This is a genomic window from Actinokineospora alba (assembly GCF_004362515.1).
Taxonomy (GTDB): domain Bacteria; phylum Actinomycetota; class Actinomycetes; order Mycobacteriales; family Pseudonocardiaceae; genus Actinokineospora; species Actinokineospora alba.
Window position 1 is genome coordinate 1540688 of sequence record NZ_SNXU01000001.1, and the last position, 230686, is coordinate 1771373.

Annotated in this window: 216 protein-coding genes, 5 tRNA genes and 1 pseudogene (2 of these 222 cut by a window edge); 120 read left to right on the forward strand and 102 right to left on the reverse strand. The window is 69.0% G+C overall.

All coding sequences use genetic code 11. The features are described from left to right. The 6 genes from grpE (C8E96_RS07370) to C8E96_RS07395 form a co-directional block, all read right to left on the reverse strand. On the reverse strand, positions 1-77 hold the 5' portion of the coding sequence (gene grpE, locus C8E96_RS07370) for a nucleotide exchange factor GrpE (protein ID WP_091376546.1). The gene continues 577 nt to the left of window position 1, outside the view; 77 of the gene's 654 nt are visible here — the first part of the coding sequence; it begins with the start codon at positions 75-77; its stop codon lies off the left edge, out of view. Continuing rightward, on the reverse strand, positions 74-1933 hold the full coding sequence (dnaK, locus tag C8E96_RS07375; protein WP_091376549.1) for a molecular chaperone DnaK: 1860 nt from the start codon (positions 1931-1933) through the stop codon (positions 74-76). Before dnaK ends, grpE (C8E96_RS07370) begins: the two co-directional genes overlap by 4 nt. 222 nt (positions 1934-2155) lie before the next feature. Continuing rightward, positions 2156-2929 carry a DUF4097 family beta strand repeat-containing protein gene (locus C8E96_RS07380; RefSeq protein ID WP_091376552.1) on the reverse strand — a complete coding sequence of 258 codons (774 nt, stop codon included), beginning with the start codon at positions 2927-2929 and terminating at the stop codon, positions 2156-2158. 101 nt (positions 2930-3030) lie between these two features. Next, a complete protein-coding gene (locus C8E96_RS07385; protein WP_228769954.1) occupies positions 3031-4101 on the reverse strand; it encodes an alpha/beta hydrolase family protein in 1071 nt (356 codons plus the stop codon). A 107-nt stretch (positions 4102-4208) separates the two neighbouring features. Then, complete coding sequence (locus tag C8E96_RS07390) at positions 4209-4781, reverse strand: TetR/AcrR family transcriptional regulator (protein ID WP_091377049.1); 573 nt, start codon at positions 4779-4781, stop codon at positions 4209-4211. Beyond that, positions 4778-5104: a DMT family transporter gene (locus tag C8E96_RS07395; RefSeq protein ID WP_091376555.1), complete on the reverse strand. Its 327-nt coding sequence runs from the start codon at positions 5102-5104 to the stop codon at positions 4778-4780. Before C8E96_RS07395 ends, C8E96_RS07390 begins: the two co-directional genes overlap by 4 nt. Positions 5105-5250: 146 nt before the next feature. Between C8E96_RS07395 and C8E96_RS07400 the strand changes: the two genes are divergently transcribed. Further along, the gene (locus C8E96_RS07400; protein WP_091376558.1) at positions 5251-7494 is read left to right on the forward strand and encodes a (Fe-S)-binding protein; all 2244 of its coding nucleotides are present in this window, start codon (positions 5251-5253) and stop codon (positions 7492-7494) included. 99 nt (positions 7495-7593) lie between these two features. Further along, the gene (locus tag C8E96_RS07405) at positions 7594-8787 is read left to right on the forward strand and encodes an MFS transporter (protein ID WP_228769955.1); all 1194 of its coding nucleotides are present in this window, start codon (positions 7594-7596) and stop codon (positions 8785-8787) included. Between the two features lie 13 nt (positions 8788-8800). On the opposite strand, the gene dcd is transcribed toward C8E96_RS07405, so the two are convergent. Next, positions 8801-9463 carry a dCTP deaminase gene (gene dcd, locus C8E96_RS07410; protein ID WP_324187123.1) on the reverse strand — a complete coding sequence of 221 codons (663 nt, stop codon included), beginning with the start codon at positions 9461-9463 and terminating at the stop codon, positions 8801-8803. A gap of 39 nt (positions 9464-9502) precedes the next feature. Here dcd and C8E96_RS07415 point away from each other — a divergent pair. Further along, positions 9503-9576: transfer RNA gene (locus C8E96_RS07415), tRNA-Gly, on the forward strand. A gap of 72 nt (positions 9577-9648) precedes the next feature. Here C8E96_RS07415 and C8E96_RS07420 read toward each other — a convergent pair. Continuing rightward, a complete protein-coding gene (locus C8E96_RS07420; protein ID WP_091376570.1) occupies positions 9649-10146 on the reverse strand; it encodes a winged helix-turn-helix transcriptional regulator in 498 nt (165 codons plus the stop codon). 55 nt (positions 10147-10201) lie between these two features. Between C8E96_RS07420 and C8E96_RS07425 the strand changes: the two genes are divergently transcribed. The 3 genes from C8E96_RS07425 to C8E96_RS07435 are packed head-to-tail and all read left to right on the forward strand — an operon-like array spanning position 10202 to position 12284. After that, entirely contained in the window at positions 10202-10699 is a 498-nt protein-coding gene (locus C8E96_RS07425) for a PaaI family thioesterase (RefSeq protein ID WP_091376573.1), read from the forward strand. 16 nt (positions 10700-10715) lie between these two features. Further along, positions 10716-11651, forward strand: a complete 936-nt coding sequence (locus C8E96_RS34590) for an O-acetyl-ADP-ribose deacetylase (RefSeq protein ID WP_091376576.1) — start codon at positions 10716-10718, stop codon at positions 11649-11651. A gap of 45 nt (positions 11652-11696) precedes the next feature. After that, positions 11697-12284 (forward strand): DinB family protein, encoded by a 588-nt coding sequence (locus C8E96_RS07435; RefSeq protein ID WP_091376580.1) that lies wholly within the window; start codon positions 11697-11699, stop codon positions 12282-12284. Between the two features lie 33 nt (positions 12285-12317). Here the strand turns inward: C8E96_RS07435 and C8E96_RS07440 are convergent, their stop codons facing one another. After that, entirely contained in the window at positions 12318-12512 is a 195-nt protein-coding gene (locus C8E96_RS07440) for a hypothetical protein (protein WP_091376584.1), read from the reverse strand. 41 nt (positions 12513-12553) lie between these two features. Next, positions 12554-13009: a hypothetical protein gene (locus tag C8E96_RS07445; RefSeq protein ID WP_091574894.1), complete on the reverse strand. Its 456-nt coding sequence runs from the start codon at positions 13007-13009 to the stop codon at positions 12554-12556. 307 nt (positions 13010-13316) lie between these two features. Here C8E96_RS07445 and C8E96_RS07450 point away from each other — a divergent pair, with 307 nt between their 5' ends. The 3 genes from C8E96_RS07450 (at position 13317) to C8E96_RS07460 (ending at position 16525) form a co-directional block, all read left to right on the forward strand. After that, a complete protein-coding gene (locus C8E96_RS07450; protein WP_091376591.1) occupies positions 13317-14054 on the forward strand; it encodes a response regulator transcription factor in 738 nt (245 codons plus the stop codon). 122 nt (positions 14055-14176) lie between these two features. Further along, on the forward strand, positions 14177-16009 hold the full coding sequence (locus C8E96_RS07455; RefSeq protein WP_091376594.1) for an acyl-CoA dehydrogenase: 1833 nt from the start codon (positions 14177-14179) through the stop codon (positions 16007-16009). Positions 16010-16237: 228 nt separating this feature from the next. After that, a complete protein-coding gene (locus C8E96_RS07460) occupies positions 16238-16525 on the forward strand; it encodes a GlsB/YeaQ/YmgE family stress response membrane protein (RefSeq protein WP_091376597.1) in 288 nt (95 codons plus the stop codon). 60 nt (positions 16526-16585) lie between these two features. Here C8E96_RS07460 and C8E96_RS07465 read toward each other — a convergent pair whose 3' ends face one another. The 3 genes from C8E96_RS07465 to C8E96_RS07475 form a co-directional block, all read right to left on the reverse strand. Beyond that, positions 16586-18445: a VanW family protein gene (locus C8E96_RS07465; RefSeq protein ID WP_091376600.1), complete on the reverse strand. Its 1860-nt coding sequence runs from the start codon at positions 18443-18445 to the stop codon at positions 16586-16588. Between the two features lie 31 nt (positions 18446-18476). Next, the gene (locus C8E96_RS07470; protein WP_091377053.1) at positions 18477-18770 is read right to left on the reverse strand and encodes a GroES family chaperonin; all 294 of its coding nucleotides are present in this window, start codon (positions 18768-18770) and stop codon (positions 18477-18479) included. A 70-nt stretch (positions 18771-18840) separates the two neighbouring features. Further along, positions 18841-20637 carry an NHL domain-containing thioredoxin family protein gene (locus tag C8E96_RS07475; RefSeq protein WP_228769976.1) on the reverse strand — a complete coding sequence of 599 codons (1797 nt, stop codon included), beginning with the start codon at positions 20635-20637 and terminating at the stop codon, positions 18841-18843. A gap of 106 nt (positions 20638-20743) precedes the next feature. Between C8E96_RS07475 and C8E96_RS07480 the strand changes: the two genes are divergently transcribed. Continuing rightward, positions 20744-20995, forward strand: coding sequence for a type II toxin-antitoxin system Phd/YefM family antitoxin (locus tag C8E96_RS07480; protein WP_228769956.1), 252 nt, complete (start codon positions 20744-20746; stop codon positions 20993-20995). A gap of 3 nt (positions 20996-20998) precedes the next feature. Next, positions 20999-21265 (forward strand): type II toxin-antitoxin system RelE family toxin, encoded by a 267-nt coding sequence (locus C8E96_RS07485; RefSeq protein ID WP_091376611.1) that lies wholly within the window; start codon positions 20999-21001, stop codon positions 21263-21265. On the opposite strand, the gene C8E96_RS07490 is transcribed toward C8E96_RS07485, so the two are convergent. The 7 genes from C8E96_RS07490 to C8E96_RS07520 form a co-directional block, all read right to left on the reverse strand. Further along, entirely contained in the window at positions 21266-21724 is a 459-nt protein-coding gene (locus tag C8E96_RS07490) for an SRPBCC family protein (RefSeq protein WP_091376615.1), read from the reverse strand. It lies immediately after the preceding gene. Between the two features lie 21 nt (positions 21725-21745). Further along, positions 21746-22768, reverse strand: a complete 1023-nt coding sequence (locus C8E96_RS07495) for a M36 family metallopeptidase (RefSeq protein WP_091376618.1) — start codon at positions 22766-22768, stop codon at positions 21746-21748. 67 nt (positions 22769-22835) lie between these two features. Continuing rightward, positions 22836-25043, reverse strand: a complete 2208-nt coding sequence (locus C8E96_RS07500; RefSeq protein ID WP_091376621.1) for a hypothetical protein — start codon at positions 25041-25043, stop codon at positions 22836-22838. 175 nt (positions 25044-25218) lie between these two features. Then, positions 25219-25977 carry an amino acid ABC transporter ATP-binding protein gene (locus C8E96_RS07505; RefSeq protein WP_091377056.1) on the reverse strand — a complete coding sequence of 253 codons (759 nt, stop codon included), beginning with the start codon at positions 25975-25977 and terminating at the stop codon, positions 25219-25221. 5 nt (positions 25978-25982) lie between these two features. Continuing rightward, entirely contained in the window at positions 25983-26825 is an 843-nt protein-coding gene (locus C8E96_RS07510) for an amino acid ABC transporter permease (protein WP_091376623.1), read from the reverse strand. Positions 26826-26827: 2 nt separating this feature from the next. Continuing rightward, positions 26828-27673, reverse strand: coding sequence for an ABC transporter substrate-binding protein (locus C8E96_RS07515; protein WP_091376625.1), 846 nt, complete (start codon positions 27671-27673; stop codon positions 26828-26830). A gap of 171 nt (positions 27674-27844) precedes the next feature. Continuing rightward, the gene (locus C8E96_RS07520; protein WP_091376628.1) at positions 27845-30505 is read right to left on the reverse strand and encodes an MGH1-like glycoside hydrolase domain-containing protein; all 2661 of its coding nucleotides are present in this window, start codon (positions 30503-30505) and stop codon (positions 27845-27847) included. A gap of 108 nt (positions 30506-30613) precedes the next feature. Between C8E96_RS07520 and C8E96_RS07525 the strand changes: the two genes are divergently transcribed. The 12 genes from C8E96_RS07525 to C8E96_RS07580 all read left to right on the forward strand — a co-directional run bounded on the left by C8E96_RS07525 (position 30614) and on the right by C8E96_RS07580 (position 39704). Further along, positions 30614-31081 carry a hypothetical protein gene (locus tag C8E96_RS07525; protein ID WP_091376631.1) on the forward strand — a complete coding sequence of 156 codons (468 nt, stop codon included), beginning with the start codon at positions 30614-30616 and terminating at the stop codon, positions 31079-31081. An 8-nt stretch (positions 31082-31089) separates the two neighbouring features. Next, the gene (locus tag C8E96_RS07530; RefSeq protein WP_228769977.1) at positions 31090-31719 is read left to right on the forward strand and encodes a DUF3558 domain-containing protein; all 630 of its coding nucleotides are present in this window, start codon (positions 31090-31092) and stop codon (positions 31717-31719) included. 238 nt (positions 31720-31957) lie between these two features. Further along, positions 31958-32965 carry a hypothetical protein gene (locus C8E96_RS07535; protein WP_091376637.1) on the forward strand — a complete coding sequence of 336 codons (1008 nt, stop codon included), beginning with the start codon at positions 31958-31960 and terminating at the stop codon, positions 32963-32965. A 2-nt stretch (positions 32966-32967) separates the two neighbouring features. Beyond that, positions 32968-33696, forward strand: coding sequence for an ESX secretion-associated protein EspG (locus C8E96_RS07540; protein ID WP_091376640.1), 729 nt, complete (start codon positions 32968-32970; stop codon positions 33694-33696). 43 nt (positions 33697-33739) lie between these two features. After that, entirely contained in the window at positions 33740-34855 is a 1116-nt protein-coding gene (locus C8E96_RS07545; protein WP_091376643.1) for an ADP-ribosylglycohydrolase family protein, read from the forward strand. 34 nt (positions 34856-34889) lie between these two features. Then, complete coding sequence (locus tag C8E96_RS07550; protein WP_091376646.1) at positions 34890-35423, forward strand: YbaB/EbfC family nucleoid-associated protein; 534 nt, start codon at positions 34890-34892, stop codon at positions 35421-35423. Positions 35424-35437: 14 nt separating this feature from the next. Beyond that, the gene (locus C8E96_RS07555) at positions 35438-35746 is read left to right on the forward strand and encodes a type VII secretion target (RefSeq protein ID WP_091376649.1); all 309 of its coding nucleotides are present in this window, start codon (positions 35438-35440) and stop codon (positions 35744-35746) included. Beyond that, positions 35743-37596 (forward strand): WXG100 family type VII secretion target, encoded by a 1854-nt coding sequence (locus tag C8E96_RS33135; RefSeq protein ID WP_166657910.1) that lies wholly within the window; start codon positions 35743-35745, stop codon positions 37594-37596. The genes C8E96_RS07555 and C8E96_RS33135 overlap by 4 nt, the downstream gene beginning before the upstream one ends. After that, positions 37593-38060 (forward strand): hypothetical protein, encoded by a 468-nt coding sequence (locus C8E96_RS07565; RefSeq protein ID WP_091376652.1) that lies wholly within the window; start codon positions 37593-37595, stop codon positions 38058-38060. The genes C8E96_RS33135 and C8E96_RS07565 overlap by 4 nt, the downstream gene beginning before the upstream one ends. Further along, entirely contained in the window at positions 38057-38701 is a 645-nt protein-coding gene (locus C8E96_RS07570; protein WP_091376655.1) for a hypothetical protein, read from the forward strand. The genes C8E96_RS07565 and C8E96_RS07570 overlap by 4 nt, the downstream gene beginning before the upstream one ends. Continuing rightward, a complete protein-coding gene (locus C8E96_RS07575; RefSeq protein WP_133794240.1) occupies positions 38698-39072 on the forward strand; it encodes a hypothetical protein in 375 nt (124 codons plus the stop codon). The genes C8E96_RS07570 and C8E96_RS07575 overlap by 4 nt, the downstream gene beginning before the upstream one ends. A 2-nt stretch (positions 39073-39074) precedes the next feature. Beyond that, positions 39075-39704 (forward strand): endonuclease V, encoded by a 630-nt coding sequence (locus C8E96_RS07580; RefSeq protein ID WP_228769957.1) that lies wholly within the window; start codon positions 39075-39077, stop codon positions 39702-39704. On the opposite strand, the gene C8E96_RS07585 is transcribed toward C8E96_RS07580, so the two are convergent. The 3 genes from C8E96_RS07585 to C8E96_RS07595 all read right to left on the reverse strand — a co-directional run bounded on the left by C8E96_RS07585 (position 39701) and on the right by C8E96_RS07595 (position 43951). Next, the gene (locus C8E96_RS07585) at positions 39701-40522 is read right to left on the reverse strand and encodes an EamA family transporter (RefSeq protein ID WP_228769958.1); all 822 of its coding nucleotides are present in this window, start codon (positions 40520-40522) and stop codon (positions 39701-39703) included. The genes C8E96_RS07580 and C8E96_RS07585 overlap by 4 nt on opposite strands. 144 nt (positions 40523-40666) lie before the next feature. After that, the gene (locus C8E96_RS07590; RefSeq protein ID WP_091376669.1) at positions 40667-42082 is read right to left on the reverse strand and encodes a M20/M25/M40 family metallo-hydrolase; all 1416 of its coding nucleotides are present in this window, start codon (positions 42080-42082) and stop codon (positions 40667-40669) included. Between the two features lie 45 nt (positions 42083-42127). Next, positions 42128-43951, reverse strand: a complete 1824-nt coding sequence (locus C8E96_RS07595; RefSeq protein ID WP_133794242.1) for a CBM96 family carbohydrate-binding protein — start codon at positions 43949-43951, stop codon at positions 42128-42130. 266 nt (positions 43952-44217) lie between these two features. On the opposite strand from C8E96_RS07595, the gene C8E96_RS07600 reads away from it, so the two are divergent. The 5 genes from C8E96_RS07600 (at position 44218) to C8E96_RS07625 (ending at position 50052) form a co-directional block, all read left to right on the forward strand. Continuing rightward, positions 44218-45027: a helix-turn-helix domain-containing protein gene (locus C8E96_RS07600; protein WP_166657911.1), complete on the forward strand. Its 810-nt coding sequence runs from the start codon at positions 44218-44220 to the stop codon at positions 45025-45027. Positions 45028-45250: 223 nt separating this feature from the next. Then, positions 45251-46108: a hypothetical protein gene (locus tag C8E96_RS07610; protein ID WP_091376678.1), complete on the forward strand. Its 858-nt coding sequence runs from the start codon at positions 45251-45253 to the stop codon at positions 46106-46108. A 309-nt stretch (positions 46109-46417) separates the two neighbouring features. Then, on the forward strand, positions 46418-47620 hold the full coding sequence (gene pdhA / locus C8E96_RS07615) for a pyruvate dehydrogenase (acetyl-transferring) E1 component subunit alpha (RefSeq protein WP_091376682.1): 1203 nt from the start codon (positions 46418-46420) through the stop codon (positions 47618-47620). Then, positions 47620-48654, forward strand: coding sequence for an alpha-ketoacid dehydrogenase subunit beta (locus C8E96_RS07620; protein WP_091376685.1), 1035 nt, complete (start codon positions 47620-47622; stop codon positions 48652-48654). Before pdhA ends, C8E96_RS07620 begins: the two co-directional genes overlap by 1 nt. 3 nt (positions 48655-48657) lie before the next feature. Further along, complete coding sequence (locus C8E96_RS07625; protein ID WP_091376688.1) at positions 48658-50052, forward strand: dihydrolipoamide acetyltransferase family protein; 1395 nt, start codon at positions 48658-48660, stop codon at positions 50050-50052. A gap of 110 nt (positions 50053-50162) precedes the next feature. Here C8E96_RS07625 and C8E96_RS07630 read toward each other — a convergent pair whose 3' ends face one another. Continuing rightward, positions 50163-50789 carry an SCP2 sterol-binding domain-containing protein gene (locus tag C8E96_RS07630; RefSeq protein WP_091376691.1) on the reverse strand — a complete coding sequence of 209 codons (627 nt, stop codon included), beginning with the start codon at positions 50787-50789 and terminating at the stop codon, positions 50163-50165. A 17-nt stretch (positions 50790-50806) separates the two neighbouring features. Then, a complete protein-coding gene (locus tag C8E96_RS07635; RefSeq protein WP_091376693.1) occupies positions 50807-51445 on the reverse strand; it encodes an SCP2 sterol-binding domain-containing protein in 639 nt (212 codons plus the stop codon). A 75-nt stretch (positions 51446-51520) separates the two neighbouring features. Here C8E96_RS07635 and C8E96_RS07640 point away from each other — a divergent pair, with 75 nt between their 5' ends. Further along, a complete protein-coding gene (locus C8E96_RS07640) occupies positions 51521-52174 on the forward strand; it encodes a TetR/AcrR family transcriptional regulator (RefSeq protein WP_091376695.1) in 654 nt (217 codons plus the stop codon). 5 nt (positions 52175-52179) lie between these two features. After that, complete coding sequence (locus C8E96_RS07645) at positions 52180-52836, forward strand: hypothetical protein (RefSeq protein ID WP_133794246.1); 657 nt, start codon at positions 52180-52182, stop codon at positions 52834-52836. Positions 52837-52881: 45 nt separating this feature from the next. On the opposite strand, the gene C8E96_RS07650 is transcribed toward C8E96_RS07645, so the two are convergent. After that, entirely contained in the window at positions 52882-53721 is an 840-nt protein-coding gene (locus C8E96_RS07650) for a MaoC family dehydratase (protein ID WP_091376702.1), read from the reverse strand. Continuing rightward, complete coding sequence (locus tag C8E96_RS07655; protein WP_091376706.1) at positions 53721-55064, reverse strand: 3-oxoacyl-ACP reductase; 1344 nt, start codon at positions 55062-55064, stop codon at positions 53721-53723. Before C8E96_RS07655 ends, C8E96_RS07650 begins: the two co-directional genes overlap by 1 nt. Positions 55065-55154: 90 nt before the next feature. Here C8E96_RS07655 and C8E96_RS07660 point away from each other — a divergent pair, with 90 nt between their 5' ends. Next, positions 55155-56435, forward strand: a complete 1281-nt coding sequence (locus tag C8E96_RS07660; protein ID WP_091376709.1) for an acetyl-CoA C-acetyltransferase — start codon at positions 55155-55157, stop codon at positions 56433-56435. A 123-nt stretch (positions 56436-56558) separates the two neighbouring features. Further along, positions 56559-57752 carry an ATP-binding protein gene (locus C8E96_RS07665; protein WP_091377060.1) on the forward strand — a complete coding sequence of 398 codons (1194 nt, stop codon included), beginning with the start codon at positions 56559-56561 and terminating at the stop codon, positions 57750-57752. Here C8E96_RS07665 and C8E96_RS07670 read toward each other — a convergent pair whose 3' ends face one another. Further along, the gene (locus C8E96_RS07670) at positions 57753-58547 is read right to left on the reverse strand and encodes a hypothetical protein (protein WP_133794248.1); all 795 of its coding nucleotides are present in this window, start codon (positions 58545-58547) and stop codon (positions 57753-57755) included. A 190-nt stretch (positions 58548-58737) separates the two neighbouring features. Between C8E96_RS07670 and C8E96_RS07675 the strand changes: the two genes are divergently transcribed. Next, a complete protein-coding gene (locus C8E96_RS07675) occupies positions 58738-59418 on the forward strand; it encodes a class I SAM-dependent methyltransferase (RefSeq protein ID WP_166657912.1) in 681 nt (226 codons plus the stop codon). Positions 59419-59591: 173 nt separating this feature from the next. Here the strand turns inward: C8E96_RS07675 and C8E96_RS33140 are convergent, their stop codons facing one another. Then, a complete protein-coding gene (locus C8E96_RS33140; protein WP_166657913.1) occupies positions 59592-59738 on the reverse strand; it encodes a hypothetical protein in 147 nt (48 codons plus the stop codon). A gap of 302 nt (positions 59739-60040) precedes the next feature. On the opposite strand from C8E96_RS33140, the gene C8E96_RS07680 reads away from it, so the two are divergent. Next, positions 60041-60955, forward strand: coding sequence for an ROK family protein (locus C8E96_RS07680; RefSeq protein WP_091376719.1), 915 nt, complete (start codon positions 60041-60043; stop codon positions 60953-60955). A gap of 187 nt (positions 60956-61142) precedes the next feature. Beyond that, positions 61143-61457, forward strand: coding sequence for a hypothetical protein (locus C8E96_RS07685; protein ID WP_133794250.1), 315 nt, complete (start codon positions 61143-61145; stop codon positions 61455-61457). A gap of 36 nt (positions 61458-61493) precedes the next feature. Here the strand turns inward: C8E96_RS07685 and mctP are convergent, their stop codons facing one another. The 10 genes from mctP to C8E96_RS07725 form a co-directional block, all read right to left on the reverse strand. Beyond that, positions 61494-63128, reverse strand: a complete 1635-nt coding sequence (mctP, locus tag C8E96_RS07690) for a monocarboxylate uptake permease MctP (RefSeq protein ID WP_407642668.1) — start codon at positions 63126-63128, stop codon at positions 61494-61496. A gap of 5 nt (positions 63129-63133) precedes the next feature. Beyond that, positions 63134-63415 (reverse strand): DUF3311 domain-containing protein, encoded by a 282-nt coding sequence (locus C8E96_RS07695; RefSeq protein WP_091376730.1) that lies wholly within the window; start codon positions 63413-63415, stop codon positions 63134-63136. A 160-nt stretch (positions 63416-63575) separates the two neighbouring features. Beyond that, positions 63576-63752 carry a hypothetical protein gene (locus C8E96_RS33145; protein ID WP_166657914.1) on the reverse strand — a complete coding sequence of 59 codons (177 nt, stop codon included), beginning with the start codon at positions 63750-63752 and terminating at the stop codon, positions 63576-63578. A gap of 176 nt (positions 63753-63928) precedes the next feature. Continuing rightward, positions 63929-65752, reverse strand: a complete 1824-nt coding sequence (locus C8E96_RS07700) for a phosphoenolpyruvate carboxykinase (GTP) (protein ID WP_091376734.1) — start codon at positions 65750-65752, stop codon at positions 63929-63931. A gap of 374 nt (positions 65753-66126) precedes the next feature. Beyond that, positions 66127-66897, reverse strand: a complete 771-nt coding sequence (locus C8E96_RS07705) for a hypothetical protein (protein WP_091376737.1) — start codon at positions 66895-66897, stop codon at positions 66127-66129. A 116-nt stretch (positions 66898-67013) separates the two neighbouring features. Beyond that, positions 67014-68846 (reverse strand): dynamin family protein, encoded by a 1833-nt coding sequence (locus C8E96_RS07710; protein ID WP_091376740.1) that lies wholly within the window; start codon positions 68844-68846, stop codon positions 67014-67016. Next, positions 68843-69313, reverse strand: coding sequence for a nucleotide exchange factor GrpE (gene grpE / locus C8E96_RS07715; RefSeq protein ID WP_166657915.1), 471 nt, complete (start codon positions 69311-69313; stop codon positions 68843-68845). Before grpE (C8E96_RS07715) ends, C8E96_RS07710 begins: the two co-directional genes overlap by 4 nt. A 26-nt stretch (positions 69314-69339) precedes the next feature. Next, the gene (locus tag C8E96_RS33915; RefSeq protein WP_324187124.1) at positions 69340-69711 is read right to left on the reverse strand and encodes a methyltransferase; all 372 of its coding nucleotides are present in this window, start codon (positions 69709-69711) and stop codon (positions 69340-69342) included. Then, complete coding sequence (locus C8E96_RS07720) at positions 69627-70298, reverse strand: acetylserotonin O-methyltransferase (RefSeq protein ID WP_228769959.1); 672 nt, start codon at positions 70296-70298, stop codon at positions 69627-69629. The genes C8E96_RS33915 and C8E96_RS07720 overlap by 85 nt, the downstream gene beginning before the upstream one ends. Before the next feature lie 18 nt (positions 70299-70316). Further along, the gene (locus tag C8E96_RS07725) at positions 70317-71885 is read right to left on the reverse strand and encodes a dynamin family protein (RefSeq protein ID WP_091376743.1); all 1569 of its coding nucleotides are present in this window, start codon (positions 71883-71885) and stop codon (positions 70317-70319) included. A 165-nt stretch (positions 71886-72050) separates the two neighbouring features. On the opposite strand from C8E96_RS07725, the gene C8E96_RS07730 reads away from it, so the two are divergent. Together C8E96_RS07730 and C8E96_RS07735 are read left to right on the forward strand one after the other, a co-directional pair. Then, positions 72051-73208, forward strand: a complete 1158-nt coding sequence (locus C8E96_RS07730) for a sensor histidine kinase (RefSeq protein WP_091376748.1) — start codon at positions 72051-72053, stop codon at positions 73206-73208. A gap of 19 nt (positions 73209-73227) precedes the next feature. Continuing rightward, positions 73228-73884 carry a response regulator gene (locus C8E96_RS07735; RefSeq protein WP_091376751.1) on the forward strand — a complete coding sequence of 219 codons (657 nt, stop codon included), beginning with the start codon at positions 73228-73230 and terminating at the stop codon, positions 73882-73884. Here the strand turns inward: C8E96_RS07735 and C8E96_RS07740 are convergent. Both C8E96_RS07740 and C8E96_RS07745 read right to left on the reverse strand, forming a co-directional pair. Continuing rightward, complete coding sequence (locus C8E96_RS07740) at positions 73881-74786, reverse strand: SDR family oxidoreductase (RefSeq protein ID WP_091377068.1); 906 nt, start codon at positions 74784-74786, stop codon at positions 73881-73883. The genes C8E96_RS07735 and C8E96_RS07740 overlap by 4 nt on opposite strands. A 2-nt stretch (positions 74787-74788) precedes the next feature. After that, positions 74789-75364, reverse strand: a complete 576-nt coding sequence (locus C8E96_RS07745; protein WP_091376755.1) for a TetR/AcrR family transcriptional regulator — start codon at positions 75362-75364, stop codon at positions 74789-74791. A gap of 242 nt (positions 75365-75606) precedes the next feature. On the opposite strand from C8E96_RS07745, the gene C8E96_RS07750 reads away from it, so the two are divergent. The 7 genes from C8E96_RS07750 (at position 75607) to C8E96_RS07775 (ending at position 82045) form a co-directional block, all read left to right on the forward strand. Beyond that, entirely contained in the window at positions 75607-76542 is a 936-nt protein-coding gene (locus C8E96_RS07750; protein ID WP_091376758.1) for an ABC transporter ATP-binding protein, read from the forward strand. 4 nt (positions 76543-76546) lie between these two features. Next, on the forward strand, positions 76547-77308 hold the full coding sequence (locus C8E96_RS07755; protein WP_091376763.1) for a hypothetical protein: 762 nt from the start codon (positions 76547-76549) through the stop codon (positions 77306-77308). After that, a complete protein-coding gene (locus tag C8E96_RS07760) occupies positions 77308-78033 on the forward strand; it encodes a hypothetical protein (protein ID WP_091376766.1) in 726 nt (241 codons plus the stop codon). The genes C8E96_RS07755 and C8E96_RS07760 overlap by 1 nt, the downstream gene beginning before the upstream one ends. A gap of 289 nt (positions 78034-78322) precedes the next feature. After that, the gene (locus tag C8E96_RS33920) at positions 78323-78892 is read left to right on the forward strand and encodes a hypothetical protein (RefSeq protein WP_324187078.1); all 570 of its coding nucleotides are present in this window, start codon (positions 78323-78325) and stop codon (positions 78890-78892) included. An 83-nt stretch (positions 78893-78975) separates the two neighbouring features. Then, the gene (trmB, locus tag C8E96_RS33925) at positions 78976-79626 is read left to right on the forward strand and encodes a tRNA (guanosine(46)-N7)-methyltransferase TrmB (protein WP_228769981.1); all 651 of its coding nucleotides are present in this window, start codon (positions 78976-78978) and stop codon (positions 79624-79626) included. 78 nt (positions 79627-79704) lie between these two features. Next, positions 79705-80712 (forward strand): nitric oxide synthase oxygenase, encoded by a 1008-nt coding sequence (locus tag C8E96_RS07770; RefSeq protein ID WP_228769960.1) that lies wholly within the window; start codon positions 79705-79707, stop codon positions 80710-80712. Positions 80713-80737: 25 nt separating this feature from the next. After that, positions 80738-82045, forward strand: a complete 1308-nt coding sequence (locus C8E96_RS07775; RefSeq protein ID WP_091376774.1) for an amidohydrolase family protein — start codon at positions 80738-80740, stop codon at positions 82043-82045. A gap of 47 nt (positions 82046-82092) precedes the next feature. Here C8E96_RS07775 and C8E96_RS07780 read toward each other — a convergent pair whose 3' ends face one another. From C8E96_RS07780 to C8E96_RS07795, 4 genes are all read right to left on the reverse strand, one after another. Continuing rightward, positions 82093-82785, reverse strand: a complete 693-nt coding sequence (locus tag C8E96_RS07780; RefSeq protein WP_091376777.1) for an SDR family oxidoreductase — start codon at positions 82783-82785, stop codon at positions 82093-82095. Positions 82786-82844: 59 nt separating this feature from the next. Further along, on the reverse strand, positions 82845-84902 hold the full coding sequence (locus C8E96_RS07785) for a PhoX family protein (protein ID WP_091376780.1): 2058 nt from the start codon (positions 84900-84902) through the stop codon (positions 82845-82847). 193 nt (positions 84903-85095) lie between these two features. Continuing rightward, positions 85096-86187 (reverse strand): inositol-3-phosphate synthase, encoded by a 1092-nt coding sequence (locus tag C8E96_RS07790; protein WP_091376782.1) that lies wholly within the window; start codon positions 86185-86187, stop codon positions 85096-85098. A 77-nt stretch (positions 86188-86264) separates the two neighbouring features. Further along, positions 86265-86810 carry a PadR family transcriptional regulator gene (locus C8E96_RS07795; protein WP_091376785.1) on the reverse strand — a complete coding sequence of 182 codons (546 nt, stop codon included), beginning with the start codon at positions 86808-86810 and terminating at the stop codon, positions 86265-86267. Positions 86811-87047: 237 nt separating this feature from the next. On the opposite strand from C8E96_RS07795, the gene C8E96_RS07800 reads away from it, so the two are divergent. The 4 genes from C8E96_RS07800 to rarD all read left to right on the forward strand — a co-directional run bounded on the left by C8E96_RS07800 (position 87048) and on the right by rarD (position 93159). After that, positions 87048-87452, forward strand: coding sequence for a DUF5318 domain-containing protein (locus C8E96_RS07800; RefSeq protein ID WP_091376787.1), 405 nt, complete (start codon positions 87048-87050; stop codon positions 87450-87452). Positions 87453-87558: 106 nt separating this feature from the next. Then, the gene (locus C8E96_RS07805; protein ID WP_133794252.1) at positions 87559-90507 is read left to right on the forward strand and encodes a transglycosylase domain-containing protein; all 2949 of its coding nucleotides are present in this window, start codon (positions 87559-87561) and stop codon (positions 90505-90507) included. A 116-nt stretch (positions 90508-90623) separates the two neighbouring features. Further along, positions 90624-92186: a glycosyltransferase family 87 protein gene (locus C8E96_RS07810; RefSeq protein WP_228769961.1), complete on the forward strand. Its 1563-nt coding sequence runs from the start codon at positions 90624-90626 to the stop codon at positions 92184-92186. A 67-nt stretch (positions 92187-92253) separates the two neighbouring features. Further along, on the forward strand, positions 92254-93159 hold the full coding sequence (rarD, locus tag C8E96_RS07815; RefSeq protein WP_228769962.1) for an EamA family transporter RarD: 906 nt from the start codon (positions 92254-92256) through the stop codon (positions 93157-93159). On the opposite strand, the gene C8E96_RS07820 is transcribed toward rarD, so the two are convergent. Together C8E96_RS07820 and C8E96_RS07825 are read right to left on the reverse strand one after the other, a co-directional pair. Beyond that, on the reverse strand, positions 93156-94541 hold the full coding sequence (locus tag C8E96_RS07820) for a glycosyltransferase family 87 protein (RefSeq protein WP_228769963.1): 1386 nt from the start codon (positions 94539-94541) through the stop codon (positions 93156-93158). The two genes, rarD and C8E96_RS07820, sit on opposite strands and share 4 nt — an antisense overlap. A 44-nt stretch (positions 94542-94585) precedes the next feature. Next, positions 94586-95356: a deoxyribonuclease IV gene (locus tag C8E96_RS07825; protein WP_091376793.1), complete on the reverse strand. Its 771-nt coding sequence runs from the start codon at positions 95354-95356 to the stop codon at positions 94586-94588. A 163-nt stretch (positions 95357-95519) separates the two neighbouring features. Here C8E96_RS07825 and C8E96_RS07830 point away from each other — a divergent pair, with 163 nt between their 5' ends. From C8E96_RS07830 to dnaB, 7 genes are all read left to right on the forward strand, one after another. After that, positions 95520-96533 carry a hypothetical protein gene (locus C8E96_RS07830; protein ID WP_228769964.1) on the forward strand — a complete coding sequence of 338 codons (1014 nt, stop codon included), beginning with the start codon at positions 95520-95522 and terminating at the stop codon, positions 96531-96533. A 59-nt stretch (positions 96534-96592) separates the two neighbouring features. After that, positions 96593-97429 (forward strand): hypothetical protein, encoded by an 837-nt coding sequence (locus tag C8E96_RS07835; RefSeq protein ID WP_133794254.1) that lies wholly within the window; start codon positions 96593-96595, stop codon positions 97427-97429. Between the two features lie 83 nt (positions 97430-97512). Then, the gene (rpsF, locus tag C8E96_RS07840) at positions 97513-97803 is read left to right on the forward strand and encodes a 30S ribosomal protein S6 (protein ID WP_091377087.1); all 291 of its coding nucleotides are present in this window, start codon (positions 97513-97515) and stop codon (positions 97801-97803) included. Between the two features lie 19 nt (positions 97804-97822). Then, on the forward strand, positions 97823-98323 hold the full coding sequence (locus tag C8E96_RS07845) for a single-stranded DNA-binding protein (protein WP_091376798.1): 501 nt from the start codon (positions 97823-97825) through the stop codon (positions 98321-98323). Between the two features lie 59 nt (positions 98324-98382). Continuing rightward, positions 98383-98631, forward strand: a complete 249-nt coding sequence (gene rpsR, locus C8E96_RS07850) for a 30S ribosomal protein S18 (RefSeq protein ID WP_054053205.1) — start codon at positions 98383-98385, stop codon at positions 98629-98631. A 14-nt stretch (positions 98632-98645) separates the two neighbouring features. Beyond that, positions 98646-99104: a 50S ribosomal protein L9 gene (gene rplI / locus C8E96_RS07855; protein WP_166658226.1), complete on the forward strand. Its 459-nt coding sequence runs from the start codon at positions 98646-98648 to the stop codon at positions 99102-99104. A 423-nt stretch (positions 99105-99527) separates the two neighbouring features. Then, positions 99528-102113, forward strand: coding sequence for a replicative DNA helicase (dnaB, locus tag C8E96_RS07860; RefSeq protein WP_407642609.1), 2586 nt, complete (start codon positions 99528-99530; stop codon positions 102111-102113). Here dnaB and C8E96_RS07865 read toward each other — a convergent pair. Beyond that, on the reverse strand, positions 102080-102616 hold the full coding sequence (locus C8E96_RS07865; RefSeq protein ID WP_091376804.1) for a P-loop NTPase family protein: 537 nt from the start codon (positions 102614-102616) through the stop codon (positions 102080-102082). The two genes, dnaB and C8E96_RS07865, sit on opposite strands and share 34 nt — an antisense overlap. Before the next feature lie 107 nt (positions 102617-102723). Between C8E96_RS07865 and C8E96_RS07870 the strand changes: the two genes are divergently transcribed. Beyond that, positions 102724-103512 (forward strand): dioxygenase family protein, encoded by a 789-nt coding sequence (locus tag C8E96_RS07870; RefSeq protein WP_091377094.1) that lies wholly within the window; start codon positions 102724-102726, stop codon positions 103510-103512. A gap of 98 nt (positions 103513-103610) precedes the next feature. Next, complete coding sequence (locus tag C8E96_RS07875) at positions 103611-104459, forward strand: GGDEF domain-containing protein (protein WP_091376806.1); 849 nt, start codon at positions 103611-103613, stop codon at positions 104457-104459. 113 nt (positions 104460-104572) lie between these two features. Here C8E96_RS07875 and C8E96_RS07880 read toward each other — a convergent pair whose 3' ends face one another. From C8E96_RS07880 to C8E96_RS07890, 3 genes are all read right to left on the reverse strand, one after another. Continuing rightward, on the reverse strand, positions 104573-107947 hold the full coding sequence (locus tag C8E96_RS07880) for a beta strand repeat-containing protein (RefSeq protein ID WP_091376810.1): 3375 nt from the start codon (positions 107945-107947) through the stop codon (positions 104573-104575). A 197-nt stretch (positions 107948-108144) separates the two neighbouring features. Then, complete coding sequence (locus tag C8E96_RS07885) at positions 108145-108909, reverse strand: hypothetical protein (RefSeq protein WP_091376813.1); 765 nt, start codon at positions 108907-108909, stop codon at positions 108145-108147. A 240-nt stretch (positions 108910-109149) separates the two neighbouring features. Further along, positions 109150-111390 (reverse strand): translocation/assembly module TamB domain-containing protein, encoded by a 2241-nt coding sequence (locus C8E96_RS07890; RefSeq protein ID WP_091376816.1) that lies wholly within the window; start codon positions 111388-111390, stop codon positions 109150-109152. Between the two features lie 64 nt (positions 111391-111454). On the opposite strand from C8E96_RS07890, the gene C8E96_RS07895 reads away from it, so the two are divergent. From C8E96_RS07895 to C8E96_RS07930, 8 genes are all read left to right on the forward strand, one after another. Further along, complete coding sequence (locus C8E96_RS07895) at positions 111455-112615, forward strand: AI-2E family transporter (RefSeq protein ID WP_091376819.1); 1161 nt, start codon at positions 111455-111457, stop codon at positions 112613-112615. Continuing rightward, positions 112612-113784, forward strand: a complete 1173-nt coding sequence (gene macS, locus C8E96_RS07900) for a MacS family sensor histidine kinase (protein WP_091376822.1) — start codon at positions 112612-112614, stop codon at positions 113782-113784. The genes C8E96_RS07895 and macS overlap by 4 nt, the downstream gene beginning before the upstream one ends. A gap of 20 nt (positions 113785-113804) precedes the next feature. Next, positions 113805-114440 (forward strand): response regulator, encoded by a 636-nt coding sequence (locus C8E96_RS07905; protein ID WP_407642669.1) that lies wholly within the window; start codon positions 113805-113807, stop codon positions 114438-114440. A 29-nt stretch (positions 114441-114469) separates the two neighbouring features. After that, positions 114470-115084 (forward strand): DUF1707 SHOCT-like domain-containing protein, encoded by a 615-nt coding sequence (locus C8E96_RS07910; RefSeq protein ID WP_228769965.1) that lies wholly within the window; start codon positions 114470-114472, stop codon positions 115082-115084. A gap of 112 nt (positions 115085-115196) precedes the next feature. Continuing rightward, entirely contained in the window at positions 115197-116225 is a 1029-nt protein-coding gene (gene tdh / locus C8E96_RS07915; protein WP_091376832.1) for an L-threonine 3-dehydrogenase, read from the forward strand. Continuing rightward, positions 116225-117409 carry a glycine C-acetyltransferase gene (locus tag C8E96_RS07920; protein WP_091376836.1) on the forward strand — a complete coding sequence of 395 codons (1185 nt, stop codon included), beginning with the start codon at positions 116225-116227 and terminating at the stop codon, positions 117407-117409. The genes tdh and C8E96_RS07920 overlap by 1 nt, the downstream gene beginning before the upstream one ends. After that, positions 117406-118302, forward strand: coding sequence for a LysR family transcriptional regulator (locus C8E96_RS07925; RefSeq protein ID WP_091376839.1), 897 nt, complete (start codon positions 117406-117408; stop codon positions 118300-118302). Before C8E96_RS07920 ends, C8E96_RS07925 begins: the two co-directional genes overlap by 4 nt. Before the next feature lie 9 nt (positions 118303-118311). After that, positions 118312-118896, forward strand: coding sequence for a TetR/AcrR family transcriptional regulator (locus C8E96_RS07930; protein ID WP_091376842.1), 585 nt, complete (start codon positions 118312-118314; stop codon positions 118894-118896). Here C8E96_RS07930 and C8E96_RS07935 read toward each other — a convergent pair. After that, positions 118890-119867 carry a hypothetical protein gene (locus C8E96_RS07935; RefSeq protein WP_091376845.1) on the reverse strand — a complete coding sequence of 326 codons (978 nt, stop codon included), beginning with the start codon at positions 119865-119867 and terminating at the stop codon, positions 118890-118892. The two genes, C8E96_RS07930 and C8E96_RS07935, sit on opposite strands and share 7 nt — an antisense overlap. A gap of 109 nt (positions 119868-119976) precedes the next feature. Between C8E96_RS07935 and C8E96_RS07940 the strand changes: the two genes are divergently transcribed. Beyond that, on the forward strand, positions 119977-120717 hold the full coding sequence (locus tag C8E96_RS07940; protein WP_091376848.1) for a MerR family transcriptional regulator: 741 nt from the start codon (positions 119977-119979) through the stop codon (positions 120715-120717). A gap of 30 nt (positions 120718-120747) precedes the next feature. Here C8E96_RS07940 and C8E96_RS07945 read toward each other — a convergent pair whose 3' ends face one another. Together C8E96_RS07945 and C8E96_RS07950 are read right to left on the reverse strand one after the other, a co-directional pair. Then, entirely contained in the window at positions 120748-121572 is an 825-nt protein-coding gene (locus C8E96_RS07945; RefSeq protein ID WP_228769966.1) for a ribokinase, read from the reverse strand. Between the two features lie 237 nt (positions 121573-121809). Next, positions 121810-123939 (reverse strand): MMPL family transporter, encoded by a 2130-nt coding sequence (locus C8E96_RS07950; RefSeq protein WP_091376856.1) that lies wholly within the window; start codon positions 123937-123939, stop codon positions 121810-121812. Positions 123940-124007: 68 nt separating this feature from the next. Here C8E96_RS07950 and C8E96_RS07955 point away from each other — a divergent pair, with 68 nt between their 5' ends. Next, complete coding sequence (locus tag C8E96_RS07955) at positions 124008-124727, forward strand: TetR/AcrR family transcriptional regulator (RefSeq protein ID WP_091376860.1); 720 nt, start codon at positions 124008-124010, stop codon at positions 124725-124727. 15 nt (positions 124728-124742) lie between these two features. Here C8E96_RS07955 and leuS read toward each other — a convergent pair whose 3' ends face one another. Next, the gene (gene leuS / locus C8E96_RS07960) at positions 124743-127526 is read right to left on the reverse strand and encodes a leucine--tRNA ligase (protein WP_091376865.1); all 2784 of its coding nucleotides are present in this window, start codon (positions 127524-127526) and stop codon (positions 124743-124745) included. A gap of 235 nt (positions 127527-127761) precedes the next feature. Here leuS and C8E96_RS07965 point away from each other — a divergent pair, with 235 nt between their 5' ends. Further along, positions 127762-128178, forward strand: a complete 417-nt coding sequence (locus C8E96_RS07965) for an SdpI family protein (protein WP_091376869.1) — start codon at positions 127762-127764, stop codon at positions 128176-128178. On the opposite strand, the pseudogene C8E96_RS07970 reads toward C8E96_RS07965, so the two are convergent. Further along, positions 128175-128750, reverse strand: a pseudogene (locus tag C8E96_RS07970) (YqgE/AlgH family protein); the annotation flags it as partial. The gene C8E96_RS07965 and the pseudogene C8E96_RS07970 sit on opposite strands and share 4 nt — an antisense overlap. Positions 128751-129080: 330 nt before the next feature. On the opposite strand from C8E96_RS07970, the gene C8E96_RS07975 reads away from it, so the two are divergent. Continuing rightward, positions 129081-130322, forward strand: coding sequence for an MFS transporter (locus tag C8E96_RS07975; protein ID WP_091377096.1), 1242 nt, complete (start codon positions 129081-129083; stop codon positions 130320-130322). On the opposite strand, the gene C8E96_RS07980 is transcribed toward C8E96_RS07975, so the two are convergent. Next, the gene (locus C8E96_RS07980) at positions 130236-131765 is read right to left on the reverse strand and encodes a CCA tRNA nucleotidyltransferase (protein WP_267463828.1); all 1530 of its coding nucleotides are present in this window, start codon (positions 131763-131765) and stop codon (positions 130236-130238) included. The genes C8E96_RS07975 and C8E96_RS07980 overlap by 87 nt on opposite strands. An 80-nt stretch (positions 131766-131845) precedes the next feature. Here C8E96_RS07980 and C8E96_RS07985 point away from each other — a divergent pair, with 80 nt between their 5' ends. The 9 genes from C8E96_RS07985 (at position 131846) to C8E96_RS08025 (ending at position 142116) form a co-directional block, all read left to right on the forward strand. Next, positions 131846-132388: an NUDIX hydrolase gene (locus tag C8E96_RS07985; RefSeq protein WP_091376882.1), complete on the forward strand. Its 543-nt coding sequence runs from the start codon at positions 131846-131848 to the stop codon at positions 132386-132388. Between the two features lie 21 nt (positions 132389-132409). Next, a complete protein-coding gene (locus C8E96_RS07990) occupies positions 132410-134560 on the forward strand; it encodes a DUF6049 family protein (protein WP_091376885.1) in 2151 nt (716 codons plus the stop codon). Positions 134561-134642: 82 nt separating this feature from the next. After that, the gene (gene murJ, locus C8E96_RS07995; RefSeq protein ID WP_091377099.1) at positions 134643-136205 is read left to right on the forward strand and encodes a murein biosynthesis integral membrane protein MurJ; all 1563 of its coding nucleotides are present in this window, start codon (positions 134643-134645) and stop codon (positions 136203-136205) included. A gap of 204 nt (positions 136206-136409) precedes the next feature. Then, complete coding sequence (locus C8E96_RS08000; protein ID WP_456049315.1) at positions 136410-137828, forward strand: protein kinase family protein; 1419 nt, start codon at positions 136410-136412, stop codon at positions 137826-137828. A 57-nt stretch (positions 137829-137885) separates the two neighbouring features. Beyond that, complete coding sequence (sigM, locus tag C8E96_RS08005) at positions 137886-138512, forward strand: RNA polymerase sigma factor SigM (RefSeq protein WP_091376888.1); 627 nt, start codon at positions 137886-137888, stop codon at positions 138510-138512. Further along, complete coding sequence (locus tag C8E96_RS08010) at positions 138509-139270, forward strand: anti-sigma factor family protein (protein ID WP_091574882.1); 762 nt, start codon at positions 138509-138511, stop codon at positions 139268-139270. The genes sigM and C8E96_RS08010 overlap by 4 nt, the downstream gene beginning before the upstream one ends. A gap of 154 nt (positions 139271-139424) precedes the next feature. Further along, a complete protein-coding gene (gene trxB, locus C8E96_RS08015) occupies positions 139425-140420 on the forward strand; it encodes a thioredoxin-disulfide reductase (RefSeq protein ID WP_091376893.1) in 996 nt (331 codons plus the stop codon). A 28-nt stretch (positions 140421-140448) separates the two neighbouring features. Next, positions 140449-140778, forward strand: a complete 330-nt coding sequence (gene trxA / locus C8E96_RS08020) for a thioredoxin (protein ID WP_091376895.1) — start codon at positions 140449-140451, stop codon at positions 140776-140778. 189 nt (positions 140779-140967) lie between these two features. Next, positions 140968-142116: an N-acetylmuramoyl-L-alanine amidase gene (locus tag C8E96_RS08025; RefSeq protein WP_091376898.1), complete on the forward strand. Its 1149-nt coding sequence runs from the start codon at positions 140968-140970 to the stop codon at positions 142114-142116. Between the two features lie 27 nt (positions 142117-142143). On the opposite strand, the gene C8E96_RS08030 is transcribed toward C8E96_RS08025, so the two are convergent. Beyond that, on the reverse strand, positions 142144-142770 hold the full coding sequence (locus C8E96_RS08030; protein ID WP_091376902.1) for a GNAT family N-acetyltransferase: 627 nt from the start codon (positions 142768-142770) through the stop codon (positions 142144-142146). Between the two features lie 176 nt (positions 142771-142946). On the opposite strand from C8E96_RS08030, the gene C8E96_RS08035 reads away from it, so the two are divergent. Together C8E96_RS08035 and C8E96_RS08040 are read left to right on the forward strand one after the other, a co-directional pair. Beyond that, on the forward strand, positions 142947-144263 hold the full coding sequence (locus C8E96_RS08035; protein WP_091376905.1) for an aminotransferase-like domain-containing protein: 1317 nt from the start codon (positions 142947-142949) through the stop codon (positions 144261-144263). Positions 144264-144288: 25 nt separating this feature from the next. Continuing rightward, positions 144289-145239, forward strand: a complete 951-nt coding sequence (locus tag C8E96_RS08040) for a D-alanine--D-alanine ligase family protein (protein ID WP_091376909.1) — start codon at positions 144289-144291, stop codon at positions 145237-145239. Positions 145240-145309: 70 nt separating this feature from the next. On the opposite strand, the gene C8E96_RS08045 is transcribed toward C8E96_RS08040, so the two are convergent. The 8 genes from C8E96_RS08045 to rpmH all read right to left on the reverse strand — a co-directional run bounded on the left by C8E96_RS08045 (position 145310) and on the right by rpmH (position 151985). Next, on the reverse strand, positions 145310-146287 hold the full coding sequence (locus C8E96_RS08045) for a ParB/RepB/Spo0J family partition protein (protein WP_091376912.1): 978 nt from the start codon (positions 146285-146287) through the stop codon (positions 145310-145312). Further along, positions 146284-147108: a ParA family protein gene (locus C8E96_RS08050; RefSeq protein WP_176926780.1), complete on the reverse strand. Its 825-nt coding sequence runs from the start codon at positions 147106-147108 to the stop codon at positions 146284-146286. Before C8E96_RS08050 ends, C8E96_RS08045 begins: the two co-directional genes overlap by 4 nt. Before the next feature lie 126 nt (positions 147109-147234). Next, positions 147235-147924, reverse strand: a complete 690-nt coding sequence (gene rsmG, locus C8E96_RS08055) for a 16S rRNA (guanine(527)-N(7))-methyltransferase RsmG (RefSeq protein WP_091376919.1) — start codon at positions 147922-147924, stop codon at positions 147235-147237. A gap of 1564 nt (positions 147925-149488) precedes the next feature. Then, complete coding sequence (locus tag C8E96_RS08065; RefSeq protein ID WP_176926856.1) at positions 149489-150052, reverse strand: Jag family protein; 564 nt, start codon at positions 150050-150052, stop codon at positions 149489-149491. A 29-nt stretch (positions 150053-150081) separates the two neighbouring features. Then, complete coding sequence (gene yidC, locus C8E96_RS08070) at positions 150082-151107, reverse strand: membrane protein insertase YidC (protein WP_091383718.1); 1026 nt, start codon at positions 151105-151107, stop codon at positions 150082-150084. A gap of 3 nt (positions 151108-151110) precedes the next feature. Continuing rightward, positions 151111-151437: a membrane protein insertion efficiency factor YidD gene (gene yidD, locus C8E96_RS08075; protein ID WP_228770331.1), complete on the reverse strand. Its 327-nt coding sequence runs from the start codon at positions 151435-151437 to the stop codon at positions 151111-151113. Then, positions 151434-151835 (reverse strand): ribonuclease P protein component, encoded by a 402-nt coding sequence (rnpA, locus tag C8E96_RS08080; RefSeq protein ID WP_091383716.1) that lies wholly within the window; start codon positions 151833-151835, stop codon positions 151434-151436. Before rnpA ends, yidD begins: the two co-directional genes overlap by 4 nt. Positions 151836-151847: 12 nt before the next feature. Further along, positions 151848-151985 (reverse strand): 50S ribosomal protein L34, encoded by a 138-nt coding sequence (gene rpmH / locus C8E96_RS08085; RefSeq protein ID WP_091383715.1) that lies wholly within the window; start codon positions 151983-151985, stop codon positions 151848-151850. Between the two features lie 496 nt (positions 151986-152481). On the opposite strand from rpmH, the gene dnaA reads away from it, so the two are divergent. From dnaA to C8E96_RS08130, 9 genes are all read left to right on the forward strand, one after another. Further along, positions 152482-154038 (forward strand): chromosomal replication initiator protein DnaA, encoded by a 1557-nt coding sequence (gene dnaA, locus C8E96_RS08090; protein ID WP_091383714.1) that lies wholly within the window; start codon positions 152482-152484, stop codon positions 154036-154038. 1970 nt (positions 154039-156008) lie between these two features. Beyond that, complete coding sequence (gene dnaN, locus C8E96_RS08095) at positions 156009-157142, forward strand: DNA polymerase III subunit beta (protein ID WP_091383713.1); 1134 nt, start codon at positions 156009-156011, stop codon at positions 157140-157142. A gap of 15 nt (positions 157143-157157) precedes the next feature. Then, positions 157158-158078 (forward strand): phosphogluconate dehydrogenase (NAD(+)-dependent, decarboxylating), encoded by a 921-nt coding sequence (gnd, locus tag C8E96_RS08100; RefSeq protein WP_267463849.1) that lies wholly within the window; start codon positions 157158-157160, stop codon positions 158076-158078. After that, positions 158078-159235 carry a DNA replication/repair protein RecF gene (gene recF / locus C8E96_RS08105; protein ID WP_091383711.1) on the forward strand — a complete coding sequence of 386 codons (1158 nt, stop codon included), beginning with the start codon at positions 158078-158080 and terminating at the stop codon, positions 159233-159235. The genes gnd and recF overlap by 1 nt, the downstream gene beginning before the upstream one ends. Positions 159236-159347: 112 nt before the next feature. After that, the gene (locus C8E96_RS08110; protein ID WP_091383710.1) at positions 159348-159971 is read left to right on the forward strand and encodes a DciA family protein; all 624 of its coding nucleotides are present in this window, start codon (positions 159348-159350) and stop codon (positions 159969-159971) included. A 194-nt stretch (positions 159972-160165) separates the two neighbouring features. Continuing rightward, positions 160166-162142: a DNA topoisomerase (ATP-hydrolyzing) subunit B gene (gyrB, locus tag C8E96_RS08115; protein WP_091383709.1), complete on the forward strand. Its 1977-nt coding sequence runs from the start codon at positions 160166-160168 to the stop codon at positions 162140-162142. Between the two features lie 51 nt (positions 162143-162193). Beyond that, the gene (gene gyrA, locus C8E96_RS08120; protein ID WP_091383708.1) at positions 162194-164698 is read left to right on the forward strand and encodes a DNA gyrase subunit A; all 2505 of its coding nucleotides are present in this window, start codon (positions 162194-162196) and stop codon (positions 164696-164698) included. 31 nt (positions 164699-164729) lie between these two features. After that, on the forward strand, positions 164730-165557 hold the full coding sequence (locus tag C8E96_RS08125; RefSeq protein ID WP_091383707.1) for a DUF3566 domain-containing protein: 828 nt from the start codon (positions 164730-164732) through the stop codon (positions 165555-165557). Between the two features lie 62 nt (positions 165558-165619). Further along, positions 165620-165696, forward strand: a tRNA-Ile gene (locus C8E96_RS08130). 66 nt (positions 165697-165762) lie between these two features. Here the strand turns inward: C8E96_RS08130 and C8E96_RS08135 are convergent. Next, on the reverse strand, positions 165763-166644 hold the full coding sequence (locus C8E96_RS08135) for an alpha/beta fold hydrolase (protein WP_091383706.1): 882 nt from the start codon (positions 166642-166644) through the stop codon (positions 165763-165765). A 50-nt stretch (positions 166645-166694) separates the two neighbouring features. Then, a complete protein-coding gene (locus tag C8E96_RS08140; RefSeq protein WP_166657919.1) occupies positions 166695-167948 on the reverse strand; it encodes an amidohydrolase in 1254 nt (417 codons plus the stop codon). 232 nt (positions 167949-168180) lie between these two features. On the opposite strand from C8E96_RS08140, the gene C8E96_RS08145 reads away from it, so the two are divergent. The 3 genes from C8E96_RS08145 to C8E96_RS08160 all read left to right on the forward strand — a co-directional run bounded on the left by C8E96_RS08145 (position 168181) and on the right by C8E96_RS08160 (position 169416). Beyond that, positions 168181-168321 carry a DLW-39 family protein gene (locus C8E96_RS08145; RefSeq protein WP_133794258.1) on the forward strand — a complete coding sequence of 47 codons (141 nt, stop codon included), beginning with the start codon at positions 168181-168183 and terminating at the stop codon, positions 168319-168321. A 34-nt stretch (positions 168322-168355) separates the two neighbouring features. Then, a tRNA-Ala gene (locus C8E96_RS08150) sits at positions 168356-168431 on the forward strand. Between the two features lie 442 nt (positions 168432-168873). Further along, positions 168874-169416, forward strand: coding sequence for a DUF2020 domain-containing protein (locus C8E96_RS08160; RefSeq protein WP_091383704.1), 543 nt, complete (start codon positions 168874-168876; stop codon positions 169414-169416). A gap of 47 nt (positions 169417-169463) precedes the next feature. On the opposite strand, the gene C8E96_RS08165 is transcribed toward C8E96_RS08160, so the two are convergent. Next, positions 169464-170075 (reverse strand): hypothetical protein, encoded by a 612-nt coding sequence (locus C8E96_RS08165; RefSeq protein ID WP_091383703.1) that lies wholly within the window; start codon positions 170073-170075, stop codon positions 169464-169466. Positions 170076-170175: 100 nt separating this feature from the next. Between C8E96_RS08165 and C8E96_RS08170 the strand changes: the two genes are divergently transcribed. Together C8E96_RS08170 and C8E96_RS08175 are read left to right on the forward strand one after the other, a co-directional pair. Then, positions 170176-170730, forward strand: coding sequence for a peptidylprolyl isomerase (locus tag C8E96_RS08170; RefSeq protein WP_091383702.1), 555 nt, complete (start codon positions 170176-170178; stop codon positions 170728-170730). Continuing rightward, complete coding sequence (locus C8E96_RS08175) at positions 170731-171657, forward strand: rhomboid family intramembrane serine protease (RefSeq protein ID WP_091383701.1); 927 nt, start codon at positions 170731-170733, stop codon at positions 171655-171657. On the opposite strand, the gene C8E96_RS08180 is transcribed toward C8E96_RS08175, so the two are convergent. Together C8E96_RS08180 and crgA are read right to left on the reverse strand one after the other, a co-directional pair. Next, positions 171654-172055, reverse strand: a complete 402-nt coding sequence (locus C8E96_RS08180) for a PH domain-containing protein (protein WP_091383700.1) — start codon at positions 172053-172055, stop codon at positions 171654-171656. The genes C8E96_RS08175 and C8E96_RS08180 overlap by 4 nt on opposite strands. Positions 172056-172199: 144 nt before the next feature. Next, positions 172200-172466 carry a cell division protein CrgA gene (crgA, locus tag C8E96_RS08185; protein WP_091383699.1) on the reverse strand — a complete coding sequence of 89 codons (267 nt, stop codon included), beginning with the start codon at positions 172464-172466 and terminating at the stop codon, positions 172200-172202. Between the two features lie 171 nt (positions 172467-172637). Here crgA and C8E96_RS08190 point away from each other — a divergent pair, with 171 nt between their 5' ends. Both C8E96_RS08190 and C8E96_RS33150 read left to right on the forward strand, forming a co-directional pair. After that, complete coding sequence (locus C8E96_RS08190; RefSeq protein ID WP_091383698.1) at positions 172638-173510, forward strand: class E sortase; 873 nt, start codon at positions 172638-172640, stop codon at positions 173508-173510. After that, positions 173510-173665: a hypothetical protein gene (locus tag C8E96_RS33150; RefSeq protein WP_091383697.1), complete on the forward strand. Its 156-nt coding sequence runs from the start codon at positions 173510-173512 to the stop codon at positions 173663-173665. The genes C8E96_RS08190 and C8E96_RS33150 overlap by 1 nt, the downstream gene beginning before the upstream one ends. On the opposite strand, the gene C8E96_RS08195 is transcribed toward C8E96_RS33150, so the two are convergent. Further along, the gene (locus tag C8E96_RS08195; RefSeq protein ID WP_091383696.1) at positions 173652-174875 is read right to left on the reverse strand and encodes an APC family permease; all 1224 of its coding nucleotides are present in this window, start codon (positions 174873-174875) and stop codon (positions 173652-173654) included. The two genes, C8E96_RS33150 and C8E96_RS08195, sit on opposite strands and share 14 nt — an antisense overlap. Before the next feature lie 170 nt (positions 174876-175045). Next, the gene (locus C8E96_RS08200) at positions 175046-175516 is read right to left on the reverse strand and encodes a DUF4279 domain-containing protein (RefSeq protein WP_091383695.1); all 471 of its coding nucleotides are present in this window, start codon (positions 175514-175516) and stop codon (positions 175046-175048) included. Between the two features lie 85 nt (positions 175517-175601). On the opposite strand from C8E96_RS08200, the gene C8E96_RS08205 reads away from it, so the two are divergent. Continuing rightward, positions 175602-176249, forward strand: coding sequence for an aminodeoxychorismate/anthranilate synthase component II (locus C8E96_RS08205; RefSeq protein ID WP_091383694.1), 648 nt, complete (start codon positions 175602-175604; stop codon positions 176247-176249). A gap of 44 nt (positions 176250-176293) precedes the next feature. Here the strand turns inward: C8E96_RS08205 and pknB are convergent, their stop codons facing one another. The 7 genes from pknB to C8E96_RS08240 form a co-directional block, all read right to left on the reverse strand. Further along, on the reverse strand, positions 176294-178270 hold the full coding sequence (pknB, locus tag C8E96_RS08210) for a Stk1 family PASTA domain-containing Ser/Thr kinase (protein ID WP_091383693.1): 1977 nt from the start codon (positions 178268-178270) through the stop codon (positions 176294-176296). A 94-nt stretch (positions 178271-178364) separates the two neighbouring features. Beyond that, the gene (locus C8E96_RS08215; protein WP_091383692.1) at positions 178365-179807 is read right to left on the reverse strand and encodes a serine/threonine-protein kinase; all 1443 of its coding nucleotides are present in this window, start codon (positions 179805-179807) and stop codon (positions 178365-178367) included. A 1-nt stretch (position 179808) separates the two neighbouring features. Then, entirely contained in the window at positions 179809-181302 is a 1494-nt protein-coding gene (locus C8E96_RS08220) for a peptidoglycan D,D-transpeptidase FtsI family protein (RefSeq protein WP_091383691.1), read from the reverse strand. Next, the gene (locus tag C8E96_RS08225) at positions 181299-182783 is read right to left on the reverse strand and encodes an FtsW/RodA/SpoVE family cell cycle protein (RefSeq protein ID WP_091383690.1); all 1485 of its coding nucleotides are present in this window, start codon (positions 182781-182783) and stop codon (positions 181299-181301) included. Before C8E96_RS08225 ends, C8E96_RS08220 begins: the two co-directional genes overlap by 4 nt. Next, positions 182783-184216, reverse strand: coding sequence for a PP2C family protein-serine/threonine phosphatase (locus tag C8E96_RS08230; RefSeq protein ID WP_091383689.1), 1434 nt, complete (start codon positions 184214-184216; stop codon positions 182783-182785). The genes C8E96_RS08225 and C8E96_RS08230 overlap by 1 nt, the downstream gene beginning before the upstream one ends. Further along, positions 184213-184671 (reverse strand): FHA domain-containing protein FhaB/FipA, encoded by a 459-nt coding sequence (locus tag C8E96_RS08235; protein WP_091383688.1) that lies wholly within the window; start codon positions 184669-184671, stop codon positions 184213-184215. Before C8E96_RS08235 ends, C8E96_RS08230 begins: the two co-directional genes overlap by 4 nt. A 192-nt stretch (positions 184672-184863) precedes the next feature. Next, positions 184864-186054, reverse strand: coding sequence for a DUF3662 and FHA domain-containing protein (locus C8E96_RS08240; RefSeq protein WP_091383687.1), 1191 nt, complete (start codon positions 186052-186054; stop codon positions 184864-184866). A gap of 139 nt (positions 186055-186193) precedes the next feature. Between C8E96_RS08240 and C8E96_RS08245 the strand changes: the two genes are divergently transcribed. After that, positions 186194-186276: transfer RNA gene (locus C8E96_RS08245), tRNA-Leu, on the forward strand. Between the two features lie 793 nt (positions 186277-187069). Then, entirely contained in the window at positions 187070-187642 is a 573-nt protein-coding gene (locus tag C8E96_RS08250; RefSeq protein WP_407642670.1) for a hypothetical protein, read from the forward strand. Between the two features lie 4 nt (positions 187643-187646). On the opposite strand, the gene C8E96_RS08255 is transcribed toward C8E96_RS08250, so the two are convergent. Beyond that, the gene (locus C8E96_RS08255; RefSeq protein WP_091383686.1) at positions 187647-188969 is read right to left on the reverse strand and encodes a D-arabinono-1,4-lactone oxidase; all 1323 of its coding nucleotides are present in this window, start codon (positions 188967-188969) and stop codon (positions 187647-187649) included. A gap of 93 nt (positions 188970-189062) precedes the next feature. Between C8E96_RS08255 and C8E96_RS08260 the strand changes: the two genes are divergently transcribed. Further along, on the forward strand, positions 189063-190274 hold the full coding sequence (locus tag C8E96_RS08260; RefSeq protein WP_091383685.1) for an amino acid deaminase/aldolase: 1212 nt from the start codon (positions 189063-189065) through the stop codon (positions 190272-190274). 127 nt (positions 190275-190401) lie between these two features. Here the strand turns inward: C8E96_RS08260 and C8E96_RS08265 are convergent, their stop codons facing one another. From C8E96_RS08265 to C8E96_RS08275, 3 genes are all read right to left on the reverse strand, one after another. After that, complete coding sequence (locus C8E96_RS08265) at positions 190402-190953, reverse strand: TetR/AcrR family transcriptional regulator (protein WP_091383684.1); 552 nt, start codon at positions 190951-190953, stop codon at positions 190402-190404. 310 nt (positions 190954-191263) lie between these two features. Continuing rightward, on the reverse strand, positions 191264-191617 hold the full coding sequence (locus C8E96_RS08270) for a hypothetical protein (protein ID WP_091383683.1): 354 nt from the start codon (positions 191615-191617) through the stop codon (positions 191264-191266). A 7-nt stretch (positions 191618-191624) separates the two neighbouring features. Beyond that, entirely contained in the window at positions 191625-191876 is a 252-nt protein-coding gene (locus C8E96_RS08275; RefSeq protein ID WP_228772108.1) for a hypothetical protein, read from the reverse strand. A gap of 314 nt (positions 191877-192190) precedes the next feature. Between C8E96_RS08275 and C8E96_RS08280 the strand changes: the two genes are divergently transcribed. The 3 genes from C8E96_RS08280 (at position 192191) to C8E96_RS08290 (ending at position 194869) form a co-directional block, all read left to right on the forward strand. Further along, positions 192191-193501, forward strand: coding sequence for a helix-turn-helix domain-containing protein (locus C8E96_RS08280; RefSeq protein ID WP_228770330.1), 1311 nt, complete (start codon positions 192191-192193; stop codon positions 193499-193501). A gap of 24 nt (positions 193502-193525) precedes the next feature. Then, positions 193526-194419: a phosphotransferase enzyme family protein gene (locus tag C8E96_RS08285; protein ID WP_091383681.1), complete on the forward strand. Its 894-nt coding sequence runs from the start codon at positions 193526-193528 to the stop codon at positions 194417-194419. A gap of 141 nt (positions 194420-194560) precedes the next feature. After that, positions 194561-194869, forward strand: a complete 309-nt coding sequence (locus tag C8E96_RS08290) for a hypothetical protein (RefSeq protein ID WP_091383680.1) — start codon at positions 194561-194563, stop codon at positions 194867-194869. Between the two features lie 145 nt (positions 194870-195014). Here C8E96_RS08290 and C8E96_RS08295 read toward each other — a convergent pair whose 3' ends face one another. The 5 genes from C8E96_RS08295 to C8E96_RS08315 form a co-directional block, all read right to left on the reverse strand. Further along, entirely contained in the window at positions 195015-196034 is a 1020-nt protein-coding gene (locus C8E96_RS08295) for a copper resistance D family protein (protein ID WP_091383679.1), read from the reverse strand. Next, positions 196031-196585: a copper resistance CopC family protein gene (locus C8E96_RS08300; RefSeq protein ID WP_091383678.1), complete on the reverse strand. Its 555-nt coding sequence runs from the start codon at positions 196583-196585 to the stop codon at positions 196031-196033. The genes C8E96_RS08295 and C8E96_RS08300 overlap by 4 nt, the downstream gene beginning before the upstream one ends. Before the next feature lie 5 nt (positions 196586-196590). Further along, complete coding sequence (locus C8E96_RS08305; protein WP_091383677.1) at positions 196591-197343, reverse strand: YcnI family copper-binding membrane protein; 753 nt, start codon at positions 197341-197343, stop codon at positions 196591-196593. Between the two features lie 58 nt (positions 197344-197401). Further along, positions 197402-197875, reverse strand: a complete 474-nt coding sequence (locus tag C8E96_RS08310) for a hypothetical protein (protein ID WP_133794260.1) — start codon at positions 197873-197875, stop codon at positions 197402-197404. A 170-nt stretch (positions 197876-198045) separates the two neighbouring features. Further along, positions 198046-198492, reverse strand: coding sequence for a DUF6474 family protein (locus C8E96_RS08315; RefSeq protein WP_091383675.1), 447 nt, complete (start codon positions 198490-198492; stop codon positions 198046-198048). Between the two features lie 178 nt (positions 198493-198670). Here C8E96_RS08315 and C8E96_RS08320 point away from each other — a divergent pair, with 178 nt between their 5' ends. The 6 genes from C8E96_RS08320 to C8E96_RS08345 all read left to right on the forward strand — a co-directional run bounded on the left by C8E96_RS08320 (position 198671) and on the right by C8E96_RS08345 (position 204847). Beyond that, a complete protein-coding gene (locus C8E96_RS08320; RefSeq protein WP_228770329.1) occupies positions 198671-199525 on the forward strand; it encodes a serine protease in 855 nt (284 codons plus the stop codon). A gap of 159 nt (positions 199526-199684) precedes the next feature. Further along, positions 199685-201319 (forward strand): TM0106 family RecB-like putative nuclease, encoded by a 1635-nt coding sequence (locus C8E96_RS08325; protein WP_176926855.1) that lies wholly within the window; start codon positions 199685-199687, stop codon positions 201317-201319. 8 nt (positions 201320-201327) lie between these two features. Further along, positions 201328-202413, forward strand: a complete 1086-nt coding sequence (locus C8E96_RS08330; protein ID WP_091383673.1) for an S-(hydroxymethyl)mycothiol dehydrogenase — start codon at positions 201328-201330, stop codon at positions 202411-202413. Continuing rightward, the gene (locus tag C8E96_RS08335) at positions 202413-203039 is read left to right on the forward strand and encodes an MBL fold metallo-hydrolase (RefSeq protein WP_091383672.1); all 627 of its coding nucleotides are present in this window, start codon (positions 202413-202415) and stop codon (positions 203037-203039) included. The genes C8E96_RS08330 and C8E96_RS08335 overlap by 1 nt, the downstream gene beginning before the upstream one ends. Before the next feature lie 50 nt (positions 203040-203089). Beyond that, positions 203090-204256 carry an L-histidine N(alpha)-methyltransferase gene (locus tag C8E96_RS08340; RefSeq protein WP_133794262.1) on the forward strand — a complete coding sequence of 389 codons (1167 nt, stop codon included), beginning with the start codon at positions 203090-203092 and terminating at the stop codon, positions 204254-204256. Then, entirely contained in the window at positions 204257-204847 is a 591-nt protein-coding gene (locus C8E96_RS08345) for a hypothetical protein (protein ID WP_091383670.1), read from the forward strand. Here C8E96_RS08345 and C8E96_RS08350 read toward each other — a convergent pair. Both C8E96_RS08350 and C8E96_RS08355 read right to left on the reverse strand, forming a co-directional pair. Beyond that, positions 204790-205548, reverse strand: a complete 759-nt coding sequence (locus tag C8E96_RS08350) for an SDR family NAD(P)-dependent oxidoreductase (RefSeq protein WP_091383669.1) — start codon at positions 205546-205548, stop codon at positions 204790-204792. The genes C8E96_RS08345 and C8E96_RS08350 overlap by 58 nt on opposite strands. 124 nt (positions 205549-205672) lie before the next feature. Then, a complete protein-coding gene (locus tag C8E96_RS08355) occupies positions 205673-206620 on the reverse strand; it encodes an oxidoreductase (RefSeq protein WP_091383722.1) in 948 nt (315 codons plus the stop codon). A 93-nt stretch (positions 206621-206713) separates the two neighbouring features. Here C8E96_RS08355 and C8E96_RS08360 point away from each other — a divergent pair, with 93 nt between their 5' ends. Further along, positions 206714-207676 carry an aldo/keto reductase gene (locus tag C8E96_RS08360; RefSeq protein WP_091383668.1) on the forward strand — a complete coding sequence of 321 codons (963 nt, stop codon included), beginning with the start codon at positions 206714-206716 and terminating at the stop codon, positions 207674-207676. A 117-nt stretch (positions 207677-207793) separates the two neighbouring features. Here the strand turns inward: C8E96_RS08360 and C8E96_RS08365 are convergent, their stop codons facing one another. The 3 genes from C8E96_RS08365 to C8E96_RS08375 form a co-directional block, all read right to left on the reverse strand. Next, positions 207794-208324, reverse strand: coding sequence for a DUF1697 domain-containing protein (locus C8E96_RS08365; protein WP_091383667.1), 531 nt, complete (start codon positions 208322-208324; stop codon positions 207794-207796). Continuing rightward, positions 208321-210078, reverse strand: coding sequence for a long-chain-acyl-CoA synthetase (locus C8E96_RS08370; RefSeq protein ID WP_091383666.1), 1758 nt, complete (start codon positions 210076-210078; stop codon positions 208321-208323). Before C8E96_RS08370 ends, C8E96_RS08365 begins: the two co-directional genes overlap by 4 nt. 93 nt (positions 210079-210171) lie before the next feature. Then, positions 210172-210411 carry a hypothetical protein gene (locus C8E96_RS08375; RefSeq protein WP_133794264.1) on the reverse strand — a complete coding sequence of 80 codons (240 nt, stop codon included), beginning with the start codon at positions 210409-210411 and terminating at the stop codon, positions 210172-210174. Between the two features lie 340 nt (positions 210412-210751). Here C8E96_RS08375 and gmd point away from each other — a divergent pair, with 340 nt between their 5' ends. The 3 genes from gmd to C8E96_RS08390 are packed head-to-tail and all read left to right on the forward strand — an operon-like array spanning position 210752 to position 213418. After that, positions 210752-211747 (forward strand): GDP-mannose 4,6-dehydratase, encoded by a 996-nt coding sequence (gene gmd / locus C8E96_RS08380; RefSeq protein WP_166657920.1) that lies wholly within the window; start codon positions 210752-210754, stop codon positions 211745-211747. Then, positions 211744-212694: an FkbM family methyltransferase gene (locus C8E96_RS08385; RefSeq protein WP_091383664.1), complete on the forward strand. Its 951-nt coding sequence runs from the start codon at positions 211744-211746 to the stop codon at positions 212692-212694. Before gmd ends, C8E96_RS08385 begins: the two co-directional genes overlap by 4 nt. A gap of 19 nt (positions 212695-212713) precedes the next feature. Beyond that, on the forward strand, positions 212714-213418 hold the full coding sequence (locus C8E96_RS08390; RefSeq protein WP_133794265.1) for a class I SAM-dependent methyltransferase: 705 nt from the start codon (positions 212714-212716) through the stop codon (positions 213416-213418). Here C8E96_RS08390 and C8E96_RS08395 read toward each other — a convergent pair. The 6 genes from C8E96_RS08395 to C8E96_RS08420 form a co-directional block, all read right to left on the reverse strand. Then, positions 213409-215769 (reverse strand): glycosyltransferase family 4 protein, encoded by a 2361-nt coding sequence (locus C8E96_RS08395; RefSeq protein WP_091383662.1) that lies wholly within the window; start codon positions 215767-215769, stop codon positions 213409-213411. The two genes, C8E96_RS08390 and C8E96_RS08395, sit on opposite strands and share 10 nt — an antisense overlap. Further along, complete coding sequence (locus C8E96_RS08400; protein WP_091383661.1) at positions 215760-216902, reverse strand: methyltransferase domain-containing protein; 1143 nt, start codon at positions 216900-216902, stop codon at positions 215760-215762. The genes C8E96_RS08395 and C8E96_RS08400 overlap by 10 nt, the downstream gene beginning before the upstream one ends. An 83-nt stretch (positions 216903-216985) precedes the next feature. Next, positions 216986-218272, reverse strand: coding sequence for an alginate O-acetyltransferase AlgX-related protein (locus tag C8E96_RS08405; RefSeq protein ID WP_091383660.1), 1287 nt, complete (start codon positions 218270-218272; stop codon positions 216986-216988). Continuing rightward, a complete protein-coding gene (locus C8E96_RS08410; protein WP_091383659.1) occupies positions 218269-221019 on the reverse strand; it encodes a glycosyltransferase family 4 protein in 2751 nt (916 codons plus the stop codon). Before C8E96_RS08410 ends, C8E96_RS08405 begins: the two co-directional genes overlap by 4 nt. Further along, entirely contained in the window at positions 221012-222217 is a 1206-nt protein-coding gene (locus C8E96_RS08415; protein ID WP_133794267.1) for a flagellar basal body protein FliL, read from the reverse strand. The genes C8E96_RS08410 and C8E96_RS08415 overlap by 8 nt, the downstream gene beginning before the upstream one ends. Before the next feature lie 138 nt (positions 222218-222355). Further along, on the reverse strand, positions 222356-223264 hold the full coding sequence (locus tag C8E96_RS08420) for an SHOCT domain-containing protein (protein ID WP_091383657.1): 909 nt from the start codon (positions 223262-223264) through the stop codon (positions 222356-222358). Between the two features lie 124 nt (positions 223265-223388). Between C8E96_RS08420 and msrA the strand changes: the two genes are divergently transcribed. Together msrA and C8E96_RS08430 are read left to right on the forward strand one after the other, a co-directional pair. Beyond that, on the forward strand, positions 223389-224042 hold the full coding sequence (gene msrA / locus C8E96_RS08425; protein ID WP_091383656.1) for a peptide-methionine (S)-S-oxide reductase MsrA: 654 nt from the start codon (positions 223389-223391) through the stop codon (positions 224040-224042). 16 nt (positions 224043-224058) lie between these two features. Next, entirely contained in the window at positions 224059-224511 is a 453-nt protein-coding gene (locus C8E96_RS08430) for a YybH family protein (protein ID WP_091383655.1), read from the forward strand. Here the strand turns inward: C8E96_RS08430 and C8E96_RS08435 are convergent. Next, positions 224508-224954 carry an SRPBCC family protein gene (locus tag C8E96_RS08435; protein ID WP_091383654.1) on the reverse strand — a complete coding sequence of 149 codons (447 nt, stop codon included), beginning with the start codon at positions 224952-224954 and terminating at the stop codon, positions 224508-224510. The genes C8E96_RS08430 and C8E96_RS08435 overlap by 4 nt on opposite strands. Before the next feature lie 69 nt (positions 224955-225023). Between C8E96_RS08435 and C8E96_RS08440 the strand changes: the two genes are divergently transcribed. From C8E96_RS08440 to C8E96_RS08455, 4 genes are read left to right on the forward strand one after another with little or no spacing between them, the layout of a single operon-like run. Beyond that, positions 225024-225692 carry a TetR/AcrR family transcriptional regulator gene (locus C8E96_RS08440; protein ID WP_166657921.1) on the forward strand — a complete coding sequence of 223 codons (669 nt, stop codon included), beginning with the start codon at positions 225024-225026 and terminating at the stop codon, positions 225690-225692. A gap of 26 nt (positions 225693-225718) precedes the next feature. Beyond that, positions 225719-227074, forward strand: coding sequence for a DUF2252 domain-containing protein (locus tag C8E96_RS08445; RefSeq protein ID WP_091383652.1), 1356 nt, complete (start codon positions 225719-225721; stop codon positions 227072-227074). Next, on the forward strand, positions 227067-228620 hold the full coding sequence (locus tag C8E96_RS08450) for an Eco57I restriction-modification methylase domain-containing protein (RefSeq protein ID WP_091383651.1): 1554 nt from the start codon (positions 227067-227069) through the stop codon (positions 228618-228620). Before C8E96_RS08445 ends, C8E96_RS08450 begins: the two co-directional genes overlap by 8 nt. A gap of 44 nt (positions 228621-228664) precedes the next feature. Then, positions 228665-228964: a YiaA/YiaB family inner membrane protein gene (locus C8E96_RS08455; RefSeq protein ID WP_091383650.1), complete on the forward strand. Its 300-nt coding sequence runs from the start codon at positions 228665-228667 to the stop codon at positions 228962-228964. 55 nt (positions 228965-229019) lie between these two features. Here the strand turns inward: C8E96_RS08455 and C8E96_RS08460 are convergent. Then, positions 229020-229092: transfer RNA gene (locus tag C8E96_RS08460), tRNA-Gly, on the reverse strand. 276 nt (positions 229093-229368) lie between these two features. Here C8E96_RS08460 and C8E96_RS08465 point away from each other — a divergent pair. Further along, positions 229369-230686 carry the 5' portion of a sigma-70 family RNA polymerase sigma factor gene (locus C8E96_RS08465; protein WP_228770328.1) on the forward strand. The gene runs 251 nt beyond the window's last position, so only the first 1318 of its 1569 coding nucleotides appear in the window; its start codon is at positions 229369-229371; the stop codon falls past the right edge of the window.

Sequence of the window (230686 nt, forward strand, 5' to 3'; positions counted from 1 at the left end):
GTCTCCGGGTCGATCCGTCGCCGATCACGCACCACGACCTGCGGCTCCTCGCCGTCAGAGCTGTGCTGACCGGTCACTTCTTCTCCTTGTCCTCGTCCACGATCTCGGCGTCGACAACGTCATCGGCCGCATCGGCTGTGTCCGACTTGGGGGCCTCGGTCGAGCCGTCGCCCGCGGCGGCGTCCGCGCCGGTGTTGGCGTAGAGGGCCGAACCCATGGCCTGGGACTCGGTCGCGAGCTTCTCCATCGCGGCCTTGATGGCCGGGATGTCGGTGCCGGCGAGCGCGGTGTTGGCCTCCAGAATGGCGGCGTTCACCTTCTCCTTGGCCTCGGCCGGGATCTTCTCGTCGTTGTCCTTGACGAACTTCTCCGTCTGGTAGACGAGCGTCTCGGCCTGGTTGCGGACCTCGGCCTCCTCGCGGCGCTTCTTGTCCTCTTCCGCGTGCGCCTCGGCGTCCTTGACCATGCGGTCGATGTCTTCCTTCGGCAGCGCGGAGCCGCCGGTGATGGTCATCGACTGCTCCTTGCCGGTGCCGAGGTCCTTCGCGCCGACGTGCACGATGCCGTTCGCGTCGATGTCGAAGGTGACCTCGATCTGCGGCACGCCACGGGGGGCGGGCGGCAGGCCGGTCAGGTCGAAGGTGCCGAGCTTCTTGTTGTCCGCGGCGAAGTCGCGCTCACCCTGGAACACCTGGATGCCCACGGTGGTCTGGTTGTCGTCGGCGGTGGAGAAGATCTCCGAGCGCTTGGTCGGGATGGTGGTGTTGCGCTCGATGAGCTTGGTGAACACCCCGCCCTTGGTCTCGATGCCGAGCGAGAGCGGCGTGACGTCGAGCAGCAGGACGTCCTTGACCTCGCCCTTGAGCACACCGGCCTGCAGCGCGGCGCCGACGGCGACGACCTCGTCCGGGTTGACGCCCTTGTTGGCCTCGCGGCCGCCGGTCAGCTCCTTGACCAGCTCGGCCACGGCGGGCATGCGGGTGGAACCACCCACGAGCACCACGTGGTCGATCTCGCCGACGGAGACGCCCGCGTCCTTGACGACGTTGTTGAACGGCGCCCGGGTGCGGTCGAGCAGGTCGGCGGTGATGCGCTGGAACTCGGCCCTGGTCAGGTTCTCGTCCAGGAACATCGGGTTCTTGTCGGCGTCGACGGTGATGTAAGGAAGGTTGATGTTGGCGCTGTTCGAGCTGGACAGCTCGATCTTCGCCTTCTCCGCGGCCTCGCGGATGCGCTGCAGCGCCATCTTGTCCTTGGTCAGGTCGATGCCGTTGCTCGCCTTGAACTTCTCGACCAGCCAGTCGACGATGCGCTGGTCCCAGTCGTCGCCGCCGAGGTGGTTGTCACCGGAGGTCGCGCGGACCTCGACGACGCCGTCGCCGATCTCGAGCAGCGAGACGTCGAACGTGCCGCCACCGAGGTCGAAGACCAGGATGGTCTGCTCCTTGGCGCCCTTGTCCAGGCCGTAGGCCAGGGCGGCCGCGGTGGGCTCGTTGACGATGCGGAGCACGTTGAGGCCGGCGATCTGACCGGCTTCCTTGGTGGCCTGCCGCTGCGCGTCCTCGAAGTACGCGGGAACGGTGATGACGGCGTCGGTGATGGTCTCGCCCAGGTACGCCTCGGCGTCACGCTTGAGCTTCATCAGCACGCGCGCGGAGATCTCCTGCGCGGTGTACGCCTTGCCGTCGATCTCGGCGGTCTTCCAGTCCTCGCCCATGTGCCGCTTGATCGAACGGACCGTCCGGTCCACGTTCGTCACGGCCTGGTTCTTGGCGGGCTGGCCGACCAGCACCTCGCCGTTCTTGGCGAACGCGACGATGGAAGGGGTCGTCCGGGAGCCCTCCGAGTTGGCGATAACCGTCGGTTCACCGCCCTCAAGGACGGCGACGACGGAGTTGGTCGTCCCCAGGTCGATGCCGACCGCTCGCGCCATGGTGTTTCCTCCTGCAGTAGCTGTGGTGCGTTCTCTAGAGTTGAGCGTACCGGACTCAGTTTCCAGACTTGAGCCGTCCCCACTCAACCTTCCTGCAGGCCCAACGAGCGGGTTGGCCGCCTTGTTCCCGGTGTGACGGCCGCCTCGCGCAGCCCCGCCCACACACGGGTGCACCACCGCCACGGGTGTGACGGTGGTGCGTGTGTTCCCCCGCGACGCGGCTCAGCCGTACCGGATCGAGACGTCTCCGCTGTCGGCCGCCACGTCCACCAAGTTGGCCGCCCCGACATCGCTGCCGATCGCGTTGTCCAGGTCACCGCTGTCCACCACCGCGTTGACGCGGTACTTCCCCTGTGGCACGACAACCTGGACCTGGCCGCTGTCCGCCCGGGCCCGGACGTTCCCCACCTCGACCAGTGCCACCTCGATGCTCCCCGACGACGTCCCGATGTCGGCCGAGCCCCCCAGCCCGACCGCCTTGACGCTGCCCGACGAGACGTCGACCGCCACGTTGTCCCCGATGTCGACCAGCTCGACCCGACCCGAGTCGGCCGCCACCGTCACCTTCCCGGCCACCTTGCGCACCGTCACGTCCCCCGACCCGGCGGACACGTTGACCGAGCCGACGCCCTCGATCTCCACCTCCCCCGAGTCGACCTTGCCGCTGACCGTCACCCCCTCCGGGACGACCACGTCGTAGTCGATCCAGCAGTTCCGGACCGGGCAGGACTCCAGGATCAGCACGTCGCCGTCGACCCGGTGCGTGACACCCGGCCGGTCGGCGTTGTGGTGCACCTGGCGCTGGACCTGGGTGGTCCCGCCCGTCCGGATCTTGACGGCCCCCGAGTCGTTGGCCACGAGGACGGAGCGGATGGTCTGGCCCACGGCTTCGTTGTCCGCGAACTGCTCGGTGACCATTCCACAGGCCCCCGACAGCAGCACCGCGCCCGCCACCCCCATGGCGAACACCCCCTGCAACAACGCTTTCCGCGCCATCCCGTCCCCCTCGAATCTCGTGCCTCGACTGCGGAGAACGCTATTGATCAGCGGCCGCCGCGGGTATCAGGAATGCCCCCGAATCGACCCTGGGGTTATCCCTACCTCCACTCCTGGATCTCGGGGTAGACCGGCTGGGTCACCGGACGGTCCTTGAGATGCCGGTCGAGGAACGCGACCAACAGCCCACGGGTGATCTCCACGCTGCGCGTGCCGCTCAGCTCCGGGTCGCCGGGTAAGCCGAGCTGCTCGCCCAGCAGTGGGAAGTCGGTGAACGACAGGTGCCCGGCACGCGGCAGCGTCACCCAGCGCCGAGGCCCGGTCAGCACCTGCCAAGCCCGCGGCCAAGTCGGGTCCTCGGTCGCGGCCGGAGTGTGCTCATCGGTACCGACCAGCAGAAACGGGCGGTCCAAGCCGGTGACCGGGGCGAAGAACGTGCCGTCGAGGTTGGCGCCGACGAGCACTCGCCGATCGGTCCGCATGGTCTCGGCCGCCGCGTTGCCGCCGATGGAGTGGCCCGCCATGCCGATTCGCGAGCGGTCGATCACCCGGGCGTGCCGCCAGGACCGGAGCCGGTCGAGCACGAACGACACATCCGCCGCGCGGCCCTCGGCGACCGCGGCGAACTTCCCCTCCTTCACCGCGTCACACGCGAGGCACGGCTGGACTCGACCATCGGGGTAGGTGATCGCCGCCGCCTCATGGGCGTGGTCGACGACCGCGACGACGTAGCCCTGGGAGGTGACCTCCTCGGCGAGCGCCGACAGCGTGGCCCGCGGCAGGGTGAACCCCGGCGACAGGACCACCAGCGGAAACCGCCGCGGGACCGGGACCGCGTCGACCCGCGCGTGCCTTCGGGTCGCGGCGACCACGGCCGGGTCGATCCCGGCGTGGCCCTGGATCTCGATCACCGCCTTCGCCTCGGCCTCGCTCAGGTACGGCGCGCGCTGCCCGAGCCGGGCGAGCGCGGGGTAATGGACCGAGACCATCAGCTCGCGCGGGCCGCCCGCCCACTGGTCGACACGCGAGGAATCCACGAGATGCAGGGTGTCCAGGCCGACCGGGTAGCGACCGGTCGGCGGGGACAGCTCGAGCCGGGCCGGCTCGGCGGTGGCCGGGCTGACCAGGGCGATGACGGCGAGCAGGGCGCCCATCAGGGCTTTCTTGATCACCTGATCAACGTTAGGCAGATCGAGACGCGCCCACATCGGTCCTTGGATTGAGTCGGCGTAGGCCTTTGGTCGTAGGACCCAGTAGGACCCAGTAGGACCTCGTGGATCTAGCGCAGCGGGGCGAGCAGGTGCTCGACCACCGGCAGCAACTCGGCCGCGGTGGGCGGCTCGTCGTCGATGAGGCCCTGCATGAGCATCCCGTCGACGCCTGCCAGGAAGGCGCGGAAGCCGACCTCGTCGGGGTGGCGGGCCAGGCTGGTGAGGACGTCGAGCCACATCCGGGCGGCCGGGCGCAGCTCGGGACGGCGGGCGGCGAGCAGGTACAGCTCGTACTCGGCCATCGTGCGCCCGCGCCGGGGTCCGACGGCGAAGGCCAGCATCTCGGCGACCGCAGCGGCCGGGTTGCTGCCTTTGATCCGGCTCGACTCGATGAGGTCGCGCGCCTCCGCCGCCATGCTCTCGGCCGACCAGGTCAGCGTGCCCACGAGCAGGTCGTCGAGAGCGGCGAAGTGGTAGGTGATCGACGCCGGGGGCACGCCCGCCTCGCGCGCGACCGACCGGTGGCTCACGCCGACGACGCCCTCGGCCTCGATCACCCGCAGGGTCGCCTCGACGATCTCCGTGCGCCGCCGGTCGCCGCGCGCCTTGCGGCCGTCGACCCGGCGGTACGAGCGGGTCAGTGCGTCCGCCCGAGTTCGAGCAGCAGCACGCCGCCGATGACCATCGTGAGGCCGAGGCCCATCGTCAGGTTGAAGGGCTCGTGCAGGAACAGCGCGCCGATGACGGCGACGGCCGCGACGCCGACCGCCGCCCAGATCGCGTAGGCGACGCCGACGGGGAACCCTTGCTTGAGCAACCGGGCCAGCGCGGTGAACGCCACGCCGTATCCGACGATCACGACAACCGAAGGGAACAGTTTTGTAAAACCGTCCGAGATCTTGAGCGAGATGGTCGCTGTCACCTCGCCGACGATCGCCACGGCGAGCAAGATGAGCGGATGCATTCCGCCAAACTACCTGAACAAACGTCCCGGTAGTTGCCGAGGTGTGCGCCACACTTGGCCGACTTAGGCTTCGCTAAGTCGGTTACCGGCGAGTAAGAACAGCTAAGGTCCCGAGTCGATCGGGAATCGAGGAGAGGTCACGCCACATGGGTGCCGTGCAATTGACACTGGGTCTGGTCGCCGTCGCGATCAGCCTCGTGGCCTGGAGCATGTTCGTTCGCACCGTCGCGCGGATGGTGAAAATCGTCCGCCTCGGACAGCCGGACGCCACGCGCAACGGCCCGTTCGTGCCGCGCTTGAAGAACATGTTCGTCGAGTTCGCCGCTCACACCCGGATGAACAAGTTCCGGCACGTCGGCCTGGCCCACTGGCTGGTGATGTGGGGCTTCCTCATCGGCTCCGCCGCGCTGTTCGAGGCCTACGGCGAGGTGTTCGTGCCGACCTGGGGCTGGCCGATCCTCGACAACATCAGCCTCTGGCACCTCCTGATGGAGCTGCTCGGCATCGGCACCATCCTCGGTGGCGTCGCGCTGGCGATCATCCGCCAGGTCAACCACCCGCGCCGGGCCGACCGGCAGTCCCGATTCCAGGGCTCGAACTTCTGGCAGGCGTACTTCGTCGAGGCCGTGGTGATCTTCGAGGGCATCGGCATCCTCGGTGTCCGCGCGGCCAAGGCGGCGCTGGGCGCGCACGAGGTGCCGCTGTGGGCCGCGTTCGTCACCAACCCGATCGGCGACCTGCTGCCCGCCAGCCCGAACCTGATCTCCGTCCTGGCGTTCGTCAAGCTCATGGGCGCGATGATCTGGGTCTACGTGGTCGCGAAGTACATGACCATGGGTGTCGCGTGGCACCGCTTCAGCGCGTTCTTCAACATCTACTTCAAGCGTGAGGCCGACGGCGGCGTCGCCCTCGGCGCGATGAAGCCGATGATGTCCGGCGGCAAGGTGCTCGATCTGGAGGAAGCCGACCCCGAGGTCGACGCGTTCGGCGCGGGCAAGGTCGAGGACTTCTCCTGGAAGGGCTGGCTCGACTTCACCACCTGCACCGAGTGCGGCCGCTGCCAGTCGCAGTGCCCCGCGTGGAACACCGGCAAGCCGCTGTCCCCGAAGCTGCTGATCACCCAGCTGCGCGACCACGCCTACGCCAAGGCGCCGTACCTGCTCGCGGGCGGCAAGAGGGACATGGCGGGCGACGAGATCGGCCTGACCGACCACTCGAACGTCGACGTTCTCGCGCTGGCCGAGGCCGAGCGCCCGCTGATCGGCGGCGTCGACGAGCTCGGCGTCATCGACCCCGAGGTGCTGTGGTCCTGCACCACCTGCGGCGCGTGCGTCGAGCAGTGCCCGGTGGACATCGAGCACGTCGACCACATCGTCGACATGCGCCGCTACCAGGTGCTCATCGAGTCGAACTTCCCGTCCGAGCTGGGCGGCATGTTCAAGAACCTGGAGAACAAGGGCAACCCGTGGGGCCAGAACGCCAAGGACCGGCTGGCCTGGACCGAGGCCCTGGACTTCGAGGTGCCGGTCTTCGACGGTGAGCTGGCCGATGAGACCGAGTACCTGTTCTGGGTCGGCTGCGCGGGCGCGTTCGAAGACCGCGCGAAGAAGACCACGCAGGCCGTCGCCGAGCTGCTGCACATGGCCGAGGTCAACTACGTCGTGCTCGGCACCGAGGAGACCTGCACTGGTGACCCGGCCCGCCGCGCGGGCAACGAGTTCCTGTTCCAGATGCTGGCGCAGCAGAACGTCGAGGTCCTCAACTCGGTGTTCGAGGGCAGGGAGAAGGGCAAGCGCAAGGTCGTCGTGACCTGCGCGCACTGCTTCAACACCCTGGCCAACGAGTACCCGGAGCTCGGCGGGCAGTTCGAGGTCGTGCACCACACGCAGCTGCTCAACCGGCTGGTGCGGGAGCGTCGCCTGGTGCCGGTGGCCCCGGTCGCCGAGGACGTCACCTACCACGACCCGTGCTACATCGGCCGCCACAACAAGATCTACGAGGCGCCGCGTGAGCTGGTCGGCGCCGCGGGCGCGAACCTGCGGGAGATGCCTCGCAACTCCGACCGCGCGATGTGCTGTGGCGCAGGTGGCGCCCGGATGTGGATGGAGGAGCGGGTCGGCAAGCGGATCAACGTCGAGCGAGTCGACGAGGCGCTGGGGACCGCGCCCTCGAAGATCGCGACCGGCTGCCCGTTCTGCCGCGTGATGCTCACCGACGGCGTGACCGCGCGCAAGGCCGACGGCCTCGCGGGTGAGCACGTCGAGGTCATCGACGTCGCGCAGCTGCTGCTGTCGTCGGTGAAGCGGGCACCCGAGCCGGTGCAGGACATCCCGACCGACGTGACCCCGACGGGCACGCCGCTGCCGGACGAGGACAACTCGACCGTCTGATCTCGAAGCGAAGGGGCGCGACCGGTCGCGCCCCTTTGTTGTGTCCAACATATGGAAATTTGGTTCCGCGATTCAGGAACAGTTAGCTATGTTAAGCATATGTCCCGGTCCCGGTGGTCAATCCTGACGGTCATCGTCGTCGCGCAGACCGGGTCGATCTCGCTGCTCTTCGGCGTTCCGTTCCTGATCCCGCTGATGCGCGAGACCGAAGGCATCACGCTGACCCAGGCGGGCACCGTGGCCGCCGCACCGCTGCTGGGCCTGCTGGCCACGCTGATCATCTGGGGCGCCCTGGCCGACCGGTTCGGCGAACGTCTGATCATGACCATCGGCATCCTGGGCACCGGTGTTTGCGGTGCCGGAGCGACCTTGACCGACGGGACCGCCGCACTCGGCTTGGCGCTGGTCGCGGCGGGCGCGTTCGGGTCGTCGATCAACGTGACCAGCGGGCGGGCGATCCTGGCCGCGTTCGACGTCTCCCAGCGCGGGCTGGCCATGGGTATCCGGCAGAGCGCGCAGCCGCTCGGGCTGAGCCTGGCCGCGGTCATCCTGCCGCCGGTGGGACTCGCCTGGGGCTACCGCGAGGCGCTGCTCGTGCCCGCGGGGATCTGCCTGGTGATGGGCGTGGTGGTCGCCGTGGTCGTGCCCAGCCACCCGCGCGAAGAGCGCTCGCGAGTACGGGCACCGTCTCCCTACCGGGACATGCGGCTGTGGCGAGTGCACCTGGCCAGCACCCTGCTGGTGTGGCCGCAGTTCGTCGGCGGGGTGTTCGCCCTGACGTACCTGGTGAGCGAGCAGGGCTGGGATCCGGTGTCGGCCGGGGCGCTGCTCGCCGTGGTCCAGCTGCTCGGAGCCGGGGGACGAATCGGCGTGGGGGTCTGGTCGGACCGGGTGGACAGCCGAATGCGGCCGATGCGGATCATCGCCGCCGCGGGCACGGTGTCGATGATCGTGTGGGCGCTGGGCGACGTGTTCGCGCCCGCGCTGGCGTTGTTCGGGCTGGTCGCGGTGACGGTCATCGCCGCGTGCCCGAACGGCCTGGCGTTCACCGCGACCGCCGAACTCGCAGGTCCAGCGTGGGCGGGACGGGCGATGGGCGTGCAGAACACCGGGCAGAACTCGATGGCGATGACGGTCGCGCCCGTGTTCGCCGCGGTCGTCACGGCGATCGGGTGGCCGCTCGCGCTGACCGCGGCGGCGGTGTTCCCGCTGGTCGCGGTCGGGCTGACACCGGTTCGCGGTGAGCGTTCCGGCGGGGCCGCGCAGGCCCAACCGGAACGCGCGCTCACCTAGGTAGCGGAAGGCGTCAGCGGTTTGTGTCCACCCGGTGGAAGTTCAGGTACGCGCGCGACGGTGTCGGGCCGCGCTGCCCCTGGTAGCGCGAGCCCGCCTTCTCCGAGCCGTACGGGTGCTCCGACGGGGAGGTCAGGCGGAACAGGCAGAGCTGTCCGATCTTCATGCCCGGCCAGAGGGTGATCGGCAGGTTCGCGACGTTGGACAGCTCGAGGGTGATGTGTCCGGTGAAGCCCGGGTCGATGAAACCCGCGGTCGAGTGCGTCAGCAGGCCCAGGCGTCCGAGGGAGGACTTGCCCTCAAGGCGGCCCGCCAGGTCGTCGGGCAGGGTGACGCGCTCATAGGTGGAGCCGAGGACGAACTCACCGGGGTGCAGCACGAACGGCTCGTCACCGTCGGCCTCGACCAGCGACGTCAGCTCGTCCTGCTGCTGACGGGGATCGATGTGGGTGTACTTGGTGTTGTTGAAGACACGGAAGAACCGGTCCAACCGCACGTCGACACTCGACGGCTGAACCATCTCCGGATCGAAGGGCTCGATCCCCAATCGCTCGGAAGAAAGTTCCTTGTAAAGATCACAATCACTCAACAGCACGCTGCACCCTAACCCCCGTCCGGCGGAGTTGACGCAGGGACTCGAGAGTTCCCAGCTTCCGATAAAATGAAACCGCCCCACCTGGGCTCCCAGACGACAGCGTGTATCCTGTCGATCACTGCGGATGTAGTTCAGTGGTAGAACATCAGCTTCCCAAGCTGAATATGCGGGTTCGATTCCCGTCATCCGCTCCAACGCCGTTCACGCAGCTCAGAAGGGGTGTCACCGGATCATCGGTGACACCCCTTCTGCGTTGGTCGTGCTGTTCACGTGACTATCCGGCGGCGGGCGCCGGGGCCCGGGCGGGCGACGACGTCGCGGGGGGAGGCGATCTCGTGGCCTTCGGCGCAGTGCAGGTGGGCGGCCACCGGGGATCCGCAGTCTCGGTGGGACAGCTCCAGCGGCGAGCCCTCGGGATCGGCTAGGTACCTGTTGCCCCAAGACCAGATGGCAACCAGGACCGGGTAGAGGTCGAAGCCCTTCTCCGTCAGCCGGTATTCGTGGCGTTCGCGTTCGCCTGGGTCGCGGTAGGGGCTGCGGTGGAGGACGCCTTCGTCGACGAGCATGGCGAGGCGGTTGGTGAGGACCTGGCGGGGGATCTCGGTGTGCTCCCGCATCTGGTCGAACCGGCGAATGCCGTTGAAGACCTCGCGGAGGACTACGAACGTCCAGCGTTCCCCCAGCACGCCCATCGCGCGGGCGATGGTGCAGTTGTCGACGGACCAGTCCAGTGCCGGGGGCCGCGTCGCGGTGGAGGGGTCCATCACCTCAGCCTAGGTCTCGTTGACAGACTCAGCAAGCCGGTGCGAGGCTGAGTCCATGACACAGACTCAGACGCGTACCCGCACCTTCAGCTGGGACGACCCGCAGCTCAACGCCGCCGCGCTCGGGCAGCTCAGCGGGCTGGAACTGATGCAGGCGATGATCTCCGGCGAGATCCCCCCACCGCCGATCATGCGGCTGCTGGACATGGAGCGGATGGAAGCCGAGGAAGGCCGCGTGGTCGTCGAGATGCGCGCACAGGAGTTCCACTACAACCCGCTGGGCGGTGTGCACGGCGGGGTCATCGCCACGCTGCTCGACACCGCCGCGGCCTGCGCGGTGCACACGACGCTGCCCGCGCGGACCGGCTACACCTCGCTGGACCTGACGACGAAGTTCCTGCGTCCCGCTTCCGTGGCGTCGGGCCTGCTGCGCTGCGAGGGCACCGTCATCTCTCGGGGCCGCCGGACCGCCCTGGCCCAGGCCCAGCTGACCGACGAAGCGGGCAGGCTACTGGCCCACGCGACCTCCAGCTGCCTTATCTTCGAGGTCTGACGACTTTGGGGCGACATTGAAGATCACCACGGTTCACGGGGACATCACCGAGCAGCACGTCGACGCCGTGGTCAACGCGGCGAACTCCTCGCTGCTCGGCGGGGGCGGGGTGGACGGCGCCATCCACCGCCGCGGCGGGAAGGCGATCCTCGACGAGTGCCGCGCGCTGCGGGCTTCGAAGTACGGCCGCGGTCTCCCCACGGGCCAGGCGGTCGCGACGACGGCAGGCGAACTGCCCGCCCAGTGGGTGATCCACACCGTCGGCCCCGGCTACGGCGCCGACGACCGGGTCGAGCTGCTCGCGTCCTGCTACCGGGAGTCGCTGCGGGTCGCCGACGAGTTGGGCGCCGCGACCGTGGCGTTCCCCGCTGTGTCGGCCGGGTCGTACGGCTGGCCCGCCGAGGAGGCCGCCCGAGTCGCGGTGGAGACGGTCTGGGCGGCTGACACGAAGGTCGCCGAAGCGCGCTTCGTGCTGTTCGACGAGACCGTCCTTCGGGCTTTCCAAGACGCTGTCCGGAAGGCGGGCCCGACGGACGCCGCGATCACCGCGGACCTCGCCGCCCTGCCGGACGCGCACTGGCGGCGGCTCTTCGCGCGGATGGACGGGCTGACCAACGCCGACCGCGAAGTGAAGTGGGGCGGCGGCAACGAGGTCAAACCCGGCGTCACGCAGCTGCCGTACCCGGTCTACAGCGACGCCATCCAGGAGATCAGGGGCATGCTCCCGATCGCGGTCTTCGACTGGCCCAAGTGGATCCAGGACAACCCGGTGTTTCCCGAAGGGTCGGGACTCGACGAGCGCCCGGTCGCCGACGCGGTGCGGCTCGCGACCACCTACCTGCGCGGCGAGCGGTTCAGCGACGGGGCGATCCAGCAGGCCATCGAGAACGGCGCGCTGCGGGCCATCGTGGCCCGGCTGCGGAAATGGTCCGAACAGGAGAAGCTGGGGTAGACCGCGGCCAGTGGCGACCGTGGCGGACTCTCCCGGGGGACCGACATGCGCAAGCCCGAAGTCTTCGTCCAGGCCGACCGGGGGCTCGCCGCCGTCGTCGCCCGAATCCAGGACGACCAGTGGGACCGCGAGCTGCCGGACACGATGCGCTGGATATCGCAGCTCGTCACGCTCAGGGACCTGGTCAATCACCACGCCCGCGACGATGCCTGGGTGCCCGACGTGCTGGCGGGCCGGACGATCGACGAGGTGGGCGACCAGTACGACGGCGACCTGCTCGGCGCCGACCCGCGGGCCGGGTTCGCCCGGTGGGTGGAGATCGCGGTCGACGCGGTCGAGCGGTTCCACGACTTCGACCGGACCGTGCACCTGAGCTACGGCGACTTCCCCGCGAGCGAGTACCTGCTGCACGTGACGGTGTTCCGCGGGATGGGGCTCTACGACATCGCCGAGTTCATCGGCGTCGAGCCGCGGGTGCCGGAGGAGACGGTGACCGCGCTCTACGAGGTGATCGCCCCGAAGGCGCAGGACCTGCGCGAGATGGGGGTGTTCGGGCCGGAGGTGGAGGTCGAACCCGACGCTCCACTGGAGGACCGCCTGCTCGGCCTCACCGGCCGGAACCTCATACGGTGAGCGGCCGCCGCCGGAGCGGCGGCCGCGAGACCGTCAGTAGTTGTTGTTCCAAGTCCGATTGATGTCCGAGGCCTTGCTTGGCGCGCTGACGCGCAGCACGTCCCAGCGAAGCGCGGGCTCGGCGGAGTTCTTCAGCGTGATCTGGTCGCCGACCTTGACCCGCGGCTCCACCCAGCAGGTGAGGTAGCGGTTGGCCGAGCGCAGATCCACCTGCACCTTCATCGTCATGCGATCAAGGTAGCCACCGCCCGGCCGGGGCGGCGAGCGATTTAACCGACCCGACTGCGGATCTCGTCGTACATCGCGGGAAGGCCAAACTCGCGGACCGTGGTGAGGACCTCGCGGGACAGGGAGCCGAAGGGCTTGCCGACATCCACCTGCCACCACAGGTCGCCGATCGGGACTCCGGCACCGACGAGGATCAGGTTGCCGATGCGCTCCTGCCAGCCCGCGCCCGCGTGGCCCGCGCCGCGCAGGTAGGGGCGGATCCGGAGCTGACTGCTCCACTCGTCGGTCGCGGAGACACTCAGGGCGAGGGTGAACCTGGTGGCGCGCGGACCGAGGTTGGACTGCAAGATCGACACCTGGCCGACGTGGGAGTCTCGGACCATCCGGTAGCGACGGCCCTTGCCCGCCAGCCCCAAAGCACGCAGACCTGGTGCGAGCCCGGTTTCGACCATCAGCCGGAACCACTCGTCCGCGTTGCGCACCGCGCCTGGTTCCACCGCCGCCCCCTTAGCCCCTGGGTTGGAATCACGCACCGCGTCCGACCGATTACTGATCTGACCCTCGCTGACCCTATCCCGGACAGGCGACCGTTCCCTAAACATTCCTTGCACTACTGACGGGTAAGGAAGTTTGTCCCACTCGACGGTCGACGGGAGTACCGTACTGGAGTGTAATCTAGATCACAGGGTTATCACCCTGCAGGGTGACTTTGTCAACGGCCATAGAAACGAATACCGCGCAGCACGTCACGACGTACGCACCCGCGCGTCCAATCCCGGACGGGGAAAGTCTGGAGGACGTCGAATGCCACGCAGTTTCACCCCACCGGGGATGGCCAGGCCGCTGGAGGGCGGCTTAGGGGTCGCGCTAGTAGACGGCGTACCACTGTTCCGCGAGGGACTGTCGGCGCTGATCATGCGCACCGCGGGCTTCACATGGCTGGGTGCCACGGACACACCACAGGGGGCGGTGCAGTTCGCCGAGAGATACCACCCGAACGTCGTGCTCATCGACTCCGGACTCGACCCCCGCAGCCACCTGAGCAACATGCTGGCCGCGGCGAACCCGAGCCTCACCACGCTGGTCATGATCCGCGAGGCGCACCGGACAACCCAGTACGTGGCGACCGCGATCGCCTCGGGGGTGCACGGTGTGATCTTGCGCTCGGCGGAGCCGCCACAGATCATCGACGCGATCCGCGCCGTCCGAGCCGACCGCCGCTACGTCGATCCGGCGCTCGCCCAGACCGTCGCCGCGCCCCGGGGGCGGCTGACCAGAGTGCCGGACGCGACGCTGCCGCTGTCCCGGCGAGAGTTCCAGGTGCTGCAACTCATCGCCGACGGGCTGGAGAACCAGGCGATCGCGAAGATCCTCTACGTGTCCGTGGAAACCGTGCGGACCCATGTGAAGAGCATTCTTCGAAAACTCGGCGCCCGTGACCGCACGCACGCGGTGGCCGTGGGCTTCCGGTCCGGTGTACTACTCACGCAGGAATCCCCACGTCAGCCGGCACCGAACACCCCTTCGCGAACGGGCACGTGACCGGAACCACCGACTCATCACCCATCCGCGTTCGCGAATTCACTTGCCGAGGTTACTGACAAGTAATATCCTGTTGTTACCGGTGAGTAGCACTCTCTCGCGTGAAGACACGGAGCATCCAGATGGGTCACTACAAGAGCAACGTCCGAGACCTCGAGTTCAACCTGTTCGAGGTGTTCAACGTCCAGGACCGACTGGGCAAGGGCGTTCTGGCCGAATCCGACGAGGACACCGCCCGCGGTGTGCTGGCCGAGCTGAACAAGCTCGCCGTCGGACCGCTGGCGGACTCCTTCGCCGAAGCCGACCGCAACCCGCCGGTCTACGACCCCAAGACCTTCAGCGCCACGCTGCCCGAGGCCTTCAAGAAGTCGTACAAGGCGCTCTGGGACGGCGAGTGGTGGCGGCTGGGCCTGACCGACACGCTGGGCGGCTTCGGCCTGCCCCCGTCGGTGTCGTGGGCCGCCGCCGAGCTGATCCTGGGCTCGAACCCCGCCCTCTTCATGTACATGGCGGGCCCCAGCTTCGCCGGTGTCGTGCACAACAACGGCACCGAAGAGCAGCAGCGCTGGGCCCGGATCATGATCGACCGCGCCTGGGGCGCGACGATGGTCCTCACCGAGCCGGACGCCGGTTCGGACGTCGGCGCGGGGCGCACCAAGGCGTTCAAGCAGGACGACGGCTCGTGGCACATCGACGGCGTCAAGCGCTTCATCACCTCGGGTGACCAGGACCTGACCGAGAACATCATGCACCTGGTGCTGGCCCGTCCCGAGGGACACGGCCCGGGCACCAAGGGCCTGAGCCTGTTCCTGGTGCCGAAGTTCCACTTCGACAGCGAGACCGGCGACCTCGGTGAGCGCAACGGCGCCTTCGTGACCAACGTCGAGCACAAGATGGGCCTGAAGGTCTCCACCACGTGTGAGGTCACCTTCGGCCAGCACGGCACCCCGGCCGTGGGCTGGCTGCTCGGCGAGGTGCACGACGGCATCGCGCAGATGTTCCAGGTCATCGAGTACGCCCGGATGATGGTCGGCACCAAGGCCATCGCCACGCTGTCCACCGGCTACCTGAACGCCCTGGAGTACGCCAAGGAGCGCGTGCAGGGCGCCGACCTGCCGAACATGGTCGACAAGGCCGCCCCGCGCGTCACCATCACCCACCACCCCGACGTGCGCCGCAGCCTGATGCTGCAGAAGGCCTACGCCGAGGGCCTGCGCGCGGTGTACCTCTACAACGCCACCTTCCAGGACCAGGTCTGGACCCAGGAGGGCGACGAGGCCTCGATCAAGCTGGCCGAGCGGGTCAACGACCTGCTGCTGCCGATCGTCAAGGGTGTCGGCTCCGAGCGGGCCACCGAGCAGCTCGTGCAGTCGCTGCAGACCCTCGGCGGCTCCGGCTTCCTGCAGGACTACCCGATCGAGCAGTACATCCGCGACTCGAAGATCGACTCGCTGTACGAGGGCACCACGGCGATCCAGTCGCTGGACTTCTTCTTCCGCAAGATCGTCCGCGACAAGGGCCAGGGCCTCGCGTTCGTCGCCGGTGAGATCACCAAGTTCATCGAGAGCGAGAGCGGAAACGGTCGCCTGAAGCAGGAGCGCGAGCTGCTGAAGCAGGCGCTGGAGGACGTGCAGGGCATGCTCGGCGCCCTCATCCAGTACCTGACCGCGTCGCAGGAGGACTCCCGCAACATCTACAAGGTGGGCCAGCACAGCGTCCGCCTGCTGATGGCGACCGGCGACCTGATGGTCGGCTGGCTGCTGCAGCGTCAGGCCGAGATCGCGCTGGCCAAGCTGGACGCGGGCGCCTCGGACAAGGACAAGCCGTTCTACGAGGGCAAGGTCGCCGTGGCGTCCTTCTTCGCGAAGAACGTCCTGCCCGAGCTGACCGCCGGTCGCAAGATCGTCGAGTCGGCCGACAACGACCTGATGGACATCGACGAGTCCGTCTTCTGATTCGAGCGCTTCCCGCGGCGCGGACGGCGGCGGTCACCCCTCGGGTGGCCGCCGCCGTTTTTCGTCGGGCACAACACGGGGGTCCGTCAAACGGGTTACACCGGCAAGAACTTCACCCACTTGAGTGATATTTCGTCGGCGATCACTGTGCCACGACAGGCGAGGTCAACTAGACGGTGCCAGGCTTTTCGTGAAGCGTTCGATCACGCCTCGAAGCGAGGAGCTGACATGGGTGTAGGCGGCATTATCAGCGCGATCATCGTCGGGGCCATTCTCGGCGTCGTGGGCCGGGCGATCGCGCCCGGCGAGCAGAAGATCCCGTGGTGGCTGACCATTCTGACCGGTATCGCGGCCGCGTTCGTCGGCACGCTGCTGGCCAAGCCGTTCGGCTGGGACAAGACGGACGGGATCGACTTCCTGGAGATCATCCTCCAGGTGATCGTCGCGGTCATCGCGGTCACACTGGTGGCAGGCATCTGGGCGAAGATGCGCGGCGGGACAACCGCACGGCATTGACCCACTGAGACGACGAAGGGGCCCGGTGAAATCCACCGGGCCCCTTTTCGTCGTGCCGACTCAGCCCGCGGGTGGTGGCCCCGGGCAGATGATCTTCGGCTGCGGGTTGTACTTCACCGTCCGGGTGCTGCGCCGAACCTCCGCGCCGGTCGCCGCGTCGCGGATGATCCGGGTGTCGGAGGTGGTGAAGCCCGGGGCACCGTTGCTGGGCTTGCAGTTGGTGGCCGGGCCCTGCTTCTCGAACGGCGGCGTCTCGGCCGTGCGGCCGCCGGTCACCGATTCGACCGTGTACTTCTTGGTGCCCCAGATCTTCACCGTGATCGACGACGGCGTCCAGATCGTCTGGATGGCGATGCCGGTGGCCGAGTCGTTGGTGAACTTGATGTCGATGACGCTGTTGCCCGCGTGGTCCTGGAAGACCGTGGCCTCGCGCGCGGCCGGGTAGCGGCTGATGTAGTAGCTGTGCTCCTTGTGCCCGGCGTCCTTGAGCGCGGCGAAGTAGCTCGCGTTGTAGAGGGTCGTGGCGAACTGGGAGATGCCGCCGCCGACCTCGCGTCCCGGCGCGCCGTCCTTGATCACGCCCGCCTCGACGTAGCCCTGGGCCGCGGTGCGCGGGCCGGTGTGGCCGTTGAGGCTGAACGTCTCGCCCGGTTTGACGATGGCGCCGTTGACCTTCTGCGCGGTGACCCGGATGTTGACGCCGGAGTCCGCGGCGAAGCCCTTGGTGGTGAACTCGCCGATGACCTCCTTGATGCCGAGCTGGTTGGCCTGCTCGGTGGTCACCTTCGCGGGGGTCTTGGCGTATTCGACCTTGATCTCGCGGGGGTCCGGCTTCTTGAGGACGTCGAGCAGGGTCGCGAACGCGGTGTCGTACTTGATCCCCATGCCGTCGACCGACGGGGTCACGGTCGGGGCGCCGCTCTCGAACACGACGGCGGCGTCCTTGCCTTCCTTCTCGGTGGACGCGAGCTGGGGCTTGACCGCCTCGACGATCTTCGCGGTGTCCAGCTTCGGCGTCAGGCCGCCGCCTTCGGCGGCCTCGAAGGTCAGCGCCGACGCGATGACGGCGGGCTCGATCTTGGCGTCCTTGCCCTCGCCCTTCACCACGACGGGCGCGGCGACGGCGGGCTTGGCGACCTCCTCGAACGCGGCCTTCACACCCTCGGGGGTGGTCTTGACCGGCGTCTCGGTGACCGGCAGCTCGACGGCCTTGCCGCCCGCCCAGTCGGCGACGAGCGCCGCGCGTGCCTTGCCCGCGTCGAGCTCCTGGCCGGGCACGGGGTCGACCATGGCCGGGGTCGCGCCGTCGAACTTGATGCCGCCCTCGACCGGCGGGCGGGTGACCTTGCCCTTGAGCTGCTCGACGGCCGCGTCCAGGGCGGCGTCGTTCGTGCCGGTGACGACACCGACCTCGCGGGTGCTGAACAGCGAGGTGAGCCGGACGATCGGGTTGAGCGGCTGGTCGCCCGCCTGGTCGAGCGTGCCGGGCCAGTCCAGGGTGAGCCCGGACTTGGTCGGGTCGATCTCGTCCTCGACGCTGCCCGCGCGGACCTGGACCGGCTTGGACAGGCGCGGCTCGATCTGCTCGCGCAAGGTCCGCTCGGCCTCGGTCTGGGACATCCCGCCGACCTCGACGCCCGCCACCGTGACACCGCGGGGGACTTCGCCGCTGCTCATCAGCAGGTCGACGCCGTAGAGCAGGCCGAGCGCGCCGACGACCGCGCCCGCGATGATCGCGGGCTTGCGCCAGGAGCGGCCCTCGGGAGCTGTGTTTACGGCGGGTTCAGCGGGTTCGGCGGGCCGGAACTGCTCGGTCCCCGCGTCCCATGGGCCGCCCGGGACCGTGGGGATCAGCTCGGTGAGCTCCCCATGCGATTCCGGCCAGCTGTGCTCCTGCGGCCACTTGTGGTCGTCCGGCACGCCCTACACCTTCCCCTTGACAATCCCCGCGCTACAGATACAAACCGGTTCCGTGCTCGATGCGTTCACTCGCGATGGCGTGCACGTCCCGTTCGCGCATCACCAGTCGCCCCCGACCGTGGATCTCTACTTCCAGCTGGTCGTCGGGGTTGAACAGCACCCGGTCGCCGACCTTGATGTTCCGCACGTTGGTGCCGATCCCGAGAACATCTCCCCACGCCAGCCGCTTGGCCACCTGCGCGGTCGCGGGGATGACGATGCCACCGGTGCTGCGTCGCTCGCCCTCTTCCGGGGTGAGTTCCACCAGCAGCCGGTCGTGCAGCATCTGGATCTCGAGTTTCTGTTCCGGCACCGACGAATGGTAACCGTCTACTCGCGCTCGACCCGCACGCGTGCTATGGACTGGAGTCCAGCCCGCCCAGCATCAGGGGTAGGCGGCTGCTGCCCGCGGCCGTGACCCGGACTGGAACACCCCAGTCCTGCCTGGTCAGGTGGCATGCGGCGTGCTCGGAGCCGTCGTCGTCACAGCTGGCCGCCTGAGCCACGACGTGCAGCACGCCCTCGGGGATGTCCGGCGCCACGACCAGTCGACGGGTGAGGTCGGTGCCGACGCCCGCGCCCTCGACCAGCAGTTCCGGTGGGGAGGAGGTCACTTCCAGCCGGGTCGACGGGCCGTAGCGGTCGTCGAGTTTCTGCCCGTTCTGCGGTGCGAAAACGACGACCAGCTCCAACTCGCCCGGTGCGATGTCCGACGGCGGCCTGCGCACCTCGTGCGCCTCGCCGTCGACGTGCAGGGCGGCGGCGGTGTGCCGTTCGAGCCGGTGCGCGGCCGAGGCGACGACGATCAGCTCGCTGCCGCGCACGACGATGCCGGAGGGTTCGGCGATGCCGGTGACCAGCGTGCTGACCTGGCCGGTGGCCGGGTCGTAGCGGCGGACGGCGCCGTTGTAGGTGTCGGCGATGGCGACGGTGCCGTCGTCGAGGACCGCGACACCCAGTGGGTGCTGCAGCAGCGCCTGGTCGGCGTGGCCGTCGCGGTGGCCGAAGGCGAACAGGCCCTTGCCGACGGCTGTGTGCACGGCGAAGTCCTCCGCGTCGATCCAGCGCAGGGCCGACGTCTCGGAGTCGGCCAGCCACAGGCGGTCGGCGGTGGCGGCGAAACCGGAGGTCTGGGCGAAGAAGGCCTCGGTCGGCGCGCCGTCCATCAGGCCCTCGACCGTCGTGCCCGCGAACCGGGAGACCTCGCCCGCGACCGGGTCGAACCGGCCGAGCGTGTGGTTGCCCGCCATCGCGACGACGACCCCGCCCGCGGGCTCCCACCAGGCCACGTCCCAGGGGCTGGTCAGGTCGATCTTTGTCGCCTGTCCGTCGGTCTCGCCTGCCAGCCACTGGTCGCCGGTGCCCGCGACCGTGGTGACCACGTCGGTGTCGAGGTTGATGCCGCGCAGCAGGTGGTTGACCGTGTCGGCGACGACGACGTGATAGCCGACCTCCTCGGCGACGTGCGCCGGGAGCAGGGTCAGGCCGGAGGGCTCGGAGAAGGTGGCTTTGTCGCCGTCTTGGCGGCCGCGCTCACCGGTGCCGAAGACCCGGACGATGTCGTCACCGTCCAGCTCGACGACCCGGTGGTGGGTGGTGTCGGCCACGAGCAGCGTGCCGGTGCCGGTCTCGATGGCCTTCGCGGGGAAGCGCAGGTCGGTGTCGGCGGGCACGGGCGGCACGTACGGGCCGTCGCCCCGGTGCAGGGTGCCCTTGGCCTCGTGCTCGGCCACGACCTCGGTGATGACCCGCCGCAGCGCCTCGACATGCCCCTCGCCCGCGGCGACGTGCACGACGTAGCCGTCGGGATCGATGACCACGAGAGTCGGCCATGCCTTCACGGCGAAGGCCTGCCAGGTCGTCAGGTCGGGGTCGTCGAGCACCGGGTGGTGCACCCCGTACCGCTCGACGGCCGCGGCGAGCGCGTCGGCGTCGGCCTCGTGCACGAACTTCGGCGAGTGCACGCCGACGGTGACCAGGACGTCGGCGAACTCGGCTTCGAGTGGACGCAGTTCGTCGAGGACGTGCAGGCAGTTGACGCAGCAGAAGGTCCAGAAGTCGAGCAGGAGGACCTTGCCGCGGAAGTCGCCGAGGTGCAGGGTCTTGCCGCCGGTGTTGAGCCAGCCACGCCCGACAAGCTCGGCGGCGCGCACCCGGCCGCGGGTCTGAGAAGTCACATGCGAAGTGAACACCGGCTGGGGGCAAGCTGTTCCTGCGGTGCCAGTTTCAACGATTGACACGTTTTGTACAATCTGAGGTATGACTGAGATGCCCATCAGCGCGGCCAGGGATCATCTGGGCGAGCTGGTTTCCCGGGTCGAGCACGCCCATGAACGGGCGGTGCTGACCAGGCACGGCAGGCCGGTCGCGGCGGTGATCTCCATCGAGGACCTTCGGGCGCTGGAGCGGGTCGAAGACGAGGCTGATCTCGCCGCTACCCGAGCGGCACTCTCAGAGCAGCAGCCACGTGTGTCGCATCGCGACATTCTCAGCGAGTTCGGCGTCGCCTGAACCGTGGCGTACGAGATCGAGTGGACCGCGGCGGCGGTCCGCGAACTTCGGAAAATTGATCGCCCGGCAGGCCGCCGGATCGCGCTGGCCGTCACGGCCCTAGCCGAGGAACCACGGCCGCCCGGATCACGAGCGCTCGCCGGGCAGCCTCCCGGCGTGATGCGGATCCGCATAGGCGACTATCGCGTCGTCTACCAGGTGGATGACCACAGAATCATCGTGACGGTCGTGCGGGTCGCCCACCGCCGCGAGGTGTACCGCACGCTTTGATCAGGATTCCGCGGCCTGCTTGAGCTTGGCCAGGGTGCGCTCGATGTTGCGCTGGTTGTGCGTCCGGCGGTCGCTGACGCCGGTGCCGATCACGGTGAGCGGGCGCAGCCACCCCGGGCGGTGGTCCCAGGTGCTCTCGGTGACCCGGCAGCCGCTCTCGGTGGGCTCGATGTCGTACTGCCAGCGCGAGACCGGCAGGCCGAGGAACTTCACGTCGAAGGCGAAGCGGGTGGGGTCGGCGTCGGTCACGGTGGACACGGTCGACCAGGCGCGGGGGCCGCGGCGGTTCGTGCCGCGGAAGCGGGCCCCGACCTTCGGTCCCGCGGCGCCGTCGAGCCAGGTGCCGCGGGCGAACTCCTCGGACACCCGCGCCAGGCCTGGAAGGTCGCTGACCAGGGAGAACACCTGGTCGGCGGGGGCTTCGACATCGACCTGGGCGCGGGCGTCCGGTGAGTTCATGGCCTCACATTAAACGATTTGTCATACCGACGGTATGCCACGAGCGGCGAAGGCCGCGCGAACCGTGGCCGCCGCGCCGGAGCCGTACATCAAGTCGGCCGTGGCGATGGTGGTCAGGGCCGCCGCGGAGAACGTGGTGTCCGGGGCGAAGCCGAACTGGGCGTTGATGATGATGCGGTCGGCGACCTTGGCGCCTAGGGCGTTGCGGATGTCCCACAGAGCGCGCGACCAGATCATGCCGTCGCGGTGGACGCTGGTGTTGGTCATGTCCGAGTACTTGCGGTCGGTGTCGATCCGACGCAGGCAGTGCGGCTCCGTGGAGGTGTAGCTGACCGCGTCCCAGTCGGCGACGCAGGCGGCGGGGGCGTTGACCGGCCACTTGTAGTTCTGGGCGGCGGCCAAGCCGACCGTGACGGCGAGGTAGTCGCCGAACGCCTCGCCGATGGAGCCAGCCTCGTGCGATGTGCCGAAGCCCGCGACCTGCGCGTCGTGCACCGCGTGGCCGTACTCGTGGACGATGACCTCGCCGTCCTCGGCGTCGTCCACGCCGCCCTTGCCCATGCGGATGATGTCGTGCTTGTCCCAGGAGTACGAGTTGTCCTGGCCCCACTGGTTGGTGCGGATGTCCTGCGATTCGGCGTTGACCGGGCGCAGTTCCGAACCGAATCCGAGGGACTGCAGGTATTCCTGGGCCTCATTGCCCCAGAAATACGCCATGACCTGTTCGAATTCGTCCTGGTTGCGGGTGTAGACGAATCGGCCGTCGTCGGCCCTGGCCGGGTTTCCCGTTTCGGCGCGCACGTTGACCCAGCGACCGGTGAGGGTGCCGGAGCCGTCGAGGTTGCGCAGCGGGACAGTCGCGTACGCCGACGCGGGCACCGCGGAGTTGGCGTCCTTGGCGTCGGTGAGCGCCTGGTTTCCGCTGGACTGCACGGGGTTGACCATGAACACCTGGCCCACGCCGGTGGTCGGTGCTGCCTCCGCGGCGGGTACGGCGGTGACGGCGAGCCCTAATGTCAGGGCAAGGACGGTGCGGCGTCGCATCGGATCTCCAATGGCCAAAGGTGCACGGTTTCTGCATCCTGCCCCGCGCGGGCGCTCAGTGGAAGAGCTAATTGTTGCGCCGCAACATTCGCGTGACACCGGCCGCGACCGTGGTCGCGAGAATCCAGCCCGCGGCGACCAACGCGGCCGCGATCCATTGTGAGGCGCCGCCGACCGTCCACTTGTTCTTGTGTCCGAAGTCGACGATGGGCACGATCAGGTCGAGGGTGTAGAGGACCGGGTTCCAGACGAGGTGATCGTCCTCGTTGGACTCATGGGGCGTTTCGATGGTGGCGAACCAAACCGATCCCGCCACCAGGCAGGCGATCAGCCAGGCCAACGCGCGGGTGGGCCGGTAGCCGTAGCCGACCATGGACCGCTGGAACCAGCTCCACGCGTGGATTCCCGGCCGGGTCAAGCGCGCGCCGTCGGCGAGGGCGACGTAGCGGCGGCGCTGTTTCTCCACCAGCACGGTGGCGGCCTGTTCCTCGTTGCCGGAAGCGCGCAGCATCGCGGCGAACTGGTCGTACGCGCCGGGGCGGTAGACGTCGCGCATGCCGTGTCGCAGCCAGGCGAGCCGCTCGGCGATGCGGCCGTCGTCGTCCAGGCCGACCGGGGCGGTGAGGGCGTCGTAGCGGAAGTCCTGCAGTTCGATGCCGCCCGCCGCGTGCCACAGGGCTTCGTTGTCGGCGAGGGCGGCGCAGTGCAGGTGCCGCAGGTCGACCCGACCGCCCGGCGGTGTGCCGACGTCGATGCGAAGTTCCTGCGTTTGCAGGCCATAGGCGTTGAGCGCGACGCCGTTGGTGCCGCTCGCCAGGCAGGCGCGTTGGAAGTTGGTCTCCCGGCCCACTTCGGCGCGGCGGATGCGGATCTCGCCCTCGGCGTGGCTGTCGGCGAAGATCAGGTCTCGGCCGATGTGGGCGACGCGCAGGTCGAGCGACGGCTTCGGGGAGCGGTCGCGGTGGTAGTGGCCGGGTGCCAGCAGCTTGCTGCCACGCAGGTCGACGTTGGCGCCGATCGTGATGCCGGGCAGCAGCAGCGAGCCGAACACCGTGACCGAGCGGGCATCGAGGTTGCCGCCGACGGTGAAGCGCCTGCCCTCGAAGGCGTCGCCCGAACGGTTGCTGAACACGGCGCGGTCGAGCAGGACGCTGCCTTGGACCTTGACGTCGACGAACCGCGCCTGGCCCGCGATGCGGGCGTCGCGGGCGTCGATGCCGCCGCGGACCTCGGTTCCGTCGAAGTGCAGGGACCGGTCGGTGTAGGGACCGGGCCGCGGGCCGTCCGCGTCGTCGCGGAACGTCTCGCGGCCGCCGGAGAGGTCGACCCTGGCGTGCGCCAGCCGAAGCGAGCCGCCGATGTGCGCGTTGACGATGCGGACCGTGCCGCTGCTGGCGAAGCCTCGGTCCAGATTGACGTTGCCGTCCACTTTGGACCGGTCGGCGACCAGAGTGGCGTTGGGGTCGTAGAACGGGTCGTCCGGGGGAACCGGGCGCGAGTGCTCCGTGCGGGGCGCGAGTTTGGCGCCGCGCAAGGAGAAGTCGCTGTCGATGCGGGCACTGGCGAGCAGCACCTGGCCGACGCTGCGGAACGGGGCGCCGGTCGCGCCGTCCGGGGTGAGGTGCAGGTTGCCGCCGACTTGCAGTCCGTTGCCGTTGAGCGCGAAACCCTTGGGGTTGTTGAGGAGCGCGCCGGCGAAGTTGACGTTGCCGCCGGTGCGCATGCCGGGGATGCGGATCTCACCTTCGGCCTGCAGGTTCGCCGCGAGCATGGCGCCCGCGAGCTGCAGCCGGTTGGCGTGCAGCGCCGGACCACCCGCGCCGAAGAGCTTGCTTCCGCGCAGCACAAGGGATCCGTGGATCTCGGCGTCGACCAGGTCGACCGTGCCCTGCACGACGGTCCCGGCGACCAGCAGCACGTCGTTGTCGGTGTGCAGGTTCCGCCCGAAGAGCCCGGGAAGCGCGCAGTCACGGAACTCGACGCCCGCGAGCTTGCCCTGCCGGAGATCGGGCGCGGACTCGAACCGGCAGCGGACGAACTCCAGGAGGTAAGGGAACTCGACCCCGCGCAGGTCGAGTTCGCCGATCAGGAACTTGTCGGAGACGGTCAACACCGGCGCGGTGGCGGGCTTGCGCCTGCGCAGCACGCCCCCGGTGTCCGGCTCGACCGCGCGGAGCACGTCCGCGGCGAGCAGGTGCGACCACTCGGGCGGGTTCGGCCGGTGCGGATCCAACACCGCACTGCCCGGTTCCCCGGCCCAGTCCGCGATCGCCATGCGCTTCTCCTCGGTTGATCAACCCCAAGAAGTAAAACGCATTCCGGTCACGCTTGGTTCCAAGTTGGTTGCATTGAGTGCGCGAAACCTCCGGATGGACCAGCGGTTTCCGGTCATCCCCAGCGGTGCGCCGTCCCGTTCGCCGCGCGTGGGCGGGGCGAACGGGACGGCGGGATCACTCGGCTATATCGAGGTGGGTCGGGTCGAGCACGCGCCGGAGGAACGTCTTCGTGCGCTCATGCTGCGGAGCGCCGATGACCTGCGAAGCGGGGCCCTGCTCGACGACGTAGCCGCCGTCCATGAACAGCACCTTGTCCGCGACCTCCTTGGCGAACTGCATCTCGTGGGTGACCACGAGCATCGTCATGCCCTCATCGGCGAGTTGCCGCATCACCGTGAGCACCTCGCCGACCAGTTCCGGGTCCAGCGCCGAGGTCGGCTCGTCGAAGAGCATCACCTGGGGGTCCATCGACAGCGCCCGGGCGATGGCGACGCGCTGCTGCTGGCCGCCGGAGAGCTGGGCCGGGAACGCCCTGGCCTTCTCGCCGACGCCGACCTTCTCCAGGTTGTCCCTGGCGATCTTCTCCGCCTCGGCCCGGCCGCGGCCGAGGACCTTGCGCTGCGAGATCGTCACGTTGTCGAGCACGGACAGGTGCGGGAACAGGTTGAACGACTGGAACACCATCCCCAGCCTGCGCCGCGCCGCATCGATGTCGACGTCGCGGTGGGTCAGGTCGACGCCGTTGACGATCACCTGGCCCGCGTTGGGCTGCTCGAGCAGGTTCACGCAGCGCAGCAGGGTCGACTTGCCGGAACCGGAGGGGCCGATGATGCAGATGACCTCACCGGTCTTGACCGACGCGTTGATTCCTTTGAGGACTTGGAGTTCGCCGAACGACTTGTGCAGGTCGACGATCTCGACGGCGTTGCTCACCGGGGTCACCTGCTCTTCCGCTGCTTGGCTTCCAACCGGCGGACCAGGATCCCCAGCGGGATCGTGATCAGCAGGTAGGCGGCGCCCGCCAGCACGAACGGGGTGGAGTCGGCCGACTTGATGGCCTCGTCCGACCCGAGTTTGGTCAGTTCCCGTGCCGCCAGCGTGATCCCGAGCGCGGAGACCAGCGACGAGTCCTTGAACAGCACGATCAGCTCGTTGGTCAGCGGCGGGATGACCAGCCGGACCGCCTGCGGCAGCACGATGGAGATCATCGCGCGGGTGTGGGACATGCCCAGCGACCGCGCCGCCTCCAACTGCCCGGGCGGCACCGCCTGCACACCGGCCCGGAAGGTCTCGGCCATGTACGCCGCGGCCACCAGGCCAAGGCCGAGCGCGACCTTGTCGTACGGGTCGAGCGGGTACTGCATGCCGTCGAACGCGATCGGCAGGCCGAAACCGATGATCATCAAGACCAGCAGCGCGGGCAGGCCGCGGAAGATCTCGATGTAGGCCAGCGAGATCCACCGGTACGGCGCGAACGACGACAGGCGCATGAGCGCGAGGATCAACCCGAGCACGAACCCGAGCACGTACGCCGAGACGGCGTAGATGATCGTGTTCTTCAGCGCCACGGTGAAGATCACCGGGAACATGTTCTTCGCGGCCTTGAAGTCGAAGAACGACTCCTGGATCCGCTGGCCGTCGACAGTGAGGATGAGGACCGCGACGACGCCCAGCAGCACCAGGGACTGGGCGCCAAGGCTTATCTGGCGGCGTTTGCGGGGAGACAACTTGCGGGCCCCGCCGGAGGCAGGGCCCGCAAGTGTGGTCGAAGGATCGGTCATGACTACTTGGTCTTGGGCGTGGACTTGGGCTCCGAGCCGATCCACTGCTTGTAGGTCTTGGCCCAGGTGCCGTCCTTGATCGCGGCGTCGAGCGACTCGTTGATGACCTTGAGCAGCTCGGCGTTGCCCTTCTTGACCGCGAAGCCGTACTGGTTGCCGCTCTCGATGCTCTCGCCGAGCTCGAACTTCTCGGTGACCTCGGGCTTCTTCAGCCAGTCGTTGACGACCGGCAGGTCCTGCAGGATCACGTCGATCTGACCCGACTGCAGCGCGAGGAGCTGCTTGCCCGCGTCGTCGTACTCGGTCGCCTCGATGCCCTTGGCCTTGGCCAGGTCGAGGCTCGTGGTGCCGGTCTGCACGCCGAGGCGCAGCTTCTGCGACTTGGCGTCGTCGAGGGTCTTCGCGCCGCCCTTCTTCGTCAGGATGGCGAGCACCTCGTCGAAGTACGGGTTGGAGAAGTCGAGGTTCGCCTTGCGCTCCTCGGTGATGGTCATACCGGCGGCGGCGACGTCGCACTGGTTGGAGTTCAGGGCCGCGCCGCTCTTGATGACGTCGAACTTGACGTCCTGGAACTCCTGCTTGACGTTGAGCTTCTTCGCCGCGAGGTCGACGAGGTCGACGTCGAAGCCGACGATCTTGCCGCCTTCCTCGGTCTGGAACGGCGGGTAGGGCAGGCTCGTGCAGGTGTTCAGCTGACCGGTCTTGACCAGCTTCACGGCGGGCGCGCCGGGCGCCGCGCTGCCGGAACCGCCACCAGAGGTGTCGGACTTGGCACATGCGCCGACGGTGACCACGAGAGTCAACGCAGGCAGCAGCGCCAGCGCTGCAAGCTTGGAACGGTGCGCCACGGTGTCACTCCTCGTAACTTTGTTCAGATCAGTGCCCGCATACTGCCACCGTCACAGCGTGATGTGCAGTACTAGTTTGTTTGTCACGTCACCGCAGCCAAGTTGTTGCGCGACGTTGACCCGGCACGCATCATTTGCGCCCTATGAAGGTCAAGACCGAAAGAAGTCCACTCAGCCGGCAGCTTTCGGCCATCCCGCGATGAGGACGGCGACCAGTGCCGTCCACCCGGTCTGGTGCGACGCACCCAGACCTTCGCCGGTGTCGCCGTCGAAATACTCACTGAACGTGATGTGCTCGGCCCACAGCGGTCCGCCGCTCGCCTCGATCCGCTTGCCGTCGGCGGGCCGGTGGCCGTCCGCACCAGGCAAGAAGAGAGCCGACAGCCGACGCGAGAGCTCGCGGGCGGCTTCACCCGCGGTGACCCTGTTCGCCGAACCGGTCGGCAGCTCGACGGTGATGCCGCCCCGGTGGAACTCGTCGAGCACGGTGAGCGCCTCGACCAGCAGGGCGTTGGTCGGGAACCAGACCGGGCCACGCCAGTTGGAGTTGCCGCCGAACATCGGGGTGCGGGACTCGCCGGGCTCGTAGTCGACGCGGTGGCCGTAGCCCGCGATGTCGACCTCGATGCCGCCGCGGTGGGCCGCGGAGAGCGACCTGATGCCGTGCGGGGAGAGGAACTCGCCCTCGTCGAACATCCGGGTCAGGACCCGGCGCAGCTTCGACTCGTCGAGCAGGGACAGCAGTGCGCTGCGCTTGCCGTCGTCCTCACGCCAGGTGAGGAACTGGCCGAACTCGGGCTGGCGGTGCAGCACGTAGTTGAGCCGGTCGGCGAACGCGGGCAGTTCGGTGAACACCCACGGCTCCAGCGACGCCGAGGCGAGCAGCGGGATCAGGCCGACCATCGACCGCACCCGCACCGGCCGGGACTCCCCGCCGCCGCGGGAGAGCAGGTCGTAGCAGAACCCGTCCTCCTCGTCCCAGATCGGCGTCCCGGCCGACCCGAAATGCGTCGACGCCTGGGCGATGGCCAGGAAGTGCTCGACGAACTTGGTCGCGACGTCCTCGTAGGCCTCGTCGTGGCGGGCGAGCTCCAACGCCATCTGCATGAGGTGCAGCGCGTAGGTGGCCATCCAGGAGGTGGCGTCGGACTGCTCGAACCGCCAGCCGTCGGGCAGCTGCTCGGAGCGGTTGACCGGGCCGATGTTGTCCATGCCGAGGAAGCCGCCCTCGAACAGGTTGTTGCCCTCCGGGTCCTTGCGGTTGACCCACCAGGAGAAGTTCAGCAGCAGCTTGTGGAACACGCGGGCCAGGAACAGCCGGTCACCGTGCCCGGTCGCGCGCTGCTCGGCCCGGTAGACCTGCAGCGTCGCCCAGGCGTGCACGGGCGGGTTGACGTCGCCGAACTCCCACTCGTAGGCGGGCAGCCTGCCGTCGGGGTGCATGAGCCACTCGCGGCACAGCAGGATCAGCTGGTCCTTGGCGAAAGCGGGGTCGACCTGGGCGAACGCCACCATGTGGAAGGCCAGGTCCCACGCGGCGAACCACGGGTACTCCCACTCGTCGGGCATCGAGACGATGTCGGCGACGTCCATCTGCGTCCAGTGCCGGTTGCGCGCCCACGGCCCCTTCCGCTCATCGGGCGCGGGTGGGTGGGCGGGGTCGCCTTCGAGCCACTCGCGGACCCGGAAGCGGTAGTGCTGCTTTGTCCACAGCAACCCGGCGTACGCGCGGCGGGCGACCTTCTTCTCCTCCGGCGTGTCGCCGAGGGGGACGCGGTCGTAGAACTCGTCGGCCTCGGCCTGGCGCTCGTCGAGGGTCGCCTGGAAGTTGCGGCCGAACGCGCGGCCGTGGCCGTCACCGGCAATGAGTCGCAGCCGGACGGTCACGGACTCACCGGGCGCGACCTCGTCGAACCGGTACCAGGCGGCGGCTTTGGTGCCGGGCTGGGAGGCGGCCTGGACGACCTGGCAGGAGTCGGGGTCGCCGTTGACGATGTGGTCGCCGATGCCGGACTTCGTGTACCGGCTCGGGTTGGCGGGGCGGCCGAAGAGGAGAGCCTCGTCGGTCTCGTTGTCGGTCACGAGCAGCTGCGGGTCGCCATCGAAATGCAGGGTGTACCGGCCCAGGCTGGAGTGCTCGGCCACCACCCGCGACCACCCGTCGACCGTCGAGGCGATCAGCGCGGGCCTGCGGGCGTCCCGCCCCCACGACCAGGTGTTGCGGAACCACACCTGCGGCACCAGATGCAGCGGCGCGGGGTCGGGCCCGTGGTTCGTCGCCGTTATCTCTATGCACATATCGTCGGGCGCGGCCTTGGCGTAGGTCACCTCGACGTCGAAGAACCGGTTGCCGTCGAGGACACCGGTGTCGGCCAGCTCGGGCTCCCGCCCGTCGCGGCCCGCGGCCCGGGCCAGCTCACGCAGGCGCTCGTAGGGGTAGGCGGCCTGCGGGTAGCGGTAGACGGACTTCATCCAGGAGTGGGTGGGGGTGCCGTCGGTGATCCACCAGTACTCCTTGACGTCCTCACCGTGGTTGCCCTCTTCGTTGGTGAGGCCGAAGTAGCGCTCCTTGAGGATCTCGTCCTGGCCGTTCCACAGGGCCAAGCCAAGGTTGAGGAACCCGAACCGGTCACAGATCCCGGCGATCCCGTCCTCACCCCACCGGTAGGCGCGGGACCTGGCCTGCTCGAAGGGGAAATAACCCCAGGCGTCACCGTTGGCGGAATAGTCCTCACGGACCGTGCCCCACTGGCGACCCGCGAGGTAGGGGCCCCACTGCCGCCAGGGTGCGTCGGCGGTCGGGGACTGGGCCAACCTCTCGTGCTCACTCATCACTCCACAGTGTGCGGCAGCCGGTGGAATGCGGTGAAACGCCCCCGTGACGTCGGCCGGGGCCGGTATGGTCGTCACGCAGCGGAGTGGGCGGGGGACTGAGACGGCATGGACGCATTCGACAGCATCGCGGGTTCACTGGACCGCGCATCGGCACTGGGTGGGAGCGCGGGCGCAGGCTTGCGGGGGGTCATGCCTCCACCGCCGGGAAGCGGCGGGAAGTTCAAATTCGCCCCGGACGAGATCCGTGCCATCGTCAAGGCTTGGGAGGAACTCGCCGACGGGTACAGAGAGTCCATGCGTCTATCCGAACGAGCCACCGTTGTCTCCGGCCCAGGCCAGGAGTACGCGAGCGAGCGACACGCGATGACCGCAAGCGCCTCATTCAGCTCCTATTTCGACTCAGTCAGGCTGAAGCACGACTACTGCGTGGAGCAGGCTGTGAAATTCCAGCAAGCTCTCGATAGCTACCAGAAGACCGACGAGGCAGGCAAGATCAAATTGCGGCATCGGGGAGACGAGATGCCACAAATCAATGATCAGCCCACCAGTCGCAGCACTACCGGAGGGATCTGACGATGAGGATGCGCATCGCGCTTGCGGTCGTGGCGGTCCTGATCGGAGTTTCGGCGTGCGAGAGCTCTCAGTCGGGGACACCCATCGCGTCTAAAGGATCAGGCGAAACATCGCCTTCCTCCGCGAAACCGACGAAATCGAGCGAACCGACGTCGGATTTGCCTGCGTATGGGGCACCAAAGGTCTCCTCACCCTTGAAGACAGACAAGTTCGAGACAGACCCTTGCTCCGTGTTCACGCAGGAAAAGTTGCGCGAATACGGTGTCGGCCAAGGCGAAGTCAACACCGACGAGGGTGGCAAGGTCTGCACGTGGGAAACCGATGACGCGGGTGCCATCGATCTCGGGTGGGACACGCTGAAGCCACGCGGGATCACCCGCTTTTATCAGGGGAACAAGAATAAGGATTACGCGTTCTTCGACGTCTTGCCTGACATTGAAGGATTTCCCGCAGTGTCTTACTCCACCAAGGATTACCGGAGAGATGGTATCTGCACTGTCGCCGTCGGTGTCGCCGATAACAGGATGTTTATGGTGTCACTCGCTCTGTCTAAGTCGAAGCGCCAGACTCACGACCCCTGTGGGGTGGCTGCCACGGTCGCGACTGACGCTGCGACGAGCATGAAGGCGGGGGCCTGACATGACGGATCCGCACCTCGGCGTTGACGGACTTTCTGCCTACGAGATCTATCAAGCCTTGAAAGTCCATGCTCAGGGAACCGAAAGCCTTCAACAGACGTCGTCAGCTGCTCATAGCGAGTCCGTCCTCGAAGCGGCGAGGGCGAACCGAGTTCTTGAGCTGTCAGTCAAGATCGCTTCGGGCTGGGAGGGTGCGGCGGGAGATGCCGCGCTTGGTTCGGCGAAGCCGCTGATCGACGTGTCCAAGATCGGTGCGGAGAACCTCCAGAAGACCACCAAGATCCTCGAATCACAGTCGGACGGATTCCACGCCGCCTCTTCGGCGGTGCGGCCAGTCGCTGAGAATCCGCCGGAGACGGGGTTCTTCGACGACATCAAGCCGTGGGCCACGGATACCCCGAGCGAGTCGGAACAATACGAAGCCGACTCGCTCAACAACATCCGGGTGTACGAGGCGTACGACCATCAGTCGATGGCGCATGATGAGGCGCTGCCGATGGACTACTCGTACATCCAGGACCCCGGTGGCTCGATCGCCATCGAGCCACCCGGGAAGACGCCGCCGGTCGAACCCGGTGGTGGCGGTGACAAGGATCCGTACACGCCGCCGGGGCGCATCGATGAAGGCCGTGACGAGTGGACGCCGCCGCCGGTCAAGCCGATCGAGCCGGTGGATCCCAGGCCCATCGAGCCGGTCGACCCGACCAAGCCGCAGACGGACGAGACCAGGCCCAACCAGCACATCCAGACCAAGCCCGACCCGGTTCAGGTGCGCCCCCTGCCCACCGATCACCCCGGGCCGTCGAACCAGAACAACAACAACAACAACAACATCTACGGTCCCGGCGGCACCGGGACCGGCCGCGGTGCCGACGGCACCGGGCGTGGAAGCGGCGGGCCGGGCGGTCTCCGCGGCGGCGGTGGCGGCGGCGGTGGCGGTGCGGGTGGTGCCGGTGGTTCGGGCATGCGCGGCGGCGGTCTCGGCAGCGGTGCCGGTGAGCACGGCGCGGGTGGCCGCTCGGGTGCGCTCGGCGCCGGTGGCGACCACGGGCCGGGTGGTCGCGGTGGCGCGGGCGCGGGCGGTCGTGGCGGCGGCGCGGGCATGGGTGGCGGTATGGGCGGCGGCGGCAAGGGTCAGGGTGGCGAGGACGAAGAGCACACCCGCGCGTCCTTCCTGCAGGAAGACGACCCCGAAGCGATCTTCGGCACCGACCAGATCACCGCACCCCCGGTCATCGGGGGCTAGCGATGAAGGTCGAGCTTTCGGTCACCACCCTGTTCCGGCTGCTGGAGAAGGCGAACCTCGGCGAGCCGCACGTGATCTTCGCGGGCGGTGCGCGGTACTACTCGCCGCGGTTTCAGCAGGAGACCGACGCGCGGTTGCGGCGGGAGCTTGACGCGGCCGGGATCAATGGGCCGCGTGGGGTGGACCCGGACTTCCTGGACTTGCTCTCGGTGATCCAGCGCGCGGGTGTGGAGTACTTCGGCTGGTTCCACGACGCCGAGGGGCCCTATTCGGTGCTTACTGCCGCGCTCGGCAAGCAGGCCGTTCTGGCCGAGCGGGTCGAGAACACCATCACCTTCGAGCGGGTGGAGCCCACCAGGCTGCTCGACGCGTTCCTGTTCCGGCTGCCGAACGTGCCCGCCGCGCGCGGGGAGTCGATCTCGGTGCGCCTGTCGGACCTCGACGCCCCCAAGTCCGATGGGTTCTCCCGGCCCTCGGCACCGCCGCAGGCGCGGAGGCTGCAGGAGCTGATGAAGCAGCCCCGGCTCAGTGGCGGGAAGCTCTACACCGCCAAACGTGACCAGCGCGGAAAGCGTTTGCGGGCCGCGGACTGGATCACCGCGATCGATGTGCAGCAGGGCCGGTGGGCGGTCTACAAGACCAGCCGCGGCGAAAGCTCGGTCACCGCGGTCCCCGGCACGCCGCAGCTGATCGCCACGCGGATGCGCGAACTGCAGGAATCGATCCGTTGACCATGCGTTCTCGAAACGAGCCCCTCAACTAACCTCTGAGGCCGTGGACGGTGATTTCCCCTACGACCGGGTGATTCCGGTCGATCAGTGGCTCGGCTGCCTGCTCGCGGGCGCGGTGGGCGACGCGCTCGGTGGGCCGGTCGAGTTCCTTTCGATCGCCGACATCCGGGCGCGGTTCGGGCCGGACGGGACGACCGGGTACGCCGACGCGTACGGCGGGCGGGGGAAGATCACCGACGACACTCAGCTGACGCTGTTCACCCTGGAAGCGATGATCCGCGGCCACATCGCCAAGCGGCTGCTGTACTTCGAGCAGCACCCGTCGTCGGTGTTGCAGCACGCCTACCAGCGGTGGCTGCACACCCAGGGCGTGCCGTGGCACAAGGCGGCCGGGTCGTACGCGATGCAGGCCGAGCCGGACGGCTGGCTCATCGGCGAGCGCGACCTCTTCCACCGCCGCGCCCCCGGCTCCACGGTGTTGCACGCCCTGGAGGGCTACGCCGCGGGCGCGGAGCGCGGGACGCTGTCGCACCGGCTCAACGACTCCAAGGGCTGCGGCGCGGTGATGCGCGCGGCGCCCTGCGCGCTGTGGTCGGAGGACCCGCTGGACGGGTTCGTGATCGCCGCGCAGGCGGGCGCGCTCACCCACGGCCACCCCAGCGGCTACCTGGCCGCGGGCGCGCTCGCGTTCCTGGTCCACCGCCTGCTCGACGACGCCGACCTGCCCGACGCGATCGCCGACGTCCGCGCGGAGCTGGTCACCTGGGAGGACTCCGCCGAGACGGTGGCGGCGCTCGACGGCGCGGTCGCGCTGGCCGAGCGCGGCAGGCCCTCGCCGGAGGCGCTCGCGGGCCTCGGCGGCGGCTGGGTCGGCGAGGAGGCCCTGGCGATCGGCGTGTGCGCCGCGCTGGCCGCCGACGACTTGGCCGACGGGCTGCTGCTGGCGGTCAACCACTCCGGCGACAGCGACTCGACCGGGTCCATCTGCGGCAACCTGCTGGGCGCGGCGCACGGCGTGGCCGCGATTCCGGCGGACTGGTTGGCGGAATTGGAACTTCGGGACGTCATCGAGCGTCTGGGTAGGGACGCGCTGATCGAGTTCAGCAGGCACAACTCGCTCGAGGACCCCGAGTGGCAGGTGCGGTATCCGGCCTGGTGACGGTAGGTTCCCGGCAGTCCGAGAGGGGAAACGGGTGAACCAGCCGAATTTCGGTGGGGACGGCTACCAGACCGAGCAGGAGATGCGCCGCTGGGCCGCCGCGGTCGAGGAGAAAGCCCAGCGCTACCAGGAGATGCAGGCCGAGGTCGCCCGGGTGTCGGTGACCGAGTCCTCGCGCGACGACGTCGTCCGGGTGACCGTCGACGCCACCGGCGCGGTGACCGACCTGGTGATCAGCGACAAGCACCGCGACCTGGCTGGCGCGGAGCTCTCGACCATGGTCGTGACGACCATGCGCCGCGCCCAGTCGAGGATCACCGACCACGTCGCGGAAGTCATGACCCGCACGGTCGGTGACGATCAGCAGACGGTGACCGCGGTGGTCGATTCGTATCGGCAGAGATTCCCGGAACCGGAGCCCGAACCTGAGCGTCCGACCGGAAGCGTGGTCGAGGAGATGCAACTCGGCGACGTCCCGGAAGACGACCGGCCCCCGACCCGCCGGTCCCGTCCGCGCCCGCCGCAAGACGATGACGACGACTGGGGCGGACCGCCCATCCTGACCTGATCGAAGGAGTCCCGGTGCCGAACGGATATGACGTCCTGACCGGTGAGTTAGCCGGTCACGCCGGCAGGCTCGACGCCCTGCAGGACCGCCTGGACCAGGCGCTGCAGGCGGCGAGTTCGGTGCACATGGGCACCGAGGCCTACGGCGTGATCTGCCAGTTCTTCGTGCCGATCGTGCACGCGGTCAGCGGCCCGGGGGTCGAGGCGATCCGGCAGGCGGCGGAGTCCGTGACCGACACCTCCCAGGGCATCCGGGACAACACGACGTCCTACGACAACGTCGAGCAGGCCAACACCAAGCCGTTCGCGGGCGGTGCGCGATGACCAACCCGCTGATCGCCGAACGCAAGGACTCGACCACCGCCGTCACCGGCATCGGCATCGCCGAGTCGGCGGTCGACATCTACAACGGTGTGCAGAGCGGCTCGTGGGTCGAGGGCGGCATCGGCGCGCTCGGCGGCGGGCTGGAAGTCCTGTCGCTGGTGATCGACCCGATCGGCACGCTCGGCCAGTACGCGGTCTCGTGGGTGATCGAACACGTGGCCCCGCTGCGCGACGCGCTGAACTGGCTGGCCGGGGACGCCGACCAGATCGCCGCCTACGCGCAGACGTGGAAGAACGTGTCGCAGGCCGTCGCCGGTGTCGCGGCGGACCATCAGACCGAGGTCACCAACGGCACCGCGGGCTGGGTGGGCCCCGCGGCCGACGCCTACCGGACCAACGCCGGTCAGCAGAACGAGCACATCACCGCCGCGGGCACGGGCGCGGAGACGATCGGCACGGTCGTCGAGGTCGTCGGCGTGCTGGTCGGCGTGGTCCGCGGCATCGTCCGCGACCTGGTCGCCGAATGCATCTCGACGCTGCTGATCCGGCTGCCGCAGTGGCTCGCCGAACTGGGGCTGACCCTGGGTCTGGCCACGCCGCACGTCGCCGCCTCGGTGGCGGCGCTGGTGTCGAAGTGGGTCGGCCGGATCACCGACATCATCGCCAAGCTGACCCGCTCGGTGGAGAAGCTGCGCCCGATCATGGCCAAGCTCGGCGAGATCTGGGAGGCCATCAAGCGCGGCCTGCAGAAGCTGCGCCCGTCCGGCGGCACCGCGTCCCCGAACGCGCCCAGCACCGTGCGCTCCGCGACGCCCACGACCACGCCGTCCGGTTCGGCCACCCCGACCACCCCGTCCAGCGCGACTCCCGGCACGCCGAGCGCCACGACGACACCGTCCGGCTCCGCCACCCCGACGACACCGTCGAGCGCCACCCCAACGACGCCGAGCGCGACGACCACACCGTCGGGATCGGCCACGCCGACCACGCCGTCGAGCGCCACTCCGGCCACCCCGAGCACCACCACCACTCCCAGCGGTTCGGCGACGCCGACGACACCCGGGACCGGCAGCCCCACACCGCCGACCCCGCGGACTCCGACGCCCGCGAGCCCCGGCAGCGGCCCGCACTGGCGTGACCAGGTCCGCAGCCAGTTCACCCCCGACGAGTTCGCCGACTTCGAGCGCGCGATGGACCGGCTCGCCACCGACCCGGTGCCCGGCGGCACCGACGTCCCGGGTTCCGGCGCGCTGACCCCGCACGAGCGCGACCTGATGGCCCGGGCGATGAACGCCGTCGACATCACGCCGTCGACGACCATGCAGAAGGTCATCCCGGACAACGCCGTGCAGAACTACCTCGACGGCACCTGGGGCCCGCAGGTCGGCGGCTTCGTCGCCCGCAACCAGGACGCCGGCGTGCTCAACACCCCGGCTGACCTGATCAACGGCAACCGCCTCGACTACACGGGCAGCCCGTACTCGACCAGCCAGCCGAACATCCACGTCATGGAGTTCCCGGCGTCCGACCCGAGCATGTACAGCACCCCGATCGGCGCCCCGCACACGCCGGACATCCCCGACGGCTCGCCGCCTGTCGTGCGCGCCCGCGACGAGATGATCGACGCGGTGGAGAACGCCGGCGTCAACCCGACGACCTACCACCCGGCGACCAACCAGTGGCCGTTCTCCGGCGCGGGCGTCACCGCGCACCCGACCCAGGGTGTGCCGGAGTTCGAGATCCAGGGCCGGATGGACCTGCCGCCGGGCTCGGCCATCTACCGTTATGACGCCGCGGGCAACAAGGAGCTCGTGGCGACCTTCGACGGAACGGGATGGGTGAGGCCGTGAGCTACCCGCAGGTCCGATCGGGCACCTACGCCGTGATCGGCGGGGTCGCGCGGCCCGGGCTGTACCCGGCCAACTCCGACCACGTGATGCTCAAGTCCACCGAGTCGGACAACCCTGAGCCGACCCTGTTCGCCTGGAACGAGACGCACAGCGTGTGGTCGGCCAAGGTGCCGGTCGAGCAGTGCGAGCGCGTCTTCTCCGCCCGCTGGTACGGCATGTGGCGCGGCCACCGGGTGGCGATCGACGCCCTCTCCGAGGTCGCCGCGGTGACCTACGCCGACAGCAGCGGCGCGTGGGCCGCGGAGAACGGGTTCACCCAGGTCGACAAGTACGAGTACCAGCGCGAGGTCCCGGCCGCGGAGCTGGTCGACGTGCACGAGGTCCAGACGGACCTGCTGTTCGAGCAGTGGCGGACCCGGTTCCCGGTGCCGGACGGCGTGGCCATCACGGGCTGGCGGTCATGACTGTCCCCGGTTCCGGCACGCTGAGCCCGCAGGAGCGGGTGCTGACCGCGCGCGTCCACACCATGGTGGGCCTCGCGCCGGACACCGTCATGGTCAAGCCGCTGACGCCGGGTTCGGTCGACCGGTACCTGCGTGGCGAGGTCTCTGCGGGTGTCGTCGGCGCACGGCCGCCGTTCGACTTCCGGCTGGTCGGCGGCACGGTGGCCCGCCATCAGGACTGCGTGAACCTGCGCTCGCCGGGCGACTTCGTCAAGGCGTTCCGGCTGGACTACGCGGGCAGCCCGTTCCGCCCGGACCTGGCCGTGCTGCACACGATGGAGTTCCCGGCGCTGTTCCCCGACCACTACGTCGTCCCGTTCGGCGCTCCTTCCGTGCCGACCGCGGACAAGCGCGCGGTCCGCGAGGCGGCATACGCGATGGTCGACGCGGTGAAGATGGCGGGCGTCGACCCGAACACCTACCGCCAGGAGATCGCGCCGTGGCCGTACTCCGGCACGGGCCTGACGGCGGGCGGTGACCTGGCGATGCCGGAATGGTGGAAGCGCCCGGGGATCGTGCCGGTGGGCGCGCGGATCGTGGCCAACGGCGCGATCGTCGCGGTGTTCCGCGGAGCGAGCATGGGCTGGGAGGGACAGCGATGACGTTTCAACGACCGCGAACCGGTGTCTTCGTGCTGGTAGACGGCTCGGAGCGGGAGGCGGAGTCCTTTCCCGCCAACGGTTTCGTGACCTTGCGTGGCGGCGGATCGGTGCCGGTAGCCGAGTGCTCCCGGGTCGACGAGGTGACGACCCGAGCCGACTACCGCGGCCACGAGTGCCAGGTCGTCGGCATCAGCGAAGAGGGCTCGGTCGGGCTGTTCTACCTCGGACCGGACAAGGCGAAGGCGGCCGCGGACGGGTTCGTCCAGGTCGACCCGGGGACGTGGGCGAAGAACGTCAGCGTGCACGAGCTCAGCCGTTTCCGTGAACACCACGCGGACCTGTTGTACGCGGAGTGGACCGCTCGACGGTGAAGGTGTCCACAGAGGACGAAGCCATCGCCGAACAGCTCCGCCTGCGTGATCAGGTCTCCCAGGAAACGCCTGAGGGGTTCGCTCCGAAGACCGCGGCGGGTCTCGACGTGCACTACACCGATCGCGGGACCGCGGCGGTGTGCGTGCTGGACTTGGCGACGCTTGAGGTCGTCGATCAGGCCGTGGTGACCGGGTCCGTGGATTTCCCTTACATCTCAGGCCTTTTCGCGTTCCGCGAGCTCCCGCTGCTGCTGCCCGCGCTGGAGAAGCTGTCGGTCACGCCGGACGTGCTGGTCTGCGACGGGCAGGGGATCGCGCATCCGCGACGGTTCGGGTTGGCGTGTCACGCGGGGGTGTTGACCGGCATTCCGTCCATCGGGGTGAGCAAGAGCGCGAACGGCGGCTGGGAGATGCCCGGCCCGAACCGCGGGGACTGGACGCGGATCGAGGACGAGCGGAGGCCGATCGGCCGCACGCTGCGGACCCGCGAAGGCGTGAAGCCGGTGTTCCTCTCCATCGGTCACAAGATGGATATCGACACCGCGACCGAGCTGGTCCTCACGCTCACCCCGAAGTACCGCCTCCCGGAGACGACACGGCGCGCGGACCGGCTCAGCCGCGGCCTCGATTAGCCGCTCGCCACCACCACGGCGACCAGCAGCAACGCCATCCCGATACCGGTCGACACCGTGAGCACCTCACCGAGCCAGCCGACCGCGATCACCGTCGCCGTGAGCGGTTCCACCAGGGTGATCACCGAGGCGGTAGTCGCGTGGACGGTCTTCAAACCCGAGAAGAACAGGGCATACGCCAAGGCTGTGGGCACCGCGCCGAGGAAGCCGATCAAGCCAAGCGTCTCCGGCGTCACCACCGGGACTACGGCGAACGGCGCGAGGAGGACGGTCCCGACCGCGAGCGCGGCCAGTGTCTCGCCGAGTGACCCGCGGCCGAGGATCGTGGCCGCTGCGAAGCCCACGGCGGACAGCAGCGCCAACGCCAGGCCGGTGGGCGACGAACCGGCGGGCCCGCACAAGAACACCAGTCCGACCAGACCGCTGATCGCGCCCAGGGAACCACGCCTGCTGAGCCAGGAACGCGAGCCCAGCGCGGTCAGTGCGGGTGTCGCGCCGAGTGTCACCGCCGTCGCGACGGCGACGCCGGACACGCCCACCGCGGCGAAGTACGCCGACTGCGACACGGCCAGGCAGACACCGGTCGCGACCGAGCGCGGGCCCGCGACGACCGGCTGCCCGGTGATCAGCTTGCGGGCACCCAGCGCCGACGCGAGGAGCAGTGTGCCGCAGAGGAACCGCCAAAAAGTGACGGCGACGGGACCGAGGTCGGTGGTCCGGTAGAGGACCGCGGCCGCCGCTCCGCCGGTTCCCCAGGCGATGGCGGCGGTGACGACAAGGGAAAGGCCCTGCCACGTGGGCAGGGTGGTGCGAGACATCATTTTCTCCAGGGAGATCGCTGCCGACACGGGAACCGTGTGCGGGCAGCGACGACCTACCCGGCGTCAGAGGCCAGGTCGGTTGTGGAGAGCGCCGCCCGCTAGTGGGCGGGCGGAGGAGAAGCGATGTAGTGGCCGTGCACGTCAGCTCCTGGCGTGGGCGTCGAGGATGTGGACGATGGCCTCGGTGACGCGGACCGCGTGCGCGACCTCGAGGGACTCGTCCGGCACGTGGATGTTGCTGTCCGGCCCGACCGCGCCGGTGATGACGAACTGGGCGTCGGGGTAGCGCTCGGCCAGCAGACCCATGAACGGAATGGAACCACCCATCCCCATGGTGCGCCACGGGTTTCCGAACACGGTGTCGCTCACGCTGTCCAAAGAGGACCGCAGCCACGGCGCCAGCGTGGGCGCGTTCCAGCCGCCCGCCGCCTCGAACCGGGTGAGTTCGACCTGCGCGCCGTCGGGAACGTCGGTGGTCAGGATCTTGCGAACCGCTTCGAGGGACGCGGCGGCGTCGGCCGTGGGCGGCAGGCGGAAGCTCAGGCTGAGGGTGGTGAACGGCCGCAGCACGTTGCCCGCGTCGGCCGGTTCGGGCATGCCCGACGCGCCGATGATCGACAGGGTGGGACGCCAGCTGCTGTTGAGGAACAGCTCGACCTCGTCGTCGGTGACCGGGCGGACACCGGGCGCGAACGGGATCGCGGAGAGGACCGAGCCGGGCGCGGACTCGACGGTCGCGCGCAGTTCGGCGAGCCGGTCCTCGGGGATCTCGACGTTCATCTCCGCCAGCTTGATCTCGCCGGTCGCCGAGTCCTCGATCCGGTCAAGCAGCTGCCGCAGAACACGGAACGAGCTGGTCACGACCCCGCTGACCGTCCCCGAGTGCTGGCCGACGGTCAGCACCCGCACGGTCGCGGTCACCGACGCGAGGCCGCGCAGGGAGGTGGTCAGCCAGAGGCGGTCGTAGTCCATGCCGCCCGAGTCGAGGCAGACGACGAGCGACACCGCGCCGAGGCGGTCGTCGAGGTGTTCGAGGTACGCGGGCAGGTCGGGGCTGCCGGACTCCTCGCAGGTCTCCAGCAGCACGACGCACCGGCTGTGCGCGCCACCGGCGGAGCGGACGGCCTCGATCGCGGCGGTCGCGGCGTAGCCCGCGTACCCGTCGTCGGAGGCGCCACGGCCGAAGAGCTTGCCGTCGCGCAGGACGGGCGTCCAGGGGCCGAGGCCCTCGGACCAGCCGCCGACGGGCGGCTGCTTGTCGAGGTGGCCGTAGAGCAGGACGGTGCCGTTGTCGACCCCGTCGGTCGCCGGGATGTCGACGAAGAGCAGCGGCGTGCGTTCCGGAAGCCGCACGACCTCAATGGTCGCGCCGGGGATGTTGCGTTTCGCGATCCAGGTCCGCAGGTGCTCGACGGCCGCGTCGAGGTTGCCGTTGGCGGCCCAGGCGTCGTCGAAGGCGGGGGAGAGGGCGGGGATGGTGATGAAGTCCTGGAGGCTGGGCAGGATCTCTGCGTCCCACAGGGCCCGGACGGTCTGCGCCGCTGCTGTCGTGTCCACGGCCCGATACTGCCACTAGGCGGCACCGGGCCGTGAACCCGCGTGTTACGCCACGAAGAACCGATGGTTCCGGTAGCCGTCGAAGTTCCATGAGCCGTCATGGCGGACCGGGATGATCTCCAGGTTGTGGAAACCGCTCTCCGACGGCGTCCACGTGACCGTGGCGCTGCCGTCCGCGGCTGCTGGGACGAAAGTCAGTTCCTGGTCCCAACCGATGGCGTACGAGTATCCCTGGACATCGGTCATTCCCGGCGCGGGCAAAATGGTGAACGTGCCCTGGACGCCCACGCCACCCGTGGGCTCCGCACCGCCGGGATAGACCTCGGACCGCACGGTCGGCCGAAGGTCGAACTGGTGGCGCCACGAGCCATCGCGCGAAATCCACCCGCTCGCGCTCCTGCTGCGCGCCGTCACGTAGTGCCCATTGACGTTGCCCGCCGTGAAGCTGATGGTCGCGGTGCCGTCCGCACCCGCGGCGACGATCTGCGGAGCGGCGTTGTCCACGCTGTACTCGAAGTCGACGACGCCCTCAACACCCGGGTACGGCTCGAAGCGGAGGGTGACTGGCTTGCCCCACTCCGGCTCATCCCCGACAACCGTGATGCGCGGCGCCCCCTCGGGCACCACGATCTCGTACGACACCGGCGCGGATCGGTTACCCGCCGCGTCGACCGCGCGGACCTGCAACCGGGCAGGACCCGAATACTGCGTGGTCAGCGCTACGGTGGCGCTACCACCAGGAGCATCGGCCCGCACGGTGTTCGGACTTTCGAACGGGTCGGAGCACATGAGTACGGCAAAGTCCCCGTATGGACAGCCAGGGACGCTGAACTCCATCCATGTCCACTCAAAGCCCGCGGTGTCAGCGTCGCCGTTGCCCGAGAAGGTGAACTTGACGGGTTGACCGATGGGACCAGGCTGCTCCGAGCCGCTCGGCGGGTAGTTGGACGAGGTCACCTGCGGCGCCGACGGCGCCGTCCGGTCGACGACATAGCCGCACGGTTCGGACCAAGCGGAGGTGGCGACGCCGTCGGTGACCCGGGCCTGCCACAGGTACGTCCGGCCGTCTACAAAGGAGTCTGCGGGGAGTTCCACTCGGCCTGCCGCAGTGGTGCTGCCGTAGTCGTTCGACAGCTCGACCCGGGCAGCCGGGTCGTCCTGCGGCCACACCGCGTAGCTGTACTTCACGTTGTGTTGATCGTGCGCGTCGGCGTCGGTGGCCAACGCTTGCAGGAGGTTCCGTTTGATCCTCGGAAAGGGCGCCGACTGTGCGCAGGGGAAGCCGCCGTTGTAGCGCTGCGCGGGGTCGATCGACGGCGCGGAGTTGTACTGCACCGAGAGTTGGACACCGCTGTACGCGGAGAGCATGCGGCCGAAAGTGACGTCCTTCTCCGCGGTCTCGGGAACCCTGATCTCGAAGCTGACCCGCGGCTTGCCCTTGGCGACCGCCTTCTCCACGGCGGCCTTCACATCGAACGTGATGCTCGCCGGGCAGAAGTTCGGCGTGGTGATGTCGTCTAGCTTCTGCTCGGCCGCGGGCGCGTCGGCCCAACTGGGGGTTTGCTCGATGGTGTCGGTCGACCAGATCTCGATCGCCCGCTTCGCGCAGTCGGCGGCGCTGACCTCGCGGATGAAGACCTTGCCGTCATCCACGGTCTTTCCCGTGAACTGGGTGACGTCGAAGGTGGCGTAGATCCTCGACACATGTATCCGGCCGCTCGCGTCAGCCCAAGCGCCGAGCGGCACCTCGCGCTGGTCGGGGGCGAGGTTGAAAGCGGTCTTGTGGTCGGCCGAATCGGTGTAGCCGAACTGAACTGTGGGTGGCGTCGCGTAGTGCGGCGCCGCCGCGGCCGTGCCGACGGTGGTCACGGCCAGTCCCGCGGAACCGACCACCACCGCAGTCGCCGCGAAGAGGGCGCGTCTGTATCTGGACAGAGTTGAGTAAGACATGTTTCCCCAGTTCCGAACCCCAGTATTGGAGGCGAACGATACCGGCAGGCGGGGTGGAGGGATAGCGCCTTCCGGTCTGTTTCGGGAGTGGAGACGACTCATCTCATCGTGTCATTTTCCCTGGCCGCGAGACCTGGTGAAGTGATCACGTGAGCCGGATTGAGGGGACAGCTCGGACGCGCGCCTTGGCCGCCGAGCTGAAGGACCTCCGGGTACAGGCGGGACTGACGACCCGGGCGGTCGCCGCCCGGGTGGGCTTCTCGAGCGCCGGCTTGAACCGATCGGAGTTGGGGAAGCGGGTACCCAGCCTGGAAGAGGTGGGGGCACTGCTCGCTGTCTATTCGGTGGTGGGCAAGAAGCGGGCGCGGATCCTCGAACTCACCCGTGCGGCGAACACGCCGGGCTGGTGGGAGACCGGAGACCTTCCACGCCAAGTGCAATTGCCCGCACTGATCACCTTCGAGTCGCAGGCAACCCGGATCGTCAACTTCGGCCCGCTACTCATCCCCGGACTGCTGCAAACCCACAATTACATACGCGCGGTCATGCGCTATGGCGGCATTCCGGAGGCAGACGCGGAGGTGCGGATCGCGACCAGGGTGCGGCGGCAGACCGTGCTGACCAAGAGCCGTGGCCCGTCGTACTTGGCGATCCTCGATGAGGCCGCCCTCCGTAGGCCCATTGGCGGTTCCCTGGTGATGGCCGACCAGATCCGCAAGCTGATCGAGATGTCCGAGTTGCCCAACGTGACGATCAGGGCCATCCCGTTTCGCCGGGGTGGATATCTCGCCGCCGGAGGGTTCTCGCTGCTGAACTTCAGCAAGGCGACGCCGATTGTGTTCCTCGACCAGCGCAAGGTTGGCGCGTTCCTGCACAAACCCGATGACACCTGTGCTTACCAGCACTACACCGACACGATGCTGAAGATCGCGTTGAGTGCTGAGGAGTCGGTGGACTTTCTGGCTCGAATGGCCACCGATCATGAGCGCGGATGAGCATGACGCACCGTGGCGGAGGTCGAGTTTCAGTGGATCCGAAACGGATTGCCTTGAAGCCAGATTCCATAGCACCGCACAGCGGGCAGTTCTCGGTCAGTGAAACCTCCCGGCACTGCGCGCTGAGGTCGCTATCAGGTCTTGTCGGGCACGCTCGTCGGTGAGGCCGTGGCCGTGAAAGTTCCCGCACACGGTCACGGCCTCACCCGCTAACCTGCCGCCCATGAAGCGCTCCGTGGGTGTCCTCGCCATCGCCTGTCTCGCACTCACCGCCTGTGGTGAGAAACCCGCTGCCCCCAACGCTTCCCCGAGTTCCACCGCCGCACCCAAGGCCACCGGTCTCACCGGTGCGCTCGCGGGTGTCCGGGCGAACGACAGCACCCGTGAGCGGTTCGAGTACGCCGATCTCACCAAGATCAAGCAGCTCAAGGACACCAAGAACTTCGGCATGGTCGGAAGTTCGCAGATCACCGAGTCTCCCAAGAAGCTCAAGGACCTCCTTGCGCTCGACCTCGCCGCGTTCGAGGAGGCTGTCACCGCGGGCAAGGCTCCGGCTGCCGCGGGGCGTTTACGCGGTCCTTTCGACAGCGCCGCCGTCAACTCCGCCATCGCGAACAAGGCCGCCAAGCCTGAGGCCTTCTCCGCGGTCCGTGCGGCCGGTTCCGAGTTGCTCTACTCGTCGGCCGCGGCTCAACTCGACTGGTTCGCCGAGGGGGCGGGCAGCTTGGCCGAGGACAAGACCATGGCCGCGCACGCCGGCTGCCTGGGCGATGTCGCGGCGGCCGCCATCGGGCCGATCGCCTCCGCCGGGGTGCGGATCGACGGCAAGGACGACACGACCGACCTCATCTGCCTCAAGGCGCACTCGCCCGAGGACGCGGCCGAGATGAAGATCCAGATCGAGGCGACGCTCAAGGGTGCGAAGACCTCCTCCGGCACACCTTGGTCCCGGGTGGTCCCGAAGCCGACCGTCGACGTCGTCGGCGACACCGTGCGGATCACCTCGACCAGCGCCGCCGCGGGCACCGTGATCGCGGCCTTCGCGAAGGGCGACATCGAGCGGCTCCCACTGTTCGAGTGACGCAGGTCACTGTGGGTACATGCCGCGGCCGCGGAGTGTCCACACGAGCGCGCTGAACTGCTCCGACCGGACTCAGCTTTGATCCCCTAACGTCGGGGATCCAAGTGTTTTCCCAGCTCAGCGGCCCGTGATCGACTTCGGTGGGGCACGGGCCCTTCACCAATCCGGGTAGCTTCGTGTCAGGATGTGGGAGAGAACCGTCAGCGCCGACGGTGACCTCCTGCCCAAACCGGGTGGCGGGGTACCGGCGGCGCGGCTGCATGCCGTCGCCACAAGCGACTGTGCGGCCCAGACACGAGGAGAACGCGCATGTCGTCCCCAGAAACGTGGACGCACCCGGAGCCCCGGGAAGGTCCAGCCGCCACCGCTGCCGCACCCACAGCAGAGCAGGTGATCGCGGGATTGCGAGCGACAAGCGAAGGCGGTCCGGAGCTGGTCCAGCTCCTGACCCCGGAAGGCGAACGGGTCGAGAACCCCGAATTCGACCGCTACGTCGCCGACGTCACCGCCGAGGACCTGCGGAATCTGTACCGCGACATGGTCCTTGTCCGCCGCGCCGACCGTGAGGCCAACGCACTGCAGCGCCAGGGCCAGCTCGGCATCTGGGTCCCGCTGCTCGGCCAGGAGGCCGCCCAGATCGGCGCCGGTCGCGCGATGCGCCCGACCGACATGGCGTTCCCGAGCTACCGCGAGCACGGCATCGCCTGGACCAAGGGCATCCACCCCAAGGAGCTGCTGGGCATCTTCCGCGGCACCGACAACGGGAGCTGGGACTCGAACGCCACGCGCTTCCACCCGTACTGCATCGTCATCGGCAACCAGGTGCTCAACGCCGCCGGTTACGCGATGGGACAGCGGTTCGAGGGCAAGGTCGGGGACGACGACGGCGAGGCCACGATGGTCTTCTTCGGCGACGGCGCCACCTCGCAGGGCGACGTGCACGAGGGCTTCGTGTGGGCGGCGGTCTACGACGCGCCTCTTGTCTTCTTCTGCCAGAACAACCAGTGGGCCATCTCCGAGCCCACCGAACGCCAGACCCGCCTCCCGCTCTACCAGCGGGCCCGCGGCTACGGCTTCCCCGGCATCCGGGTTGACGGCAACGACGTCCTCGCGACGCTCGCCGTCACCCGCTGGGCGCTCGACGCGTGCCGCCACGGCAACGGCCCGGTGCTGATCGAGGCGTTCACCTACCGGATGGACGCCCACACCACGACCGACGACCCGACGCGCTACCGGCTCTCCGATGAACTCGAGGCCTGGAAGCTCAAGGACCCGATCGAGCGGCTGCGGGTGAACCTGGTCCGCCACGAGAACGCCGACCAGGCCTTCTTCGACTCCGTGCAGGCCGACGCCGACGCGCTGGCCGCGGAGCTGCGCGACTACTGCTTCAACATGGGCGAACCGCCCATCGAGCAGATGTTCAACAACGTCTACGCCGAGCCGAACCCGGTGCTCGACGCGCAGCGCGACGACTTCCTCGCCTACCACGCGAGCTTCGGAGGTGAGCACTGATGGCCGCACCCGCTATCAACAAGCCGGGTACCGACTCGGCCGGTAACACGGTCCAGTCGCTCACCCTCGGCAAGGCGCTCAACCTCGGCCTGCGGGCCGCGATGGAAGCCGACCCGAAGGTCCTCATGATGGGTGAGGACGTCGGCAAGCTCGGCGGCGTCTTCCGCATCACCGACGGCCTGCAGAAGGACTTCGGCGAGCACCGCGTGCTGGACACGCCGCTCTCGGAGTCCGGCATCATCGGCACCGCGGTCGGCCTGGCCGTGCGCGGCTTCCGCCCGGTGTGCGAGATCCAGTTCGACGGGTTCATCTTCCCCGGCTTCGACCAGATCGTCTCGCAGGTCGCGAAGCTGCACGCGCGCACGCAGGGGCGAGTCAAGATGCCCCTGGTGATCCGCGTTCCGTTCGGCGGCGGCATCGGCGCGGTCGAGCACCACTCGGAGTCCCCGGAGTCGTACTTCGCGCACACCGCGGGCCTCAAGGTCGTCTCGTGCTCCAACGCCGTGGACGCCTACTGGATGATCCAGCAGGCCATCCAGTGCGACGACCCGGTGCTGTTCTTCGAGCCGAAGCGGTACTACCACTCGGCGAACATGAAGGCCGAGGTCGACACCGACGCGACGCCCATGCCGCTGTTCCAGTCGCGCGTGCTGCGTCAGGGCACGACGGCGACCGTCGTCGCGTACGGCCCTTCGGTGAAGGTGGCCATGGACGCGGCGACCGCCGCGCAGGAAGAGGGCAAGTCGCTGGAGGTCATCGACCTGCGGACGCTGTCCCCGCTCGACCTGGCGCCGGTCTACGACTCGGTGCGGCGCACCGGTCGGCTCGTCGTCGTTTCGGAGTCGCCTTCGGAGGCCTCGCTGACCTCGGAGATCGCGGCGAAGGTGCAGCAGGAGTGCTTCTATTCGCTGGAGGCGCCGGTGCTGCGGGTCAACGGGTTCGACGTCCCGTACCCGCCTGCCAAGCTCGAAGAGCACTTCCTGCCCGACCTCGACCGAGTGCTCGACGCCGTCGACCGCTCCCTGGCGTGGTGAGAGATGCCTGACTTCAAGAGCTTCCCGCTGCCCGACACCGCGGAAGGCCTGACCGAGGCCGAGATCCTGTCCTGGCACGTCCAGCCCGGCGACACGGTCACCGTCAACCAGATCATCTGCGAGATCGAGACCGCGAAGGCGGCTGTCGAGCTGCCCTGCCCGTGGGCGGGTGTGGTCACCGAGCTGCACGTCCAGCCGGGTCAGACCGTCGACGTCGGCACGCCGATCCTGACCATCGACGTCGACCCGGGCGGCGCCGCGAAACCGGCCGCCGCCACCACGAACGGGTCCGCGCCCGCCGAGGCCGAGGAGGAGATGAAGCCGCTGGTCGGCTACGGCTCCAAGACGGTCACCGCCAAGCGCCGCACGCGCAACGGCCCGGCCGTCCCGGCCACCGCCGACGCGGCCGCCGCCCAGAGCACGGTCGGCGCGGCGTTCGAGCGGCACCAGGGCCCGATCCCCGAAGAGGCACCCCCGGTCGACCCGACGCCGATCGTCCCGGACAGCCCAGCGGGCCTGATCGACCTGCCCGGCGGGTACGTCCCGCTGGCCAAGCCGCCGGTCCGCAAGCTCGCCAAGGACCTCGGCGTCGACCTTCGGTCGCTGACCGGCACCGGCGACAGCGGCGTGATCACCCGCGCCGACGTCGAGCGGGCCGCGTCCAGTCCGGCGGAGGAGGGGCAGGTCAAGGCCCCGGTCCGGGGTGAGCGGCGGGTGCCGATCAAGGGCGTCCGCAAGGTCACCGCCCAGGCCATGGTCGCCAGCGCCTTCACCGCACCGCACGTCACGGAGTTCCTGACCGTCGACGTCACCCCGATGATGGAACTGCGCGCGAAGCTGAAGAACCACCCGGAGTTCCGCAACGTCAAGCTGACGCCCCTGGCGTTCTGCGCGAAGGCGATCGCCATGGCGATCAAGCGGACCCCGGAGGTCAACTCGTCCTGGGACGAGGCCGCACAGGAGATCGTCTACAAGGACTACGTGCACCTGGGCATCGCGGCGGCCACGCCCCGAGGCCTGATCGTGCCGAAGATCCGCGACGCCGACACCCTGTCACTGCGGGAGCTGGCGGAGGCGCTGGAACTGCTGACCACCACCGCGCGTGAGGGCAAGACCCCACCCTCGGACATGGTCAACGGCACCATCACGATCACCAACGTCGGCGTCTTCGGCGTCGACACCGGAACCCCGATCATCAACCCGGGCGAATCCGCGATCCTCGCCTTCGGCGCGATTCGGGACACGCCTTGGGTTGTCGATGGTGACATCAAGGTCCGCAAGGTCTGCCAACTCGCGCTGAGCTTCGACCACCGTCTGGTCGATGGCCAGCAGGGCTCGGAATTCTTGGCGGACGTCGGCGCACTTCTGGCCGACCCGGCACTGGCGATCACTTACTGATCAAGCAGTGAAGAACCCTGGCCCGCCACACAAGGCGGGCCAGGGTTCTTTTGTATCGCCCCAAGCCAACGAAGTTGGTGTCTCAGAGCAGGCGGTGGCCCGGAGCGGGTTTATGGCTTCGGCAGGTCGAAGTACGAGATCAGGGTTGCCGCGAAAGCGATGTCACCCTTGACCTTCACCTTCCCCGACAAGAACAACATCGGCAGGTTCACCACTCCGGTCACCGCCCGCAGGAAGTCCGTCGGCGAGATGGTCACGGTGACCCGAGCGTCGTCCGTCGGCTCATCGCCGGACTCGCAGCGGCCCTTCTCGATCACGGTCTCGAACCGGTCGAAATCGCCGGGACCGGAACCGCCGGTGAAGCGCCAGTGGATGACCGCGTACAGGCCGGCCGCCCGATCCTTGTTCAGGTGCGTCGCCATCCGGCTGAACACTTCCTCGAACACCACCTGCCGCAGCCGTGGGTGGGCCATGAGGGCGTCGAGCTGGTCGCGGGAGGCGCGGGACAGGAAGCCGATGAAGGTGTCCGTGCGCATCCCGGCGAGTTCGAGGCCGGTGCCCGCCGTGCCGAGCATGTCCAGGGTCGAGATGAGCTGCACGAACTGCTCGGCGTCCAGCTTTGCCGGGTCGATCGCTTCGGCGAAGCTGTCGAGGTCGTGGACCGTGCGCGGCTCGATGCGGTGCCACTTCTGCTTGCGGCGCCACTGTCGCTGGCTCCTGCCCAGTCGTCTGCCCATTCTGGCAGTGTGCCTGGTCAAGCCCGTGGCAAATCGAACAGGCCCGCCAGTCCGGCGGCGAACGCCAGGTCGCCGCGCACTTTCAGTTTGCCGGTCATGAACAGGACTGGGGCCGAGGCGTTGTTCGAGATGAGCTTGAGAAAGTCGACCGGGGACAGCGTGATGGTCACCTTCGCCTGCTGGGTCATCTCCCGGTTGACCACACAGGTGCCGTTCTCGATGACCGTCTCGTAGCGGTCGTAGCCGCCTTCGCCCGCACCGCCGGTCAGGCGCCAGTGGATGACGGCGTGCAGGTCGCGGACGCGTTCCTGGCGCAGGTGGGTGCTCATCCGCCGGAACACCTCGTCGAGGATCCTGGCCCGCAGGTCCGGGTCGACCATGATCGACTGGACCTGTTCGGTGGAGGCGGACGAGATGAGCTTGGCGAAGGTGTCCGCGCCCATGCCGGACAGCTTGATGTCCGCGCCCTCGGAGGCGAGGCGGTGGAACGCGCGCAGCATTGTCGAAAGGTCGGATCGTCCGACTTTCCTCGGATCGATCGCGCGCCCGATAGCATCGACGTCGATGTCCATGGCGGTCGCTTCGGCGACGGTCATCCGATCGAGCAACGCGACCAGATCCCGTGGCTTCATCGCGCCCTTGGGTGACTCAGACATCAGCCCTCCTTACCTACTCCGCAGTAGGCTGCGGACGGGTAGATTCACGTGCAAGTAGGAATCGGGAGGACCAGGGTGAGCGTCGACGAAGAGCGCAGGTCAACGCGGGTGAAGCGACTGCCCCGCGAGGTCCGCGAACGCCAGATCCTCGACGCCGCGGTCCGGGTGTTCTCCCAGTACGGCTACCACAACGCCTCGATGGACGAGATCTCCGAAGTCGCGGGCGTCTCCAAGCCGATGATTTACGCGTACCTCGGCCACAAGGAAGACCTGTTCGCCGCCTGCATCCGCCGCGAGGCGACGATGCTGATGGAGGCCATCGCCGCCGGTGTGACCACCGAGCAGGCCCCCGACATGCAGCTCTGGCACGGCCTGCGGGCGTTCTTCCAGTTCGTCGGCGAGCAGAAGCAGAGCTGGCGGGTGCTGCACCGGCAGGCGACCTCACAGGGCGGACCGTTCAGCGAGGAACTCCTCGCGATGCGCGGCCGGGCCATCAACCTTGTCGACGCGTTGCTCGTGCGATCCGCCACCACCCGCGGTGAGGCGCCCGCGAAGTCCACGGAAGCCCTCGCGGCCGCCCTGGTCGGCGCCAGCGAGTCGCTCGCCGACTGGTGGCTGGACCATCCCGAGGTGTCGGACAAGACTGTGGCCTCCTGGCTGATGAACCTGGTCTGGATGGGCTTCGGCGACCTGGTCACCGGCACCGTGTGGACCCCGACCCCGGAGTGACGAAGATGCTCGCGATCATCCTGTGCGAGTGCCCGGAGACGGTGCTCGACGATGGCGTCGACACGGTCCGGCTGGGCAGCAGGCCCGAGCGCGCCGACCTCGAAGCGGCGTTCGCCCAGGCGGCGGACCGGCCTATCGGCGTGCTGGTCGAGGACGAGGAGTCCTTCGACCACTTCGTCGGCCTGCTCGACGGCGAGATGGCGTCGACCCCGATCACGCTGCTGGAGTGCCCGGAGACGTCCTTCCACCTGGAGGACACCGACCCCTTCATCCAGTGGGACGAGCCCGGCCCCGAGCGCCCGGTCCCCGCGGTGCGCAGCGACGACGGCACCGCCTCCTGCTTCCAGCTGACCCTCTACCCGCACTCCGACGACCCGGTGGACCTCCGGGTCCAGGTCGACGGGGTCGAGCTGTTCACCGGCCCCGCGTACTCGGTGACCGCGTTCCCGAAGCTCGCGGGCACGGCGATCTGGGTCTCGTCGCCGCGCACGGACCTGATCTCCAAGGTCCTGCGCCGCCCGCCGCGGTTCGCCCAGGTCGCGACCGGCACGGACGTGTGGATCTCCAGCAACCACGAGCTGACCCCGTTCGAAGGCGCGGGCGGACCGCGCAAGGGACACCGGCTGCGGCACGTCCCCGCCGGGATCACCCTCCAGAACTGAGAAACGGCCCACCGCCGAAGCGGTGGGCCGTTCTTCATGCGGCTACTAGAGAGCGGTAATGGTGCCCTCGAGGTGCGGCTGCGGCTTGCGCGCGTTCACGAGGTCGAACTTCCACCCGGCGCCCACCGGCGTGGCCGCGAAGCCCACCTTGGCGGGCAGCAGCACCGGCAGCTTGAACCGGACGTCCACTGTGTACGCGTCCGGCAGCCTGCCCTCGAACGCCGCCAGGCAGCGCGCCTTCGTCCACATGCCGTGGGCGATGGCGCGCGGGAAGCCGAACAGCTTGGCCGAGAGCGGGTGCAGGTGGATCGGGTTGCGGTCGCCCGAGACCTCCGCGTAGCGCCGGCCGATGTCCTCCGGGACCTTCCAGAACGACGTCGGCTCCGGCAGCTCCGTGCGCTCACCGTTCGGCTCGGACTTGCCCGAGCCGCCACCGCGGTTGAGGTAGGTGCTGACGTCGTGCCAGATGACCTCGCCGCCGATCGACGCCTCGCTGATCATGTCGAACTGCCGACCCTTGGGGTGGTCGCGGAGGTTCTCCACGTGCACCCGCAGGTCGAACTTCTCGTCGACGCGCAGCGAGCGGGTCTGGGTGATGCGGTTGGCGATGTGCACGGACCCGACCAGCGGGAACGGGAAATCGCTGTCCGTCATCAGCTTGACCTGCATCGGGAAGGTCAGCATGTGCGGGTAGGTCGCGGGCAGCTCGTCGGTCAGCCGGAACTCGCAGACCCGGTTGTAGGCGGCGAGGTGCAGCGGGTCCACCGAGACACCGGTGCGCACGTAGTCGCGCTCCGGCAGCGGGCCACCCTTCTTCGTGAAGCCCGCGAGCACCGCCTTGGGGAACAGCAGCCCCAGGTTCGGCGACTCCTTCAGCTCCACCATCACGCCCCCAGCAGGCTCTGGCCGCAGACGCGCACGACGTTGCCGTTGACCGCGCCGGAGGCCGGGCTGGCGTACCAGGCGATCGTCTCGGCGACGTCCACCGGCAGGCCACCCTGCTGCATCGAGTTCATCCGGCGACCGGCTTCGCGGATGAACAGCGGCACCGCCGCGGTCATCTGGGTCTCGATGAAGCCCGGCGCGACGGCGTTGATCGTGATGCCCTTGGCGGCGTACTCGTCGGCGTAGGCGTTGACCATGCCGATCACGGCGGCCTTGCTGGTGCCGTAGTTGGTCTGCCCCAGGTTGCCCGCGATACCGGCGATCGAGGACACCCCGATGATGCGTCCACCCTCGCGGAGCACACCCTCGGCGAGCAGCGCCTCGTTGACCTTGAGCTGGCTGGTCAGGTTGACGGCCAGGACCGAGTCCCAGGCGCCTTCCTTCATGTTCGCCAGCGTCTTGTCCCGGGTGATGCCCGCGTTGTGCACCACGATGTCGACGCCGCCGTGGCGGGTCTTCAGGTACTCGATCAGCTTGGCGGGCGCGTCGGCCGCGGTGACGTCGAGCTGGAACGTCGAACCGCCGACCTTGTTGGCGACCTTCGCGAGGTCGCCGCCCTGGGCCGGGATGTCGAGCGCGATGACGTGCGCGCCGTCGCGGGCGAGTACCTCGGCGATAGCCGCGCCGATGCCGCGGGAGGCGCCGGTGACGAGCGCGACCTTGCCCGCGAGCGGGGCGGTCCAGCTCTCCGGCTCGGTGACGGCGCCGCCGTGCGTGCCGATCCGGATGACCTGGCCGTCGACGTAGGCCGACTTGGCCGAGAGCAGGAAGCGCAGGGTCGACTCGACCTTGTCCTCCGCACCGGGCTGGACGTAGACAAGCTGGGCGGTGGCGCCGCGCTTGAGTTCCTTGCCGAGCGAGCGCGTGAAGCCTTCAAGCGAACGCTGGGCGATGATCTCGCCCGCGGCGGTCGCGCTCTCCGGCGGCGTGCCGAGGACGACGATCCGACCCGACGGCGTGATGGAGCGCATCACCGGGTGGAAGAAGTCGTAGAGCGCCCGCAGCTGGGTGGGGTCAGTGATTCCGGTCGCGTCGAAGACGAGTCCGCCGTACTTTTGGGTGTCGCCCCCGGCCGGTGCGGTCAGGACCTCTATACCTGCCGATTTCAACACCGAGCCGATGGCGTCGACCAGTCGTCCGGTGCCCCCGACCAGCGCCGGGCCGGTCAGAGCGGGCTCGCCACTCTTGTACCGGCGCAGCGGCTCGGGGTTCGGCAGTCCGAGACGCTTCACGAGAAGCCGTCCGACGCCGGAAGTGCTGAACTGTTGGTAGCGGTCAGTCATCCGTTTTACGCCTCCCTACTCGCTAGTAAACCTACTCTAGAGTAGGTTATGATGCTACCCGCAGATGTAAACCTGTGCTCAGGAGGAGAGATGGCCCCCACTCGCGTCCGCCGCGTAGCGATTCTCGGCGGGAACCGGATTCCGTTCGCGCGGTCAAACGGGCCCTACGCCAAGGCTTCCAACCAGGACATGTTCACCGCCGCGCTGGACGGGCTCGTCGCCCGGTTCAGCCTGCAGGGTGAGCGGATCGGCGAGGTCGCGGCCGGTGCCGTCCTCAAGCACAGCCGCGACTTCAACCTCGCTCGCGAGTGCGTGCTCGGCAGCAAGCTCTCGCCGGAGACCCCCGCCTACGACATCCAGCAGGCGTGCGGCACCGGTCTCCAGGCAATCATGCAGGTCGCCAACAAGATCGCCCTCGGCCAGATCGACTCGGCCATCGCGGGTGGCGTCGACACCACCAGCGACGCCCCGCTCGCGGTCAACGACGACCTGCGGCACATCCTCATCGCGCTCAACAACGCCAAGACCGTGGGTCAGCGGCTCGCGCTGGCGGCGAAGATCCGGCCGAGCCACTTCATGCCGGAGCGCCCGGAGAACTCCGAGCCGCGCACCGGGCTGTCCATGGGCGGTCACATGGCGATCACCGCCAAGACCTGGGGCATCACCCGCGAGGCGCAGGACGAGCTGGCGGCGTCGAGCCACCAGAAGCTCGCGGCCGCCTACGAGCGGGGCTTCTTCGACGACCTGATCACTCCGTTCCAGGGCCTCTCGCGCGACCAGAACCTGCGCCCGGAGTCGACGGCGGAGAAGCTGGCGAAGCTCAAGCCCGCGTTCGGCGGCGCGGACGGCACCATGACGGCGGGCAACTCCACCCCGCTCACCGACGGCGCGTCCGCGGTGCTGCTGGCCTCGGAGCAGTGGGCCAAGGAGCACAAGCTCCCGGTGCTCGCCTACCTCACCTTCTACGAGACCGCCGCGGTCGACTACGTCAACGGTGACGAGGGCCTGCTCATGGCGCCCGCGTACGCCGTGCCGCGCATGCTGGCCCGCGCGGGCATGACGCTGCAGGACTTCGACTTCTACGAGATCCACGAGGCGTTCGCGTCGCAGGTCCTGGCCACGCTGGCGGCGTGGGAGGACGTGGCGTTCGCCAAGGAGAAGCTGGGGCTGACCGAGCCGCTGGGCTCGATCGACCGGGCGAAGCTCAACGTCAACGGCTCCTCGCTCGCCGCGGGCCACCCGTTCGCCGCGACCGGCGGCCGGATCGTCGCGACCCTGGCCAAGCTGCTGAACGAGAAGGGGTCCGGCAAGGGCCTCATCTCGATCTGCGCGGCCGGCGGCCAGGGCGTCACGGCGATCATCGAGAAGTAGCAGCTCCTCTACGGGTCTCTAGCGAGCTGGCTAGAGACCCGTAGAGGCCCCAACGGTCGACACGCCGTAGGGGATTCTCAGTCAATATCGGGTCGACGCTAGAAACGCCGATACCGTCGGATGATGGACCCGGTCCGCAACCCGTTCGCGCCCGGCGCGGGCCAACGCCCGCCCGAGCTCGCCGGTCGCGAGAAGGAACTCAAGGCGTTCGAGGTGGTCCTCGAACGCGTCGCCCGCGGCCGCCCGGAACGCAGCCTCGTCCTCACCGGCCTGCGCGGCGTGGGGAAGACCGTGCTGCTGGGCGAACTCCGCTCGATGGCCGTCCGCCGCGGCTGGGGCGCGGGCAAGATCGAGGCCCGACCGGACGCCGACCTGCGCCGACCGCTGTCGGCCGCACTGCACCGAGCCGTCCGCGACCTCGCGGTCCGCCACCGGGCCCCCGACCGTGTCGAGTCCGTGCTGGGTGTGTTGAAAGCCTTTGCTTTGAAAGCAAACCCCGACAACGCGAAGCTGCGCGAGCGCTGGCAGCCGGGCATCGACGTCCCGGCCACGCAGGGCCGCGCGGACTCCGGCGACATCGAGATCGACTTGGTGGAGCTGTTCACCGAGGTGGCCGAGCTGGCCCAGGACGTCGGCACCGGTGTGGCGGTGCTGATCGACGAGATGCAGGACATCAACCCCGACGACATCTCCGCCCTGTGCGCGGCCTGCCACGAGCTTTCCCAGTCGGGTGCGCCGCTCGTGGTCGTCGGCGCGGGCCTGCCGCACCTGCCCGCGGTGCTGTCGGCCAGCAAGTCCTACTCCGAGCGGCTGTTCCGGTACGTGCGGATCGATCGCCTCGACCGCACCGACGCGGATCAAGCCGTGCTCGCGCCCGTCGACCGCGAGGACGCCGGGATCACGCCCGAGGCATTGGACGCGCTGTTCGAGCGCTCGGGCGGCTACCCGTACTTCATCCAGGCGTACGGCAAAGCGGCATGGGACGCGGCGCCCGACGACCCGATCACGGTCGAGGACGTCGCCGTGGCGGCACCGGAAGCGGAGGCGGAGCTGGCGGTCGGCTTCTTCGGCTCCCGCTACGAACGCGCGACACCGGCGGAGCGCGAGTACCTGCGGGCGATGGCGGAACTGACCGAGGGCAAAGACGAGGGGGCGGGCACCTCGGACGTCGCGGTCTACCTGGGCCGCAAACCTTCGTCGCTTTCACCGGCGCGCGACAGCCTGATCAAGAAGGGGCTGATCTACTCGGCGGAACGCGGGCGCATCGCCTTCACCGTGCCGCATTTCGGCCGGTACCTCCTGGGAATGGACGAGTAGTCATTTCCAGGCCAGAAGCAGCCTGCGAACGTACTTGAACGCGTCGTCGACGAAAGTCGTCGGATACTCCTTCGCCACCGACCGCAACTCGGCGGTCCAGGTGGCAGGCGGCGGCACCTGCGCGTGCTTCTCCACGTCCCTCACGAATGACGAGCAGGCTCGATAAATCAGGGCCGCGTCGAAAATGAACACCTCGATCGGCGTGTACTGCTTGCCTTGCCGGGCTTCCCGTTCCCATACCTCGCCGATCTCCTTCGCGCACGAAGCGAAGGACTTCGACAGCGCGAGCCCCGGCCCGGACAACCGCTTCTCGACCCACTTCACGAGCACGTCCGCCGCGTACTGCGAAAACGCGACCTGGTCGAAGTCGATATGAACCCGGGGAGGTCCGTTGATGAAGGTGACGCGCGCCGTTGCTCTCGGCGGGAGCCGGTGGACCCCGAAAGGCAAGGTCGCCGACACCGTGAGGTCGGCACGGACCGCGTCGGCCAAGGACTCGATTTGGCCGGAGCTGACGCGAACTACCGCATTCGGTGCCGAGACTGTCAGCATCACCGTGGATACGTTCTCGATTTTCATCTCGGTGTCCGGGTACTGGCACGCGGTGATGAACGCGGGCAGGCGCCCTTCCAGGATGAGCGGTTGGCAGATCGCTTGCAGTGTCGGCGACACCGTTGCTGTCGATGGGGTAGTCACCGTTGTCGTGACCACCGGATCGTCGTCATGCCAGCATCCGGCGGCGACGACGAGGGGCAGAACCGCGGCAAGACAGCGATTGCGACGAGACCAACGCACCATGGCGCACCTCGAACAGAACACATGGGTGGATTGCTCCGACTGGTTCAAGCGCGCTACCTGGACCATCGCGCTCAGGTGTGTGACCGTTACCGCTGGTGAGGGCTCGAAACGCCGCGGGCGGATCGCCCGATATCACCGTCATCCGGCATCCCCGGGCCGGGACCGGAATATGAGCAGGTGACTCTTGTTGACCGATCGACTGACCCGGTGGCTTCGAGCCGGCTACTACATCGCGGGGTACGGGCGGAAGTTCCCGTTCCGCGCGCGGGTCGAGCGGATCGTCCGCGAATGGGAGTCCCGCGCGGGCCAGGGTGACGCTCCGAAGGCGCAAGCCGCCTGGGACGGGCAATACGCGCGGGGCGAGTGGGACTACCTGGCGGGGGTGGCCGAGATCTCGCACTACGCGGTGATCGTCGGCTACGGCACCTACCTGAAGCCGGGGGGCAGCGTCCTCGACGTCGGCTGCGGGGAAGGTGTCCTGCAGGAGCGGTACCTGCCGCACGGTTACTCGAACTATGTGGGCGTCGACATCTCGGCGGTCGCGGTCGAGAAGTTGAAGGACCGGGAAGACGAGCGCACGGCGTTCGTCCAAGGGGACGCGGAAAGCACGGTGCCCGAGGGCAAGTTCGACGTGATCGTGTTCAACGAGAGCCTGTACTACTTCGAGGACCCACTCGCCGTGATGACCCGGTACGCGGAGGTCTTGGCTCCGGACGGGATTTTCCTCGTGTCGATGTTCCAGGGCTCCCGCCGCGCGCGCAGCGTGTTGGAGCACGTCCTTCGGCACCACACGGTGTTGGACGAAACCTTGACCACCCAGGGCACTCGCTCTTGGCGCTGCGCCGTCGTACGGCCTAAGGGCGCCTGACCCCGGACAAATGGAAACCCCGTAGTGCTGCCAGGTCGGGGGTCCGCCAGCACTACGGGGTCAACCGGAACATCGTGCTTAGTCCCGGTGGTGTTACACAGAACCAAACTGTGCCCTGCATCACATTCTTGGTTCTGTGTAATTGAGGGCTTTCAGGGTGGAGCAGGAAGGGCTTAGCGCCAGGTCACGTGCTGCGTCTGAGCGAGGGTGATCAGCTCGTGACGCATCGAGGGCGTAGCCGCCTGCTCGATCGCGCGAGTCACCGCCTTGCGAGTACGGGCCTCGACGCGGCGGGCTCGGATCTTCGCAGCGATGTTCATGGTGGTCGCATCCCCTTCGGAAGCTGTTTGCCGTTCTGGCTGACCGGCATGACTCAAGTATGCACCTTCCGCCCGGCAAATGCACCCGTTTGTCCGGTGAACTGGCGCACATCCCGATGAATCATCGGTCAACTACTGATGACTCCCGGCGGCTGTCCGGCTTGAAGTGTGACCCGGCGGACACCCGGCTAACGCCGGACAAGGGTCACGCGATGCCGCCCTACCCGCCTATCGGCCGATCTAGCAAAATCTCTAGATCTTGTTAGACCAGCGGAGACGACCATCGACGGCATACTTCTCGGGTGGCTTACCTGGGTATTGACGTCGGCGGGACCAAGATCGCGGCCGGAATCGTCGACGGCGACGGTGAAGTGCTGGAACGCCTGCAGGTCCCGACGCCCGAAGGCGACGCCGACACGGTGTTCGCGGCGATCGAGGAGTGCGTGCGGCAGCTGGACACCGAGGTCGACGGTGTCGGCGTGGCCAGCGCGGGACCGCTGGACCTGCGCGCAGGCACCGTCTCGCCGGTCAACATCCCCGAGTGGCGCGGCTTCCCGCTGCGCGACCGGGTGCGACAGCTCTTCCCCGACAACAACGTCGTCCTGGCCAACGACGGCCTGTGCATGGCGCTCGGCGAGCACTGGGTGGGTGCGGGCCGCGGGACCGACGACCTGATCGGCCTGGTCGTCTCCACCGGTGTCGGCGGCGGGCTCGTCCTCGGCGGCCGCGCGTACCCGGGTCGCACCGGCAACGCCGGGCACATCGGGCACACCGCCGTCGACGTCGAGCCGGACTGCCCCTGCGGCGGCGTGGGCTGCGTCGAGGTTCGCGCGAGCGGGCCGAACCTGGTGACCTGGGCCCGATCACAGGGCTGGAAGGCCCCGGACGACGCCGACGCGAAGGCACTGGCGGACGCGGCGATGGCGGGCGACAAGATCGCGAACGCCGCGTTCGAGCGCAGCGGGCAGGCGGTCGGCATGGCGATCGCCGCGACCGCCGTGATGTTCGATCTCGAGCTCGCGGTGGTCGGCGGCGGGGTGGCCCAGGCCGGTGAGTTGCTGTTCGCTCCCATTCGTTCGGCGGTCGCCCGGCACGCCAAGTTGACGTATGTGAGCGATTTGCGGGTGGTTCCCGCCGAATTGGGCAAAGACGCGGGGATCGTCGGCGCCGCGTCGCTCGTGGCGCGACCTGCGACGATGCCAACTCCACCCGAATAGGCCAACAGTCGACTCCGGTGATCGCTTCCGGTCAGCGAATCACTCGATCGGCGTGCCTTGTCGCGCGCCTTCCGTTCGTCGCTGAACACGCTCCGCTCACCGTCTACTTCGAAGTAGGAGCGAGTTCTTCGGCCGAATGGCGGCAGACTTAACGGCGACTCGGGCAGACCTAAGGAGTTCGACAGCTTTGGCCGTTAAAGGACCAGAGTCCACCAGCGCGGAACACCGCCGCGCCGTGCACCTGACTTACGTGCCGCCCCCGGCTGACCGCACCATCCCGTCGCCGAGGTCGGAACCCACGCCCGCGCACCGTTCCGCGGGGGAGAAGTTCATGCTCGCCGCCGAGCGCGTGCTGGGCGGCTTGGCGCCGACGCTGCGCCAGGCGCTGATGATGTCGGGCGTCGCCGTGGGCGGGCTCGTCATCGTCGCGCTCACCGCGGGCATCGCGATCGCCGGCGTGGTCGCCGTCGTCTTGGCCGGGGTGGCGTACTTGCAGAGGTAGGTGCGCGCGGGTCAAGTGCCCGCGCGCACCTCGCCCCTAGTGCGCGCCGATCTTCTTCAGCTTCTTGTCGCCCTCGTCGACGTGGTAGTCGCCGAGGTTGGTTTCATCCGTGCCGTTGAACGTGCGCATCCGCCGTGCGATCACCGTGACGATCACCGCGACGACCAGGTTCGCCGCGAGCGCCAGGATGCCCGCGTAGATCATCATGCTGTTGCCCGCGAACGGGTGCCAGCCGAAGAAGCCCAGGTCGTTGAGCTTGAGCGCCGACGACCCGAAGTGCTGACGCTTCCCGTCCGCGCTGGGGATGTTGTAGAGCAGCCACATTCCCCAGGCCATACCCACGGTCCAGCCCGCGATCAGGCCGCGCATGTGGAACCACCGTGTGTAGAGCGCGATGGCCACCGCGGGGAGCGTCTGCAGGATCATCACGCCGCCGATGAGCTGCAGGTCGATCGAGAACTGCGGGTCGATGAACAGGATGAACGCGACCGCGCCGAACTTGACCACCAGCGACGCCAGCTTGGCCTGCTTGGCCTCCTGGGCGGGCGTGGCGTCCTTGTGCATGAACTCCTTGTAGACGTTGCGCGTCCACAGGTTCGCCGCGGCGATCGACATGATCGCGGCGGGCACCAGGGCGCCGATGCCGATCGCGGCGAACGCGATGCCCGCGAACCATGACGGGAACTGCTCCTGGAACAGGACGGGCACGATGGTGTTCGTGTCGGCCTTACCGGTCGCCTGGTTGGTGATCGGCTTCGTGCCCGCCGAGATCGCCATGTAGCCGAGCAGCGCGAGCAGGCCGAGGACCAGCGAGTACGCGGGCAGCGCGGACATGTTCCGCTTGATCACCTTGCGCCCGCGGGAGGCGAGCACACCGGTGATCGAGTGCGGGTACAGGAACAGCGCGAGCGCCGAGCCAAGGGCCAGGGTCGCGTACTGCAGCTGGTTGTTCGCGTTGAGCAGCAGGCCATCGCCCGCCGCCGGCGTCGCCTTGAACTTCTCGTCGGCGGAGCTGAAGATCTCGCTCCAGCCGCCGAGCTTGATCGGCAGGTAGATCACCGCGACGATGATCACCACGTAGATCAGGATGTCCTTGACGAACGCGATCAGCGCGGGTGCCCGCAGGCCCGACTGGTAGGTGTAGACCGCGAGGACGATGAAGGCGATCAGCAGCGGCAGGTGCCCGAGGAAGCCGGAGCCGTTGAACCCGAGCGTGCGCAGCACCGCCTCCAGGCCGACCAGCTGCAGCGCGATGTACGGCATGGTGGCGACGATGCCGGTGATCGCGATCAGCAGCGCCAGCAGCGGCGAGCCGTAGCGGCCGCGGACGAAGTCGGCCGGGGTGACGTAGCCGTGGACCCGCGAGACCGACCACATGCGCAGCAGCGGCATGAAGACGATCGGGTAGACGATCACCGTGTACGGCAGGGCGAAGAAGCCCGCGGCGCCCGCGCTGAACATGAGCGCCGGGACCGCGACGAAGGTGTACGCGGTGTAGAGGTCGCCACCGATCAGGAACCACGTGATCCACGAGCCGAACTTGCGCCCGCCCAGTCCCCACTCGTCGAGGTGTTCGAGCGTCTCCCCGGCCTTCCACTTGGCGGCCACGAAGCCCATGACGGTGACCACGCCGAACAGCAGGGCGAAGACGATCAGCTCGGTCCAGTGCAGGTCGTTCACCGGCTCGTCCCTTCATCCAGGTCGTCCACGTCGAGGCCGACGCCTGGCGCGGGCTTCGTCGGCTCGTCCGCCGTCTTGAAGAAGACGAGCGTCGTGCACAGGACGCCGACGGGAATCCCGACGAACTGGAACCAGTAGTAGAAGGGCATTCCGAACAGCTCAGGGCCGGTTCGGTTGAAGAGCGGCGTGATCAACCAGAGCAGCGGAACCGCCAGCAGCAGGTTCCATGGGCTCCACCTCAGTGTGGAGCCCCTTTTCCCAGGCAGGGCCATTGGCATACCTCGCTCGCTTCGCGGGAGTGTTGCCGGGAAACAGTAGAGCGCGAGGGCGTTCGCGTCACCAGTTAACTGGTAACGAATTCATGCCGCGATTCGCCAACGGCAGGGCAAGCGTCCACAGGCTGTGCACAACTTTATCCACAGGCTGTGGACAGTAACTTCAGAGGTCGAAGGCCGAAACGCTGTGCTGTTCGGCGAGTCGATCACCGATGATCAACAGGCAGGGCAGGCATCGGGGCCCTTCGTGCGTGGAGCCGATCTTGCCGAACGGCACGCTGTGCGTGCACGCGGCCTCGACGAAACTCGCAGGCCGCTCATCGCTGGGAAAGGCGTGCACCCGTTCGTCGTATCCCGATCGCCGCCACCGCCATCTATCCGCCTCGCCCATTGTCCTCAGCCTCCCTGAATCGTGATCGTCCTTCTAAGGGGACAGGACAACACGCTGATGGTGACGCTGAAAACGCCGGAAGGCCACCACGAATCTCGTGGTGGCCTTCCCGGTTTTGCCAGTTGCTAGCCCAAACGCTGCTTGAGCGCCTCGAACTCGTCGCGCAGCGGGGTCGGCAGCTTGTCGCCGATCTTGTCGAACCACTCCTCGATGAGGGGCAGCTCGGCCTTCCACTCGTCGACATCGACCTTCAGCGCGGCCTCGATGTCGGCACGGTCGCCTTCGACGCCCTCAAGGTCGAGGTCGTCGATGGTCGGCACGTAGCCGATCGGGGTCTCCACAGCCGCGGCCTTGCCCTCGATGCGCTCGATGGCCCACTTCAGCACGCGGGAGTTCTCACCGAATCCAGGCCACAGGAACTGCTTCTCGTCGCCACGGCGGAACCAGTTGACGTAGAAGATCTTCGGCAGCTTGGTCGCGTCGGCGCTCTTGCCGGTCTCGATCCAGTGCTTGAAGTAGTCACCGGCGTGGTAGCCGATGAACGGCAGCATCGCCATCGGGTCGCGGCGCACGACACCGACCTGGCCGACCGCGGCCGCGGTGGTCTCGCTGGACAGGGTGGCGCCCATGAAGGTGCCGTGCTGCCAGCTGCGCGACTCGGTGACCAGCGGGATCGTGGTGGCGCGGCGGCCACCGAAGAAGATCGCCGAGATCGGCACGCCGTTGGGGTCGTCCCACTCGGGCGCCTTGGTGTCGCACTGCTCGATCGGGGTGCAGTAGCGCGAGTTCGGGTGCGCGGCCTTCTCGGTGGACTCCGGGGTCCAGTCCTGCTTCTTCCACGAGGTGAGGTGCTCCGGCGCGTCGCCGATGCCCTCCCACCAGATGTCACCGTCGTCGGTCAGCGCGACGTTGGTGAACAGCGAGTTGCCCTTGGCGATCGTCTTCATCGCGTTCGGGTTGGTGTGGAAGTCGGTGCCCGGCGCCACGCCGAAGAAGCCGTTCTCCGGGTTGACGGCGTAGATGCGGCCGTCCTTGCCGAAACGCATCCAGGCGATGTCGTCGCCGATGGTCTCGACCTTCCACCCGGGGATGGTCGGGTCGAGCATCGCGAGGTTGGTCTTGCCGCAGGCGCTGGGGAAGGCCGCCGCGACGAAGTAGACCTTGTTCTCCGGCGAGGTCAGCTTGAGGATGAGCATGTGCTCGGCCAGCCAGCCCTCGTCGCGGCCCATCACCGAGGCGATGCGCAGCGAGTAGCACTTCTTGCCGAGCAGCGCGTTGCCGCCGTAGCCGGAGCCGAAGCTCCAGATCAGCCGCTCCTCGGGGAAGTGCACGATGTACTTGGTGTCGCTGCACGGCCACGCGACGTCGGCCTGGCCGTCTTCGAGCGGCGCGCCGATCGAGTGCAGGGCGGGGACGAAGTCGCGCTCGGTGCCGTCGGCGTCGACGAAGCGGTTCAGCGCCTTGGTGCCCATCCGGGTCATGATCTTCATCGAGACCACGACGTACTCGGAGTCGGTGATCTCGACGCCCAGCATCGGGTTCTCCGCGTCGAGCGGGCCCATGCAGAACGGGATCACGTACATCGTGCGGCCGCGCATCGAGCCCCGGTAGAGCTCGGTCATCACGGCCTTCATCTCGGCCGGGTCCATCCAGTTGTTCGTGGGACCGCAGTCGGCCTCATCCTGCGAGCAGATGTAGGTCCGCTCCTCGACGCGCGCGACGTCGTTGGGGTCGGAGGCCGCGTAGAACGAGTTCGGTTTTTTGTCCAGGCGGGTGAAGGTGCCTGCCTCCACCAGCTTGTCCGTCAGCCGGGTCCACTCCTCTTCGGAGCCGTCGACCCAGACCACCTGGTCCGGAACGGTCAGTTCTGCCACCTCGCGCACCCACGCCAGGAGCCGCTGGTGCGTCGTCGGTGCCTGGTCAACGCCAGGGATTGTCACTGCCGTCATCTCGCCTCGTCTCCTGACTGAACGCCGAAATGCCGATCAGGACGCCATCTGTCCTGGAGGGACCGACGGCGTCCTCATCGAATGGCTGCGCGCCCGCTTCGGATGAAGCGGGTCCGTGCCATGAAGGAATGCATTGAGGCTAGCGAAGTGACTGCCAGGTAACCGAGACCTGTCCTGTCGGTTCTCTCACAGGAACGATAAGGGAATCGATTCAGTACACGGATGCGTAGTCACAAATCGGACATCCACCTGTCCGTTCTGCGAACTCGGCCCGCGAAACGTGAGTCTTCCCACGTCACAGGTGTTGACCAAGAAAAGATCCCGGCACGCGGGCGCGCACCGGGATCTCTTCAAGCTGACTGTTCGTGACTAGCTCATCCCTGCCAGGCGGAGTCGGAGGCGCTGGTCTTGTCGCCGGAGCCCTCGGACTCGTAGGTGCCGTCGGAGTTGATGTGACCGGTCTCGACGGTGGTCCACTCGTCTTCGCCGGTGTGCTCGGAGATGGTGACGTCGCCGTCGGCCTCGACCACGATCGCCTGGTCGGCTTCGCCGTCGCCGTCCGAGTCGGTGAACGCGTAGGTGTTGCCGTCCTCGTCGGTGACGACCGCGGTGTCGTTGGTGCCGTCGCCGTCGGCGTCGTACTCCGCCTTGCCCGCGGACTGGTCGCCGTCCTTGGTGTCGACGGTGATCTCCTCGCCGCCGGTGCCCTTCGAGTCAGCGGAGTCGTCGGCGTTGTCGTCCTTCGTCGAGGTCGACGTCGCGTCGGTGCCCTTGTCGTCCTTGTCCGAGTCGTCCTTCGAGGAGGCGCCACCCGCGTCAGCGCCATCCCCCGAGGGCGCTTCGACGGAGTCGGGGTCGGCTTCGGTCCACTCGCCGGAGGACTCGTCGTACTCGGCGGCGCCGGTGACGTTGCCTTCCTCGTCGAGCTGCACCATCGTGTCCGCGGTGCCGTCGCCGTCGGTGTCCGTGAACGCCATGTAGCCGTCCTCGGTCTGCACGACGGCGGTGTCGTTGGAGCCGTCCTTGTCGTAGTCGTAGTTCTCTTCGACCTCGTACTCTTCGCCCCCGACCTCGACGGTCAGCTCGTCCTGGCTCGACGTGTCGTCGGCGGTGGTGTCGTCGGCGCCCGTTTCGTCCACGTACACGTGGAACCCCCTTACTGAATCCCTTTCGGGATTGTCCGTCTTTGTTGTGGGTATGACTGACGACCCGTCGGTCCGGTTCCCGGCGTTACCAAAGAACTTCGGTACCGCTGATCGGGTCAACCCTTGTCGCGCACGGAGCGGATGCTCGCTAGGAGCTTCTCCGCGCGGTCGCGTCCGGCGACTACGTCGGTCAGGCGCTTGTTTACCACGGTCACCAGCTTCTGGCGCTCACTCACGTCAAGTCGTAATGCCTTGTCGACCTCACGGAGTTGTTCTTCGATTCCGGCGATCCGCTTGCCCAGTGCCTCATCGAGCGCGAGCGAGAGCTGCGACTCGGCGTCGATGAGCTGTTCGGACACCAACTGGTCCAAGGTGGAGCGTGAATCGGCGATGGATTCGTTGAGCCAAAGCTTCATGTGCTGTTTGTCGGCGGAGTGCTTACGCGTGCGCGCGATCCACCAGCCCGCGCCCAGTCCGATGATGATCGTGGGCACCAACAAGATCGGCGCGGCCACGGCGCCCGCGATCGGCAGCACCGCCATCTTGCCCGCGCCGAAGCCGCCGGAGATGCCCATGAACACCAGGAGCTTGTCCTCCGCGGTCGGCATCCGCTTCTCGGCGGCGCGCAGAACCACTTGGGACTGACCGGAGCGGGCGAACTGGGACCGGATGACCTCGAGCTCGTCGGGGCTGAACAGCTCGCTGAGCACGGTGTCGGCGACCTGGTTGAGCCGGGCGCTGACCGACTGGCTGATCCGGCCGGACACCATCTGCATGGCGGCGTCGACCTGGCCGGGCAGGGCGGCGAGCTTCTCCCGGTCCGCGGTGTCGATGGCCTGGCGGAACCAGGACTGCAGGTCGCGCATCTGGCGGCTGACCTCGTGGGCGTTCTCCAGCCGGGCGCGCTGGATCTCGCTGCGCAGCTTGACCTGCCAGCCCTTGGTCGAGGACCGCCGCTCCGAGGTCAGCTCCTCCTTGCGGGCGCGCAGCGTCTCGGCCTCGGCCTCGCCGGTGGTCAGCGCGCGGCGTTCGTTGTCCAGCTTCACTTTCAGCTCGCCGAGCGCCGAGGACAGCGCGCGCAGCGTGTTCGCCTCCGACAGCATCGCCGAGCGGCCGACGAGCAGGGTCTGCAGCGCCTGCTGCAGTTCCACGACGCCGGACTTCTCCTTGAGCATGGTCGCGGCCTCGGGGCTGGGCGCCTTCCCGGCCATGTCGAACATCCGCGAGGACACCGGGTGGAAGGTGGCGCCGGCGAAGCGGGGGGCGTGGTCGGTCAGCAGCGCCTGGTTGGCTTCGAGCACCTGCCGCCAGCCGCGGTACTGATCCACTTTGGACAGCGCGAAGACGACCGTCTCCACCCGCTCGCCGATGTTGGCGAGGAAGTTCAGCTCGCCCAGGGTGAACGGGGCGGACGCGTCGACGACGAAGAGCAGCGCGGTCGCCGACGCGGCGGCCTCGATGGCCAGTTCGCCGTGCACGGAGTCGAGCCCGCCGACCCCGGGGGTGTCGACGAGGACGAGCTTCTCCAGCAGCGGCACGGGTCCGTCGACCTCGACGTAGCGCGGCGGCAGCTCGCCGTCGGGCAGGTCGTGCGCGGCGGACACCCAGTTGATCAGCTTGCCGAGGTCGACCGGGACCGGCGCGAGCTGGCCGGGGTAGCAGGCCCGGGCCTCCCACTCGTCGGCGTGGCCGAAGATCAGGTAGGTCGCGGTGGCCACGTCGGCGTCCACAGGGGACAGACCGGGGGTTTCGATCAGGGCGTTGACCAGCGAGCTCTTGCCTCGGTTGGTCTCACCGACGACCACCACCGACGGCTTCTTCTTGCGCCGCGAGCGGATCTCCTCGACCCACTGCGCGGACTCCGGCTCGGCTTCGCGGAGCAGGGCGAGCAGCTTCTCCCTGGCCAGCGCGACCTGCTTGGGCAGCGACAGCGGCTGGGGCTGGGTCATGCGGTGGTCGCCTTGGCCGTGTAGACGGTGACGATCGGCGGGCGCAGCACCTGCCCGCGGTCGCTGAAGCCGACGACCTCGGTCTCGGCGACCGTGCCGTCGAGCGCCTCGTCCTCGGTGCCCATGGTGCCGCCCGCCTCGTGCACTGACGGGTCGAACTTCGCGCCGTCGGGGCGAACCGCGTCGACACCGACAGCGGCGAGCCCCTCCTCGATGCGTTCGGCGACACCGGAACTGCGGGCGCGGTCGTGCGCGTAGAGGCACAGCGTCACCAGCGCCCGGCGCTCGTCGAGCGCCTGGTCGTAGAGCTCCGGCGCGATGCTGACCAGCGCCGGTTCGACCCGGAAGTCGTCCACCAGCTCCACCGGCGCGGCGGCGTCGGCGTTCTCGATCACCTGCGCTTCGACCTGGATGGTCGAGTCCTCGTTGCCGCCATCTTTGCTCTTGCCCTTGAACCAGGAAGCCACGGTTCCGGAGAGTACAGGCAGCGCACTCAGACGGGAGTCGATTCGAGCACGCACAGCGGGGAGACCGTCTGGACCACCCGGTCGAGCCGGAATCCGGCCCGCGCCAAGAACTCCCGGTGCTCTTTCTCGGTGCGCTCCCGACCGCCGACGATCACCAGCATCTCCAGGTCGATCAGCTTCGCGGGATGGGGTGCGTTCCCCTCCGGCACGACGAAGTCGACGAGCAGCAGCTTGCCCGCGGGATCGATCGCGTCCCGGATGTTGCGCAGGATCGGCAGGGCCTTGTCGTCAGCCCAGTCGTGGATGATGTTCTTCAGGAGGTAGGCGTCGCCACCCGCCGGGACGGTCTCAGTCCGGCGACCGCTGCAGGATCGCGGCCATCGACGATCTTGCGGAATCCGGAGAAGTCATAGGCGGCGAGCACCGGGGCCTTGGCGAACGCCGACATGCTCGTCATCGCGGTGTTGAAGACTTCCGCGTAGGACCTGTTCTGCTCGAAGTACGCCCAGACGTCCATTCCCCGGACCTTCGACACGGCGTCGCCGCCGTCGCGCACCGAGTCGAGCAGGTGTCCCCAGTGCTCCCAGTGCTCGGGTGAGCCGACCATCATCGCCATCGACCCCATGGGCACTTCGGCGTCGGAGCGCAGGGTGCGGCCCAACGCGGTCAGCGAGTACCGGCCTTGGCCGTCCACCCGGAACACACCCTGACTGGCGAGTGCGCGCATCAGCCGGTTCACCGCGTCCGGATGCGCGTGGACCCGGTCGGCGATGTCCTTCGCCCGGAGGGGTCCGTCTTTGAGCACGTCGGCGATGCCGAGCTTCGCGGCGGCGTAGAGCGCCTGCGTGACCATGCTGCCGCTGATCAGGTCGATCATGGCCACCTGCGGCGGCACCATCTTGCGGTGCAGCGACCCGACCCGGGCGCGAACACCCTCGACGAGACGCACGAGCCGAGCGGGAGGGACCTTCGCGTCGCCTGGCATGGCGTCTCCACGGGCTGGCTATCCGGCTGTGTCCTGGGCCTTGAGCTGCTGCCAGATAAGAAAGTACGCCCGGTGCACGACGTGGGCGACCCGGCTTTGGGCCGGGGTGGCGCCGAAGGAGGCGAACGAGCGCCACCAGCCCGCGCGTTCGAGCGCGTAGGCCGACAGCTCCTTGTGCGGCCTGCCCTTCATGCCCAGCTGCTCTGGGACGTCCGGGCTGCTGCCGACTCGGAGCACCTCTTCGGCCAGGTCCTCGGGCATCGACACGGCACCCGACGTGACCAGGGTGAGGGCTTCGAGCAGGCGCAGCTGGTGGGCCTCGGGCTTGGCGAGCAGGACCTCGATCGCGTCGTGCACGCGCTGGCGTTCACCCGGGTCGCCGGAGGCGTGGGCAAGGGCGGTGACGGAGGCGAGCGCGGCGGCGGCCTTGATCCCGTCGGCCCGGGCGCGGAAGACGGCGTCGAGCCTGCTGCGCAGCCCGGCGAGGCCGGAGGCGTCGAGGAGCTTGCGGCGCAGGGCGCCCGCGGTGAGGTCGGGGTCGGCGCGCAGGGCGTCGACGGCGGTGCGGATGCCGTAGAGGTCGAGCTTCTCCAGCAGCTTGACCCGGGTGCCCGCGGCGACCTCGCAGTCCCAGGTGGTGAAGATGTCCGCCGACAGCAACATGGTTTCCCAGGTGGCGTCGTCGAGCTTGGACAGCGCGCGCAGCGCGTCGGCGTCGGCGGAGGTGAAGCCGCCGGACTCGGCGGACTCGGCGAGCAGGCCGATGACCGGGATGACGTCGGCGACCCGGGGCTTGAGGGTGGCGGCCTGCTTCTCGGCGAGCAGGGTGGCGGCCTTCCACACGTCGCCGTCGCTGCCGGTGACCGACTCCGGGGTGATGGTGTCGGCCTTGTTGAGGACGGCGATGGCGTTGACCGGGCCCGCCTCGCGGCTGGCGGTGGCCGCGGTGAACGCGGCGAGGGCCTGCTGGTCGTCGGCGCGCACGCCCTGGGTGACGACATAGAGCACGGCTTCGGCGCCCGCGACCGCGTTGCGCGAGGTGTCGTCGAGTTCGCCGTCGCCGGACTCCTCGTCTTCCTCCTGCTGCGCGGCGCCGAGGAGCTGCTCGGTGCGCTTGACCGACGCGAGGTCCAGCGACCCCAGGCCAGGGGTGTCGATGACGGTGAGGTCGCGCAGGACGGCGTTGGTCAGGTACGCCTCGAGGTGCGAGACCTTGTCGAAGTCGACTTCGAGGTCGTTGGGGATCATGCCCCCGACGTCGAAGGGCAGCACCTGCTTGGTGCCGTCGAAGAAGATCAGCTCGACCCGGTCGACCGTGCCGTACTGGAACCGGGTGACCAGCCGGGTGCACTCGCCCACGTCGGTGGGCGCGATCCGGCGGCCGATCAGCGCGTTGACCAGCGTCGACTTGCCGGATTTGATCCGGCCGGCGACGGCGACCTGCAACGGGGCCGAGAGTCTGCGCAGCACCTCGCGGAAGCCTGCCGCCGTCCGCGCGGACACCTGCGGCTGCAGGCGCTGGCACAGGTTGGCGACCGCCGCCGACAGCGGCCCGGCGAGATGCTGCTGCTCGGTCGCGGTTGTCAAAGCCCGATTCCTCCCTCGGTCGTGAGGAATCGTGCCATGAGCGCGGTGGCCGCGTGCCCGGACCGTCGGATCCGCCCCCAGGAGGAGACCGGGTGCGACGGCAGGCTGACGCGCGCGCGGTGTGAACCTGCCTACGCTCATCAAGTGCGACGGCTGAGCTTGTGGATGAAGAAGCACCCGATGGCGGGCGACATCGTCATCGCGACCTTCCTCGTCCTGTTAGAGCTGCTGTCGCTGTTCGAGATGCCCGGCGGCGTCGAGGCGTGGGTGTTCTGGCTGGTCGGCGCCGCGATGCTGGGCCCGCTGGTCATCCGCAGGCGCGACCCGCTGCTCTCGGCGTACCTCATCCTGCTCGCCGGATTCGCCCAGCTGCTCACGCACGGCGCGCCCGGGGTGGGCACCGACGCGCGGGTGCGGCTGGCCGACTTCGCGCTCGGCATCGCGCTGTACACCCTGGTCACCTACGTCGGGCGCAAGCAGGCCGCGCTGTACGCGCTCTGGCTCGCGCTGGGCATCGCGGCGTGGGCGACCTGGCGGATCGGTTACCCGGACGCGGTCCTGCCGACGCTCGTGATCGTGGTGATCTTCGCGCTGTGCTGGGTGCTGGGCGAGTTCATGGGCGCCCGCAAGGCCTACCACCTGGAGGTCGAGCGCAGGCTGGCGCTGCTGGAGACCGAGCGCGACCAGCAGGCGCGGCTGGCGGTCGGCGAGGAACGGGCCCGCATCGCCCGCGAACTGCACGACGTCGTGGCGCACGCGGTGAGCGTGATCGTCGTCCACGCCGACGGCGCCGCCTACGCGGTGCGCACCCAGCCGGAGCTGGCGGAGCGGGCGATCAACACCATCTCCGCCACCGGCCGCGAAGCCCTGACCGAACTCCGCAGGCTCCTCGGCGTCCTCCGCAGCGACGGCGACGAGTCCGAACTGGTGCCTCAGCCGAGCACCCAGTCCCTCGCCGAACTGGCCGAACGGGTCCGCACGATCGGCGTCCCGGTGCGCCTGGACCTGACCGGCGACTTGGACGACCTGCCCGCGGGCGTCGGCCTGGGGATCTACCGGATCGTCCAGGAAGCGCTGACCAACACCATCAAGCACGCGGGCACCGGCGCGTCGGCGGAGGTGCGGGTCGCCCGGATCGGCGACCGGGTCGAGCTCGACATCTCCGACCGCGGCTCGGGCAAGGCGCTGGCGAACGTGGTGGGCGGCAACGGCCTCATCGGGATGCGGGAACGCGCCAACGTCTTCGGCGGCACCCTGCAGGCGGGCCCCGAGCCCACCGGCGGCTGGCGAGTCCACGCGGTTCTGCCAGTGTCGACGGCCTGAGGAGGCTACGTTGGGTCGCGTGATCAGGGTGGTGCTCGTCGACGACCAGGAACTCATGCGTGTCGGTTTCCGCATGGTCCTCGGCGCACAGGAGGACATGGAGATCGTCGGCGAGGCGGGCGACGGCCGGGCGGCCATCGACCTAGCGGAACAACTGCGTCCCGACGTGGTCCTGATGGACGTCCGCATGCCCATCCTCGACGGCGTGGAGGCGACTCGCGTCATCACCGAGAAGGGCACGTCGAAGGTCCTGGTCATGACCACCTTCGACCTCGACGAATACGCCCTGTCCGCCCTGCGCAACGGCGCCAGCGGCTTCCTGCTGAAGGACACACCGCCCGCGCAGCTGGTGTCCGCGCTGCGCTCGGTCGCGAGCGGGGACGCCGTCGTCTCACCCAGCGTCACCCGCAGGCTGTTAGATCGATTCCTCGGCCCAGGCGGCGGCGAACCCCGCGACGCGGCGGTCCTGGACGCGCTGACCGAACGCGAGCGCGAGGTCCTCGTCCTGATCGCCCAGGGCCTGTCGAACACCGAGATCGCCCGCAAGCTGTTCCTGTCAGAGGCGACGGTGAAGACCCACGTCGGCCGCGTGCTCGCGAAACTCGAACTGCGCGACCGAGTGCAGGCCGTCGTCCTCGCCTACGAAACGGGCCTGGTCCGCCCCGGGGACGCCTAGCGGTACGCGGCAGCGTCCACTGTGGATGGATCGAGGCCGCCGCCGTGGACGTCTTCGGACCAGCGGCCCCAGTCCGGCTGACTGCCGTCGATGTCGGTGAACCCGTACTCCCGCATGAGAGTCCAACTCGCCAGGGTCTTCCCCGCGAACCGTGACACCTGAGGATCGGCGGCGAGCGCGGCGACCGCACGCCCGAGATAGCGCGGCGTCTCCGACATCACGTAGTCGGGCTCCTTGGCCTCACGCCAGTTCTTCTCGGTGACCCCGAAGTGCTCCAACATCATCTCCGACCGCAGGAATCCCGGAGTCACAGCCATCCCGGTGCATCCGACCGCGGCCAAGTCGGCACCCAGCGCCCGCCCGATGGACCGGATCCCCGACTTCACCAGGTGGTACGGAATCCCGACCGGCCCGGGATAGTCGTCCACATCCCCATCGGTCACCTCGATGACCAGCCCACCGGGCTGCGACACCACCAACGGCAGCAACCGGTGCAGCGCGATCAGGTGCGTGTCGAGCCCGTTGTGCACGACCCCGAGCGCCTTCTCCAGGTCCGACTCCCAGAACGGCGTCCCGAACTCGACGAACTTGTCCCCACCCCACACGTCGTCCACGAGCACATCGATCCGCCCGTGATCGGCCAGGACACGATCCCGCAAGGCGTCCACATCGGACACCACGTAGAAGTCGCATTGGACCGGGATCCCGACACCGCCGGCCGCGGACACCAGCTCGGCGGTCTCCTCGATGGTCTCCTTGCGCCCCATCGGCGACTGGTGTTGGCGAGTCGTCCGCCCGGTCACATAGACAGTCGCCCCGGCCGCGCCGAGCTCCACCGCGATCCCACGACCGCATCCCCGGGTCGCCCCGGTCACCACAGCCACCTTGCCCGCAAGACTCATGATCATCCCCTCCATCCATCGAGAACGGCGTCCACGTCCGCCGTCAACCGGTCTTCCAGTCGCCCGTTCGGCCGGATCGACCAGTCCATCGACACTCCGTTCACCACCGCCAGAAGCACCTGAGCGGCCCGCGCCGCACTCGGAGCGCGCGGCAGATCGGCCGCGGCCGCCCGGAAGGCGCGGCGCAGTTCGTTCTCCATCGCCGCGTAGTGCTCGCCCAACAGTCCGCGCAACACCGGATCCACGAGATCGACGCCGAGTTGCCCCAGGTGGTTCGCCGCGGTCGTCGCGTCCCCGAGTCCGACGTGCGTCACGATCGCCGCCGCCCGCAGACCGTCCACTGGGGACGCCGCCGACTCGGCCGCCGCCCGCATGGTGACGGCCGCCTCACCGGTGAAGTGGACAGTCAGCGCTCGCAGCAGTCCGCTCTTCGACCCGAACCGCTGCGCCACCGTGCCCACCGACACCCCGGCCTCCGCGGCCACCTGGGCCAGGGTGAACCCGGGCCCATGTCGGCCGATCACGTCGCCGGTGGCGACGAGCAACCGCTGGTCAGTGATGGTCTGGGGTCTGGCCACCCAGTTATTGAACCACTATTCATTAACCCTGTCACCCCGACGGGGTCGCTCGAACGAATCAGGGTCGGCTCAGGGTCGTCACGGATTGGATCAGACCTAAGGCTGATGGACCGTAGTCCCACAAGGTGACCCGTACGCGAGACCTCAGCACGACGCGGAATCTCGCGGCGAGGCCCAGGATGGTTGACGTGGGGGAGCCGTCGCGGACGAGCGCACCGGCACCGAAGGCAAAGGGAGAAATCATGATCGAGGCAGTGGGCCTCACCAAGCGGTACGGGAAGACGCTCGCCGTGGACAACCTGTCGTTCACCGTCCCGACCGGCCGGGTCACCGGCTTCCTCGGGCCGAACGGCGCGGGCAAGTCGACGACGATGCGGATGATTCTCGGCCTCGACTCGCCGACCGGGGGTTCGGCGCTGATCGACGGCAAGCACTACCGCGACCTGCACCAGCCGCTGCGCACGGTCGGAGCGCTGCTCGACGCGAAGTGGGTGCACCCGAACCGCTCCGCTCGCGCGCACCTGCAGTGGATGGCGAAGTCGAACAAGATCAACCCGAAGCGCGTCGACGAGGTGCTCGACATCGTCGGCCTGACCTCGGTCGCCGGTAAGCGCGCGGGCGGCTTCTCGCTCGGCATGTCGCAGCGCCTCGGCATCGCCGCCGCGCTGCTCGGCGACCCGCAGGTGCTGCTCTTCGATGAGCCGGTCAACGGCCTCGACCCCGAGGGCATCCTGTGGATCCGCAAGTTCATGCACCGGCTCGCCGATGAGGGCCGCACGGTCTTCGTCTCCAGCCACCTGCTCTCCGAGATGGCGCTGACCGCGCAGGAACTCGTCGTCATCGGCCGCGGCAAGCTGATCTCGCAGAGCTCCACCGAGGACTTCGTGGCCCAGGCCACCGAGAACACCGTCCGGGTCCGCAGCCCGCACCTGTCCGCCCTGCGCACCGCGCTCGGCCGCACCGGGGTCTCGCTGCGCGACGAGGGCGACAGCCTGGTCGTGAGCGGCATGGACTGCGCCGAGATCGGTGAGCTGGCCGCGTCGACCGGCGCCGTGCTGCACGAGCTCAGCCCGCAGCGCGGTTCGCTGGAAGAGGCGTTCATGCAGCTCACCGGCGACTCCGTCGAGTACCACGCGGGCCTGGCCGAGACCATCGACCTCGTCGCGACGGGGAAGTGACGTCATGACACTTCTCGCTGTCGAACGCATCAAGCTGTTCACCACCCGCTCACCGTGGTGGTGCACGCTGATCGCCCTCGGCGTCACGGTCGGCTTCGCCGCGCTGATGGCGGGCACCGCCGAGGCGGAAGTCCCGATGACGGTCAGCGCCTCCCAGTTCGGCTACGGCTTCGGCATGGTCGTGGTCATGGTCATGGCGGCGCTCGCGGTCACCACCGAGTACCGCTTCTCCACCATCCGGGCCACCTTCCAGGCCATTCCGAACCGCACGGCCGCGCTCGTGGCCAAGACCGTCGTGGTCTCGCTGCTCGCCGGAGTCATCGGCCTGGCGGCCGCGTTCGGCTCCTGGGGCATCGCCACGGCGATGTCGCCGGGCGACCTGGCCATCAACACCGCCTTCGAGTGGCGCGCGGTGGCGGGCGTGGGCTTGGTCTACGCCATCGCCGCGGTCATCGCGGTCTCCGTCGGCATCCTGGTCCGGCACTCGGCGGGCGCGATCTCGCTGCTGCTGATCTACACGAACCTGGTCGAGAACCTGATCACGCTCATCCCGACGATCGGCCCGAAGATCCACCAGTGGCTGCCGTTCAACCTGGCGCACCACTTCCTGACCGGCAACCCGGACCCGACCGGCCGAGGCGACCAGTACGGCCCCGGCCTGTCCGACGCGACCGTCGGCCCGTGGCCCGCGCTGGCGATCTTCGCCGGGTTCGGGCTGGTCATGCTCGCGATCTCGCTGGTCGTGGCGAACCGGAGGGACGCCTGATGACGCTGCTCGCAGTCGAACGCATCAAGCTGTTCACCACGCGATCGCCTTGGTGGTGCCTGCTGACCGCCCTCGCGGTGACCGTCGGGTTCGCCGCGCTGACCACGGGCACCAAGCCGGACGACTTCCCGCTGACGCTGGCGATGACCCAGTTCGGCCGGATGTTCGGGCTGATGGTGGTCATGGTGATGGCCGCGCTGGCGATCACCACCGAGTACCGCTTCTCCACCATCCGGGCCACCTTCCAGGCGATCCCGAACCGGACCGCGGCGCTGCTGGCGAAGACCCTGGTCGTCGCCCTGCTCGCGGCGGTCATCGGCGAGATCGCGGCGTTCGGGTCCTACGGCATCGCCGCGCTCATCCAGCCTGAGGCGAACCTGGCGATCACGTCGGCCGCCGACTGGCGGATGGTCGCGGGCACCGGCCTGGTCTACGGGCTCTCGGCGGTCCTCGCCGTGGCCGTGGGCGTGCTGCTGCGGCAGTCGGCGGGCGCGATCTCGGTGCTGCTGATCTGGCCGCTGCTGGTCGAGACACTGGTCCCGGTGATCCCGCGGGTCGGCGACGACATCGCGGAATGGCTGCCGTTCACCGCGGCCGACCAGTTCCTCGGGGGGCCGACCGGCAACCCGCCGCTGAGCCCGTGGGGGTCGCTGGCCTACTTCGCCGGCGTCTGCGCGGTGCTGTTGGTCGCCGCGGTGGTGACGGCGAACAAGCGGGACGCATAAGGACGTGATCGCCCGTCGTCGGGGGATGGCGGCGATCATTCGGGGAAAGCGGGCCCGGGTCACCTTTCGGGGGGTGACCCGGGTCCTCTGCCATGACTGGATCGACGCGACTAGGGAGTTTGGCGCCCTACTGTCCATTCGGGCCCGGTGTCTTACAACAACCACGCGGATTAAGACCACGTTAAGTAGCTGTGACCTTCGACACAGCACGCGGACAGGGGTCCCCTGTTCGAGGTCTGATCAAAGTCCCTTCCCGTCTCGGGCGAGCCCTTGGAGGTGGACCTTGACGGTGGTTGATTCGAGCGCACCGCGGCGCACCATGTCCGTCGACCGCGTGGTGAACCGCGGTCTCCATGTCGAGCCCATGATCAGCCTGGAATGGGCCGAGGCACTGGAGCAGCCCAACAACGGGCAGGCGGCCGCCCCCGCCGACGCGCGGCTGTCGTGGGTGCACCGTGCTCCCGAGCGCCAGGTGCTCGCCCTCTACCGCGCCGCACGCGCGGCCGACCCCGGCGTGTCCGCGCCGTGGTGGCTGCGGGCGATGGCCGCGGGCCTGCTGGGCACGAGACTCGAGGGCTTCCGCCTGGAGGACCGGGTGGCCAAGCTCCTCGACGCGCGCCCCGGCTGGGTGTTCGTGCCGTGGGGCGAGGAAGGCGAGCCGGGGTACTGGGAGTACATGCCCTCGGAGCGCGCGCTGAGCACGCCGGGCATCCCGACCACCCTCGCGCACACCGACCGCCACCCCGGCTGGATCGACGTCGTCGCCGTGCACGCGGGCCCGGCACCGCTCCCGATCGCCGTCGCGGGCCCGGCCGACCTGCGCTCGAACCTCGCCCGGATGGAATCGCTGACGCCCTGACCTGGCAGGCTGTCCGGGTGACACCGACAGAGCAGGAGCCCCGCAAGCGCAGCATCGTCAGCTTCGTGCACCGCGGCGGCCGGATGACGGTCGGTCAGGCGAAGGCCTGGGAGCGGCGCTGGGACGAGCTGGGCAAGCAGGTCCCACAGCTGCCGCCGGGGCCGATCGAGCTCGACTCGTGGTTCGGCAGGCACGCGCCCGTGCTGCTGGAGATCGGCTCGGGCATGGGCGAGACCACCTCGCAGCTGGCCAAGGCCAGCCCGGAGCTGAACTACCTGGCGGTGGAGGTCTACCAGCCCGGACTCGCCCAGCTGATGCTGCGCGCCGAGGCGCTGGAGCTGACCAACCTGCGGCTGCTGCGCGGCGACGCCGTCGTGCTGCTCGGCGAGCACATCCCGCCGGGCTCGCTGGCCGGGGTGCGGATCTTCTTCCCCGACCCGTGGCCGAAGAAGAAGCACCACAAGCGCAGGCTGGTCCAGCCGGACTTCATCGCGCTGGTCGCCTCCCGGCTCGCGCCGGGCGCGGCGGTGCACCTGGCGACCGACTGGGAGAACTACGCGGAGCAGATGATGGAGGTCCTCTCCGCGGAGCCCACCCTGCGCAACCGCTACCCCGACGAGCCGGGCGGCTGGGCGCCGCGGCCGGAGTGGCGGCCGGTGACGAAGTTCGAATCCAGGGCTCGGGAAGAGGGCCGAATCAGCCGCGACCTGATCTTCGAACGAGTGAACACCTGACGGAACGTGACCCAATTGCAGTAGAAACCACACGTCCGAGTAGTCGAGTCGGGGAGCTGAAGTACCGATATCAGTGATGTGACCGCACTGCGCGACGACATCACCCCGCTGCCGGCCCGTGCCGAACTGCGCCACGCCGCCGAAGCGTTCCTCCGACAGTTCCACGCCGCACGGCCCAAGGCGGGCCCGGTCGAGCCGAGGCTGGCGAAGGTGCGTGCGGAGATCGCCGCCACCGGAACCTACCGGCACACCCCCGCCGAGCTGGCCTTTGGCGCGCGCGTCGCGCTCAAGGAAAGCGGCTGGTGCCCCGAAGGCGTGCCGTGGCGGGGGCTGCTGGTCCGCGACCTGCGCGACATCCGCGACTCCGCCCAGGTCGCCGCCGAGTGCGGCCACCACCTGCGCATGGCCCTGGGCGACGGCTCGATCCGCCCGGTGGTGAGCGTGTTCGCGCCGGACACCCCGTGGCGGCGCGGCCCGCGCATCCGCAACGACCAACTCGTCCGCTACGCCGGATACCGCGGCGACCCGTCTGGCGGCGTGCTCGGCGACCGGCGCTACGTCGACTTCACCACCGGCGTCTGCAGGCTGGGCTGGCGCCCGCCGCTGCGGCGCGGCGCGTTCGACCAGCTGCCGCTGGTGATCGAGACCGAGGGCGAGGGCGTCCGACTGCACATGCTCCCGCGTGAGGTCATCCGCGAGGTGGCGCTGACCCACCCGACGCTGCCGTGGTTCGCCGAGCTGGGGCTGCGCTGGCACGCGGTGCCGGTGATCAGCAACCAGCGGCTGCACATCGGCGGCATCGACTACCCGGCGGCGCCCTACAACGGCGTCTACATCTGCCGGGCCATCGGCGAGGACGTGCTCGCCGACGACGCCGCCTACGGGCTGGCCAGGGTCGTGGCGGCGCGGCTCGGGCTCGACACGTCGAGCGAGCGGACGCTGTGGCGCGACCGGGTCGCCGTCGAGTGCAACCGGGCGGTCCTGCACTCGTTCGACCAGGCCGGGGTGACCATCGAGCACTCGGCCGATGTCTACGCCCCCGCCACCGACTACCCCGGACACCCGGCGTTCCTGCGTGGGCACTGACGGTCGAGTGGCAGGATTGTCGGCTATGAGCCTGCGTCTGCGCGCCCCGATCGTCCTGCCCTGCGATGCCGCCTGCTCGGTGCTGCGCGATGCCGTGGTCGACATCGACACGGACGGCCGGATCGTCCACTGTGGACCCTTCGCCGACGCGCCCGCGTTCGACGCACCGGTGCGCGAGCTGACCGGCATCCTGCTGCCCGGGTTGGTCAACACCCACGCGCACAGCCCGATGACCGTCCTGCGCGGCATGGGCGACAACCTGCCCCTGATCCGCTGGCTCACCGAGGCCATCTGGCCCGCCGAGGGCAAGATGACCCGCCAGGACGTGCACGACGGCATGGTCCTGGGCTCGGTCGAGATGCTCCGCGCGGGCGTGACGACCAGCGCCGAGATGTACTTCCACGGCGAAGAGGTCGCCCAGGCGGCGCTCGACACCGGCGCCCGGGTCGTGCTCGCGCCCGCGATCCTCGACGGGCTCGGGATGGACTGGCGCAAGATGCTCGCCGACATCTCCGCCTGGATCGACGCCGACGGTGTCCGCTTCGGCCCAGGTGAGCGCGTCGAACTGGGCTATGGACCGCACTCGGCGTACACGCTGCCGCCGGAGGCGCTCACCGAGGTCGGCGCCGCCGCCCGCGAGCGCGGCGCCCTCATCCAGATCCATGTCGCGGAGTCGACGCAGGAGGACGAGGTCCAGCGGGCGAACCACGGGTCGGTCCCCGCCCTGCTCGCGTCGTCCGGCCTGCTCGGCGGCCGGGTGCTCGCCGCGCACTCGGTGCACCTGTCGGATGAGGACATCGCGCTGTTCGCGGCGAACCGGGTCGGCGTGGCGCACTGCCCGGGCTCGAACATGAAGCTGGCCTCCGGCATCGCCCGCCTACGAGACCTGCGCGCGGCGGACGTCGCGGTCGGCGTCGGCACGGACGGCCCGGCGAGCAACGACGACCTGGACCTCTGGGAGGACGTCCGCCTCGCCGCGATGCTGTCCCGAGTCTCCACAATGGACTCCACCGCCATGGGCGCCGCCGACGCCCTGCTGCTGGCCACCCGCTGCGGCGCCGAAGCCTTGCACCGCAACGACATCGGCGCCTTGGAACCGGGCCGCTGGGCGGACGTCGTGCATGTCGGCCTGGACGACCCGGCGTTCGCGGCGGGCCTGGACGTGCCGGACACCCACTTGCTGGCCAACCTCATCTGGGCCGCGGGCTCCCGGACGGTGCGGGATGTGTGGGTGGCGGGCGAGCAGGTGGTGGCCGATGGCGAGACCACCCGCGTCGACCGCCGCGAGGCCCAGGCGACGGCCGGAAAGGTCACCAAGCGGCTGCTGGGCTGACTTGTCCACACCCCGGCGGGCTATCCACAGCCCAGCCTCGATCCTTGTCAGCGGACCGGGCGGGAGCGGATCACCAGGTCCGTCGGGTGGGCGTCCGGGGTGGCGGCGATCGCGGTTCGGACCAGTTCGGCCACCGACTCCGGGGTCAGGTAGCGCTCCGGCTCGAAGGCGGCGCCCTCGTCCGCGCGGACGGTCCGCTGCATGTCCGTGGCGGTGCGGCCCGGGTAGACCGAGGTGACGCGCAGGCCCGCCGATTCCTCCTCGGCGCGCAGGACGTCGGCGTAGGCGCGGAGGGCGAACTTGCTTGCGGCGTAAGGGCCCCAGTTGGGGTTGGCGTTCTGGCCCGCGCCGGAGTTGATCAGGACGACGTGGCCCTTGGCCGCGCGCAAGGCGGGCAGGAGCAGGCGGGTTAGTTCCGCGACGGCGACGACGTTGAGCTCGTACATCGAGCGCCAGAGGTCGGCGGGGGACTCCGTCAGCGGGGCGACGCGGGCGACTCCGGCGGAGTGGACCAGGACGTCGAGGCGGTCGATGTCCGCCGCGGCCTTCGCCACCGCCGCGTCGTCGGTCAGCTCGACGGGCCACGGGCGGGCGTCGGGCAGGTGGTCGGCCACGGCGTCCAGTGCCTCGGTGTCGCGGCCGCCCAGCAGCAGGGAATGCGTGTTCCCCAGGGCCAGGGCGATGGCGGCGCCGATGCCGCGGGACGCGCCGGTGATCAGGGCCAGAGGTCGCTCGGTCATGGTGCAAACCTACGACAACGCACCCGCCGCGAGCTGGGCGGCGGGTGCGTTGTCCGGGGTCAGGAACCGATGCGGTGGCCGGGCTTCCAGACCGCCACGACGGCCGACCGCGGCTGGCTGTTGCCACCGTCGGGCCAGTGCGCGAGCGGGTTGTCCGCGCTGGCGTCGTCCAGTTCGCCCGGGTGCTGCACCGACACCAGGACGAACTTGTCCTCGATCACCGGGCCACAGGTCTCCGCACCCGTCGAGACGGTGAGGAACTGCTTGAGGTGACCACGCTCCGGGCCGCTGGTCGCGGTGGCGAACAGGCCGTCGTTGGAGCCGAGCTGGTTGCCGTCGGTGGAGATCCACAGGTTGCCGTGCCGGTCGAACGCCAGGTTGTCCGGGCAGGAGATCGGGCTGACCTGGGTCTTGTCGTACCCGCCGAAGTAGGTGTCCGACGCGTTCGGGTCGCCGCAGACCAGCAGCAGCCGCCAGGAGAAGGTGAGCGCGGTGTTGTCGCCGCCCGCTTCCTCCCACTCCAGCACGTGTCCGTGCCGGTTGAGGCCGCGCGGGTTGATCTCCGTGGGGCCTTCCTTGCCGGGCTTGCCGCGGTCGGTGTTGTTGGTCAGCGCCGCGTAGACCAGCCCGGTGCGCGGGTTGGCCTCGACGTCCTCCGGGCGGTCCATCTTCGTGGCGCCCACCTTGTCGGCGGCCAGCCGGGTGAAGACGTAGACCTCCTCGGCGGTGAAGCCGTCCACAAAGGACTTGTCGCCCGCGGCGAGCGGGATCCACTTGCCGACGCCGTCGTAGGCCCCGTCCGCGGGCAGCACGCCCGGGGTGAAGTCCGGGCTGTCGCCGGTGAACTGCGCGACGTAGAGCGTGCCCTCGCTGAGGAGCTTCTTGTTGTGGGCGCGCGCGTAGCGGCTGTTGCCCGGGCGCATCCGCTCCTTGGAGACGAACTTGTAGATGTAGTCGAAGCGCTCGTCGTCACCCATGTACGCGACCACGCGGCCGTCGCGCGCGACGTGGATGTTGGCGCCCTCGTGCTTGAACCGGCCGAGCGCGGTGTGCTTCACCGGGTTCTCGCCGGGCTCCAGCGGGTCGACCTCGACGATCCAGCCGAACCGGTTGACCTCGTTGGGCTCCTTGACGACGTCGAACCGGTCGTCGAACCGCTCCCACTTGCGGCCGCTGGGGCCGCTCGCGAGGCCGTAGCGGGCCAGCCGCGCCTTGGTGGCCGGGTCGGTGACGTCCTTGCCGTTGGCGAAGTACTGGTTGAAGTTCTCCTCGCCGGACAGGACCGTGCCCCACGGCGTGACGCCGCCCGCGCAGTTGTTCAGCGTGCCGAGCACCTTGCGCCCGGTCGGGTCGGCCTTGGTCTTGAGGAAGTCGCTGCCCGCCGCGGGTCCGTCGACGTCGAACGTCGAGGTCGCGGTGATCCGACGGTTGTAGCGGCGGTCCAGCTTCGGCGTGATCTTGCCGGTGCGCCGGTCGCGCTCCACCACGACGACGGACATGCCATGCGCCGCCCAGCCGATCTTGACCTGCTCCTCGGTCGGCTTGGCGGAGTCGTAGCCCTTGAACATGAAGGACTCGGTGCTGTACTCGTGGTTGGAGACCATCAGGTACTGGTCACGCCACAGCGGGACGAGTCCGCAGAAGTCGTTGTTGAAGCCGAACTGCTTCGCCTGCGCCGCGGCGGACTGCTCGTCGAACTTGAACGCGGGCGCCCCCGGCAGCACCGCGTCGCCCCAGCCGATGACGACCGACTGCACGTAGCCCTCGGGGACGGTCACCTGGTCGGCGGTGTTCGGCGCGACCGGCTTGAAGTCCATGCCGCGGGGACGGCGGTGGCGGTCGCCGTTCTCGGCCTGCTCCGCGCTGTCGTCGTCGGCGGCGGCGGCCCCGCCCAGGGCAGCCGCGCCCGCGCCCGCGACGGCGAGCACGGCGCCCGCCTTGAGCATGCCGCGGCGGCTGACGATCGAACGGACGACATCGCCGAAGTAGGCGTTGCCCGAGGTGTTGGGGGCGTCGTGCGAGCAGGCGTTGCCGCAGCGGTACTCACAGGTCACCGCCTGTCGGCCGAGCGGGTGGTTCGTGGTTAACAGCGGCAGATCGATGCGGCCGTCAGGCACGGGAGCCTCCTACGGTCTGCCCAATGTGGACAGCCAAAAGCGGTTGGTGGGAACGGCGTGACCGTAAGAGTTCGAAACCAGCCACAGAGGTCATCCAAATGAACGCCAGGCGAACAGATCAACCCCTAACCCTGGCCCGGAACAAGAAACGGCCACCACCGGAAATCCGGTGGTGGCCGTTGCGCCGAATGGGTCAGCGTTCGACGTCGCCCCTGATGAAGGCCTCGACCGCCTCGAACGCGTCGTCGTCGGAGTACTGCTCCGGCGGCGACTTCATGAAGTACGAGGACGCCGACAGGATCGGGCCCCCGATGCCGCGGTCGAGCGCGATCTTCGCGGCGCGCACGGCGTCGATGATGACGCCCGCGGAGTTCGGCGAGTCCCACACCTCGAGCTTGTACTCGAGGTTCAGGGGGGTGTCACCGAAGGAACGGCCCTCGAGGCGCACGTACGCCCACTTGCGGTCGTCGAGCCACGGCACGTGGTCCGACGGGCCGATGTGCACGTCGGCCTTGGCCATCTCGTGCGGGATCTGCGAGGTGACCGACTGCGTCTTGGAGATCTTCTTGGACTGCAGGCGCTTGCGCTCCAGCATGTTCATGAAGTCCATGTTGCCGCCGAAGTTCAGCTGGTAGGTCCGCTGCAGCTCGACGCCGCGGTCCTCGAACAGCTTCGCCATGACCCGGTGCGTGATCGTCGCGCCGACCTGGGACTTGATGTCGTCGCCGACGATCGGGACGCCCGCCTCGGTGAACTTGGCCGCCCACTCCGGGTCCGACGCGATGAACACCGGCAGGGCGTTGACGAACGCGACACCCGCGTCGATCGCGCACTGCGCGTAGAAGCGGTCGGCGTCCTCGGAGCCCACCGGCAGGTACGACACCAGCACGTCGACCTCCGCCTCGCGCAGCGTCGCGACCACATCGGCCGGCTCCTCGTCGGACTCGGTGATGATCTCGCGGTAGAACTCGCCCAGCCCGTCGAGAGTGTGGCCGCGCTGGACCGTCACCCCGGTCGGCGGGACGTCACAGATCTTGATCGTGTTGTTCTCGCTGGCCACGATGGCCTCGGACAGGTCGCGCCCGACCTTCTTGGCGTCGACGTCGAACGCGGCGACGAACTCGATGTCGCGCACGTGGTAGTCCCCGAACTGCACGTGCATAAGACCTGGCACGCGGGCGGCAGGGTCGGCGTCACGGTAGTAATGCACGCCTTGGACCAGCGACGCCGCACAGTTGCCGACGCCGACGATGGCCACCCGCACGCTCTGGCGGTTCTCGCCCATGCCGGTTCTCCTTCTCGTTTCACGCCGCACCCTGTCCGGCGCGGATCTCGGGACAGGCCGATGCCTGTGGTGGAAGTTCAGTCGGAGCCGCGCTGTTCCTGCTGCTCATGCGCGATCAGCTCGTTGAGCCACCGCACCTCGCGCTCACTGGTCTCCAGGCCGAGCCGGTGCAGCTCCCTGGTGTACCTGTCGATCTGCTCGCCCGCGCGGGCCATCGACGAGCGCAGACCTTCCCTGCGCTCCTCGACCCGACGGCGCCTGCCTTCCAGGATTCGCATCCTGACCTCGGCCGGAGTCCGCGAGAAGAACGCCATGTGGACGCCGAATCCCTCGTCGTCCCAGGTCTGCGGACCCGCGTCGGCGAGCAGCGTGGCGAACCGCTCCTTGCCTTCCGCGGTGAGCTTGTAGACCCGCTTCGCGCGCCTGTTCCACGTCCTCGCGGCCTCGTCGTCCGGTGTCTCCTCGGCGATCAGCCCGGCCCGCAGCAGCCGCCGCAGAGTCGGGTAGAGCGAGCCATAAGAGAACGTGCGCAACGTGCCGAGCAGGTCGTACAACCGCTTGCGGAGCTCGTACCCGTGCATCGGGGCCTCGTGAAGAAGCCCGAGAATCGCGAACTCGAGCATGCGGAGCCCCCTTCCGGCACGGAGCATGTCCTACTGAACAACTATATCGTGCCGATACATCAGGCGCCGGACAACTCGGTGGCCTGTGTCTATCGACACGTCAACGCCGCAGGTGGCGGGCGGTATGCCGATATCGGGTGGTCAGCGGGCCCGGAGATCACAAATCCGACGCACGACGCATGTCCGCTGCGCTGAACGGAGCACCCCCGTGATAACGGGCCCGCGTACGCTGTCCCCGTGCGAACGCAACGGCAGGTAGTCGACTACGCATTGCAGCGCCGCGCGCTGCTGGCGGGAGTCCACTCGGGTCGTGTCGGCACCTTCGAGGTGTGCGACGCGAACCCGTACCTGCTGCGTGCCGCCAAGTTCCACGGCGTACCGACCGAGGTGACCTGCCCGGTCTGCCGCAAAGAACAGCTGACCCACGTCAACTGGGTCTACGGCGAAGAACTGAAACACGCGTCCGGCTCGGCGCGGGCCCCGGAGGAACTGGTCAAGATGTCGACCATGTTCGAGGAGTTCAGCGTCTACACGGTCGAAGTTTGCCGCACCTGTTCATGGAACCACCTGGTGCAGTCATACGTCCTGGGTAAGGGGGGCGTGCGCGCGCCCAAACCCCGTAGGAGGACGGCGGCGGAGTGAACGGGTTGCGAATCGGAGAGTCTCGACCGAGGCTTCCCTGGAATTCCGCTGCGCATGACCACCGAACGACGCCCCAGATCGGGGCGCCGGTTTGGGAGGCTTTTTCGTGAACGACCACAGTGACCACCGCCGCCGCGAGCCCGAGTGGCCCTCCGGGGACGAACCGGACCGGGGCACCGGCGCCGAGCAGTCCGTCGAGCGCACGGGCTTCTGGAGCCCGCTGTGGGAGGAAGAGGACGAAGCGGGCCGCCCCCGTGGCGGCGGCCCCGACGCCGCGGGCAGGCCAGGCCCCTACCCGGGCCCTGGCGGACACGAGGACTTCCCGGGCCGTCCGGCACCTGAGGACTTCAACGCACCCGGGGCACCAGTCCGTCCCCGCGACGACTTCGGCGCGCCCGGCCGTGGACCCGGTGGCCCAGGCGGCCCGGTGCCACCGGGCGGGCGTGGCCCCGGCGGACCCGGTGGGTTCGGCGCGGCAGGCGCCGCCGCCGCGGGTGGCTTGGCGGCAGGCGGGCCAGCAGGCGCGGCCGGACCCGGCGCGGGCATCCCCGGTGCGGCGGGTCGCGGCGCTCCGCGTATCCCCGGCGCGCCCGGTGGACCTGGTGGTCCCGGCATGCCCGGTGGTCCCAACGGCCCGAACGGGCCCGGCAACTTCCCCGGTCCCGACGGACCCGGTGGCGGGTTCCCCGGCGGTCCCGGCGCGACGCGTGCACTGAACGCACCGGGTGAGCAGCCCACGATGGCCGTTCCCCCCATGTCCGGCGACCGCCGCCTGCCTCCCGGCAGCCGCCCGATACCCCCACATGATCCAGGCGAGGACCCGACCATCTACCTGCACCAGAACCCCGGCCACTCCCGGGGCGAGCCCGCGCTGCTCACCCACCGCGAGCCGGACTACGAAGACGACTACGACGACGATTACGGCCCCGAGGACGAAGACCCGCTGACCGACACGGAGGCTCGCGCACTTCGTCGCAAGAAGATCTGGCGACGGGTCCGGCGCACGGCCTACGTCGGCACGGCGCTCGGGATCATCATCCCGGTGCTGGCCTTCTTCATCACCTACCAGATGGTGGAGGTGGAGAGCCCCCAGGAACTGGCCGCCAAGCAGGACCAGGCCGTCACGCTGCTTTGGGCCGACGGCAGCGAGATCACCAAGCTCGCCGCGTCGGGCGCCAACCGGCAGCTGCTCACCTATGACCAGATGCCGGACATCATGCGCAAGGCCGTCTACGCGGCCGAGGACGCGTCGTTCGAGACCAACGCCGGTTTCGACATGACCGGCATCCTGCGCGCGGTCTGGAACCAGGTCAGCGGTGGCGAGGGCGGCGGTTCGACGATCTCGCAGCAGTACGTCAAGAAGGCCAGCGGCGACGAGGACAAGACGCTGACCCGCAAGTGGACCGAGCTGGTCAAGTCCTACAAGATGAACGAGACGTACTCCAAGCCGGACATCATCACCGCGTACCTGAACACGATCTACTTCGGTCGTGGCGCCTACGGTGTGGCCGCGGCGGCTAAGGCGTACTACAACATCGACGACCTGATGACGATCAACAAGTCGCAGGCCGCGTTGCTCGCGGGCATGATCCAGACGCCCTCGCGGCACAAGGACACCCAGTACCAGCTCGACCGCTGGACGTACGTGACCGGCCGGATGATCGCCAACAACTGGATGACCGAGGCCGAGCGCCAGGAGATGCCGTTCACGCCTCCGGTGCCGCTCGAGGAGACCAAGGGCGAGGGCCTGTCCGCTCCGCTCAAGGGTCGACTCCCCGACCTGGTCTTCGCGGAGCTCAGGAAGCTCGGCATCGATGAGGACACGGTCCGCAGGCACGGCTACAAGATCCAGCTCACGCTCGACAAGACCGCTCAGTCGCTCGCCGAGCAGGCAGTCACCGACGTGATGCAGGGCCAGCCCGCGGCGCTGCACCCCGGCTTGGTCGCGGTCGATCCGAAGACCGGACACATCAGGGCGTACTACCCGAACTCGAACGGGTCAGGCACGGACTGGGCGGCGGCGGTCCAGGAACCGGGCTCCTCCTTCAAGCCGTTCGACCTGGTCGGGCTCCTCAAGAAGGACAAGGGCCTCTACGAGACATACGACAGCTCGCCCAAGGCGTTCGGTGGAAGCAAGGTCATCAAGAACGCCTCGAGGCCGGGCTGTGGTGAGTGCACCGTCGCGCAGGCGATGAAGGAATCACTCAACGTCGTGTTCAGCGACATGGTCTACAACGACGTCAAGCCCAAGGGAGTCGCCGAAGCGGCCGCCCAGGCAGGCGTGCGCTCACCGCTGGACAAGGCAGTCGGCGACATCAACATCGCGATCGGGGGTGGCGACACCCAGGTCAGCACGGTCGACATGGCCTCGGCCTATGCGACGTTCGCCGCGAACGGCGTCTACCGGGCGCCGCATCTTGTCTCGAAGGTGGAGAAGCCGGACGGCACGATCGTCCTCGACGACAAGAACCGCCCGGAGTACCAGGAGACGTTCGCGTTCGACCAGGACCAGGAGAAGAACCAGAAGATCGCCCGCAACGTCACCGAGGCGTTGCTGCCGATCCCGAAGTCCTCGGGCATCCCGTGCGCGGGCGACCGGCTGTGCGCGGGCAAGACCGGAACCCACCAGTACCAGGACACGCCGGACAACTCGAAGGCCTGGATGGTGGGGTACACACCGCAACTTTCGACCGCGGTGTCGCTCAGCGGTGACAAGGACAACGGCTACAAACTCAGGGACGCGAAGAACGGCATCATTTACGGCGGCGGGTTGCCGGGCAAGATCTGGAAGAAGTTCATGGACAGCTATCACCAGCAGTTCAAGCTTCCGAAGGAGAACTTCGGCAAGTTCGTAGCGATCGGCAAGCCCGAGTACAAGGAGCCGCCGAGCACCACCAACCCGCCGACAACCACGACGCCGCCGACCGAGCAGACCAAGCCGACGAAGTCGACGGACCCGAGCGAGTCGACCGAGCCGACGACCACGACCACCCGGTCGCGGCCGACCCGGCCGACGTCGGAACCCGGGCTTCCGCTTCCCGGCAGCAACTGGTAGCTGAGCAGCACAACGGACGGGTGGGCGCCTCAGGCGCCCACCCGTCCGTTGTCTGTTGATGAGTAGATCGCCGTTGCCACGTCCCTCCGGCGGGGTTTGCCCGTAGCATCGCGCGCGTGTCAGTCGAAGAGGGTGAGTCGCCCGGGTCAGGGCTGGTGGGGACGGACGACACCGCGTCGCTGGGGCCGCGGGAGCGGGTGCGGCCGACGTGGGGGGAGTCCCTCGCCAGGCACGCGAGCGCGCCGTTCGGTGGGGTCACGGGCAGGCACGCGGCCGTCGGCAGACACTGGTTCTGGACGCCGCTGCGCGCCGCGCTGCTCATCGGGGTAGTGGCGCTGACCCTGGGGTGGTTCGCGAAGGCGCCCTGTATCCAGCAGTACGACGCGGGCAACGGGCAGTTGGAGCTGGACTGGCGTTCCGGCCGCCAGTTCGTCGCCATGTGCTACTCGGACATCGTCCCGCTGTACTCCGCCGAGCGGCTCGACCAAGGCGGCTTCCCGTACCTGACCAGTTGGTTCGACGACGAGGGCAAGCCGACCCAGCACGAGCGGTTCATGGAGTACCCGGTGATCACCGGGATGTTCCAGTGGTTCAACGCGAAGCTCGCGCAGGGCTGGGTGTCGCTGGCCGCCGCGGGGTGGCTCCCCAGTGGGCTGCCGGTGGTCGTCTACTTCGACATCAGCGCGTTCTGGCTGGCGCTGGCCTGGCTGGTGACCATCTGGGCGGTCGCCCGGACGGCCCGGCGCAGACCGTGGGACGCCGCGTTCATCGCGCTGTCACCGCTGGTCATCGTGCACGCGTTCACCAACTTCGACACCCTCGCGACCGCGTTCGCCGCCGCTGGCCTGCTCGCTTGGGCGCGCGAGAAGCCGGTCCTCGCGGGCATCCTGCTCGGGCTCGGTGGCGCGGCGAAGCTGTATCCGCTGTTCCTGCTCGGTCCGCTGTTCGTCTTGTGTATCCGGTCGGGCCACACGAAGGTGTGGCTGCGAACCGGGGTCGCGGCGGTGGTGACGTGGGCCGCGGTCAACGCGGCGATCTTCCTGCCGGAGGCGACGCGGCGCGGCTGGGGCGAGTTCTTCCGGCGCAACTCGGATCGGGGCGCCGACCCCGACTCGATCTACAACGTGATCATGCACTTCACCGGTTGGTCCGGCTTCGACGGTCCGCTCGCGTTCGGCGAGTCGCCCACGATCCTCAACCTGGTGACCGCGGCCCTGTTCCTGCTGTGCTGCGCGGGGGTGGCGTTCGTCGCCTGGCACGCGCCGACGCGGCCGCGGGTGGCCCAGCTGGCGTTCCTGGTGGTGGCGGCGTTCCTGCTGACCAACAAGGTGTGGAGCCCGCAGTACTCGCTGTGGCTGGTCCCGATCGCGGTGCTGGCCGTCCCGCGCTGGAAACCGCTGCTCGCGTGGATGACGATCGACGCCCTGGTCTGGGCCCCGCGCATGGCCTACTACCTCGGTGAAGGCCAGAAGGGTCTGCCCGAGGACTGGTTCCTGGGCTTCGTCGTCGCCCGCGACATCGCCGTCCTGGCCCTGTGCGCCCTGGTGATCTATGAGATCTACCACCCGGCCCGCGACCTGGTCCGCCAGTACGGCGATGACGACCCGGCAGGTGGCGTGCTCGACGGCGCCCCCGACCGGTTCACCCTTCCCCGCCGCGCACCCGCCCTCGTGGAATAAGGATGCGGGGTTTCGCGCTCTCCCATGCGAGACTCGCGACAAATGGTGGGATGATCGGAGGAACCTGGTGTCCGGACAGCGACGCGGTTTCCTCCTCGGCCTCGGCGCGTACCTGGCCTGGGGTTTCTTCCCGCTCTACTGGCCGCTGCTGGCCCCGGCCGGTCCGGTCGAGATCCTCGCCCACCGGATCGTCTGGTCGCTCGTCGCCGTCGCGGCCCTGACCATCGTCGCCCGCCGCTGGACTCGGCTCAAAGCGGTTTTCGCCGATCGCCGTCGCCTGACGTTCATCGGTGTCGGCGCGGTGGTCATCGCCGTCAACTGGGGCGTCTACATCTATGGCGTCAACAGCGGGCAGGTCGTGGAGACCTCGCTCGGCTACTTCATCAACCCGCTGGTGACGATCCTGCTCGGCGTGGTCGTCCTGGGCGAACGGCTGCGGCCCGGCCAGTGGATCGGGCTCGGCATCGCCTTCGCCGCGGTGGTGGAGCTGACCTTCGACTACGGCCGGGTGCCGTGGATCGCGGTGACGCTGGCGTTCTCGTTCGCCACCTACGGCCTGATGAAGAAGAAGGCCGACGTCGGGTCCACCGAGGGCCTCACGATCGAGACGATGGTGCTGGCACCCCTCGCGCTGACGTTCCTGCTCGCGGGCGGCGGCGGCACGTTCGGCCACGCGGGCTGGCTGCAGGCCGTCCTGCTCGTCGGCACCGGCGTGATCACCGCGATCCCGCTGCTGATGTTCGGCACGGCCGCGACGAAGGTGTCCATGACGACGCTCGGCCTGCTGCAGTACACCGCGCCGATCGTCCAGTTCGCCGTCGGCCTGCTGGTCTTCCACGAAGCCATGACGACCGCGCGCTGGGTCGGCTTCGGCCTGGTGTGGCTGGCCCTGGCCGTGATCACCGTGGAATCCCTGGTGAGCAGGCGCCGGACCGCGCTGCGCCCGATCGAGCGCCAGGCCGAGCTGGTCTAGACCCGGGACGGCTCCTCGAGCTCGACCTCGTCCTCGTCGACCGCGAAGTCGGCCGTCAGGAACGCGATGAACAAGCCCACCAGCAGCCCGGCGCGTCCCCACACACCGATCATGACCAGCTGGGCGCTGAAGCTGTCGTAGACGCCGGAGGGCAGCCGGGCCGCGATCCGCGCGAACCACAGGAAGATGCCGACGCCCATGGCGAAGTCGGCGACGAAATACGCCGCGATCCAGCCCCAGCGGATCCTCAGCAGGACGAACATCGGGACCAGCCACAGCGTGTACTGCGGCGAGTGGACCTTGTGCAGCAGCAGGAACCCGCACAGCATCGCCGCGGACACGGCCACCCACGGGTACGTGCGTTCCCGCTGGTAGCGAACCCAGCCGATGGCGCAGGCGGCGGCGAACGACGCGAACACCAGGACCGGTGAGGCGAAGCTGATGAACTCCTGCACCGAGTCGTTGCCCGGGTCGGAGTCCGGCCGGAAACCCCAGAACCAGATCGAGTTGGCCGTGATGTCGGCCTTGCGCTGGCCCTGGAAGACGAACGACGCCAGCCAGCCCTCGAAGCCCGCGACCGCGAACGGGATGTTGACCGCGATCGCCGTGCCCATCGCGATCAGCGCCACCCGGACCATGCCCGCCACGTCACGGGTCTTGCCCTCGACCAGTTCCTTGCCGCCGCGCCCGCCGGTCAGGACATAGAGCATCAGCGGGAGAACGAAGATCGCCGGATACAGCTTGAACGCGAACCCGAGGCCGAGCAGCACCGCGCTGACCGACGCGCGCTGGATCAGCGGGCGGTCGACACCGCGCTTGCCCCAGCCGCGGTGCACGACGTAGACCGCCGCGACCGCGCACAGCACGACCGGGAGCTCCCAGTTGTGGAACGCGTAGAGCACCAGCGGCGGCGACAGCGCCCAGATCAGCGCCCGCCAGCGCGAGAGCCGCCCGAGCAGCCACGCCGTCGCCAGGCCGAAGGGGGCCATGAGCAGCGCGGACGCCAGCAGGAAGGCCGCGTCGGTGTCGGCGAACAGCGCTCCCGCCCAGATCATCAGCCCGGTGAGCACCGGGTACTCGACCGTGCCGCCGACCAGCTCGCCGTTCTCGTTGATCGACCCGTGCACGTACGGGAACACATGGCGGTCGACGTCGCGGCCGATCCAGAGGAACTGGATGTCGGAGTAGCAGACGTCGGCGTACTTGCGCTCGTGGAAGTCGGGCCCGCTGCGTCCCCAGTCGTCGAACTCGGGACCCGCACACCGGTCCTTGTTCGCGAAGCCCAGCAGCAGGGTGAACCCGCAGAGGAGCACGAGCAGGGCGAGTGACGCGCGACCGAGCCGGAGCACCGTCGACGAACGGTCCTGCGGTGCCTCGGGCACTGCGCTTTCCGCCTTCCCTGACACCGTCACCCCCGCGGGCACGCTCACCGGCCGAGCGCCTCGCGCAGGAACGCGATGTCCTCCGCCTGGCCGTCGGACGGGGTCTCGACCACCACCGGGGCGCCTGCCGCCGCGACCACGTCGACGAGTTGCTTGGCGTCGATCGTGCCAGTCTTGATGTTGGCGTGCCGGTCGCGGGTCGAGCCGAACTCGTCGCGGGAGCTGTTCAGGTGCACCAGGTCGATCCGCCCTGTGATTCGCATCACCCGATCGGTGATGTCGACCAGATCCTCGCCCGCCGCGAACGCGTGACAGGTGTCGAGGCAGAACCCGGCGCCGAACTCGCCGACCGCGTCCCACAGCCGGGCGAGCATGTCGAAGCGGCGCGCCATGGCGTTGTCGCCGCCCGCGGTGTTCTCGATCAGGATCGGCACCGCGAAACCGCCGTCGGCCTGCTGCCGCTCGAAGAACTTGCGCCAGTTGTCGATGCCGATCGCGGGATCTTCATCGGCGCCCAGATGACCGCCGTGGACGACCAGGCCCTTGGCTCCGACCTGGGCCGCGCCCTCCGCGTGCTGCACGACGAGCTTTCGCGACGGGATGCGAATACGATTGTTCGTCGAAGCGATGTTCACCCGATAAGGCGAATGGACGAACACCGTCAGATCGGACGCGAGCAACTCCGCGGTCTGCGGGTGGGGCTGCGGTGCCTTGAAGCTCTGCGGGTCGGACAGGAAGAACTGGACGACCTCGGCCTCGCGCTCGCGCGCTGCACCGACGGGGTCGTCGTCGCGGACATGGGCACCGATGCTCATGGATCGCGAGCGTAGTCGTCAGCACAGACAGACAGGACTCTCGGTGGCAAGCCGATGCCCGCCACGGGTGATTCGCACCTAATCGGGCCTGGTCGCCGTCACGATGAGGGGTTACCGTCGTTACTTTCACTGAAGCTACTTGTCGGTATCCGAAGGGGTGACCATGCGACGCCGCTACAAGACGTTCGCCACCGGCCTCGTTCTCGCCATCAGCGCGGCGACGGGGAGCCTGGTCATGTCGTCGGGCACCGCGGCCGCGGCCGACCCCATCGTGGTGGGCGACTGCTCAACCAGCGTTCAAGGCACACCTGGCACGCCTATCTCCCTGAGCCCGAGCGCCGTCCTCGATCCGGTGCTTTCCATCGTGCGGGCCGTGCCCCTCATCGGTGGCACCCTGGCGGGCGGCGTGAGCAGCGCGGTATCCGGCATGGGCAACATCCCCATCGGCACCGTCCCCAGCGCCAATTCAACCATCTCCGGTGCGACCATCGCGGCAGCGGCCACGCCGCGCATCCGCAGCGCCATCCAGGGCATTCCGCTGATCGGCGACGTGCTCAACGGCATCATGACCAAAGTTCAAGCCTCGTTGACCTCTGGCTGCGGGATTGTCGTCACCGTGGTGAATACGGCTGCTGCCCCCGTCCAGGAGGGCTCGAAGACCGTCGCGGGCGCCATCGAGAAGGGCGCGGCGGCACTGCCGCTGCCCGGCAACCCGACCAACCCGACGCAGCCCCCCGGCACCACCAACCCCGGCGCCCCCGGCGGCAGCGGTCCGGGCGGCACCAACGGCGGCGGCAACACCGGCGCGCTCCCCGGCTCGAACCAGTCCGTGATCGGCGGCGTCCCCAGCGGGGGCGGCATGTTCTTCAGCCCCAACTACAACTTCGGCCGCTCGCCGATGGCCGACTACTCGAACCTGCCGTTCGCCAAGGCCGGGCTGTTCGCCCCGTCGCCCGGCGTCCGGTACGGCGGCGGCGTCCCCGGCTACTCGCCGCAGTTCGGCATCCTCGGCACGAACAATGACACCGACGGCGTCCAGGCCGCGGGCCACGCCGACGCGCTCACCCCGGTGAGCGGCAACCGCATCGCGTTCCCGATCCTGCTCGCCGTGCTGGCGCTGTCCGGAGTGACCGCGGCACTGGTCCGCACCTGGGTTCTTCGTCGCATGACCGCGTGACTTGATCGCCGGTCTATCGTTCACCCGGTAGTGGCGTACGACACGAAAGGGTGCACCGGGTGCGGCGACTGATCTGCTCGGCTCTCGCATTGCTCGCCGCGGGTGCCGCGGTCTCACTCGGACCGGCGCAGGCCAGTGCGGCCCCCATCCCGTTCGTCGCCGTGGACTGCTCCCAGACCGTCATCGCCTTCAAGGGGCAGCCGGTCACGCTCGCTCGGCTCGCGGTCGCGGGACTGGTCAGCCAGGCGGTCCGCGAGACCGAGGGCCTGGGTGCCTTGCGCGGCACCTCGGTCGGCATCGCCTTCCCGCTCGGCGCGTCGATCCCCGTCGGTGAGGTCCCCGACGGCACCGGCGAGATCCCCGGGTCCGTGATCGCGGACGCCGTGGCGACCGTCGTGCGGCCGATGCGAGAACTGGTCCCGCATACCGACGCCGCGGTCGCGCGCGTCCACCAACTTGTCACTGAGAAGTGCGGCATGACAGTGCGCGCGCTCAACCCGTCCAAAACCGCTCCCGGCACCAAGCCTGGCGGCCCGGGCACCAACCCGCTCACCCCGAACGCGCAGCCCGTCGGCGGCTACACGGTTCCCGACCAGCTGCGGCTCTACGACGGCGCCGCGCTCGCCGGGGCCGCCAAGCGCGACTACGGGTCGATCCCGTTCGCCAAGGCGGGCTTGTTCGTGCCCTCGCCGAGCGCCCGCTACGGCAGCGTTCCCGGCTACAGCCCCGAGTTCGGGTTGCTGAGCGACACTGCCGACTTCCGCACCGCCGGTGACGCCCAGGCGCTCCCGGTGGGCGCGGGCAACACCGTCGGCCTGCCGATCCTGCTGGCCGTCCTCGCGTTGTCGGTGGTCACTGGTGCACTGGTCCGCACGTGGGTGCTGCGCAGGGCCTGACCGGCCGCTGTTACGCTCTGTCCGCAGACCCTCCTGCCACGGAACGTCCGTGGCCGCGAGTCCACAGGAGGTGAGTGGTCTTCATGCGTCATTACGAGGTTATGGTCATCCTCGACCCCACACTCGACGAGCGCACTGTCGCTCCGTCGCTCGACACGTTCCTCAACGTGATCCGCACGTCGGGCGGAAACGTCGAGAAGGTCGAAATCTGGGGCAAGCGCCGCCTGTCCTTCGAGATCAAGAAGCACGCCGAAGGCATCTACGCCGTGCTCGACATCATCTCGGAGCCCGCGGCCGTGAAGGAGCTGGACCGCCAGCTGTCCCTGCAGGAATCCGTGCTGCGGACCAAGGTCATGCGGCGCGAGAACGCCTGACGGGACAGGGAGGCAAACGATGGCTGGTGACACGACGATCACGGTGGTCGGAAATCTGACCGCCGATCCTGAATTGCGCTTCACCCCGTCGGGTGCTGCCGTGGCCAGCTTCACGGTCGCGTCCACCCCCCGCACGTTCGACAAGGCGAGCGGCGAGTGGAAAGACGGCGAAGCGCTCTTCCTGCGGTGCAACATCTGGCGACAGGCGGCCGAGAACGTGGCCGAGTCGCTGACCCGTGGTTCGCGGGTGATCGTGAGCGGACGGCTCAAGCAGCGGTCTTACGAGACCCGCGAGGGCGAGAAGCGCACGGTCATCGAGCTTGAGGTCGACGAGGTCGGCCCCTCGCTCAAGTACGCGACCGCCAAGGTCAACAAGGTCAGCCGAGGCACCGGTGGTGGCGGCGGTTACGGCGGCGGTGGCTCCGGCCAGTCCGCTCCGCCCGCTGACGACCCGTGGGGCTCCGCACCTCCGTCAGGCGGCGGTGGCGGCGGCGGCTTCAACGACGAGCCTCCTTTCTAAAGCGCACTGCACCGCGCTCACCCCAGACTCTTTCACTAGATAGAACCCAGGAGTAAGACGTGGCCAAGCCACCGATTCGCAAGCCCAAGAAGAAGGTCTGCGTGTTCTGCAAGGACGTGAAGAAGGACCGTCCGGTGAACATCGACTACAAGGACACCACGCTGCTGCGCAAGTACATCTCCGACCGCGGCAAGATCCGCGCGCGTCGGGTGACCGGCAACTGCAGCCAGCACCAGCGCGACGTCGCCATCGCGGTGAAGAACGCTCGCGAGGTCGCCCTGCTTCCCTACACCTCGACCGCTCGCTGATCAGGAGGAGACGCATCATGAAGCTCATCCTCACCACTGACGTGAGTGGACTTGGTGGCCCCGGCGACGCCGTCGAGGTCAAGGACGGCTACGGCCGCAACTACCTGCTGCCCAAGGGCTATGCCATCGTCGCCACCAAGGGCGCCGAGAAGCAGGTCCAGGTCATCCGCCGGGCCCAGGAGGCCAGCCGGATCCGCGACCTCGACCACGCCAAGGAGGTCAAGGGAGCGCTGACCGCACTGGGCAGCGTGCCGCTGGCCGCCAAGGCCGCGTCGAACTCGGGCAAGCTGTTCGGCTCGATCACCACGGCCGACATCGTCGCCGCCGTCAAGGCGGCCGGTGGCCCGGTGCTCGACAAGCGCGCGATCGACCTCGCAGGCCACATCAAGACGGTCGGCAAGCACTCGGTCAACGTGCGGCTCCACCCGGACGTCACTGCCGCCTTCACCGTCGAGGTGAACGCGGCGGGCTGACACCCCGTCCAACCGAAACCGCCCCTTCCGCCGCGAGCGGGAGGGGCGGTTTCGTGTCCGCACCCGCTGTCCCCAAGTTGTCCACAGGTCGTGTTCACCCACCGGGGTGACAGCCACGGCGACACGCCGAAGCGGCGATTAATCGCGACACGCCGGACGATCGTGGGAGAGTTTTCTCCACACCTTGTACACAGCCTCTGACCTGGGCGTTCTTATGAGACTGATGTAGTTGTCCCCAAGTTGTACACAGGTACGCGGGCAGCTGTACGCAGGTGGCTCAAACCATCCACAGGTTATCCACAGTTGTGTCCCCAAGGTCGTTTGCAAGCGGCCGATCGGGGGTTCTAGCGTCGGCCCGGCGGCACCGAAATGTCGCCGTGCCGACGTACCGTCGGACCGAACAGATGTACGAAGGAGGGCCGCGTGGCGCTGACCGATGACCGCTCTTTGCCGCCGATGCCGAGCGGCCCCGAGCACGGTCTCGACCGGCAGCCGCCGCAGGACCTCGCGGCCGAACAGAGCGTGCTCGGCGGCATGATGCTGTCCAAGGACGCCATCGCCGACGTGATCGAAGCCCTGCGCCCCGGCGACTTCTACCGCCCGGCGCACCAGATGATCTACGACTGCGTGCTCGACCTGTACGGCCGCGGCGAACCCGCCGACCCGATCATGGTCTCCGCCGAACTCGAACGCCGCGGCGAACTCCGCCGAGTCGGCGGTGCCCCGTACCTGCACACGTTGATCGCCACGGTCCCGACCGCGGCCAACGCCGGCTACTACGCGGAGATCGTCGCGGAGAAGGCGATCCTGCGCAGGCTCGTCGAAGCGGGAACCCGCATCGTCCAACTCGGCTACCAGGGCGCCGAGGGCGCCGACGTCACCGAGATCGTCGACCGCGCGCAGGCGTCGATCTACGAGGTCACCGAACGCAGCATGAGCGAGGACTACGTCGCGCTCGAGGAACTGCTGCAGCCCACCATGGACGAGATCGACGCCATCGCCTCCCGCGGCGGCAACTCCTTGGGCATCCCCACCGGCTTCGCCGACCTCGACGAGGTCACCAACGGCCTGCACCCCGGCCAGATGATCATCGTCGCGGCACGACCTGGTGTCGGCAAGGCGCTGGCCCTCGACACGCCACTGCCCACACCCACCGGCTGGACCACCATGGGCGAGGTCAAGGTCGGTGACGAGCTGATCGACGCCGATGGCAAAGCCACCCGGGTCGTCGGCGCGACCGACGTGATGGTCGGCCGCCCGTGTTTCGAGGTCGAGTTCAGCGATGGCACCGTGATCGTCGCGGACGCCGAACACGAGTGGCTGACCAGCACCCGCGCCTCCCGCCGGGCTGCCGCAGGCCCGTCCTCCGCGATTCGCACCACGGCCGAACTCGCCGCATCTGTCCGGTGCGAGACCAGTGATCGCCGAGCGAACCATGCCGTCGCTCTCACCGCGCCCTTGTCGCTCGCCGAAGCCGACCTGCCGGTTCCGCCCTATGTCTTGGGTGCGTGGCTGGGCGATGGCGACTCCGCCGGGGCCCGGTTCACCACGAATGATCCCGAGATCATCTGCCACATCGAGGCGACCGGGATCGAGGCCCACGAGTACGGCAACATGCGCTACCACCTGCGGCTTCCGACGCCGGAGCCAGTGGCGGCGAAATCGTGCGTCGTCTGCGGGGAGACGTTCGTGCCGCGAACAAGCGAGGTGAAGACGTGCGGGCGAAGCTGCGGGGGCAAGTCGCGCTTCGTGTCCGCGCCCGTTCCGCCGCCGCATTGCCGAGACTGCGGCAAGCCGTCGACAGGTGGGCGCCTCTGTCAGCCGTGCACTTGGGAACACGGGTCACTCCAGGCCATCCTGCGAACGACCGGCGTGTTGGGCGACAAGCACATCCCGGTGTCGTACCTGCGCGCTTCCGAATCGCAGCGCCGGGCGCTCCTAGCCGGTCTGCTCGACACCGACGGCACCGTCACGGCGACGGGTTCGGCGCAGATCTCCGTCACTGACCGAAGGCTCGCGTACGACATCCACGAGCTGATCATCGGCCTCGGCTACCGCTGCCGGATCCGGACCAAACGAGTCGCAGGACGAAACGAAGATCGTTCCACCGCTTACATCATGACGTTCACCCCGCAGGACCGCGTGTTCCGGCTCGAACGGAAGCACCTTCTGCACAAGGAACGCATGATGGACCGCCCGAGCCGTCCCGGCGTTCGGTACATCGTGGATGTCCGCCCGATCGCCTCAGTGCCGGTGCGGTGTGTCGAGGTGGACAACGCCGACCACCTGTATCTCGCGGGTCGATCGATGATCCCGACGCACAATTCGACCCTGGGTTTGGACTTCGCGCGTTCCTGCTCGATCAAGCACGGCATGAGCAGCGTCATCTTCTCCCTGGAAATGAGCAAGACCGAGATCGTCATGCGCATGCTCTCCGCCGAGGCGCGTATTCGGCTCGGGGATATGCGCGGTGGTCGGATGAGCGACGACGACTGGACGCGGCTCGCGCGGCGGATGAGTGAGATCAGTGAGGCGCCGATCTTTGTCGACGACTCGCCCAACATGACGATGATGGAGATCCGGGCGAAGGCTCGGCGGCTCAAGCAGCGGCATGACCTGAAGCTGGTCGTCGTCGACTATCTGCAGCTGATGACCTCCGGCAAGCGGGTCGAGTCGCGGCAGCAGGAAGTCTCCGAGTTCTCCCGGCAGCTCAAGCTGTTGGCCAAGGAGATCGAGGTGCCGGTGATCGCGATCAGTCAGCTGAACCGTGGTCCCGAACAGCGGACCGACAAGCGCCCGATGCTGTCGGACCTGCGTGAATCCGGCTCGCTGGAGCAGGACGCGGACATCGTGCTGCTGATCAACCGGCCGGACGCCTGGGAGCGCGACGACCCGCGTGCGGGTGAGGCGGACTTGATCATCGCCAAGCACCGTGCCGGACCGACGGCGACCGTGGTCGTCGCGCACCAGCTGCACTACAGCCGGTTCGCCGACCTCGCCCAGGGCTGAGCGCCCAGCCAGCGCCGGACGTCGCCCGCGCTGGTGAAGCGGACGACGTCGACGTTCGGGTGCGCTTCGGCCAGCGCGCGGGTTTTGGCGCTGGTCGCGGCGTGCTGTGACCACGCCCAGCGGATCGGGTGCTCGGGGTCGGCCCACTCGCGCCAGTTCTCGGTGTTGCCGTTGAAGAGTTCGCGGCCGGTGACCGCTCGGGCGACACTGCGGCGAATCACCCGGTGCATGACGGTCCGGCGCGGCAGGTCGAGCCAGAGCAGGGTGTCGGCGCGTTCCCACAGCAGGGTTCCGAGAAACCGCTGGTACTGCGCTTCGCAGACCCAGCGGTCGGTGGCGGCGAACGCGGCGACGTCGGACTCGAACTCGGGGCGCTTGACCCAGCCCGGGCCGTGATGCAGCGCGTCGAGTTCGTAGCGGGGCAGGCCGAGCCCGGCCGCGACCCGTCGGGCGAGGGTGGTCTTGCCGGAACCGGACACACCGGCGATCAGGACGCGTCGCACCCAATCACTCTACGAGCAGGTAAACCCGCTCCTGACCTGGTCGGAATACTGCGGGCCTCGCCTGCGTCATGGTATGTTGAATATTCAACCTCACGGGGATGGGCGACATGATGACGTCGAGCAGGCAGCCGGTTCTCTACCTCAGCCACGGTGCGCCACCGCTGGCCGATGACCAGCTGTGGACCCGCCAGCTCGCCGAATGGTCGTCGACCATCGACAAGCCGACAGCGATCCTCATCGTGTCCGCGCACTGGGAAGAGGCGCCGCTGACCCTGGGCGCCACCGAGACCGTCCCGCTGGTCTACGACTTCGGCGGCTTCCCCGAGCGCTACTACCAGGTGAAATACCCCGCGCCCGGCGCACCGGAACTGGCCGCGAAGGTTCGCGGGCTGCTGCGCGGCCCGAGCACCCCGACCGCCGACGACCCGCACCGCGGACTCGACCACGGCGCATACGTCCCGCTGGTCGAGATGTACCCGGACGCCGACGTTCCGGTGTTGCAGATCTCCATGCCCACGCTCGAGCCCGCCGCGCTCGTCGACATCGGCCGCAGGCTCGCGCCGCTGCGCGACGAGGGTGTGCTGATCATCGGCAGTGGCTTCTTCACCCACAATCTGCACGCCATGACCCCGCACCTCGGCCCGGACCACGCGCCGCCATCCTGGTCGAGCGAGTTCGACGACTGGGGTGACCGGGTGATCGAGTCCGGCGACTTCGACTCGCTGATCGACTTCGAGCGCAAGGCGCCCGCCGCGCGGCTCGCGCATCCGCGCACCGAGCACTTCGCGCCGCTGTTCGTCGCGCTCGGCGCCACTATGGACACTCTTCGTACGCAGCGTTCGGTGATCGAAGGGTACTGGTTCGGGTTGGCCAAGCGCTCTTGGCAATTCGATTGACCAAAGATCACCGGTACGGGTGGTATCCGGTGCTTGAATTGGCATAGGTGGACAGGGAAGGGTTCTGCGCAAGTCTCAGCGACGGAAGGCGCGGGCCGATGAGCGCGGTTCACCTAGCGGCACCTCTCGTGCCGGATTCCGGTTGGGACGACCTCGTCGCGGAACTCCCGTATGGGCTGGTCCTGCACGACGAGCACGGGTCCGTCGTCGTGGCGAACGCCAGCGCCGCGGAGTTGCTCGACCTGCCGCCGCACCATCTGCGGGCGGGGACGAACCCGCCCGACTGGCGGCTGTGCGACGACTCCGGTTCCCCGGTCCCGAGCATGCCGGAACTGGCCCGCCAGATCGGTCGCGCGGGATCGTCGACGACGATGCCGTTCGTGGTGACCCGCGTGAACACGCCGTACCGCAGGCTGTGGGCCGACATCCACCCGGTCACCCACCGGGGACGCGGGATGACGCTGATGGTGATCCGCCCGGTCGAGTCCGAGCCGGTGCGGTGCCTGCTCGACCCGACCACCGGACTGCCGCACCGCGCGCTGCTGTTCGACCGGATCGAGCAGAGCCTGGTGCGAGCCCGGATCCACGGGACGCGGACCACCCTGGTGCTCGCGGATCTCCGCGGTCTCGGCAAGGTCAACCGGGAGCTCGGTTTCGACCGCGGCGACGAGTTGTTGGCGCTGCTGGCCGACCGGCTGCGGTCAGGGCTGCGGGCCGATCAGACCGTGGCCCGCTACACCGGCGGGACGTTCGCCGTGGTCACTGATCATTCGTCGGGAACCGGCGAACACCTCGCCGCCAGGATCCGTGAGGTCGCCGCCGGTGCCGCGTGCATCGGGGAGCAGGAGATCGAGCCGGAGCTTCGGACCGGGTGGTCGACCAGCGGCGGCGACGGAACGGTGCACCGCCTGGTGTCCCAAGCCGAGACCCGACTGCGCGAAAGCTGAACGGACACAGAAGAAAGGCCCCGCCTGGGTGGCGGGGCCTTTCTCATTTCCTAGTGGGGGATGGGCCCGGGGCGGGAGGTAGGAAACCCCGGGCCCATCGCACCGATCAGTGGTCAGCCGATCGGGAAGTGCCCGAACACGCCGGCGAGCTTCGCCTTGGTGTCGTCCAGCGAGGGCAGAGCCGGGGCACCCGTGCGGGGGGCCGCGGCGGTGGGCAGGGCCACCGGGGTCTTCAGACCCGCGAGGGCGGGGGTCTGAACCGGCAGCTTGTCCAGCTTCGGAGCCTGGAACAGGTCACCCGTGAACACGCCGCGCAGGTTGTCCAGGCCGGGCATGGCCGGGGCAGCGAAACGCGGGGTGGTCTTGGGGGCGGTCGGCGCGGGCAGGTTGACCTTCTTGCCGTTCAGCTGGCCGGTCACACCGGACACACCGGACAGCGGGTCACCGGCGAGCGGCTCCTGGATCGACGGCGCGCCGCCGAGTCCACCGGTCATGCCGGAGAGCGAGTCGGTGCCGAGGCCACCCAGCATGCCGCCACCGAGCAGGCCGCCGAGCAGGCCGGAGATCGGGTCGGCCGCACCGGTGCGGGCGTTGCCCGCCATGGGCAGCGAGCCCAGACGCGGCATCGAGGGCAGCGTGGTGGCCTCGAGGCCACCGGCCTGCGGCAGGTCCAGCTGCGGGGTGTCCTCGCCCACGGTGATGTTGCTTTCGTTGGTGGCGAAGGTCATCGCCTCGGCCAGAACCTCGACCGGCACGTCGTAGATCGGCGCGTTGACGCCGATCGGCAGGTCGCCGTCGATGCCCGACAGGCTGCCCATGTCACCGGAGGTGGTGGAGGTGCCACCCACGGAACCGTTGGTGACGCTGTCCGAGGCGGCGATCGAGTCGCTGAACAGCGCGGCCACGGCGTCGCCGTGCGGCTGCACGACGGCGGCGGCGGGAACGTCGAGCAGGTTGCCCGAGAGGTTGGCGTTGTCGCCGCTGGTGGTGATGTCGCCACCGGACGTCGCGTCGGTGTCGTTGGTCGCGGCGCCCGTGGCCATGCCACCGGCGGCCGAAGCGGCGTCGCCGAAGGCCTGCACGATCGGCAGCGCCTGCGCGGCGACGACGTTGCCCGCGAGCGAACCGTTGTCGCCGTTGGTGTCGACGGTGCCGCCCGCGTCCGACATGGTGGTGTTGTGGGAAGCGGCGTCGTTGTGGCCGAGCACCGCGGCCGAGTCACCGAAGGCCTGAACGGCCGAGGCGACCGGCACCGAGACGACGTTGCCCGTGCCCGAGCCGTCCTCACCCGAGGTCTGGGCGTAGTCGCCCGCCTCGGAGTCGACGGTGTTGCGGCCTGCCTGGTCGCCGTCGCCGACGACGGTCGCACCGCTGGACAGGACCTGCGTCGGGATCGCGACGGGAGCCTGGGCGATGTTGCCCGCCAGCGTGCCGCCGTTGCCCTTGGCCTTGGAGTAGCCGCCCGCGTCGACAGTGCTGTCGGTGTCGCTGTAGGCGAACGTGTCGGCGACGACGCCGCCGCCGTTGCCCGCGGCCTGGACCGGACCCGCGACGGGGACGTTCGCCAGGTTCGAGGCCAGGACGCCCGCGTCGTCGTTGGTGCTGCTGTCGCCGCCCGCGCTGGCCGTCTTGGTCTCGGTCACGGTGGAGTTGGTGCCACCGATGACACCCACGGTGTTCGCGAGGCCCTCGACCGGAACGGCGACCGGGACGGTCGCGGCGTCGCCGCCGACGACGCTGTCGTTGCCGGTGGTGCCGGTGAAGCCGCCCGACTCGGACGTGCTGGTCGCGATGCAGGTCGCGTCGGCCTGGCCGCCGCCCGCACCCGTGTTGCCGCAGGCGTCGATCGGGGCGGTGACCGCCGGGACAGCCGCGAGGCCGCCGCCGACGCTGTCGTCGCCACCGGTGTAGGAGCTGCCACCCGCGTCGGAGCTGACGTCGGTGGTGGTCTCGGTGACGGCGGTGCCGATCAGCGAGCCCGCGTTGCCCGTGGCCTGGGTCGGGATGGCGACCGGCGCGTGGCCGATGGCGCCGCCGATCACGGACTCTTCACCGTTGGTGAGGTTGGAGCCGCCTGCGACCGCGTCACCGCTGGTGGCGCACATCGTGGTGGCGATGCCGACGACCGCGGCCGCGTTGCAGTCCACGGCGACCGGGCCCGCGAGGGCGGGCTGCAGGATGTTGCCGGAGCCGACAGCCTCGTCGCCGTCCGTCTTGATGTAGGCGGGCTCGTCGTAGGTGTCGCTCGACTGGGCGTCACCGGCCTGGGCGTAGGCGTCGCTGGCGGTGAGTGCGTCGGCGATGCCGACGAGGGTGACGGCGTTGCCGTTGCCCTGCACCGGGACAGCCACGGGAACCGCGCCCGCGTTGCCGGACAGCACGCTCTCTTCGCCGTCGGTGACGATGGTGCCGCCGGAGGTGGCCTCGGAGTAGCTGGCCGAGTCGGTGGTCGCGATGCCGCCGCCGGAGACCGCGTTCCCGTTGAGCTGCACCGGGGTGGCGCCGTGGCCCGCGAGGACGTTGCCCGACAGCACGCCTTCTTCGCCGTCGGTGACGATGTCACCCTCGGCGGCCGCCGACTGCGACGAGGTGTTGTACGAGTCGGCGGTGCCGCCCACGGCGACCGCGTTGCCGGTGATCTGGACCGGGGCGGCCCACATCAGGGCGACGACGTTGCCCGCGAGGGTGCTGTCCGAGCCGTCGGTGACGATCGGGGTGCCGTGGTGGGCCGTCTGGTCGGAGGAGTTCTCGACCGAGGCGTCGCCGAGGATGGCGATCGCGTTGCCGGAGATGTCGATCGGGACGACCAGGTCGCCGACGATCTTGTTGCCGCGGAAGAGGTCACCTTCGGCGGTGGCGGCCTTCGGCGAGACACCGTCGGTCGGGACCAGCCCGGTGAGCGGGTTTGCCGGGAGGGCACCGCTGACCGGCGCGAGGCCGCCCGTGGCGGGCAGTTCCGTGGGCAGCTCGGTGGGCAGGCCCGTGGTGGGGAGCCCCGTCGTGGGCAGCCCCTGGGTGCTCGGCAGGCCGCCCGTGGCGGGCAGGGCCTCGGACAGCGTGTCCGTCGTCGGCAGTCCACCGGTGGTGGGCAGTGCGCCGGTCAGCTGGTCCGCCGCGGGCAGCGCCTCGGTGGACAGCGGGGCGACGCCGTTGGTGCTGGTCAGCGCCGGGGGCATGCCGCCCGCGGTGGGCAGACCGGAGGTCAGGCCGCTCGTGGGCAGGGCCGGGGTGGCACCGCCGGTGGCGCCTGCCAGGTCGCGCGGCGAAACCGTGATGTCGTGGTTGACGCCACCCAGGTTCTGCTGCCCGAACGGGGTGCCCAGCGCGTTGTTGTCGATCCTGATCGGCACGCTGACCGAGCCGTCCAGGGCGGACGGCGGGAGGTCGGGGTTGAAGCTCTCGTCAGCGGACGCGATGCCGGTACCCAGCATCAGCATTCCGCCTGTGACCAGCGCGGTCTGGAATCCGCGCTTCGCCCAGATATGCATCTGGTGTTCTCCTTCTCGGTTTCCCATTGCTGGGGCTAAATGCGGGTGACCGGACGCGAAACCGCGTCGGGGCAGCGGCCACCTGCGTTAAGGGGTGCGGGAACTAACCCGCGGGGGGTGAAGGCACGACCTGGGCATGCCGATCTACGCGCATGAACCCAGCGAAGCGGCTAGTGGCTTCGCGGTCGCGCGGGAATTCAGTCGGGAGTGACGCCGGGCTGCTGGCCGACGGTGACGGGGACGTGGACCTGGGCCGAGCGCGAAGCATCGGCGGTGTTCAGGTCAGTGCCCGACGGAACCGAGGAGAGCAAGCCGAAACTCGGCGCGTCCACGGAGTTGGCTCCGGTGTGTCCGGTGCCAACGGGGGCGGGGATGCTCAGCGGCGCCAGCGGACTGGTGCCACGGGGCATGACCGGAGCCTCGTCAGAGGGCTCCGGCGAACCTCGCCGGTTCATACCGTCGGCGAGAGCGCGGTCAACCGCGCCCGCCACGGCGTTCTGGTCGATCGCACCAGGCCGCACCCCGACAAGAGTGGTGGCCTTGGCGATCGGCGCCCCGACGACGGGCGCGGTGACGGCGGAACCGTCAGGCGCGTCGACGCCGGGATTGGTCACTCCGGGGAACTCGACATCGTCCACGTCGTCGATCGCGTCGACCGGGAGCGTTGCCGCGTTCTCGAAGTGCTGGGTGATCTTCTGGCCGAACTCGTCGAACGCTTCCTTCGCGTGTTCGCCGAAGTGCGGGTCAGGCTCGCCGATGATCCGGCCGATGCTGCCGGCGAGGTCAGAGACCACCGGGAGTTCCATGGGCGCGGGAGCGGACTGAGTGCCTTCGGACGGGAACTTCGGGAAGTCGAACGACGTGTCCGCCGTTGCGGAGGCCGACGAAATGGCCCAGGCCGCCGCGGTCGTCGCGACAGCGCCGCCGAGGACGATGAGCGAACGGGAAAGGGCACGCCGCATCGCTGCGGTCGCCTTCTCCGTCTTTGCTCGGTCCACGTGCGGGTACCTGTCACTTTCCGATCTTGGGCCGCACGGCGATCACCGTGCACCGCAGACATTGGCACCCTTGGGGCTCGTTATGCACGTGTGACACAGGAGGCCCACCTGATCGTGTGACGAACACAGAGTGTCTCCACAGATCACAATAAGTAGTGGTGCAGGTCAGAGACTCAAGATCATGAAATTGTCCACACCTGTGGGTTAACCGCGTTTGAGCACGCGAGTCGCTCCGGCCGCCGCCGTCGTGGCCAGAATCCAGCCCACGGCGATCAACGCGCCCGCGATCCACTGCGACGCCCCGACCATCCGCCACTTGTTGTCCTGGCCCAGGTCCACGATGGGAAGCAGCAGGTCGGTGGCCAGCAGCGGCGGGTTCCACACCGGGTTGACGTCGGCGTCGAGCTTCTCCATCACATGGGTGTTGAACCAGAGCAGGCCCAGCAGCCAGAACAGCAGCAGCCACACCATCGCCAGCCAGGGCCGGTAGCCGTAGCCGACCGTCCACTCCTGGAGCCTGCCCCACATCCGCCCGGCGACGTTGAGCTCGGCGTAGCGCCTGCGCTGTCGCTCGAGCTGGACCAGCTGCGCCCGCTCCTCGTCGCCCGCGCCCGCGTACACGGCGGCCAACTGCTCGTACGGTCCCGGCGCGAAGTCCGGTTGGACCGCGCGAAGCCAGGCGAGGCGGGTGCCGACCGAGACCTCGGGGTGCGAGGTGATGGCGGTGAAGCTGAAGTCCTCGAGATCGACTCCGCCGCGGGCGGCCCACAGTCCGGGTCCGTCTATGACCGACACGACGGACGCGCGCGTGAGCACCACTTGCCCGCGCGGGGGTCGGCGCGGTGGGAACGCGAGGACAAGTTCCTGCGCGGTCAGCCCGTAGGCCGACAGCGACTTGTCGGTCGCCGGGTGCCTCGGGTGCGTGCGGCCGCCGAGCCGGGCGCCGCCGAAGGTGGCCATCTTGCCGACCTCGACCAGCCGGACCCGGACACCGCCGATCGCCAGGAAGCCGTAGCTGCAGAGCAGGTCCTTGCCGATGGTGGCGACCCGGGCGTCCAGCGACGGCTTGACCGTCCCGTTGGGGCGCAGCCGCGGCTTGATGAGCCGGGCGCCGGAGCAGTCGAGGCTCGACCCGATGTGCGCGTTCTGCAGGCGCACCGATCCGCTGATCCGGACTTTGCGCAGGAACAAGGTGCCACCCACACGCAGGCGGTCCGCGAAGAGCACATCGATCGCGGGCCCGCACAGGCGCGCGCGGGACAGGCTGGCGCTGCCGTGCACGTGGGCGTCGACGAGCCGGACCTGGCCGTAGGTGCGCAGGGCGGTGCGCTGGTCGCCGTCGGAGTCGATCTTGCCGTCGACCGCGCCGCGGCATTCGACGTCGCCGAACACCTCGACGCCGTCGCCGATCAGGGCGACCGGCACCCGGTCGACGGCGGTGCCCGAGGCGAACGCCGCGGCCAGTCGGGCGATGACGTCCCGGCGACCGATGGTCGCGCCGGACAACAAGAGGTGTCCACCGATCCGGGCTCCGCGCAGCGCGACCGCCCCCGCGGCGGTGAACCCGGCGTCGAGCTTGACGTCGCCGTCGACCCGCAGCCGGTCGGCGTCGAGGACGGTGTGGTCCTCGGCCGTGCCGTGCGGCAGGACAAGCACCTGGTTCTCGGTGGAGGTGCCGTCGTGCAGGTGCGCGCCGGAGAACACGGCGTCGCCGCCGATGCGGGCGCCGGAGAGCAGGACGGTGCCGGTGGCGTCGAAGCGGCCGCCGCCGGTGTCGCACATCAGGTTGCCTTCGACCGCCATGCCCGTGGCCTCCAGCACCGGGCCCGCGGGGTTCGCCATCCGCGCGCCGGTGAGGTGGACGCTGCCGCCGATGTTCGCGCCGCGCAGCCGGACCTCGCCGAACGCGCGGGCGGCCACGCCCTGGATCGAGCCGGACACCCGCAGGCGGGCGCCGAGCAGGGCCGCGCCGTTCGGGTTGCGCAGGACCGCCCCCGCGAGCCGCAGGGTGCCTTCGATCGTCGCGTCCGTGAGGTCGAGCACACCGGTGCAGGTGAAGCCCGGTTCGAGGACCAGGTCGCTGCCGACGCGCAGGTTGCGGGCCTTGACCCCCGGAACCCGGCAGCCAGGCATGGTCAGGCCGACCAGCCGGGCCATCCGCAGGATCGGCGGCCGCTCGAACGTGCAGCGGCGAAGCGCGATGACGTGGTCGACGACCCGGCCCTCGATGTCGAAGGAGCCGGTCACGGTGGCGTTGTCCAGGCGCAGCGCGGGCATCGCCCCGGCGTCGAGCGGGTAGGCCCCGGTCAGCAGGGCGGCGAGCACCGGGCCGCGGACCGGCCTGCCGCCGAGGTCGAGCCTGCCGCCGGTGGTGAACGCCGAATGGACCTCGCGCTCGGTGTCGGTCAGCGACGACAAACCAACGTACTGGGCCCCGGCTTCCATCACAGCGCCATCACATCAGACAGAGTGGTCGCCGAGGAGCCATTCGACGGATACGGTGATCGTGATGACCAGAACCCGCGCCGCCGCGCCACAGGACGTCACCACGCTGGTACCGAAGGGTCTCCGGGTCAGCGCCGCGCTCGCCTGGCGCTTCCTGATGATCATCGGTGCGCTCTACGTGATCATCTGGCTGCTGGGCTACTTCGCCCACGTGGTCATCCCGATCGCGATCGCCCTGCTGCTCGCGGCGCTGATGGCGCCCGGCGTGGGCAAGCTCGTGCAGTGGCGGGTGCCCCGAGGGCTGGCCGCCGCCATCGCCATGGTCGGCGGGATCGCCGTCGTGGGCGGCGTGCTGACATTCGTGATCATCCAGTTCAGCAACGGCCTGCCGCAGCTGCAGGCGCAGGTGGCCGACAGCCTCGAGACGATCCGCGACTGGCTGTCGAACGGCCCGCTGCACCTGCGTCAGGACCAGATCCAGACGTTCCTCGACAACGCGATCACCGCGATCAAGGACAACCAGTCGGCGATCACCTCGGGCGCGATCACCACCGCCGCCACGATCGGCGAGGTCCTCACCGGGCTGCTGCTGACGCTGTTCATCCTCATCTTCTTCCTCTACGACGGCGAAGGCATGTGGCGCTTCGTCACCCGTGCGGCGCCCGCTCCCGTGCGCGCGCGGGTCGATGTCGCCGGTAGGCGCGGTTTCTCGTCGCTGGTCAGCTATGTGCGGGCCACCGCCGCGGTGGCGATCTTCGACGCCGTCGGCATCGGCGTGGGCCTGGCGATCATCGGTGTGCCGCTCGCGGTGCCGCTGGCCGCGCTGGTCTTCCTGACCGCGTTCATCCCGATCATCGGTGCGCTGATCGCGGGGACCGTGGCCGTCCTCGTCGCCCTGGTGGCGAACGGGTTCGTCGCGGCGCTGATCGTGCTGGCCGTGGTCGTGGCCGTCATGCAGATCGAGAGCCACATCCTGCAGCCGTGGCTGCTGGGCCGCGCGGTCAAGCTGCACCCGCTGGCCGTGGTCCTGGCGATCGGCGTCGGCTTGATCGCGGCGGGCATCGCGGGTGCGCTGCTGGCGGTGCCGCTGCTGGCGGTGCTCAACGCGGGCATCCGGTCCCTGGTCAGCGAGCAGGACCCCGAGCCGGAAGCGGTCGACGTGTTCGACGACACCGGTTCGGTGCCGAACCTCAAGGACGACGAACCGGAGCCCAGCAAGCCATGACGCGCAGGGTGCGGCTGCCCGGCGACCGGTACCGCGGCCCCGTCACGAAGGACCCCGCGGCGCCGCTGTGGCTCTCGGCTGTGTTGCTGCGGATCATCACGCTGATCTTCGCGATCGGCGTGGTGGTCAATCACCACGATGAGTACGCGAACACCGGGCTGGCCTATGCCACCGTCGGCGGGATGGCGGTCTGGACCCTCGTCACCTCGGTCTATTACCTGCGAGACACCGGCAAGGCCGTCTGGTTCATCTTCGTCGACCTGCTGGTCTGTGTGATCGCGATGGCGATGTCGCGTCTCGTGCTGACCCACGAGCAGTTGACGGTCCTGGCGGTGCCGCTGGTGCCGACGGTGTGGGTGACGGCGGTCGTCGCGGTCGGCGCGGTCCGTGCGGGCCTGTCCGGCGGGACGCTGTTCGGGCTGGTCGTCGCAGTGGCGAACTACGCCGTGCGCGGCTACGTCGACACGGACCTGACCCGCGACATGGTGTTGCTGGTGGCGATCGGCGGTGTGCTCGGGCTGGCGGCGACCACGTCGCGGCAGTCGGCGGAGCGGCTGGCGAAGGCGCTGCGGGTCGAGGCGGCCACCGCCGAGCGGGAGCGGCTGGCCCGCACGATCCATGACAGCGTCCTGCAGGTGCTGGCCCGGGTCCGCAAGCGCGGGCGCGAGGTCGGCGGCGAGGCGGCCGAGTTGGCCGAGGAGGCGGGCAGGCAGGAGGTCGCGCTGCGGGCGCTGGTCTCGGCCGCGCCGCTGGAGTCCGCCGAGGACGGCACCGCTGATCTGCGCCCACGCCTGCAGGTGTTGGCGACCGACCGGTTCCAGGTGTCGGTCCCGCCGACCGCGGTGACCATGCCCGCGTCGGCCGCGGGCGAGCTCGCCTACCTGGTCCGGGAGGCGCTGGAGAACGTCGACCGGCACGCGGGCCCGGGTGCGCGGGCCTGGGTGCTGCTGGAGGATCTCGGTGACGAGGTGGTCCTGAGCATCCGCGACGACGGTGTGGGCATCCCCGCGGGCCGCATCTCGGCCGCCGAGAACGAGGGGCGTTTGGGTATCGCCCGGTCGATTCGCGGTCGGGTCAGCGACCTCGGTGGCACCATCACCCTGGAGACCGCGCCCGACTCGGGCACGGAGTGGGAGATCCGGGTCCCGGCGAGAAAGGCAACGCGGTGACGGAACAGCCGATCTCGATCATGGTGGTCGACGACCACCCCATCTGGCGGGACGGTGTGGCGCGCGACCTGGCCGAGCGGGGGTTCGAGGTCCGCGCGACCGCGGGCGACGCCGCTTCGGCGGTGCGTATCGCGCGAACCGTGCGCCCGGACGTGGTGCTGATGGACCTCAACCTCGGCGAGGAATCCGGGGTGGAGGCGACCCGCAAGATCACCGGCGAGCTGACCGGCACCCGGGTGCTGGTGCTGTCGGCCAGCGGCGAGCACAACGACGTGCTGGAGGCGGTCAAGGCGGGCGCGTCGGGCTACCTGGTGAAGTCCGCTTCGGCGGAGGAGCTGGTGGCGGCGGTCCGGCGGACGTGGGCCGGTGACGCGGTCTTCAACGCGGGGCTGGCCGGCCTGGTGCTCGGCGAGTACCGGCGGATGGCGTCGGGCCCGGAGGAGAGCGGCGCGCCGAAGCTGACCGACCGGGAGACCGAGGTGCTGCGGCTGGTCGCCAAGGGGCTGACCGCCCGGCAGATCGCCGACCGGCTGGTCCTGTCGCACCGGACGGTGGAGAACCACGTGCAGTCGACGCTGCGGAAGCTGCAGCTGCACAACCGGGTGGAACTGGCCCGGTACGCGATCGAGCACGGGCTTGACGGAGAGCCCGACTAGCGCGCGGTTTCGCGCCTATCTTGGGTGGTGTGACCACCCCGATCAGTCCCCGCGAACTTCGAGTCTCCGACGCCGAGCGCTCACATGTGGTCGGCGTGCTGCAGAAGGCCATCGGACACGGCCTGCTCAGCCTCGACGAGTTCACCGCCCGCACCGATGTCGCGCTGGCCGCGCGCACCCGGGCGGAACTCAATACCGTCCTGGTCGACCTCCCCGGCCTGGTCCACCCGGAGTCCGGTGTCGCGCCGGTCAAGCCGGTGGAGTTCCGGGCGACGATGTCGGCGCTCAAGCGCGAGGGCGAGTGGGTCGTGCCCCGCGACATGGTCATCCGCAGCCAGATGGGCTCGACCGTCCTGGACTTCTCCGATGCGGTCATTTCTTTCCCAGAGATCCGCATCGAGGTCGATGTGGCGGCGGGGTCGGTGGAGTTGCTGATGCCGGAGCGGTCGTCGGTCGACGCGTCGGCGGTGACCGTGGAGCTGGGCAGCAAGACCGACAAGGCCAGTGGCTCGCGCGCAGGTGGGCCGCACTTTGTGGTGACCGGGTCGGTGCGCGCAGGCTCGCTGACGATCCGGCGGCCCACGTACGTGCGGATCGGGTCGCTGACCATCCGCCGACCGTGGAGGATCAGCTGGGACGCGTAGGCTCTGCTGTGAAGCTCTGCTGATAAAGCAGTTCAGAAACTCCCGATGGACTTCACAGCGGCGCGGCAGCAGACTCCGCGCGGGGAGCACAACCCGCATCATCGGAGGAACCTTGAAGGCTCTGGTCAAAGTCGCCCCGGGCCCCGGTCTGGAACTCGTCGACGTCCCGGACCCGAAGCCCGGCCCGGGCGACATCCTGCTGCGCGTGTTGCGCACGGGCATCTGCGGCACGGACCTGCATATCGACGCCTGGGACGACTGGGCGGCCAAGACGATCAAGGCGCCGCTGACGCTCGGACACGAGTTCGTCGGCGAGGTCGTCGAGATCGGTGCCGCGGTCACCAAGGTCAGGGTCGGCGACCTGGTCAGCGGCGAGGGACACCTGGTCTGCGGCACCTGCCGCAACTGCCGGGCGGGCCGCCGTCACCTGTGCGCCAACACCATCGGCCTCGGTGTGCACACCAACGGCGCGTTCGCCGAGTACGCGGTGCTGCCCGAGTCGAACGCCTGGGTGCACAACCACCAGATCGACCTGGACGTCGCCGCGATCTTCGACCCGTTCGGCAACGCCGTGCACACCGCGCTGTCGTTCCCGGTCCTGAATGAGGACGTGCTGATCACCGGCGCGGGCCCGATCGGGCTGATGGCCGCCGCGGTCGCCAAGCACGCGGGCGCCCGGCACGTGGTGATCACCGATATCAGCGAGGCCCGGCTGGAGCTGGCCCGCAAGCTCGGCGTCAACGTCGCGCTGGACGTCAGCGCGACCCCGGTGTCGGCGGTCTACGGCGAGCTGAACATGACCGAGGGCTTCGACGTGGGCATGGAGATGTCCGGCCAGCCCTCGGCGCTGCGCGAGATGATCGGCAACATGACCCACGGCGGTCGGATCGCGATGCTCGGGCTGCCCGCCAAGGAGATCGCGATCGACTGGAGCGCGGTCGTGCTGAAGATGCTGACGATCAAGGGCATCTACGGCCGCGAGATGTTCGAGACCTGGTACGCGATGTCGGTCCTGCTGCAGGCGGGCCTGGACCTGAGCCCGGTGATCACCCACCGGTTCCACCACACCGAACACAAGGCCGCGTTCGACACCGCCCGCGGCGGCAAGTGCGGCAAGGTCATCATGGATTGGGAGAGCTGATGTTCGGCGCTATGCGCGAAGACCTGCGGGCGGGACTCGACGAGATCCGGGCGGCCGGTCTCTACAAGGCGGAGCGGGTGATCACCACCCCGCAGCAGGCGTCGGTCCGGGTCGACTCCTCCGAGCCGGTGCTGAACTTCTGCGCCAACAACTACCTCGGCCTGGCCGACCACCCGACGCTGGTGAAGTCCGCCCAGGACGCCCTGGACGAGTGGGGCTTCGGGATGGCGTCGGTGCGGTTCATCTGCGGGACGCAGGCGCCGCACAAGGCCCTGGAGGCCCGGCTGTCGCAGTTCCTGGGCACCGAGGACACCATCCTCTACAGCTCCTGCTTCGACGCCAACGGCGGTCTGTTCGAGACCCTGCTGACCGACCAGGACGTGGTCATCTCCGACGAGCTGAACCACGCGTCGATCATCGACGGCATCCGCCTGTGCAAGGCCGGGCGGGCGCGGTACCGCAACCGCGACATGGCCGACCTCGAAGCCAAGCTCAAGGAAGCCGCGGACGCGCGCTACCGGCTGATCGCCACCGACGGCGTCTTCTCCATGGACGGCTACCTCGCGCCGCTCGACGAGATCGTCGCCCTCGCGGAGAAGTACGACGCGCTGGTCATGGTCGACGACTCGCACGCCGTCGGCTTCATGGGCGAGACCGGCCGCGGCACCCCGGAGCACTTCGGCGTCGGCGACCGCATCGACATCTACACCGGCACCCTCGGCAAGGCCCTCGGCGGCGCCAGCGGCGGCTACGTCTCCGGCCACGCCGAGATCGTCGAGATGCTGCGCCAGCGTTCGCGCCCGTACCTGTTCTCCAACTCGCTGGCCCCGTCGATCACCGCCGCCGCGCTGGCCACGCTCGACCTGCTCGACTCCTCGGCCGACCTGCTGGTCCGCCTCCGCGAGAACAGCGCGCTGTTCCGCGCGCGCATGACCGAGGCGGGCTTCGACCTGCTGCCCGGCGAGCACCCGATCATCCCGGTGATGATCGGCGACGCCGCGAAGGCGGGCCGGATGGCCGATCTGCTGCTCGACCAGGGCGTCTACGTCATCGGGTTCTCCTACCCGGTCGTGCCGCACGGCAAGGCCCGCATCCGCACCCAGATGTCGGCGGCGCACTCGACCGACGACGTCAACCGCGCGGTCGACGCCTTCATCGCCGCTCGGGAGAAGATGGACGGGTGATAGATCCCCGGCGGCTGCGGGTGCTGCGCGCACTGGCCGACCACGGCACCGTGACCGCCGCGGGCCAGGCGCTGCACCTGACACCGTCGGCGGTCTCGCAGCAGCTCGCCGCGCTGGAGTCCGAGGTCGGGCAGGACCTGCTGCACCGCAAGGGGCGGCGGGTCTGGCTGACCGCCGCCGGTGAGTTGCTCGTCGAGCACGCCACCGCGGTGATCGCCGAGTTGGACCGGGCCGAGGCGCGGCTGGCCGCCTACGCCGCCGGGGAGACCGGACGGGTCCGGGTGGCCGCGTTCGCCTCGGCGATCACCCAGGTCGTCGCCCCGGCGATCGTCGCGCTGCGGGCGTCGGCGCCGGGGGTGAGCGTGGTCGTGCACGACGCCGAGCGCAGCCTGCCGATGCTGCTCGACGGTGAGATCGACATCGCGGTCACCGTGGAGTACTGGGCAAGTGCGGGAGACGACGACCAGAGGGTTGTGCGCACACCGCTCTACGCGGAACCGTTCGACGCGGTCCTGCCGCCCGGCCACCGGCTGACCGACCAGGCGGAGGTCAACCTGTCCGACCTCGCCACCGACGACTGGGTCGCGCCGCTGCCGGGCAACCCGTGCCGTGACGTGCTGGTGGTCGCGTGCGAGGGGGTCGGCTTCACCCCGCGGATCACCCACACTTCCGACGACTTCCACGCCGAGGCCGCGCTGGTCGCCGCGGGCGGCGGGGTCGCGCTGATCCCGCGCACCGCCTTGGCGGGGGTGGAACCCGCCCGGGTCCGGCCGATCGCGGTCGACCCGCCGACGCGCCGGGTGTTCGCCGCGGTGCGCCGCGGCCGGGAGAACCACCCGCTGATCGTGGCCGTCCAGTCGGCGTTGCGAAAAGCGGTTACTCACTCGTGTTAATAATTACTCATGCAGGTAACAGTTACTGAAGCCGCCCGTCGCAAGCAGATCGTCGACGCCGCGATCGAGGTCATCGCCGACCTCGGCTACGCGAAGACTTCCTTCGCGCGAATCGTGGAGCGGGCCGGGCTGAGCAGCACGCGGCTGATCTCGTATCACTTCGCCGATAAGAACGACCTGATGATGGCCGTCCTGATCACCTCCGTCGGCACCCTGGACGAGCTGCTCGACGCGCGACTGGAAGGTCGCACGGGCCGCGCGGAGATGCTGCGGGCCTACATCGAGGTCCGGGTCGAGCTGCTGCGCACCCACGCCAAGCACCTGCGCGCGATCACCGAGGTCGCCGACAACCACCGCGCCGAGGACGGCTCGGCGATGTTCGCGCCGCTGCTGACCGACTTCCGCGTCGGCCGGATGGAACGCCAACTGCGCCAAGGACAGCGGGAAGGCGTGTTCGCCGAGTTCGACCCCGCGGTCATGGCGAACACCATCTCGTCGGCCATCGAGGGCGCGGCCCGCTCCGGGCTGCCCCTGGATGGCTACGGCCGCGAACTGGCCGACCTGTTCGATCGCGCGACCAGGTCAGCTCAGTAGCGCGGCGGGAACTGCTGCTGCTGGGGGTAAGCCTGCGGCGGGTACTGCTGTTGTCCCATCGGATATCCCTGCTGAGGCTGGGCGTACCCGCCGGAAGGCTGGCCCGCGTAGGGCTGCTGTTGGGGCGCGAACGGGGGCTGGGCGAACTGCGGCTGCGGCGCCATCTGCTGCGGCGGCACCATCTGCTGCTGCGGGAACTGGGGCTGCTGCGGGAACTGCGGCATCGCGGGCTGCTGCGCCGAGAGCAGCGGCGGCATCGGCGGCGCGGGCGTTCCGTACTTCTCCCACACGTGCTGCGGGACAACGCTGACGAGGTACTTCAGCGCCTCCAGCTTCTGCATGATCTCCTGCGGGGTGTTGCGGGTGAGCTTGTTGTCCTCGTAGTAGACGAGGTCGGCCCCGATGATCGTCCAGCCCTCGAGCTTCGCGTCGATGATCAGGTCGACCGCCTGCGGCGTCAGGAGTTCGGTCACCAGCTGCGGGTTCTGCCCCTGCACCAGGTACTGCCGGTTGAAGTCGCGGTGGGGGACCGGGATCTGCCCCTGGTCGGTGTTGTTGAAGAACCCGCGCTTGGCCACCTCGACATAGGGCAGCGAAACGGGAAGCCGCACCGCCCACACGGTCACGACGGTGTTGTCCTCGGAGAAGATGATCGCGTTGTGGCTTCGCGTCAGCGTCCGGCGCTGGTAGTCGAACGCGGTGAACTCCAGCCCGTTGAGCGAGCCGCGGATGACACCGAACGCCACCCGGCGGTCACCGCGCTGGTTGAACGGCGCGATGTTGCCCCACTGGTTGAGCAGCTCCGGCGCGTACGGCGCGAACTGCCAGCCCTGGCTCACCGCCAGCTGGCCGCGCTCACCGTTCTTGAACTTCTGCCGCTGCACCAGGAACTGCCGCGGCAACAGCAGCGTGAAGACGTTCAGCCCGCCGAAGAGGGCGACCACCATGACGAAAATCCAGAAGACGATCACGATACAAACCTTTGCCTTGAACCCCAGACGGCCGCTCGGCCGGATGATCCGGACGTTATCGCAATCGGGACTTGCACCTCACGCGACGTGAGGTCTTAGCGTCATTCCCATGAGCGAGAAGCGCTGGGGAGTCGGGGAACTGGCCGGGGCGACCGGCCTGACGGTGCGGACGCTGCACCACTACGACGAGATCGGCCTGGTGTCGCCGAGCGAGCGCACGCACGCCGGGCACCGCCGCTACACCGAGGCCGACATCCGCAGGCTGTACCGGGTGCGGGCGCTGCGGTCGATCGGGCTGGGCCTGGACACCATCGCGGCGACCCTGGCCGAAGGGGACCGGGAGGCGTTGCGGGCGGTGCTCGTCGACCAGCTCGCGCACCTCGATTCCCAGGCCCGCCGGATGAACGACCTGCGGGCGCAGGTCCAGCACTTGCTCGAGCGGATGAACACCGTCGCCGATCCCGGCGAGGTGCTGACGATTCTGGAGACGATGCAGATGATCGAGAGCTATTACACCCCTGAGCAGCTCGACTACCTGGCCAAGCGCCGGGAGGAGCTGGGGGAGAACGCCATCAAGGAGGTCGAGCAGGCCTGGCCACAGGTCATCTCGGCGATGCAGGAGCACCTGGCCGCGGGCACCCCGGTGGACGACCCGGACGTGCAGGCCCTGACCGCGCGCTGGTTCGGCCTGGTCGAGGCCTTCACCGGCGGCGACGACGGCGTCCGCGAGTCGCTGGGGAAGATGTGGGACGAGCAGGGGGACAAGCTCAACCAGCAGTTCGACACGGGCCTCTCGCCGGAGCTGATGGCCTACGTCGGCCGCGCGAACGAGGTACGGACCCGCTCCTGAGGGGTGAACTCACTTGCCGGCGGGGGCGACTCACTTGCCTGGAGGGGCGACTCGCGGGGGTTGGGCACCTTGATGGGTGACCGACCGCGCGGCGTAGGCGATGGCGTGTTCGGTCGCGGCCACCAGGTCGGCGCCGCGGGCGAGGTGGGCGGCGAGGGCCCCGGTGAAGGCGTCGCCCGCGCCGGTCGTGTCCACGGCGTCGACCTGGGGCGCGGGGATCCGGCGGGTGCCCTCCGGGGTGACCACGTCGGCTCCCCGCGCGCCGAGGGTGACGACGACTGAGCGGGAGCAGTCGAAACCGGGCAGCGCGCGGGCTTCGTGTTCGTTGACGATCAGCGGGTCGAGCACGGCGAGGGTGTCCGGGGACAGCTCCGCCACCGGCGACAGGTTCACCACAGCCCGCACCCCGGAGCGGGCCGCGAGCGCGACCGCGTGCTCCACCACGGTGATCGGCACTTCCAGCGAGGCCACCAGGACCCGGGCGTCGCCCAGGTCGACATCGGCCTCGGTGAGCGCGGAATTGGCGCCCGGCGAGACGATGATCGAGTTCTCGCCGTCCGGGGTGACCGTGATGAACGCGAGCCCGGTGGGCGTTGTGACTTTGCGGACCCGGGTCGTGTCGACGCCCGCCGAACCAAGTGATTTCAGGAGGAATTCACCATAGGGGTCGTCGCCGACGGCCCCGACCAGCGACACCGCGGCACCGTTGCGCGCCGCCGCGACAGCGGTGTTCGCACCCTTGCCACCAGGCAGGACACGGGTGTCGGAGCCCAACACCGTCTCACCCGCGGACGGCCTGCGGGCCACGGACACCACCAGGTCGGCGTTGGCCGAACCCACCACCACGACATCCACCCGATCAAGCTTAGTCGTGAAAAACATGCGCAAGTGTGAACGATTCAGTAGTGGAATCGATCTCCGGTGCCACAATGTGTCAGCTGATTTGCGTACTCCTCGGGCGATCCGGCGGGTGCGTGGCGGTGAATCCCGGGGCTCGCCCCGGGTGCCGGTCAGGGCCAGGGGGCCAAGGCCGGCTGAGCGTCACCGGTGCCGGTCGTGTGGCCCCCCGAGCGATCGTCACCGGTGACGCGCCTACCAGGCCCGATCCATCACCAGCGTCGGCGCGTCCGGCTCGACCTCGGACAGCCCGGCCTTCTCCTGCAGCCTGCGCAGCGAGTCGGGGGCCCACCAGGCCGCGTCGCCGAGCAACCGCATCACAGCGGGCACCAGGAGCATCCGCACGACGGTCGCGTCGAGCACCAGGGCGATGATCATGCCGACGCCAAGGAACCGCATGCTGGCCAGCGCGGACAGGCCGAACGCGCCGGTCACGACCACCAGCAGCAGGGCGGCCGCGGTGATCATGCGGCCGGTGCGCAGCAGGCCCGCGTGCACGGCGGCGTGGGTCGAGAGCCCGGTGTGCCTGGCTTCGACCATGCGCGAGAGCAGGAACGTCTCGTAGTCGGTCGACAGGCCGAACACCATCGCGACGATCAACACCATCAGACCCGCCTGCACCGGCTGCGGGGTCACCCCGAACAGCCCGGCGCCGTGGCCGTCCTGGAAGACGAACACCAGGATCCCGAACGTCGCCGACAGGCTCAGCGCGCTCATCAGCACCGCCTTGACCGGCAGCAGCACCGAGCCGAACGCGAGGAACATCAGGACCAGGGTGGCCGCGACGAGGATGGCGATCATCCACGGGATCCGGTCGGAGATCGCCTCGATGGTGTCGGCGACCTCGGCCGGATAGCCGCCGACCAGCACGTCGGCGTCGGTGGGCACCTCTCGTAGCGCTCGGATGATCGAGGCCGCCGCGTCGGTGTTCGCTTCACCCGCCAGCGGCACGGTGAGCAGCGCGATGTCGTCCTTGGCGCCGGTCGGCACGGCGTCGAGCACCCCGGGCACGCGCTTCAAGTCCTCCACCAGCAGCGCGACGGACCCCGGGTTGGCGGCGCGCACGACGAGCGTGGCCTGGTTGGTGCTCGCCGCTGGGAAGTTCGCCGCGATGGTCTCCACGGTGACCCGGCTCGGGTCGTCCGGCGGGAGTTGCTTCTCGTCCGCCCCGCCGAAAGTCAGGCCGCCCAGCGGCAGGGCGAGCGCGACCAGGACCGCGGTGATCGGCAGGGCGAACAGCACCGGGCGGCGCATGACGGCGTCGGCGACCCGGGCGAGGAACTCACGCTCGATCCGGCGGTGCCTGCCGCCGAGCGGGGTGCGCAGGCGGTGCCCGGCGACGGCGAGCAGCGCGGGCAGCAGGGTCAGCGAGATGATCGCCGCGATCGCCACCGCCGACATGCCGCCGTAGGCCATCGAGCGCAAGTAGTCCATCGGGAACACGACCAGCCCCGAGAGGGCGATGACCAGCAGGGTCGCCGAGAACGCGACAGTGCGGCCCGCGGTGGCGACGGTCCGGCTCACCGCGTCGGCGATCGTGGCGCCCGCGCCCAGCTCTTCGCGGAACCGGCCGACCATGAACAGCCCGTAGTCGATCGCCATGCCCAGGCCGAGCAGGATCGCCACGTTCAGCGCGAACGAGTTGACCTCGAACCCGTAGCTCAGCGCCCGCAGCACGCCCAGCGACCCGAAGATCGACAGGCAGCCGACCAGCACCGGCATGGACGCGGCGAGCACGCTGCCGAAGATCATCACCAGGAGAACCAGCGTCACCGGCAGTGACACCGCCTCGGCGACGGTCAGGTCGTCCGCGGACCGCTCGTTCATCGCCTGCTCGGTCGGCACCGTGCCGCCGAGTTGGGTGCGCACGCCCGGAACCGGCAGCAGGTCCCGAACAGACTGGTACGCGATACGACGGTCGTCCTTGTCGGTGCCCGCAAGGGTGATCGTCGCCATCGCCATGGTCTTCTCGGCGCTCGCGAGGGCGGGCAGACCGGTGCTCCAGTAGTCGGAGACAGCCACGACCTTGTCCCTGGGCAGGCCGCGCAAAGCGGTGGTGACCTGGGCGGCGAGGGCGGGGTCATCGACGGTCTTTTCGTCCGGGGCGGTGTAGACGACCACGACGTCAGGCGGGCGCTGCCCGAAGGTCTCGGTGACGATCTCCTTGACCCGCATGGACTCACTGGCCGGATCCTCGTAGCCGCCCTGGGTCAGCTTGTCGAAGACGCCGAGGCCCCAGCCGCCCGCGCCGATCGTCACCAGCAGGGTGACGACCAGGACCACCCACCGTCTGCGGTGCGTGAACGAACCCCACGATGCGAGCAAACCCTGTCCCCTCAACGGAGCAGGACGCTACAGTCCGTGAACGCTGTTCACAACATCGCGGAGACCACATGACGCAGGGGACTCGTCGCGACCGGGCCCGCGCGGAAACGGATCGCGAAATCCGCGGACAGGCCCGTGCGCTGCTGATCAGCGACGGTCCACAGGCGGTGACACTGCGCGCGATCGCACGGGAACTCGGGATCACCGCGCCCGCGCTCTACCGGTACTACGCCTCGCGCGAAGACCTGATCGAACACCTCCGCGCCGACGTCTGCGCGGACCTGGGCAACGACTTGGACAGAGACCTGGCCGACGTCGCCGAGTCAGATCACCTCGCCCAGGTGCTCGCGGTGTGCCGCGGCTTCCGGCGGTGGGCGCTGGCGCACCCGCAGGAGTTCACCCTCGTGTTCGCCACCCCGCCGCACGACCCGAGGAAGGACCCGGTCCGGGACTCGTTCGGCCGGATCTTCCTCGGCGTCGCGGGCCGCATCCTCGCGGTCGGGGAACTGATCACCCCGCCGGAACAGGACATCCCGGCGGCGCTGGTCGCGGACCTGACGGCGTTCCGCTCCGACCTGCTCGACAGCATGGCCGCCACCGGAGTGTCCATTGCGGACAGTCGGCTCGGGATCGCCACGGCGTACGTGATGCTGCGGTTCTGGGTGCGGCTCTACGGTCAGGTCGCGCTGGAGGTGTTCGGGCAGTTCCCGTTCCCGGTGACCGACGCCGAACCCATCTTCGAGTCGATGCTCGCCGATCTGGTTCGCGAGGTGGGGCTGTCCGAGTGACAGCCCCGATCCTCGCTACAGCACGATGTTGACCAGACGCCCCGGCACCACGATCACCTTGCGCGGGGTTCCGCCCGCGACCAGGGCCGCGACCTTCTCCTCCGCCAGCGCCGCCGCCTTCACGTCATCCTGGCTCGCGTCCGCGGCCACCGTGATCCGGCCGCGCACCTTGCCGTTGACCTGGATCGGGTATTCGACCGTGTCCTCGACCAGGTAGCGCTCGTCGGCGGTCGGGAACGGGCCGTGCGCCAGCGACTCGGCGGCGCCCAGCTTCGACCACAGTTCCTCGGCCACGTGCGGGCACATCGGCGCCAGCATCTGGACCATCGCCTCGGCCACCACGCGCGGGCAGCCTTCGGTGAAGTTCTTGGTGATGTGGTTGTTCAGCTCGATCAGCTTCGCGCCCGCGGTGTTGTAGCGCAGGTTCGAGTAGTCCTCGTGCACGCCCGCGATCGCCTTGTGCAGCGCGCGCAGGGTCGTCTCGTCGGGTTCGGCGTCGGTGACCCGGACCTCGCCCGTCTCCTCGTCGACGATGTTGCGCCACAGCCGCTGCAGGAACCGCTGCGCGCCGACGACGTCCTTGGTCGCCCAGGGGCGGGAGACGTCCATCGGGCCCATCGACATCTCGTACATGCGGAAGGTGTCGGCGCCGTAGGTCTCGCACATCTCGTCGGGCGTGACCACGTTGCGCAGGCTCTTGCCCATCTTCCCGTACTCCTGCTTGACCTCTTGGTCACCGAAGAAGTACTTGCCGCCGCGCTCGACGACCTGGGAGGCGTCGACGTAGACACCGCGCTCGTCCACGTAGGCGTAGGCCTGGATCATGCCCTGGTTGAACAGGCGCCGGTACGGCTCGTCGGCGCTGACGTGGCCCAGGTCGAACAGGACCTTCTGCCAGAAGCGCGAGTACAGCAGGTGCAGCACCGCGTGCTCGACCCCGCCGATGTACAGGTCGACACCGCCCGGATCCCCGTCGCTCTGCGGGCCCAGCCAGTACTGCTCGTTCTCGGGCTCGCAGAACCGCTCGGTGTCGGTCGGGTCGACGTAGCGCAGCTGGTACCAGCACGAACCCGCCCAGTTGGGCATTGTGTTGGTGTCGCGGCGGTACTTCTTCTTTCCCTCGCCCAGGTCCAGCTCGACCTCGACCCACTCGTTCGCCCGCGACAGCGGCGGCGACGGCTCGGTGTCGGCGTCCATCGGGTCGAACGTCTTCGGCGAGTAGTCCTCGACCTCGGGCAGCTCGATCGGCAGCATCGACTCGGGCAGCGCGATCGGCTGGCCGTCCTCGTCGTAGACGATCGGGAACGGCTCGCCCCAGTAGCGCTGCCGCGAGAACAGCCAGTCGCGCAGCTTGTACTGGATGGTGCCGCGGCCGTGGCCGTGCTCCTCCAGCCAGGCGATGATCGTCGACTTGGCCTCGTCGATCTCCATGCCGTCCAGGAACCCGCTGTTGATCGCCGGGCCGTCGCCGGTGAACGCCTCGCCGTCGAAACCCTCGGTGGGCTGGACGGTCCGGATGATCGGCAGGTCGAACTTGGTGGCGAAGTCCCAGTCGCGCTGGTCCTGGCCGGGCACGGCCATGATCGCGCCGGTGCCGTAGCCCATCAGCACGTAGTCGGCGACGTAGACCGGGATTTCCTTGCCGTTGACCGGGTTCACCGCGTGCGCGCCGGTGAAGACGCCGGTCTTCTCCTTGCTCTCCTGGCGGTCCAGGTCGGACTTGTTCACCGCGACCCTGCGGTACTCGGCGACGGCGTCGATGTGCTCGGCGGTGGTGATCACGTCGACCAGCGGGTGCTCCGGCGCCAGGACCATGTAGGTCGCGCCGAACAGCGTGTCCGGGCGGGTGGTGAATACCTCGATCAGGTGCTCGCCGACCGGGAAGCTCACCCGGGCGCCGTTGGACCGGCCGATCCAGTTGCGCTGCATCGCCTTGACCTTCTCCGGCCAGTCCAGGCGGTCCAGGTCGTCGATCAGGCGGTCGGAGTACGCGGTGATCCGCATCATCCACTGGCGCAGGTTCTTGCGGAACACGGGGAAGTTGCCGCGCTCGCTGCGGCCGTCCGCGGTGACCTCTTCGTTGGCCACGACCGTGCCCAGGCCCGGCACCCAGTTGACCGGGGCGTCGGACAGGTAGACCAGGCGGTACTCGTTCAGCACGGCGTACTGCTCGGCCCGGGTCAGCTCACACCAGCCGCGCCCGTCCGGGGTGTTCCGCTTGCCCTGGGCGAACTCGGCTTCCAGCTCCGCGATCGGGCGCGCCTTGCCCGCGTCGGCGTCGTACCAGGAGTTGAAGATCTGCAGGAAGATCCACTGCGTCCAGCGGTAGTAGTTGGGGTCGATCGTGGAGATCCGGCGCCGCTCGTCGTGGCCCAGGCCCAGGCGGCGGATCTGCCGCAGGTAGGTCTGGATGTTGTCCTCGGTGGTCTTGCGCGGGTGCTGGCCGGTCTGCACGGCGTACTGCTCGGCGGGCAGGCCGAAGGCGTCGAAGCCCATGGTGTGCAGGACGTTGCGGCCGTTCATCCGGTGGTACCGGGCGAAGACGTCGGTGCCGATGAAGCCCAGCGGGTGGCCGACGTGCAGGCCCGCGCCCGAGGGGTACGGGAACATGTCCTGGACGAACAGCTTGTCGGCGGGAACCGGACCCGCCAGCGGCCCGACGGGGTTGGGCGCGTGGTACGTCCCGCGTTCCTCCCAGTGGTCCTGCCAGCGCTTCTCGATCCGACCGGCCAGCTCGGCCGTGTACCGGTGGCTCGGCACGGCATCGGCGGCGCTGGGTGTCTGAGGATCGGGGCTCATCAGTTTCCTTCCGGGGGTGCGTGCTCCTGAGGAAAAACGAAAACCCCCCAGCCCGCTTGGGCATGAGGGGTCGCCGCGCGTGACCGGTCGGTCAGCGCGGCCAACTAAGGAGCAGGCGGGCCGTACTCATGTCCAGAGAATAGCGCACGGGCGCGAACCGCTTTCCCGGATGACCGGGAACACACAGGTCAGGTGCCCGGCTAGGACCCCGCGAGCCATCTCCTACCATCGAGTGGTGAACCTCGCGCCGCTCGTGCCGCTCATCGCCGGTCTGCCGCTGCTCGCCGTCGGCTTCCTCGGCCTGACCGAGCGGCTGCCGCGCAATCGCTTCGGCGGTGTCCGCACCCCCGCCACCCTGCGCGACGACGACACCTTCCGCCTCGCCAACAAGGTCGCGGGCCTGCCGACGATGGTGGCCGGTCTCGTCGGCCTGATCGGCGGCGTCGTCGGTCTGCTGCTGTCGACCACGGCGGGTGCGATGACGGTGGCGATCATCGCGACCATCGGCCTGCTGGTCATCACCGTCGCCGCGGGCGCCCTCGGCCACCGCGCCGCCGCGGCCATGCCGGAACCCGCTCCCGAACTCCCCGCGGGCTGCGCGGGCTGCCAGTGCGGCGGCTGCGGAGTCCTCGGCAAGGCGAAGACCGCCTAGTTCGCCTTGACGTCGCCCGGATGGGTGGCCAACAGGGCCAGCGGCATGCCCTGGCGGCGCAGCACGCGGCCCCAGAGGTCTTCCTCGGCGGGGGCGAACACGTCGTTGGGCAGGGCCGGGACCACGATCCAGTCGCCGCGGTCGATCTCGCCCGCGAGCTGGCCGAGGTCCCATCCCGCGTAGCCGGCGAACACGCGCATCCCGCGGAACTTGGGGACGAGCACGTCCGGGTCGGCGTCCAAGTCGACCAACGCCACCGGTCCGCGCACGCCGATCAGGCCCGTCACCCCGTCGACCAGCTCGCCGGTGCGCATCGCGGCCAGGCACAGCGCGGTCTTCTGCTCGACCGGGCCGCCGACGAACACCGAGTTCGGCTCCGACACGTGCCTGCCCCACGTGGGCAGCACGTCGTCGACGGGGACATCGCTCGGTCGGTTGAGGACGACCCCGAGCGTGCCTTCACTCCGGTGGTCGATGATGTAGACCACCGTGCGACGGAAGTTGTCGTCGAGCAGGCTGGGCGCGGCTACCAGCAGCGTCCCTGGCTCGACCGAGGCGTCGGATGACACCCCGCCATGATCCCATCCGCGCGGCGAGTGTGAACGGCCCGACCCTCCTTCGCGGCCGACGGGAACGAAAGCGGGGGATCCGTCGTTGATGATGAGGTCGGCACTGTGTGTCCCCCGGGCTCAACTAGAACCGCCTTCGTGGAATACCGCACGGCTGGAGCCACGTTGTGCAACTCGCCGTGAGGCGACCCGGTGCCGGTGTCGGGTGGGCGGTCCCTTTCGGGGCCGCCCATTCCGGCGTTCGGGGGCTTTCCCGGAGACGTAGGCTGAGCCGTCGTGAGCACGCGTGCCGATACCAGCCATCCCGCCGATCACGAGGCACACCACCTTCGGATCGGCGTGCGGCGGCTGCTGTCCATTTCCGACTTCCGCCGCCTGCTCCTGAGCCGCTTCGCCGCCCAGTGGGGCGACGGGATGCTGCAGGCCGGTCTCGCGGGCGCCGTCCTGTTCAACCCGGAACGCGAAGCCGACGCCCTCGCCATCGCCGCCGGGTTCACCGCCCTGCTGCTGCCGTACTCGCTCGTCGGACCGTTCGCGGGCGCCCTGCTCGACCGGTGGGACCGGCGCAACGTGCTGGTCGTGGCCAACGCGCTGCGCGGCCTGCTGATCCTGGTGGCGGCCGTGACCGTCGCGATGGGCGCCGACGAGCCGGTGCTCTTCACGCTCGCGCTGATCGTGGTCGGCATCAGCCGGTTCGTCGGGTCGGGACTCTCGGCGTCGCTGCCGCACGTGGTGCCGGTGCGCAACCTGGTCGAGGCGAACGCGCTGGCCACGACCCTCGGCGCGGTCGTCGCCGTGACCGGCGCGGGCTGCGCTGTCGGGTTGCGGGCGCTGGTCGGCGCCGACGACGTCGGCTCCGGGATCACCACCGCCGCCGCCACACTCGGTTCGATCGCCGCCGCGCTGGTCGCCATCCGGTTCGCGAAGGGCGCGCTGGGACCCGACGAGGTCGACGAGCCGCCGCAGACGCTGGTCGCCATCGCGCGGGGGCTGTTCGACGGCGCCCGCGCCGCGGTGCGCACACCGACCGTGCTCGCCGGGTTCGTGGCGCTGCTCGCGCACCGGGCCGCGTTCGGGATCCTGCTGCTGCTGACCGTGCTGCTGGTCCGGTTCCGCCTCGACACCGGGATGGCCGGGCTCGGCGAGGTGGCGGGCATGGTCGGGCTCGGCATTCTGCTCGCCGGGATGACGACCGCCCGGATCGTCGCCAAGTTCTACCGGCGCCGGACCATGGGCGCGGCGCTGGTCGTCGGCGGCGTCGCCGTCGTCGCGCTCGGGATGCCGATGACGATGATCACGACGCTGGCGGCCGCGCTGGTGCTGTCCTACGCGGGCCAGATCGTGAAGCTCTGCGTCGACGCCGCCGTCCAGCGCGACATCGGCGACGAGGTCCGCGGCCGGGTGTTCGCCCTCTACGACACGCTGTTCAACGTCGCGCAGGTCGTCTCGGTGTCGCTCGCGGCGCTGGTCGTCGCGCCGGACGGCGCCTCACCGGGACTGTTCGCCGCCGCCGGGATCTGCTACCTGATCGGCTTCGCCGGCTTCGTCACCATCACCCGAATCACTGGCCACTAGACCCTGCTCGGCGGCCCACTCGTGGAGCGCGGCGACGGCGTCGTCGTACTCCAGGGGGCCGCGGTCGAGGCGCAGCTCCTTGAGGAACGTCCACGCCTTGCCGACCATCGGGCCCGGCGGCAGTCCGAGTACCCGCATGATCTCGTTGCCGTCGAGGTCCGGCCGGACCTTGGCCAGATCCTCCTCGGCGGCGATTCGCGCGATGCGCTCCTCAAGACCGTCGTAGGTGCGCTGGAGCATGTTCGCCTTGCGCCGGTTGCGCGTGGTGCAGTCGGCGCGGACGAGCTTGTGCAGCCGGGGGAGCAGGTCACCGGCGTCGGTGACGTAGCGGCGGACGGCGGAGTCGGTCCACTCGCCGTTGCCGTAGCCGTGGAACCGCAGGTGCAGGAACACCAGCTTGGCGACGGACTCGGTGAGGTCCTTCGAGTACCGCAGCGCCTTCATGCGCTTGCGCACCATCTTCGCGCCGACGACCTCGTGGTGGTGGAAGCTGACGCCGCCGCCGGGGATGAGGCGCCGGGTGTCGGGCTTGCCGATGTCGTGCAACAGCGCGGCGAGTCGCAGCACCAGGTCCGGCTCGGCGCCCTTCTCCTCGAGGTCGATCGCCTGGTCGAGCACGACCAGCGAGTGCTCGTAGACGTCCTTGTGCTGGTGGTGCTCGTCGATCTCCAACCGCATCGCGGGCAGTTCCGGCAGCACGTGGTCGGCCAGCCCGCTGTCCACGAGCAGGACGATGCCTTCGCGCGGGTGCGCGCCGCAGAGCAGCTTGGACAGCTCGGTCTGGATCCGCTCCGGGGTGATCCGGGCGATCTCGCCGCTCATCGACGACAGTGCCTCGACCACGCGCGGGGCGGGGGTGAAGCCGAGCTGGCTGACGAACCGCGCGGCCCGCATCATCCGCAGCGGGTCGTCGGCGAAGGACTCCTGCGGGGTGGCCGGGGTGTCGAGCCTGCGTTCGGCCAGCGCGGACATGCCGTCGTGCGGGTCGATGAATTGCTTTGTCGACAAGTCGATGGCCATCGCGTTGACGGTGAAGTCGCGGCGGACCAGGTCGGCCTCGATCGAGTCGCCGAACTGGACCTCGGGGTTGCGGCTGACCCGGTCGTAGGCGTCGGACCGGAACGTGGTGATCTCGCAGGTGGTGCCCTGCCGGGTCGCGCCGACGGTGCCGAAGGCGATGCCGGTGTCCCAGATCGCGTCGGCCCAGCCGCTCACGATCTTCATGATCTGCTCGGGCCGCGCGTCGGTGGTGAAGTCGAGGTCGTTGCCCATCCGACCCAACATCGCGTCGCGGACCGGGCCGCCGACGAGGTAGAGGCGATGGCCCGCCCGGGTGAACCGGGTGGCGAGATCATCCGCGATCGGCGAAACCCGCATGAGTTCCACTACCGCGTTCTGGGCGGCCTGCGCTGATGAGACAGACCGCGACACTGAGGCGAACACAATGAACGAGCGTAACCGGTTATCCACAGGGTCGAGCGACGCCCGTCCCCGAGGTCGCCGATCGCATTACCATCGCGAATATGCCCCCGTCGTCCGGAAGGTCCCGAGGCGCCCGGACCGGGCGTCGCTTCCGCAAGCGCGGGCCGAAGCTGGCGACGGTCGACGAGACGTCGGCGGGCGGGCTGGTGCTCGACGCCAAGACCGACCGGGTCGCCCTGATCGGCCGCCTCGACCGGCGGGGCAGGCTGCTGTGGTCGCTGCCCAAGGGCCATATCGAGCCAGGCGAGACCCCGGAGCAGACGGCGGTCCGCGAGGTCGCCGAGGAGACGGGGATCGACGGCGAGGTCGTCCAGCCGCTGGGCACGATCGACTACTGGTTCATCGCCGACGGCGCCAAGCGCATCCACAAGACGGTGCACCACTTCCTGCTGGTCGCCCACTCCTATGAGCTCTCCGACGAAGACCTGGAAGTGACCGAGGTCGCGTGGGTGGCGTTCGACGACTTGGAGGCGAGACTCGCCTATGCGGACGAGCGCCGTCTGGTCCGAAAGGCGAGGCAACTACTCTCCGAGCATCCACTCTCACCCGGTCCGGTCGAGCGCGACGAAGTCGGCCGAGGCTGACCCCATGGCTGGAGAGACTTCGTGATCACTCGACTGCGTCGCGCCGGACTGGCGACGCTGGCCGCGGTGCTGGTCGTGCTCGGTGCGCCACTCGGCGAAGCGACCGCCCAGACCACCGAACGCATCCGGGTCGACTTGGATCAGCTCACCCCGAGAGTCGCCGACGCGACCACTCCCACGGTCACCGTCACCGGAACGATCACCAATACGGGTGATCGCCGGATCGACGACATTCAGGTCCGCCTCGAACGCGGCGACCTGCTCGGCGACGAGTCCGCGCTGCGCCGCGCCCTCAACGAGCCACACAAGTCGACCGCGCTGACCAAGCCGACGACGAGTGTGTTCAAGGACGTCAGCCGCAAACTGGAGCGGGGACAGTCGTCGCGCTTCGAGCTGACCGTCGGCCTCGGGCAGGAACGCGGCTCCCTCAAGGTCGACAAGCCCGGCATCTACCAGCTGGTGCTGAACTTCAACGGCGTTCCCGACTTCGGCACGGCCGAGCGCATCGGCGCGCTGAGCGCGCTGCTGCCGGTCCTGTCGGTGCCCGGTGGCGACGCGATCGCCCGGCCCGCGGACCCGTCCAAGGTCGGGATGCTGTGGCCGCTGGTCGACGAACAGCCCCGGCCCGTGGAGATCCCGGCGGGCGGCGGGAAACCGGTCTTCGCCGACGAGGGGCTGGCCGACTCGTTGAGCGGCGGCAGGCTGTTCAGCCTCCTCAACGCCGTGCAGCAGGCGGCAGTGACGGACAACACCCTGCTGCGGTCGCTGTGCTTCGCGATCGATCCCGACCTGGTCCACCAGGTCGACCTCATGTCCAAGGGCTACGTCGTCGGCCGCGACGGTGTGGTCAGCGAGGGCAGAGGCCAGGAGACGGCCGCCCTGTGGCTTTCGGTGCTCCGCGACCTCACCAAGGGCCAGTGCGTGGTGTCGCTGCCGTTCGCCGACGCCGACCTGGTCGCCCTCTCCCGCTCCGACACCGTCGACCTGCAGACGGTCGCGATCTCGGCGTCGGACGTCATCGAGAAGATCCTCGAGGTCAAGCCGCAGGCCGGGGTGGTCTGGCCCGACGGCGGCACCCTCGACCAGCGGACCCTCGCCGACCTGTCGAGCGCCCGGCGGACGACCGTGCTGGCCGACTCCGCCAAGCTGCAGCAGGTCGTCGGCAAGGCGCCGCTGAGCCTGAACGGCGACTCGGCGCGGGCCATCCCGTACGACACCCTCGTGGCCTCCTCCCTGGCCCCGCGCGGCGGCGACTCGGCGGTGAAGACGTCGTCGGTGCAGAACGGGCTCGCGACCCTGGTCTTCCGCGGTGCGTTCACCGCCGGGCAGAACGTCCTGGTCGCGCCCCCGCGCCGGTGGTCGGCGTCCATCGGCGAGCTGCGGGTGTTCCTGCAGACCCTGCGGTCGCTGCACAGCCAGGGCTACACGCTGCCGCTGCCGCTGCCCTCCCTCGTCGAGCTTCCCGATCAGGGCAAGGCGGGCGGTCTGGACTACTCCGCGCAGGACAGCGGCGCCGAGGTCACCGCGCCGGTCACCGCCGAGATCGCCCGGATCAACACCGTCCAGCGTGAACTGATCAAGAACGTCTTCACCAAGGACGCCACCGTCCTGCTCGACCCGAGCGAGCTGCTCGCTCCCATCCGCGACGACCTGATCCGCGCGTCCTCGACCGCGTGGCGCTCGCGGCCCGCCGAGGCGTCGAACGCGACGCGGCACGCGGGCCGACAGCTCAAGGCGCTGCTGTCCCGGGTGACGATCAACGACTCCGGTGTCCCGCTGTCGCTGGCGTCGTCGGACAGCCCGATCCCGGCGTACATCACCAACGGCCTGCCGGTCGCGGTGCGGGCCAGGGTCAACGTAGGGGACACCCCGGGCCTGCGGTCCGACCAGTCGGTCTATGTCCGCATCCCCGCGGGCCACTCGATGACCCAGTTCCTCCCGGTCTCGGTGAGCCGCGCGGGCCGCTTCACCGTCGACGTCTGGCTGACCACGGAAAGTGGCACCACTCTCGGTGCCACCTCCCAGGTGAAACTCAACTCCACCTCCTACGGCAGCATCACCCTGGCGGTCACCGGCACGGCGGCGGGCGCGCTGGTGCTGCTCGTCAGCCTGCGGCTGTTCCGCCGCATTCGCGCCAAGCGGATGGCCGCGGCCGCCGAGAACGATCTATAGGCGCGAAAGAGCGAGGACGACGACGGTGGAGCAGGGCGCACAGAAGAAAGCGGTGCCCTCACTGGCCCGCGCGACCGGGTCGATGGCCATCGCCACGATGGTCAGCCGGATCACGGGGTTTTTCTGGAAACTGATGCTCGGCTGGATCATCGGCTTCGGCGTCGTCCAAGACTCGTTCACCATCGCCAACACGCTGCCCAACATCATCTTCGAGTTGTTGCTCGGCGGGGTGCTCGCCAGCATCGTCGTGCCGCTCCTGGTGCGGTCGCATGACGATCCGGACGGCGGCCAGACCTACATCAACCGCCTGCTGACGGTCGGCATGACCGGTCTGGCCGTCGCCACGGTGATCGCGGTGGCGCTCGCCCCGGTGTTCACCCGGATCTACATCGACGGCTCAACCGGCAACGCGAATCCCGAACTCGCCACTGCCTTCGCCTACCTGCTGCTACCCGAGATCCTGTTCTACGGACTCTTCGCCCTGCTGTCGGCCGTCCTGCAGGCCAAGCACGTGTTCGGTCCGACCGCGTGGGCACCGGTGGTCAACAATCTCGTCGTCATGGCGACCCTGCTCGTCTACGCGATCGTCCCCGGCAAGCTCTCGCTGAACCCGGTGCACATGGGCGACGCGAAGCTGCTGGTCCTGGGCATCGGCGTCACCATGGGCATCGTCGTGCAGGCGGCGATCCTGCTGCCCGCACTCAAACGCAGCGGTTTCAAGTTCAAGTGGACGTGGGGGTTCGACGCCCGGCTCAAGGAGTTCGGTGGGCTCGCCCTGTGGATCCTGGGATACGTCCTGATCAGCCAGGTCGGCATGGTGGTCACGCAGCGGGTGCTCTCCGCGGCCTCGGCCGGCGGGGTGAGTATCTACGCGCAGGCGTGGCTGCTGTTCCAGCTGCCCTACGGCGTCATCGGCGTTTCGCTGCTGACCGCGATCTTGCCGCGAATGAGTCGGGCCGCCGCCGACGGCGATACCCAACGGGTGGTCGACGACTTGTCCACCGGCAGCAGGCTCTCGGCGGTCATGCTCGTCCCGATCAGCGCGATCCTCACGGTGTCGGGTGTCGCGATCGGCATCGCGTTGTTCAGGGCCGGGGCAACCGACCTCGCCCAGGCCAACCGGCTTGGCACCGCGCTGGCGTTCTCCGCGTTCGGTCTGCTCCCGTACGCGCTGGTGATGCTGCAGCTGCGGGTCTTCTACGCCATGAAGGACGCCCGCACGCCCACCCTGATCATGCTCGTGATGACCGTGGTCAAGGTTCCGCTGCTTTACATGTGCGGCGCGGTGGTGGATCCCAGGCAGGTAGTGATCGCCGTCATGCTGGTGAATTCACTGACGTTCGTCGTCGGCGCGGTACTCGGCCAGATGTGGCTGTGGGTGCGTTTGGGGAACCTGCACAGCAAGAAGATCATCGCGGTGATCAGCAAGAGCGTTCTCGCTGGTCTTGGTGGGGTCGCGGCAGCCTGGCTGGTCAGCAGGTTCGTCCTGCCCGGCACGATCGGCTCGATGGGTCGGGCCTGGCTGGTGCTCATCGTCCAGTCGGTTGTCGCGGGTCCGGTTATGGTCGGACTGCTGATGGCGTTGAAGGTGCCCGAGCTCAAGCCCGCGACGAGCCGAATCACCCGACTCGTGCGCCGTGGGTAACGAGATGACCACCGGTCTTGGCGTGCTTTCACGTACCCTCGGGTCGACCGGCGTGCTGGAGACAGAGTGACGACGAGGCGAACCGAGTACCCGACGGGCGAGGATGCGGCTGGCCGCAGTGCCGGCCCGGGCTTCCTCGTCCCCGGCGGTGTGATCGGCGACGGCCGCTACCGGCTGGTCGCCCAGTTCGGTGTCGACCAGCGGATGAACGCCCACTTCTGGCGGGCCCAGGACAGCTACCTCCGCCGCGATGTCGCGCTCACCCTGCTGGCGGGCGACCAAGGCGACGCCGCCGCGGTGGCCGCCGCCCGGCGCACCCTGGAGCGCGCCGCGCACGCCACCACGCTGAACCACCCCGGCAAGGCCCGGGTGCTCGACGTGCTCAGCCAGGGCAGCGGGATCGGCGCCGGTGAGGGCCTCATCGGCATCATCGTGGCCGACTGGGTCCGCGGCACCGACCTGATCGACCTCGTCGCCGAGTACCCGGTGCCGTCGGCGATCGCGGCGAGCCTGCTCGAACCGCTCGCCGCGGCGGCGGAAACGGCCCACCACACGGGTCTGGTGCTCGGCCTCGACCACCCGCAGCGCATCCGGGTCACCCCGCAGGGCGCCCTGTTCCTCGCGTTCCTCGGCGCGCCCGCGGAGGCGAGCCTGCACGACGACGTCCGCGGCCTCGGCGCGATCCTCTACCTGCTCCTCACCGGCCGGTGGCCGCTGCCCGGCGGACCGGAAGGCGTCCCGGCCGCGCCGCTGGGCCCGGACGGCCACGTCGTCGCACCCCGCGCGCTGTACTCGTACATTCCGCAGGAGCTGTCCGAGGTCGCGCTGCGCTGCCTGTCCGGCGACTCGATCGGCGGCATCCGCACCAGCGCGGGGCTGATCCGGGTCCTGGAGCGGGCGAAGTTCATCGACGACGAGACCCACCAGCTCCAAGCCATCTCCGACGACGAGGAGTACGAGGACGACGGCACCGTCTGGACCACGCGGCGGCCCAGCAACGACCGCGCCACCCGGCGCAAGCTCGCCGTCGGCGTGACCGCGCTGGCCGTGGCCACGGTCGGCGTCCTGGCGTGGCTCGGCATGCAGCTCATCAGCTTCTTCGGCGACACCGAGCCCGGCGCGGGCGGCCCGACGATCGTGGCGACCGCCCCCGGCGGCAACCCGCAGAACGGTCCGCCGCCACCGCAGCCGGGTGAGCCGATCCAGGCCGCGGGCGTGCGGGTCTACAACGTCAAGGGCACCGCCGACAACCCGCGGCGGGCCACCTTCGCCGTCGACGGCGACCCGAAGACCGCGTGGAAGACCGACGCCTACGCGCAGCCGTTCCCCGCGCTCAAGCCCGGAATCGGGATCATGGCCTCGTTCGCCGAGCCGGTCCCGTTCGCCGAGGTCATCATCGACTCGCCCAGTGACGGCACCGTCGTCGAGATCCGCACCGCGCCCACGGAGCGCCCGAAACTCGACGAGACCAAGGTCATCGGCCGCGCGACCCTGCAGGCAGGCCAGACCAAGCTGCAACTCGACAGCGCCGAGCCCACCCAGCACGTGCTCATCTGGATCACCACCCTCGCCGAGGGCAACGTCTCCGAACTAACCGAGATCCGCTTCCTCCGCGCCCAGTAAAATGCGCCGGTCGGAGCACGTCACGACGATCACGAACGAGCCCGATACGCTGTCCGCGTGACCGCCGCCGCCAGTTCGGACGCCGACCTCATCGCGGCCCATGCCGCCGGGGATCCGCGCGCCTTCTCCGAGCTAGTCCACCGGCACCGCGACAGACTTTGGGCAGTCGCCCTGCGCACGCTGCGCGACCCCGAGGAAGCGGCGGACGCCCTGCAAGAGGCGTTCATCTCCGCGTTCCGCGCCGCCGGTTCCTTCCGGGCCGAGTCCCAGGTCACCACCTGGCTGCACCGGATCGTCGTCAACGCCTGCCTGGACCGCGTCCGTCGACGCCAAGCCCGGCCCACGGTGCCGCTCCCCGAGACCGGGCCGGGTGAGCCGGTCAGCCCGCGCGACGCGATGTCCGACCGGGAGACCAGCCTGGTCGTGCGCACCGCGCTGGCCGAGCTGTCCGAGGAGCAGCGGGTGCCGATCGTATTGGTCGACGTCGAGGGCTATTCCGTGGCCGAGACGGCGAAGATGCTGGGCATCGCCGAGGGCACGGTGAAGAGCCGATGCGCACGTGGCCGTGCCAAGTTGGCGAAAGTTCTCGGCCATCTGCGGAACCCGAGTGCAGATGCGAACGTCCCAGGTGACGCTATCGAACGGCGAGACGCGCCGACTCGGCGCCACTTGGAGGGACGATGACGGACGGGACTCGGGGCACTGGCATCCCCGACAGGTCGCCGTGGTCTGTCGACTTGCTCGCCGACCTGCACGCGGGGGTCTTGGACCCGCGCGAGAGCGCCCAGCTGTGGGCCCAGGTCAACACCGACCCGCAGGCCCGGGCGATCATCGACGCGCTCGACTCGGTCAAGGACGGTTTGGAGCAGCTGCGGGACGCCCCGGCGCCACCGATGCCCGCGCAGTTCGCCGCTCGGCTCGACGCCGCGCTCGACACTGAGGCCCGGCGCGCGTTCGGCGGTCAGCAGGCAGGCGCCCCGGTCATCGACTTGGCCGAGGCAAGGCGCAAGCGCTCCCGCCGCATGGCGTGGGGTGTCGGCGCCCTGACGGCGGCGGCTGCCGCTGTCGCGGTGACGGTCACGGTGCTGCCCGGCGCGAAGCAGACCACCGACGGTGTCGCGGCCCCGGTGCCGTCGGCGTCGGAGGGCACGAACGCCGAGCCGCCGCTCGCGGTGAAGAGTGAGGACATCGGCAGCGTCGCGGGACAGCTCGGCGGCAAGAAGGAGTACGGCCCGCTCAAGGACCAGGCCGGTCTCGACAAGTGCATCGTGGCCCGCGGGCTCGACCCGGCGAAGGCGCAGACCATCGGCGTCCGGCCGGTCACGCTCGACGGGAAGCCGGGCGTGATGGCGATGCTCACCACCGGCGAGGCCACCAAGTTCCGCATCCTGGTCGTCGAAGGCAACTGCACCGAGCTGTTCAACGGCACGATCGGCCGCTGAACCACCTGATCGCAAACGTTTGCGGGGGATCTCTGCCGAGGTCCCCCGCACTCGTGTGCCCTGTCACCGACGGCGGCGGAACAACTGGCCCCTACGATCGCGTTGACATCCAATGCGACCGGGCAAGACGTCCGGCGGAGTCGATGGAGGGCAAATGCCTGCGGACGTGGACCAGATCCGGAACCTGATCATCATCGGTTCCGGTCCAGCCGGGTACACCGCGGCCGTGTACGCCGCGCGCGCCCAGCTCGAACCGCTGGTCTTCGAGGGGTCCCAGTTCGGCGGTGCCCTGATGACCACCACCGAGGTCGAGAACTTCCCGGGCTTCCGCGACGGCATCATGGGCCCGGACCTGATGGAGCAGATGCGCGCGCAGGCCGAGCGGTTCGGCGCCGAACTCCGTCCCGAGGACGTCGAGGAAGTCGAGCTCGCCGGCGAGATCAAGTACGTGACCGCCAACGGGACGCGCTACGCGGCGAAGGCCGTCGTGCTCGCCATGGGCGCGGCCGCCCGCTACCTCAACGTGCCCGGCGAGCAGGAGCTCCTCGGCCGCGGCGTCTCCGCCTGCGCCACCTGCGACGGGTTCTTCTTCCGCGACCAGGACATCGCCGTCCTCGGCGGCGGCGACTCGGCGATGGAGGAGGCCACGTTCCTCACCCGCTTCGCCAAGTCGGTCACGATCATCCACCGACGCGAGGAGTTCCGTGCGTCGAAGATCATGCTCGAGCGGGCCAAGGCCAACGAGAAGATCCGCTGGCAGCTCAACACCGCGGTCACCGAAGTCCTCGGCGACACCAGCGTGACCGGCCTCAAGATCGCCGACACGGTCACCGGCGAGGTCTCCGAACTCCCGGTCACCGGCTTCTTCGTCGCGATCGGCCACGACCCGCGCAGCGCGCTGGTCAAGGGCCAGGTCGACCTCGACGACGCGGGCTACGTGCTGGTCAAGGGGCAGAGCACCTACACCAACATCGACGGTGTGTTCGCCGCCGGTGACTTGGTCGACCACGAATACCGCCAGGCCATCACCGCGGCGGGCTCCGGCTGCGCGGCCGCGATCGACGCCGAGCGCTGGCTCGCCGAGCACGGTGAGGCCAAGGCCGAGATCGCCTCCGAGTTCGTCGGTGGCGGCTACGCCTCCTCCAACTGATCACCAACCAACACCACAGGGAGACAAGATGGCAGGCAACACCGTCGTCGTGACCGACAGCTCGTTCGCGGACGATGTCCTGATGAGCGACAAGCCCGTTCTCGTCGACTTCTGGGCCACCTGGTGCGGCCCGTGCAAGATGGTTGCCCCGGTGTTGGAGGAAATCGCGCGCGACAACCCCGACAAGATCACCATCGCGAAGCTCGACATCGACAAGAACCCCGGCACCGCCCGTGACTACAAGATCATGTCGGTCCCGTCCATGATCTTGTTCGAGAAGGGCCAGCCGGTGAAGACCATCGTCGGCGCCAAGCCCAAGGCGGCCATCCTCAAGGACCTCGAGGACTATCTCGCCTGATAAAGGCGGTCGGCGAAGCAACCCGAACCCGGGGTACGCGCGTCTCGTTAAGGACGCGGGGCCCCGGGTTCGGCGTTTCTCTGACCCACCCACGCCCCTTCCGCGAAGTGGCCAGGCTGACAGGGCACAATGATGAGCTGTCAGGAACCGCTCCGGCTCCGCCGGAGCCCAACCGGAGAGCGAGGGTGCATGCGGGTACTCCGCCGCGGCGATGGGGGTCCTGCTGTAACCGAGGTCCGGTCCACGCTTCTTGCGCTGGGCCTGCTGCCTTCGGTCACCGGCATGACTGAACCTGGGGTGTTCGACCAGGCCATGGAACACGCCGTTCGCGCCTTCCAGCAGCAGCGTGGTCTGATCACCGACGGACTGGTCGGTCCGGCCACCTACCGCGCCCTGCGCGACGCGACCCACCAGCTCGGTGGCCGTCCGCTCGCGTTCATGGTCTCCGCCCCGATCACCGGCGACGACGTGCTCACCCTGCAGGAACGCCTGCTGGAGCTCGGCTACGACGCGGGTCGGCCCAACGGCGTCTTCGGCGCCCAGACCGAGTCCGCCCTGCGCAACTTCCAGCGTGACTACGGCCTGACCGTCGACGGGATCTGCGGCCCGGAGACGGTCCGCGCCCTGCGCCAGCTGTCCCCGCGCGCCCGCGGCGGCCGTCCGGTCCTGCTGCGCGAACAGGAGCGGGTCCGCAAGGCCGGTCCGCGCCTGCGCGGCAAGCGCATCGTCATCGACCCGGGCCACGGCGGCGCCGACACCGGGCTGTCGGTCGGCGGGGTCAACGAGTCCGACCTGATGTGGGACCTGGCCAGCAGGCTCGAAGGCCGGATGGTCGCCACCGGCATGGAGGCCCTGCTGTCGCGTGGCCGCGAGCAGTGCCCGCCGGACGAGTCCCGCGCCGCGTTCGCCAACGAGGCGGGCGCCGACCTGTTCCTCTCGCTGCACACCGACTCGAACGCCTCCCCGCACGCCCAGGGTGTCGCGAGCTTCCACTTCGGCAGCGGCAACGGCACGACGTCGACCCTCGGCGAGGCCATGGCCGGGCTGATCCAGCGCGAGCTGGCCATGCGCACGGGCCTGCGGGACTGCGGGACGCACCCGAAGACGTGGGACATCCTGCGGCTCACCCGCTGCCCGGCGGTCCGCATCGAGATCGGCTACCTCACCAACGTCGACGACCGGGCCCGGCTGTCCGACCCGGCCTTCCGCGACGTTGTCGCCGAGGGAATCCTGGTCGCGGTCAAGCGGCTCTACCTGCTCGGGGAGAACGACCAGCCGACCGGCAGCTTCACCTTCGCCGACGTCCTGGCCCACGAACTCCTGGCCAAAGCGGAGTAGTTGGGTCCTGTCCTGCGCGGACAGGACCTACCGCTGGAGAACCGGGCTGGCGGTGCTGACGGAGACCGTCCCCAGCAGCCGCTCGAGCGCCGCCTCGACGTCTTCCTTCCAGGTGATGGCCGAGCGCAGTTCAAGGCGCAGGCGGGGCCACCGGGGGTGCGGGCGCACGGTCTTGAAGCCGACGCTCGTCAGGAAGTCGGCGGGCACGACGCAGGAACGCTCCTCGTCGGGCTGGGCGTCGCCGAAGGCCTCGATCGCCTTCACACCGCGCCTGGTCAGGTCTTTCGCGACGGCCTGGACCAGCATCCGGCCAAGTCCGCCACCGCGGAACTCCGGCACGACGTGGAAGCCGGTCAGCACGACCGAATCGGCGCTCACCGGCGACGTCGGGAAGGCGGAAGCCCGCGGGACGGCGTTCGGCGGCGCGTAGAGGACGAACCCGACGGGCAGCTTGTCGCTGTAGACGACGCGCCCGCAGGAACCCCACTCCAAAAGGACGCTCGAAACCCAGGCTTCCTTTTCGAGTTCGCAGGTGCCGAACTCCTCAGCCTGCTCTTTGAGATGCGGCGCTAGTTCCCAGTACACGCATCCGCGACAGTGCTTCGGAAGGTGCTCCAGGTTGTCCAACGTGACGCCTACAACGCGTCGCGACACCCAACCTCCCGCACACATGCAATGCCTCGCGGACTCACCGTCCGCAGGAGGACGGCGTGATACCCAACCCAGAATAGGACCATGTGCCCTGCGCGGGAACCGTTGAAGCGATAATCAGGGCTAAGTCACCTGTCCGGTTACACTCGATTGATCGACCTGCACCGACGGAGCGCCCGATGACGCCTGGACAGCCGCCGGAAAGACTCGGCGCGCGCAGCCTCGACCCGCACCTGCAGCGCTACGCCGCGCGAGCTACGGGGATGACGGCATCCGAGGTGCGTGCGCTGTTCGCGGTGGCCAGCCGTCCGGAGGTCGTCTCGCTCGCGGGCGGCATGCCGAACCTGGCCGCGCTTCCGCTGGACTTCCTGTCCGAGCAGGTCGCGTCGATCATCACCGACGACGGTCTCACCGCGCTGCAGTACGGCTCGGCGCACGGCGTCCCGCAGCTGCGTGAGCAGATCTGCGAGGTGATGGCCCTGGAGGGCGTCACCGGCCACCCCGACGACCTGGTCGTCACCGTCGGCTCGCAGATGGCCCTGGACCTGGTGACCCGCATCTTCTGCGACCCGGGCGACATCGTCCTGGCCGAGGGGCCGTCGTACGTGGGCGCCCTGGGCACGTTCGCGTCCTACCAGGCCGACGTCCGGCATGTCGCCATGGACGAGCACGGCCTGGTCCCCGAAGCGCTGCGAGCCGCGCTGGGCGCCGCTGCCCAAGCAGGCCGCCGGGTCAAGTTCCTCTACACGATCCCGAACTTCCAGAACCCCGCCGGCGTGACGATGGCGGTCTCGCGGCGGGCCGAGGTGCTCGACATCTGCGCGCGCCACGACGTGCTCGTCATCGAGGACAACCCGTACGGCCTGCTCGGCTTCGACGGCCAGATCTACCCGGCGCTGCGGTCGATGGACGCCGACAACGTGATCTACCTCGGCTCGTTCTCCAAGACCTTCGCCTCCGGGCTGCGCGTCGGCTGGGCGCTGGCGCCGCACGCCGTCCGCGAGAAGCTGGTGCTGGCGGCCGAATCCGCGTCGCTGTGCCCGCCGACGCTCAACCAGCTGATCGTCTCGCGCTACCTCGCCACGCACGACTGGAAGGGCCAGATCAAGTCCTTCCAGTCGATGTACCGCGAACGCCGCGACGCGCTGCTGTCCGGGCTGGAGCAGCACATGCCCGCGGGCTGCACGTGGACCCGGCCCGACGGTGGGTTCTTCGTCTGGATGACCGTGCCGGAAGGCGTTGACACCAAAGCGATGCAGCCGCGCGCCGTCACCGCCCGAGTCGCCTATGTGCCCGGAACCGGCTTTTACGCCGACGGATTCGGCAGCAGGCAGATGCGGCTGTCGTTCTGCTACCCGCCGCCCGAGCGGATCTCCGAGGGCGTGCGCAGGCTCGCCGGTGTGCTCACCGAGGAGATCGAACTGCTCAACACCTTTGGTCCGTCGACGAGCCGTTCGCTCTCGGGACCGCAGACGCCCACGCCCGACACCGCGTGACCAACCGATAGTCAAGGAGTTCGCAGTGACCGATCGCTTCGTGGCCGTACTCGCCGGAGGCCTGTCCCACGAGCGTGATGTGTCGCTGCGGTCCGGCAGGCGGATCTCCGCGGCGCTGCGGACGGTCGGCGTCACAGTGGAGGAGTGGGACGCGGACGCGAACCTGCTGCACCGGATGCGCGAGCACCGGCCCGACGCGGTCGTCGTCGCGCTGCACGGCGGCGAGGGGGAGAACGGCTCGATCCAGACGATCTTGGATCTGCTGTCGATCCCGTACGTGGGCACCGATCCGGACGCGTGCAGGCGGTCGTGGGACAAGCCGACCGCGAAGGCGGAGCTGGCGCGCGCGGGCGTGCTGACCCCGGACTGGGTCGTGCTGCCGCACAGCACGTTCCGCGAACTGGGCGCGGCGCCGGTGCTGGAGTCGATGGTGCAGCGGCTGGGTCTGCCGCTGATGCTGAAGCCGGACAAGGGCGGCTCGGCGCTCGGCGCTCAGGTCGTGCGCGACGCGGCGAACCTGCCGACCGCGATGGTCGGCTGCCTCGCCTACAGCGACGCGGTGCTCGCCGAGAAGTTCGTCGACGGGGTCGAGGTCGCGGTCACGGTGATCGACGGGCCGGATGGTCCCGAGGCGCTGCCCGCCGTCGAGATCGTCCCGGAGAGCGGCGTCTACGACTACACCGCTCGCTACACCGCCGGGCTCACGACCTTCCACACCCCGGCTCGGCTCGACCCGAAGGCCGCCGACGCTGTCGCCGAACTCGCGGTGACCGCGCACAAGCTCCTCGGCCTCCGCGACATCTCGCGGACCGACGCCGTCATCGATTCGTCCGGCGCGGTCCACTTCCTCGAAGTGAACCTCTCGCCGGGACTGACCGAGACCTCGCTGGTGCCGATGGCGGTCGAGGCGGCCGGTCGGTCGCTCGGCGCGATCTATGCCGGGCTGATCGACCGGGCCATCGCCCGCTCACGGTGAGTCAGATTTAAGCCACTGAGCGCCATCGTCACCGTGACGTAAGTACCCGGTGTGATCCCTTGCGGGATTTCTATGTCTGAATTGTCCCATTTTCGGCCATCATGCCGACGATGCGCTCAAGGTCGTCAACCGACCCGAATTCGACGACGATCCGGCCTTTTCGCTTCCCGAGTTCGACTCGGACCCGGGTGTCGAACTTGTCCGACAGCCGCTCGGCAACGTCCTGGAGACCGGGGGCGACCATCGGCTTGCGCGGCGCGGCCTTCGGCTTGGCGGCGGGCGCGCTCTTCGCGAGCGTAACCGCTTCCTCGGTCGCGCGGACCGACAGCCCCTCGGCGACGATGCGGGTCGCCAGCTCTTCCTGCTCGCCCGGCTCCTCAAGCCCGAGCAGAGCGCGCGCGTGTCCGGCGGACAGCACGCCCGCGGCCACTCGGCGCTGAACGGGGAGGGGGAGTTTGAGCAGTCGGATCGTGTTGGTGATGACCGGCCTGCTGCGCCCGATGCGGGCCGCCAGGTCCTCGTGCGTCACCTCGAACTCTTCGAGCAGCTGCTGGTAGGCCGCCGCCTCTTCGAGCGGGTTGAGCTGAACCCGGTGGATGTTCTCCAGCAGCGCGTCGCGCAGCATGGCGTCGTCGGCCGTCTGCCGGACGATCGCGGGGATGCGCTTGAGCCCGGCCCGCTGCGACGCGCGCAGCCTGCGCTCGCCCATGACGAGCTCGAACTTGTCGTCACCCAGCTCGCGAACCACGATCGGCTGCATCAGCCCGAACTCGCGGATCGAGTGCTCCAACTCGGCGAGCGCGTCCTCGTCGAACACCTGCCGCGGCTGCTTCGGGTTCGCCACGATCGACGCCGTGTCGATCTCCCGGTAGACCGCGCCCGCCACGGCGCCGGTGTGGCTGGGCGCCTGGTGGTTGTTGTTCAGCCCGTCCACCCGCACCGGCACCCGCGGCGTCGACACGTCGATCGGGGGCGGCGGCGGGCCTTGGGGGATGAGTGCGGCCAGGCCGCGGCCGAGGCCGCCCTTGCGTCCGGCTGGTCCGGTCATTGCTCTACCCCTGCTCCTCGGAAGGCGACTTCACGTGCGGCGTCCAGGTACGACATGGCGCCGCGGGAACCTGGGTCGTAGGCGAGCACGGTCTGGCCGTAGCCGGGGGCTTCGGAGACCTTCACGCTGCGCGGGATGACGGTCTTGAGGACCGTGTCACCGAAGTGGTGGCGGACCTCGGAGGTCACCTGGTCGGCGAGCTTGGTGCGGCCGTCATACATCGTCAGCAGGATCGTCGAGACGGTCAGCGCCCGGTTCAGGTGGCTCTGCACGAGCTCGATGTTGCGCAGCAGCTGGCTGAGTCCCTCGAGTGCGTAGTACTCGCACTGGATGGGGATCAGGACTTCCTGGGCGGCGACCATCGCGTTGACGGTCAGCAGACCGAGCGACGGCGGGCAGTCGATGAAGACGTAGTCCGGGTTGAGCTGGTCCAGCGCCTCGTCCGAGAGCGCCTCCTTCAGCCGGGACTCGCGGCCCGCCATGGACACCAACTCGATCTCGGCGCCCGCCAGGTCGATCGTGGCGGGCACGCAGAAGAGGAGATCGGACTGGTCGCTGGTCTGCGCGGCGTCGGCGAGGGTGACTTCACCGAGAAGCACCTCGTAGACCGAAGGCGTCCCGGACCGGTGGTCGACACCGAGCGCGGTGCTGGCGTTGCCCTGCGGGTCGAGGTCGATGACCAGGACACGCAACCCGTGCATGGCCAGCGCGGCGGCCAGGTTGACGGTGCTGGTCGTCTTGCCGACCCCGCCCTTCTGGTTCGCCACGGTCATCACTCGACGGTGGGTGGGCCGGGGGAATGGTGCCTCCGGGTGCTTCATCCGGGTGGCCCTGGCGGCCTCTTCAGCTATGGGCGTCCAGCCTGCGACGGATGCGGGCGACGGCTGAGTCACTGGTTCTTCCCCCTCGAAAGCCGTTGTTTCACGTGGAACATCCTCGCTCCGTTCTCAGGCACGGTATGCACCCTGATCCTTCCTTGTCCGCCTGCGCGTCGTCGCCACCCGATCGACGACCACCACGGTCGTCGGGACGTCGAGGACATCGGCCCCGCAGGTCTCGACCCGCGGATCGGCGCCACCCAGTCTGGCCACGGCCTGCCGGTCCCGTTCGATCTCCTCGACCGCGCTGGTGCCCTTGAGCGCCACCAGCCGACCACCGACTCGAAGCAACGGGAGACACCACCCACACAACTTGGCAAGCGGGGCGACAGCCCGGGCGGTGACCACATCGGCACCGGCGACGTCGTCCTTGATGCTCGATTCCTCGGCCCGGCCGCGGAGCACGATGACTGACGTCAGTCCGAGAGTCTCCACGACCTCGTCCAGCCACGCCACCCGTCTTGCCATTGGTTCTACAAGAACTATCTGAAGATCCGGCCGAGCGATGGCGAGAGGGATGCCGGGAAGCCCGGCACCGGACCCGACGTCGACCACCCGGGCCTCGTTCGGCATCTGCTCACCGACCACCGCGGAGTTGAGGATGTGCCGATCCCACAGCCGCTCGACCTCTCGAGGCCCGATAAGACCGCGCTCCACCCCGTGCTCGGTCAGCAACCCGACGAACCGCTCCGCGAGCTCCAGCCGATCTCCGAACACAGCGGCAGCACTAGCCGCGACGGTCCGGTCAACGTTGGTCATACCGAATAAGTCCCATCCCGATGTTTCACGTGAAACCGTGCCCCCAGATTGTCGCTGATGCCCCCGGACGCCTCCGCAGGCGCTCCGCACGTTTCACGTGAAACATCGAGATTCGCCGGGGGAGCGGTCCAGGTTGGCCACGAACCAGCCCCGGCTGCCCGGGTCCCTTCACGCGCGATCTTGGGCAACCTCGCCGCAGTCGCGTCGCTCCGACCGCCGGCCGCGCCTTGCCACTCAAGTCCATCCGCCGAGCCTGGCCACGCGGTCCCTGCGGCCCAAATGCGGCCGCCCAAGTTGCGGCCCAGCCCAACTGCCGTCTCGCCACGAAGATCCGCCGGTTGTTCCCGTCGCCGCGGCCCACCGGCCCGATCCCGCTATGCCGGACCTACCGGTGGATCCCTCTGGCCGACCCCGCCGACCCACCCGACAGTCAAGCCAACCAGCCAGCGACGCCTATTCCGCCCCACGCAGCAACGCGGTACCCGGGTTCCGCCAACCCCGATCCCAGCTTGCAGATCCCCGCTCGTCCCGCAATGCCCGACCCGGCCCGACCCGACCCGGCCCGACCCAGCCCAGCCCAACCCAGCCCAACCCAGCCCAGCCCAACCCAGCCCAGCCCAACCCAGCCCAGCCCAGCCCAGCCCAGCCCAACCCAACCCAGCCCAACCCAACCCAGCCCAACCCAGCCCAACCCAACCCAGCCCAACCCAGCCCAGCCCAACCCAGCCCAGCCCAACCCAGCCCAGCCCAACCCGGCCCGGCCCGGCCCAACCCGGCCCAGCCCAACCCGGCCCAGCCAGCGCGGCCCAACCGGACCAGCCCATCCCCTCGTGGTCCGCACCGGTCCGCCGCCGCACGACTTCCGCGAAGGTTTCACTGGGGCCCAATCGACCTGATCTCGCCCAATCGCACACCCCGCCGCCTGGGGTGCACCCAGCGCCCTTTCCCGCCCGGTTCGGCGACAGCCCCACGGACCCCTGGCAGGCGGTCCACCCTTTCAACCGCTCGCCGCTCCGCCTCAAGCCACGACACGTCCGCATCCAGCGCGCGTCGAAGGTTCGCTGCGGCTACCGACCCATCGGCAAACTTGGGCAGCGCTCCCGCGGCTCGCCCGTGCTCCGTGTGCTGCTTGCCGACGGTGCTCCCACTTGCCGTAGCTCGCACACGGTGCGCTGTCAGCTTCCGACATCCGCACTCACCGTCTGTACCCCGAGGCCGAGTCCTCCGACACTCAGCTCACATTCCGGGTCAGTCCCGCGCTCCATCCTCCAGCCGAGAACCCGGCACCCGGCCGACTCCCACCCTCGGCTCACGAACCGCTCCGCGTTCTCGACGCGGCGGAGGGCGCTCGTGGCCCCAAGCTTCGCACCTCGACTCGCGGCAGCTGCCGGCGTTCAGCAAGGCCTCCACAGATGCGCGCCCATCGGCGGCATCTAGCCGATCCCCAGCGGCACCCCGCCCGACGCCGCCAGCACCGCACACCGCGATGTTTCACGTGAAACACAAAGGCGCGGCCCGTCATCGACGGGCCGCGCCTTTCAAGCCAAACGAACTGCCAAACGAACTACTGCGGGAAGACCACCACACGCCGGCGGGGATCCTCGCCCTCGCTCTCGCTGTGCACGCCCTTGACCGACGCCACCGCGTCGTGGACGACCTTGCGTTCGAACGGGGTCATCGGCTGCAGCCGAACCCGCTCGCCGCTTTCCAGCACCTTCTGTGCCGTGGCACGGCCGAGGTCACGGAGTTCCTCGCGGCGGTCGGACCGCCATCCCGCGACGTCGAGCATCAGCCTGCTGCGGGTGCCGGTCTCCTGCTGCACCGCCAGCCGCGTCAGTTCCTGTAGCGACTCGAGCACCGTGCCGCGGGGGCCCACCAGCTTCTCCAGGTCCTCACCGCCGTCGATGCTCACGACCGCGCGGCTGGCCTCGACATCGAGGTCGATGTCGCCGTCGTAGTCGAGGATGTCGAGCAGCCGCTCCAGGTAGTCCCCGGCGATGTCGCCTTCCTGGACCAACAGCTCCTCTGTCGACCCACGCCCGCTGGTCTCGGTCGTCCCCTCGGCCGGGGCCTCCCCGCCCTCAACCTCGACAACGGTCTTCTCGGACTCCTGCACCGTCTCCGGCACGGTTTCTCCTCTCCAGGTCCAGCAACGCCTCAGCGGTTCTTGCGACCTGACTTCTTGCTACGGGATCGGTCTGAGATCAGACCGGGAATCTCGGTGCCGTTGTCGGCGGGCGGCTTGACCGCGTCAGCAGGCTTCTCGGTCGAAGCGGCAGGCTTCGGAGCGGCGGAATCGGTCGAGGCAGTCGACGCGGTCGGGGCAGCGGGGCGCTTCTTGGCCGCGGGCTTCTGGCCGGGCTTGGGAGCGAGCGCGTTGCGCTTCTCGATGACCGCGGCCTTCTTCTCCTCTTCCTCCGCGTCGATCTTGCGGTACACGAAGTGCTGCTGCGCCAGCGTCCAGCCGTTGTTGCTCAGCCAGTACATGAGCAGACCGATCGGGAAGAAGAAGCCACCGACGAGCACGCCCAGCGGGAACATGTACAGCGTCAGCTTGTTCATCATCGCGGTCTGCGGGGTGGCCGACTCCGGGTTCTGCCGGGCCACCGAGTGCCGCGCGGTGAGGTGCGTGAGGATGCTCGCCGCGATCATCAGCGGAACGGCGACGGCGATGACAGCGCCACGGGACACATCGAACTTCGCCAGCTCGGCGGCGGGCTCAGTGATCCAGTTGCCCAGGCGCGCACCGAAGAGGTCGGCGGCGAGGTAGGAGCTGACGCCGCGCTCGTCGAAGAAGTAGTTCTCCGTGGGGCTGTTGCCGAACGAGCGGAGCACGTGGAACAGGCCGAGGAAGACGGGGATCTGCAGCAGCATCGGCAGACAGCCGCCGAGCGGGTTGACGCCGTGCTGCTGCTGCAGCTTCTGCATCTCCTGCTGCATCTTCGGCTTGTCGTTCTTGTACTTCGTCTGCAGCTTCTTGATCTCGGGCGCGAACTCCTGCATCTTCCGCATGGAGCGCACTTGCTTGACCGTGGGCTTGTACATGATCGCCCGCAGCGTGAAGACCAGGAACACGATGCCCAGCGCCCAGGAGACGGCGCTCGCCTCGCCGAACACGTGGCCGAAGACCCAGTGCCAACACCAGAGGATGAAGGACACCGGGTAGTAGATGAAATCGAGCACGGACTACTCCTCGGCAACATTCGGTTCGGCCGGGCTAGGGGACCCGGACTCGTTCTTCGGCTTTCGGGGCGGCACCGGATCGAGGCCGCCTGGGTGCCACGGACCACACCGCAACAGTCTGCGTAACGCGAGCCACGAGCCGCGCACCGCACCGTGGACGGTCAGCGCCTCGACGGCGTACGCGCTGCAGCTCGGATAGAAGCGGCATGCGGGCGGAAGCACCGGCGAGATCCACCGCCGGTAGACGTGCACGGGAACCAGCAACACGCGCGCGACCGGGCCCGGCCGATCGGTCGCGACGTCGTCGCGCACCGCCGTAGCCTGTTTCACCGGTCACCACCACTGTCATCCGCGACCAGTCGCAGTTTGCGGATCGCGGCGTCGAAGTCCTGGCCGAGTTCGGCGCTCGTCGCGCCCGCTGCCGGGGGAAGAGCCCTAACAACCAACGCGGTACCAGGCGGGAGAGTTCCGAGCCGGGCCCCCGCGAGGTGCCGAAGCCTGCGTGCGACCCGGTGGCGGACCACCGCGTTGCCGACGGCCTTGCTCACGACAAAACCGACCCTCGGCGGCACGGTGTTCCGCTCCGCACAAGGGTCGGCTTCGGTAGTCGCTTGCATCCGCTCCGTCACGGCATGCACCACAAGGCGGGGACGTCCAGCACGGCGACCTTTCCGGGTCACCCGTTGGAAGTCCGCGCTGCTGGTCAGCCGAGCGGCCGCGGGGAGCACGGCGGCCTGGAATCAGGCCGACAGCTCTTTGCGGCCCTGCCGACGACGGGACGCGATGATCGCGCGGCCCGCGCGGGTCCGCATACGCAGACGGAAGCCGTGGGTCTTGGCCCGACGACGGTTGTTCGGCTGGAAGGTGCGCTTGCTCACGGCTCGTTCTCCCGATACTTGCTGGCCAGGTGGTTCCGGCTGAGTTCTTGTCTCGCGCCCCCTGCCGGGCACGGCTGGACGAACTCGCGCGACAACCAGTGACGGGCACGCAGAACTCGCCCGCCGCAAGCGGGAGACCTTATGAGGGTACGCATTGGGTTGGGCCGGGCCAAACCCGGGGCCTGTCGTCGACGCGGGGCGACCGCTCGGCGACACGCCGAGGTCGTCCACATTGTTGCCTACGACCTCGTCTTGTGGCATCGGGCCCGCCTTGTTAGCGTGCGTTCCCTTGGCTGGACGGACGGGGAATGGGAGCCCTGCTGAGCCGTCGTCGCCGAGCCACTGAGTACCGTGAACCCCCCACCGGGGGTTTCCTCTGCGGTTCGCCGTACCTTCGTGCACAGTTGTGGACAACCCTGTGGATGCACGTTTGACGGCACCCGCGGACGGGACCAGCCTTGGACCACAAGCCGACGAGGGGAGGGGAGCGGCACCGATGTCCGACAATCAGCTGAATCTGGCTGTGGTCTGGGAACAAGTAGTTCGAGAGCTGTCCGCGGGAACACTGTCCCCGTCGCAGCGCGCCTGGATGCGCATGACCCGGCCGATCGGACTTCTCGACGGGACCGCTCTGCTGTCGGCGCCCAGCGACTTCGCCAAGGAAGCCATCGAACGCGCCCTGCGCGAGCCGATCACCGAGGCCCTGTCCCGCAGGCTTGGCCGTGCCGTGTCGCTGGCCGTCAAGGTCGATGTCGCGCTGGCGCCGCCGAAGCCCGCCCCGCCCGTGCAGCACAACCCCACACTTGAACAGAGCGTCGACGGCCAGGACGCCCCGATGGCCGTTGCCGTCGAAGCGCCGCCCGCCTCGCAGTACGCGGGCGAAGCCGAGGACGACGGCGAAGAGGTCGACGAGGAAGGCGACGCGCTCGCCACGGTCCACGAGATCTGGCCGACCTTCACCGGCCAGCCCACGACCAGCGGCCAGCCCTTCACCGCCCCGGCGCAGCCGCAGACGTCGAAGACGCGCTTGAACGAGAAGTACACGTTCGACACCTTCGTCATCGGCGCGTCCAACCGCTTCGCGCACGCCGCCTCGGTCGCGGTGGCCGAGGCGCCCGCGCGCGCGTACAACCCGCTCTTCATCTGGGGCGAGTCCGGCCTGGGCAAGACCCACCTGCTCCACGCGGTCGGCCACTACGCCCAACGCCTGTTCCCGGGCATGCGGGTGCGCTACGTCTCGACCGAGGAATTCACCAACGACTTCATCAACTCGCTGCGCGACGACCGGAAGGTGGCGTTCCAGCGCCGCTACCGCGACATCGACGTGCTGCTGGTCGACGACATCCAGTTCCTCGAGGGCAAGGAAGGTACTCAGGAAGAGTTCTTCCACACCTTCAACACCCTGCATAACGCGAACAAGCAGATCGTGGTGTCGTCCGACCGCCCGCCGAAGCGTCTGGAGACGCTGGAGGACCGGCTGCGGACCAGGTTCGAGTGGGGCCTGATCACCGACATCCAGCCCCCCGAGCTCGAGACCCGCATCGCCATCCTGCGGAAGAAAGCCGCCCAGGACCGGTTAGCCGCACCCGCCGAGGTCCTGGAGTTCATCGCCGCCAGGGTCGAGGCGAACATCCGCGAACTTGAAGGCGCCCTCATCCGGGTGACGGCGTTCGCCTCGCTCAACCGCCAACCGGTCGACGTCACCTTGGCCGAGATCGTCCTGCGCGACCTGATCCCGGACTCACAGGCCCCGGAGATCACCGCGCCCACGATCATGGCTGTGACCGCGGAGTACTTCGGCGTCTCCATCGACGACCTCTGCGGCCCCGGCAAGACGAAAGCGCTTGCGCAAGCCCGCCAGATCTCCATGTACCTGTGCCGGGAGCTCACGGACCTGTCGCTGCCGAAGATCGGCCAGACCTTCGGCGGCCGCGACCACACGACGGTCATGCACGCGGACAAGAAGATCCGCAAGGAGATGGCCGAGCGGCGGCGCATCTATGACCAGGTCCAGGAATTGACCTCCCGCATCAAACAGCGCGCTCGCGCCTGACGCCGCTGAACGCCCGCCTGCACCCCCGCGGCGTGGCTGACGGCCGCCCCCGCCTCGCAGGCGGGCACCGATACCTGTCCCTGTTCACCGGAGATGGGCGGTCGAGGCGATAGAACGCACCTAAACAACAAGGCTGGCAACACCCGGCCCTTCGACGATCAGCGATCGCGAAGGGCTTAAGTGCTTTGCCCAGACCACGACCACACGGCGCACGCCCGGCAACTTCGCGCGACCAGCCGGCACAAACGAGCAACCAGCACGCCTGAGTTTCGTATGCCCGAGCGATCGGGAAACGGGATTCGAGCACGCCTGACCTCGGCACGTCCGGCTGGAGAAGCTCGATCTTTGGCTGCCCGGGATCCACACCGAAGCGTTTGGCACGCCGAAATCCGGCAACGGAACCCGGCGGGCCCAGCGCAGTTCGGCAACGGATTCCGGCGACGGGTCCGACGCCGACCATCGGCGAACGGATTCGGCGATCAAGGACCAGCGATCGGGGCTCGGCAGTCCGGCTCAGCGAGCGAACTCGACCGTCGACCTTGGCGAGCGAGTTTCGGCCGCGGGCTCAGCGCTCGCCAAGCGGGACTCAGCAAGCGGGACGCAGCTGCCGAACTTGGCGATCGGGTTCGGCGATCGGGTCCGGCGAACGGGTCCGGCGAACGGGGTTCCGCGAACGAGGTTCGGCAAACGAGGTTCCGCGCGGATGGGCAGCGAGCGATCTTCAGCGAACGGGTTCAGTGAGCGAGTTCGGCTGCTGAACTCGGCTGCCGGAACTCGGTGATCGGGTTCGGTGATCGGGTTCAGCGAACGAAGTTCGGCGCGGATCTTCAGCGAGCGATCTTCAACGAGCGCGGCGATGGACTGGCCGCCGCCGCGTGATCGGGAGCCCGGCCGGGCTCGGTCCGAGCGCGAGTTGGTGGTCAACGCACGCGTTTGTGGGCTCGTCGGCACGTGACCGTCGAGCCGACACCCGCTGAAGTCGACCGCGACTTGCTCCGGACGCGCGCGGCAGTGCCGGCGACTCGGCCGCGTGGTCCCTCGATCCGGTCGGCGGCCGCGAAAGCGGAGCGGGCTGAAGCAGCGGATCGACGGAGCGCGGTGGCCGAAATCGTGATGGCCGACCACTGCCCTGAGCGGTGGCAGCCGGGTCGTGGTCGGCGGTCGGAGCGGCACTCAAGTTAGGAGGTGGACATGCGCCCAGAGGTCGGCAGCCCCCGACCCCGCGGAGCGAGCCGCGGCGCCCCCGGTACTTCCACCCTCCCCGTGCGCGCTCATCCACATCTTTATTGCCGCCGTGGACGCCCGCCCACACCCCCAGAAAACTTCGCCCGATCCGCCCGCCCGCGACCCCATCACCCCCGCCGGCCGAGTCGCTCGGCACAGGCGTCGCCACCCGTTCAGACCGCCAAGTCCGCCCGTTCGCATCTTTTCTGGGGCGGTGGAGCGTCCTTCCCCACCCCCAGAAACCTCGCGAGCCTCGAAAATGACGTGGTCTGCGTCACCGATACGGGGGATTTACCTGTGGACAACCCTGTGGGCGGCGGAACGCCTGCCTGGGCACAACTCGACCAACATCTGGGGAGCGATCTGTGGACAACTTGGCCCCCCTGTGGACGAAACTGGGGACCCCCGAAACCATCCACCGATGGCCCGATCTGTCCACCGGTCCAACCCCAGGCTTGCCCACAGGCCGGCACGGCACTGGACCTGCGTCAACGGGGGTTGTCCACACAATCCACAGCACCTATTACTACTGCTGTCTTTGTTCTCCCTAGAGGAAAAGAAAAAGCTAGAAACAGGGGGCGGCGAAATCTGGGGACAGCTCGCTCCACGGCCTCCCGCCGCCACACCGCCCCGGATGACGCGGACGCGGATCACGCTCTACGGTTGGGCCCTACAGCGTGGACAGCTCGACGGACCCGCCTCGCAGGATCGGTGAGGGGGACCGGTCGGGCCTGGAAAGGACTCCCATGAAGATCCGCGTCGAGCGCGACGGCCTGGCCGACGCCGTCGCCTGGGTCGCGCGCAGCCTCCCGTCCCGGCCTCCCGTTCCCGTCCTTGGCGGGGTTCTTCTCGATGCCGGGTCAGCCGACGGCTCCGAAGGACTCACCGTCTCCGGTTTCGACTACGAGGTGTCGGCCACGGTCGGCATCCCCGCGACGGTCGCTGACGGTGGACGGACTCTCGTGTCCGGCAGGCTGCTCGCCGACATCACCAAATCCCTCCCCGCCCAGCCCGTCGAGATCTCGGTCGACGGCTCGCGGGTCGCCATCGCGTGCGGCAACGCGAAGTTCAGCCTGCCGACCATGCCGGTGGAGGACTACCCACAATTGCCCGCGATGCCACAGCACGCGGGTGAACTCGCGGGTGAGGTCTTCGGCCAGGCGGTCAGCCAGGTCGCGGTCGCGGCGGGCAAGGACGACACCCTCCCGATGCTGACCGGCGTCCGGGTCGAGATCGCCGGCGACAAGCTCACCCTCGTGGCGACCGACCGCTTCCGGCTCGCGATGCGCGAGTTCGAGTGGAAGCCGTCCGGCGACGTCGAGGACGCCGCGGTGCTCGTGCCCGCCCGCACCCTGGCCGAGGCGGCCAAGGCGCTCGGCAGTTCGGGCCGCACGGTCGAACTCGCCCTCTCGCCCGGTGACGGTCTGCTCGGTCTGTCCGGTTCCGGCAGGCGCGCGACGACCCGGCTGCTCGACGCCGAGTTCCCGCGGTACCGCCAGCTGCTGCCGTCCGAGCAGACGTCCGCGGCGATCATCGCCGTCGCCCCGCTCGTCGAGGCGATCAAGCGCGTGTCGCTCGTCGCCGAGCGCGGGACGCAGGTGCGGCTCGAGTTCTCCGATGGCGGCCTGCGCCTGTCCGCCGGTGGCGACGACGAGGGCAGCGCAGAGGAAGAGCTGCCCGTGGAGTTCACCGGCGACCCGGTGACGATCGCGTTCAACCCGGGTTACCTGCAGGACGGTCTGGCCGCGCTGCACTGCGACCGCGCCGAGCTGTCGTTCACCACGCCCAACCGCCCCGCGCTGATCAAGCCGGTCGGCGAGGACGGCGAGGTCATCCCGGGCTACCTCTACCTGCTGATGCCGGTCCGCCTCCCGGGCTGACCCGCGACTGAGGAGATTCCACACATGCAGCTCGGACTGGTCGGCCTGGGCAAGATGGGCTTCAACATGCGCGAGCGGCTTCGCGTAGCGGGCCACGACGTCGTCGGGTACGACCGCAACCCCGACGTCAGCGACACCGACTCGCTCGCCGACCTCGCGGCGAAGCTCGACGCGCCGCGGGTCGTGTGGGTCATGGTCCCGGCGGGCGAGCCGACCCGGCAGACGGTCACCGAACTGGGTGAACTGCTCAGCGACGGCGACCTGGTGATCGACGGCGGCAACTCGCGCTTCACCGACGACACGGTCAACGCCGACCTGCTCGCCAAGAACGGGATCGGCTACCTCGACTGCGGTGTGTCCGGCGGCGTCTGGGGCAAGGACAACGGCTACGGCCTGATGGTCGGCGGTGCCGAGGCCGATGTCGAGCGGGCGATGCCGATCTTCGACAGCCTGCGTCCGGAAGGTCCGCGTGAGGAAGGCTTCGCGCACGCCGGCGCTGTCGGCGCGGGCCACTTCGCGAAGATGGTCCACAACGGCATCGAGTACGGCCTGATGCAGGCCTACGCCGAGGGCTACGAGCTGCTGACCGCCGCGGAAGCCGTCACCGACGTGCCCGCGGTGCTCAAGGCGTGGACCCGCGGCACGGTCGTGCGGTCCTGGCTGCTGGACCTGCTGGTCAAGGCCCTGGATGAAGACCCGGGCCTGGCCGAGCTGACCGGCTACGTCGAGGACTCCGGCGAGGGCCGGTGGACCGTCGAGGAGGCGATCAACCACGCGGTTCCCGCGCCGGTGATCTCCGCCGCGCTGTTCGCCCGGTTCGCGTCTCGGCAGACCGACTCGCCCGCGATGAAGGCGGTCTCGGCGCTGCGGAACCAGTTTGGCGGGCACGCGGTGCACAAGGCCGGACCGACGTCCGGGGCAGGCGAAGTGAAGTAGTGCACGTCCGGCACTTACAGGTCGTCGACTTCCGCTCCTGGGAGCTCGCCGACCTGGAACTGGAGCCGGGACCAGCGGTGTTGGTCGGCGCGAACGGCCAGGGCAAGACGAACTTGGTCGAGGCGATCGGCTACGTGGCGACCCTGTCCTCGCACCGGGTCGCGTCCGACGCGCCGCTGGTCCGGCACGGTGCGCAGCGAGCGATCATCCGCACGGCCGTGGTCAACGACGGCCGCGAGTTGACGGTGGAACTCGAGGTCACGCCCGGCAAGGCGAACCGTGCCCGGGTCAACCGCGGGCCGGTCCCGCGGACCCGGGACGTGCTGGGCATCCTGCGCACGGTGTTGTTCGCGCCCGAGGATCTTTCGCTGGTGCGCGGCGACCCCGGCGAGCGCCGCCGATTTCTCGACGACCTCTTAGTACTGCGCGCGCCGCGGTACGCCGGTGTCCGCGCGGACTACGACAAGGTGCTGCGCCAGCGGAACGCGCTGCTCAAGAGCGCGGCGACGAGCAGGCGCGCGCGCCGGGCCGACCCCGACGCGTTGTCCACGCTCGACGTCTGGGACGGGCACCTCGCCACGCACGGCGCGCAGCTGCTCGCCGCGCGGCTCGACCTGGTCGCCGATATCGGGCCGCTGGTCTCGGCCGCGTACGCCGGGGTGGCTCCCGAGTCGCGGCCCGCGCAGATCGCGTACCGCGCGGGAATCGCGAACAGCCTCCCCGAGGGCTACGGCACGCCCGACGGTGAGCGGGCGGACATCGAGGTGGTCGCCGACGCGCTGCTCGCGGAGCTGGTCGTCCGGCGTGAGGCGGAGCTGGACCGCGGGGTCAGTCTGGTCGGTCCGCACCGCGACGAGCTGGACCTCATCCTCGGCGAGGCGCCTGCCAAGGGGTACGCGAGCCACGGCGAGTCGTGGTCGTTCGCGCTGGCCTTGCGGCTGGGGTCCTACGAGCTGCTCCGGTCCGAGGGCAGTGAGCCGGTCCTGGTGCTCGACGACGTGTTCGCCGAGCTGGACCGCCGCCGCAGGCAGCGACTCGCCGAAGTGGCGGTGGGGGCCGAACAGGTCCTCGTGACCGCCGCGGTGGAGGAGGATGTGCCCAGCGAGCTGGCCGGGGCGCGGTATTCCGTGGCGGACGGGGAGGTACGACGTGTCTGACGATCTCTTCGGCGGCACCATTCGGCCTAACGACCCTCCACGATCGGTTACCCCAAGCAAGGTGCGTGGCACCACATCTGGGGATAAACCTGTGGATAGTGTGGATAACACCGTGACTAAGCGTCCGTCCGGCGTAGTAAAGCCCGCCAGATCCGGGGATGAATTCACACTTCAGGGTGGTCGCGAAAACAATTCATCCACAGGTGCTACGGAGGGTGAGAACGCCCCGCTTCGTGGATCGGATCTTGCCCGGGCCGCGCTCGACGCCGCCCGCAAGGCCGCCGACTCCAAGCGCGCGGGTCAGCGCGGCCGCAATGTTCCACGTGGAACATCCACCGGATCCCGGCGCCGTCGTCGCTGGTCCGGGCCTGGTGCGGACGACCGAGACCCGCAGCCGCTGGGCAGGCTCGCCTCCCGGCTCGCGGTCGACCGCGGCTGGAACGAGCACCTGGCGGGTGGCCAGGTCTTCGGGAAATGGGCCGCCCTGGTGGGTGCCGAAGTCGCCGAGCACGCCAAGCCGGTCTCCCTCAAGGACGGCGAACTCACGGTCGCGGCCGAATCCACGGCGTGGGCGACTCAGCTCCGCCTGCTCCAACGCCAACTCCTCGGCCAGATAGCCGCGGGAGTCGGCAAGGGAGTGGTCAAGAAACTCAAAGTCCAAGGCCCGACGGCGCCCAGTTGGCGCTATGGGCCGAGGCACGTTTCCGGCCGAGGTCCGCGAGACACCTACGGCTGAGTGTCGCGGGTCGAGATCTCCGGGATGGCGTCGGGACTCGTGCCTGATCGCATCCGCCGCCCTGTGACTCAACCAGGGGTGTCCTTGACCCGGTTCTGGACGACCGCACCAGTAGTATGTGACGAGGGGTGCGCAGGGCGACGTCCGCGCACCGCCGTCGCAGTCGATCCGACGCACGAGGAGATACCGAGCACGTGGCAGCCAACAAGCAGGAAAACTCGTACGGCGCTGGCTCGATCTCCGTCCTCAAGGGGTTGGAGGCGGTTCGGCTCCGGCCCGGTATGTACATCGGTTCCACGGGTGAGCGCGGCCTGCACCACCTGATCTGGGAGGTCGTCGACAACTCGGTCGACGAGGCGATGGCGGGCCACGCGACCAAGGTCGAGGTCACCCTGCTGGCCGACGGCGGCGTCCGCGTCGTCGACGACGGCCGTGGCATCCCGGTCGGCGAGCACCCGGAGGAGAAGCGCTCCACCCTCGAGGTCGTCATGACCATGCTGCACGCGGGTGGCAAGTTCGACAGCGAGAGCTACGCGGTCTCCGGTGGTCTGCACGGCGTCGGTATCTCCGTGGTCAACGCCCTGTCCCGGGTGCTCGAAGCCGAGATCAAGACCGACGGCCACGTCTGGCGCCAGCGCTACGAGGACACCAAGCCGGTCACCCCGGTCCAGCAGGGCGAGGCGACCCGCGAGACCGGGACGACGATCACCTTCTGGGCCGACCCCACGATCTTCGAGACCACCGAATACAACGCCGAGACGGTCGCCCGTCGCCTGCAGGAGATGGCGTTCCTCAACAAGGGCCTCACCATCGTCCTGCGCGACGAGCGCGTGTCCGACGAGGACTCCGAGGCCGACGCGAGCGGCCTCGCGGCCCGCGTCAAGGAGCGCACCTACTGCTACCCGGGTGGCCTCGAGGACTTCGTCAAGCACATCAACCACGCGCGCGAAGCCCTGCACAAGAAGGTCGTCGCGTTCGAGGCCAAGGGCAAGGGCATCGAGGTCGAGGTCGCGATGCAGTGGAACACCGGCTACAGCGAGTCGGTCTACACCTTCGCCAACACGATCAACACCCCCGAGGGCGGCACGCACGAAGAGGGCTTCCGCGCCGCGCTGACCCGAGTGGTCAACGTCTACGCGCGCGACAAGAAGCTGCTCAAGGAGAAGGACGCGAACCTCAGCGGTGAGGACGTCCGCGAGGGCCTGGCGGCGATCGTGTCGATCAAGCTGGCGGAGCCGCAGTTCGAGGGCCAGACCAAGCAGAAGCTCGGCAACACCGAGGCGAAGACGTTCGTCCAGCAGACCTGCAACGAGTGGCTGGCCGACTGGTTCGAGCGCAACCCGGTCGAGGCGAAGACGATCGTCACCAAGTCGGTCGGCTCCGCGCAGGCCCGGATGGCCGCCCGCAAGGCGCGCGAGCTGGTCCGCCGCAAGGGCGCCCTCGACATCGGCGGCCTGCCCGGCAAGCTCAAGGACTGCCGCTCCACCAACCCGGAGGAGTGCGAGCTCTACATCGTCGAGGGCGACTCCGCGGGCGGCTCGGCCAAGGAAGGCCGCGAGTCCCGGTTCCAGGCGATCCTGCCGATCCGTGGCAAGATCATCAACGTGGAGAAGGCCCGGATCGACCGGGTGCTCAAGAACACCGAGGTCCAGAGCCTGATCACGGCCCTGGGCACCGGCATCCAGGAAGACTTCGACGTCAGCAAGCTGCGCTACCACAAGGTCGTGCTGATGGCCGACGCCGACGTCGACGGCAAGCACATCACCACCTTGCTGCTCACCCTCCTGTTCCGTTTCATGCGCGGGCTGATCGAGCACGGACACGTCTACCTGTCGCAGCCCCCGCTGTACAAGATCAAGTGGCAGCGCGCCGAGCCGGAGTACGCCTACTCCGACCGCGAGCGCGACGGCGTGCTCGAAGCCGGGCTCGCGGCAGGCAAGAAAATCAACAAAGAAGACGGCATCCAGCGCTACAAGGGTCTCGGCGAGATGAACGCCAACGAGCTGTGGGAGACCACGATGGACCCGGCGCACCGACTGTTGCTCCAGGTCACGCTGGACGACGCCGCCACCGCGGACGAGTTGTTCAGCGTGCTGATGGGTGAGGACGTCGAGGCCCGCCGGTCCTTCATCACCCGCAACGCCAAGGACGTTCGATTCCTCGACGTGTGATCGGTCCCCACATGATCACCCGGATGGAAGCTATGAAAGGAACTTTGCGTCGTGACTGAAACCCTGCCGCCGACGGGGGACCGGATCGAGCCGGTCGACATCCAGCAGGAGATGCAAAGCTCCTACATCGACTACGCGATGAGCGTGATCGTCAGCCGCGCGCTGCCCGACGTGCGCGATGGCCTCAAGCCGGTCCACCGCCGGGTGCTGTACTCGATGTTCGACACCGGTCTCCGCCCGGATCGCAGCTACGTCAAGTGTTCCCGCGTCGTCGGCGACGTGATGGGTAACTACCACCCGCACGGCGACTCGTCGATCTACGACACCCTCGTGCGGCTCGCCCAGCCGTGGTCCATGCGGTACCCGCTGGTCGACGGCCAGGGCAACTTCGGTTCCCCGGGCAACGACCCGGCCGCCGCCATGCGGTACACCGAGGCCCGGCTCATGCCGCTGGCCATGGAGATGCTGCGCGACATCGGCGAGGACACCGTCGACTTCGTGCCGAACTACGACGGCAAGACCGAAGAGCCGGTCGTCGTCCCGTCGCGCATCCCGAACCTGCTTGTCAACGGCGGCAGCGGAATCGCCGTCGGTATGGCGACCAACATCCCGCCGCACAACCTGCGGGAGGTCGCCGACGGTGTGTTCTGGGCGCTGGAGAACCCCGACGCCGACGACGACGAACTGCTCGCCGCGCTGCTCACCCGGATCAAGGGCCCCGACTTCCCGACCAAGGGACTTATCCTTGGCACACAAGGGATCCAGGACGCCTACCGGACCGGTCGCGGCTCGGTTCGGATGCGCTCGGTGGTCGAGGTCGAGGAAGACGCCAAGGGCCGCACGATCCTGGTCGTCACCGAGCTGCCCTACCAGGTCAACCCGGACAACCTGATCGAGAACATGGCGCAGCTCGTGCGCGACGGGAAGCTCACCGGCATCTCCGAGATCGCCGACGAGTCGAACAACCGCGGCGGCATGCGCATCGTCATCGGCCTCAAGCGCGACGCCGTGGCGAAGGTCGTGCTGAACAACCTCTACAAGCACACCCAGCTGCAGCACAACTTCGGTGTCAACATGCTGGCCCTGGTCGACGGCGTGCCGCGCACGCTGCGGCTCGACCAGATCATCCGGCACTACGTGAAGCACCAGGTCGAGGTCATCGTCCGGCGCACCCGCTACCGGCTGCGCAAGGCCGAGGAGCGCGCCCACATCCTGCGCGGTTACGCCAAGGCGCTCGACATGCTCGACGAGGTCATCGCCCTCATCCGGCGCTCCCCGTCGGCCGACGAGGCCAAGACCGGCCTGATGTCGCTGCTCGACGTCGACGAGATCCAGGCGAGCGCGATCCTCGAACTGCAGCTGCGCCGCCTCGCGGCCCTGGAGCGGCAGCGGATCATCGACGAGCTCGGCGAGATCGAGCGCTACATCGCCGAACTGCAGGCCATCCTGGAGAGCCCGGTCAAGCAGCGCGAGATCATCCGCGACGAGCTCAAGGAGATCGTCGACAAGCACGGCGACGAGCGGCGCACCCGCATCCTGCCGTTCGACGGCGAGGTGTCGATCGAGGACCTGATCGCGGTCGAGGACGTCGTCGTCACGATCACCCGCACCGGCTACGCGAAGCGCACCAAGACCGACCTGTACCGCGCGCAGAAACGCGGCGGCAAGGGCGTGCAGGGGGCGGCGCTCAAACAGGACGACATCGTGGAGCACTTCTTCGTGTGTTCCACGCATGACTGGATCTTGTTCTTCACGAACAAGGGCCGGGTCTACCGCGCGAAGGCCTACGAGCTGCCGGAGGCCAACCGCGCCGCCCGCGGCCAGCACGTGGCGAACCTGCTCGCCTTCCAGCCCGACGAGCAGATCGCCCAGGTCATCGAGATCAAGGACTACGAGGTCTCGCCGTACCTGGTCCTCGCCACCCGTGACGGTTTGGTCAAGAAGTCGAAGCTTTCCGACTTCGACAGCAACCGCGCGGGGGGTCTGATCGGTATCAACCTCCGTGAGGACGACGAACTCGTCGGCGCGGTCCTGTGCTCCGCCGAAGACGACCTGCTCCTGGTGTCCGCGGGTGGCCAGTCCATCCGCTTCCACGCCAGCGACGACGCCCTGCGCCCGATGGGCCGCGCCACCTCGGGCGTCCTCGGGATGCGCTTCAACGCGGGCGACGAACTGCTGACCCTCGGCGTGGTCAAGGAGGGCACCTTTGTTTTGGTGGCCACCGACGGCGGGTATGCCAAGCGCACGCCCATCGAGGACTACTCGGTGCAGGGGCGCGGCGGCAAGGGCGTGCTCACCGTCCAGTACGACTCGCGGCGTGGCAGGCTGGTCGGAGCGGTGATCGTCGAACTCGAAGACGAGCTGTTCGCGATCACCTCGTCGGGCGGGGTCATCCGGACCACGGCCGCCGAGGTACGCAAGGCAGGCAGGCAGACAAAGGGCGTCCGTTTGATGAACCTGGGTGAAGGGACCACCCTGGTAGCCATCGCACGGAGCGCGGAAGGCGTCGCCGAGACCGACGACGACGAAGAAGCGCCAGAGGCGCCGACCGAGTAATGCGAACGCGCAGACCTAGGGGATTCCGCTCGTGACACCACCCGACAAGCCGGACACCAACGCACCGGAGCAGTCCGCCGAGGAGCGGGCCTCCGTGGCGACCAGCAAGGTTGAGCCGGTGGCCGAGCCCGCCGCGGCGGAACCCGAGGCCCCGGCGGCGGAGACCACCTCGGTCACCCCGCCGCCATGGCAGCGCGTCACCGCCGACGAGGCGTACGGCGACACTGGCGACACCAGCGGCAGCACTACGGAGAACCTCTCCACCGACGGCGACACCACCCAGGCGCTGCCGATCAACGGGATCGCCGAAGCGGCCTACCAGCCGCATGTCGCCGCCCCCGCGAACGAGCGCCCGGTCGTCACCGGCACCGCCGCGTCACGCCTGTTCGGCGGCCACCAGGAGCCGGAGACCCCGCACCGCACCGCGGTCCACCTGGACCCCGGTGTCCGCACCACCCCGCCCCCCAGCGCCCTGCGCAGGCCAGGGCGGGGCCCGCGGCGGGCCAACCTGCAGATCAAGCGCTTCGACCCGTGGTCGGTGCTGAAACTGTCCCTGGTCCTGGGCGTCGCCCTGTTCTTCGTCTGGCTGGTCGCCGTCGGCGCCCTCTACGCCGTCCTCGACGGCATGGGCGTCTGGGACAAGCTCAACGGCATCTCCAGCGAGCTCCTCAACGCCGGCGCCGAAGGCGGCAGCACCGGAGACCTCATCAGCGCGGGCCGCGTATTCGGCGTCGCGGCGATCATCGGCGCGATCAACATCGTGTTGTTCAGCGCCCTGGCCACCGTCGGAGCCTTCATCTACAACGTGTCCGCCGACCTGGCGGGCGGCCTCGAAGTGACCCTCGCCGAACGGGAGTAGGCCGAAGGGGATACCGATTTGGGACCGCGAACCCCTCTGCGGTAACCTTCTCGCGTTCCCAGGGGCCTATAGCTCAGGCGGTTAGAGCACTTCGCTGATAACGAAGGGGTCGGAGGTTCAAGTCCTCCTAGGCCCACCAAACACTCAGGGCCGGTACGCGAGTCGCGTACCGGCCCTGAGGGTTTTACGGCCACGAGTAAGCCTCTCAACTCGCACGATGGGTTGTGAGGAACCGGTCGATCAGCTCGGCGATGTGGTCCGCGGCGTTCCACATGGGGGCGAGGTGGGTGAGCGGAAGCCGGATCAGCTCGACGTTGGGTTTCGCCGCCACCAGGTCGTTGAGCTCCAGCTCGAGACCGGCGGGCCACTGTGCCTCCGTGCAGAAGATGATCAGCGTCGGCCCGTCGCACTCGTGGAACATGTGGACCATGCTGCGAGACAGGTCGGCCAGTTGGTCGTCCAGCAGTCGCCGGGCCGGATGTCGGCGGAAGGTTCCGTCCGACCGCGCCACGAACTGTCTGCGGGCTTCGACCTCGGCGTGTGGTGAGCCGTAGTTCAACCGGTCGAAGAACGCCAGGACTTGCTGGACCTGGCTCTCCATCCAGGCTCGGTCACCGGACTCAGGCGGAGCGGTCAGCGCTGCCAAACCGGCGCGGGTAGTGGCCGACCACACCTCGAACGCGGCGGCGTCCTGAGGTGTCGCATGCCGGACGGTTCCCGCGGCGAAGCCGTCGATGCTGACGATCCGCGACTCCGGGTGCCTGCCGCCGTAGTGGCCTGCCACGATGCCGCCAAGCGAGGCCCCGACCACGTCGACCTGCCCCAGTGCGAGCTCGGCCGCGATCGTCTCGAGGTCTGCGACGGTGTCGTCGAAGCTGAACAGTTCGGCGTCGCCGGACTGCCCGCAGAACCGGATGTCGACCGTGACGACCCGCCTGCCCGCGCCGAGGCGCCGGGCCAGACCGTCCATCGATTCCAGGTTTCCGCCGATGCCGTGCAGCATCACCAGCGCGCGACCGCTGCCGCCATAGTCGCGGTACGCGATCGGTACACCGTCATGCGCTGTGACTGTTCCGTCCGCTGCCACGGCGCCAATCGTTTCGCACGAAGCTGCTCACGGCCAGACGAATCGCGGCGTCAACACGGTGCGGTGTGGGCGCAGTGCTCCGTTCGTCCGCCGACCATGGTCGCGAGCACCTCGATGGTCGGCAACCGGTGTACTTCGACGGTCGTCGGGTCATCCGAGAGGATCACGATGTCCGCGTACTTTCCGCTGGCCAGGGTGCCTTTCACGTCCTCTTCGAACGTGCCGTACGCGGCGTCGACGGTGAGCAACCGCAACGCCTGATCGACGGTCAGGCGCTGCGCCAGCTGCCAGTCCTCTGGGGGACGGCCGAGGTAGCTCTGCCGGGTCACCGCCTGGTGGACTGCCTCCAGGGGCGACCCGTGGGGCAGTTCGATGGCGCGGCCCGCCAAGCCGAGCACCAGCCATGGCATGTCGGTGCCGCCGATGGTGCGGACACCGCTTTCCACCAGGTCCCGCCAGCGGGTGATCCACCGGGTCTGGCCGCGGGCCACCAACTCCGGGAACCCGGCCTCCGCCGCCAGATCACCCGGCATCCCGGGCTGGATGGAGGCGATCAACCCCAGCTCGCCCATCCTGGTGAGCTGGTCGTCGCGGAGTTGGACGACGTGCTCGACCCGGTGGCGTGCGTCCGCGGTCGGGTGCGTGGCCTGCGCCCGCGCCACCGCCGTCAGGTATTGGTCGTGCGCCTCGGCACTGATCGCGTGCGCCGTCACCTGCCATCCGTCGCGGTGCGCGGAAAGCACATACCTGTCCAGCTCGACCTGGTCCCAGTGGAACCTCGTGCCCCAGTCGTGGTCGAGGAACAGCTTGATGCCCGCGACCCGCAGCCGCGGGCTGTAGGCGTGCCGTGGGTCGAACTCCCGGAACCACTCGCCGAACTTCTCGTCGTCGAAGTTCACCGGCAGGTAGGCGTTGACCCGCAATCGGAGCCGACCGGCCTCGTCGAGCGCACGCAGGTCCGCCAATCGCTGCTGGTTGACGAACTGCTCGTTGACGCTGGTCCACCCCCGGCGCAGGGCCGCGTCGATCGCGGAGTCGGCGTTGTGCCCCACCATGCCTCCGTCGCCGATCCAGTGCGCATGGGAGTCGATGAAGCCCGGCAGCACCGTCCGCCCACCGAGGTCCACCACGCGCGTGGTGAGTTCCCGCAGGGCCAGCACGTCTTCGTCGTCGCCGACCGCCAGGATCCGCCCGTCCCGGACCGCGATCGCTTCGGCCCGCGGCAGCCCGGCCTCCATGGTGAGCACGATCCCGCGGTGGTAGATCACCTCGGGCGGAGTGGGTTTCGGTTCGGGTGCGGGCACGAGCAGAATCGCCCCGCACCCGACCAGAACGACCCCATGACGCCACGACCTCGCCATGCCCCATCGTCCCACCCCCGGCCCTGAGCGCTCGCGTGCCGACGCGCGCACGGGCCTTGCGGTGATCGACAGGTGTTCGGGTGCCACGACGGCGTGAGTGGGTGTTGTGGCAGACTGGGCGGGTCACGTCGGGTGTGACGTGGACGGACTTGAAGTGCCAAAGGAGGCATTCGAAGTGAAGAAGCTTCTCGCGCTCGCCGCAATTGCTGGTGGCGTCCTCCTGGTGGTGCGCCGCAAGAACTCGGCGAAGGCAGAAGCCGACCTGTGGCGCGAGGCGACCACGCCCGTCGCCAACAACGGCGTGAAGAAGGCCTGACCCAGCACGGCGCGGCCCGCGGGCCGCGCTGCACGGGGACGTAGCTCAATTGGCAGAGCACTGCCTTTGCAAGGCAGGGGTTAGGGGTTCGATTCCCCTCGTCTCCACCACGATCAACACACGCTAAAGCCCAGGTCAGCAGGGTTGCCCCGCTGTCTGGGCCTTGTGCGTCAACTCGCAAGATCACCGCGCGTGCCCCTCGGGGTCATCGGGCTTTGGGCGACGGGCCCGCTTGCGCCGGCTTCCTCGTGCAGGTGGCGGCTGGGCCTCGACACACGATCGTTTTGCACCCCGAGGACTTCCTCGTCCCACGATCTCGGATCGGCGACCGAAGCTACGGGTGCTGCGGGCCGGGCGGATCGGACGGCCCGAAGCTGAGGTGCGAGTGCGGCGCGGAGATCGCCACCGAGATCAACGACTGCTACACCCCGCACGAGATTCGGCTTGAACCCGCGCTCGTGGTGAGTGTTTCCGCCTGACTGCCGCGCCATGTTCCACGTGGAACATGGCGGATCACTGCGCCATTCGGCGGTCTGGTTGACTTGCGGGGCCATGAGACGAGTCGTGATCTTCGCCGCGTCCCTGTTCGCTCTCAGCGCGTGCACCGCCGAGCCGGTGCCGTCGACTGCGCCGGACCAGACGGTCGAGCCGCCCGCGAGCACTGCCGCCGCGCCCACGTCCGCGCAGGCTCCGCCCGCGCCGGAGCCGGTGGCGGATGGGCCGTGCCCCTACCTGGAGTCCGCCGCGGTCGCCGACGCCAACGGGCAGCGGGTGACCAAGGTGCGGATCTCCGCGGACAAGCCGCACCCGGCGTGCTTCTTCTACCGGCCCGACGGGACCGTCCAGCTCACCGTGCGGATCTACGTCGGCGAGGCCGCGGTTGCCACGGCGATCGTCGACGAAGCCGCACCGCGGGCTACGTCGGATCCGGCTCGGTCACCCCAAGGGTGGAAAGGTGGCTCCCTTTCGGGTGACAAGGGCGCCGTGTACGCCGTCGCCAAGGACAAGGTCGCCGTCGTGGTGACCTCGAACCAGGCGCAGACCATCAAGGCCCGACGGATCGTCGAGGCCGTCGTCACCGAACTCGGCCTCTGACGCGGGGGAAGGTGGCCCCGCGAGGGGGCCACCTTCCATGTGCGCGCCTAGTTCTTGTCGGACGTGATCGGCTCGGCCGGGCTGGCCTGGCCGTTGCGCTCGGCTGATTCCGGCCTGGGGGCAGGCTTCGGCTTCGGCGCGGGCACGGGCTCCGGCTTGGGCGTGTGCGCCGCCGGGGCCTGCTCCGAGCGGCCCCGCATGATGACCGCGGCCGCACCGCCCGCCGCGGCGAGCAGCAGGAACAGCGGCCACTTGCGGCGCTTGTTGCCGGGGTCCTTCGCGGCCTTCTTGGCCGCCGCCTTCGCGGCCTTGATCTGGTCGCGCAGCTCGCTCTTGTACGCCTTGACCTGCGGCTTCAGGTCCTTCTTCAGCTGCTTGACCGGCACCGACACCTGCTCCGGGATCTCGAGCGACTGGCTTGCCCGCTTCGCGGCCTTGGCCAGCTGCTTGCGGGCGCGCCGGGTCTGCGCGGCCATCTCGTCCCGAGCGACGTGCGCGGTCTCGGCGATCACATCTGCCACCTGCTTTGGCGCGACACCTTTCGCGGCCAGCTTGTGCTCGGCGGCCTGAGCCGCCTCACCGGCGCGTGCGGCACCTTGGCGCGCCGCGCGCCAGCCGGTGCCGACGGCCTTGCCCACCGTCTCTCCGGCCCGGGTCATGGCTTCACCTCGTTCATCGTGGGACTGATTGTGGAACTGATTCAGACCATCAATCCTGCCCCTTCCCGACAGATCCTGCCGAAGATGGCACGATGGGGCGGTGGCAGACAGCAACGCATCCCTCGTTGGGACGAAGGTGAAGGTCACCCTGCATACCTCGCAGGGTGACATCCGGATCAACCTTTTCCCCGACCATGCACCCAAGACCGTGGCCAACTTCGTCGGCCTCGCCGAGGGCACGAAGGAATATTCGAAGAAGAACGCGTCGGGCTCCGAGTCCGGTCCGTTCTATGACGGCTCGATTTTCCACCGGGTGATCGACGGCTTCATGCTCCAGGGCGGTGACCCGACCGGTACCGGCCGCGGTGGTCCCGGCTACGAGTTCGCCGACGAGTTCCACCCGGAACTGCAGTTCAACAAGCCCTACCTGTTGGCCATGGCCAACGCCGGGGCCAACACGAACGGCTCGCAGTTCTTCATCACGGTGGGCCCGACGACCTGGCTGAACTTCAAGCACACCATTTTCGGTGAGGTCGCCGATCAGGAATCGCGCACCGTGGTCGACAAGATCGGCCACATCGCGACGGGCCCGAACGACAAGCCTCTCGAAGATGTGGTGATCGAAAAGGTCATCGTCGAGCGCTCCGAGGGCTGAGTGTCCACTCCGTCCGAACCGACAGGAACGCAGGCGGGCCTGCCCGCCTGCGTTCGTCACCCCGGCAGGCAGACCGGGCTGCGCTGCACGCGCTGCGACCGGCCCGCGTGCCCGGAGTGCCTCGTCGAGGCGTCGGTCGGCTTCCAGTGCGTCGACTGCGTCCGGCAAGGGCGCAGCGAGGTGCGGCGGGCGACCACCGTCGCCGGTGCCGAGCTGTCCGACAAACCGGTCCTCGTGCCCGCGCTCATCGCGGTCAACGTGGCGATGTTCGTCATCACGGTGGCCCTGGCGCGGGACCTCTTCAACAACCAGCAGTCAGAGTTGTTCGCGGCTCTGCTCGCCTACGCGCCGTCGATCGCCGAAGGTGAGTGGTGGCGCACCCTCACCAGCGGATTCCTGCACTACGGACCGCTCCACGTGCTCGTCAACTGTGTCGCGCTGTGGTTCCTGCGTGACATCGAGCTGCTCCTGGGCCGCCTGCGGTTCGCGCTGGTCTACTTCCTGTCGATGCTCGGCGGCAGCGCGACGGTCTACCTGTTCGACGCCGTCGAAACCAGGAGCACGGGCGCGTCCGGCGCGGTCTACGGCATGCTCGGCGGCCTGCTCGTCGCCGTGATCCGGCTCAAGCGCGACAAGCACGTCCTGATGTCGGTGCTGGGGATCATCGCGCTGAACATCGCGTTCAGCATCTCCGTGCCCGGGATCTCCCTGCTCGCGCACCTCGGCGGCCTGGTCGTCGGCGCGGTGGTCACGGCGGGCATGGTCTACGCCCCGACCGCGCGGCGCCTGCCGGTACAGATCGGGACGGTTGTGGCTGTGGTCGTCGTGCTGGTCGCGTTGTTCGTGGTCCGCACGCCCCAGGTCAAAGACCAGACGTTCTGCGTCAACCCGACCACGCTTGAGTGCTACTACGCGACCCGGCTCTAGGTCCGTAGGCGCAGCAGGGCGTCGGTGACGTCGTACGGCTCCGCGCCGAGGTCCAGCCTGCCCAGGAGCACGAGGGCGGGGTCCTCGGCGTTGTCGGCGTCGATCTCGACGACCTCACTCTCGCGGCCCAGCCTGCGCGTTCGGGCGACGCGGATGTTGACCTCGCCCCACGACCAATGCCGCGTGTGGAACATGCCGCGAACGGTGACGCCGGACTGGTCCGCGGCGAGGCGAGGGCGCGCGACGGTGCCGAACAGCGACAGCAAACCCAGAGTGAAAGTCGCGATGACCAGCAGGATCGTGCCCCGGGCGTCGCCCACGAAAAGGGCGCCAAGCAGCGCGAGCGCGGTCATGACCCAGCCGATGCCGACGACGGCGGGCTGGGGCGCCCAACTCATGGGTTCAAGGCTTGGCACGGTTATCCACAGTAGTTATCCACACTGGGGATGACTTACATCCATGTGGTTCAGTCGTGTGGGCTGAATGGATGTATCCCGCCGAACACGATGGGGTGAAACGGCAGGACTCTCCGTGGGCGCGGGTCAGCGCCAGCGCATCGTCATCAGCAGGCCGGCGATCATCAGCGCGAATCCGATGGCGAAGTTCCAGTTGCCCAGGTCCGCCATGAACCCGATCTTCTGACCCGCGATGTAGTTCACGACCAGCCACGCGAGGCCGATCAGCATCACTCCGAGCATCACCGCGACGTAAATCGGGTGGGACGGTCCCGCTGACTTGACCTTCACCGGCGTGCGGCGATCGCTCGGCGCGGTGTAGACGTCCTTCTTGCGGACCTTGGACTTAGGCATGCTGTCCTCGCCTGACGTGGAGCGTTGGGTGCGGTTGTTCTAAGGCATGGGCGCAACTCCCGCCGATGCAACACGTTAACGTAGCTGAGCACGTAGCCGAATCACCAGTCGCCAACGTTCTGAGTTCGTTAGCGCGAGGGTGGTCGGGCAACACCCGCGAGAGGAGCCCGCGTGAGCACGCTCGACAGCGGCGACAGCCCAGCGGAATCCCCGGTCGGCCCTGGTCAGGGCCCGGTTTCGGGAGATTCCGATCGGGTTCGCTCGGTTGTTCGCGGGCTCGGCGAATTACTCATCACGGCGGGTCTCGTGGTGCTGCTTTTCGTCGTATACGAGGTTTACGTCACCGACCTGGTTTCCGCCGGCAAGCAGCGGGAGGCCACGTCGGCGCTTGAGGACACCTGGAAGGCGGGGCCGCCCGAGGAAGAGCGGGTCGACCACTTCGAGGGCCTTGGCGAGGGCGCGGGCTTCGCGAAGATGTTCGTCCCGGCCCTGGGCAGCGACTACGCGTTCACCATTCTCGAGGGCACCACCGAGAAGACCCTGGAGGTCGGCCCCGGCCACTACCAGGGAACGGCGTACCCCGGTCAGCCCGGCAACTTCGCGGTGGCGGGCCACCGGGTCGGCAAGGGCGCCCCGTTCAACGACATCGACCTGCTCAACTCGTGCGACGCGATCGTGGTCGAGACCCGGTTCAGCTGGTTTGTCTACCGGGTCATGCCCAAGAAGGACGAGGCAGGCAGGTGGGCGGAGAAGGCGTCCGACCCCAGGTGCAAGGGTGTGGCCCCGCTGGGCGCGCCGTATGACGAGGTGGTCGGGCAGGAGATCGTCAACCCGAGGGACAGCTCGGTCATCGCGCCCGTCCCGCACCGCCCGGGCGCCGAGGGCAGCGTCGGTGAGCAGGTCACGCTGATGACGCTGACGACTTGTCATCCGCGGTTCTCCGACCGCCAGCGCCTCATCGTCCACGCTGTGTTCGTGCAGCATTGGGCGAAGGACCCGGCCCATCCTGAGTTCAGGCCGCCAGAGTTGAAGGAGACCTCCTGATGTACGGGTGGATTTGGCGGCACCTGCCGGGCCCGATGGCGGTTCGCGCGATCACCGCGTTGCTGCTCATCGCCGGGGTGGTGGCACTGCTGATGTTCGTGGTGTTCCCGTGGATCGAGCCGAAGCTGCCGTTCAACGAGGTCACGACCGAATAGCGAGCCTGGCCAGCAGCCCGACCGCGAGCACGCCCGCGCCGATGAGGACCGAGCCGAACGGCAGGGTCACGGCGAGCACCACACAGCCGACGAACCCGGCGACGTTGAGCCAGCGCGGCCACCGTCGTTCGCTCACGGGCTGCCGGTACGCGCTCGCGTTGGCGACGGCGTAGTAGACAAGCACGCCGAACGACGAGAACCCGACCACCCCGCGCAGGTCGGCGAGCAGCACGAGCACGCACACGGTGGCCCCGACCGCCACCTCGGCGCGGCGCGGGACGCCGAAGCGGGAGTCGACGGTGGCCAGGAACGGCGGCAGGTCCCGGTTGCGGGCCATCGCCATGGCGGTCCGGCCGATGCCGGTGATCAACGCCAGCAGCGCGCCCAGGCTGGCGGCCGCGGCGCCGATGCGGACCGCGATGGTCAGCCCGGGGTGTCCGGCGACCGTGAGCACGTCGGCCAGTGGGGCTTTGGACTCCGCGAGCCGGTCCGGGCCGAGGACCAGCAGCAAGGTGACGCCGACCGCGAGGTAGACCACCATCGCCCCGCCGAGTGCGCCCAGGATGGCCCGGGGAATCGTCCGGGTCGGTTCGCGGACCTCTTCGCTCAACGTCGCGATTCGCGCGTAGCCGGCGAAGGCGAAGAACAGCAGACCTGCTGCCTGGAGCACGCCGAGGGGTCCGCGGGTGAACCAGTCGCCCGCCGGGGCGGCGGCGGGAAGGGCGAGTGCGACGGTGCCGACCAGCACGATGAGGACGACGCTCAGGAGCACCTTGGTGAGCAGCGCGGTCCGGGTGATGCCGAAGCAGTTGACCACCGTCAGCACCACGACCGCCGCGGCGGCGATCGGCCGCTCCCAGCCCGGGGCCGCGTAGGCGGCGAACGTCAGCGCCATCGCCGCGCAACTGGCGGTCTTGCCGATGACGAACCCCCACCCGGCGAGGAACCCCCACCACGGCCCGAGGACTTCACGCCCGAACAGGTAGGTGCCGCCGGAAGCGGGGTAGGCCGCCGCGAGCTGCGCGGACGCGGTGGCGTTGCAGTAGGCGACGAATCCGGCGATGACCAGCGCGACCAGGACCGCCCCACCCGCACTGGCCGCGGCAGGCGCGAACACCGCGAAGACGCCCGCCCCCAACATCGACCCAAGCCCGATCGCGGTCGCGTCCACAGTCCCGAGCCTGCGCGTCAACTGAGTCACGGCGACCATGCTGCCATGGTCGAGTTGTCCACAAGCAAGATCGACATCGGCCGAAATGTCACCCCTCGCCGATAGACTGGCCAAGGGCAGTGCCCCCGGGTGGGTGGGGGTTTGCGCTGGTAGGGGCGGCGGCGAAAATTGGGATGAGTGGGTTGGTGGGCAACCGGTGTGGCCGTTGGTCATCCGTATTCGTCGACGTCGAGGGTGGCTTCGACGGCCGATAGGAACTCCAGGACCTCGCGATCGACTGTCCAGCTGAGCAAGTGGTGCTGTCCCGGCAGCTTCTGCAGCCGCGCATCAGGTGAGCTCAGTTCTTCCTCCGCGCCGTCTTCGGCGGCGAGGTAGCGAACGACTCTCATGACCGCGCCGCCGTGCTGCGGGTCCGCGGACCTTAGCTCCCGGGCGAGGGCGACGATTTCGGCGTGGTGCGGAGTGAGCCGGTGGACTACCCGGGCAAGCTGTTCGTCCACCCTGAGCCGAGGTTCGTCGCAGACGACTTCCCACGCGTGGAAGACGGGAATCGGCGGCCTGGTCGAACGGGCTCCTCGGACCCTGACCCGGTCCGGTTCGACACCGAGGCGTGCCGTGACCTCGGCTGCCGACACCTGACGACTCACCAGGCCGAGGTACACGTATTGCCGGATGCGCACAGTCGGCACGTTATGGCCTGAGGAGACCAGCGTCCTCAGCAGGCTCAGGCTCAAATCAGGTGGTGGCGGACTGTAGGTTGTGGGCATGCGCGTACTGGTCGTCGACAACTACGACAGCTTCGTTTACAACCTCGTGCAGTACCTGGCCCAGCTGGGCGCGGAGTGCGAGGTGTGGCGCAACGACGCCGACGAGTTGGGTGATCCGGAGGCGCTCAGTGGGTTCGACGCCGTCCTGATCAGTCCTGGGCCGAGCACGCCGGAGCGGGCCGGGCTCAGTGTCGACGTGGTCAGGCGCTGTGCCGAGGCGCGGAAGCCGTTGCTTGGGGTTTGTCTTGGGCATCAGGCCATCGCCGTCGCCTACGGGTCGACCGTGGATCGGGCGCCGGAGCTGCTGCACGGGAAGACCAGCCAGGTCGTGCACACCGGCACCGGGGTGCTGGCCGGGCTGCCGCATCCCTTCACCGCGACCCGCTACCACTCGCTGACGGTGGTGCCGGAGACGATCTCCGACGAGTTCGAGGTCACCGGGCGCACCGAGACCGGCATCGTCATGGCGATGCGGCACCGCGAGCTGCCGATCGAGGGTGTGCAGTTCCACCCGGAATCCGTACTGACCGACGGCGGGCACCGGATGCTCGCCAACTGGCTGGCCACCGCCGGGTTCGTGGTGCCGGAAGCCCGGGTCGCCGAATTGGAGCGCGACATGCGTGCGCTCACCCAAGCGCTGGCATAACGAAAACGGCCCCTCCAAGCGGAGGGGCCGTTCTCGTTGAGCCACTAGGACGTCGGGATCCCCACGCCGGGCTTGCGCCCGACCAGCAGGTTCACCGTGGCGTTCTTGTCCAGCTTCTGACCGTTGTTCGGCCGCTGGTCGATGATCTTGCCGACCTTGTCCTCGTCGTTGGTCAGCGTCTCGTTGACGTTGAGCGTGCCGGTCCAGCCCAAGGCCTTGAGGATCTGGTCGGCCTCCGTCGGCGTCTTGCCCTCCAGGTCGGGCATCTCGATGGAGACCTGGTCGCCGTTGGACACCTCCAGGGTCACCGTCGACCCGGGCTTCAACTTGCCGCTCTTCGGCGACTGGTTGACGACCGTGCCCGCGGGTTTTTCGGACGAGACGTCCTTGCGCTGCGGCTTGAAGCCCAGCTTCGTCAGGTTCGCCGCCGCGGTCTCGTAGTCCTGGTCGATCAGGTTCGGCACCTCGACGGACTCCGGTGCCTTGCCGATCGTCAGCTTGACCTGGGTGCCGACGTTGACGCTCTGGCCACCGGTCGGGGTCTGGCCGGTGACCTTGCCGACCGCGGCCGGGTCGTCGGTCGACTCCTCCTCGACGCCGGAGACCTGCAGCTGCAGCTTCTGCAGCTCCGCGGTCGCCTCTTCCTTGGTCTTGCCGGTCAGGTCGGGCACCGTGACCTTGCCGGGGGTGCCACCGACGCGGAGCATCACCGTGTCGCCCTTGCGGACCGTGGAGCCTGGCGTCGGATCAGTCCCGATCACCTTGCCGATGCTGTCCGGCCCGCAGGTGGGACTGCCGTCCGGCGCAGGCTGGCAGGGGACGACCGTGCGGTTGATCTTCAGACCCTTCTCGTCGAGGGTCTGGATCGCCTGTGACTCGATCTGGTTGGTGACGTCGGGCATGGGGAACGTCTCGGCCCCGGCGGGCGGTCCGCCCTTCTCCGACATCAGCCAGAAGATGAGCCCGGCGAGCCCGGCGACGAGCAGGCCCACCAGGATGATCATCCAGGTCTTGCGCTGCTTGCGTCTGCGGTCTTCCTCGTCGTCAGCGAACCGGTCGTAGTCGTCGTAGTCGTCGGAGAGGGCCTCAGGGCGGTGGCGGCCGCGGGTGTCGGACTGACGGGTCGCGCCGAGCACCGCGGTGCGGTCCTCGTCGGTCATCACCATCGGCGCCGACGGCCGCTGGCCGGACAGCACCCGGACGATGTCGGTGCGCATCTCGGCGGCCGACTGGTAGCGGTTGGCCGGTCCCTTCGACATCGCCTTGAGGACGATCGCGTCGAGCTGCGGGCTGACCCGGGGGTTGACCTGCGACGGCGACCGGGGGTCCTCACGCACGTGCTGGTAGGCCACCGCGACCGGCGAGTCGCCGGTGAAGGGCGGCTCACCGGTGAGCAGCTCGAACAGCACACAGCCCGCGGCGTAGACGTCGCTGCGGGCGTCGACCGACTCGCCGCGCGCCTGTTCGGGGGACAGGTACTGCGCGGTGCCGATCACCGCGGCGGTCTGGGTGACCGCGACCTGGCCGTCGGCGACGGCGCGGGCGATGCCGAAGTCCATCACCTTGACCGCGCCGGACTTGGTGATCATCGCGTTGGCCGGCTTGACGTCGCGGTGCACGATGCCGTGCCGGTGGCTGAAGTCCAGCGCCGCGCAGACGTCGGCCATGATCTCCATCGCCCGCTGGCCCGAGAGCGGTCCCTCTGACTTGACGATGTCGCGCAGGGTTCGTCCGTCGACGTACTCCATGACGATGTAGGGGAGAGGACCGGTTTCGATCCTGGTCTCGCCGGTGTCATACACGGCGACGATCGCGGGGTGGTTCAGCGCGGCGGCGTTCTGGGCCTCGCGGCGGAACCGCTCCTGGAACTGCGGATCCCTGGCCAGGTCCGCGCGCAGCACCTTCACGGCGACCTCGCGTCCCAGTCGGACGTCCCGGCCGCGGTGGACCTCGGACATGCCGCCGTACCCGAGAGTCTCGCCGATCTCGTAGCGGTTGGAGAGCAGTCGCGGTGTGGTCATCGGTGCGTCGTCCCGCTCCTAGTCAATTCCTGTCCCATCATGCCTGCTGTCTGCCTCCGAGCCGGCTGTTCGCTGTCTGGCTCGTTCATCCTGCTCACCTCGGTGGACTCTGCTGCGGCCGGCACACGATTGTGATGCGGTCGCCGCGTTGCAGTTTCCCGATCGGCGTGATCTCCGTCACCGAACAGGCCGCTGGGTCTTCCGGCGGGACATCCGAGTCGGTGACCACGGTCGACCGAAGGCCGTCGCGCTCCAGTTCAGCGGCGACGTCCGAGGCAGGCCGGTGGATGTACCGAGTCGGAATGACCGTCACGATCTCACTTTCGGTACCCGCGTCGGACGGTTTCGGTGAGATCGACGTGGGACCGCTACCTGGCCGACTGTCGGGCTGTTTGCCCGTGGTCTCGGCAGTCTCGGATTTGGTGTCGCCGTTCGGCCGCTCGTTCGAGCCTTCCGACGCGAAGAGCGCGGGCAGCAGGAACGCCAGCGCGGCGATCAGCGCCACGGCGAGCACCACGATCGTGATCCACAGCCCGGTCCGGCTCTCCCGGATCGGCTGACGCGGCGGGATGCGCATCGGGAACGCGCCCGACGGCGGGCCCGGCGGTCGGACGGGCATCATCCCGGGATGCGTCCCCGGACCGCTGGGCGGACCCATCCGGTGCGCGGCCATCGCCAGCCCGGTCGGCGCGGGCAGCGGGTGGCCCGCGCGCACCGCGGCGACGGCGTTGGCGAACTCGCCGCCGTTGCTGTAGCGCTGCCTCGGGTCCTTCACCAGCGTCGCCTCGATGACCGCGCGGGTGCCCGGCGGGACGTCCGGCGGCAGCGGCGGCGGCATGTCGCGGATGTGCATCATCGCGACCGTCACCGCGTTCTCCGACAGGAACGGCCTGCGCCCGGTGAGGCATTCGTAGCCGACCACGGCGAGGGAGTAGACGTCGCTGGCGGGCTCGGCTTCGTGTCCTAAAGCCTGCTCCGGGGCGATGTAGTGGGCGGTGCCCATGACCATGCCGGACCGGGTGACCGGTGCCGCGTCCGCGGCCTTGGCGATGCCGAAGTCGGTCAGCTTCACCGTGCCGGTCGGGGTGATCAGGATGTTGCCCGGCTTCACGTCGCGGTGGACGTACCCGCGCTCGTGGGCCGCCTGCAGCGCCTGGCCTGCCTGTTCGAGGATGTCGAGCGTCCGCTCGGCGCCGATCCGGCCCTCCTTGGCCAGGATCGCGGCCAGCGGGTCGCCCTCGACGAGTTCCATCACCAGGTACGCGGTGTCCTGCGGGCCGTCGACGATCGCGGCCGTCTCGCCGTAGTCGTGCACCGCGGCGATGCCCGGGTGGTTGATCGACGCGGTGGTCCGGGCCTCGGTGCGGAAGCGGTGCAGGAACTCGGCGTCGCCGGAAAGCTCCGGCTTGAGCACCTTGACCGCGACCTTGCGGTCGAGCCGGGTGTCGGCGGCTTCCCAGACCTCGCCCATGCCGCCGACCGCGATGCGGCTGCTGAGCCGGTAGCGGTCGGCGAGGAGTAGGCCGGAGGTCAGCACGTCAGCTCCCCCCGGCGAGGAAAGCGTTGATCGTCGCGCGGCCGACGGCCGCCGAGAGCTTGCCACCGGTCGCCGCGACGTCGCGGCTCTCGACGAGCACCGCCACGGCGATCTTCGGGTCTTCGGCCGGGGCGAACGCCACGTACCAGGCGAACGGCGGGGTGTTCTTCGGGTCGTTGCCGGTCTCGGCGGTGCCGGTCTTCGACGCGATGGTCAGGCCGTTGGTCTTGCCGTCGCCACCGGTCTTCGCCTCGGAGGCGACCATCATGTCGCGCAGTTGGTCGGCGCTGGAGCGCGACATCGCCCGCCCCAGGCTGTCCTCGTCGAGCTTGGCGATCTCCGACAGGTCGGGGGCCAGCACCGACTTCACCAGCTGCGGCTTCATCCGCTCGCCGCCGTTGGCGATGGTGGCGACGATCTGCGCGTTCTGCAGCGGGGTGAGCCGGACGTCGCGCTGGCCGATTCCGCTCTGGTAGAGCGCGTTGGGGTCGCTGATCGTCATGCACTGATCGCCCGCGGCGGGACCGACGCACGACTGCGTGACCTTCATCGGGACCCGCAGGTCGTTCTCGCCGACGCCGAACTTCGCGGCCTGCTCGGGCAGCTTCTCGTCGAGGTCGTGGGCGAGCTGGGCGAACGCGGTGTTGCACGACAGCGACAGGGCGGTCTCCATGGTGACCGTGGTCTGGCTGCCGTTGCAGAAGCCGCGGTTGTAGTTGCGCAGTTCGGAGCCGCCGACGCCGATCCGGTCGGTGGCGGTGACCTGGTCGTCCTTGGTCTTGCCGTCCTCGAGCGCGGCCGCGGCGACGACCAGCTTGAATGTCGAGCCGGGCGCGTAGGTCTCGGCGATCGCCCGGTTGAGCATGGGCTTGCGCTTGTCGGCGTTGTACTCCCGCCACGCCTTCTCCTGCGCGGCGCCGTTGTGCGCCGAGAGCGGGTTCGGGTCGTAGGACGGGGTGCTGACCATCGCGAGGACCTCGCCGGTCTTCGGGTTCAGCGCGACCACCGAGCCCGCGAAGCCCTGCTTCTCCATCGCCTGGTAGGCGGCGAGCTGGGTGGCCGGGTTGATCGTCAGCTCGATGTTGCCGCCGCGCGGGTCGCGGCCGGTGATCAGGTCCGAGAGCCTGCGCACGAACAGCCGGTCGTCGGAGCCGTTGAGGATCTCGTCCTCGGCCCGCTCCAGCCCGCCCGCGCCGTAGCGCGTCGAGTAGAACCCGGTGACCGGCGCGTACAGCGGCCCGTTGGTGTACTGGCGCAGGTACCGCAGCCGGTTGTTCGTCGGCTGCACGGTGGCGAGCACCTGGATCTGGTTGTTGGACGAGCGGGCGAGGATCTTGCCGCGCTCGCGCGAGTACTCCTCCAGCAGGACCCGCTGGTTGCGCGAGTCCTTGCGGTAGTCGTCGGCCTTGATGATCTGGATGTAGGTGGCGTTCGCCAGCAGCAGGACGATCATGCAGAGCATGGCCAGGCCGACTCGGCGCAGCGGTGTGTTCATGTCGGCCGCTCCGTCGGGGGTCGTTCCACCATCACCGTGCGGTCCTCGGCGATCGGCACCTGCGCCACCGGACGCGGCCGCACGCCGGTCTGCGGGCGGCGCGCGGCGTCGGAGATCCGCAGCAGCAGCGCGACGAGCACGTAGTTGGCCAGCAGCGACGAACCGCCGTAGGACAGGAAGGGCGCGGTGATACCGGTCATCGGGATCAGCTTGGTGACCCCGCCGACGACCACGAACACCTGCATGACCAGCAGGAACGACAGGCCGCCGCCGAGCAGCTTGCCGAAGGTGTCGCGCACGGCCAGCGCGCTGCGCATGCCGCGCATCGCGAGCAGTGTGTAGACCATCAGCAGCGCGGCCAGGCCGATGAAGCCCAGTTCCTCGCCGATCGCGGCGGCGATGAAGTCGGTGTTGGCCAGCGGGACCAGTTCCGGGCGGCCCGCGCCGAGCCCGGTGCCGCCGACGCCGCCGGTGCCGAGGCCGAACAGCGCCTGCGCGATCTGGTAGCCGCCGCCCGCGTCGGCGTAGGTGCTCAGCGGGTCGAACCAGTTGGCCACGCGCTGCTGGACGTGGGTGAAGAGCTGGTAGGCGACGAAGCAGCCGCCGACGAACAGCGTCAGCCCGACCACGACCCAGATGCCGCGCTCGGTGGCGACGTAGAGCATCACCAGGATCGTGCCGAAGAACAGCAGGGACGTGCCGAGGTCCTTCTGGAACACCAAGACCGCGAGCGAGACGCCCCAGGCGAACAGAATCGGCCCGAGGTCGCGTGCCCGCGGCAGGTCGACGCCGAGCACCCGGCGCCCGGCGACCATGAACAGGTCGCGCTTGGAGACCAGGAACGCGGCGAAGAAGATCAATAAGAGGATCTTGGCGAACTCACCCGGCTGGATGGAGAACGGACCGAACCGCAGCCAGATCTTCGCGCCGTTGATCGTCGGCGCGATCGCGTTCGGCAGCACGGCGGGCAGCGCCAGCAGGAACAGCCCGGCCAGGCCGAACGTGTAGTTGTACTTCGTCAGCGTCCGGTGGTCCCGGATCACGATGAGCACCGCCAGGAACAACACCAACGCCAGCGCGGTCCACAGGATCTGCTTCGGGACGTCGTTGTTGATCTCCTCGCCCGCCCGCAGCGCCTTCTCGGTCAGCGCCAGGTCGATCCGGTAGATCATCACCAGGCCGAGGCCGTTGAGCAGCGCCACACACGGCAGGATCAGCGGATCGGCGTAGGGCGCGTATTTGCGCACAGCCCAGTGCGCGGCGCCGAACAGGGCCAGGAACGCGAGCCCGTACCAGACGATGCGCAGCGTGAGCTGCTCATTCTGGTTCGCCTCGACGAGCATGAGCGCCGCGGAGACGACGAACGCGGCGAACCCGAGCAACAGCAGCTCGGTCCCCCGGCGCGTCGGCGCCGCACCGTCGGGCCCGACGCCGCTCAGCCCGGCCGCCGGACCAACCGCGCCCTGGACCGGTGATCCCATCAGCCGCCGCCCTTGTCCTCGTCGCGCGGCTTGCGGCAGTTCACACCCGGTTCCGGGGTGACTTGACCAGTAGGACCAGCGGTCGTCGTGGTGGGCGGAGCGATGTTCGACGTGGCCACGTTCGGCTCGGTCGGCGCGCCCGTCGGCTGGGCGGGCTGAGTCGTGGGCGGCGGCTGCGTGGTCGTGGTCTTCGCCAGGTCGGCGCAGTCGGGCAGGCCGAACTTGCTGCGCAGCTCGCGGACGAACTCGCGCGCCCCGACGATGTTGTCGAACGTGATGCTGCCCGAGCGGACCTCGTCCTTGCCGAACTGCTCCAGGTCGTCGACGTAGAACTTGTCGCACGTCGCCGCCGTGGCCGGGTCGCACGAGCCCTCACGCTGGCTGTTGAGCGACAACCCCAGCACGCTGCCGCGCACACCCTGGAAGATCGCGATCTCGCCGTTCTCGCCCTCACCGACGAAGTACTGGTTGTTGACCCACAGCCGGGCCGCGATGGCGCCCGCCACGAGCAGCAGCAGCACCAACAGACTCGCCAGGATCAGCCGCACGCGCTTGCGGCGCTTGATCCTCGGGTCCGGCGGCTCCGGCGGCGCCTCGACCCGCGGCAGCCTCGGCGCCGTGATCGTGGCCGCGCGCGAAGCGGGGGAGTCGCCGGGCGGCATCTCGTCCATGCCGTTGCCCGCCGCGCCACCCACGATGGGGTTGTTGTCGCCGTAGTCGACGTCGATCACGTCGGCGACGATCACGGTGACGTTGTCCGGGCCACCGCCCTTGAGCGCCAGCTCGATCATCCGGTCCGCGCACATCTGCGGATCCGGGATCTCGATGGCCTCGCTCATGGTCTCGTGGCTCACCGGGCCCGACAGGCCGTCGGAACACAACAGGTAGCGGTCGCCCGCGCGGGCCTCGCGCACCGTCAGGCTCGGCTCGACCTCATGGCCGGTCAGCGCCTTGAGCAGCAGCGAACGCTGCGGATGGGTGGCGGCCTCGTCCTCGGTGATCCGGCCCTCATCGATCAGCGACTGGACGAACGTGTCGTCATGCGTGATCTGGGTGAACTGGCCATTGCGCCGCAGGTAGACCCGCGAATCGCCGACATGGACCAGCCCGATGCGGTTCCCCGCGAAGAGGATCGCGGACAGGGTCGTGCCCATGCCGTCGAGATCCGGGTCGCCCGCGACAAGCTCGGCGATGGCGCCATTGCCCGCCAACGTCGCCTCACGCAACTGGCCGAGAAGATCATCACCCGGCTCGTCGTCATCGAGCGGCGCGAGCGCGGCGATGACGACCTTGCTGGCCACCTCGCCCGCCACATGGCCACCCATGCCATCGGCCAAGGACAACAAGCGGGGACCCGCGTACACGGAGTCCTGGTTGTTGGAACGAACCAGGCCCCGGTCGCTTCGGGCCGCGTAGCGAAGAACAAGGGTCATGAGCGCAGCTCGATCACCGTTTTGCCGATACGGATCGGGACACCAAGTGGCACCCGGAGGGGTGCGGTGACCTTAGCCCGGTCGAGGTACGTCCCATTCGTCGAGCCCAGGTCTTCCACGTACCAGTCCGTTCCGCGCATCGACAGCCTGGCATGCCGGGTCGAGGCGTAGTCATCGTCGAGAACCAACGTCGAATCATCGGCCCGGCCGATCATGATCGGCCTGCCGTCCAGCGAGATCCGGGTACCGGACAGCGCGCCGTGAGTCACCACGAGCTGCCGAGGTGCCTTACCGCGCACCTTGCCCGCCGCGGACCGGCGGAAACCGGGCACCGCGACCCGCAGCCCGGAGGCCGCGTAAAGATCGGAGCGGACCACCCGAAGCGCGGCCAGCACGAACAGCCAGAGCAGGGCGAGAAACCCTGCCCTGGTCAGCTGCATAACCAACTCTGGCACTTGTTGTGACCGCTCCCGCTTCTGCCGCGTCCGACCCGCCCGCGAACCGCCGCGACCCCGGATGGGATCGCGCTGTGGATCGCAATGAGGACTGCCCGGGGGATTAAACCCTGGACAGCCCTCAGGACGTCCGGTCGACCTCGAACGTTGCTTGCCCCGACCCGACTCTTACTCGACCGGCGAATCGACCGCTCAGCCCTGCGTGCGGAACACCAGCGACGAATGCCCGATTCGGACCACATCGCCATCCGCCAACTGCCAGGTCTGCACAGGCGTGCCATTGACCGTGGTGCCGTTCGTCGACCCCAGGTCGGCGAGCGTGGCGCTCTGACCGTCCCAGGTGATCTCCAGATGACGGCGCGACACACCCGTGTCCGGCAGCCGGAAATCCGCGTCCTGACCGCGACCCACCACATTGCCACCCTGCTTCAGGGCGTAATTGCGGTTGGAGCCGTCATCAAGCTGAAGGCTCGCGGACAGCGTGCGCGGACCGGTCTGCACCGCGGGCGGGGCGTACCCCTGCTGCGCGTACGGGTCCTGCCCATAGCCCTGCGGCTGCGCCTGGCCGTAACCCTGGTCATAGCCCGCCTGCTGGCCGTAGCCCGCCTGCTGCCCGTAACCCTGGTCGTAACCCGCGCCCTGCTGCTGGCCGTAGCCCTGGTCATAACCTGCCTGCTGGCCATAGCCGGCCTGCTGCCCGTAACCCTGGTCGTAGCCCGCGCCGCCCTGCGGCTGCTGGCCGTAGCCCTGGTCGTAGCCGCCGCCCTGCTGCTGGCCATAGCCCTGGTCGTAGCCCGCGCCGCCTTGCGGCGCCTGGCCATAACCCTGGGCGTAGTTGGGATCATTGCCGTATTGGCCCTGGCCGTACCCGTACTGCTGCTGTCCGTACGGGTCGCCCTCGGGCGGCTGGCCGTAGCCGGGAGGCTGGCTCATGGATGGGTCTCCTGCGTTGCGGGGTTGTGCCTGCTGTCTGCCTGCCTGATGGCCTGCACCACTGACATGAGGCTTCACATCAGGGTCGACGGCTGAGCGGGTTCGGAACTGTCCGGTGTGCAGTGCTTCGGAGCGCTCCAGGGAGACTACGACGTCACCATAGGTGTCCCAACCGTGCTCGGCGAGATGTTCCGCCACACAGTCCGCCAACAGCGACTTCATGCGATCTTCATCGCCCGCGAAATTCTGGTGGTCGGCGGGCCCCAGCTGCACCACATAGTGGTTCGGCGCCAAAAGCCTGCCACCCGCCAACTCGCGGACGTTGTCCTCGCCCTCACGCTGCAGCGCCTGTGCCACTTCCTGGGGCACCACGTTGCCACCGAAGACACGCGCGAAGGTGTTGCCAACGACATCCTCGAGCTTGCGGTTTAAGCGCTGTCCGATGCCCATGACCCTCCTTCCCGTGCGTGCTCCTGGTGCGATCGTATCCGGGTGCGCCCGCCAGGACACGGGTATGTGCCAACCCGTTCTGAGTGCGTGCTAGGCTTCCGCACGTTCCCAGAGACCAAGGTCCCTGGAACAGTCACTCGGGCGAGTGGCGGAATGGCAGACGCGCACGGTTCAGGTCCGTGTGTCCGAAAGGACGTGGGGGTTCAACTCCCCCCTCGCCCACGCAAATGGACGGCGAGTGCTCGCGGAGAGCGCTCGCCGTTTTTGCGTGTCAGTGCCTTTCCGGGGGGCCGAGCCCCCCGGACCCCCACGGTGCGATCAGCAGGCCTGAACCAGCGGGGCTCGCGCTGCGCGCATCGGAGCCGTGGCGATGGGGGCTCGCGCTGCGCGCATCGGAGCCGTGGCGATGGGGGCTCGCGCTGCGCGCATCGGGATTCGTAGCCGATGGTGGCGTCTGCCGCTCGACCCAGGCCTGCCGGAGTTCGGCTTCGCTGCGCTCGCCCTTCGTCGCCCGTTGGCGCTTCGCTTCGCTCGCATCGGTCGGGACAACTTTCTGAAGTCGGGTTCGACCTTGCTCGCTTGCCTTGGTTGGCCGCGGTGGGGGAAACAAAAATGCGGCGTTCGGGGGTGGGGGAAGGGGCCGTTTGGTGGGTGGGTGCGTAAAAGTGAATCGGGGTTCTAGCTGCGGGTTTGTTCACTGTGGGCGTTTGGGTGGGTACTTGGGGTGGGGGCGTTGCGCCGTCCACCTTGGGCGTCACCCGGTCGGCGGCACAGTCGGGGCGAAGTCTGATTACCGTTGGTCGACCGGTTAACGCCCGCCTAGCGCCGCCGGTCGCACAAGGGCATTCACACTCTCTTAATCGCCCGTCTCGGCCTGGTACTCCAGACATGTACCAATCGACACCGCGTTGATTCGCTGACCACTGTGCGGCGAGCGGCGACGGTGGAGGAGAAGGGCGGAAGTTTCGTGACCGGCATTCCAGGGCGCATCGCGGTTACCGAGAACCTCAAGGCGATGCCCGCACAGCTGGCCCCGCCGGTCGAGCTGCCCGCTCCCGTCGACGACCTCGCCGCGGCAGCACTACCGGCGCTCGGCTGGGCGGGGACCGTGCTCCCCGAGATGACCCTCCTCGGGCGCCGCGTGTGCCTCGTGGCCGAACTCCGGGCCGACGTGCACGCCGAACGGATCTGCCTCGGCCAGGAACCGGTCACCGACCGGGCCAGCGTGGCCACCTGGGCGTTCCCCGAACTCGCGGGCCGCGTCCCCGAACCCGCCGCCCGCATCGTCGGCGTGATCGCCGTCGCCCGGCACTGGCGCACCGGGCTGGCCAACGCCGTGCCGTTCCTGCGCTACGGCGACGCGGCGGTCGTCCTGCCCACCTCGGCTGTGCTCACCCACGACTACCTCGCCAAGTGCCTGCCCCGCGCCCGCGCGTACGGCGTCGGCATCGTCAGCGCCGAACCCAACGGCGAAGTCGACCTCGACCTGCCCGGCCGCTGCGACCGCGCCTACCCCGAGACCGACGGCCTCTACCGCTGGATCAGCGAACTGGCCTACGACTCGATCCTGGAAAGCGTCACCGTCTAGCCGATCAGTGGCCCAGAACCCTTTCCGTATAAGGGTTCTGGAAACGACGCTCGGGATCGACCGCGTCCCGCACACCGAGGAAGTCGTCGAAGCGCGGATACCGGGCCCGCAGCGAATCGGCGTCAAGCGAATGCATCTTGCCCCAATGCGGGCGCCCGCCGACCTCGCCGACGATCGACTCGAACAAGTCGAAATACTCCCGATACGGCATCCCCAGGTACTGGTGGATCGCCAGATACGCCGAATCCCGGCCATACGCGGTCGACAACCAGATGTCATCCGCCGCCGCCACCCGCACCTCGACCGGGAACATCACCGGGTCCCTGAGCAACGGCACCCGCTCACGCAGCTCCGCGAGGACCCCGCTCAACGCCTCCCGCGGAATGGCGTACTCCGACTCGACAAACCGCACCTTCCGGCTCGTCACGAAAACCCGGTGCGACCGGTCGCTGTACTCCCGGGCCGACATCGCCGACGCCGACAACTTGTTGAGCGGGCGCACCAGACTCGGCACCCGCCGACCCAACCGGCACAACGCGCCGAACAGCGCGTTCTCGACCACCTCGTACTCGACGAACCGCCGCACCCCGCTCATCGGCTCCGGCACCGACCCCGCCGGCAACCGGTTGTTCCGCTTGGTCAAAGCCTGCTGACCATAGGGAAACCAGTAGAACTCGAAATGGTCATTGGCCACGCACTGCTCATCGAGCGACTCGAGGACGGCGTCCAGCGGCTCCGGCCGCTCCTGCGCCGACAACACGAACGCGGGCTCCGTCCCCAGTGTCACCGTGGTGATCACACCGAGCGCGCCGAGGCCGACCCGCGCCGCCGCGAACAGCTCCGGCCGCTCCGACTCCGAACACGACACGACCGAACCGTCGGCCAGGACCAACTCGAGCGCCGCCACCTGGGTGGCCAAGCCGCCGAGCCGGGCGCCGGTGCCGTGCGTGCCGGTGGAAATCGCGCCCGACACCGTCTGGGCGTCGATGTCGCCGAGGTTGGTCATCGCCAGACCGAGATGGTCGAGTTCGGCGTTGAGGGTTTTCAGCGTCGTACCCGAACGGACGACAACCTCACCGGTGTCCAGGTCGGCCGACTCGATGCCGGTCCACCGCGACAAGTCGAGAGCCATCCCGTGGGCGGCGCCGACCGCGGTGAAGGAGTGGCCGCTCCCGCGCGCGCGAACCCCCATGCCGTACTCACCCGCCGACTTGACCGCGGCGGTGATCTCGGCGACGTCGCGCGGGCTGCGCACCTCACTCGCCACGGCGGACGCGGTGCCCGCCCAGTTGCGCCATGCGACCCGCGGTGCGGTCGAACCGGTCATGCGTGACCTCCTGGCCGTCGAGTCAGCGAGGAAAACGTTAAGTGAATCGGCTTCACATTTCAAGACTTTGACCGTACGGTTGAGGCTGTGCCCTTGAAGAGTCAACGAACGCGGCTCGATGCTGCCACCGAACACCTCGACCCACCGGTCGCGGTCGTGGATCTCGACGCGTTCGACCGCAACGCCGCCGATCTCGCGCGGCGAGCCGATGGCAGGCCCATCCGGATCGCCAGCAAGTCGGTGCGCTGCCGGTTCCTGCTGGAACGGGCGCTGCGGACGCCTGGTTTCGAGGGAGTCATGAGCTACGCGCTTCGCGAAGCGCTCTGGCTGAACCGCGAATGGGCGGGCACCGACCTGGCCGACACGGACATCCTGGTCGCCTACCCGACCGCCGACCGCGCCGCGCTGCGCGAACTCGCCGCCGACGACAAGGCCCGCGACCGGATCTCGGTCATCGTGGACTCGGTCAGCCACCTGGATTTCATCGACGCCACCCTCGGTGAGGACCACCCGGAGATCCGCGTCTGCATCGAACTCGACGTCTCGTGGCGTCCGCTGGGCAGCCGCCACGTCCATATCGGGCCCTACCGGTCTCCGGTTTTCACCCCGAAACAGGCCGCGGACCTCGCCGTCGACGTGAGCAAGCGGCCGGGTTTCCGGCTCGTCGGGGTGATGGGCTACGAAGGTCAGATCGCCGGATTGGGCGATACGCCCGCCGGAAACCCGGTCCTCGGTGTCATTCGGCGCTGGATGCAGGGCCGTTCGGCGCAAGAACTCGTCCGCCGGCGGGGCAAGGCGGTCCGCGCGGTCGTCGCCGTGCAGGAGCTGGAATTCGTCAACGGCGGCGGCACCGGCAGCATCGAGGTGACCAGGGCCGACTCGTCGGTCACCGAGATCGCCGCGGGATCGGGCCTGATCGGGCCCACCCTGTTCGACAACTACAGCCGGTTCACCCCGCAGCCCGCCGTCCTGTTCGCGGTGCCGGTGGTCCGCAAGCCCGGACCTGGTTTCGCGACCCTGCTCGGCGGCGGCTACCTCGCGTCCGGCCCGGCCAACAGCGCCCGGCTGCCGCGGCCGTACCTGCCCGAAGGCCTGAAGCTGCTGTCGATGGAAGGCGCGGGCGAGGTGCAGACCCCGGTCACCGGACCGGCCGCGGACTCGCTGCGCGTCGGCGACCGGGTGTGGATGCGGCACGCGAAGGCCGGTGAGCTGGCCGAACGGTTCAGCGAGTACCACGTGCTCGACGGCGACAAGCTGACCATGACCGTCCCCACGTACCGCGGCGAGGACCAGTCCTTCGGCTAGGGACAAACCCGTGCCGCGGCCGACCGCAGCCTTAGGGGACCGCGACGGCACTTGACCACGGTGACCGCCGAACCGGCGCGTGTCGCCAGTCGGAACCAAAACCCAAAATTTCGGGGAGGCGGAACAGCTAGGAGCCGAAGTTTTTGCTTGAGACGTAGTCGCGGACGACCTGCTTGGCCTCGGCGATGACGACGTCCTCGGGGAACAGCTTGCGCCGGAACGCCAGGTTGAGGATCGAGTCGGCGATCTCGTTCGCCACCGCGACCGGCAGCCGCAGCTCGTCGAACGAGACGTCGAACCGTTCGGCGAGGAACGTCGCGATGCTGTCCGCGATCACGGTGTTGTTGTCGCGCTGGTCGTCGATGAGCCGCAGGTCGACCACGTCACCGAAGCGGATGCGGCTGAAGCCGGGCACCTCGCGGTACATCTGTACGTAGATGTCGAAGATGAGGTCCGCGGCCTGGCCCCAGCGTTCCAGCGGGGCCTCGTCGAGCCTGCGGCCGATCTCGGCCATGAAGTGGTCGAGGTTGCGCTGGGTCAGCGCCTGCACGACCGCCCGCTTGTCCGGGAAGAACTGGTACAGCGAGCCGACCGCGACGCCCGCCCGCTCGGCGATCAGGGTCGTGGTGACCCCGTCGTAGCCGAGCTCGTCGATCAGCTGGGCGCACGACTCAAGCATTTTCTCCACACGCTTGGCGCTGCGCTGCTGAACCGGCTGCCGGCGGAGTGGGGTAGGGCTGGCCACTGAATCTCCTCCTGGTCGCTGCGGTACATCTTGCCCGTTCAACGACCGATAAAGCGGCTCGGAGCGCCGACCTCCCACTATCGGGAACATATTTCACAAATCTACCCCTGGGTAGCTTGTGGACAGTGACAAGTGGAGACAAGTGGAACCGCGAACCGGTGCTGGTCGGGGGAGGGAGTACAGCAGCACCGGTCCGCGGGTCTGTGGGCCCCGCGCGCCTGGAGACGCACGGGGCCGTGGCCTACTAGCGAACGCCCGCGGGAAGTTTCCGCGGCGGGCGCAGCGAGGCCGGGTCGAGCGCGTGGCGAGCGGCGGGCTGCGGGGCGAGGCCACCCGCGACCAAGTGCTCGTACGCCGCGCGCCACACCGAGCACGGGGCCTTCTGCTGGCGCCAGCGAGTCGAGCAGACCGGGCAGTTCCCCCGGTCGTCGGGCTCGTGGGCGCTGAGCATCGAACGCCAGCCCTCCGTCAGGCGCGGCAGCTCAGACCGCGCGACGGACAGCAGAGACGGAGCATCGGCCCGCGTGGCCAGTTCGGAGAGCATGTCCAGTCGCTCCCAGACGGCACTGCGCAGGACCTGGCCGAGTATCTCGTCCACCTCAACGTCACCGTGACCTTTCCGCCTGCTCGGCGGCTTCTTTGAGTGCGGTGCGCAACTGGCCGAGCTGGCCCGATGTCAACACCGCGGTCTCTCCGGGCGGCCCGACAAGGACCACCTTGTTCTTCTCCACGAGAACGGTGATGGACCGATCCCGGTTGATCACATCGCCGCAGCTGACGCGCCAGACGCGCCTGCCTGCGACCGATCCGTGCAGGACATCGGCTCTGGGGTGCCCAGCGGGCCGCCCGCCGGGCAGACTCTGTCCCGGGTGCGGTGCCGTCCTGAGCAAGTCCACGCTGCCGTGTCCCTCCGTGGTCGTACGCTTACAACGAACAACACTGAGGCGTCTCAATCGAAAACGGAGCGTCATAGCGCCGATCGGCGGCCGTCCCACGTTAAGCGGTCACCGGAGTTCGGTCGGACCGATCAGGTTCGCCGATCAGCACTTCTCGCGGCTTGTGAAGTGCGCTTACTCTGCGTTGGACGCCCAGCGAACTGTGAGGGGGCGGAATGAACTCGATCGGATCTTCGGGATCTCCCATTACTCCGGACAGTTGGGAGGAACCCGAGATGCGAACCGCGCTTGCCGCGCGGGAGGTCAGTTCCGTGTATCGGTTGCTTCGTCGCACTGGTGTCTCACAGCGCCAGATCGCCGCGATGACCGGTCAATCGCAGTCCGAAGTGTCGGAGATCCTCAAAGGCCGTCAGGTCATGGCCTACGACGTGCTCGCACGGATCGCCGACGGGTTGGGTGTCCCAAGGGGATACATGGGGCTCGCATATGACGAGGTCACGGCGATACGTGTCGCTGTCACCCGCGAGCCCTCACAGCCTGAGGAGAGCGAAGAGGTGAAGCGTCGGGAGTTCCTGGCACACGCGGCCGCCGTCACGGTGGGCGCGAACGTGCTGGGCACCAACTCCGGGTCGTGGGTCGCCAACCCCGTCCAGACCCCAGCACCCGGCCGGATCGGGATGACCGATGTGCGCCAGGTGGAAGCCGCCACCAGGGCGCTTCGGTCACTTGACTACCAATATGGCGGGGGCTTCTGCCGCGACGCAGTCGTGGCGCAGCTGTCCTGGGGACAGCAGATGCTTGGCGCCTCCGGTCCGGAACACGTGAAAACGCGACTTCAGGTCGCACTGGCCGATTTGTACAACCTGGCGGGATGGACGTCCTTCGACATCGGACTCACCGATTCCGCCCGAACCCACTTCGGCAAGGCGTTGGAGCTGGCCAAGGCGGGTGGCAGCGAGCCGCTCGTCGCCAACATCCTCTATCGGATGGGCCGGGTCTACCTGCACAAGGAGTCCCCCAACGACGCGCTGAAGATGTTCCAGCTCGGTCAGATCGCGGCCCAGGAGTCGGGTTCCGAGCTCGCCGTCGCGGTGATCTGCGCCAACCAGGCGTGGGCCTACGCGTTGATGGGCAAGAAGGAACAGACGATGCAGCTCATCGGCCGGACCCGCGACGAGTTCGCGCGGGCCAACCTCGATGACGCCGAGGACTGGGTCAAGTTCTTCAACGAGACCGATGTCTACGCGATGATCGGCACCGTGCACACGGTGCTGGCGCAGACCGTCGATCCCATGCACACGAAGTTCGCGATCCCGGCCCTGTCCAGGGCGATCGATTCCTACGGCGATGAGATGACCAGGTCCAAGGCGTTCAACCTGAGCGCCCTGGCGACGAACCACCTGCTGGAAGGCGATATCGACCACGGCGCGAGGGTCGGCCGGACCGCGGTGGACCTGGCGGAAAGCCTCAAGTCCAGCCGCGTGAAGGACCGTCTGAAGCCGTTGCTCCAGGAGGCGAGCAAGCGTCGGAACAACCCCGACGCCCGAGACCTCGCCGACCAAATCACGAATCTCAACGTGGCCTGACGCGACTCGTAGGTCGCACAGCTGATGGTCACCGGCGGGCTGTTCACCAGGGAGAACCTGAGGAACGCCCTGGCCGCTGTCTGCTCGGAGATCGGGTTCGACGACCGCGGCGCCCGGCTGCTGCGGTTCACCAACAACGCCGTTTTCGAACTAGCCACCGCGCCCGTGGTGGTCCGGATCGTCGGGTCCGTGGCGTTGCGCCACCGCGTGGCCAAGGTCGTGCGGGTGGCGACCTGGTTCGCCGAGCACGATGTCCCCGCGGTGCGGCTGCTGCCGGGGCTGTGCCAGCCCGTCCTCGTCGGCGAGTACACGGCGACGGTCTGGCACTCGGTTCCCGCCCACGCCTCCACGCCCCGGCCCGCCGACTTGGCGCGCCTGTTGCGCCGGGTCCACGGCCTGCCCCCGCCCGAGGCCCTGCCCGTCTGGAACCCGCTCGACGACGTCCGGCGCAGGCTCGGCGAAGCCGACGGGCTCGACTTCGACGAGCTGGTGTTCCTGCGGGAGCGCTGTGACCTGGTGGAATCGCGGCTGGCCGAGCTCGAATACGCCCTGCCCGCCGGGTTCGTGCACGGCGACGCGCACCTGGGCAACCTCATCCCGAGCCCGCTCGGGCCGGTGCTGTGCGACTTCGACTCCAGCTGCGTGGGCCCGCCCGAGTGGGATCTGACGCCGCTCGCCGTGGGTGTCCGCCGGTTCGGCGAGGACGCCGCGACCTACGCCGAACTCGCCGAGGCGTATGGCTTCGACGTCACCCGATGGGTGGGATATCCGGTTCTCTGCGAAGTCCGTGAACTGAAGCTGATCACCAGCGCTTTGCCGATCATGAAAAGCAGTCCGGAAGTGCGTCCTGAGCTGCTCAGACGTCTCCGCGATTTTCGCTCAGGAGAAACCTCCACGCCGTGGTCCCGCTACACCTGATCCGCGAATTACCCCCGGATGGCCGCTCAAGTCCGGTAACAGTTGGCGCTCGGTAAACGAATGCACGGTCAACGGCGGAACGGGTGCTCTCGTCCGGGTCGTCGGTCAACTCTCGGTGTTCGGCGGGGCAGGGCGGTACGGGTGATCAGATCGCTGCGCGAGGCGGTGCGGCTGGGCAGGGGCGCCCAGCGCGCACTCGCCTCCGCGCGGGCGCTTGATGACGTCGTGTCCGACCAGCTCCCCGTGGTGGCGGCGCTGCCGGAGGACCTTCGGGTCCGGGCCGCCGACTACCTCGCCGAGCTGGTGATGCTGGCGCAGGCATACCGCCACTATGCCCAGGGCTGGATCAGCCGGAACGAGTTGGCGCTGCGGGGCCGGGCGACAACGGATCGCCTGGCCGAAATGCGACTGTCGCGGCCCGCGACGGCGCATCTCACCGAACAGGACTGACCGCTCGCCGTTGCCCTGTTCGGGTGGCGATCCTCGCCGAAGAGGTTGTCAGAGTAGAGCGGCTGTCCGCCGAACGGGCGTCCACGTCGATGAGCGCGAGTTATCCACAGGCACTTGTGGACAACGATCCACAGGTGTGGACAACTCAGCTGACCGGGGCCCGGGTCAAAATCACCGCGAAGCCGAACGCGAGTCCCATCACGGCGAGCTCCACCGCCACCCAGCCCAGCATGGCCGTGCGCTTGTGTGCGATCACGGCGGGCATCAGCCGCCACCGGATGTGCGCGCCCAGTCCGGCGAGCCCGACCAGGCAGGCGATCTTGAGGAGCACCAGGATGCCGTAGCTGGTCTCGAACAGGCCCGCCCACAACGTGCGAGTGGGGTTCACCCCCAGCTCGATCAGACCGTTGAACAGCCCGGTCGCGGTGACCACGATGAAACAGATCGTCGCGAGCTTCGAGAACCGGGGAAGCGCGTAGCCCAGGAGCGTGCGGTTGGCCGCGAGCAGGGCGACCACCGCCCCCAGCCCACCGGTCCAGGCCGCCGCGCTCATCACGTGCAGCTCCATGGAGATCATCGTGAAGTCGTGCCAGCGCCAGTTCGTCGCGTGGCCGGTGACCGGCAGGGGGAGCAGCGCGAACAGCGCCACCGCGGCCCGCAGTTCGGCGGGCATGTTCTCGCCCACCCGGACCGCGACCAGCGACAACACGAAGGTCAGCAGTGCGAAGACCGCGACGAACATCAGCGCCCGGCCCGCGCCGACGGTCCCGATGTACTCGCCGACAGCGCCGAGCGAAACGTCCTGCTCGGGCCGCAGTTCGGCGGTCTGCAGGACGATGGCCACCAGCGCCGTCGCCACCCAGACCAGCGAACTCGCCATCGCCACCCGCCGGGCGACCGACAGCACCGGCTCGGACAGCACGGGTCGCTCGAAGCCGACGAGCAGCGGCAGCAGACAGAGGCCGACCGTCACCACGGCGGCCATGTCGAGCAGCACGCGGACGACGGGCAGGCCGACCCGGACCACCGCGTCCGGCGTGGGCAGCCCCGGGATCGGCTCGGTCGCGATGATCGCCAGGCCGATGAGCACGCCGACCAGCGATGACGCGACCAGAACCGTCGCGAGGTGATACCGGTGCCGTGCGGTGGTCCGGGTCTCGGTCACTGCTGCGCACCTCCGCCGACGCGCATCGCGAAGAACACGCCCGCGCCGAGCAGCACGACCGCGCCCGCGATCCACACCCACACCGGCACGCCGCCGTTCTCCTGCGGCTCGCCCGCCTGGGCTGAGCCCGTGCTCTGCGTGGCCTCGACCGGCGCGGGGGTGCCGTTGCCTGCCTTGGTCAGGCTGAACTTGAGCTCGCCCGCGACCGGGTGGCCGTCGGCGGACAGGATTCGGTAGCCGATCCGGTAGTCGCCCGCCGGTCCGAGTTCACGGACCTGCGCGGTGACCACGTTGCCGCGGACCGACGCCTCGCCCTCCTGCCACTGGTCGGCGCCGTTGGGGCCGACCACGACGACCGAGTTGAGCCCCTTGCCGCCCTGGACGGGCTGGTCGAAGGTCAGCTCGATGGTCGACGGACCGGCTTCCAGCGCCGCCTTGTCGGCGGGGGTGCTGCTCACCAGCTGGTTGTGGGCGAAGGCGGCCGGGGCGATCCCGACCAGGGCGAACGACGCGACGGCGAACGCCGTGAACAGCCTGCTGATGGTGCGCATGGTGCTTACTCTCCCGCCTTCGCGACAGTCCGACGAGCCCGGATCGTCGCGCCCGCGCCGAGGCCGAGGCCCAGGGCGCCGACGGCGAGACCGGCGCCGCCGAGCCAGCGGGCGGTGTCGTCGGTGCCCGCGGCCTTGGCCTCGGCGGCGTGGTCGTCCGCCTTGGTCTCGTTCGCCGCCGGCTCCGCGTGGTGGTCGCCACCGGCGGCCTTCTTGGCCAGCTTCACGACCGGCGCGGGCTTCTCGGGCTCGGTGCCGTCCGCGGGCGGCTGGTCCCAGGCCACGACCTTGCCGCTGTCGTAGGTCTGGATGGCGGGGATGACCAGGGTGTCGGTGTTCTCCGGGAGCTTGCCCGCCGACACCTCGAACTCGCCGAACTCGCCCGGGCCGATCCGGGTGCCCGCCGCCGCGGTCCAGGTCACCGAGCTGACCGCCTCGGTGATCTGGGTGCCGTGCGACTCGACGGGCTTGTCGAGCTTGGTCTTGGTGATCACGGCGGTCCAGCCCGCGATGGGCTTGGTGCGCACCGAGGTCAGCGGGTACTCGGCGGGGAGCTTGATCTCCAGCTTGGTCGTGCCCGCGGCGTTGTCCTCGTTCGGGACCCGGAAGGTGATCTTGGTGTAGCCGCCCTGGGTGGCGGTCTCGCCGATGACCTTGGCGGTGACGTGCGCGGACGCCATTCCGGTGCCGAGCAGGGCGGCGGAGCCCGCGACAGCGAGCAGGACACCCGCGCGCGCGAAGAAGCGATGGGTCGACATTGAGTTCTCCTGAGATGGCAAAGGGCGGGCCCCGTCGGGGCCCGTATGAGGGTGGGGTTCAGGAGAACTGGGGCGGTCCGCGCCGGGCGCAGACCTGGCGGAACACGACTCCGAGCAGGTGGCCGACCGCGCTGACCTGGACTTTGTGGACAACGAGGGCGGGCGGGCGTGGGGTCCACACCAGCGCGCGCATCAGCCCGGCGATCGCCGCGGCGACCACGTCGAGCGCGGCGTCGGCCTGGGTGAGCAGCACGGCGGTGATCGCGGTGGCGACCACGTGCGTGGTCAGCATCGCCGGGGTCAGTGCGACGGAGTCGTGGCCGTGGGAGACGTAGGCGAAGAGCACGTGCAGCGTGAGCTGGCTGATGCCGAGCAGCGCGACCATCGTCGACAGGGACCGCGCGCGGCTCGCCACGGCCGTTCCCGCCCAGGCGATGAGCGCGGCGATGACCACGGTGACCGCTGTCTCCGGGACACCCCCGCCCGCCATGCCGTGCGCGGCGATGGTCAGGGCGGTCGAGGTGGTCGCCAACAGAGCGCCCCGCGCCACGCGGAACGCCCGCGGACGAGTCACTCGACGGGGGGCCACAAGGACAAAGGGTATAGCCGACCGGGCCCTGCGGGATTTAACCCTGGTCACCGTGACGTGAACGCGCTGAACGTGAGCGGGCTGTTCAGCACGCTCGAAGAAGCTGTTCTCCGCTAGATGCCTAGAGCGGTGAGTAGGCGGTCTTCGATCCGGTCCAACTCGGTGGCGACGGCGCGGTGGGCGGCCTTGCGGCGCGGGGTCGGCATCCGCTCGGCGGCGCGCACGGCCGCGGCCAGCTGGTGCAGGGTGCTCTCGGCCGAGTCGGCGAACGCGAGCTCGTCGGCCGTCGCGCTGTCCTTCATCCGCAGCTCGTTGAGCCCCGTGGCCGCACCCGCGATGCGGGCGTGCAGTGTGCCGCCGCGGCCCGAGTACTGGCCGAGGTCGTCGACGGAGACTCCGAGCTTGCGGGCGCGCCTGCGGTCCCAGCGGTCCCGGACCGCCGCCGCTCCCTGCACCACGTAGGGCGTGACCACCGGGAGCACCACCGGACCAAGCACCTTCGCCACGGCGATCGCGTTCTTCGCCCGGGCGGGCGTGAACCCGTCCTTCTTGCGCGTCATGCCCCACAGCTTGCCGCACCACCCGAACGGCCGCCTGGCCGCCGGTGGTGTGCCCCGAACGGGTTAGCCCAAACGGAGTACGGATGTGACGGATAGAACAATCAAGCGTGACTGAACTGAAGATGTTTCGTTTGTCTGGACAAGAAACGGCTCTCTCGTTCACTCATTGGAGCTAAAGATGGCGATCCGTACCACCCTGCGCCGGAGTGCCTCCTTGGCCGCGGGCACCGCACTGCTCGGCGCGCTGATGCTCGCGGCGCCGGGAACGGCCGTGGCGGCACCGGTCTGGGCGCCCGCCGCCCAGGCGACCATCCACCCGGGCATCCAGACCGAGACCGACGGTTCCGGTCAGTGCACGGCGAACTTCGTCTTCAGCGACAGCTCCGGCAACGTCTACATCGGACAGGCGGCGCACTGTTCCGGCACAGGGGCTGCGACCGACACCAACGGCTGCGACGCGGGCACGCTCCCGCTGGGCACCAAGGTGACCCTGGTCGGCTCGGGGGTCACCGGCGAGATCGCCTACAGCTCCTGGAACACGATGCAGGGCCGCGGCGAGACCAACGCGGACGCCTGCGCCTACAACGACCTCGCGCTGGTCAAGATCCCCGCCGCCGCGGTGTCCAAGACCAACCCGAGCGTGCCGTTCTGGGGCGGGCCCACCGCACTCGACACAAACGGCACCACGACGCTCGAGACCGTCCTGTCCTACGGCAACTCGTCGCTGCGTGGCGGCATCACCCAGCTCAGCCCGAAGCAGGGCAAGAGCCTGGGCACCGAGGGCAACGGCTGGAGCCACAGCGTCTACACCGTCACGCCCGGCATCCCGGGTGACTCGGGCAGCGCGTTCCTCGACTCGACCGGCAAGGCGCTCGGCACGCTGTCGACCCTGGCCATCGCCCCGATCGCGGGCAGCAACGGCGTCGGCGACCTGTCGCACGAACTGGCCTACGCGCAGCAGTACGGCGGCATCGCCGGCCTGAAGCTCGAACTGGGCACCGTCACCTTCCGCGGCCCGCTCCTCCCGATCTAGTCACGCCCCCGTGCGGTCCGGCGACCACCCGCCGGACCGCACCTAAGGGGACCGTGACGAATCCTGACCACGGTCGCCCACCCGCCCGCACCATCACCTGGTAGGCGACCAGGACCCAGAATTCCGGGGAGGCGCGCTGCGACAACTAAGCTGCAAAGCGTGACTACAACGGTGCTACTCGACGCCGGCGTGGTGAGCCGCTGCAGGCGCCGTGTTCACCTGGAACACGATCCGGCCGCCCGGGACTCGCCGCGCGGGGCGCCCGACCCCACCGCTGAGCTGCGCAAAGCCGACGCGGCGGCGCACCGGCGGGAGATCGCCGACCAGCTCGCGGCCAAGTTCGGCGACGACTGGGTTGAGATCCCGGCGGGGCGCAGCGTCGAGCGTGAGGCCGCCACCGCCGTCGCGCTGGAGGCCGGTGCGCGGTTCATCTGGTCCGCCCAGCTCCCGCGTGACCCCGAAGGCGGCAGGCGCGGCGCGATCGACCTGCTCGTGCGCACCGAACACGGGTATGTCCCGGTTCTCGTGGTCCGGCACAAGGTGAGCGATCCCGGCACCGGTGCCCGCACGTCGCCGATCGCCGACATCACCAACATCGGCGGCGAGCCCGACCAGACCCGCAAAGTCCGTCCCCAGCCGCGCGATCAGCTGCGGCTCGCGCACACGCTGCGGCTGCTGAGCGCCGCCGGGTACGCCGACGACCGGCACGCCCTCGCGGGGGTCATCGGCCTCGACGGCGACGTCGTCGTCTGGCATGACCTGACCGCGCCGACCTGGCCCGGCGGGCGGACCGCACTCGCCGAGTATGAGGTCCGCTTCGCCGACCGCGTCGCCGTGGCGACCGCGGCCGCGACCGGCGGCGAGCCGCTCGCCCAGCCGTCGCGCATCGTCGAGTGCCGCAGCTGCCCGTGGTGGCCGGTGTGCAGCCAGAAGCTGCTCGACACCCGCGATGTGAGTCTCGTGGTGCGCGGCGAGGACGCCGGGTTCCTCCGCGCCGCCGGGGTCACCACGGTCGACGCCCTCGCCGCGCTCGACGTCGACGACGCCGACGTCGCGCCGCTGGTCGGGATGCCGCTGCCGGACGCCGTCGGGCTGGCCCGCGCCTGGCTGGCCGACCTCACCGTCGTGCGCCGCAACGAGTCCGTGCACGTGCCCCGCGCCGACGTCGAGGTCGACGTCGACATGGAGAGCTTCGGTGACGCGGGCGCCTACCTGTGGGGCGCGCTGCTCTCCGGCGCCGATATCGGCATCGAGCACGGCTACCGCGCGTTCGTCACGTGGGATCCGCTGCCCACCGACGACGAGGCCCGCTCGTTCGCCGAGTTCTGGCAGTGGTTCGCGTCGGTGCGCGAGGCGGCGGTCGCGCGCGGCCTGACGTTCCGCGCCTACTGCTACAACGAGCTGGCGGAGAACCGCTGGCTGCTGGCGTCGGCGAAGCGTTTCGCGGGCAAGCCCGGCATCCCCACCCGGCGCGAGGTGCTGACGTTCATCGAGTCCGACGAGTGGGTCGACCTGTTCGGCAGCGTCCGCGAGCACTTCCTGTGCTCGCACGGCAAGGGGCTCAAGACGATCGCGCCCGCGGCGGGCTTCGCCTGGCGCGACGCCGAGGCGAGCGGCGAGAATTCGATGCGCTGGTACCGGGCGGCGGTCGGGATGGACGGCGACGAACCGGATACCGTGCAGCGCACCCGGCTCCTGGAGTACAACGAGGACGACGTGCGCGCCACGGCGGTGCTGCGCGGCTGGATGTCATCGCCGGAAGTCAACAAGATCCCGTTCGTCGGAGACCTCTAGGAGCAGGCATGGCCCAGAACGTTCGCGGTGTCATCGCAAGAGCGAAGGGCCAGCCGGTCTCCGTCGAGACGATCGTGATTCCCGACCCGGGTCCGGGCGAAGCGGTGGTGAAGGTCCAGTCCTGCGGCGTCTGCCACACGGATCTGCACTACCGCGAGGGCGGAATCAACGACGAGTTCCCGTTCCTGCTCGGCCATGAGGCCGCGGGGATCGTGGAGACCGTCGGTGAGGGTGTCACCAACATCGAGCCCGGCGACTTCGTCATCCTGAACTGGCGCGCGGTGTGCGGCCGGTGCCGCGCCTGCCTCAAGGGCAAGCCCTGGTACTGCTTCGACACCCACAACGCCGCCCAGCCGATGACCCTCGAAGACGGCACGCCGCTGTCACCCGCGTTGGGGATCGGTGCGTTCGCCGAGAAGACGCTGGTCCACAGTGGACAATGCACGAAGGTCGACCCGGAAGCGAGTCCGACCGCTGTGGGTCTGCTCGGCTGCGGTGTCATGGCCGGGCTGGGCGCGGCGCTCAACACCGGCGGGGTCTCGCGTGGCGACACGGTCGCGGTGATCGGCTGCGGCGGCGTCGGCGACGCGGCCATCGCCGGGTCGAAGCTCGCCGGCGCGACGACGATCATCGCCGTCGACGTCGACGACCGGAAACTGGAGTGGGCCAAGGGAATCGGCGCCACGCACACCATCAACGCCAAGTCCGGCGACCCGGTCGAAGCCATCAAGGAACTCACCGGCGGCTTCGGCGCGGACGTCGTTATCGACGCCGTCGGTCGCCCGGAGACGTGGAAGCAGGCGTTCTACGCGCGCGACCTCGCGGGCACCGTCGTGCTGGTCGGGGTGCCGACTCCGGACATGACGATCGAGATGCCACTGATCGACTTCTTCTCCCGCGGCGGCTCGCTCAAGTCGAGCTGGTACGGCGACTGCCTGCCCTCGCGCGACTTCCCGTACCTGGTCGACCTCTACCGCCAGGGCCGCCTCGACCTCGACGCGTTCGTCTCCGAGACCATCGCGCTCGACGGTGTCGAGGACGCGTTCGACCGCATGCACCACGGCGACGTGCTCCGCTCGGTCGTGGTGTTCTGATGAGCGCCCGCATCGACTACGTCGTCACCTCCGGCACGTTCAACCACGACGGCGAGACCCACGAGGTCGACAACAACGTCTGGATCATCGGCGACGACGACGAGGTGGTGATCATCGACGCCGCCCACGACGCCGACGAGATCCTCGCCGCGGTCGACGACCGCCGGGTCAAGGCGATCATCTGCACGCACGCCCACGACGACCACATCAACGTCGCCGAAGACCTGGCGAAGGTGACCGACGCGCTGGTCATGCTGCACCCCGCCGACGAGGAGCTGTGGCGCCACCTCTACCCGGACGACGACTTCGAGTCGCTGTTCGACGGCGAGGTCATCGAGGTCGCGGGCATCGAGCTGCACATCATCCACACGCCGGGCCACACACCAGGCGGCATCTCCATCTACGCGCCCGAACTCGACGCCGTCTTCACCGGCGACACCCTGTTCCGCGGCGGGCCGGGGGCGACGGGCCGCTCGCTCAGCGACTTCCCGACGATCATCGACTCGATCACCGAGCGGCTCTTCGAGCTCCCGTCGGAGACGATCGTCCATACGGGCCACGGTGATTCGACGTCCATCGGCCAGGAGGCCCCTGATCTTGACGAATGGCTCCAACGCGGCCACTAGTAGTCAGTAGGCTACGGACGGCAAGTTCTGACTCCGGGGAGGCGCCGTCCGTGACCGCTGATGAGAGACCACTGCCAGGCGACTTGGCCAAGGCCATCGAGGAGTCGGACTTCGCGTGGTCGCTCGTGCTCGTCGGTGAGGACCAGTCGAGCAAGCTCGCGTCGCTGACCTCGGACCTGCGCGGCAAGCCGTCGCCCAACGGCGAGGGCAAGCAGATCACCTCGGGCTACCAGTACTGGGGGATAGGGCCGACGATCGCCTGGGCGCACGCCTGCTCCGACCCGTTCTACCAGGTCATGAAGCAGAGCCTGGAGTCGTTCACCCGGCGCTGGCGGCGGATCAGCGGCAAGGTCGGCGGGTCGCCGTTCCACTACGTCTGCCTCGGCGCGGGCACCGGCCACAAGGACCGGCAGATCCTGGAGACCCTGCTCGCCGACAACCCGGACATGTTCTATTTCCCGGTCGACATCAGCTCGGAGATGCTCCGCCTGGGCACCAACGAGTCGACCCGCGGCCTGGGCATGGCCGGCCACCAGATCATCCCGGTGCACCTCGACTTCGCGATCATCGAGAACCTGCGCGAACTGGGCAAACTGCTGCGCAGCATCGTCGGCGACGAGCCGATCCTGTACTCGCTGCTCGGCAACACGATGGCCAACTTCGACGACGACTCCGAGATCCTGTCCAGCCTGACGTCGCTGTTGCGCCCGCAGGACCGGTTCCTGCTGGAGGTCGCGACCACCGACGACGTGACCGACGATCTCGCCCGCCAGGTGGTCGAGGAGTACGCGCGGAGCCGGGCGTACAAGGAGTTCGTCACCAGCGCGTTGCTGCACAACTCCGACCTGACGATCGACATGGAGTCCGTGCAGTTCCGCGGTTCCGTCGAGCCCGGGCGTGCGCTCAAGGTGAAGGTGATCTACCAGAACCGCAGCGGCGGCGACATCCAGATGACCCTGCCCGACCGCACCCGCGTGCTGTTCCCGGACAACGACACGATCCTGCTGCAGGTCACCAGGAAGTACGCCCGCAAGGCCCTCGACGAGATCCTCACCCGCTGCGGCCTGCGCCGGGTCGCGGCCACCCACTCCGACTTCCGGACCCAGCGGGCCTCGCCCGGGTTCGGCATGGAACTGGTCCTGCTCGGCCGCGCCCAGGGCGGCGAACCGGCGCCCACGCAACGCCGGACCAGGGCGGACGAGATCTGGGCGAACTAAGTGACCCGAGTAGCGATCACGGTCGTCACCTTCGCCGCGCTCGCGGTGGCGCTGGCGCTCGGCGTGACGTGGTTCGTGATCTCCGAGCCCGGCCAGCGCTTCGAGCCCGCGGTCAACACCTTGGCGCTGCTCGCGGGCATCACCGGCATCTTCGCCGAACGCTGGGCGGCGCAACGGGAACGGCGGCAGCAGGCGATCGAGTCCATCGAGTCGGAACTCGCCCGCAACCGCGAAGTGCTGGCGGGCGCGGAATTCAGCGACGACGCCCCCGGCGGCCGCAAGCTTTACCCGCGGCTGCTGCACTCGGCCGTCGACTCGGCGTTCACCTCAGGGGCGCTGAGCCCGCGCAAGGACACGGAGCTGATCTCGCTGCTGCACCAGTGGCGCGGCGAGGTCAGCTCGGTCAACCGGCGGCTCGAACTCACCGAGATGCTGATGTTCACCACCGCGTCCGCCGATGAGGCCGACGACTTCAACAAGGCGCTCCGCACGTTCATGCCGACCGTGCGGAGCCACCTCGACGAAGTGGAGACCTACCTCGGCGCCATGCGCAGCGAGCCGTCGAGACGGATCACCTCGCCGTTGAGGTAGTCCTGGTCGATGATCGACAGCGCGAGCTTCGCGTACTCCTCGGGCTTGCCGAGGCGCTTCGGGAAGGGCACACCCTCGGCGAGCGCGGCCCGGAACTCGTCGGACACGGTCGCGAGCATCGGGGTGTCGATGATGCCGGGGGCGATGGTGAGCACCCGGATTCCCGACGTCGCCAGGTCGCGCGCGGCCGGGAGGTTCAGGCCCACGACACCACCCTTGGACGCGGAGTAGGCGGCCTGCCCGATCTGGCCGTCGAAGGCGGCGATCGAGGCGGTGTTGATGATGACGCCACGCTGGTTGTGGTCGAGGGCTTCCGTCTGCGCGATGGCGGCGGCGGCCAGGGTGACCACGTTGAACGTGCCGATCAGGTTGACCTCGATGACCTTGCGGAACAAGTTGAGGTCGTGCGGGCCCTTCTTGGACAGGATGCGAGCCGAAGGCCCGATCCCGGCGCAGTTGACCACGACACGCAGCGGCTTGCCGGACGCCACAGCGGCGTCGACGGCGGCCTGGACCTGCTCGGGGTCGGTCACGTCGGTGGGGACGTAGGTGATGCCCTCGACCTGCGGCGCGGTCTCGATGGCGGCGGGCAGATCGAGCGCGAAGACACTCGCACCCTGCGCGGCGAGCGCCTGCGCGGTGGCCCCACCGAGGCCGGACGCTCCTCCGGTGACGATGGCCGCGGTGCCGTCGATCTGCATCCCGATATCCCTTCACGCCCTGCCGTGCGCCACCGCACGGCTACCGCCGGGAAGGTTAACGCCCGTTCAGCCCCGGCCCCACTTGGATGTGCGCGACATCCCAGTGCGGCCGGGGCTCAGCAGGTTATCGAGCGAGACCGAAATCAGTCCCGGTCAGCTCTTCACTCACGTCCCACAGGCGCTTGGCCAGTTCGCGGTCGCGGGCGGCCTCAAGGGGCTCCACCAGGGTGGGATACCCCTTCTGCTCGCGCCGCCCGTTGGGCCCGACGAACTGCCCGCTCTCGATGTCCGGGTGGGTCGCCGCATACAGCTGCGGCAACGCCCCCATCTCGGCTTCCTGGGCCATGAACTTGTTCGACATCTTCAAGGCCAGCTTCGCCACGCCGGTCGGCCCGGAGGTCTGCAGGTTCGTCGCCGAATACCCCGGATGCGCCAGCACGCTGGCCACCGTGAACCCGTTGGCCCGCAGCCTGCGGTGGAACTCCAGACCGAACACCACGTTGGCGAGTTTGGACTGCGAGTAGTAGCCGCTGCGCGAGTACTTGTGCTCGCCGTGCAAATCGTCGAAATGGATCCGGCCGCGCTTGTGCATGAACGAGCTGACAGTCACGACCCGCGGGTCGCGCCCCGACTTCAGCTTGTCCAGCAGCAGGCCGGTGAGTGCGAAATGGCCCAGGTGGTTGACGGCGAACTGCAGCTCGTAACCCTGGGCGCTCTCCGAACGCGGCGGCATCATCACGCCCGCGTTGTTGATGAGGATGTCGACCTGGTCGACGGTGTCGGCGAAAGCGGTCACCGTGTCCAGGTCGGCGAGGTCGACGAGGCGGGTCTCGATGCTCGCCTCGGGCTGCTCGGTGCGGATGGCCTCGACCGCCTCGGCGCCCTTGGCGGCGTCGCGGGCGGTCAGGATGACGTGGGCGCCGTGTCGGGCCAGCTCACGGCTGGTCTGGAAGCCCAGGCCGCTGTTGCCACCGGTCACGATGGCGGTGCGGCCGACCAGGTCGGGGATATCGGCGGCGGTCCACCCGGGGGCGGACACCGCCCCCGGATCGTCCTCGGGTGTGGTGCTCATGGTCATAGCCTGCCTTACCGCCTGGCAGGACAGCGATATCGGATCGGCCTTGGCATCTAGATCACATCGCCTGGCCGCCCTACTGTCTGCAGGGTGGAGCTGCGGCACCTGGGTGCGTCCGGGTTGGTGGTGGGAGCGGTCGGACTGGGGTGCAACAACCTGGGCAGGCCGGGCACCCCGACCGAGTCGATCGCTGGCGCGCGCGCCCTGGTCCACGCGGCGCTCGACGCGGGGGTCTCGCTGTTCGACATCGCCGACGTCTACGGCGCCCCGCGCGGCCGCAGCGAGGAGCTTCTCGGCCAGGCGCTGACAGGTCGTCGAGACCACGCGGTCATCGCGACGAAGTTCGGCATGGACATGCAGGGCGGGAGCGGCCCGGACTTCGGCGCCCGCGCTTCGCGCGGGTACATCCGGCGGGCGGTGGAGGCGTCGCTGCGCAGGCTCAACACCGACTGGATCGACCTGTACCAGCTGCACCGGCCCGATACCGGCACGCCGATCGCGGAGACCCTGGGCGCGCTGGACGACCTGGTCCGCGAAGGCCACGTGCGCTACGCCGGGGTGTGCAACCTGGCGGCCTGGCAGATCGCCGACGCCGCCTGGATCGCGAAGACCAACAACGTCGTCGCCCCGGCGACCGCGCAGAACCACTACTCGCTGCTCGAACGCGACGCCGAGCGCGAGCTCTTGCCCGCGTGCGAACGGTTCGACGTGAGCCTGCTGCCGTACTTCCCGCTGGCCAACGGCCTGCTGACCGGCAAATACACCCGCGACCAGCCACCGCCTGCCGGTTCCCGGCTGGCCAACCGCCAGCGCCTGATCGACGACGCCCCCTGGCACAAGATCGAGAAACTCCGCGCCTTCGCCTCTTCGCGCGGCATCACGATGGCGACCCTCGCCATCGGCTGGCTGGCCACCCAACCCGCAGTGGGCTCGGTCATCGCCGGCGCCACCACCCCGAACCAGGTGATCGCCAACTCCAACGCCCTGCACTGGAGCCCCACCCAGGAAGACCTCGACGCCATCGACGAGATCTGCCCGCCCACCCGCCGCTGAGTTATCCACAGGACTTGTCCACAGTGTGCACAAGTGTTCGAACGCGAGTCGCCCCTTCCGGCAAGCGAGTCGCCCGTTCAGGCCAATGAGTTCGACATTCGGAACGTTTCACACCGCTCAGAGAGCCGCGCCGATCTTTACCACGGTGTTCCAGTTGCGGGCGGTGGCCGCGATTTTGGTCCGTTTCGCGACCAGCGGGACGAGTTCCGGCGCCTGCAGAATGCCGTCCGGGCACCACTGGTAGACGACCCGCGAACCGATGCGGATGTGGTCCGGCGCCAGCGCGACCACCTCGTCGGCCAACGCCGGATCCAAGTCCTCCGACAGGAACACAGCCAGCATCCGAGACCCGTTGTCGGCCAGGTCGACCAGCGGGTGCCCGTCGATCACGGCCTGGAGCTCGTCGGCCGTCCGCGCCAGGCAGCGCGTGGTGAGACCCAGGTCCGCGAGCGCTTTCTCGATCCGCTTCTCGACCGCGGCGGGCTTGGCGGCGTTGCCTTTGGCGGAGAACACGGCATTGCCGCTCTGCAGCAGCGTCCGAACGTCGTCATAGCCCAAGTCGGACAGCACGGTGCGAAAGTCGGCCATGGCGATCTTCTTGTTTCCGCCGACGTTCACTCCGCGCAGCAGAGCGGCAATTCGGGTCATACCCGAATTCTGCCCGCTGCCACCTCGTCCGGATACGACGGATACCAGGGCACGTACTGGTCGCCGGTGAAGACGAACAGCGGATCGGTCACCGAGCGGGCATAGCCCTCGTCGCGCAGGTCCACCTTGCGCGACTTGAACGTCGACGTCTGCTCGACCTCGTTGATCACCCGCACGAACAGCGGGATCGCGTAGGTCGGGAGTCGCTCGGCGAGGTGCTTGCCCAGGACCTCGCCGTCGAACTGGGCGCCGTCACGCAACTTCACCGCGGCCATTCCGGCCTTGCCGTCGGTCCCCGGCACGGCGACGCCGTAGACCACGGCCTGCTCGACGTCCGGCCGCTCGCCGATCGCGCCCTCGACCTCGGTCGTGGCGACGTTCTCGCCCTTCCAGCGGAAGGTGTCGCCGAGCCGGTCGACGAACGCGACGTGCTTGAAGCCCTGCATCCGGACCAGGTCACCGGTGTCGAACCAGCAGTCGTCCTTCTTGAAGGCGGCGCGCACGAGCTTGCGCTCGGAGGCCTCGGCGTCGGTGTAGCCGTCGAACGGGGCGCGGCTGGTGACCTTGGTCAGGAGCAGGCCCACCTCGCCGGACTTGACCTTGCGCAGCCGCTCGCCGACCCGCTTGGGCTTGCCGGTGTCGGCGTCGTACTCGACGACCGCGAACGGCAGCGGGCAGGTGCCCGCGGTCTGGTCGATGTTCAGCGCGTTGATGAAGGCCAGGTTGCACTCGCTGGCGCCGTAGAACTCGGCGACCCGCTTGATGCCGAAACGCTCGGTGAACTCGTGCCAGATCTCGGGTCGAAGACCGTTGCCGACGACTACGCGGACCTTGTGCTCGCGCTCGATCGCGCGCGGCGGCTGGTTGAGCAGGTAGCGGCAGAGTTCGCCGATGTAGCAGAACGCGGTGGAACGGGTGCGGACCACGTCGTCCCAGAAGCGGGACGCGGAGAACGACCGGCCGAGCGCGAGCGTCGCGCCCGCGGAAAGGACGGAGGAGAGGGAAACCGTCAAAGCGTTGTTGTGATAGAGCGGGAGACAACAGTAGAGCGTGTCATCGGCCCGCAGGCGCACACCGAGTCCGCCGATTCCGGCCATGCTCTTGAGCCACCGGAAATGCGACATCGAGCTCGCTTTGGGCATCCCGGTCGTGCCCGAGGTGAAGATGTAGAAGGCCGTGGTGGATGCGGCCAGCGTCGCGGTGACCGCGGGATTCGCGGTGGAGGTCGCGCCGTGCGCCAGCGTCTCCAGATCAAGGATCGTCGGCGTGTTGACCTCGTCGAGCGCCTCGCGGTAGTCGCGCCCCGCGACCAGCACCGTGGCGTTGAGCAGCCGCACGCTGTGGTCGAGCACGTCGCCGCGCTGGTTGGTGTTGATCATCCCGACGGCGGCCCCGAGCTTCACCCCCGCGAGCGCGGCGAGCAGCGTCTCCGGCCGGTTGCCTGCCATCACCGCGACCGTCGAGCCCGGTCCCACCCCGTGCGCGGCGTACACCGACGCGTACTGGTTGACCAGCAGGTTCGCCTGGTCATAGGTGATCTCGGTGTTCTCGAAGCGGAGGAACGGGCGCTCGGGGTGCTCAGCGGCGGCGCGCTGGAAGATGTGGCCGATCGAGTCTTTAGTGGTCGGCTTGAGCGTGACCAGGCCGACCGCTCCGCGCGCCATCCTGAGTCCATCCGGCGCGAGTTTCGGCAAGGCGCGCAGGACATCGACGAAGCGGACCTTGCGGGCCGCGAGCTGCTCCGATGCATCCATGCGAAGCGATGCTACTGACAAGTAGATAGCAGGGCTAGAGGCAATGCGGAAGCTCCCGGACGCCGAGATGCTCACCTTTGCGCAATCACGAGATCAATTTTTGTCAATGACCCGTTCGGGCGTCCGGCGAAAGCGTGCGGTGCACAAGGTCAACCGCTTGTCCGGGAGTACACGCACGGTCGTGACCAGCCAAATGCCGGGTTCGGCGGCTTTTCGATCAAGAAAGTCGGCGGCGCGCGGACGGGCGTAATCCTGGTGCCATTGGGTGCGGCTCCTGCCCTTCTTGTGGAAGCAGAATCCGCTGCCGTCGGCCTTCTCGATGTACAGGAGCACACGTTCGTACTTGGAAAATTCGCGCCGGTACTCAAGGGGGTAGTGCCGCCTCCACCTGGCGCTCACTGATCAGCGCCGGGTCGGCCTATCGGTCAGCGCTACCACCAGCCGCACCACGAACACGATCGCGACCGTGACCAACGACAAGATCTGAAACCACATCATCGCCTCCAAGGGCTTGTGATTCGACCGATGCTCCTCCGTTCACCCGTCCGCACAGCGAGGCCCGCGTCGACACGCCCACCAGCCACCCATCCGGGTTACATCGCGGTGTGGGTCCCAGGCCCCGACATGCGCCATCCGGGGTATGTGAGCTGCGGGCGTTCTCTATTCTTGGGCAATGCGACGTGCGTTGATCACCGGTATCACCGGTCAAGACGGCAGATACCTTGCCGAGCTCCTCCACAGCCAGGGCTACGAGGTGTTCGGCCTGCTCAAGGGGCAGAACAACCCGCGCAGCGACATGGTTCAGGCCGAACTGCCGTTCGTCGAGTTCGTCGCGGCGGACCTGCAGGACCTCTCCAGCCTGGTGGCCGCCCTCGAACAGGTGCAGCCAGACGAGGTCTACAACCTGGGCGCCATCTCCTTCGTCGCGCTCAGCTTCAAGCAGGCCGAGCTGACCGCCAACGTCACCGGCCTCGGCGTGCTCCGGCTCCTCGAAGCCATCCGGATGGTCGGCGGCAGCGTCAACAACCCGATCCGCTTCTACCAGGCGTCCAGCTCCGAGATGTTCGGCAAGGTCCGCGAATCGCCGCAGGTGGAGACCACGCCGTTCTACCCGCGTTCGCCCTACGGCTGCGCCAAGGTGTTCGGCCACGACATCACGGTCAACTACCGCGACAGCTACGGCCTCTACGCCTGCTCGGGCATCCTGTTCAACCACGAGAGCCCCCGCCGCGGCATCGAGTTCGTGACCAGGAAGGTCACCAACGCCGTCGCGCGGATCAAGCTCGGCCTGCAGGAGACGCTGGTCCTCGGCGACATGGACCCGCGCCGCGACTGGGGATTCGCCGGCGACTACGTCAAGGCGATGTGGCTGATGCTGCAGCAGGACGAGCCGGACGACTACGTCGTCGCCACCGGCCACACCCACAGCGTCCGCGACTTCGTCAACGCCGCGTTCTGCCACGTCGGTTTGGACGACTGGGAGGGTTTCGTCACCCAGGACCCGCGCTTCTTCCGCCCCGCCGAGGTCGACCTGCTGGTCGGCGACGCGACGAAGGCGCACGAGAAGCTGGGTTGGAAGCCTGAAGTCGACTTCGAGCAGCTCGTGGCGATGATGGTCGAGAACGACCTGCAGATCGAGGCGGCCAAGGCAGGTCTGAAGGTCCCGTGATCTCCTACGCGCAGAACGCCGAGGATGTGGTCCTCGCCCGACTCTTCGGGGGCCAGGCGTCCGGGCGCTACGTGGACATTGGGGCGGGCGACCCGGTCGAGGCCTCGGTCACCAAGGCCTTCTACGACCTGGGCTGGCGGGGCATCAACATCGAGCCCATCCCGGCGCTGGGCGCGGCCCTGCGCGCCGCCCGACCGGACGACGTGACCCTCGGCGTCGCGGTCGGCGCGGGCAAGGGGACGGCCACCCTCCATGTCGTCGACGAGGAGTGGGGCTGGTCCACCCTCGACCAGGATCTCGCCGGGCACTACCGCGACGACCGCTCGTGGCGGGTCGACGAGATCGAGGTCGACGTGCTCACGCTGGCCGACATCCTCGACCAGTACCCCGGGCCGGTCGACTTCCTCAAGGTCGACGTCGAAGGCGCCGAACAAGACGTGATCGACGGCGGCGACTGGACCCGGCACCGCCCGCGGGTGCTCGTCGTGGAGGCCACCGAACCCGGTTCGCCCACGCCGGCGCACCAGGCGTGGGAGCCGACGCTGCTCGCCGCGGGCTACCGGTGCGCCCTGTTCGACGGCCTCAACCGGTTCTACGCGCAGGCCGACGACACCGAGGCGCTCGACAAGCTCTCGGTGCCCGCCAACGTCTTCGACAAGTACCAGCCCTACGCCGCCCACCAGCAGGCGAAGACCCTCGCGGACATCGCTTCCGTGCGGGCGGCGGAGTCCGGGTACATCCGCAGGCTTGAGGAATCGCTGCGCGAGAGCAGCGAGGCGGCGGCCCGGGACGCGGAGCACCACCAGTCGCTGGAGGCGGCGATCAGCGCGCTTCGGGCCGACCTGGTGAAGTCCCACCGCTACTCCGCCGCGCTGGAAAGCCGGATCGCCGAACTCGAGAACCTGCTGGCCGCGAGCGCCCCCGCTCGTCCGACGAACACGCACTGAAGCCGTTACGATCGTTTGCGTGACGACGACTACCGACGCACAAACCCTTCAGCACGCCAGGAACATGGTCGACCGGGTCAACGCCGCGGGCGGTTCCTATCACCAGTTGGAGCTCGGCCCCGGCCTGGTGATCAAGGGCGACTACGACATGCGGAAGTACTTGTCGTATTACAAGATCGCCGACCGGCTCGACGGCACGACCGTCCTTGACGTGGGCACCTCCAGCGGATTCTTCGCCCTGGAGGCGCACCGGCGCGGCGCCACGGTGACGGCGATCGATATCTGGGCGGACGACTGTCTGCTCGCGGAGATCAGCCAGACGATGGGCCTCGACCTCACCTACGTCTCCAAGAACATCTACGACCTGGACCCGACGTTCGGCAAGTTCGACCTGGTCATCTGCGGGTCGCTGCTGCTGCACCTGCCGGACCCGGTCGGCGCGCTCCGTGCGCTGCGCGCGGTCACGGGCAACCGGCTGGTCATCTCGACCGCGGCGACCCCGGACAGCGCCGAGTCCGCGGAGCCGGTCTGCCACTTCGTCGGCAGGCACGCCGACGACGGTGACTACTGGGCCTACTGGACCGTCGGCGCGGTCGCGCTGCGGCAGATGCTGCTCGCCGCCGGGTTCTCCCGGGTCGAGGACATCGACCACTTCACCCTGCGGACCGAGGACGACCGGGTCGACTACTCGGTGCCGCACGTGGTGATGTCGGCCTACGTCTGATCGAGCCTGATCTCGGCCAGACGCCGGGCCATCACCGCGCCCACGGCCTGCGGGCTGCAGATCTCCCGGATGGCCCGCGCCGCCCGCGCACCCATGTCCTGGCGCAGCGGCTCGTTGGTGGCCAGCCTGCGCAGCCAGCGAGCGGCCTGGCCGACGTCCGGATCGGCCCACATCTGGCCGACCTGGTACCAGTCGCCGAACGCGGCGCCGAACCGGTGGTCGCGCTCGCTGATGACCCGAGGCCGGTAGCCCACGACCGCGGCCGAACCCGGTGGCATGAAGTCGGTGTTGCCGCCGAACCCGGTCGCGACGACCGCCTTGCCCAGCGACATCGCTTCCGCCATGCCGAGGCCGAAGCCCTCCGAGCGGTGCAGCGAGACGTAGACGTCGCACGTGGCCAGCAGGGTGTCCATCTCGTGCCGGGTCAGGTGCTCGCTGATGATCGTGCCGCCGACACTGTTCACCGCCTCGGTCAGCGCGGCGCCAAGCTCGGGGAACACCTCCAGGTCCACCACTTTGACGACCAGGTGCGCCTTGGTGCCGCGTTCCTCCGGCGGGAACGCCTGCCGGTAGGCCTCGACGACCGCCCACGGGTTCTTCCGCGCGTCACTCGACGACGCGCTGAAGGTGAACAGCACGGCGATGCCGTCGTCGGGAATCCCGAATCGCGCGCGGTCGGCGGTGACGCCCGTGATCTCGGGGACGACACAGGGGACGACGGTGATCGGGATGTCGGTCACCGTGCGGAAAGCCTCGCCGACGAAGGACGACAGCACCCAGAGTTCGTCGAGCCGCGGTAGCTGGGTGAGCGTCTGGCTCACCACTTCCGGCAGTTCCCAGGCCCACAGGCCGATCGTGTACCGGTCGAGCGCGCTCGGCGGGATCAGCGCGAACTCGTTGAGGTTCACCAGCCACAGGTCGATCGGGTAGTCCTTGCCGCTGCGCAGATCGGCGAGCGTGCGCGAGACGGGCAGCGACCGGTTGGGGGCGCGGGTGTTGAACTCGGTGAAGGTCATCGGGACGCCTGCCTCGACCAAGGCCAGCGAATGCCTGCGGGCCGACTCGGCGAGCCCGGTCGTGGCACGGGCGTCGGCGAACACGTTCACGCCGACGGGGGCAGGTTCGGTGTCGGTCCGGTGGGCCCGCATCGCCTCGAGAGCTTCGCGGTAGCGGCGCGCGACAACGGGCCACGACGCCGACGACTCGACGTACCGCTGGGCGGCGGCACCCGCGGCCCGAGTGCTTTCCGGGTCCAGCATCGCGCGTTCCATGACCGCCAGCAGCGCCGCGGCCTCGGCGGCGGGCTCGGTGGGCACGCGGGTGCAGAACGTCTCGTCGAGGTGCCGGTGCTGCGGCAGGTCGCTGGTGATCACGGCTCGGCCCGCGCCGAACGCGCGCATCATCACCGCGCTCGTCTCACCCGCGGTCGGCCACCTGAGGTTGATGACCGTGTCCGTGCAGAGGAAGAAGTCCTCGAACTCATCCATCGCCGGGCTCAGTGCGATGTGGACGGAGTTGTCGACACCGAGTTGCGCGATCGTCGCTTCGACGTCGGCGAGCACGGCCTTGTCGTCGGCGTGCCCGCAGATGAGCAGCCGCGCCTGCGGCCAGCGCCGCCGGATCTGCGCGAACGCGAGGACCGCGACGAGTGCGCGCTTGATCCGGTTGAACCCGCCGAAGACACCGAACACCACGTCGTCGTCGCGCCAGCCGAGCTTCGCGCGGGTCGCCGACCGCCTGCTGTCGTCGGTCAGCACCGGCGCGCCGGACGGGACCACGGCGACCGGGACGTCCGGGTAGCGCTCGCGCAGCCACCGCGCCGCGAACTCGTCGTGCACGATGACCCCGTGGCTGCGCTCGATCAGCCGCCGCTCCATGGTCAGCGTCGCACGGTCGAGGGTGCGGACGCCGTCGACATCGATCGCGGGCCACCCGTCGATCAGCGCGGGATCGTCGGCGGCTCCCCAGATCGGGCCATGCGAGTGGCGGACTTCGTCGCGGAACCCCTCGGTGTGGACTCCGCCGAGCAGTTGCGCGTGGAAGTCCATCAGCGAGGTGTCATGCAGGATCACGACCCCCGGCCGCGCCTGCGCCTCTTCGTAGATCCATTCGTGGGCGGGCGCGTGATTTCCCATGTGGTACAAGGGAAGCGCGTCAGCTGACCGGGCGTCGTCCGGGCTGAGCAGCCGGACGCCGGACGGGACTCGCGCCGCCGCGCTGTCCGCGACCGCGTCGACGTCGATCTCGTTCGCGAGAGCGGTGAGCAGCTCGTAGGTGTAGTCCGCGATGCCGCTGCGCGCGGGCGGGAGGGGCGACCACATGACGTGGTGCCCGGTCGACGTCACGCCCATGCGATGAGGCAGTAGTGCTCGACCCCGGTGCGTGGGATCTCACGGATCTCGACCTTTGTGAAGCCCGCGGCCTCGGCGAGGTACCGGGCGAAAGTCGGGTGCACCGGCCGGATCGCGAACGGGTCGACGTGGAAGTCGGCCCCCGCCAACGGTGTCTCGACCAGCAGTACCCCACCGGGGCGCAGCGCCAGCGCCGCCGCCTCGACGAACCTCGCGAGGTCTTCGGGTGTCTGCCGTTCCGCGTAACGGAAAGCGGTGACCGCGCCGAGCGTCCGCCGCGGGGTCGCGGCCAGCGTGTCGAGCGCGGAGTCCGGGCGGACCGTGAGGCCGAGTTCGGCGCAGTGGTCGACCACGACCGGGTTCGTCGACGCCGCGACGAACGGGATTCCCTCGCCCCGCAGCACTTCGAGCCACTCGCCGCGCCCTGGGGCCACGTCGAAGACGGCTGCCCCGGCGTCCTGGCCGCGGGCGTCGCGGACCATGGGCAGGTACTCCGCGCGCCGCGCCCGGGTCAGGTCGGCCGGTCCGTCGAGCAGGGCCGCCACCGAGAGCTCGAGGAAGTCGGGCCTGCCGGGCAGCGTCTCCGCCCGCACCGAGTTCGTGCGGGCCGCGTCCAGGAACGAGTCGAGCCGGGCGTGCCGCAGCGCCGACTCGCGCGCGGTCGCGACCAGTGTCGCGAGGTCGTTCTCGATGGCGTCGAGCCGCGCCTCGACCTGGCCGGCGTGCTCCTGCTTGTCGGCCACCCGCAGCCGCAGGTCACCGATCTCCGAACGAACGCTGCCGATCGCGGCGTAGAGCCGCTGGTTCAGCCCGGCCATCATGTTCTGGTCGCTGCGGCGCAGGTCCTCGATCTCGGCCCGCAGCCCGTCCCGGCTCGCCGCGCTGTGATCGTTGATCTCCGTGACCGCGGCGGAAACCCCGGCGAGTGCCGACCGCTGCTCGTCCGCGATTTCACGGACGGTTCCCAACGCGTCGCGAATGGCGAGGTTGGATTCGACCTGCCATTTGATGCCGCGCCGCCACAGGAAACGCAACGCGAGCCTGCCGAGAATGTCGCCACGCCGCAGCGGCAGCCGCAACTGCTTGTTCTCGTCAAGCCGGGACAGAGCCTCGGCGAAGCGTGCTTCCGACATCGTGTCGTCCAGGGGTTCCGGGCGGTGTCTTCCCGCCAGTCGTCAGGAGTCTAGAAGGTTCGCGCGGCACGGCTTGCAGCCGGTCAGCGCTTCGGGCGGGCCGAGAGTTCGCTCAGGATCTCGTCGGCCACCTCGGGGGTGAACACCACGACGTTGCCGGTCGTCAGCACGCGTTCGGCGATCTCGAGCACGACGACGTCCGAATCGGCCAACATCTCCATCGCCTGCTGCCTGCCCTTATTGTGCAGCGTTCCGTAGTGCAAAAGGGTGATATCGCCGAAAACGGCACCCAGATAGCGCTTCGACCGAATTGTGAACGAGTCGCCGAGCATGCCGACCTTGCGCCCGAAAGTCCCGGGGCCGGAAGTCGTCGCCAGATGCAGCGGTGTGTTGAAATCCTGCGGAATGTTTCGCGCCTGGTCACGGATTCCGTCGGGCTTCACCGTGTAGAAGCGGCCATCGATATCGCCGGACCGGCCGATGAGCGGCGGGAGGTCGGCGGGCGCGCGCCAAGGCTCACCGGGTTTGACCACCCAGCCCTTGCTGATGCCGGGCCGCAGGTGTTCGGCGATCGCCTTCGTCATGAGCAGGCCGCCTTCGTCACCCCAGTGTGCGTCGAGCGACGGGTACACGGGCGAGCCGAGTTCGATTTCCCTGTTCCGCAGCGGTTCCCGCAGATCCAGGACGTAGTCCTCGTTGCGGTAGAGATTCCAGAACTCGTCGGTGGTCCGCTGGACGCAGTCCTTGCCCGGGTAGCGCTCGGGCAGGTACTTGGGCGAAATGGTGAGCTTGTCGGGGGCGATCGCCAGCACGAACTCGCGCCCGCTCGCCTCGATCCCATCCTTCAGTTTGCGCACCTGCGCGAGGGTTTCGTGCATGGGAAGGCTTTGCTTGCACCGTGCGACGACCTCTTCGCCGAGGTAGAGCCAGCCCTCTTTGCCCTCGACCACCCGGGGGATGGTGCTGGTGTCGAAGTCGGTGCGCGGAACCTGCCCGGTGTCGAGCGGGTTGTCCGAGCCACCGCGCTTGCCGAGGACGGGCGGTTCGCCGAAGACACCCCGGCTGACGCCGTCGGAGATGGCGATCGCGTCGTCGCGGAACACCAGGTGGTCGGTCGCCCACGCGGGCAGGCTGGTGAAGAAGCTCCACCCGGCGAGCGGGCTCGGGAACTGCGCCAGCGGCCGGTTCTCGATCTCGGCCGGGCGGGCGCCGACACCGAGCGAGAGCAGCGGCGCCGCGAAGAAGATGGCGGCGCAGATCAGCGCCCCCACCTGTTTGCCGCCGTGGCGCGGCCGGTGCAGCGGATGTTCGCGCGGCAGCCAGGCCTCGTGCAGCTTGGGCAGGGTCCAGTCGCGCTGCTCGGCGGTCACGGTTCCTCGTTTCGCCTGACCGACCGCTCGATCCGTTCGATCCGGTCGGCGAGCGCGTCGATCCGCTTCGCGGATTCAGCCTCGATGGCCTCCATCCGGTTCGCTTGCGCGGCTGTCGTCCGGGTGAAGCGGGTGTTCAGGTCCTTGACCGCCTCACCGACGGCAGTCAGCACCGCGCCGACGACTTTGCGCTGGTGGGCGTCGTAGTGCGCCATCGCCCGCAGGACGACCTTGCGCATCGCCGGGGCGAGTGGCAGCCGCGACGGCGCGCCCGCGTCCGGCGTCGAGTGCAGGATCCGGTGGGCCTGTGCCAGTGGATCGGTCACGTGGGGCCGAGCGACGGTCTCGCGCTCGCCCAGCCGCCACGCCTCGTGCGCCGCGGTGATCCGGTCGCGCATCCACTGCGCGGCCGTGTCCAGGGAACGGGTGCGCAGGATGTGCTCGCGGGCCGCTTCCCCGCGCCGCTTGGCTTCCGCGGGATCGTCGGCGATGTGGCGCATCGCCTCCGCCGCGGCGTCCAAGTCGGGATCGGCCCAGCGGCCTTCCGCGTGGTAGGGCAGCCAACCGGGGCCGACGTCGGTCATCCGGTACGGGATGGGCCAGGCGACGGTCTCGTCGAGGAACTCCGTGGTGCTCGAGTAATCCGTGGCGATCACCGCCATGCCGCGCGCCATGGCCTCGGCGACGGTGAGCCCGAAACCCTCACTGCGGTGCAGCGAGACGTAGGCGTGGCTGTCGGCGTAGAGCGAGTCGAGTTCCTCGACGCTGAGGTAGCGCTCCATCAGCTCGACGCGGTCGTCGGCGCCGATCACGTCGCGCAGCCGCTCCACCGCGCCCGCGTGCAGATGTCCGTTGGTCGCCTTGATGACCAGCCGCACATCGGACCGGTTCGGGAATGCCCGCTGGAAGGCGGTCACCGCACCCCACGGGTTCTTGCGCTGCCCGGTGCTGTTGAAGTCGAACACGAACAAGAACTGAACCGGGTCGCCAGGGGCGCGCTCCGGCCGGTGGTTCGTGGCCGGGGCGATGACCGGGACCGGAATCGTCCGCACCGGCACCGAGGTGTGCTGGGCGATCGAGGTCCGGCAGAAGTCGCTGACCGTCCAGATCTCGTCGACCAAGCCGAAAGCGTTGTGCAGCGTCGAGGGGAAGTCTTCGAGTTCCCACGCCCACAGGCCGATCACGTACCGGCCGCCGCCGACGTCGGGGTGGTTGTCGAGGATCAGCTGGGTGTAGTCGGCGTTGACGGCCAGGATGCTCACCGGGAACCGGGGCGCGCCCGCCGTCTCCGGGTGGTCGAGACCGGTCCGGACGTTGCCGTTGAGCGATTCCTCCTCGACGACCGAGACCACCGGGATCTGCGCCGCCTCAACGGCTTTGAGCACGATGCGGCCCATCTCGCCCAGGCCGAGTTCGGCGGTCAGGTAGCCCGCGATGTTCACGCCGAGTTCGTCGACCGGCGCGACCCGCGCCGCCGGGTCACCGGGCAGCGCCCACTCCGGCAACCGCGCCTCACGCGTGCCGTGGTCGCGGCACCAGCCGCGGAACCCTTCGGCGCTCGCGGAGAACGGCTGCGGGAACGCCACCTGGAGGTCTTTGCGCTTGCCCCAGACCCAGGTCGTGAGCCGGTTGAAGCCCGCCGACCGCTCCGCCGGGGTCGCGGGCGAACTCAGCCAGCGGCGGAATTCGTCGCCGGCGTCGTCGCCGAACGGGTGCGGCGGCAGCTTGGGTTTCGTTGTGGCGAACGGAGTCGGCGCCAGCTCGCGGCGCGCGAACCGGGACCACTCGTGCCGGAACAGGCTCCGCATGGCCGGGGTGAGCTTGGTGCCGAAACCGAACGTGCCGAAGCGGTAGTCGTCCCGCAGGCGCTCGGTGTGGCCCGCCGCGATCAAGGCGTCGCGGTAGTCGTCGCATACGGCGCGCAGGACCGGAAGTTCGGACAGCAGGATGCGCGGGCGGCTCGGGAGGCGGGTGGTGAGCAGCCACGGCGACTTCGTGCTGTAGCCGTCGAAATGGATGAACCGCACCGGTTTGCCGTCTGCGGTGAGGACGTCGCCGTCGGTCGCGAGCTTGCGGTCGTGCAGATTCCAGTACGCCACCGCGAAACCGGGATCGCGGAGCACCGTGTGGCGAAACAGCGCGGGCACGAGATCGAGCGACGCCTGGTTGCGGCTGACCCGGCCCGGCTTCGGCGCGGCGGAGCCCAAGCGGGACCGCTCCGCCCAGAAGTCCAGGAACGGCTGCGCTTCCCGGCCGACCGCGATGAACCGCGTGTCGAACGCGCCGAGCGGCTCGAGGACCTCGTGGCCCGGCTCGCGGCCGTCCGCGGGGAAAGGCGCCAGAAAGTGTGGCGTGAGCACGATTCCGTGGTCGAGCGCGTGGTCCGCGGCTTCCGTGAACGGCGCGAACACCCTTGTCATCGCGTCCAGACAGACGACGGCGTCGTTGTCGGCGAGCAGCGCGCGCAACACGAACGGCTTGACCGCGTCGACGAGTTCGTCCGCCGTGTACGCCGTCGCCATCCGGAAGAACTCGGCCTCGTCGCTGAGGAGGCCGCGAGCGCCGAGGGCCCGGCACCCGGCCGGACCCACCCGGAGCACGGGCTCGTCATCGTCGGTGACGACGATGACGAACCCGTGGTCGCGGTGGTGCTCAAGGTAGGACTGAGCCAGTACCTCGGCCGCGGGTAGCGCGAACTTCGCGACCACCGTGCAGCCGAGGACCCGCCGCGGGCGAGGATCACCCATCAGCGGGCAGCTCCTCGAGCTGGGTCGTCATGATGTCGTCGAACTTCTTCGAAGCCTCCGCCATCGTCGGCGCGTACACCTGGACACGAACCAGCGTCTTCTTGTGCATGTAGTGCCCGCGGATCGTGGCCGGGGAGGTGCCGGACGCGTCGATCTGGGTCACCTTGACCCCGGTCGGCGCGGTGCCGGTGTAGGGCTGCATGCCGTACGTGGCCTGCAACTGGACCAACGCCTCCACGGCGGTCGCACCCAGATCCGGCGAACCGGTCAGGACCGTGAGGACCAGCGCCTGCGAGCCCTCGCCCAGCTTCGACACCGCGAGCCGGGCCTTCGTGGCCGTCGCGGTCTGGTAGGCCTTCAGCTCGCCTTCGGTCAGCAGCTTCGCCGTCTCGACGTCGCTGAACGCGGCGATCTCCGGCGCGATCTCGGGCGAACCAGGGAGATCGGCGATCTCCAGGTCGTCCTTCGGCCGCTGCGTGGTCGTCGGCGCCGCCGCCGACGTCGACGGTCCAGGGCCCGGGGTTTCGCTCTTCTTGTTGAAGAACATGAAGTAGGCGCCCACGCCCAGCCCGAGGACGAGCACCACGGCGAGCGCGATCAGCGCGATCTTGCCGCCGCTGGACTTGCCTTCGGTCTCGAAGACCTCAGGGCCCTGCCGGATCCAGTCCGGGTTGCCGGTCGCCGCCAGCGGCGGGAAGTCCGAACCCGCCCACGGCGGGGAGATCGCGTCGTCGTACTGGCCGAAGCCGCCGTGCTGTTGCTGCTGCTGGTGGCCCATCGGCGGGGCGTAGCCGCCGACGTGCTGCTGCGGCGGCACTCCCGGCACGACCTGCGTCCGCTCGGCGTCGCCGGGGCGGGTGGCGTGCCACTGCACCGCCTGCGTCCGGTCCTGCGACGACACGATCTGCGTGTCCTCCGGGTTGGGCACCTGGTTGCCGCCCTGGCTGCCGACGACCTGCGTGCGGTCCTGGGCGGGCTGCTGGTGGCTCACCGCCTGGGTCCGGTCGGCGTGCTCGGCAGGCGGGCTCACCGGGGTCACGAACTGGGTGGCTTCGGCCGGACGCTGCTCAGGACCAGGGGTCCCGGGAGACACGGCCGCGGCGAGCGCTTGATCCCGCCGAACTCGATAGTCGTCCGCTGAGATCCGCCCTGCGGCGAGCTCCTCGTCGAGCGTGCGGAGTTCATCCTGCCAGGACAATCTTGTCCCCTTCCTCGACAAACCAAACCCCGCGCCGGAGTGCTGGTCGGCGGTCAGCCACGAATGGCCACATTGTGCACCGCGAGGGTGTCGCGCCCGTTGGCGCGTGCCCTTTCCCCGCGAATAAGCCTGTCTTTGTCACCGCACTCCTAGAGAACCCACGGTGACCCGGACCGCGTCGCGCAGTTCCGTGGTCATCAGCGGCTCGTCGATCTCGCCCTGCCGTGCCACGACGATCCGCACGGCGCCCTGGTCGGTGCCGTACGTCGCCTCCAGCACCAACGCCCCCGGCGCTTCGGCTCTCGCCGCGTTCACACCGTCCGGAAGACCGTCCACGTCGGCCTTGGCGCCCTGGAGAAGGTTCGCCGCGAGGTCACCGCCGCCGGTCTTGCCCGCGGTCTGGAACGCGAACAGGTGGTAAACGAGCCCGTTCTCGGTGACCGCGCGGAAATACACCTTCTCGACACCCGCGGCCTTCATCGACTCGACGTCGTCCGCGCGGACGAACCCGTTGTCCAGCGCCTGCTGGGGGGTCAGCACCGCGGTCGTGGAGAACAGGGCGTCGGTCGGGTTCGGCAGCCGGTCGGTCCCCCACGGCGCCGCGCTGGTCGGCGGGGCAGAGGCGGGCGGGGGAGCGGAGGAGGCGCGGTCGTTGCCGAGGAGGAACCACCAGAGTCCGGCGCCCACGATCGCGAGACCGAGCAAGACCACCATCGAGGTGAGCACCCCGCGCCCGGTGCCGGACTTCGACTGCACGGAGAAGACGTCGGCACCGTCGATGGGCCCGGACCACGAGCGGTCCGAGCGCGGCGGGTGGTGCAGCTCGGGCTGGGGGTTGCCCGCGGCCTGCGCGGCGTCGATGACCACGGTGTGCTCAGGCGCCTCCGGTGCGGCCACCTGCCCGGGGCGGTGCAGCAGCCTTGGGCCGCTCGCGCCGCCGGAAGCCTCGGCGAGGACCTCGTCACGTCGTTTGCGGTGTTCCGCGGCGGTGATCTCGCCACGGCTCAGTGCCGTGTCGAGTCTCCGGATTTCTTCGTGCCAGTCCATCGGGACGCTCCCTGCAGTCGACGCGGCCACTCGCACATCCTGCGGGATCGCCGGTCGGCTTCGCCTGGTTTTCGCCCAACGTGTGACCAGCCCGTGTCGGGTCGCCGCTACGTACAGTGGAGGCATGCCACTCTTCAGACGGGAAAACTCGGAAACCGCGCTTCCCGGCCGAGACACGCCCATCGTGGTCAGCCCGGCCCACGCGGCCCTGCCCGACCGGCGGATCGTGCCGCCCTTCCCGGCCGGAACCCAGCGCGCGGTCTTCGGCATGGGCTGTTTCTGGGGCGCGGAACGACTGTTCTGGCAGCTCCCGCACGTCTACTCCACCGCGGTCGGCTACGCGGGCGGCGGCACGCCCAACCCCACGTATGAGGAGGTGTGCTCCGGCCGCACCGGACACGCCGAGGTCGTCCTGGTCGTCTTCGACCCCGCCCACATCTCCTACGCGACCCTGCTGCGCACCTTCTGGGAGGGCCACGACCCGACCCAGGGCATGCGGCAGGGCAACGACGTCGGCACGCAGTACCGCTCAGCGATCTACTACACCGACGACCAGCAGAAAGCGACGGCGGAGGCCACGGCCCGCGAGTACGACCAGGCCCTGCGCGCGAGCGGCTACGGCCCGGTGACCACGGAGATCGCCGAACTCGCCGACTTCTACTACGCGGAGGACTATCACCAGCAGTACCTCCACAAGGTGCCCAACGGCTACTGCGGCATCGGCGGCACGGGTGTGAGCTGCCCGATCGGCACCGGTGTGGAGAGCGCCGAGGGCTAGAGCTCAGGAGGCTCACATGGCGAACGCGACCGTCGACGAGGTGATCGAGGCCTACCGCGAGGCGCTCACCAAGTTCGTCGAAGGCGACCCCGAGCCCGTCACCGGGTTCTACTCGACGCGGGACGACGTGACACTCGCGAACCCCCTGGGTCCGCCGCGCCGGGGACCGTCCGACGTCCGCGCGGCCATCGCGGAAGCGGCGTCGGGCTTCGCCGAGGGCGGCCCACTCCGTTTCGACCAGGTGACGTTCCGGGTCGAGGAGATCTCAAGATTCGTCACGCCGGACCTCGCCTACGAACACCACCTGGAACGCGTCGAGGGCCGCGTGGCCGCCAGTGGTGACCCCGTTGTCATCGCGCTCCGCGTCACGATGATTTACCGCCGCGAGGAGGGCGAGTGGAAGGTGGCCCACCGGCACGCGGACCCGATCACGACCGCCCGGCCGTTGAGCACGACGATCCAGAGCTAGCTGTTCTCCCGGCTCCTGGCCGGTGCGCCCTCCAGGTAAGCCTTGATGTACCGGAAGTTCGCCTTCTCCGCGCGCCTCATGACGATCAGGAAGAGCGGGAAGACGAGCCTGAACCACCCGCGCGGACGAGCGGCGAAGTGGCCGACCACGAGCGAGCCGTCCCCGCGCGGGGTGACCACGACGTCGAAGTCGACCTCGACCGGTCCGCCGTTGTGATAGCCCCAGGTCCGTGGCCGGTCGTACTTCGTGCACTCGACGATGACCGTCTTGCTCTGCTTCCACTTGGCCCGGAACCGCGTCCCGACGCCGATCGGCCCGTCGGTGATCTTCTCCATCGACTGGACGTCCGGGTTCCACTCGAGTTCGTTTCGCAGGTCGACCAGCGCGTCGAAGACCTCTTCGGGCGGGCGCGCGATTTCGACCGAGTTCTCCAGGACTGCCATGTCCACTCCTCTGCCCGAGGTGATTAGTGGTCGTCACTAGTGACGGCATCTAGTATGCTGCGCTTCACCATGACGGCTGTCAATCGTGGAACCAGAAGCGACCGGGCGAAGGCGACGCGCCGCCGGATCGTGGAGAGCGCGTACGGCCTCTTCTGCGAGCTGGGCTATCCGGCCACCACCATGGACGCCATCGCCGAGGCCGCGGGCGTGGCGGTGCAGACCGTCTACTACGTCTTCCGCACAAAGGCTCAACTCCTGCGCGACGTGGTCGAGTTCGCCGCGGCGGGCGAGCACGACCCGCCGCCGGTGATGAGCAGGCCGTGGATGGCGCAGGCGCTGGCCGAGGAGAGCGGAGCCCGGGCGCTCGCGATCGTGGTCGAACACGGCGTGGACATCTACGCCCGCGTCGCTCCGCTGCGTCCCGCCGTGCAGGTGGCCACTGCTCAAGACCCGGAGATCGACGCCTACTGGCGTGCCGTCACCGCGGGCCGGCGCGCGGGGATGGAGCGTCTGATCGAGCACCTCGCCCACCATGACCAACTCGCTCCCGGCCTCACACCCCAGCGAGCCGCCGACATCCTCGTCGTGGTCAACAGCCATGAGACGTTCCTCGGGCTGACGCAGGAGTGTGGGTGGTCGGTGGCCGAGTTCAAAGCCTGGCTCTACCGAACCCTGTGCCTGCAACTGCTCAGCGACCCCGAGTTCGACCGACCCCTGATCCGAGATCGCGCCACCTGAAGCCCGTGAGGGCGCATGATGGCGGCATGGGTGAGAGATCGTTGGGCGGTTGGGTGGAGCCCGAGGCGGTGTTCGCCCAGGGGCGGGCGCTGCGGGACGGCAGTCCACACCGGTCGCATCGTGAGGTGGTGCTCGCGGACGCGCGGCCGACCGTTGCCGAGTTCGTCGACGCGAGCAACGCCGGGCGGTTGGCCGATCTGGTGCCGCTGCGGGTCGGGCGGATGATGGCCTCGCCCTTCGCCTTCTTCCGGGGCAGTGCCGGGCTGATGGCGGGCGATCTCGCCGCCGGGGCGCGCAGTGGGTTGGACGCGCAGCTGTCTGGGGACGCGCACGCGGCGAACTTCGGGCTCTACGGGACGTCCGACGGGCAGATCGTCATGGACATCAACGACTTCGACGAGACCCTGCCCGGGCCGTGGGAGTGGGACCTCAAGCGCCTGGCCACCAGTCTGGTGCTGGCCGGGCGCGAGGGCGGGGTGTCCGAGAAGGGGTGCCTGGACGCCGCCGAGGACGTTGTCCGCTCCTATCGACTGACCATCGATCACCTGGCCAAGCAGCCGTTCCTCGAATCCTGGACCGCGCTGGGCGACGAGTCCGTGCTGAACCACGTCAAGGCCGAGGAACTGCTCGACGACTTCGCGAAGGCGGCCAAGAAGGCGCGGAAGAACACCAGTGCCAAGGTGGCCGCGAAGTGGACGCAGCGGGGCGCCGACGAGCGGTGGCGGTTCGTCACCGAGCCGCCGGTGATGAGTGCCGTGGATGACGACACCGCGGCCGCGGTGACCGACGCCTTGGAGTCCTATGTGGACACGCTCAGGGAGTCGCGGCGGAACTTGATCACGCGTTACGCGGTGTCCGATGTGGCCTTCCGGGTGGTCGGGACCGGCAGCGTCGGGCTGCGCAACTACCTCGTCCTGCTCCACGGCAACGGCGACGAAGCCCTTGTCCTGCAAGTGAAAGAGGCTCGACCTTCGGCGTTGGGCGAGCACCTCGGCATCGGTCCGGCCAAGCATGAGGGCGAGCGGATCGTGCACGGCGCGCGGATGGTGCAAGCCGAGTCGGACATGCTGCTGGGCTGGACGTCGGTTCACGGGCGCGACTACATCGTCCGCCAGTTCCGCAACCGCAAGGGCGAGATCGACGCCACCACCCTCGACGGCGACCACCTCGACGACTACGGCCGCTTCGCCGGCGCCCTGCTCGCCCGGGCGCACACCCGCTCGATCGACCCCCGCCTGCTCGCCGGCTACCTCGGCGGCGGCCTGGACGAGGCGTTCGCCGCCTACGCCGTCGACTACGCCGACCAGACCGAGGCCGACCACGCCGACCTGGTGAAGGCCGTGCGCGCCGGACTCCTCACGGCGGCGGCCGAGGATGGCTGACCTGCGCAAACGCCACGGCGTGCACTACACGCCGGTCGCGCTCGCCTCCTTCCTCGCCGAGCGGGTCGCGCGGCAGACCGGCGAGCGGGCGCTGCGGGTGCTCGACCCGGCCTGCGGCGACGGTGAGCTGCTGGCCGCGTTCGCCAAGCTCGTGCCCGACGCCGAACTCGTCGGCTACGACCTCGACCCGGACGCCGTCGACGCCGCCCGGGCCCGACTGCCCGGCGCGGTGATCGAGCCGGGCGACTTCACCGTGGCGGGCGCCGCCCTGCCCGCCGGGTCGTTCGACGTAGTGATCACCAACCCGCCCTACGTCCGCACCCAGGTCCTCGGCGCGGCGGCGGCCGAGCTGTCGGCGCGGTTCGGGCTGCGCGGCCGCATCGACCTCACGCACCCGTTCGTCGCCTCGGTTCCCCGGCTGCTCGCCGACGGCGGCGTGCTCGGGCTGCTCTGCTCGAACCGGTTCCTCACGACCAAGGCCGGTGCCAACGTCCGCGAGCTGCTGACCGGCGAACTCGACGTCCGGGAGGTGTTCGACCTTGGCGACACCCGGCTGTTCGAGGCGGCCGTGCTGCCCGCCGTCGTCGTGGCGGTCAAGGGGCCGCCCGCCGGGGCCGCCTGGTTCGCCAGCGTCTACGAGTCCGATGTGGAGTCCCCGGACGGCGACCTGTTCACCGCGCTGACCAAGGACACCGCGTCCCGGCTCAGCGTCGGCGGCCGCTCGTTCCAAGTGGACGTCGGGACGCTCGCGCACGGCGGCGGCCACCCGTGGCGGCTGAGCACGCCGGAGCGTGAGCGCAGGCTGATCCGCGTCGCCGACCGCACCTGGCACACCCTCGGCGACCTCGCCCGGGTCCGGGTCGGCATCAAGACCACCGCCGACCCCGTCTTCATCCGCGAGGACTGGGCCGACGTCGAGCCCGAGCTGCTGCGCCCGCTGCTGACCCACGAGGACCTCAGCGCGTGGACACCGCCGCGCGAATCCCGGATGCGCGTCCTCTATCCCTACCTTGACCAGCCCAGACGCCAGGTGATCCGGCTCGAGGAGTACCCCCGCGCCGCCGCGTACCTGCTGGGCCACCGCGAGCGGCTGCAGGCCCGGCGGTACCTGATCGACGCGGGCCGCGAGTGGTTCGAGATCTGGGTACCGCAGCGGCCCGCGCTCTGGCGCGAGCCCAAGATCGTGTTCCCGGACATCAGCCCCGAGCCCCGGTTCGCCATCGACCGCACCGGCTCGGTGGTCAACGGGGACTGCTACTGGATTGCCGTGCCGGAACTCGGTGAGGATGTGGCCCACCTGGTCCTCGGCGTCGCCAACTCCGGCTTCGGGACCCGGTTCTACGACGAGGTCTGCGGCAACCGGCTCTACGCGGGCAGGCGCCGCTGGATCACCCAGTACGTCGCGCGGCTGCCGCTGCCGGACCCGGCGACGCCCGCGGCCCGCGAAGTCATCGCGCTCGCCCGGCTGCTGACCGCCGACGCCGACCGTGCGCTGCTGCCCCGGCTCGAAGCCGCGGTGCGGGCCGCCTTTGGCGAAGTCGAGTAGTACTACCGATGTGCCTTGGGTCACGCTCGCGCGATGTTGTGGGCATGACCGCCGATGCCAAGACCCCGAGCTCCCCGACGACGGCCGCGTTCTTCGCCCAGGCCGCCATCTCGTTCGCGATCGCCCTGGTCAGCCTGACCATCGGGATCGCCGTGCTCCCCGTGGACCCGTGGGTCCGCGCGTTCCTCGCGGTGGGCGCCCTCTACACCGTGACCGCGGCTTTCACCCTGGCCAAGGTTGTCCGGGACCGCCAGGAGGACACCACCGTCGCCCGGCGGGTCGACCGGGCCCGGGTGGAGAAGCTGCTGGCCGAGCACGACCCGTTCGCACCCAACGCACTCTGAGGCGCTGAACAGCGAAGAGGCCCGCATCCTGGGGATGCGGGCCTCTTCGGCTACGAGCGGACGACGAGATTCGAACTCGCGACCCTCACCTTGGCAAGGTGATGCGCTACCAGCTGCGCCACGTCCGCGTGGTGCTGGACCACTATATCGGATCGCGGGGCGGCTGTGGACGGGCGGGTCGGGCCTAGTGCCGTCCCGGCATTTGGAGGTCACCCTTCACCCGTTTGGCCGACGCCGACTGATGGGTTCCCATTAACGTTATTCACGTTTATCGACCGTAAGACAGCGTGATGTGGCATCTTTGAACACATTGTCACGGCGGCCAGGAGGAGGTACCAGGCCGGATGACCGGGATTCACCGGCCTGCGATCGGCGGGCGTCGCGATCAAGTCGAGGAACTGGACTTGTCACAGGACCACGCTCATGCCGAGGACCAAGCCCTCCTGCAGCGCCTTCGCGCCGGTGAGGACGCCGCGTTCGGTGAGCTGTTCTCCCGCCACTGCGACGCCGTCCGCAGGCTCGCGCTCGGCCTCGCCGCCGACCGCGCCGAAGCCGAGGACCTCACCGCCGAAGCCTTCTTCCGGGTCCTGCAGGCGATCCGCCGCGGGTCCGGCCCGACCGACAATGTGCGCGGCTACCTGCTGATCGTCGCCCGCCGGGTCGCCTGGGAGTGGAACGGCCGCAGGCGTGACGTGCCGATCTCCGACGAGGAGCTCAACCACCGCGTCGGGGCCGACCCGGACCGGACGAACCAGTCCACCGAGCGCAACCTGATCACCCGCGCGTTCACCAGCCTCCCCGAGCGCTGGCGCAGCGTGCTGTGGGAGGTCGAGGTCGAAGGCGCCCGCCCCGCGGTCGTCGCCGTCAACTTCGGCCTGAGCCCCAACGCCACCGCCGCCCTCGCCCGCCGCGCCCGCCAGGGTCTGCGCGCGGCGTACCTGCAGGCCCACCTGGCGATCGACCGCGGCTCGACGGGCTGCCGGTCGGTCCTGGAGAAGCTCGGCGCGTACACCGCCGGGACGATCAAGGGCGTCGAGCGGCGCAAGGTTCGCGCCCACCTGGCCACCTGCCCGTCCTGCTCGGCGATGTTCGCCGAACTCCAGGACGTCTGCTCCGGCCTGCGCGCCCACGCCGCCGTCCTCGCCGCCCCGGTCGCCGGGGTCGCGCTGTGGCAGCAGATGGGCACCGTGGCTTCCACGGCCTCCTCGGCCGCCGGGTGGACCGTCAAGGGCCTGCTGGCCAACGCCAAGGTGCAGGTCGCCCTGGCCGCGTCGTCGGCAGCCGCGGTCGGCGCCTTCGGCTTCATCATGGTCGCGATGGGCACCTCGTCGACCACCAACGCCGCGTTCGACGACTTCGACGGCCGCCCGCTGCCCGACGTCGTGATCACCGACACGCGCGGCGCCACGGTGCCGCCGAAGCCCGGTCAGCCCGTCAAGGACTCGACCAAGGCCGCGACGCACGAGCCGGGCACGCCCGGGCGCGCCGCGGTCCAGGAGCGGCAGCCCGCCAACGCGGCCGTGACCGGTACGCAGAACCCGGACGTGCCCGCGGTGCTGCGCACCGACGAGCCCGAACCGGTCGTCGACCAGGGCATCGCGCCGAAGATGGCCTCGGAGCCCTACGACGAGACCCTGCCGGTCGTCTACGAGCGGTCGACCTTCGAGCGCAAGTGGGCGGTCTACGACCAGTACGACGTCGTCAACGAGAGCACCACGACGA

What these genes read in the sequence shown, in the direction of transcription:
- dnaK (WP_091376549.1), bottom strand. Translation starts at nt 1,933, where the DNA reads ATGGCGCGAGCGGTCGGCATCGACCTGGGGACGACCAACTCCGTCGTC.
- C8E96_RS07380 (WP_091376552.1), bottom strand. Translation starts at nt 2,929, where the DNA reads ATGGCGCGGAAAGCGTTGTTGCAGGGGGTGTTCGCCATGGGGGTGGCG.
- C8E96_RS07395 (WP_091376555.1), bottom strand. Translation starts at nt 5,104, where the DNA reads ATGCATCCGCTCATCTTGCTCGCCGTGGCGATCGTCGGCGAGGTGACA.
- C8E96_RS07400 (WP_091376558.1), top strand. Translation starts at nt 5,251, where the DNA reads ATGGGTGCCGTGCAATTGACACTGGGTCTGGTCGCCGTCGCGATCAGC.
- C8E96_RS07405 (WP_228769955.1), top strand. Translation starts at nt 7,594, where the DNA reads ATGTCCCGGTCCCGGTGGTCAATCCTGACGGTCATCGTCGTCGCGCAG.
- C8E96_RS07420 (WP_091376570.1), bottom strand. Translation starts at nt 10,146, where the DNA reads ATGGACCCCTCCACCGCGACGCGGCCCCCGGCACTGGACTGGTCCGTC.
- C8E96_RS07425 (WP_091376573.1), top strand. Translation starts at nt 10,202, where the DNA reads ATGACACAGACTCAGACGCGTACCCGCACCTTCAGCTGGGACGACCCG.
- C8E96_RS07435 (WP_091376580.1), top strand. Translation starts at nt 11,697, where the DNA reads ATGCGCAAGCCCGAAGTCTTCGTCCAGGCCGACCGGGGGCTCGCCGCC.
- C8E96_RS07440 (WP_091376584.1), bottom strand. Translation starts at nt 12,512, where the DNA reads ATGACGATGAAGGTGCAGGTGGATCTGCGCTCGGCCAACCGCTACCTC.
- C8E96_RS07450 (WP_091376591.1), top strand. Translation starts at nt 13,317, where the DNA reads ATGCCACGCAGTTTCACCCCACCGGGGATGGCCAGGCCGCTGGAGGGC.
- C8E96_RS07455 (WP_091376594.1), top strand. Translation starts at nt 14,177, where the DNA reads ATGGGTCACTACAAGAGCAACGTCCGAGACCTCGAGTTCAACCTGTTC.
- C8E96_RS07460 (WP_091376597.1), top strand. Translation starts at nt 16,238, where the DNA reads ATGGGTGTAGGCGGCATTATCAGCGCGATCATCGTCGGGGCCATTCTC.
- C8E96_RS07470 (WP_091377053.1), bottom strand. Translation starts at nt 18,770, where the DNA reads ATGCTGCACGACCGGCTGCTGGTGGAACTCACCCCGGAAGAGGGCGAG.
- C8E96_RS07480 (WP_228769956.1), top strand. Translation starts at nt 20,744, where the DNA reads ATGACTGAGATGCCCATCAGCGCGGCCAGGGATCATCTGGGCGAGCTG.
- C8E96_RS07490 (WP_091376615.1), bottom strand. Translation starts at nt 21,724, where the DNA reads ATGAACTCACCGGACGCCCGCGCCCAGGTCGATGTCGAAGCCCCCGCC.
- C8E96_RS07495 (WP_091376618.1), bottom strand. Translation starts at nt 22,768, where the DNA reads ATGCGACGCCGCACCGTCCTTGCCCTGACATTAGGGCTCGCCGTCACC.
- C8E96_RS07500 (WP_091376621.1), bottom strand. Translation starts at nt 25,043, where the DNA reads ATGGCGATCGCGGACTGGGCCGGGGAACCGGGCAGTGCGGTGTTGGAT.
- C8E96_RS07510 (WP_091376623.1), bottom strand. Translation starts at nt 26,825, where the DNA reads ATGACCGATCCTTCGACCACACTTGCGGGCCCTGCCTCCGGCGGGGCC.
- C8E96_RS07520 (WP_091376628.1), bottom strand. Translation starts at nt 30,505, where the DNA reads ATGAGTGAGCACGAGAGGTTGGCCCAGTCCCCGACCGCCGACGCACCC.
- C8E96_RS07525 (WP_091376631.1), top strand. Translation starts at nt 30,614, where the DNA reads ATGGACGCATTCGACAGCATCGCGGGTTCACTGGACCGCGCATCGGCA.
- C8E96_RS07530 (WP_228769977.1), top strand. Translation starts at nt 31,090, where the DNA reads ATGCGCATCGCGCTTGCGGTCGTGGCGGTCCTGATCGGAGTTTCGGCG.
- C8E96_RS07540 (WP_091376640.1), top strand. Translation starts at nt 32,968, where the DNA reads ATGAAGGTCGAGCTTTCGGTCACCACCCTGTTCCGGCTGCTGGAGAAG.
- C8E96_RS33135 (WP_166657910.1), top strand. Translation starts at nt 35,743, where the DNA reads ATGACCAACCCGCTGATCGCCGAACGCAAGGACTCGACCACCGCCGTC.
- C8E96_RS07570 (WP_091376655.1), top strand. Translation starts at nt 38,057, where the DNA reads ATGACTGTCCCCGGTTCCGGCACGCTGAGCCCGCAGGAGCGGGTGCTG.
- C8E96_RS07575 (WP_133794240.1), top strand. Translation starts at nt 38,698, where the DNA reads ATGACGTTTCAACGACCGCGAACCGGTGTCTTCGTGCTGGTAGACGGC.
- C8E96_RS07585 (WP_228769958.1), bottom strand. Translation starts at nt 40,522, where the DNA reads ATGTCTCGCACCACCCTGCCCACGTGGCAGGGCCTTTCCCTTGTCGTC.
- C8E96_RS07610 (WP_091376678.1), top strand. Translation starts at nt 45,251, where the DNA reads ATGAAGCGCTCCGTGGGTGTCCTCGCCATCGCCTGTCTCGCACTCACC.
- pdhA (WP_091376682.1), top strand. Translation starts at nt 46,418, where the DNA reads ATGTCGTCCCCAGAAACGTGGACGCACCCGGAGCCCCGGGAAGGTCCA.
- C8E96_RS07620 (WP_091376685.1), top strand. Translation starts at nt 47,620, where the DNA reads ATGGCCGCACCCGCTATCAACAAGCCGGGTACCGACTCGGCCGGTAAC.
- C8E96_RS07625 (WP_091376688.1), top strand. Translation starts at nt 48,658, where the DNA reads ATGCCTGACTTCAAGAGCTTCCCGCTGCCCGACACCGCGGAAGGCCTG.
- C8E96_RS07630 (WP_091376691.1), bottom strand. Translation starts at nt 50,789, where the DNA reads ATGGGCAGACGACTGGGCAGGAGCCAGCGACAGTGGCGCCGCAAGCAG.
- C8E96_RS07635 (WP_091376693.1), bottom strand. Translation starts at nt 51,445, where the DNA reads ATGTCTGAGTCACCCAAGGGCGCGATGAAGCCACGGGATCTGGTCGCG.
- C8E96_RS07645 (WP_133794246.1), top strand. Translation starts at nt 52,180, where the DNA reads ATGCTCGCGATCATCCTGTGCGAGTGCCCGGAGACGGTGCTCGACGAT.
- C8E96_RS07650 (WP_091376702.1), bottom strand. Translation starts at nt 53,721, where the DNA reads ATGGTGGAGCTGAAGGAGTCGCCGAACCTGGGGCTGCTGTTCCCCAAG.
- C8E96_RS07655 (WP_091376706.1), bottom strand. Translation starts at nt 55,064, where the DNA reads ATGACTGACCGCTACCAACAGTTCAGCACTTCCGGCGTCGGACGGCTT.
- C8E96_RS07660 (WP_091376709.1), top strand. Translation starts at nt 55,155, where the DNA reads ATGGCCCCCACTCGCGTCCGCCGCGTAGCGATTCTCGGCGGGAACCGG.
- C8E96_RS07665 (WP_091377060.1), top strand. Translation starts at nt 56,559, where the DNA reads ATGGACCCGGTCCGCAACCCGTTCGCGCCCGGCGCGGGCCAACGCCCG.
- C8E96_RS33140 (WP_166657913.1), bottom strand. Translation starts at nt 59,738, where the DNA reads ATGAACATCGCTGCGAAGATCCGAGCCCGCCGCGTCGAGGCCCGTACT.
- C8E96_RS07695 (WP_091376730.1), bottom strand. Translation starts at nt 63,415, where the DNA reads ATGCCAATGGCCCTGCCTGGGAAAAGGGGCTCCACACTGAGGTGGAGC.
- C8E96_RS07700 (WP_091376734.1), bottom strand. Translation starts at nt 65,752, where the DNA reads ATGACGGCAGTGACAATCCCTGGCGTTGACCAGGCACCGACGACGCAC.
- C8E96_RS07710 (WP_091376740.1), bottom strand. Translation starts at nt 68,846, where the DNA reads ATGACCCAGCCCCAGCCGCTGTCGCTGCCCAAGCAGGTCGCGCTGGCC.
- C8E96_RS07720 (WP_228769959.1), bottom strand. Translation starts at nt 70,298, where the DNA reads ATGCCAGGCGACGCGAAGGTCCCTCCCGCTCGGCTCGTGCGTCTCGTC.
- C8E96_RS07730 (WP_091376748.1), top strand. Translation starts at nt 72,051, where the DNA reads ATGAAGAAGCACCCGATGGCGGGCGACATCGTCATCGCGACCTTCCTC.
- C8E96_RS07740 (WP_091377068.1), bottom strand. Translation starts at nt 74,786, where the DNA reads ATGAGTCTTGCGGGCAAGGTGGCTGTGGTGACCGGGGCGACCCGGGGA.
- C8E96_RS07750 (WP_091376758.1), top strand. Translation starts at nt 75,607, where the DNA reads ATGATCGAGGCAGTGGGCCTCACCAAGCGGTACGGGAAGACGCTCGCC.
- C8E96_RS07755 (WP_091376763.1), top strand. Translation starts at nt 76,547, where the DNA reads ATGACACTTCTCGCTGTCGAACGCATCAAGCTGTTCACCACCCGCTCA.
- C8E96_RS07760 (WP_091376766.1), top strand. Translation starts at nt 77,308, where the DNA reads ATGACGCTGCTCGCAGTCGAACGCATCAAGCTGTTCACCACGCGATCG.
- trmB (WP_228769981.1), top strand. Translation starts at nt 78,976, where the DNA reads ATGACGGTCGGTCAGGCGAAGGCCTGGGAGCGGCGCTGGGACGAGCTG.
- C8E96_RS07775 (WP_091376774.1), top strand. Translation starts at nt 80,738, where the DNA reads ATGAGCCTGCGTCTGCGCGCCCCGATCGTCCTGCCCTGCGATGCCGCC.
- C8E96_RS07780 (WP_091376777.1), bottom strand. Translation starts at nt 82,785, where the DNA reads ATGACCGAGCGACCTCTGGCCCTGATCACCGGCGCGTCCCGCGGCATC.
- C8E96_RS07790 (WP_091376782.1), bottom strand. Translation starts at nt 86,187, where the DNA reads ATGGGCGAGAACCGCCAGAGCGTGCGGGTGGCCATCGTCGGCGTCGGC.
- C8E96_RS07795 (WP_091376785.1), bottom strand. Translation starts at nt 86,810, where the DNA reads ATGCTCGAGTTCGCGATTCTCGGGCTTCTTCACGAGGCCCCGATGCAC.
- C8E96_RS07825 (WP_091376793.1), bottom strand. Translation starts at nt 95,356, where the DNA reads ATGAGCATCGGTGCCCATGTCCGCGACGACGACCCCGTCGGTGCAGCG.
- C8E96_RS07830 (WP_228769964.1), top strand. Translation starts at nt 95,520, where the DNA reads ATGCGACGCCGCTACAAGACGTTCGCCACCGGCCTCGTTCTCGCCATC.
- rpsF (WP_091377087.1), top strand. Translation starts at nt 97,513, where the DNA reads ATGCGTCATTACGAGGTTATGGTCATCCTCGACCCCACACTCGACGAG.
- C8E96_RS07845 (WP_091376798.1), top strand. Translation starts at nt 97,823, where the DNA reads ATGGCTGGTGACACGACGATCACGGTGGTCGGAAATCTGACCGCCGAT.
- C8E96_RS07870 (WP_091377094.1), top strand. Translation starts at nt 102,724, where the DNA reads ATGATGACGTCGAGCAGGCAGCCGGTTCTCTACCTCAGCCACGGTGCG.
- C8E96_RS07875 (WP_091376806.1), top strand. Translation starts at nt 103,611, where the DNA reads ATGAGCGCGGTTCACCTAGCGGCACCTCTCGTGCCGGATTCCGGTTGG.
- C8E96_RS07880 (WP_091376810.1), bottom strand. Translation starts at nt 107,947, where the DNA reads ATGCATATCTGGGCGAAGCGCGGATTCCAGACCGCGCTGGTCACAGGC.
- C8E96_RS07885 (WP_091376813.1), bottom strand. Translation starts at nt 108,909, where the DNA reads ATGCGGCGTGCCCTTTCCCGTTCGCTCATCGTCCTCGGCGGCGCTGTC.
- C8E96_RS07890 (WP_091376816.1), bottom strand. Translation starts at nt 111,390, where the DNA reads ATGGAAGCCGGGGCCCAGTACGTTGGTTTGTCGTCGCTGACCGACACC.
- C8E96_RS07895 (WP_091376819.1), top strand. Translation starts at nt 111,455, where the DNA reads ATGACCAGAACCCGCGCCGCCGCGCCACAGGACGTCACCACGCTGGTA.
- macS (WP_091376822.1), top strand. Translation starts at nt 112,612, where the DNA reads ATGACGCGCAGGGTGCGGCTGCCCGGCGACCGGTACCGCGGCCCCGTC.
- C8E96_RS07905 (WP_407642669.1), top strand. Translation starts at nt 113,805, where the DNA reads ATGGTGGTCGACGACCACCCCATCTGGCGGGACGGTGTGGCGCGCGAC.
- C8E96_RS07920 (WP_091376836.1), top strand. Translation starts at nt 116,225, where the DNA reads ATGTTCGGCGCTATGCGCGAAGACCTGCGGGCGGGACTCGACGAGATC.
- C8E96_RS07930 (WP_091376842.1), top strand. Translation starts at nt 118,312, where the DNA reads ATGCAGGTAACAGTTACTGAAGCCGCCCGTCGCAAGCAGATCGTCGAC.
- C8E96_RS07940 (WP_091376848.1), top strand. Translation starts at nt 119,977, where the DNA reads ATGAGCGAGAAGCGCTGGGGAGTCGGGGAACTGGCCGGGGCGACCGGC.
- C8E96_RS07955 (WP_091376860.1), top strand. Translation starts at nt 124,008, where the DNA reads ATGACGCAGGGGACTCGTCGCGACCGGGCCCGCGCGGAAACGGATCGC.
- leuS (WP_091376865.1), bottom strand. Translation starts at nt 127,526, where the DNA reads ATGAGCCCCGATCCTCAGACACCCAGCGCCGCCGATGCCGTGCCGAGC.
- C8E96_RS07985 (WP_091376882.1), top strand. Translation starts at nt 131,846, where the DNA reads ATGCCCCCGTCGTCCGGAAGGTCCCGAGGCGCCCGGACCGGGCGTCGC.
- murJ (WP_091377099.1), top strand. Translation starts at nt 134,643, where the DNA reads ATGGCCATCGCCACGATGGTCAGCCGGATCACGGGGTTTTTCTGGAAA.
- C8E96_RS08000 (WP_456049315.1), top strand. Translation starts at nt 136,410, where the DNA reads ATGAACGCCCACTTCTGGCGGGCCCAGGACAGCTACCTCCGCCGCGAT.
- C8E96_RS08010 (WP_091574882.1), top strand. Translation starts at nt 138,509, where the DNA reads ATGACGGACGGGACTCGGGGCACTGGCATCCCCGACAGGTCGCCGTGG.
- trxB (WP_091376893.1), top strand. Translation starts at nt 139,425, where the DNA reads ATGCCTGCGGACGTGGACCAGATCCGGAACCTGATCATCATCGGTTCC.
- trxA (WP_091376895.1), top strand. Translation starts at nt 140,449, where the DNA reads ATGGCAGGCAACACCGTCGTCGTGACCGACAGCTCGTTCGCGGACGAT.
- C8E96_RS08025 (WP_091376898.1), top strand. Translation starts at nt 140,968, where the DNA reads ATGCGGGTACTCCGCCGCGGCGATGGGGGTCCTGCTGTAACCGAGGTC.
- C8E96_RS08035 (WP_091376905.1), top strand. Translation starts at nt 142,947, where the DNA reads ATGACGCCTGGACAGCCGCCGGAAAGACTCGGCGCGCGCAGCCTCGAC.
- C8E96_RS08045 (WP_091376912.1), bottom strand. Translation starts at nt 146,287, where the DNA reads ATGACCGGACCAGCCGGACGCAAGGGCGGCCTCGGCCGCGGCCTGGCC.
- C8E96_RS08050 (WP_176926780.1), bottom strand. Translation starts at nt 147,108, where the DNA reads ATGAAGCACCCGGAGGCACCATTCCCCCGGCCCACCCACCGTCGAGTG.
- rsmG (WP_091376919.1), bottom strand. Translation starts at nt 147,924, where the DNA reads ATGACCAACGTTGACCGGACCGTCGCGGCTAGTGCTGCCGCTGTGTTC.
- dnaA (WP_091383714.1), top strand. Translation starts at nt 152,482, where the DNA reads ATGTCCGACAATCAGCTGAATCTGGCTGTGGTCTGGGAACAAGTAGTT.
- dnaN (WP_091383713.1), top strand. Translation starts at nt 156,009, where the DNA reads ATGAAGATCCGCGTCGAGCGCGACGGCCTGGCCGACGCCGTCGCCTGG.
- C8E96_RS08160 (WP_091383704.1), top strand. Translation starts at nt 168,874, where the DNA reads ATGAGACGAGTCGTGATCTTCGCCGCGTCCCTGTTCGCTCTCAGCGCG.
- C8E96_RS08165 (WP_091383703.1), bottom strand. Translation starts at nt 170,075, where the DNA reads ATGACCCGGGCCGGAGAGACGGTGGGCAAGGCCGTCGGCACCGGCTGG.
- C8E96_RS08180 (WP_091383700.1), bottom strand. Translation starts at nt 172,055, where the DNA reads ATGAGTTGGGCGCCCCAGCCCGCCGTCGTCGGCATCGGCTGGGTCATG.
- crgA (WP_091383699.1), bottom strand. Translation starts at nt 172,466, where the DNA reads ATGCCTAAGTCCAAGGTCCGCAAGAAGGACGTCTACACCGCGCCGAGC.
- C8E96_RS33150 (WP_091383697.1), top strand. Translation starts at nt 173,510, where the DNA reads ATGTACGGGTGGATTTGGCGGCACCTGCCGGGCCCGATGGCGGTTCGC.
- C8E96_RS08195 (WP_091383696.1), bottom strand. Translation starts at nt 174,875, where the DNA reads ATGGTCGCCGTGACTCAGTTGACGCGCAGGCTCGGGACTGTGGACGCG.
- C8E96_RS08205 (WP_091383694.1), top strand. Translation starts at nt 175,602, where the DNA reads ATGCGCGTACTGGTCGTCGACAACTACGACAGCTTCGTTTACAACCTC.
- pknB (WP_091383693.1), bottom strand. Translation starts at nt 178,270, where the DNA reads ATGACCACACCGCGACTGCTCTCCAACCGCTACGAGATCGGCGAGACT.
- C8E96_RS08220 (WP_091383691.1), bottom strand. Translation starts at nt 181,302, where the DNA reads ATGAACACACCGCTGCGCCGAGTCGGCCTGGCCATGCTCTGCATGATC.
- C8E96_RS08225 (WP_091383690.1), bottom strand. Translation starts at nt 182,783, where the DNA reads ATGGGATCACCGGTCCAGGGCGCGGTTGGTCCGGCGGCCGGGCTGAGC.
- C8E96_RS08230 (WP_091383689.1), bottom strand. Translation starts at nt 184,216, where the DNA reads ATGACCCTTGTTCTTCGCTACGCGGCCCGAAGCGACCGGGGCCTGGTT.
- C8E96_RS08240 (WP_091383687.1), bottom strand. Translation starts at nt 186,054, where the DNA reads ATGGGCATCGGACAGCGCTTAAACCGCAAGCTCGAGGATGTCGTTGGC.
- C8E96_RS08250 (WP_407642670.1), top strand. Translation starts at nt 187,070, where the DNA reads ATGCCCGCACAGCTGGCCCCGCCGGTCGAGCTGCCCGCTCCCGTCGAC.
- C8E96_RS08255 (WP_091383686.1), bottom strand. Translation starts at nt 188,969, where the DNA reads ATGACCGGTTCGACCGCACCGCGGGTCGCATGGCGCAACTGGGCGGGC.
- C8E96_RS08265 (WP_091383684.1), bottom strand. Translation starts at nt 190,953, where the DNA reads ATGCTTGAGTCGTGCGCCCAGCTGATCGACGAGCTCGGCTACGACGGG.
- C8E96_RS08280 (WP_228770330.1), top strand. Translation starts at nt 192,191, where the DNA reads ATGCGAACCGCGCTTGCCGCGCGGGAGGTCAGTTCCGTGTATCGGTTG.
- C8E96_RS08285 (WP_091383681.1), top strand. Translation starts at nt 193,526, where the DNA reads ATGGTCACCGGCGGGCTGTTCACCAGGGAGAACCTGAGGAACGCCCTG.
- C8E96_RS08300 (WP_091383678.1), bottom strand. Translation starts at nt 196,585, where the DNA reads ATGCGCACCATCAGCAGGCTGTTCACGGCGTTCGCCGTCGCGTCGTTC.
- C8E96_RS08305 (WP_091383677.1), bottom strand. Translation starts at nt 197,343, where the DNA reads ATGTCGACCCATCGCTTCTTCGCGCGCGCGGGTGTCCTGCTCGCTGTC.
- C8E96_RS08315 (WP_091383675.1), bottom strand. Translation starts at nt 198,492, where the DNA reads ATGACGCGCAAGAAGGACGGGTTCACGCCCGCCCGGGCGAAGAACGCG.
- C8E96_RS08320 (WP_228770329.1), top strand. Translation starts at nt 198,671, where the DNA reads ATGGCGATCCGTACCACCCTGCGCCGGAGTGCCTCCTTGGCCGCGGGC.
- C8E96_RS08330 (WP_091383673.1), top strand. Translation starts at nt 201,328, where the DNA reads ATGGCCCAGAACGTTCGCGGTGTCATCGCAAGAGCGAAGGGCCAGCCG.
- C8E96_RS08335 (WP_091383672.1), top strand. Translation starts at nt 202,413, where the DNA reads ATGAGCGCCCGCATCGACTACGTCGTCACCTCCGGCACGTTCAACCAC.
- C8E96_RS08350 (WP_091383669.1), bottom strand. Translation starts at nt 205,548, where the DNA reads ATGCAGATCGACGGCACCGCGGCCATCGTCACCGGAGGAGCGTCCGGC.
- C8E96_RS08355 (WP_091383722.1), bottom strand. Translation starts at nt 206,620, where the DNA reads ATGAGCACCACACCCGAGGACGATCCGGGGGCGGTGTCCGCCCCCGGG.
- C8E96_RS08365 (WP_091383667.1), bottom strand. Translation starts at nt 208,324, where the DNA reads ATGACCCGAATTGCCGCTCTGCTGCGCGGAGTGAACGTCGGCGGAAAC.
- C8E96_RS08370 (WP_091383666.1), bottom strand. Translation starts at nt 210,078, where the DNA reads ATGGATGCATCGGAGCAGCTCGCGGCCCGCAAGGTCCGCTTCGTCGAT.
- gmd (WP_166657920.1), top strand. Translation starts at nt 210,752, where the DNA reads ATGCGACGTGCGTTGATCACCGGTATCACCGGTCAAGACGGCAGATAC.
- C8E96_RS08395 (WP_091383662.1), bottom strand. Translation starts at nt 215,769, where the DNA reads ATGGGCGTGACGTCGACCGGGCACCACGTCATGTGGTCGCCCCTCCCG.
- C8E96_RS08400 (WP_091383661.1), bottom strand. Translation starts at nt 216,902, where the DNA reads ATGTCGGAAGCACGCTTCGCCGAGGCTCTGTCCCGGCTTGACGAGAAC.
- C8E96_RS08410 (WP_091383659.1), bottom strand. Translation starts at nt 221,019, where the DNA reads ATGGGTGATCCTCGCCCGCGGCGGGTCCTCGGCTGCACGGTGGTCGCG.
- C8E96_RS08420 (WP_091383657.1), bottom strand. Translation starts at nt 223,264, where the DNA reads ATGGACTGGCACGAAGAAATCCGGAGACTCGACACGGCACTGAGCCGT.
- msrA (WP_091383656.1), top strand. Translation starts at nt 223,389, where the DNA reads ATGCCACTCTTCAGACGGGAAAACTCGGAAACCGCGCTTCCCGGCCGA.
- C8E96_RS08430 (WP_091383655.1), top strand. Translation starts at nt 224,059, where the DNA reads ATGGCGAACGCGACCGTCGACGAGGTGATCGAGGCCTACCGCGAGGCG.
- C8E96_RS08435 (WP_091383654.1), bottom strand. Translation starts at nt 224,954, where the DNA reads ATGGCAGTCCTGGAGAACTCGGTCGAAATCGCGCGCCCGCCCGAAGAG.
- C8E96_RS08440 (WP_166657921.1), top strand. Translation starts at nt 225,024, where the DNA reads ATGACGGCTGTCAATCGTGGAACCAGAAGCGACCGGGCGAAGGCGACG.
- C8E96_RS08445 (WP_091383652.1), top strand. Translation starts at nt 225,719, where the DNA reads ATGGGTGAGAGATCGTTGGGCGGTTGGGTGGAGCCCGAGGCGGTGTTC.
- C8E96_RS08450 (WP_091383651.1), top strand. Translation starts at nt 227,067, where the DNA reads ATGGCTGACCTGCGCAAACGCCACGGCGTGCACTACACGCCGGTCGCG.
- C8E96_RS08455 (WP_091383650.1), top strand. Translation starts at nt 228,665, where the DNA reads ATGACCGCCGATGCCAAGACCCCGAGCTCCCCGACGACGGCCGCGTTC.